General features: G+C 68.2%; 173 protein-coding genes, 1 tRNA gene and 1 pseudogene (2 of these 175 only partly in view). 99 read left to right on the top strand and 76 right to left on the bottom strand.

The features are described 5' to 3' along the window. The 7 genes from LZK98_RS15025 to LZK98_RS14995 all read left to right on the top strand — a co-directional run. On the top strand, positions 1-1,987 hold the 3' portion of the coding sequence (locus tag LZK98_RS15025; RefSeq protein WP_233783230.1) for a GH92 family glycosyl hydrolase. The gene continues 371 nt to the left of window position 1, outside the view; only the last 1,987 of its 2,358 coding nucleotides appear in the window; its start codon lies off the left edge, out of view; the stop codon is at positions 1,985-1,987. Between the two features lie 4 nt (positions 1,988-1,991). Further along, positions 1,992-3,926 carry a glycoside hydrolase family 2 protein gene (locus tag LZK98_RS15020; RefSeq protein WP_233783229.1) on the top strand — a complete coding sequence of 645 codons (1,935 nt, stop codon included), beginning with the start codon at positions 1,992-1,994 and terminating at the stop codon, positions 3,924-3,926. A gap of 304 nt (positions 3,927-4,230) precedes the next feature. Next, positions 4,231-7,305, top strand: a complete 3,075-nt coding sequence (locus tag LZK98_RS15015; protein WP_233783227.1) for a TonB-dependent receptor — start codon at positions 4,231-4,233, stop codon at positions 7,303-7,305. A gap of 140 nt (positions 7,306-7,445) precedes the next feature. Beyond that, positions 7,446-8,510 carry a glycoside hydrolase family 43 protein gene (locus LZK98_RS15010; protein WP_233783225.1) on the top strand — a complete coding sequence of 355 codons (1,065 nt, stop codon included), beginning with the start codon at positions 7,446-7,448 and terminating at the stop codon, positions 8,508-8,510. Between the two features lie 80 nt (positions 8,511-8,590). Continuing rightward, positions 8,591-10,870, top strand: coding sequence for a GH92 family glycosyl hydrolase (locus tag LZK98_RS15005; RefSeq protein WP_406694214.1), 2,280 nt, complete (start codon positions 8,591-8,593; stop codon positions 10,868-10,870). A 17-nt stretch (positions 10,871-10,887) separates the two neighbouring features. Continuing rightward, positions 10,888-12,312, top strand: a complete 1,425-nt coding sequence (locus LZK98_RS15000; RefSeq protein ID WP_233786604.1) for a glycoside hydrolase family 125 protein — start codon at positions 10,888-10,890, stop codon at positions 12,310-12,312. Positions 12,313-12,337: 25 nt separating this feature from the next. Continuing rightward, on the top strand, positions 12,338-14,659 hold the full coding sequence (locus tag LZK98_RS14995) for a GH92 family glycosyl hydrolase (RefSeq protein ID WP_233783223.1): 2,322 nt from the start codon (positions 12,338-12,340) through the stop codon (positions 14,657-14,659). A 95-nt stretch (positions 14,660-14,754) separates the two neighbouring features. On the opposite strand, the gene LZK98_RS14990 is transcribed toward LZK98_RS14995, so the two are convergent. Continuing rightward, complete coding sequence (locus LZK98_RS14990; RefSeq protein WP_233783222.1) at positions 14,755-15,975, bottom strand: ROK family transcriptional regulator; 1,221 nt, start codon at positions 15,973-15,975, stop codon at positions 14,755-14,757. A 92-nt stretch (positions 15,976-16,067) separates the two neighbouring features. Continuing rightward, on the bottom strand, positions 16,068-17,387 hold the full coding sequence (locus tag LZK98_RS14985) for a sugar porter family MFS transporter (RefSeq protein WP_233783220.1): 1,320 nt from the start codon (positions 17,385-17,387) through the stop codon (positions 16,068-16,070). A 371-nt stretch (positions 17,388-17,758) separates the two neighbouring features. Here LZK98_RS14985 and LZK98_RS14980 point away from each other — a divergent pair, with 371 nt between their 5' ends. The 3 genes from LZK98_RS14980 to LZK98_RS14970 all read left to right on the top strand — a co-directional run bounded on the left by LZK98_RS14980 (position 17,759) and on the right by LZK98_RS14970 (position 22,711). Next, complete coding sequence (locus LZK98_RS14980; protein WP_233783218.1) at positions 17,759-18,655, top strand: ROK family protein; 897 nt, start codon at positions 17,759-17,761, stop codon at positions 18,653-18,655. A 135-nt stretch (positions 18,656-18,790) separates the two neighbouring features. Beyond that, positions 18,791-21,232, top strand: coding sequence for a TonB-dependent receptor (locus LZK98_RS14975; protein WP_233783216.1), 2,442 nt, complete (start codon positions 18,791-18,793; stop codon positions 21,230-21,232). Between the two features lie 60 nt (positions 21,233-21,292). Continuing rightward, positions 21,293-22,711 carry a sulfatase-like hydrolase/transferase gene (locus tag LZK98_RS14970; RefSeq protein WP_233783214.1) on the top strand — a complete coding sequence of 473 codons (1,419 nt, stop codon included), beginning with the start codon at positions 21,293-21,295 and terminating at the stop codon, positions 22,709-22,711. A 9-nt stretch (positions 22,712-22,720) separates the two neighbouring features. Here LZK98_RS14970 and treF read toward each other — a convergent pair whose 3' ends face one another. Together treF and pncB are read right to left on the bottom strand one after the other, a co-directional pair. After that, the gene (gene treF / locus LZK98_RS14965; protein ID WP_233783212.1) at positions 22,721-24,298 is read right to left on the bottom strand and encodes an alpha,alpha-trehalase TreF; all 1,578 of its coding nucleotides are present in this window, start codon (positions 24,296-24,298) and stop codon (positions 22,721-22,723) included. Positions 24,299-24,412: 114 nt separating this feature from the next. Continuing rightward, positions 24,413-25,717 carry a nicotinate phosphoribosyltransferase gene (pncB, locus tag LZK98_RS14960; protein ID WP_233783210.1) on the bottom strand — a complete coding sequence of 435 codons (1,305 nt, stop codon included), beginning with the start codon at positions 25,715-25,717 and terminating at the stop codon, positions 24,413-24,415. A 344-nt stretch (positions 25,718-26,061) separates the two neighbouring features. On the opposite strand from pncB, the gene LZK98_RS14955 reads away from it, so the two are divergent. Both LZK98_RS14955 and purT read left to right on the top strand, forming a co-directional pair. After that, positions 26,062-26,871 (top strand): Crp/Fnr family transcriptional regulator, encoded by an 810-nt coding sequence (locus LZK98_RS14955; RefSeq protein WP_233783208.1) that lies wholly within the window; start codon positions 26,062-26,064, stop codon positions 26,869-26,871. A gap of 83 nt (positions 26,872-26,954) precedes the next feature. Further along, a complete protein-coding gene (gene purT, locus LZK98_RS14950; protein WP_233783207.1) occupies positions 26,955-28,133 on the top strand; it encodes a formate-dependent phosphoribosylglycinamide formyltransferase in 1,179 nt (392 codons plus the stop codon). A gap of 40 nt (positions 28,134-28,173) precedes the next feature. On the opposite strand, the gene LZK98_RS14945 is transcribed toward purT, so the two are convergent. The 8 genes from LZK98_RS14945 to hutI form a co-directional block, all read right to left on the bottom strand. After that, positions 28,174-28,347 carry a peptide ABC transporter permease gene (locus LZK98_RS14945; RefSeq protein ID WP_233783205.1) on the bottom strand — a complete coding sequence of 58 codons (174 nt, stop codon included), beginning with the start codon at positions 28,345-28,347 and terminating at the stop codon, positions 28,174-28,176. 79 nt (positions 28,348-28,426) lie between these two features. After that, a complete protein-coding gene (locus tag LZK98_RS14940) occupies positions 28,427-28,618 on the bottom strand; it encodes a hypothetical protein (protein WP_233783203.1) in 192 nt (63 codons plus the stop codon). Continuing rightward, positions 28,615-29,760, bottom strand: a complete 1,146-nt coding sequence (locus LZK98_RS14935) for a PepSY-associated TM helix domain-containing protein (RefSeq protein ID WP_233783202.1) — start codon at positions 29,758-29,760, stop codon at positions 28,615-28,617. Before LZK98_RS14935 ends, LZK98_RS14940 begins: the two co-directional genes overlap by 4 nt. Positions 29,761-29,765: 5 nt before the next feature. Beyond that, positions 29,766-31,823, bottom strand: a complete 2,058-nt coding sequence (locus tag LZK98_RS14930) for a TonB-dependent receptor (protein ID WP_233783200.1) — start codon at positions 31,821-31,823, stop codon at positions 29,766-29,768. Between the two features lie 65 nt (positions 31,824-31,888). After that, positions 31,889-33,556 (bottom strand): urocanate hydratase, encoded by a 1,668-nt coding sequence (hutU, locus tag LZK98_RS14925; RefSeq protein ID WP_233783199.1) that lies wholly within the window; start codon positions 33,554-33,556, stop codon positions 31,889-31,891. Next, entirely contained in the window at positions 33,553-34,374 is an 822-nt protein-coding gene (hutG, locus tag LZK98_RS14920) for an N-formylglutamate deformylase (protein WP_233783197.1), read from the bottom strand. Before hutG ends, hutU begins: the two co-directional genes overlap by 4 nt. Next, on the bottom strand, positions 34,371-35,903 hold the full coding sequence (gene hutH, locus LZK98_RS14915) for a histidine ammonia-lyase (protein ID WP_233783195.1): 1,533 nt from the start codon (positions 35,901-35,903) through the stop codon (positions 34,371-34,373). The genes hutG and hutH overlap by 4 nt, the downstream gene beginning before the upstream one ends. After that, positions 35,885-37,084, bottom strand: a complete 1,200-nt coding sequence (gene hutI, locus LZK98_RS14910; RefSeq protein WP_233783193.1) for an imidazolonepropionase — start codon at positions 37,082-37,084, stop codon at positions 35,885-35,887. The genes hutH and hutI overlap by 19 nt, the downstream gene beginning before the upstream one ends. A gap of 204 nt (positions 37,085-37,288) precedes the next feature. On the opposite strand from hutI, the gene LZK98_RS14905 reads away from it, so the two are divergent. The 3 genes from LZK98_RS14905 to LZK98_RS14895 all read left to right on the top strand — a co-directional run bounded on the left by LZK98_RS14905 (position 37,289) and on the right by LZK98_RS14895 (position 40,076). Further along, positions 37,289-38,635: a formimidoylglutamate deiminase gene (locus LZK98_RS14905; RefSeq protein WP_233783192.1), complete on the top strand. Its 1,347-nt coding sequence runs from the start codon at positions 37,289-37,291 to the stop codon at positions 38,633-38,635. Next, a complete protein-coding gene (hutC, locus tag LZK98_RS14900) occupies positions 38,632-39,315 on the top strand; it encodes a histidine utilization repressor (RefSeq protein ID WP_233783190.1) in 684 nt (227 codons plus the stop codon). Before LZK98_RS14905 ends, hutC begins: the two co-directional genes overlap by 4 nt. 230 nt (positions 39,316-39,545) lie before the next feature. Continuing rightward, positions 39,546-40,076, top strand: a complete 531-nt coding sequence (locus LZK98_RS14895; RefSeq protein ID WP_233783189.1) for a dihydrofolate reductase family protein — start codon at positions 39,546-39,548, stop codon at positions 40,074-40,076. Between the two features lie 173 nt (positions 40,077-40,249). Here the strand turns inward: LZK98_RS14895 and LZK98_RS14890 are convergent, their stop codons facing one another. Continuing rightward, complete coding sequence (locus LZK98_RS14890; RefSeq protein ID WP_233783187.1) at positions 40,250-41,578, bottom strand: MFS transporter; 1,329 nt, start codon at positions 41,576-41,578, stop codon at positions 40,250-40,252. A 171-nt stretch (positions 41,579-41,749) separates the two neighbouring features. On the opposite strand from LZK98_RS14890, the gene cyoA reads away from it, so the two are divergent. The 7 genes and pseudogenes from cyoA (at position 41,750) to LZK98_RS14855 (ending at position 48,668) form a co-directional block, all read left to right on the top strand. Continuing rightward, entirely contained in the window at positions 41,750-42,904 is a 1,155-nt protein-coding gene (gene cyoA / locus LZK98_RS14885; protein WP_406693352.1) for a ubiquinol oxidase subunit II, read from the top strand. Positions 42,905-42,915: 11 nt separating this feature from the next. Further along, positions 42,916-44,916: a cytochrome o ubiquinol oxidase subunit I gene (gene cyoB, locus LZK98_RS14880; RefSeq protein ID WP_233783186.1), complete on the top strand. Its 2,001-nt coding sequence runs from the start codon at positions 42,916-42,918 to the stop codon at positions 44,914-44,916. Positions 44,917-44,920: 4 nt separating this feature from the next. Continuing rightward, positions 44,921-45,553: a cytochrome o ubiquinol oxidase subunit III gene (gene cyoC, locus LZK98_RS14875; RefSeq protein WP_233783184.1), complete on the top strand. Its 633-nt coding sequence runs from the start codon at positions 44,921-44,923 to the stop codon at positions 45,551-45,553. Further along, entirely contained in the window at positions 45,550-45,948 is a 399-nt protein-coding gene (gene cyoD, locus LZK98_RS14870; RefSeq protein ID WP_233783182.1) for a cytochrome o ubiquinol oxidase subunit IV, read from the top strand. The genes cyoC and cyoD overlap by 4 nt, the downstream gene beginning before the upstream one ends. Continuing rightward, a pseudogene (locus LZK98_RS14865) lies at positions 45,945-46,628 on the top strand (SURF1 family protein); the annotation flags it as partial. The gene cyoD and the pseudogene LZK98_RS14865, both read left to right, overlap by 4 nt. Positions 46,629-46,809: 181 nt before the next feature. Beyond that, positions 46,810-48,147 carry an ATP-binding protein gene (locus tag LZK98_RS14860; protein ID WP_233783180.1) on the top strand — a complete coding sequence of 446 codons (1,338 nt, stop codon included), beginning with the start codon at positions 46,810-46,812 and terminating at the stop codon, positions 48,145-48,147. Further along, positions 48,144-48,668, top strand: coding sequence for a response regulator transcription factor (locus LZK98_RS14855; RefSeq protein WP_233783178.1), 525 nt, complete (start codon positions 48,144-48,146; stop codon positions 48,666-48,668). Before LZK98_RS14860 ends, LZK98_RS14855 begins: the two co-directional genes overlap by 4 nt. A gap of 6 nt (positions 48,669-48,674) precedes the next feature. Here the strand turns inward: LZK98_RS14855 and LZK98_RS14850 are convergent, their stop codons facing one another. Then, positions 48,675-49,073, bottom strand: a complete 399-nt coding sequence (locus tag LZK98_RS14850) for a response regulator (RefSeq protein WP_233783177.1) — start codon at positions 49,071-49,073, stop codon at positions 48,675-48,677. 196 nt (positions 49,074-49,269) lie between these two features. Between LZK98_RS14850 and LZK98_RS14845 the strand changes: the two genes are divergently transcribed. Further along, on the top strand, positions 49,270-51,261 hold the full coding sequence (locus LZK98_RS14845) for a PAS domain S-box protein (RefSeq protein ID WP_233783175.1): 1,992 nt from the start codon (positions 49,270-49,272) through the stop codon (positions 51,259-51,261). Here the strand turns inward: LZK98_RS14845 and LZK98_RS14840 are convergent. Beyond that, on the bottom strand, positions 51,258-52,115 hold the full coding sequence (locus tag LZK98_RS14840) for a hypothetical protein (protein WP_233783173.1): 858 nt from the start codon (positions 52,113-52,115) through the stop codon (positions 51,258-51,260). The two genes, LZK98_RS14845 and LZK98_RS14840, sit on opposite strands and share 4 nt — an antisense overlap. 188 nt (positions 52,116-52,303) lie before the next feature. Here LZK98_RS14840 and LZK98_RS14835 point away from each other — a divergent pair, with 188 nt between their 5' ends. From LZK98_RS14835 to LZK98_RS14815, 5 genes are all read left to right on the top strand, one after another. Next, a complete protein-coding gene (locus LZK98_RS14835; protein WP_233783171.1) occupies positions 52,304-52,624 on the top strand; it encodes a hypothetical protein in 321 nt (106 codons plus the stop codon). Beyond that, a complete protein-coding gene (locus LZK98_RS14830; protein ID WP_233783169.1) occupies positions 52,621-54,183 on the top strand; it encodes a PepSY-associated TM helix domain-containing protein in 1,563 nt (520 codons plus the stop codon). The genes LZK98_RS14835 and LZK98_RS14830 overlap by 4 nt, the downstream gene beginning before the upstream one ends. Further along, positions 54,180-54,467, top strand: a complete 288-nt coding sequence (locus tag LZK98_RS14825; protein WP_233783167.1) for a DUF3325 domain-containing protein — start codon at positions 54,180-54,182, stop codon at positions 54,465-54,467. The genes LZK98_RS14830 and LZK98_RS14825 overlap by 4 nt, the downstream gene beginning before the upstream one ends. A 16-nt stretch (positions 54,468-54,483) precedes the next feature. Continuing rightward, the gene (locus LZK98_RS14820; RefSeq protein ID WP_233783166.1) at positions 54,484-55,119 is read left to right on the top strand and encodes a DUF4198 domain-containing protein; all 636 of its coding nucleotides are present in this window, start codon (positions 54,484-54,486) and stop codon (positions 55,117-55,119) included. A gap of 229 nt (positions 55,120-55,348) precedes the next feature. After that, on the top strand, positions 55,349-56,341 hold the full coding sequence (locus LZK98_RS14815; RefSeq protein ID WP_233783164.1) for an alpha/beta hydrolase: 993 nt from the start codon (positions 55,349-55,351) through the stop codon (positions 56,339-56,341). Positions 56,342-56,521: 180 nt separating this feature from the next. Here LZK98_RS14815 and LZK98_RS14810 read toward each other — a convergent pair whose 3' ends face one another. Beyond that, the gene (locus LZK98_RS14810) at positions 56,522-57,262 is read right to left on the bottom strand and encodes a FadR/GntR family transcriptional regulator (protein ID WP_233783162.1); all 741 of its coding nucleotides are present in this window, start codon (positions 57,260-57,262) and stop codon (positions 56,522-56,524) included. A 171-nt stretch (positions 57,263-57,433) separates the two neighbouring features. On the opposite strand from LZK98_RS14810, the gene LZK98_RS14805 reads away from it, so the two are divergent. The 4 genes from LZK98_RS14805 to LZK98_RS14790 all read left to right on the top strand — a co-directional run bounded on the left by LZK98_RS14805 (position 57,434) and on the right by LZK98_RS14790 (position 64,717). Continuing rightward, positions 57,434-58,600 carry a mandelate racemase/muconate lactonizing enzyme family protein gene (locus tag LZK98_RS14805; RefSeq protein WP_233783160.1) on the top strand — a complete coding sequence of 389 codons (1,167 nt, stop codon included), beginning with the start codon at positions 57,434-57,436 and terminating at the stop codon, positions 58,598-58,600. Then, positions 58,597-59,841, top strand: a complete 1,245-nt coding sequence (locus LZK98_RS14800; protein ID WP_233783158.1) for an MFS transporter — start codon at positions 58,597-58,599, stop codon at positions 59,839-59,841. The genes LZK98_RS14805 and LZK98_RS14800 overlap by 4 nt, the downstream gene beginning before the upstream one ends. A gap of 81 nt (positions 59,842-59,922) precedes the next feature. Continuing rightward, complete coding sequence (locus LZK98_RS14795) at positions 59,923-62,670, top strand: TonB-dependent receptor (RefSeq protein WP_233783156.1); 2,748 nt, start codon at positions 59,923-59,925, stop codon at positions 62,668-62,670. Positions 62,671-62,710: 40 nt separating this feature from the next. Next, a complete protein-coding gene (locus LZK98_RS14790; protein ID WP_233783154.1) occupies positions 62,711-64,717 on the top strand; it encodes a right-handed parallel beta-helix repeat-containing protein in 2,007 nt (668 codons plus the stop codon). Positions 64,718-64,756: 39 nt separating this feature from the next. Here the strand turns inward: LZK98_RS14790 and LZK98_RS14785 are convergent, their stop codons facing one another. The 8 genes from LZK98_RS14785 to LZK98_RS14750 all read right to left on the bottom strand — a co-directional run bounded on the left by LZK98_RS14785 (position 64,757) and on the right by LZK98_RS14750 (position 72,677). Next, positions 64,757-65,713 carry a 2-hydroxyacid dehydrogenase gene (locus LZK98_RS14785; RefSeq protein WP_233783152.1) on the bottom strand — a complete coding sequence of 319 codons (957 nt, stop codon included), beginning with the start codon at positions 65,711-65,713 and terminating at the stop codon, positions 64,757-64,759. Between the two features lie 12 nt (positions 65,714-65,725). Next, a complete protein-coding gene (locus LZK98_RS14780) occupies positions 65,726-66,496 on the bottom strand; it encodes an enoyl-CoA hydratase/isomerase family protein (protein ID WP_233783150.1) in 771 nt (256 codons plus the stop codon). A 12-nt stretch (positions 66,497-66,508) separates the two neighbouring features. Beyond that, complete coding sequence (locus LZK98_RS14775; protein WP_233783148.1) at positions 66,509-67,699, bottom strand: CaiB/BaiF CoA transferase family protein; 1,191 nt, start codon at positions 67,697-67,699, stop codon at positions 66,509-66,511. A 13-nt stretch (positions 67,700-67,712) separates the two neighbouring features. Further along, complete coding sequence (locus LZK98_RS14770) at positions 67,713-68,459, bottom strand: SDR family NAD(P)-dependent oxidoreductase (protein ID WP_233783147.1); 747 nt, start codon at positions 68,457-68,459, stop codon at positions 67,713-67,715. Between the two features lie 127 nt (positions 68,460-68,586). Then, positions 68,587-69,765, bottom strand: a complete 1,179-nt coding sequence (locus tag LZK98_RS14765; protein ID WP_233783145.1) for an aldose 1-epimerase family protein — start codon at positions 69,763-69,765, stop codon at positions 68,587-68,589. 177 nt (positions 69,766-69,942) lie between these two features. Next, positions 69,943-70,374, bottom strand: coding sequence for an NIPSNAP family protein (locus LZK98_RS14760; protein WP_233783143.1), 432 nt, complete (start codon positions 70,372-70,374; stop codon positions 69,943-69,945). An 87-nt stretch (positions 70,375-70,461) separates the two neighbouring features. After that, on the bottom strand, positions 70,462-71,646 hold the full coding sequence (gene nagA, locus LZK98_RS14755) for an N-acetylglucosamine-6-phosphate deacetylase (protein ID WP_233783141.1): 1,185 nt from the start codon (positions 71,644-71,646) through the stop codon (positions 70,462-70,464). Further along, positions 71,646-72,677 (bottom strand): SIS domain-containing protein, encoded by a 1,032-nt coding sequence (locus LZK98_RS14750; RefSeq protein WP_233783139.1) that lies wholly within the window; start codon positions 72,675-72,677, stop codon positions 71,646-71,648. The genes nagA and LZK98_RS14750 overlap by 1 nt, the downstream gene beginning before the upstream one ends. Before the next feature lie 384 nt (positions 72,678-73,061). On the opposite strand from LZK98_RS14750, the gene LZK98_RS14745 reads away from it, so the two are divergent. The 3 genes from LZK98_RS14745 (at position 73,062) to nagE (ending at position 80,058) form a co-directional block, all read left to right on the top strand. Further along, on the top strand, positions 73,062-75,755 hold the full coding sequence (locus LZK98_RS14745) for a TonB-dependent receptor (RefSeq protein ID WP_233783137.1): 2,694 nt from the start codon (positions 73,062-73,064) through the stop codon (positions 75,753-75,755). Positions 75,756-75,916: 161 nt separating this feature from the next. After that, complete coding sequence (gene ptsP, locus LZK98_RS14740) at positions 75,917-78,379, top strand: phosphoenolpyruvate--protein phosphotransferase (RefSeq protein ID WP_233783135.1); 2,463 nt, start codon at positions 75,917-75,919, stop codon at positions 78,377-78,379. Next, positions 78,379-80,058, top strand: a complete 1,680-nt coding sequence (nagE, locus tag LZK98_RS14735) for an N-acetylglucosamine-specific PTS transporter subunit IIBC (RefSeq protein ID WP_233783133.1) — start codon at positions 78,379-78,381, stop codon at positions 80,056-80,058. The genes ptsP and nagE overlap by 1 nt, the downstream gene beginning before the upstream one ends. Before the next feature lie 103 nt (positions 80,059-80,161). Here the strand turns inward: nagE and LZK98_RS14730 are convergent, their stop codons facing one another. Both LZK98_RS14730 and LZK98_RS14725 read right to left on the bottom strand, forming a co-directional pair. Further along, positions 80,162-83,161 (bottom strand): TonB-dependent receptor domain-containing protein, encoded by a 3,000-nt coding sequence (locus LZK98_RS14730; protein WP_233783131.1) that lies wholly within the window; start codon positions 83,159-83,161, stop codon positions 80,162-80,164. A gap of 16 nt (positions 83,162-83,177) precedes the next feature. Further along, complete coding sequence (locus LZK98_RS14725) at positions 83,178-84,194, bottom strand: N(4)-(beta-N-acetylglucosaminyl)-L-asparaginase (protein ID WP_233783129.1); 1,017 nt, start codon at positions 84,192-84,194, stop codon at positions 83,178-83,180. Between the two features lie 65 nt (positions 84,195-84,259). Between LZK98_RS14725 and LZK98_RS14720 the strand changes: the two genes are divergently transcribed. Beyond that, positions 84,260-84,493, top strand: coding sequence for a hypothetical protein (locus tag LZK98_RS14720; protein ID WP_233783128.1), 234 nt, complete (start codon positions 84,260-84,262; stop codon positions 84,491-84,493). Between the two features lie 95 nt (positions 84,494-84,588). Here LZK98_RS14720 and LZK98_RS14715 read toward each other — a convergent pair whose 3' ends face one another. From LZK98_RS14715 to LZK98_RS14700, 4 genes are read right to left on the bottom strand one after another with little or no spacing between them, the layout of a single operon-like run. After that, complete coding sequence (locus tag LZK98_RS14715; RefSeq protein WP_233783126.1) at positions 84,589-86,511, bottom strand: alpha-L-fucosidase; 1,923 nt, start codon at positions 86,509-86,511, stop codon at positions 84,589-84,591. Beyond that, complete coding sequence (locus LZK98_RS14710; RefSeq protein ID WP_233783124.1) at positions 86,508-89,066, bottom strand: glycoside hydrolase family 3 C-terminal domain-containing protein; 2,559 nt, start codon at positions 89,064-89,066, stop codon at positions 86,508-86,510. Before LZK98_RS14710 ends, LZK98_RS14715 begins: the two co-directional genes overlap by 4 nt. Further along, positions 89,063-91,642 (bottom strand): beta-mannosidase, encoded by a 2,580-nt coding sequence (locus LZK98_RS14705; protein WP_233783122.1) that lies wholly within the window; start codon positions 91,640-91,642, stop codon positions 89,063-89,065. The genes LZK98_RS14710 and LZK98_RS14705 overlap by 4 nt, the downstream gene beginning before the upstream one ends. Then, positions 91,639-93,963, bottom strand: a complete 2,325-nt coding sequence (locus tag LZK98_RS14700) for a beta-N-acetylhexosaminidase (RefSeq protein WP_233783120.1) — start codon at positions 93,961-93,963, stop codon at positions 91,639-91,641. The genes LZK98_RS14705 and LZK98_RS14700 overlap by 4 nt, the downstream gene beginning before the upstream one ends. 248 nt (positions 93,964-94,211) lie before the next feature. Here LZK98_RS14700 and LZK98_RS14695 point away from each other — a divergent pair, with 248 nt between their 5' ends. Next, positions 94,212-94,949: a GntR family transcriptional regulator gene (locus LZK98_RS14695; protein WP_233783118.1), complete on the top strand. Its 738-nt coding sequence runs from the start codon at positions 94,212-94,214 to the stop codon at positions 94,947-94,949. 41 nt (positions 94,950-94,990) lie between these two features. Further along, the gene (gene galA / locus LZK98_RS14690) at positions 94,991-97,879 is read left to right on the top strand and encodes a beta-galactosidase GalA (protein WP_233783116.1); all 2,889 of its coding nucleotides are present in this window, start codon (positions 94,991-94,993) and stop codon (positions 97,877-97,879) included. Positions 97,880-97,882: 3 nt separating this feature from the next. Here galA and LZK98_RS14685 read toward each other — a convergent pair whose 3' ends face one another. After that, a complete protein-coding gene (locus LZK98_RS14685; RefSeq protein WP_233783115.1) occupies positions 97,883-98,638 on the bottom strand; it encodes a copper homeostasis protein CutC in 756 nt (251 codons plus the stop codon). Positions 98,639-98,720: 82 nt separating this feature from the next. Between LZK98_RS14685 and LZK98_RS14680 the strand changes: the two genes are divergently transcribed. The 3 genes from LZK98_RS14680 (at position 98,721) to LZK98_RS14670 (ending at position 104,690) form a co-directional block, all read left to right on the top strand. Then, positions 98,721-99,989: a metal-dependent hydrolase family protein gene (locus LZK98_RS14680; protein WP_406693351.1), complete on the top strand. Its 1,269-nt coding sequence runs from the start codon at positions 98,721-98,723 to the stop codon at positions 99,987-99,989. Positions 99,990-100,208: 219 nt separating this feature from the next. Continuing rightward, entirely contained in the window at positions 100,209-101,816 is a 1,608-nt protein-coding gene (locus tag LZK98_RS14675) for a hypothetical protein (protein ID WP_233783113.1), read from the top strand. Between the two features lie 84 nt (positions 101,817-101,900). Beyond that, positions 101,901-104,690 carry a TonB-dependent receptor domain-containing protein gene (locus LZK98_RS14670; protein WP_233783111.1) on the top strand — a complete coding sequence of 930 codons (2,790 nt, stop codon included), beginning with the start codon at positions 101,901-101,903 and terminating at the stop codon, positions 104,688-104,690. A 201-nt stretch (positions 104,691-104,891) separates the two neighbouring features. Here the strand turns inward: LZK98_RS14670 and LZK98_RS14665 are convergent, their stop codons facing one another. Next, entirely contained in the window at positions 104,892-105,569 is a 678-nt protein-coding gene (locus LZK98_RS14665) for a prolyl hydroxylase family protein (RefSeq protein ID WP_233783109.1), read from the bottom strand. Between the two features lie 88 nt (positions 105,570-105,657). Between LZK98_RS14665 and LZK98_RS14660 the strand changes: the two genes are divergently transcribed. The 9 genes from LZK98_RS14660 (at position 105,658) to LZK98_RS14620 (ending at position 112,028) form a co-directional block, all read left to right on the top strand. Further along, positions 105,658-105,734 (top strand) — tRNA-His (locus LZK98_RS14660). A 90-nt stretch (positions 105,735-105,824) separates the two neighbouring features. Continuing rightward, positions 105,825-106,877, top strand: a complete 1,053-nt coding sequence (locus LZK98_RS14655; RefSeq protein WP_233783107.1) for a Glu/Leu/Phe/Val family dehydrogenase — start codon at positions 105,825-105,827, stop codon at positions 106,875-106,877. A gap of 159 nt (positions 106,878-107,036) precedes the next feature. After that, positions 107,037-107,762 (top strand): heme ABC transporter permease CcmC, encoded by a 726-nt coding sequence (gene ccmC / locus LZK98_RS14650; protein WP_233783105.1) that lies wholly within the window; start codon positions 107,037-107,039, stop codon positions 107,760-107,762. Beyond that, on the top strand, positions 107,759-107,887 hold the full coding sequence (gene ccmD, locus LZK98_RS14645; RefSeq protein WP_233783103.1) for a heme exporter protein CcmD: 129 nt from the start codon (positions 107,759-107,761) through the stop codon (positions 107,885-107,887). The genes ccmC and ccmD overlap by 4 nt, the downstream gene beginning before the upstream one ends. Beyond that, the gene (ccmE, locus tag LZK98_RS14640; RefSeq protein ID WP_233783101.1) at positions 107,884-108,315 is read left to right on the top strand and encodes a cytochrome c maturation protein CcmE; all 432 of its coding nucleotides are present in this window, start codon (positions 107,884-107,886) and stop codon (positions 108,313-108,315) included. Before ccmD ends, ccmE begins: the two co-directional genes overlap by 4 nt. Continuing rightward, complete coding sequence (locus LZK98_RS14635; RefSeq protein ID WP_233783099.1) at positions 108,312-110,354, top strand: heme lyase CcmF/NrfE family subunit; 2,043 nt, start codon at positions 108,312-108,314, stop codon at positions 110,352-110,354. The genes ccmE and LZK98_RS14635 overlap by 4 nt, the downstream gene beginning before the upstream one ends. Then, the gene (locus tag LZK98_RS14630) at positions 110,351-110,878 is read left to right on the top strand and encodes a DsbE family thiol:disulfide interchange protein (protein WP_233783098.1); all 528 of its coding nucleotides are present in this window, start codon (positions 110,351-110,353) and stop codon (positions 110,876-110,878) included. Before LZK98_RS14635 ends, LZK98_RS14630 begins: the two co-directional genes overlap by 4 nt. Before the next feature lie 110 nt (positions 110,879-110,988). Further along, a complete protein-coding gene (locus LZK98_RS14625; protein WP_233783097.1) occupies positions 110,989-111,387 on the top strand; it encodes a cytochrome c-type biogenesis protein in 399 nt (132 codons plus the stop codon). Continuing rightward, positions 111,387-112,028: a tetratricopeptide repeat protein gene (locus LZK98_RS14620; protein WP_233783096.1), complete on the top strand. Its 642-nt coding sequence runs from the start codon at positions 111,387-111,389 to the stop codon at positions 112,026-112,028. Before LZK98_RS14625 ends, LZK98_RS14620 begins: the two co-directional genes overlap by 1 nt. Before the next feature lie 3 nt (positions 112,029-112,031). On the opposite strand, the gene ald is transcribed toward LZK98_RS14620, so the two are convergent. Continuing rightward, a complete protein-coding gene (gene ald, locus LZK98_RS14615; RefSeq protein WP_233783095.1) occupies positions 112,032-113,138 on the bottom strand; it encodes an alanine dehydrogenase in 1,107 nt (368 codons plus the stop codon). Between the two features lie 133 nt (positions 113,139-113,271). On the opposite strand from ald, the gene LZK98_RS14610 reads away from it, so the two are divergent. From LZK98_RS14610 to LZK98_RS14595, 4 genes are all read left to right on the top strand, one after another. Then, complete coding sequence (locus LZK98_RS14610) at positions 113,272-113,739, top strand: Lrp/AsnC family transcriptional regulator (RefSeq protein WP_233783094.1); 468 nt, start codon at positions 113,272-113,274, stop codon at positions 113,737-113,739. A gap of 132 nt (positions 113,740-113,871) precedes the next feature. Beyond that, positions 113,872-115,812, top strand: a complete 1,941-nt coding sequence (locus LZK98_RS14605; RefSeq protein ID WP_406693350.1) for a potassium transporter Kup — start codon at positions 113,872-113,874, stop codon at positions 115,810-115,812. Next, a complete protein-coding gene (locus LZK98_RS14600) occupies positions 115,809-116,948 on the top strand; it encodes a glycosyltransferase (protein WP_233783093.1) in 1,140 nt (379 codons plus the stop codon). The genes LZK98_RS14605 and LZK98_RS14600 overlap by 4 nt, the downstream gene beginning before the upstream one ends. 65 nt (positions 116,949-117,013) lie before the next feature. Next, entirely contained in the window at positions 117,014-118,417 is a 1,404-nt protein-coding gene (locus tag LZK98_RS14595) for an NAD(P)H-dependent flavin oxidoreductase (protein ID WP_233783092.1), read from the top strand. A gap of 102 nt (positions 118,418-118,519) precedes the next feature. Here LZK98_RS14595 and LZK98_RS14590 read toward each other — a convergent pair whose 3' ends face one another. From LZK98_RS14590 to LZK98_RS14580, 3 genes are all read right to left on the bottom strand, one after another. After that, the gene (locus LZK98_RS14590; protein ID WP_233783091.1) at positions 118,520-118,927 is read right to left on the bottom strand and encodes a low affinity iron permease family protein; all 408 of its coding nucleotides are present in this window, start codon (positions 118,925-118,927) and stop codon (positions 118,520-118,522) included. Between the two features lie 11 nt (positions 118,928-118,938). Further along, positions 118,939-119,349, bottom strand: a complete 411-nt coding sequence (locus LZK98_RS14585; protein ID WP_233783090.1) for a DUF6766 family protein — start codon at positions 119,347-119,349, stop codon at positions 118,939-118,941. A 73-nt stretch (positions 119,350-119,422) separates the two neighbouring features. Continuing rightward, on the bottom strand, positions 119,423-120,406 hold the full coding sequence (locus LZK98_RS14580; protein ID WP_233783089.1) for a 2-hydroxyacid dehydrogenase: 984 nt from the start codon (positions 120,404-120,406) through the stop codon (positions 119,423-119,425). A gap of 93 nt (positions 120,407-120,499) precedes the next feature. On the opposite strand from LZK98_RS14580, the gene LZK98_RS14575 reads away from it, so the two are divergent. Next, positions 120,500-120,979, top strand: a complete 480-nt coding sequence (locus tag LZK98_RS14575; protein WP_233783088.1) for an SH3 domain-containing protein — start codon at positions 120,500-120,502, stop codon at positions 120,977-120,979. Continuing rightward, entirely contained in the window at positions 120,976-121,431 is a 456-nt protein-coding gene (locus tag LZK98_RS14570) for a GNAT family N-acetyltransferase (protein WP_233783087.1), read from the top strand. Before LZK98_RS14575 ends, LZK98_RS14570 begins: the two co-directional genes overlap by 4 nt. 84 nt (positions 121,432-121,515) lie before the next feature. On the opposite strand, the gene LZK98_RS14565 is transcribed toward LZK98_RS14570, so the two are convergent. From LZK98_RS14565 to LZK98_RS14545, 5 genes are all read right to left on the bottom strand, one after another. Further along, positions 121,516-124,497 carry a TonB-dependent receptor plug domain-containing protein gene (locus LZK98_RS14565; protein ID WP_233783086.1) on the bottom strand — a complete coding sequence of 994 codons (2,982 nt, stop codon included), beginning with the start codon at positions 124,495-124,497 and terminating at the stop codon, positions 121,516-121,518. A gap of 244 nt (positions 124,498-124,741) precedes the next feature. Then, on the bottom strand, positions 124,742-125,929 hold the full coding sequence (locus tag LZK98_RS14560) for an acetyl-CoA C-acyltransferase (RefSeq protein ID WP_233783085.1): 1,188 nt from the start codon (positions 125,927-125,929) through the stop codon (positions 124,742-124,744). A gap of 46 nt (positions 125,930-125,975) precedes the next feature. Then, positions 125,976-127,565, bottom strand: coding sequence for a DHA2 family efflux MFS transporter permease subunit (locus LZK98_RS14555; RefSeq protein ID WP_319937501.1), 1,590 nt, complete (start codon positions 127,563-127,565; stop codon positions 125,976-125,978). Positions 127,566-127,573: 8 nt separating this feature from the next. Further along, complete coding sequence (locus LZK98_RS14550; RefSeq protein WP_233783084.1) at positions 127,574-128,653, bottom strand: HlyD family secretion protein; 1,080 nt, start codon at positions 128,651-128,653, stop codon at positions 127,574-127,576. Continuing rightward, entirely contained in the window at positions 128,646-129,104 is a 459-nt protein-coding gene (locus LZK98_RS14545) for a MarR family winged helix-turn-helix transcriptional regulator (protein ID WP_233783083.1), read from the bottom strand. The genes LZK98_RS14550 and LZK98_RS14545 overlap by 8 nt, the downstream gene beginning before the upstream one ends. An 89-nt stretch (positions 129,105-129,193) precedes the next feature. Here LZK98_RS14545 and LZK98_RS14540 point away from each other — a divergent pair, with 89 nt between their 5' ends. Genes LZK98_RS14540 through LZK98_RS14530 form a run of 3 tightly spaced genes read left to right on the top strand, consistent with a single transcriptional unit; the run spans position 129,194 to position 131,098 of the window. After that, positions 129,194-129,637, top strand: coding sequence for a GFA family protein (locus LZK98_RS14540; RefSeq protein WP_233783082.1), 444 nt, complete (start codon positions 129,194-129,196; stop codon positions 129,635-129,637). Positions 129,638-129,680: 43 nt separating this feature from the next. Further along, on the top strand, positions 129,681-130,379 hold the full coding sequence (locus tag LZK98_RS14535; protein ID WP_233786599.1) for an alpha/beta fold hydrolase: 699 nt from the start codon (positions 129,681-129,683) through the stop codon (positions 130,377-130,379). Beyond that, positions 130,379-131,098, top strand: coding sequence for an SIMPL domain-containing protein (locus LZK98_RS14530; RefSeq protein ID WP_233783081.1), 720 nt, complete (start codon positions 130,379-130,381; stop codon positions 131,096-131,098). The genes LZK98_RS14535 and LZK98_RS14530 overlap by 1 nt, the downstream gene beginning before the upstream one ends. Positions 131,099-131,112: 14 nt before the next feature. Here the strand turns inward: LZK98_RS14530 and LZK98_RS14525 are convergent, their stop codons facing one another. From LZK98_RS14525 to LZK98_RS14510, 4 genes are all read right to left on the bottom strand, one after another. After that, on the bottom strand, positions 131,113-131,616 hold the full coding sequence (locus tag LZK98_RS14525; protein WP_233783080.1) for a hypothetical protein: 504 nt from the start codon (positions 131,614-131,616) through the stop codon (positions 131,113-131,115). A 59-nt stretch (positions 131,617-131,675) separates the two neighbouring features. Beyond that, positions 131,676-133,112 (bottom strand): AMP nucleosidase, encoded by a 1,437-nt coding sequence (locus LZK98_RS14520; RefSeq protein ID WP_233783079.1) that lies wholly within the window; start codon positions 133,110-133,112, stop codon positions 131,676-131,678. Positions 133,113-133,273: 161 nt separating this feature from the next. After that, positions 133,274-133,516 carry a hypothetical protein gene (locus LZK98_RS14515; protein WP_233783078.1) on the bottom strand — a complete coding sequence of 81 codons (243 nt, stop codon included), beginning with the start codon at positions 133,514-133,516 and terminating at the stop codon, positions 133,274-133,276. 116 nt (positions 133,517-133,632) lie between these two features. Further along, positions 133,633-134,115, bottom strand: coding sequence for a peroxiredoxin (locus LZK98_RS14510; protein ID WP_233783077.1), 483 nt, complete (start codon positions 134,113-134,115; stop codon positions 133,633-133,635). A gap of 115 nt (positions 134,116-134,230) precedes the next feature. Between LZK98_RS14510 and LZK98_RS14505 the strand changes: the two genes are divergently transcribed. Both LZK98_RS14505 and LZK98_RS14500 read left to right on the top strand, forming a co-directional pair. Then, entirely contained in the window at positions 134,231-134,791 is a 561-nt protein-coding gene (locus LZK98_RS14505) for a YqgE/AlgH family protein (RefSeq protein ID WP_233783076.1), read from the top strand. 23 nt (positions 134,792-134,814) lie between these two features. Beyond that, positions 134,815-135,492 carry a GNAT family N-acetyltransferase gene (locus LZK98_RS14500; RefSeq protein ID WP_233783075.1) on the top strand — a complete coding sequence of 226 codons (678 nt, stop codon included), beginning with the start codon at positions 134,815-134,817 and terminating at the stop codon, positions 135,490-135,492. 6 nt (positions 135,493-135,498) lie between these two features. Here the strand turns inward: LZK98_RS14500 and LZK98_RS14495 are convergent, their stop codons facing one another. Beyond that, positions 135,499-136,119 (bottom strand): LysE/ArgO family amino acid transporter, encoded by a 621-nt coding sequence (locus LZK98_RS14495; protein WP_233783074.1) that lies wholly within the window; start codon positions 136,117-136,119, stop codon positions 135,499-135,501. A 73-nt stretch (positions 136,120-136,192) separates the two neighbouring features. On the opposite strand from LZK98_RS14495, the gene LZK98_RS14490 reads away from it, so the two are divergent. Further along, on the top strand, positions 136,193-137,086 hold the full coding sequence (locus LZK98_RS14490; RefSeq protein WP_233783073.1) for a LysR family transcriptional regulator ArgP: 894 nt from the start codon (positions 136,193-136,195) through the stop codon (positions 137,084-137,086). A 15-nt stretch (positions 137,087-137,101) separates the two neighbouring features. Here LZK98_RS14490 and LZK98_RS14485 read toward each other — a convergent pair whose 3' ends face one another. Then, positions 137,102-137,536: a CBS domain-containing protein gene (locus LZK98_RS14485; protein ID WP_233783072.1), complete on the bottom strand. Its 435-nt coding sequence runs from the start codon at positions 137,534-137,536 to the stop codon at positions 137,102-137,104. A gap of 289 nt (positions 137,537-137,825) precedes the next feature. Here LZK98_RS14485 and ahcY point away from each other — a divergent pair, with 289 nt between their 5' ends. The 9 genes from ahcY (at position 137,826) to trxA (ending at position 153,991) form a co-directional block, all read left to right on the top strand. Beyond that, positions 137,826-139,238, top strand: coding sequence for an adenosylhomocysteinase (ahcY, locus tag LZK98_RS14480; protein ID WP_233783071.1), 1,413 nt, complete (start codon positions 137,826-137,828; stop codon positions 139,236-139,238). A 180-nt stretch (positions 139,239-139,418) separates the two neighbouring features. Further along, positions 139,419-142,463 (top strand): TonB-dependent receptor domain-containing protein, encoded by a 3,045-nt coding sequence (locus LZK98_RS14475; RefSeq protein ID WP_233783070.1) that lies wholly within the window; start codon positions 139,419-139,421, stop codon positions 142,461-142,463. A gap of 134 nt (positions 142,464-142,597) precedes the next feature. After that, the gene (locus LZK98_RS14470; RefSeq protein ID WP_233786598.1) at positions 142,598-144,943 is read left to right on the top strand and encodes a sensor histidine kinase; all 2,346 of its coding nucleotides are present in this window, start codon (positions 142,598-142,600) and stop codon (positions 144,941-144,943) included. 45 nt (positions 144,944-144,988) lie between these two features. Then, positions 144,989-145,435 (top strand): tRNA (adenosine(37)-N6)-threonylcarbamoyltransferase complex ATPase subunit type 1 TsaE, encoded by a 447-nt coding sequence (tsaE, locus tag LZK98_RS14465; RefSeq protein ID WP_233783069.1) that lies wholly within the window; start codon positions 144,989-144,991, stop codon positions 145,433-145,435. Beyond that, entirely contained in the window at positions 145,432-146,415 is a 984-nt protein-coding gene (locus tag LZK98_RS14460; protein WP_233786597.1) for an aminoglycoside phosphotransferase family protein, read from the top strand. The genes tsaE and LZK98_RS14460 overlap by 4 nt, the downstream gene beginning before the upstream one ends. Next, on the top strand, positions 146,412-147,173 hold the full coding sequence (locus LZK98_RS14455) for a nucleotidyltransferase family protein (RefSeq protein ID WP_233783068.1): 762 nt from the start codon (positions 146,412-146,414) through the stop codon (positions 147,171-147,173). The genes LZK98_RS14460 and LZK98_RS14455 overlap by 4 nt, the downstream gene beginning before the upstream one ends. Next, the gene (gene addB, locus LZK98_RS14450; protein WP_233783067.1) at positions 147,166-150,099 is read left to right on the top strand and encodes a double-strand break repair protein AddB; all 2,934 of its coding nucleotides are present in this window, start codon (positions 147,166-147,168) and stop codon (positions 150,097-150,099) included. Before LZK98_RS14455 ends, addB begins: the two co-directional genes overlap by 8 nt. Positions 150,100-150,219: 120 nt before the next feature. Continuing rightward, entirely contained in the window at positions 150,220-153,612 is a 3,393-nt protein-coding gene (addA, locus tag LZK98_RS14445) for a double-strand break repair helicase AddA (protein WP_233783066.1), read from the top strand. A gap of 55 nt (positions 153,613-153,667) precedes the next feature. Next, complete coding sequence (gene trxA, locus LZK98_RS14440; protein WP_233783065.1) at positions 153,668-153,991, top strand: thioredoxin TrxA; 324 nt, start codon at positions 153,668-153,670, stop codon at positions 153,989-153,991. Between the two features lie 183 nt (positions 153,992-154,174). Here the strand turns inward: trxA and LZK98_RS14435 are convergent, their stop codons facing one another. Further along, positions 154,175-154,786 (bottom strand): glutathione S-transferase family protein, encoded by a 612-nt coding sequence (locus tag LZK98_RS14435; RefSeq protein ID WP_233783064.1) that lies wholly within the window; start codon positions 154,784-154,786, stop codon positions 154,175-154,177. 5 nt (positions 154,787-154,791) lie between these two features. Next, positions 154,792-156,015, bottom strand: a complete 1,224-nt coding sequence (gene argJ / locus LZK98_RS14430) for a bifunctional glutamate N-acetyltransferase/amino-acid acetyltransferase ArgJ (RefSeq protein ID WP_233783063.1) — start codon at positions 156,013-156,015, stop codon at positions 154,792-154,794. A 465-nt stretch (positions 156,016-156,480) separates the two neighbouring features. Between argJ and LZK98_RS14425 the strand changes: the two genes are divergently transcribed. Beyond that, positions 156,481-156,759: a hypothetical protein gene (locus LZK98_RS14425; RefSeq protein WP_233783062.1), complete on the top strand. Its 279-nt coding sequence runs from the start codon at positions 156,481-156,483 to the stop codon at positions 156,757-156,759. A 95-nt stretch (positions 156,760-156,854) separates the two neighbouring features. Continuing rightward, positions 156,855-159,593 carry a preprotein translocase subunit SecA gene (secA, locus tag LZK98_RS14420; RefSeq protein ID WP_233783061.1) on the top strand — a complete coding sequence of 913 codons (2,739 nt, stop codon included), beginning with the start codon at positions 156,855-156,857 and terminating at the stop codon, positions 159,591-159,593. Between the two features lie 195 nt (positions 159,594-159,788). Here the strand turns inward: secA and LZK98_RS14415 are convergent, their stop codons facing one another. Both LZK98_RS14415 and LZK98_RS14410 read right to left on the bottom strand, forming a co-directional pair. Next, positions 159,789-160,376: a DUF5320 domain-containing protein gene (locus tag LZK98_RS14415; protein ID WP_233783060.1), complete on the bottom strand. Its 588-nt coding sequence runs from the start codon at positions 160,374-160,376 to the stop codon at positions 159,789-159,791. 110 nt (positions 160,377-160,486) lie between these two features. After that, positions 160,487-162,025, bottom strand: a complete 1,539-nt coding sequence (locus LZK98_RS14410) for an MFS transporter (protein ID WP_233783059.1) — start codon at positions 162,023-162,025, stop codon at positions 160,487-160,489. A gap of 104 nt (positions 162,026-162,129) precedes the next feature. Here LZK98_RS14410 and LZK98_RS14405 point away from each other — a divergent pair, with 104 nt between their 5' ends. After that, entirely contained in the window at positions 162,130-162,318 is a 189-nt protein-coding gene (locus tag LZK98_RS14405) for a KTSC domain-containing protein (protein WP_233783058.1), read from the top strand. A 112-nt stretch (positions 162,319-162,430) separates the two neighbouring features. Here the strand turns inward: LZK98_RS14405 and LZK98_RS14400 are convergent, their stop codons facing one another. Genes LZK98_RS14400 through LZK98_RS14390 form a run of 3 tightly spaced genes read right to left on the bottom strand, consistent with a single transcriptional unit; the run spans position 162,431 to position 165,461 of the window. Continuing rightward, positions 162,431-163,681, bottom strand: a complete 1,251-nt coding sequence (locus LZK98_RS14400; RefSeq protein WP_233783057.1) for an adenosylmethionine--8-amino-7-oxononanoate transaminase — start codon at positions 163,679-163,681, stop codon at positions 162,431-162,433. Continuing rightward, entirely contained in the window at positions 163,678-164,304 is a 627-nt protein-coding gene (gene bioD / locus LZK98_RS14395) for a dethiobiotin synthase (protein WP_233783056.1), read from the bottom strand. The genes LZK98_RS14400 and bioD overlap by 4 nt, the downstream gene beginning before the upstream one ends. After that, on the bottom strand, positions 164,301-165,461 hold the full coding sequence (locus LZK98_RS14390) for an 8-amino-7-oxononanoate synthase (protein ID WP_233783055.1): 1,161 nt from the start codon (positions 165,459-165,461) through the stop codon (positions 164,301-164,303). The genes bioD and LZK98_RS14390 overlap by 4 nt, the downstream gene beginning before the upstream one ends. 242 nt (positions 165,462-165,703) lie before the next feature. On the opposite strand from LZK98_RS14390, the gene LZK98_RS14385 reads away from it, so the two are divergent. After that, on the top strand, positions 165,704-167,842 hold the full coding sequence (locus LZK98_RS14385) for a TonB-dependent siderophore receptor (protein WP_233783054.1): 2,139 nt from the start codon (positions 165,704-165,706) through the stop codon (positions 167,840-167,842). Between the two features lie 4 nt (positions 167,843-167,846). Here the strand turns inward: LZK98_RS14385 and LZK98_RS14380 are convergent, their stop codons facing one another. Both LZK98_RS14380 and LZK98_RS14375 read right to left on the bottom strand, forming a co-directional pair. Then, complete coding sequence (locus LZK98_RS14380) at positions 167,847-168,656, bottom strand: GntR family transcriptional regulator (RefSeq protein WP_233783053.1); 810 nt, start codon at positions 168,654-168,656, stop codon at positions 167,847-167,849. Positions 168,657-168,772: 116 nt separating this feature from the next. Then, positions 168,773-170,812, bottom strand: coding sequence for a TonB-dependent receptor domain-containing protein (locus LZK98_RS14375; protein ID WP_233783052.1), 2,040 nt, complete (start codon positions 170,810-170,812; stop codon positions 168,773-168,775). 103 nt (positions 170,813-170,915) lie between these two features. On the opposite strand from LZK98_RS14375, the gene LZK98_RS14370 reads away from it, so the two are divergent. The 3 genes from LZK98_RS14370 (at position 170,916) to LZK98_RS14360 (ending at position 173,724) form a co-directional block, all read left to right on the top strand. After that, positions 170,916-171,320 (top strand): MerC domain-containing protein, encoded by a 405-nt coding sequence (locus tag LZK98_RS14370; RefSeq protein WP_233783051.1) that lies wholly within the window; start codon positions 170,916-170,918, stop codon positions 171,318-171,320. 51 nt (positions 171,321-171,371) lie between these two features. After that, positions 171,372-173,042, top strand: coding sequence for a glycoside hydrolase family 43 protein (locus tag LZK98_RS14365; protein WP_406693349.1), 1,671 nt, complete (start codon positions 171,372-171,374; stop codon positions 173,040-173,042). Positions 173,043-173,163: 121 nt separating this feature from the next. Beyond that, positions 173,164-173,724, top strand: a complete 561-nt coding sequence (locus LZK98_RS14360; RefSeq protein WP_233783050.1) for a hypothetical protein — start codon at positions 173,164-173,166, stop codon at positions 173,722-173,724. A 35-nt stretch (positions 173,725-173,759) separates the two neighbouring features. Here the strand turns inward: LZK98_RS14360 and LZK98_RS14355 are convergent, their stop codons facing one another. The 4 genes from LZK98_RS14355 to LZK98_RS14340 form a co-directional block, all read right to left on the bottom strand. Next, entirely contained in the window at positions 173,760-174,764 is a 1,005-nt protein-coding gene (locus LZK98_RS14355; protein WP_233783049.1) for a serine hydrolase domain-containing protein, read from the bottom strand. Continuing rightward, positions 174,761-176,284, bottom strand: a complete 1,524-nt coding sequence (locus tag LZK98_RS14350) for an MFS transporter (RefSeq protein ID WP_233783048.1) — start codon at positions 176,282-176,284, stop codon at positions 174,761-174,763. The genes LZK98_RS14355 and LZK98_RS14350 overlap by 4 nt, the downstream gene beginning before the upstream one ends. A gap of 198 nt (positions 176,285-176,482) precedes the next feature. After that, the gene (locus LZK98_RS14345; RefSeq protein ID WP_233783047.1) at positions 176,483-177,496 is read right to left on the bottom strand and encodes a 2-hydroxyacid dehydrogenase; all 1,014 of its coding nucleotides are present in this window, start codon (positions 177,494-177,496) and stop codon (positions 176,483-176,485) included. Between the two features lies 1 nt (position 177,497). Next, a complete protein-coding gene (locus tag LZK98_RS14340) occupies positions 177,498-179,807 on the bottom strand; it encodes a GH92 family glycosyl hydrolase (protein WP_233783046.1) in 2,310 nt (769 codons plus the stop codon). A 112-nt stretch (positions 179,808-179,919) separates the two neighbouring features. On the opposite strand from LZK98_RS14340, the gene LZK98_RS14335 reads away from it, so the two are divergent. Continuing rightward, positions 179,920-181,281 (top strand): sugar MFS transporter, encoded by a 1,362-nt coding sequence (locus tag LZK98_RS14335; RefSeq protein ID WP_233783045.1) that lies wholly within the window; start codon positions 179,920-179,922, stop codon positions 181,279-181,281. A gap of 1 nt (position 181,282) precedes the next feature. Here the strand turns inward: LZK98_RS14335 and LZK98_RS14330 are convergent, their stop codons facing one another. Together LZK98_RS14330 and LZK98_RS14325 are read right to left on the bottom strand one after the other, a co-directional pair. After that, a complete protein-coding gene (locus LZK98_RS14330; RefSeq protein ID WP_233783044.1) occupies positions 181,283-182,722 on the bottom strand; it encodes a glucoamylase family protein in 1,440 nt (479 codons plus the stop codon). A gap of 57 nt (positions 182,723-182,779) precedes the next feature. Beyond that, on the bottom strand, positions 182,780-183,787 hold the full coding sequence (locus tag LZK98_RS14325) for a LacI family DNA-binding transcriptional regulator (protein WP_233783043.1): 1,008 nt from the start codon (positions 183,785-183,787) through the stop codon (positions 182,780-182,782). Between the two features lie 144 nt (positions 183,788-183,931). Between LZK98_RS14325 and LZK98_RS14320 the strand changes: the two genes are divergently transcribed. Then, on the top strand, positions 183,932-185,986 hold the full coding sequence (locus LZK98_RS14320; RefSeq protein WP_233783042.1) for a TonB-dependent receptor: 2,055 nt from the start codon (positions 183,932-183,934) through the stop codon (positions 185,984-185,986). Between the two features lie 150 nt (positions 185,987-186,136). Beyond that, a complete protein-coding gene (locus tag LZK98_RS14315; protein WP_233783041.1) occupies positions 186,137-187,309 on the top strand; it encodes an acyltransferase family protein in 1,173 nt (390 codons plus the stop codon). Positions 187,310-187,945: 636 nt separating this feature from the next. Here the strand turns inward: LZK98_RS14315 and LZK98_RS14310 are convergent. The 5 genes from LZK98_RS14310 to LZK98_RS14290 all read right to left on the bottom strand — a co-directional run bounded on the left by LZK98_RS14310 (position 187,946) and on the right by LZK98_RS14290 (position 194,045). Then, positions 187,946-189,238, bottom strand: a complete 1,293-nt coding sequence (locus LZK98_RS14310) for an amidohydrolase family protein (protein WP_233783040.1) — start codon at positions 189,236-189,238, stop codon at positions 187,946-187,948. Beyond that, positions 189,235-190,662 carry an amidohydrolase gene (locus LZK98_RS14305; protein ID WP_233783039.1) on the bottom strand — a complete coding sequence of 476 codons (1,428 nt, stop codon included), beginning with the start codon at positions 190,660-190,662 and terminating at the stop codon, positions 189,235-189,237. Before LZK98_RS14305 ends, LZK98_RS14310 begins: the two co-directional genes overlap by 4 nt. A 64-nt stretch (positions 190,663-190,726) precedes the next feature. Then, entirely contained in the window at positions 190,727-192,739 is a 2,013-nt protein-coding gene (locus LZK98_RS14300) for an NAD(+) synthase (RefSeq protein WP_233786595.1), read from the bottom strand. Positions 192,740-192,771: 32 nt separating this feature from the next. Then, positions 192,772-193,278, bottom strand: coding sequence for a CinA family protein (locus LZK98_RS14295; protein ID WP_233783038.1), 507 nt, complete (start codon positions 193,276-193,278; stop codon positions 192,772-192,774). A gap of 59 nt (positions 193,279-193,337) precedes the next feature. Next, positions 193,338-194,045, bottom strand: a complete 708-nt coding sequence (locus LZK98_RS14290) for a murein L,D-transpeptidase catalytic domain family protein (RefSeq protein WP_233783037.1) — start codon at positions 194,043-194,045, stop codon at positions 193,338-193,340. A gap of 207 nt (positions 194,046-194,252) precedes the next feature. Between LZK98_RS14290 and LZK98_RS14285 the strand changes: the two genes are divergently transcribed. The 5 genes from LZK98_RS14285 (at position 194,253) to LZK98_RS20555 (ending at position 199,402) form a co-directional block, all read left to right on the top strand. Then, positions 194,253-194,999, top strand: a complete 747-nt coding sequence (locus LZK98_RS14285; RefSeq protein ID WP_233783036.1) for a L,D-transpeptidase family protein — start codon at positions 194,253-194,255, stop codon at positions 194,997-194,999. Positions 195,000-195,030: 31 nt separating this feature from the next. Then, positions 195,031-195,435, top strand: a complete 405-nt coding sequence (locus LZK98_RS14280; protein WP_233783035.1) for a hypothetical protein — start codon at positions 195,031-195,033, stop codon at positions 195,433-195,435. Between the two features lie 115 nt (positions 195,436-195,550). Beyond that, a complete protein-coding gene (locus tag LZK98_RS14275) occupies positions 195,551-197,758 on the top strand; it encodes a TonB-dependent receptor (protein ID WP_233783034.1) in 2,208 nt (735 codons plus the stop codon). A gap of 12 nt (positions 197,759-197,770) precedes the next feature. Continuing rightward, positions 197,771-199,156 (top strand): PepSY-associated TM helix domain-containing protein, encoded by a 1,386-nt coding sequence (locus tag LZK98_RS14270; protein WP_233783033.1) that lies wholly within the window; start codon positions 197,771-197,773, stop codon positions 199,154-199,156. Between the two features lie 111 nt (positions 199,157-199,267). Next, complete coding sequence (locus LZK98_RS20555; RefSeq protein ID WP_264757853.1) at positions 199,268-199,402, top strand: hypothetical protein; 135 nt, start codon at positions 199,268-199,270, stop codon at positions 199,400-199,402. Positions 199,403-199,409: 7 nt separating this feature from the next. On the opposite strand, the gene LZK98_RS14265 is transcribed toward LZK98_RS20555, so the two are convergent. After that, positions 199,410-201,788 (bottom strand): membrane-bound PQQ-dependent dehydrogenase, glucose/quinate/shikimate family, encoded by a 2,379-nt coding sequence (locus LZK98_RS14265; RefSeq protein WP_233783032.1) that lies wholly within the window; start codon positions 201,786-201,788, stop codon positions 199,410-199,412. Positions 201,789-201,943: 155 nt separating this feature from the next. Here LZK98_RS14265 and LZK98_RS14260 point away from each other — a divergent pair, with 155 nt between their 5' ends. After that, complete coding sequence (locus tag LZK98_RS14260) at positions 201,944-203,335, top strand: serine hydrolase domain-containing protein (RefSeq protein ID WP_233783031.1); 1,392 nt, start codon at positions 201,944-201,946, stop codon at positions 203,333-203,335. A 223-nt stretch (positions 203,336-203,558) separates the two neighbouring features. Here LZK98_RS14260 and LZK98_RS14255 read toward each other — a convergent pair whose 3' ends face one another. Next, entirely contained in the window at positions 203,559-204,713 is a 1,155-nt protein-coding gene (locus LZK98_RS14255; RefSeq protein WP_233783030.1) for an isovaleryl-CoA dehydrogenase, read from the bottom strand. Positions 204,714-204,957: 244 nt separating this feature from the next. Between LZK98_RS14255 and LZK98_RS20550 the strand changes: the two genes are divergently transcribed. The 9 genes from LZK98_RS20550 (at position 204,958) to LZK98_RS14200 (ending at position 221,088) form a co-directional block, all read left to right on the top strand. After that, positions 204,958-207,654 (top strand): TonB-dependent receptor plug domain-containing protein, encoded by a 2,697-nt coding sequence (locus tag LZK98_RS20550; RefSeq protein WP_319937500.1) that lies wholly within the window; start codon positions 204,958-204,960, stop codon positions 207,652-207,654. A gap of 11 nt (positions 207,655-207,665) precedes the next feature. Then, positions 207,666-210,962 (top strand): family 78 glycoside hydrolase catalytic domain, encoded by a 3,297-nt coding sequence (locus LZK98_RS14235; RefSeq protein ID WP_233783029.1) that lies wholly within the window; start codon positions 207,666-207,668, stop codon positions 210,960-210,962. After that, positions 210,959-212,449, top strand: coding sequence for a carboxylesterase/lipase family protein (locus tag LZK98_RS14230; RefSeq protein WP_233783028.1), 1,491 nt, complete (start codon positions 210,959-210,961; stop codon positions 212,447-212,449). Before LZK98_RS14235 ends, LZK98_RS14230 begins: the two co-directional genes overlap by 4 nt. Beyond that, the gene (locus tag LZK98_RS14225; protein WP_233786593.1) at positions 212,449-213,330 is read left to right on the top strand and encodes an alpha/beta hydrolase; all 882 of its coding nucleotides are present in this window, start codon (positions 212,449-212,451) and stop codon (positions 213,328-213,330) included. Before LZK98_RS14230 ends, LZK98_RS14225 begins: the two co-directional genes overlap by 1 nt. Then, complete coding sequence (locus LZK98_RS14220; protein WP_233783027.1) at positions 213,327-214,925, top strand: tannase/feruloyl esterase family alpha/beta hydrolase; 1,599 nt, start codon at positions 213,327-213,329, stop codon at positions 214,923-214,925. Before LZK98_RS14225 ends, LZK98_RS14220 begins: the two co-directional genes overlap by 4 nt. Further along, positions 214,919-216,595, top strand: coding sequence for an AMP-binding protein (locus LZK98_RS14215; protein WP_454877250.1), 1,677 nt, complete (start codon positions 214,919-214,921; stop codon positions 216,593-216,595). Before LZK98_RS14220 ends, LZK98_RS14215 begins: the two co-directional genes overlap by 7 nt. Positions 216,596-216,600: 5 nt before the next feature. Next, a complete protein-coding gene (locus LZK98_RS14210; protein WP_233783025.1) occupies positions 216,601-216,921 on the top strand; it encodes a hypothetical protein in 321 nt (106 codons plus the stop codon). 1 nt (position 216,922) lies between these two features. Further along, on the top strand, positions 216,923-219,469 hold the full coding sequence (locus LZK98_RS14205) for a beta-glucosidase (RefSeq protein WP_233783024.1): 2,547 nt from the start codon (positions 216,923-216,925) through the stop codon (positions 219,467-219,469). Positions 219,470-219,576: 107 nt separating this feature from the next. Beyond that, positions 219,577-221,088, top strand: a complete 1,512-nt coding sequence (locus tag LZK98_RS14200) for a replicative DNA helicase (protein ID WP_233783023.1) — start codon at positions 219,577-219,579, stop codon at positions 221,086-221,088. A 48-nt stretch (positions 221,089-221,136) separates the two neighbouring features. Here the strand turns inward: LZK98_RS14200 and LZK98_RS14195 are convergent, their stop codons facing one another. The 7 genes from LZK98_RS14195 to LZK98_RS14165 form a co-directional block, all read right to left on the bottom strand. Then, positions 221,137-221,901 (bottom strand): phosphoadenylyl-sulfate reductase, encoded by a 765-nt coding sequence (locus LZK98_RS14195; RefSeq protein WP_233783022.1) that lies wholly within the window; start codon positions 221,899-221,901, stop codon positions 221,137-221,139. Continuing rightward, positions 221,894-222,322 (bottom strand): DUF934 domain-containing protein, encoded by a 429-nt coding sequence (locus LZK98_RS14190; protein ID WP_233783021.1) that lies wholly within the window; start codon positions 222,320-222,322, stop codon positions 221,894-221,896. Before LZK98_RS14190 ends, LZK98_RS14195 begins: the two co-directional genes overlap by 8 nt. Next, a complete protein-coding gene (locus LZK98_RS14185; protein ID WP_233783020.1) occupies positions 222,315-223,949 on the bottom strand; it encodes a nitrite/sulfite reductase in 1,635 nt (544 codons plus the stop codon). Before LZK98_RS14185 ends, LZK98_RS14190 begins: the two co-directional genes overlap by 8 nt. A 221-nt stretch (positions 223,950-224,170) precedes the next feature. Beyond that, positions 224,171-224,467 (bottom strand): DUF2849 domain-containing protein, encoded by a 297-nt coding sequence (locus LZK98_RS14180; RefSeq protein WP_233783019.1) that lies wholly within the window; start codon positions 224,465-224,467, stop codon positions 224,171-224,173. Then, positions 224,464-225,252, bottom strand: a complete 789-nt coding sequence (gene cobA / locus LZK98_RS14175) for a uroporphyrinogen-III C-methyltransferase (protein WP_233783018.1) — start codon at positions 225,250-225,252, stop codon at positions 224,464-224,466. Before cobA ends, LZK98_RS14180 begins: the two co-directional genes overlap by 4 nt. Positions 225,253-225,576: 324 nt before the next feature. Then, positions 225,577-226,992, bottom strand: coding sequence for a succinylglutamate-semialdehyde dehydrogenase (gene astD / locus LZK98_RS14170; protein WP_233783017.1), 1,416 nt, complete (start codon positions 226,990-226,992; stop codon positions 225,577-225,579). Positions 226,993-227,172: 180 nt separating this feature from the next. Beyond that, on the bottom strand, positions 227,173-228,513 hold the full coding sequence (locus LZK98_RS14165; protein WP_233783016.1) for a protein adenylyltransferase SelO family protein: 1,341 nt from the start codon (positions 228,511-228,513) through the stop codon (positions 227,173-227,175). Positions 228,514-228,531: 18 nt separating this feature from the next. Here LZK98_RS14165 and LZK98_RS14160 point away from each other — a divergent pair, with 18 nt between their 5' ends. The 3 genes in view from LZK98_RS14160 to LZK98_RS14150 are tightly spaced (at most 34 nt apart) and all read left to right on the top strand, a layout consistent with a single transcriptional unit that may run on beyond the window. Next, positions 228,532-229,437, top strand: coding sequence for an alpha/beta fold hydrolase (locus tag LZK98_RS14160; protein ID WP_233783015.1), 906 nt, complete (start codon positions 228,532-228,534; stop codon positions 229,435-229,437). A gap of 34 nt (positions 229,438-229,471) precedes the next feature. Continuing rightward, positions 229,472-230,224, top strand: a complete 753-nt coding sequence (locus LZK98_RS14155) for an SDR family oxidoreductase (RefSeq protein ID WP_233783014.1) — start codon at positions 229,472-229,474, stop codon at positions 230,222-230,224. Next, on the top strand, positions 230,221-230,686 hold the beginning of the coding sequence (locus LZK98_RS14150) for a glycoside hydrolase family 130 protein (RefSeq protein ID WP_233783013.1). 653 nt of this gene lie beyond the right edge of the window; the window shows 466 of its 1,119 coding nt (coding positions 1-466); the start codon lies at positions 230,221-230,223; the stop codon falls past the right edge of the window. The genes LZK98_RS14155 and LZK98_RS14150 overlap by 4 nt, the downstream gene beginning before the upstream one ends.

Below are 230,686 nucleotides of genomic sequence, written 5' to 3'. Positions count from 1 at the left end.
TGCGCGGGCCGAGCCGATCGTCATGCCGGTGGTCGGCGACTGGACGGTGCCGCCGGCCTATAGCCAGGCCTGGTACGACAAGTCGCGCGAGAAGGCGTCGCCCGGCTATTATTCGGTCTATCTCGACACTTTCCGGACCAAGGCGGAGCTGACCGCGACGCAGTGGACCAGCCTGATGCGGTTCACCTTCCCCGAGAACAAGCGGTCGAACGTCATCGTCAACCTGCGCCGCGATGGCGGCGAGGTGGAGATCGTCGGCGACCGTACCGTCCGCGGGCATTCGCAGGACCGCGACGCAGGGCATGGCGCCGACGGGCCCTATTTCGTCGCGGAGTTCTCGCGGCCGTTCACTGCCTCCGGCACCTTCCGCGCGACCAGCGAGCACAAGGGCTGGGGCATCGGCGACAAGGGCGTCGAGCCGGGCAGGCGCAGCGTCTCCGGCAGCTATGCGGGCGCCTATCTCACCTTCGCTACGGGTGCCGGCGAGACGGTGCTGATGAAGATGGCGCATGGCCACAGCTATGCCGAGGCCGAGCAGCGGCTGCGCGCGGAGCAGCCGGGCTGGGATTTCCAGCGCGTCCATGATGCGGCGCGCGGGGAATGGGCCAAGATCCTCGATCGGGTCCAGGTCACCGGCGGGACGGCGAAGCAGCGGATGCTGTTCTATTCGACGCTGTTCCAGTCCTTCGCCAGCCCGCGGCTGATCGCGGGCAAGGGCGAGCGGTTCACCGACGCCAGGGGGCAGGCGCGGACGGTCGACTACGACCGCTACAGCCCGGTGCCCTTCTGGGATACCGGCCGCAACCAGATCGTGCTGCTCGAGCTGATGGAGCCCGAGCTGACGCGCGACGTGATGCAGTCCGAGCTCGACATGGCGCGCGAGAAGGGGTTCATGAACACCTCCTTCCACGGCGACAATGCGGTGTTCCTGTATCTCGGCGCGTGGCGGCGGGGCATCCCGTTCGACTATGCCGCGGCGTACGAATATCTGCGCAAGAACGCGATGGATCCCAAGGGGCCGCGCGACTATCTCGCCGAGTATCAGAAGAACGGCTGGATCGCGGACATCGTCCCCGACGGCAACCCCAGCCCGCCCTATGCCGGCGGCAAGGCGGGGGCGGCGACCACGCTCGAATATGCGTGGGACGATTTCGCGATGGCCGAATATGCCGAGCGGCTTGGCAAGCACGACGATGCGCGGCTGTTCCGCCAGCGGGCGCTCAACTACCGCAACGTGTTCGACCGCTCGGTCGGCTTCATCCGCGGGCGCACCGCCAACGGCAAGTGGATCGCGCCGTTCGATCCGGGCGAACCCTATTACAACTTCATGATGAAGGAGGCGTCGGGCTGGTCGACGCTCTGGCTGGTGCCGCACGATGTGCAGGGGCTGATCGACCTGCTCGGCGGGCGCAAGGCGTTCAATGCCAAGCTCGATGAGTTCTTCGGCACGCCGTACAATCCCAAGGGCATCTGCCGCGACTGCACCGGCATGATCGGGCAGTATGTCCAGGGCAACCAGCCGGACCAGCATGCGCCCTATCTCTATGCCTGGAGCGGGCAGCCGTGGAAGACGCAGGCGCTGACACGGCGCATCCTCGACCAGCTCTATGGCAGCGACGCCTCGGGCTATGCCTTCCCCGGCATGGACGATCAGGGGGCGACCTCGTCCTGGTACGTGCTGAGCGCGATGGGCTTCTACACGGTCGATCCGTCGAGCCAATATTATGTCCTCGGCAGCCCGATCTTCGACACGGTCAAGCTGCGGCTGGGCAACGGCAGGACGCTGGAGATCGTTGCGCGGAACAACTCGGCGGCGAACATGTACGTCCAGTCGGCGACGCTGAATGGGCGGCGCTGGACCAAGCCCTGGTTCAGCCATGACGACATCAAGGATGGGGCGAAGCTGGTGCTGGAGATGGGGCCGAAGCCAAATCCGGCCTGGGGCAGCGCGCCGACCGATGCGCCGCCGTCGCTGTCGGGGAAATGAGGGGATGACGATGATCGTGAAGCTGGCGGGCGCGCTGCTGGGGCTGGCGCTTGCGTCGGGTGCGGTTGCGCAGGATGCGGTCTATACCGGCGAGGTGATGACGCGCTGGGGGCGGGAGGTGACGCCCGAGAACGTCTGGCGCAGCTATCCGCGTCCGCAGATGAAACGGGACAAGTGGCTGAACCTCAATGGCCGCTGGGACTATGCGATCACCCGCGCCGCCGCGCCGCAGCCGGCGCAGTGGGACGGCCGGATCCTCGTGCCGTTCCCGGTCGAGGCCAAGCTGTCCGGCGTCGCGCGCAAGGTCACGCCGGATGATCGGCTGTGGTATCGCCGCAGCTTCACCGTGCCGGCCGATTGGGCCGGGCAGAATGTGAAGCTGAACTTCGGCGCGGTCGACTATGCGGCGCGGGTGTGGGTCAACGGCGCGATGGTCGGGGCGCACGAGGGCGGCTTCGACGCGTTCGGTTTCGACATCACCGATTATCTGCGGCCGGGTAGCAACGAGCTGGTGATCCAGGTCGCCGACCCGACCAGCGCCGGCAGCCAGCCGCGGGGCAAGCAGTCGCTCGATCCGTCGGGCATCTGGTACACTGCCGTCAGCGGCATCTGGCAGACCGTGTGGCTCGAGCCGGTGCCGAAGCTCCATATTGCCGACGTGCGCGCGACGCCCGACATCGACCGCGGGGTGGTGGAGGTCGACGTCGCGCTCAGCGGCTGGGCCAATGACACCGATGCGGTGCGCCTGACCGCGCGGAGCGGCGGCAAGGCGATCGCCTCGACCCTGATCCGCGCCAATCGCCATACGACGCTGGCGATTCCGAATGCGCATCTCTGGTCGCCCGAGGACCCGTTCCTCTACGACCTGACCGCCGAGCTGGTGACGGTGCGCGATCCCTATGCCGGTAAGCCGGAGCGCGACCGCGTCTCCTATGATGCGCGCTTCACCAAGGGCGAGCGCGATACCTATGCCGCGGCGCGGGTCGCCGGCGCGCCGCGCGACCGGGTCGAGACCTATTTCGCGATGCGCAAGATCTCGGTCGGGCCGGGGCGCGTCGCCGGCCAGCCGGTGCTGCTGCTCAACAACAAGCCCTATTTCCAGAACGGCACGCTCGACCAGGGCTGGTGGCCCGACGGGCTCTACACGCCGCCGTCGGAGGAGGCGATGAAGAGCGACCTCGTCTTCCTCAAGAAGGCGGGATTCAACATGCTGCGCAAGCACATCAAGGTCGAGCCGGCGCGCTATTACTATGACGCCGATCATCTCGGGATGCTGATCTGGCAGGACATGCCGTCGGGCGGGGGCGAGGACCAGTTCGTCACCGGCACCAGCCAGAGCCAGGCGGTGTTCTCGTCCGACCTGATGGCGGTGCACCAGAACGAGCTCGCCCGCATGGTTGGCGGGCTGCGCGCCTTTCCGTCGATCGTGATGTGGGTGGTGAACAACGAAGGCTGGGGCCAGTATGATTCCGCGACGCTGGCGCGCTACGTCAAGGGCATGGACCCGAGCCGGCTGGTCAATGCCGACAGCGGCTGGCTCGACGTCGCGCCGACCGTGTCCGACGTGTTCGACATCCACACCTATGAGGACGTGCCGCGGCGGCCCGAGCGGCAGAGCGTGCGGGCGATCGTGCTCGGCGAATATGGCGGCATTGGCCTGCCGGTCGAAGGGCACATCTGGCGGCCTAGCAAGCGCAACTGGGGCTATCAGACCGCGAAGGACGAGGGCGACTATCTCGCCCGCTATCGCCGCAAGCTGGAGGAAGTGATCCGCCAGGCGAAGGACCATGGCCTCAGCGCCTCGGTCTATACCCAGACCACCGACGTCGAGGACGAGGTGAACGGCCTGCTCACCTACGACCGCGCGGTGGCCAAGGCGCCCGCCGAGTCGCTTGCCAGGATCGCCGCGCCGCTGTGGGAGAGCGACGGAAAGCGATGAGCGGGGTGGCCTAGGCGCGACGTTCGTCGCGCTTCGGCACCGCACCGGCGCTGCGCGGGCGGCGGTGCCGGCGTCGCTGCCCCGCCGAGCGGCGGAAATCCGGGCTTTCGGTGTGCCTTGTTCGGACAGCTGAAAACGTCGCTCCAATGATCCAATTGACAAATTGCTTTTTATATTCTGAAACAATGTTGCTTTCGCTGCTGCTGCGAATCGGACGGCCTAGAACCGCGTCCGGCCGGGCGGCGTGAAGCGAGGGACAAGCCGGAGGCCGTGGACGCCTCCGTCAGAGGGAGGACTATCTGAAATGCACGCTCGTCACGCACACCGCTCGCGCACCGTTTCGCGTAACCGCTTCACCCGCGATCTCATGTTGTCGGCCAGCGTGATCGTCGGCTTCGCCGGCGTCGCGCAGGCGCAGGATGCGTCCCCGGCCGCTCCCGCCGCGCAGGCGTCGCAGGAGGCTGCGCGGGCGTCGCAGGAGGCGGCTCGGGCGTCGCAGGAAGCCGCCCGGGCATCGCAGGAGGCGGCACAGGCCTCACAGGAGGCCGGCCAAGCCTCGCAACAGGCCGCGGAAGACATCGTCGTCACCGGCTATCGCCAATCGATCGAGGCCAGCCTCGAGCAGAAGCGCAACGCCAATGCCTTCGTCGACGTGATCACCGCCGAGGACGTCGGCAAATTCCCCGACAAGAACGTCGCCGATTCGCTGCAGCGCGTGCCGGGCGTCATCATCGACCGCGACGGCGGCGAGGGTAGCCGGGTCAGCATCCGCGGCCTGAGCTCCGACCTGACGCTGACCGAGCTCAACGGCAATTTCATCGCCTCGGCCGACGGCGACGATCCGGACCGGTCGTTCAACTATTTGTTGCTGCCGTCGAATTTCATCGGCAGCGTCGAGGTGTTCAAGTCACCCGAGGCGCGGCTCGACGAGGGTGGTGTCGGCGGCGTCATCATCAATCACACGCGCAAGCCGTTCGACCTCGATCCGTGGTCCGGCAGCGTCCAGGTCGAAGGCACCTACGCCGACGTGAGCAAGAAGGTCGAGCCGACCGTCTCGGGCATGCTTTCATGGCATGATCCGGAAAACCGGATCGGCTTCCTGGTCGGTGCGACCTATCAGGAGCGCACCAACCGGACGCTCTCGGCGAGTGGCGACAGTTGGCATTGGTGGACCGACGACAAGACCACTAATCCCGCGACCGACGTCAACGGCAATGTCTTCGCGAACGACGCCGCGATCGATTATTGGAACAGCGGCCAGGATGCGGGCACGACCACCCGCGACGGGACGCACTATAGCGGCTATTGGGCGCCTCAGTCGGTAGCCGAGACCATTCGCGACGAGAAGCGCAAGCGGCTCGGCATCCAGGCGACGATGCAGGTGAAGCCGTTCGACAATTTCACGGTCACGGCGAACTATTTCCGTTTCCAGCTCAACGGCAACTACACGTCGAGCACCATCAAGATCCCGGAATGGGGCTACGGCAATTTCTTCACCGGCGCGACGCTCGACCCGAGCGGGACGATCTTCACCGGCGCCTCGTTCGAGGTGCCGCCGGAGGGAACCGGGTGCCGCGTCCCCGGCAATCTTTGCACGATGGAGACGCCGGCGCCTCAGGACACCTATGTGCGCCAGAAGACCGTTTCCAACACCTATGACGTGCGCGGCGAATGGACGCATGACCGTCTGGGCGTGAACTTCGTGCTCGGCAAGACGAAGGCGACCGGCGGGCCGTCGTTCCAGTTCTTCGCCCAGGCCAAGCCGCGCGCGGGGACGGTCAACGGCAACATGCTGAGCGCGTGGAACTTCACCGACCAGTCGATCGCGATGCAGGTCTCGCCCGACGTGCTGCAGAACATGCTGAACGGCGTCGCCCAGATCGATCTCGGCTCGACCGGTTCCGGCTTCACCAACAGCTCGATCTCGCAACGCTACGCACAGGTCGACGTGACGCGCGACTTCGACAGCTTCATCGACTCGGTCCAGGTCGGCGCCAAGTGGCGCGACGGCCGCGTTCACCGCCAGACCGGCCGCTTCGAATGGTATTCGGATGAGGCGAACACGCTGCGTTTCCAGGATACCCCTGGCGGCGCGCTGGCGCTGCCGGAAATCTTCTACCCCAAGTCGATGGGGAATATTGCCGGCGGCTTTGAGACCAATGTCTTCCCAGCGATCAACATCGCCAACTACATCGATTATCTGAACAAGACCTATAACGGACCGGTGCGCGTGCCCGAGCCGCAGAACGTCTACGACATCGGCGAGCGGATTTGGGCCGGTTACGCGCAGGTGAACTTCAAGACCGATACGATCCGAGGTAATCTCGGCGTCCGCGTCGTCAACACCAAGCAGACCGGCACCTCGACCGACACGCTGTATTATGAGGACGATTACTGCGTGAACGGCCCGGGCGGCCCGTTCTCGCCGCCGCCGGTCGGCGAGGACGGCAACTGCCTCGTGATCCCGCAGGCCCAGCGCGAGCGCCGGGTATACAGCCAGAACGATGAGTCGAAGAGCTACACCGACGTCCTGCCGAGCTTCAACATCGCGTGGAACGTGACCCCGACCCTGCTGGCTCGCGGTGCGGTTTCGAAGGTGATCTCGCGGCCGGGCTACGGCGATCTTGCCGGGGCGCGCTCGCTGACCTTCAATGCCGATCCGTTCGTCTACGACCGCGCGCAGTTCGGCGCCCTGCCGGGCTGGTTCGGCAACGGCGGCAATTTCGACCTGAAGCCGTTCAATGCGTGGCAGTACGACCTTGGCCTCGAATGGTATTTCCACCGCGGGTCGGTGGTCGGCGTGACGCTGTTCCGCAAGGACGTCTCCGATTTCATCGTGCCCGTCGTGGTCGACCTGCCGCAGGAGGTCGCCGGCGAGACGGTGACGGTCCAGCAATATGCCACCCAGGCCAACGGCTCCAAGGCGGTGTCGCAGGGCGTCGAAGTCTATGCCCAGCATACGCTGGATTTCGGTCTCGGCGCGCAGGTCAACTTCACCTACAACGACACCTCGATCGCCGACGTGAGCCTGAACGGCACCAATATCGGCAAGTCGCCGCTGGTGGGCAGCGCCAAGACGCAGATCAACGCGTCGGTGTATTACGAGCACGGACCGGTGCTGCTGCGTGCGTCGTACAACCGTCGCGGCGAGGTCGTTCGGGGCCTGCAATCCGGCCTGAACGTCTATGACGATCCGTACGAGCAGGTCGACCTCAACGCGTCGTACGACATCTTCAAGAACTTCCAGCTGACCGCCTCGGTCATCAACCTGACCAAGTCGGAGCAGCGGTCGCATCTCGGCAACGACACCAAGGATCGTTTCGTTTCGAACTATTATTCGGGGCGCCGTGCCTATGTCGGCCTCGCGTACAAGTTCTGACGATCGGGTTTGACCAGCTCCCCGGGGATGGCCCCCCAGCCTCCGCCATCCCCCTCTCCCGCCGGGCGCCACCACTTGCGCCTGGCGGGAGTGATGGAGGACCATGAGGCTGTGAGTATTGTAGGGGTCAGCGCCGAACCATGAGAAAGAGTCTCGCCGGCATCGCGGCGGCAGCGGCGCTGGGGCTGTCGGGATGGGCATTCGCCGAGAACCCGATCGTGCCCGGCTGGTATGCCGATCCGGAGATCCGGGTGTTCGCCGGCCGCTACTGGATCTATCCGACCCTGTCGGACGATTCCGACCCACCGGAGGCGAGCCCGCGATTCTCGGCGGAGCAGGCGCAGGCGCGCAAGCGGCGGACCGTCCGGCCGTCCTACGTCAAGCAGACCTATTTCGACGCCTTCTCCTCGCCTGACCTCGTCCACTGGACCAGGCATCGCCGCGTGCTCAGCACCGAGACCGTCGCCTGGGCGGCCTATGCGGTGTGGGCGCCCTCGGTGATCGAGGTGAAGGGGCGCTACTACATGTTCTTCGGCGCCAACGACATCCAGAGCGACCAGGAGCAGGGCGGCATCGGCCTCGCCGTCAGCGACCGGCCGGAAGGGCCGTTCAAGGATGCGCTCGGCAAGCCGCTGATCGGTGCCTTCCACAGCGGCGCGCAGCCGATCGACCCGTTCGTGTTCCGCGACGATGACGGACAGGTCTATCTCTATTACGGCGGCTGGAGCCACTGCAACGTCGTGCGCCTGAGCGACGACCTGCGTTCGGTGGTGCCGTTCGCCGACGGCACGACCTACAAGGAGATCACGCCGCCCGGCTATGTCGAGGGCTCGTTCGTGATCAAGCGCAAGGGCGTCTATTATCTGATGTGGTCGGAGGGCGGCTGGACCGGGCCCGACTACAGCGTCGCCTATGCCATGGGGCCGAGCCCGCTCGGGCCGTTCAAGCCGATGGGCAAGATCCTGCAACAGGACTTTCGCATCGCGCGCGGGGCGGGGCATCATTCGGTGGTCAACGTGCCCGGCACCGACGACTGGTACATCGCCTATCACCGCCGGCCGCTTGGCGACGATATCGGTGAGCATCGCCAGCTCGCGGTCGACCGGATGATCTTCAATCCGGACGGGACGATCCGGCCGGTGGTGATGACCAATGAGGGCGTGACGCCGCGGCCGATCGGCCACGCGCGAACAGGAGGAGAGTGATCTTGAACAGGGGTCTGGGCGGGGCGCTTCGCGGCGCGATTGCGGTGCTGGTGACGACGAGCCTGTGCGCGCCGTTGCCGCTGACGGGCGCGGCCATCGCGCAGACCGCGCCGGACGAGGCGCTGGTCGACCTCGCCAATCCGCTGATGGGAACCGATTCCAGCTACACCCTGTCCTACGGCAATACCTATCCGGCGGTCGCCGTGCCGTTCGGCATGAACTTCTGGACGCCGGTGACCGGCAAGCTGGGGAGCGGCTGGGGCTACACCTATGACGCCGAGAAGATCAACGGCATCAAGCAGACCCACCAGCCGAGCCCATGGATGAACGACTACGGCGCCTTCGCGCTGTTCGCGGAGACGGGACCGCTCAAGCTCAAGCAGGAGGAGCGCGCGAGCTGGTACAGCCACAAGGCCGAGGAGGCGCGGCCGTACAAGTACAAGGTCTATCTCGCCGACTATGACGTGACCGCGGAGGTCGCGCCGACCGACCGCGCTGCGCAGTTCCGCTTCACCTTTCCCAAGAGCGACGACGCGCACATCATCCTCGACGGCTATGATGGCGGGTCGATGGTGACGATCGATCCGGCGCGGCGGCGGATCACCGGCTATGTCCGCAACAACAGCGGCGGGGTGCCCAAGAACTTCCGTAATTATTTCGTCGCCCAGTTCGACCGCGACTTCACCGTCAGCCGCACCTGGGACGACAATTACCAGCTCGCCGCCGATCTTTCCCGTGAAGGCGGGCATGTCGGCGCGGTCGTCAGCTTCAAGACGCGCGACGGCGAGCAGGTGGGGGTGAAGGTCGCGTCGTCCTTCATCAGTCTGGAGCAGGCCGAGCGGAATCTGACGAGCGAGGTCGGCAAGGACAGCTTCGAGGCAACCGAGGCCAAAGCCAAAGCGATTTGGGAGAAGGAATTCGCCCGGATCCAGGTGAGCGATCCCGACCTCGACAACCGGCGGACCTTCTATTCGGCGCTGTACCGGATGCTGCTGTTCCCGCGGCGTTTCTACGAGTTCGACGCCAAGGGGCAGGTGGTTCACTACAGCCCCTACGACGGGCAGGTGCACCCCGGCTACATGTTCACCGACAACGGCTTCTGGGACACGTGGCGCGCGGTATTTCCATGGTTCGCGCTCATGTATCCCGAGCTCGACGGCCAGATCATGCAAGGGCTGGTCAATACCTACAAGGAATCGGGTTGGCTGCCGGAATGGGCGAGCCCCGGCCATCGCGACGTGATGATCGGGTCGAACTCGGCTTCGCTGATCGCCGACGCGTACATCAACGGCGTGCGCGGGTTCGACGTGGAGACGCTGTACGAGGCGATGGTCAAGAACGCGACCACCTCCGAGGGGCGGCCGAAGGACGAGCGGGGCGAGGTCGTCCATGCGGTCGGGCGCGAGGGCGTCGAGTACTACAACCGGCTCGGCTATGTGCCCTATGACGTCGGCATCAAGGAGAATGCCGCGCGGACGCTCGAATATGCGACGGCGGACTTCGCCATCTCGCGGCTCGCCGAAGCGCTGGGCAAGACCGAGGATGCGAAGCTCTATGCCAGCCGGGCGCAGAACTATCGCAAGCTCTACGACGCGCAGTCGGGCTGGATGCGCGGGCGCAACCAGGACGGGTCCTGGGCGACGCCGTTCAACCCGTTCAAATGGGGCGATGCGTTCACCGAGGGCAACTCGACCCACTACAGCTGGTCGGTGATGCAGGACGTCCAGGGGCTCATCGACCTGATGGGCGGGGACAAGCCGTTCGTCGACCGGCTCGATTCGATCTTCACCATGCCGCCGGTGTTCGACGAGAGCTACTACGGCCAGGTGATCCACGAGATCCGCGAGATGCAGATCGTCAACATGGGCCAGTACGCCCATGGCAACCAACCGATCCAGCACATGATCTATCTCTACGACTGGGCCGGCGCGCCGTGGAAGGCGCAGTATCACGTCCGCGACGTGATGAGGCGGCTCTATTCGGCGGCGCCCGACGGCTATCCGGGCGACGAGGACAATGGTCAGACCTCGGCCTGGTACGTGTTCTCGGCGCTCGGCTTCTACCCTGTGACGCCGGCGGTGGGCCAATATGCGATCGGCAGCCCGCTGTTCCGCTCGGTCCGGCTCACCATGCCGGGCGGCAAGGTGCTGACGATCGAGGCGGAGAACAACGGCGCCAAGAACGTCTACATCCAGTCGGTCAGCTTCAACGGCAAAGCGCACGACAAGGCGTGGCTCGACCGCGCGGCGCTCCAGCAAGGCGGCACGCTGCGGTTCGTGATGGGGCCGACGCCCAACAGGCAATGGGCGAGCGGTAAGGCCAGCGCGCCCTTCTCGATGAGCGCGCCGGCGGCGAAGTGAGAGAAGGGGAGATGACGATGTTCACGCGCCGCGAGGTGATGGCGGGCGCAGGTGCGCTGGCGATGGCGTCGGCGCTGCCGGCGAGGGCCGCGGAGGCGCTGGTCACCAAGCGGCCGCCCAAGAGCGCGCGGCACTTCACCAGCCGCGCGGTCGAGGCGGAGATCGCCCATGTGAAGCGCAAGATCGCCGACCCGGAGCTCGCCTGGTTGTTCGAGAATTGCTATCCAAACACGCTCGACACCACCGTCCAGCTGGGCGAGGTCGACGGCAAGCCCGATACCTTCGTCATCACCGGCGACATCGACGCGATGTGGCTGCGCGACAGCTCGGCGCAGCTGCAGACCTATGTCCATCTGACTCCGAAGGATGCGGAGCTGCGGAAGCTGTTCCACGGCGTGCTGCAGCGGCAGGCGCGCTGCATCCTGATCGATCCCTACGCCAACGCCTTCATGCATGATCCTGCTGCGCTCTCGAGCCTGCCGGCGCGGACCGACGCCACCGACATGAAGCCCGGGGTCGCGGAGCGGAAGTGGGAGATCGATTCGCTCTGCTATCCGATGCGGCTCGCGCACGCCTATTGGACGGCGACGCGCGACAAGGCGCCGTTCGACGAATTGTGGGCACGCGGGATGGCGCAGGCGGTCGCGACGCTGCGGGAACAGCAGCGCAAGGAAGGGCCAGGCTCCTATCATTTCCAGCGGGTCGACAAGTCGCCGACCGAGACGCTGATGTTCGGCGGTTATGGCGCGCCGACGCGCAAGGTCGGATTGATCCACTCGGGCTTCCGGCCCTCGGACGACGCGTGCGTCTATCCGTTCCTGATTCCGTCGAACCTGTTCGCGGTGTCGGCGCTCGGGATGCTCGCCAAGGTGCTGCGTGAGGCGCGCGGCGACGATGCGGCGGCCAGCCAGTGCGAGGCGCTGGCGGACGAGGTCCGCCAGGCGCTCGACACGTACGGCAAGATGCCGGACGGGCAGGGCGGCGAGGTCTGGGCGTTCGAGGTCGACGGCTACGGCAACGCCATCTTCATGGACGACGCCAACGTGCCGAGCCTGTCGGGCCTGCCGCTGCTCGGGGCGGCCGAGCGCAACGACCCGCTCTACCGCCGGACGGCGGCGCTCGCCTGGAGTCCACGCAATCCCTATTTCTTCGCCGGCAGCGCGGCCGAGGGGATCGGCGGGCCACATGTCGGCATGGACATGATCTGGCCGATGTCGATCATCACCCGCGCGCTCCTCAGCGACGACGATGCCGAGATCGTGAAATGCCTGCGCTGGCTCAAGACCACGCACGGCGGCACTGGTTTCATGCATGAATCCTTCCACAAGGACGATCCGGCGAAGTTCACGCGGAGCTGGTTCGCCTGGGCGAACGGGCTGTTCGGGGACCTGATCATCGATCTGTCGAAGCGCCGGCCCGCACTGCTCGCCGAGCGGTTGTAAGACTTTGAAACACGGAGACACTTCGATGATCACCGCCAACCGCCGCCAGCTGCTGTCCGGCACCGGGCTGGCCGTGCTCGGTGCGGCGCTGCCCGCCCGCAGCTGGGCGCAGGCGCCGGCGGCGGGGAGGCCGAACCTGTTCATCGGTACCGGTGGGCATGGCCATACCTTTCCCGGGCCGTCGCTGCCGTTCGGCATGGCCCAGCTCGGGCCCGATACCGACAATGCGCGCTGGGACGCCTGCTCGGGCTATCACAGCGATGACGGCTCGATCATGGGCTTCTCGCACACCCATCTGTCGGGCACCGGCATCGGCGACATGCTCGACGTGCTGGTGGTGCCGACGCGCGGGCCGCTCCAGCTCGAGCCCGGGCCGCTCGACAATCCCGACGCGGGTTATCGTCAGCGCTTCTCCGAGGAGCACGCCGAACCCGGCTATTATCGCGTGCGGCTGGAATCGGGGGTGCTGGCCGAGCTGACGGTGACCGAGCGGACCGGGCTCCATCGCTATCGCTTCCCGCAGGGGCCGGGGCATATCCTGATCGACTTCGCCCATATGATCATCGACCGGTGGGACAAGGGGACGCTGGTCGACGAGGCGTCGCTCGCGCTCGATCCCGACGGCACGCTGACCGGCAGCCGGCGCGTGCACCGCTGGGCCAAGGGACGCCGCATCCATTTCGCGATGAAGCTGTCGCGCAAGCCCGATCGGGTGCAGTTCTTTGCCGACGGGACTTCGCCTTCGCCCGAGGGCACGACGAAGGTTGCCGGCAACCGCCTCAAGGTCGCTCTGTTCTTCGACGACGCCGGCGGCGAGCCGATCCTGATCAAGACTGGTATCTCCGCGATCGACGTCGACGGCGCCCGCGCGGCGCTGGCGGCGGAGGCGCCGGGATGGGACTTCGACGGCGCCCGCGCCGCGGCTGCCCGCGCCTGGGCTAAGGAGATCGGCAGCGTGCGCGTTTCCGGCGGCACCGAGGCGCAGCGCACGATCATGGCGAGCGCGCTCTATCATTCCTTCCTCGCGCCGACCCTCTTCACCGATCGCGACGGCCGCTATGTCGGTCTCGACCGGCAGGTGCATCAGGCGCCCGAGGGCGAGCCTGCCTTCAGCACCTATTCGCTGTGGGACACCTATCGCGCGCTGCATCCGCTGCTGACGCTGGTACGGCCCGAGCGCGCCGAGATGCTGACCCGCGACCTCGTCCGCCAGACGCGCGAAAGCCCCTATGGCCCGCCGGTGTGGCCGCTGCAGGGCGTCGAGACGGGCACGATGATCGGCTGGCACGCGGTGGTGGTGCTCGCCGAGGCCTATGCGAAGGGGATCAAGGCCGACTATGCATCGGCCTGGCCGGTGATCCGCCGCCGGGCGTTCGACCGCACGATGACCGACATCGACAGCACGCTGGGGCGGAGCTTCTACTACGATCTCGGCTACATCCCGGCGGACAAGATCTGGGAGTCGGTCAGCCGCACCCAGGAATATGCCTATGACGACTGGGCGATGGCGGCGCTCGCCGAGGCGGCGGGGGCGAAGGAGGACGCCGCGGCGCTGCGCAAGCGCAGCCGCAACTACCGCAACGTCATCGACCCGAAGATCGGCTTCGCGCGCCCGCGTTTCAGCGATGGGAGCTGGTGGAAGGATTACGACCCGATCCAGCTCGGCCATGATCCGGAGAAGCACCGTGACTATACCGAGGCGAACGGCTGGCAGGCGACCTTCCTCAACCAGCACGACATCTATGGGCTGATCGAGCATTTTGGTGGCGACGCCGTGTTCGAGAAGAAGCTCGACGCCTTCTTCACCGCGCCCTCGACGCTGCCCAAGAATGCGCCGCCGGACATCTCTGGCCTGGTCGGCCAGTATGCCCACGGCAACGAGCCGGATCAGCACGCCGCCTATCTCTACGCCTATGCCGGCGCGCCGTGGAAGACGCAGGCGATGGTGCGCCGCCTGCTGGTCGAGATGTACAAGGACGATCCCGACGGCGTGATCGGCAATGACGACTGCGGGCAGATGAGCGCCTGGTTCGTGCTGAGCGCGCTCGGCTTCTATCCGGTCGATCCGGTGAGCGCGGTCTATGTGTTCGGCTCGCCGCTGTTCGATGAGGCGGAGGTCGAGGTCGGCGAGGGCAAGACGCTGCGCGTCCGCGCGCCGGGCAATGCGCCGGACCGGCCCTATGTCCAGTCGGTGCGCTGGAACGGCAAGCCGTGGACCCGCAACTGGATCGCCCATGCCGAGCTGATCAAGGGTGGTGAGCTGGTGTTCGAGATGGGAGCGCGCCCTTCGAAGTTCGGCGCGGCGAAGAAGGATCGGCCGCCGTCGTTCGGGCGAGGGGCGGCCTGAGGAACGCCGTCATCCCGGCGGAAGCCGGGATCTCGTGCGGCTTACGGTCCTGCAACTGCGTGAGATCCCGACTTTCGCCAGGATGACGGGATTTGCTACGCCGCGTAATCCGCGACGCCCGCTCCCGATGCTTTCCACAGCGCGCCGGGCTTGGGCAGCAGGAAGTGGCTGAACGGCAGGATCGCCGCGCCGACCGCGGGGGCGTCCTCGGAGAGTGCCGCGCGCGCGACGGGGGCGATCGCGGGGAACAGGTTCGTCTCCTCCCGCATCAGCGCATTGGTCCGCTCGGCGAGCTGCTCGAGCAGATGGCTGGGGAGGCGGCCGCCCATCAGCACCACCGCCGGATTGATCAGGCAGTTCACCGCGTCGAGCGGTACGGTCAGCTGCCGCGCGGCGCGCTCGATCCATTCCGTAACGCACGCATTCACCCGTGCATCGGCGGAGGGCTTGCCCATCGCATCGGCCAGCGCGAGGCCCTGGCCCTCGAGATGGCGGGCGAGGCCGGAGAGCGACACCAGCGCCTGAATCTGCTCGCCGTGGCCGTTGCTGCCGGGCGCGCGCATGAAGCCGAGCTCGCCGCTGCGCCCGTCCGCGCCGCGGACATAGGCGCCGTCGACGACGAGACCGCCGCCGAGGCCGGACGAGATCAGGATGTAGAAGAAGCTGTTGTACTTCTGTCCGAGGCCGAGCTGCATCTCGCCCATCGCGGCGGCGGCGGCGTCGTTCTCGGTGAAGACGGGAAGGTCGAAGGGTTCGGCGAAGAGATCGGCCATGTCGATCCCTTCCCAGGCGGCATAGGCGGCCGGGCGGCCGGGCAGGTCGACCGAGCCCAGATCGTCGGGCACCGCGACGCCGAGCCCCACCACTTTGCCGATCTCGACGCCGGCCTGGCGCAGCATCTTCTTGATCGAGCGGCGATAGAGCGAGCGGACGTGGTCGGGGAGGGCGAAGCTCACCTCCTCCGACACCCGGGCCAGGGTGTGGCCCGAAAAATCGACCAGCACGACGGTGATATGGTCGCGGTCGATGTTGACGCCGATCGAGTAGCAGGCGTCCCTTCGGATCACGAGTTTTGTCGGAGGCTGGCCGCGTCCGCCGCGGCGCTGGCCGGCTTCCTCGATCAGTCCGTCGTCGAGCAGGCGGCGAGTGATGTTGGCGATGGCCGGCGCGGTGAGGCCGGTGATGCCGGCGAGCTCCACCCGGGTCAGCGAGCCGCACACCCGGATCGCATGCAGCGTCACGCGCTGGTTATGGTCGGCGGCACGCTCGAGGTTGGTGCCGGACAGGCGCGGGCGGGCGCGGGACGGGGGCGTCATGCGGCGGTTCCGCGGATGGTGGCTGCGATCACGTCTGGGCTGTCCGGTTCAATCGTTGCGGCGTGCATCGCATGTTTTCCTTGCTATCGCTATCACGAACCCTCCACCGCCTCTTCCATCGTTTCCAGCGATATGCCGCGGGTTTCGGGGAAATAGCGCCATACGACGATGAATTGCACCACCATCGCGGCGGCGAAGAACCAGAAGGGCAGCGCCTGCATGTGCTGCGCGACCACGGGGAAGCCGAAGGCGATCAGCGCGTTCATGCCCCAATGGGTCGCGCTGCCGATCGCCTGGCCGCGGGCGCGGACGGCGGTCGGGAAGATCTCCGACAGATAGACCCAGATCACCGCGCCCTGCGAGATGGCGAAGAACAGGATGAAGACGATCAGCGCCGGCAGCAGCCAGACCTGGCCCGTGCCGCTGGTATAGATCGCCGCCACCGCGGCCAGCGCCGCCGCCGTCCCCGCCGCGCCGGTCAGCAGCAGCGGCTTGCGTCCGATCCGGTCGATCACCGCCATGCCGACCAAGGTCGCGACCAGGTTGGCGACGCCGATCGCCACCGACTGCAGGTCCGCCGACAGGCCGCTGAAGCCGGCGGCGGCGAAGATGTCGCCGAGATAATAGAGGATCGCGTTGATCCCGGAGAGCTGGTTGAACAGCGCGATCGCGACCGCGAGCAGGATCGGCTTGTGGTGCCGGCGCCAGTCGAGACGCGCGCCGCTGCCCTGGTCCTCGCCGGCGCGGAACTGTGCGATCAGCCGGTCGGGATCGCCCATCGAGAGCTGCCGGATCGCCTCGCGCGCCTCGGCCTCCCGCCCCTTTTGCACGAGCCACCGCGGGCTTTGCGGAATCCGCAGCAGCATCGCCAGGAACAGCAGCGCGGGCAGCGCCGCCACGCCGAGCTTGAGGCGCCAGGCGAGTTCGCCGTCGATGACCCGGCCGATCAGGAAATTGCTGACATAGGCCGCGAGGATGCCGGCCACGATGCTGAGCTGAAACGATCCGACCAGCAGCCCGCGACGCTCGGCCGGGCTGATCTCTGCGATATAGACCGGCGCCAGCACCGAGGAACCGCCGATCGCGAGGCCGCCGATGAAGCGGAAGCCGATCAGCATCGCCAGTCCGCCGCTCGCCGCCGAGCCGACCGCCGAGACGACATAGGCGATCGCCACCCACAACAACATGGTGCGGCTGCCGTAGCGGTCGCCCGGCGCCCCGGTGCCGAGCGCGCCGATCAGCGTGCCCACCAGCGCCGCCGAGACGGCGCTCCCCAGCGCGACCGGCGAGAGGCCGAAGGAATGCCGCAATGCGTCGGTCACGCCTGCGATCACCGCGGTGTCGAAGCCGAACAGCAGGCCGCCGAGCGCCGCCGCCACGACCGCATTTGGATTCAAGCTCCTAGTCGCCATGCCTTGATCCCCCTCCTGTTTGACCGACCGGCATCGATCGTTGAATTATGCAAATTGAAGTATTAATCGAGCCGATGCGCTGCACAAGCGGCTCCGGGCGCGCTCGGACCCGCTCGGGACACGAGCAGGCGTCTGGCAAGGGAGAGGGGGAAGCCTTCGTATGGTTCGATGCTCCTGTCTCGTGCCGAGGACGCCGATCCGGTTCCGCCTGGCGCTCATTCCCATGATCGGCGCGATCGTCCCTCCGCCGCCTTCCGTTCCAGTCGAAAGCAAGCTGCCATGATAATCGTCCCCGGCGCCGTGTTGCCGTGCGCAATCCTTGATCCATGTTCGCCGGACGGCAAGGCTGCTCTGCGTTTCGAGGATTGCGCATGAGCGTCGGCGCGGACGAGCTGCCGCTGGCGGGGATCGAGCTCGGCGGGACGAAATGCATCTGCACGCTGGCGCATGGGCCCGACGCGATCATCGACCAGCGCACGATCGCGACGACCACCCCTGACAAGACGCTGCCGGCGATCCTGGCGGCGCTGCACGAATGGGAGGACTCACATGGCTTTCGCGCGCTCGGCATCGCCTCCTTCGGTCCGCTCGAGCTGAATCCGGCCTCGCCGCGTCACGGGCAGATCCTCGCGACCAACAAGCCCGGCTGGCCCGGCACCGACGTGCGCGGCGTCCTGTCCGCGCCCTTTGCCGTGCCGGTGGGGTTCGATACCGACGTCAACGGCGCCGCGCTGGCCGAGATTCGCTGGGGGTGCGCGCAGGGCCTCGACGACTTCGCCTATGTGACGGTCGGCACCGGGGTCGGAGTCGGGCTGATCGTGCACGGGCGGCCGACGCGCGGCATCGGACATAGCGAGATCGGCCATATCCGCGTGCCGCGGCTGCCGACGGATCACCTCCCCAGCGCCTGCCAGTTCCACGACGATTGCGTCGAAGGGCTCGCCTCGGGCTCGGCGCTGGTGGCGCGGCTCGAGGGGCGCGCGGTCGCCGATCTCACGCCTAACGATCCGGTGTGGGAGCCGATCGTCGATGTGCTTGCTACTATGTGCCACGCGCTCGTCTGCGCGACCGGACCGCATCGCATTGCGATCGGCGGCGGCGTGGTGTCGGGCCAGCCCCATCTGCTCGAGCGGATCGAGGCGGCGCTGCGCAGGAGCATCAACGGCTATATGGAGCTTCCGCCGTCCGACTATATCGTCGCTCCCCGATTGGGAGCCTCGGCGGGGCCGCTCGGTTCGATCGCCCTGGCGGCGGGCGCCTGCGGGTAATCGCCCGGCGGGAACAAATCCGCGGTCCGGCGATTCGTGCAGTTCGCCGCCGCCACCGTTGAAAGGTGGCAGGGCGAAACTAACTAGGGGCGTAACGGCGTCACAGAGCGCCGGACATCGCAGGGAGGAGACCCCATGACCAGGAAGACCCAATTCGTCGCGCTGCTCGCCGGCAGTGCCGCGCCGTTGTCGCTGTTCGCGATGGCCGTACCGGCCCAGGCGCAGGACGCGGCGACTGCCGCACAGCCGCAGCAGACCGAACCGGCTGCTGCCGTACCCGAGGAGACGGGCGAGGATATCATCGTCGTCGGTACCGCCGGTGGCGGCACGCGGCGGCAAGATGCTGCGTTCGCCCTGACCACGCTCAACGCCGATGCGATCGCCCAGGCGGCGCCCAATAGCACTGCCGACCTGCTGCGCACCATCCCGGGCGTGATGGCGGAGAGCTCGGGCGGCCAGAACGGCGCCAACATCTTCGTGCGCGGCTATCCATCGGGCGGCGACGCGCAGTTCGTCACCTTTCAGGTGGAAGGCGTGCCGATCTTCCCGCCGCCGACGCTGTCGTTCCTCGAGAATTCGCAGCTCGTCCGGCTCGACGAGACGGTCGAGCGGGTCGAGGCGGTGCGCGGCGGTACGGGATCGCTGTTCTCGAACGGGCAGCCGGGCCTCACCGTCAACGTCGTCCAGCGCACCGGCGGCAGCAACTTCCACGGGCTCGGCAAGATTTCCTACACCGATTACGACGAGATTCGAGGAGACGCCTGGATCTCGGGGCCGCTCGACGAAGATACCGGCTTCATGGTCGGCGGCTTCTACGCCCAGGGCAACGGCATCCGCGATCCGCAGTTCCGCGCCGAGAAGGGCGGGCAGATCACCGGCAACATCCACCACGACTTCGGCAACCGCGGTTCGGTCGAGGTCTATGCGCGCTACCTCAACGACCGCGGCCAGTGGCTGCTGCCGATCCCGATCGTCCAGGACCAGGATGGCGACATCCACGCCTATCCGGGCTTCGACGCCGGCACCGGCGCGCTGCCGGGGCGCGAGACGCGGGTTACCACCAACCTCGCGGGCCGCACCGTCGACCTCGCCGACGGGCGCGGCGCCAAGGTGATCAACACCGGCGTCAACTTCGACTATGAGATCGCCGACGGCTTCCGCTTCCGCGAGCGCGCCAGCTATCTCGGCGGCCATGCCGATACCGTCGGGCTGGTGCCGACCGAGGCGCCGATCGCCGCTTCGGACATGGCGGAGCTGCTCGGCGGCGACGGTGCGACGCTCTCGAGCCTCAGCTACGTCAACGGCGGCGGGGCGCTCGCGGCGACGACGCCGGTGATGCGTGCCGGCGTGTGGGAGGTGCGCAAGAAGATATCCTCCTTCGTCGCCGATACCGGCTTCGAATGGTCCGCCGGCAAGAACAAGCTGACGGGCGGCTTCTACTACGCCAACTACACCTCGCGTGACCGTTGGGCGCTCGGCAACCAGGTGCTGCTGACGGGCGAGCCCAATGCACGGCTGCTCAACATGACGCTGACCAACGCGGCCGGCGCGCTGCAGACCGCGACCTTCAACGGGTTCACGAGCGGGCAGGGCTTCATTGTCGACGGGCAGTATGAGGGCAACGACTATGCCTTCTATGCGGTCGACGAGTTCCAGATCACGCCGGAGCTGCGCGTCGATGGCGGCGTGCGCTGGCAGCAGCACAAGGTCGACGGGATGATCCGCACACCCGCTGCCGCCACCGTCAATCTCGATGGCGATCCGAACACGCTCTACGACAATGCCGTCTCGGTGTTCGGTGCCCCGCGCCCGATCGACTATTCGGACTCGGCCTGGTCCTGGACGGTCGGCGCCAACTACGACATCACGAGCCAGATCGGCGTCTTCGCGCGCTACAGCCGTGGCAACAGCTTCCCGCAGTTCGACAATCTGCGTGACGGCCTGACGATCACCGCCAAGGTCGACACCTACGAGGGCGGGATCAAGGTCTCGATGCCGTGGCTCAACCTCTATGCGACGGTGTTCCACAACAAGTTCGACGGGCTGGCGAGCACGCAGCTCGTCGACAATGTGCCGCTCAGCCAAGTCGGCGGTGCCAAGGCGACCGGCGTCGAATTGGAGGGCGCGCTCCGGCCGTTCCGGGGCTTCACCCTGTCGGGGGCGGCGACCTACCTCCACGGCACCTATGAGGATTTCTTCACGGGTGGCGGCACGATCGACAACACTGGCAACCGCGTGCAGCGCCAGCCGCGCTGGGCGTGGCGCGTGACGCCGGCCTATGAGGTCGACATCGGCGGCTTCAAGCCGTCGATCTTCGCGACGCTGCAATATACCGGCGACCGATTCTCCGACCCGGAGAACGAGCAGCTGCTGCCGCACTTCTATCAGCTCGATGCCGGCGTGTCGGTCGACGTCAACGATCGGATACGGCTGCAGGTCACCGGCAACAACCTGACCGACGAGATCGGCCTGACCGAGGGCAACCCGCGCGTCATCGGCTCGCAGGGCGAGGGACCGATCCTGGCGCGGCCGATCCTGGGCCGGTCATTCCGGTTCAGCGCGGCGGTGAAGTTCTGATCGTGGAGCGGGTGCCGGGTTCCGGCGCCCGTTTCCTTTTCGCGTAACCCGCGAGGGGCCATGGACCGCCGCACGCTGCTCCGCCGCACCGCCACCCTGGCCGCCGGGACCGCGCTGGCACCGGCGCTAAGGGCGGCGCCGGCGGGGCGGCAGCGCAACGTGCTGCTGCTCATCTCGGACGACCAGGGGCTCGATCTCGGCTGTTATGGCGTGCCGATCCGCACGCCGCGGATCGACCGGCTGGCGCGGGAGGGGACGCGATTTACCCAAGGCTATGCCGCCGTCTCCTCGTGCAGCCCCAGCCGGGCTGTCATCAATACCGGCCTCTACACGCACCAGAACGGCATGTATGGGCTGCAGCACGACGTGCACCACCAGTCGCTGCTCGACGGGATCGAGACGCTGCCGTCGCTGCTGCGGCGTGCGGGCCATGCGGTCGCGCTGGTCGGCAAGAAGCATGTCGGGCCCGACAGCGCCTTTCCCTATGAGGTCGAGCTGGTGCCCGAGCGATCGGGCATCCGCGACGTGCGTGAGCTGGCGGTGGCGGCAGGAAGCTTCATCCGGTCCACCAACGACCGGCCGTTCTTTGTCACGGTCGGCTACAGCGATCCGCATCGCGCGGCGGCCGATTACGGCAACGACCGCCGCTGGCCGGGAGTCAAACCGGCGCGCTACGATCCGAGGCGCGTACTGATCCCGTCGCATCTGCCGGACATTCCCGCGGTGCGACAGGACCTTGCCGAATATTATGAATCGCTGAGCCGCCTCGACGTGGGCGTCGGCATGATCCTGGCCGAGCTGGAGGCGAGCGGGCGGGCGAAGGACACGCTGGTGATCTTCCTCAGCGACAACGGCCGGCCGTTCCCGGGCGCCAAGACCAATCTCTACGATCCCGGTCTCCATCTGCCGCTGATCATCCGCGCGCCGGGCCAGCGGGCCAGCGTCAACGACGCGATGGTGAGCTGGGTCGACATCGCGCCGACCGTTCTCGAGTTCACCGGTGTGGCAGGGCCGAAATACCCGCTGTCGGGCCGGTCATTGCTGCCGCTGCTCGGGCAGCGGGGCGGGGAGGGGCGCGACGCGGTGTTCGCCAGCCACGACTTCCACGAGATCAACCAATATTATCCGATGCGCGCGATCCGCACGCGCACGCACAGCTATATCCTCAACCTCGCTTCACCGCTGGACTATCCGATCGCGGGCGACGTCGCCGGATCGCCGAGCTGGAAGGCGATCAGCGCCGATCCGTCGATCCGGCTCGGCAAGCGGACCCAGGCGGCCTATCTCAAGCGGCCGGCGGAGGAGCTCTACGATCTCGGGCGCGATCCCGACGAGCTGACCAACGTCGCCGCCGATCCGGCCTATGCCGGCGTGCTTTCCGACCTGCGCGAGCGGCTGCGGGCGATGCGCGCGGCGACGCGCGATCCGTGGCTTGCCGGGCAGACCGATCCCTATGCGCACATGGAGCATGGCGCATAGGCGGTTCGATCAGCTCGCCGGAGCGTTCGCCAGGTCCGGGTAGCGCTCCAGGATCGCGCTCGCGATGCCGTTGGTCCAGCCGAAGCCGTCCTGCGTCGGATATTCGCCGCCGCCGCCGGCGCGATGCTCCTCGACGTCGTATTTCTCGAGCATCTTGCCGGTCTCGCCGTAGGTGAGCGCGACGGTGTGCATCCAGCGCTTCGAGATCTCGCGCGCGAGGTCCTTCTGGCCGTAGCGATCGAGCCCGGCGATCGCGACCCATTGCAGCGGCGCCCAGCCGTTGGGCGCATCCCATTGCTGGCCGGTGCGGACCGGCGTGGTGCGCAGCCCGCCCGGCGCCAGCAACACGCGGCTGACGGTCTGCGCCACCGCCGACGCCTGGTCGGGCGAGGCGGCGCCGACGAACAGCGGATAGAGCGTCGCCGCGGAAACCACGGAGGTCGGCTTGCGTGCGATCCGGTCCCAGTCGGCGTAGCGGCCCTCGCGCGCGACCCAGAGATAGCGGTCGATCGCCGCCTTGCGACGCTTGGCCTGGGCGGCGAAGTCGGTGGCGCAGGCGATGTCGGCGAGGGCGCGGCAGCGGTCAGCGATCCGCTCCTCCATCGCGAACATCAGGCTGTTGAGGTCGACCGGCACGATGTCGGCGGTGCGGATCGTCGCCAGCGTCCTGGGGGCCGGGAGCCAACGCGCGCTGAAGTCCCAGCCGCTCTCCGCGGCGGCCCGCAGGTGGCGGTAGACCTCGCCCGCCGGACGGCCGCTCGCGCGGGCGGTGGCGACGTCCTCGGCATAGGATTCGTCGCGGGGGGTGTCCTTGTCGTCCCAGTAGCGGTTGAGCAGCGAGCCGTCCGGCATCCGCACCACGCGCGCGCAGACGCCGGTCCTGTCGAGGCAACTCGTGCCTTTCATCCAGAAATCATGCTCGCGCCGAAGCGCCGCCAGTCGCCGCCTGGCGAGCGCCGGGTCCTCGCTCTTCGAGAGGTCGAGCATCAGCGCGTAGAAGGGCGGCTGCGATCGGCTGAGATAATAAGTGCGCATCCCGTTGGGGATATGGCCGTAGCGCTCGATCGTGTCGGTGAAGTCGGCGAGCATCGATTCGACCAGCGGCTGCTGCCCGTCGACGGCCAGGCCGACCATCGTGAAATAGCTGTCCCAATAATACATTTCGCGGAAGCGGCCGCCGGGGACGACATAGGGCTCGGGCATCGGCAGCGCCGAGCTACCCGGCGGCACCGGCTCGGGCTGGCGCACCAGCGTCGGCCAGAGCCTGCGGACGTGCGCGCGCACGTCGCTCGGGCCGTGGTCGTTGACGCCGGGAACGGTGAAATTGTCCAGCACGAAGCGGCGCAGCGCCTCCTTGCCGTTCGGGCGCGCCTGGGAATAGGCGGCGACGATCGCCTTGGGGTCGCGCTTCGGCACGGCGTCGACGAAAGTCTTGCCGTCAGGGAAGAGGCGCTGCATCTGCACCGCGGCGAACAGGTCGCCGTAGAGCTCGGCCGGCGATTGCGGCGCGGCTTGCTGCGCGGGGGTGGCGGTGGCGAACCACAGCGCGCAGGCCAGCGCCGCGCCTTTCGACCATTGCCTGAACATGACTGTCCTCCCTTCGTCTGTCGGTGTGCTCCTGCGAAGGCAGGAGCCCTGGCCGCGAGCGAGGCCTCCGCGATCCAGAGCTCCTGCTTTCGCAGGAGCACGAGTTCACTGACTCTAGACCCGGACGCCGACTTCCGTCCTGCCTTCCTCGCCGAAGATCCTCAGATAGCGCCGAATCTCGTCCGGATCACCGGTAGCCTTGGCGGGATTGTCGGAAAGCTTCACCGCCGGCCGGCCGTTCGCCCGCGTCACCTTCGCCACCAGCGAGATCGGTTCCAGTTCCGCGGCGCCGTCGGGATCGCAGCCGCGGAAGTCGTTGGTGAGGTTGGTGCCCCAGCCGAAGCTCATCCGGACGCGACCGTGGAAATGGCGCCAGGTCGCCTCGATCGTGTCGACGTCCATCCCGTCGGAGAAGATCAGCAGCTTCTCGCGCGGATCGCGGCCGCGCGCCTGCCACCAGGCGATGATCTGCTCGCCCGCCTCGATCGGCGGCAGGCTGTCGGGGCGGAAGCCGGTCCAGTCGGCTACCCAGTCCGGCGCATCGCGCAGGAAGGCGGCGGTACCGAACGCGTCGGGCAGCACCACGCGCAGGTTGCCGGAATAATGCGCCTGCCATTCCTCCAGCACGCGATAGGGCGCCGCCGCGACGCCGGCATCGTCCTCGGCCAGCGCGGCGAGCACCATCGGCAGCTCATGGGCGTTGGTGCCGATCGCCTCCAGGTCGTTGTCCATCGCCAGCAGCACGTTGGAGGTGCCGATGAAGCGCTCGCCGAGCCCTTCCTTCAGCGCCTCGACGCACCAGCGCTGCCAGAGGAAGCCATGCCGCCGCCGCGTGCCGAAGTCGGAGAGCATGAGGTCGGAAAGCTGGCGCAGCCGCTCGACCTTGTCCCACAGCTTCGCCTTGGCACGGGCGTAGAGCACGTCGAGCGCGAAACGGCCCTTGCCGCGCATCGCCGCGCGCGACCTGAGCTCGTTGACGATGGCGAGCGCGGGAATCTCCCACATGGTCGTATGCGTCCAGGGGCCGTCGAAGGTCAGCTCATACTGGCCGTCGACCGCACGCAGCTCATAGTCGGGCAGGCGGAAGTCGCGCAGCCAGGCGATGAAGTCGGGCGCGAACATCTGCTGGCGGCCGTAGAAGCTGTTGCCGGCGAGCCAGATCAGCTCCTTGTTGGTGAAGCGCACGGTGCGCGCATGGTCGAGCTGCTCGCGCAGCTCGCGTTCGTCGATCACCTCGGCGAGCCGGACCGACCTGGTGCGGTTGATGAGCGAGAAGGTCGCCTGCACATCCGGATGCAGGTGCCGGATCATCTGCAACATCAGGAATTTGTAGAAATCGGTGTCGAGCAGGCTGCGGACGATCGGGTCGAGGCGGAAGCCGTGGTTGTAGGTGCGGGTCGCGATGTCGGTGACGGCCATGTGCCCCTCCCAAGAACAAGGGACATCTGCCTGCGCTCCTATGCCCGCTGCAAGCATTGATCCGTGCGGTGGGTTAAAGGCCGATAATCCCAAGGAGGTAGCGCGCGGACATTATCGGGGACAGCCGGTGCCGCTGTCGCGATCAATCCACCGACGTCGGAAACTCTTGGGCCGCGCAGGGGTTCTTCTACGGTGGACAACAGGGAGGATGCCCCGGCCGGCGAACCGGCCAGGATCACTCCCCTTGTTCGACGGAATATTCATCCGACGAGTTCGGCCGCATGCCGCCGCATGGTGGTGGAACGTGATCGGCCCCTCTTCAGCCGGAGGAGGAGGAGGTCGGTATGGAGATCCTGCACGAGCGCAATCCCGACATGGCGACCTTGGATGGTGATACCGGCCGCGAGATGGCGGAGCAGGCCGTCACCCGGTCCCCCGAAACGCAATCCGCTCATCGCAAGGAGGTGAGTCCGGGTCTCCGGCGACTGGCGACGCTGACCTCTCTCGACGAGGCCGAGCTGATCCGCATCGCTTTCATGGCCGAGCGCACGCAACGCAGGGTCAAGGCCCGGTCGGAGCTGATGCGGGAGGGTGATCCCATCGCGCGACCGCTGCTCATCCTGTCCGGCTGGGCCGCGCGGATGCGCACGCTCTCGAACGGGCGGCGGCAGCTTCTGAGCCTGCTGCTGCCCGGCGACCTGATGGGGATCGGGCGCGGACATCAGCCGGTCGCGCTCAGCACGATCGTCGCGCTGACGGATGTAGCGATTTGTCACCTTCCGCGTCAGGAGGAACTCGATCCCGACTCCGGCCTGGCGGCCGCCTATGACCTCAGCCGCACGCTCGACGATCATTATATGCTCGCGCAGATCATGCGGCTGGGGCGCCTTACCGCCTACGAGCGGATCGCGGACTTCCTGCTGGAGCTGTACGAGCGGCTCGAGCCAGCCGGCGTCGCCCGCGGAGGCAGTTTCCCGATGCCGCTCACCCAGGAACTGATGGCGGACGCGATGGGGCTGACCAGCGTCCATGTGAACCGCACGCTCCAGGCGCTCCGGCGCGAGGGGGTGGTGACGATCGGCAACAGCATGGCGACGCTGCACCAGCCGGCCGCGCTGGCCGAGATGGTGGGGCATCGCGTGCCGATCTTCTGACGGCCGGGGTATCGAACGCTCGACAGCGCGCGCCGATGATCGCAAACGGGGCCCTTGATTCATCCGTCAGGGGAAAGCGTGCGATGGCGTTCACGGCGAAGCTGATGCTGTTGGGGTCGGGCGAGCTCGGCAAGGAGTTCGTCATCTCCGCAAAGCGGCTCGGCTGCTATGTCGTCGCCTGCGACAGCTATGCCGGCGCCCCGGCGATGCAGGTGGCGGACGAGGCCGAGGTGTTCTCGATGCTCGATCCCGAGCTGCTGCGCGTCGCGATCGACCGCCATCGGCCCGATTTCATCGTTCCCGAGCTGGAGGCGATCCGTACCGAGGTGCTGGCGGAGGTCGAGGAGCGCGGCCTGAACGTGGTGCCCTCGGCGCGTGCGACGGTCATGACCATGAACCGTGACCGCATCCGCGAGGTCGCCGCGGCCGAGCTGGGGCTCACCACCTCGCGCTATCGCTATGCCGAGAGCCTGGACGAGGTACGGGCGGGCGCGGCGCATACCGGTCTCCCTTGCGTGATCAAGCCGGTGATGTCCTCGTCCGGCAAGGGGCAGACGACGGTGCGGCGTGAGGAGGATCTCGCGGCCGCGTGGGACTATGCCGTCGCCAACATGCGCGGCGACCGGCGGCGGGTGATCGTCGAGGAGTTCGTCGACTTCGATTACGAGATCACGCTGCTCACCGTCCGCAGCCGCGAAGGCGTCAGCTTCTGCCCGCCGATCGGACATCGCCAGGAGCGCGGCGACTATCAGGAATCGTGGCAGCCGGCGGCGATGTCGGCCGGCGCGCTGGCGGCGGCGCAGGAGATGGCGCGCAAGGTGGTCGATGATCTCGGCGGCTACGGCATCTTCGGCGTCGAGTTCTTCGTGCGGGGGGAGGAGGTGATCTTCTCCGAGCTGTCGCCGCGTCCGCACGATACCGGCATGGTGACGCTGATCTCGCAGAACCTCAGCGAGTTCGACCTGCATGCGCGCGCCGTGCTGGGTCTGCCGGTTCCGGAGGTGCGGCTGCGCGGCCCTTCCGCCTCGGCGGTCATCCTGGCGGAGCAGGATGCGAGCGACTATGTCGTCGAGGGATTGGCCGACGCGCTGGCCGTGCCGGGCGGCGAGGTGGACGTGCGTATCTTCGCCAAGCCGACGATGCGTCCGCACCGGCGCATGGGCGTGGCGCTGGCGCTGGCGGAGGGTATCGGCGAAGCCCGCCGCGTCGCGGGCGAGGCGGCAGCGAAGGTGAGGCTGCTGCCGGCCGGCGAGATCGCCTGAACGATCGTTTCCGCCGCTCCAGCGCTTCCATCCGAGTGTCTCAGCCGCGCCAATGCGCGACGCCGGCGAGCACGAGCAGGATCGCGAGCACCACCATGCCGACCAATCCGGCAAGGAAGACCGCGCGCCGGGCGCGGCTCCTGAGGATGATCTCGCCGCCGCGCGCATCCTCGGCGGAGATATGGACCGGCTTCTCTTCGGGCTCCGTCGGCATCGGATCGCTCCGTGCGGTTGGCGTCAGCCCCCGCGCGATCAACGTTCCGGCAGCAGGTCGGTTCAGATCGAGGGGGCCGTCAGCGGGACCGGACGCGCCCGCGCCAGGCGATAGCCATCACCACCAGCGTCGATCCGAGCGTCAGCCAGGACAGAAGATCGTATCCGCCGTCGCCGACCAGCGCAGAGAGAAGGCCGACCAGGCTCACCGCCGCGATCAGCAGCGGCCAGCGGAAGATCCGCCAGTTGCTCCGGCTGCGGTCCGCCTTCATTCCGCCGGCTCCATCACGCCGCCGCTGGTCAGCTCGTTGATCCGCTTCTCGATCGGCACGCGCCGCCGGCCGAGCCACAGGTAGAGGCCGGTCACCAGCACCACGATCGCGGCGATGTCGAGCAGCGCCCAGATGATCTTGAGCGGCATCCCGCCATAGTCGCCGAAATGGAGCGGCACCGACAGGAACAGCGCCTGGACGTACCAGGGCATCTCGCGCACATCGCTGAGCCTGCCGCTCTCGGCATCGACCATCGCCGGCTTGATCAGCCGTTCGGTGAGCGGCGTGTTGCCGGCGAAGGCGACCATATAGTGATGCTTGGTGCTGAACTGCGTGCCCGGCCAGGCGACGAAGCTGACCCTACCTTCAGGGACCGCCGCCTTCGCAGTGGCCACCGCGCCGTTGACCGACGCAAGCCGGGTCGGAACCGCAGCGTCCTTGTAGGGCGCCGCCAGCTCGGCGAGCTCGTCCATCTGCCAGATCGCGGTGATCGGCGTGGTCATGGTGATGATGAAGCCGGTGAGGCCGACCACGCTCACCCAGCCGAGCGTGACGATCCCGACCATGTTGTGCGTGTCGAGCCACTTGAGGCGGCGGCTGCGGTCCTTGCGGACCGTGCCGAAAGCGAGCTTGCGCATGAAGGGAGCGTAGACGACCACGCCCGACACCACCGCGACGAGGAAGACCACGCCGATCAGGCCGAGGAACAGCTGGCCGGGGATGCCGAGCAGCAGCTGCGAGTGGAGCTCGAGCAGGAAGGCCATCACGCCTTCGTTGACCGGCGGCGCGTCGACCGTCCGGCCGTCGCGGGCGTCGTAGAGCAGGATCTTCGCCTGGTCCTGCGTCGCGTTCAGCGACGGGGCGACGACGGAGTAGATCAGCGGCTTCTCGTCGTCCCAGCTCAGGAACAGCATCTTCCAGCCGGGCGGCTGCTTGGCGAGCGTGTCGCGGGTGACTTGGTCGAGGTCGATCGTCCTACCGGCGGCTGTCTGCGCGAGCTGGGGCGCGCGGGTCAGCTCGTCGATCTCGTGATGGAAGATCAGCGGCAGCCCGGTGATGCAGAACATCAGCAGGAAGGCGGTGCAGACGATGCTGGTCCATTTGTGGACCAGATACCAGCGGCGGGTGGCGTTGCGGGTCATGGCGGTCAGAAGGCCAGCTCGACGCCGGCGGTCACGCGGCGGGGGCGGGAGATGGTCGCGACGTCCTGGGCATAGGTCGAGCCCGGCGACAGCCGCACCACGTCGGTGGTGTCGAACAGGTTGGAGGCCGCGACGAACAGTCGCGTCGGCCCGGTCCGCCAGCCGATCTGCGCATTGGCGATGGTGTAGGGCCTGGTCTTGCCGCGGGCGTCGTTGATCGCGTCGGAGAAATAGGCGTCAGTGTAGCGGATGTCGAACGACAGCTCGAGCGGCGCGACCGGCTGCGCCAGCACCCCCGCGTTGAGCGAGAAGGCTGGCGCGCGCGGCAGCTCGTTCCCCTGGATCGCGGGGTCGTCGTAGCGGTTGACCTTGGTCTTGAGGAGGCCGGCGTTGGCGAACAGCGTCAGGCCGTCGAGCGCCCGGTAGCGCGATTCCACTTCCGCGCCGTAGGTGGTGGCGCGCCCGGCATTGCGGATGACGTAGGAGAAGATCGCCGGGTCCGGATTGAGATCGAACGGCAGCTGCAGCCCGCGATAGTCGTTGAAGAAGACGTTCGCGCGCAGGTCCAGACGCCCGCCGGCCAGCGTGCTGCGGACGAAACCTTCGTAATTGGTCACCGTCTCCTTGTCGTAGACATAGGGCTGGAACGGCGGCTCGTAGCTGAAGCCGGCGCCGCCGGCGTTGTAGCCACGCCCGACCGTCGCGCCGATCGTGACATTGTCGCTCGCGCGCACCGCTACCGTGGCGCGGGGCAGGAAAGCCTTGAAGGTGCGATGGAAATCGATCGCGAAGATGCCCGCGCCGCCAATGCGGTCGCGCTCCTCGGCCTCGTAGCGGGCGCCGAGCGTCAGGTCGATCTTCGGCGTCGCCTTGAACACCAGTTCGCCGAACACCGCGTTGGTGTGGGTACGGTCGTGGAAGATGCCGCCTGCGAACAGGTCGATCGCCTCGTCCTGATGGGTGCGATAGACCAGCCCGGCGATGAAGCCGGAGAGGCGATCCTCCGCGGAGCCGAAGCGCAGCCGCGGCTCCGCGGTATATTCGCGACCGTCGATCAGCGCATTGCCGTCGTTCAGCGCGGCGAGGCGCTGGACGCGGAAATCGGTCGCGGTTCCGAGGAATGCGAAGGACAGGCCGTCGGCGATGCGGAAGTCGGTATCGGCGACCAGCACGTCGGCGCGCGTGCGGAACCGCGGCATCGCCGGGTAGGACGCCTCATGCCGGTCGAACGGCCGGAGGACGTCCATCGCCTGGGGCGCATAGGCATCGGTGTGCGAGACGGTGATGAGCGCCCGCACGTCGGGCGAGGGCGTGAACAGCAGCTTGCCGCGCAGCATCAGCGAGCGGCTGCGCTCGGGATCGTCGATCTCCCTGGTCTCCGTCGAGATTCCTTCGCGACGGGCCGTATAGGGCTCGAAGTCGACGAACGACCGCTCGGTCCGCCAGTCGGCCGCGACGCGGAAGGCGAGCACGTCCGGCACGATCGGGCCGCCTAGCGCGCCCGAATATTGGCGGACCCGGTCCTCGCCGACCACCGCGCGTGCCTTGCCGCTCCAGGCGAAGCCGGGATCGACCGTCTTCACCGCGACGACGCCGCCGATCGCGTTACGCCCCTGCAGCGTCGATTGCGGTCCGCGGTAGACCTCGATCTGCTGGATGTCCCACAACAGGCCGTCGAGATAGATGGTCTCGTTGAAGGTCAACGTGCGGTTGTCGACCTGGAAGTTCACGCGGGGGCGGGTGCCGCCGAAGAAGGCGTCGCCGCCCACCGCCGGTCCGGTGCCGTCGATGCCGCGGATCGCCGGCGCGCTGCTCGACGGCCGCGCCGTGACGACGTTGGGGATGCGGCCGATCACGTCGTCAGTGCTGTAGGCGCCGCCCATCCGGTCGACGTCCGCCCCGGTCGCGACCGAGACGCTCGACGCGGTCTGCCGCAAGGTGCGGTCGGTGCGGTCGCCAGTCACCACGATGTCCTCGGCGTCCTCCAGCTGCTGCGCATGAGCCGATCCGGCGAGAACGGACACACTTGCCCCGGCCAGCATTGCCACGCGCAGAATCACCATCAGCCCCCTTTTTGATTGTCAGGGGCTCTTATTGAGAGTGACTCGCACACGCAATCGCAAAAAGATCAGCCGGACAGTGACGGCAGGTCGAGCCCCTTCTCGCGTGCGCAGGCGATCGCGGCCTCGTAGCCGGCGTCGGCGTGGCGCATCACGCCGCTGGCCGGGTCGTTCCACAGCACCCGCTCCAGCCGGCGCGCGGCCGCCTCGGTCCCGTCTGCGACGATCACCATGCCGGCGTGCTGCGAATAGCCCATGCCGACGCCGCCGCCGTGGTGGAGCGACACCCAGGTTGCGCCGCTGGCGGTGTTGAGGAGGGCGTTGAGCAGCGGCCAGTCGCTGACCGCGTCCGATCCGTCGCGCATCGCCTCGGTCTCGCGGTTGGGGCTGGCGACCGAGCCGGAATCGAGGTGATCGCGGCCGATCACCACCGGCGCCTTGAGCTCGCCCTTCGCGACCATATCGTTGAAGGCGAGGCCGAGTCGGTGGCGGTCGCCCAGGCCCACCCAGCAGATGCGCGCGGGCAGGCCCTGGAACCTGATCCGCTCCTTCGCCATGTCGAGCCAGCGGTGGAGATGGGCGTTGTCGGGGAGCAGCTCCTTCACCCTGGCATCGGTGCGGTAGATGTCCTCGGGATCGCCTGAGAGCGCCGCCCAGCGGAACGGGCCGACGCCGCGGCAGAACAGCGGGCGGATATAAGCGGGCACGAAGCCGGGGAAGGCGAAGGCGTCGGCGACGCCCTCGTCCTTGGCGACCTGGCGGATGTTGTTGCCATAGTCGACCGTGGGCACGCCCGCCGCCTGGAAGTCGAGCATCGCGCGGACGTGGGTCGCCATCGATGCCTTGGCCGCCTTCGCCACCGCATCGGGCTCGCGTTCGCGCTTCTCGGTCCATTCGGCGACGGTCCAGCCGGCGGGGAGATAGCCGTTGACCGGATCGTGCGCGGAGGTCTGGTCGGTGAGCAGGTCGGGCCGGACGCCGCGGCGGTAGAGCTCGGGCAGGATCTCGGCGGCGTTGCCGAGCAGGCCGACCGACGTCGGGCGCTTCGCCGCGCAGGACTCCTCGATGATCGCCAACGCCTCGTCGATCGTATCGGCGCGCCGGTCGAGATAGCCGGTGCGCAGGCGCATCTCGATACGGCTCGGCTGGCATTCGATCGCGAGGCAGGAGGCGCCGGCCATCACCGCCGCGAGCGGCTGCGCGCCGCCCATGCCGCCGAGGCCGGCGGTCAGCAGCCAGCGGCCCGACAGGTCGCCGCCATAATGCTGCCGCCCCATCTCGACGAAGGTCTCGTAGGTGCCCTGAACGATGCCCTGCGTGCCGATGTAGATCCACGACCCCGCGGTCATCTGGCCGTACATAGCGAGCCCGGCGCGATCGAGCTCGTGGAAATGCTCCCAGGTCGCCCAGTGCGGCACCAGGTTGGAATTGGCGATCAGCACGCGCGGCGCGTCCTCGTGCGTGCGGAACACGCCGACCGGCTTGCCCGACTGGACGAGCAGGGTCTCGTTATCCTCCAGCCGGCGCAGTACCTCGACGATGCGGTCGAAGCTCTCCCAGTCGCGTGCGGCGCGGCCGATGCCACCGTAGACGACCAGCTCCTCCGGCCGCTCGGCGACGTCGGGGTGGAGGTTGTTCATCAGCATCCGGAGCGGCGCTTCGGTCAGCCAGCTCTTCGCCGATCGTTCGGGGCCGGTGGCGGGGCGGATGGTGCGGCTGTTGTCGAGGCGGGTCATCGGCGGCTCCTGCTGCTGGCGAAGGCGAGGCAGGCCTTCAGGATGTCGGTAAGTGTGGCGCGCATCGGCGCGGCGAGGGTGGGGTCGTAGGGGGAAGGCCAGTTGGTTTCGTCGGGCCGGTCGGGCTCGCCCATGTAGCCGCGGCAAGCCAGCTCCATCTGGATCGCATGGACGCCGCGATCCGGCCGGCCGTAATGCCGCGTGGTCCAGCCGCCGCGAAACCGGCCATTGCGAACGTGCGTGAGGCCGGTCGCGGCGCAGATCGCCAGCACCGCGTCGGCCAGGGCGGGATCGCAGGTGATGCCACCATTGGTGCCGATGTTGAACTGCGGCAGCTCGCCTTCGAACAGACGCGGAATGCGGCTGCGGATCGAATGGGCGTCATAGAGCACGACATGCGGATGCCGTTCGTGCAGGCGCTCGATCTCGACGGAGAGTGCGGCATGATAGGGATCGAACCATGTCGCGCGGCGCCGGGCGATCTCATCCGCATCCGGGAGAGCATCGACATAGAGCGGCTCGCCATCGAACGTAGTCGTCGGGCAAAGCTCGGTCGTCGCCTGTCCCGGGTAGAGCGACACGCCGCTCGGATCGCGGTTGACGTCGATCACGCTGCGCGAAACGCGCGTCCGCACGACGGTCGCGCCTAGATCGGCCGTGAAGTCGTAGAGGCGCTCGATCCACCAGTCGGCATCGCGCCGAGCCAGCCATGGCGAGGCGAACCTGTCGGCCAGACCGTCCGGCAGCTCGATGCCGGTATGCGGGAGGCCGACCAACAGCGGCGCCTCGCCACGCGTCACCTCCAGCCAGTCGGTCATGCTACCAGTCCCGGCAGGGGCAGCCCCACCGCCTCGGCCAATGCTCCACCGCGCACCAACGCGGTCGCGTGTTCGATCTCCGGATGGAAGTAGCGGTCGTCCTCCAGGTGCGGCACCTCGCACCGCACCAGCGCCCGCGCCGCCTCCAGCATCGTCGAGGAGGCGAGACCCTGGTGGAAATCGCACGCCTGCGCCGCCGCGAGTAGCTCGATGCCGATCACCGCCTGCGCATTCGCCGCCATCGCCAACAGCCGGCGCGCACCGTGCGCGGCCATCGAGACATGATCCTCCTGATTGGCCGAGGTCGGGATCGAATCGACGCTGGCCGGATGGGCGCGCTGTTTGTTCTCGGAGACCAGCGCCGCCGCCGTCACCTGCGGAATCATGAAGCCCGAGTTGAGCCCCGGCCGCGGCGTCAGGAACGCGGGGAGGCCCGACAGCGCGGGATCGACCAGCATCGCGATGCGCCGCTCCGCGATCGATCCGATCTCGCAGATCGCCAGCGCGATCATGTCGGCGGCGAAGGCGACGGGCTCGGCATGGAAATTGCCGCCCGACAGCGCCTCGTCGCTCTCGGGGAAGATCAGCGGGTTGTCGGAGACGCCGTTCGCCTCGATCGCGAGCGTCGCCGCCGCCTGACGCAGCACATCGAGCGCCGCGCCCATCACCTGCGGCTGGCAGCGCAGGCAATAGGGGTCCTGCACACGCGGGTCGTTCTCGACGTGCGAGGCGCGGATCGCCGATCCGGCCATCAGCGCCCGCAGCGCCTCGGCGACCGAGATCTGGCCGGCGTGGCGGCGGAGCGCATGGATACGCGGGTCGAAGGGGGTGTCGGTGCCCTTGGCCGCCTCGGTCGAGAGTGCGCCGGTGACGAGCGCGGCCTGGAACAGCGTCTCCGCCTCGAACAGGCCGGCGAGGGCATAGCTGCAAGAGAATTGCGTGCCGTTGAGCAGCGCCAGCCCCTCCTTGGGGCCGAGCTCCAGCGGCTTGAGGCCGGCGGCCTGTAGCGCTTCCGTGGCGGGCCGGCGTTCCCCGGCCACCAGCATATCGCCGACGCCGATCATCGCTGCAGCCATGTGCGCCAGCGGGGCGAGGTCGCCGCTGGCGCCCACTGATCCCTGGCACGGGACCACCGGTAGCAGGTCGCGGGCGAGCATCGCTTCGAGCAGCGCCACCGTCTCCGGCCGCACGCCGGAGGCGCCCTGGGCGAGGCTGGCGAGCTTGAGCGCCAGCATCAGGCGAACGACGGGCGCGGGGGTGGGCTCGCCGACGCCGGCGGCGTGGCTGAGCACGATGTTGCGCTGGAGGGTGGCGAGGTCGGCGTCGGCGATGCGGACGCTCGCCAGCTTACCGAAGCCGGTGTTGATGCCGTAAACCGGCGCGCTCTTCCCCAGGATGCGGTCGACCGCCGTGGCGCTCTCGGCGATGCGGGAGGCGCAGTCGGGGGAGAGGCGGAGGCCCGCGCCGCGGTAGATGGCGCGCCAGTCGGCGAGGGGGACCGCGCCGGGGGTCAGGATGATGTCGTGCATTGGCCGTTCCACACGCGGGTGTGCAGCGGGTTGAACCCGATGCGGTAGACGAGCTCCTCGGGCCGATCGATGTCCCAGATCGCGAGGTCGCAGTGCTTGCCGGTCTCGATCGTGCCGAGATGGTCCAGCCGGCCCAGTGCCCGGGCGGCGTGGCGGGTGACGCCCTTGAGACATTCCTCCACGGTCAGGTGGAACAAGGTGGCTCCGAAGTTCATCGCGAGGAGGACGGACGTCAGAGGCGATGTCCCCGGGTTGCAGTCGGTCGCGAGCGCGATGGGGACATCGGCGGCGCGCAGCGCGGACACCGGCGGCAGGCGCGTCTCCCGCGTGAAGTAGAAGGCGCCGGGGAGCAGCACCGCCACCGTCCCCGCCGCCGCCATCGCCGCGATGCCCTCGGCGTCGAGATGCTCGAGATGGTCGGCCGACAGCGCTCCGTGGCGCGCGGCAAGGGCCGCGCCGTGCTGGTTGGAGAGCTGCTCGGCGTGGAGCTTGACCGGCAGGCCGTGGCGCGCCGCCGCGTCGAACACGCGTGCGGTCTGTTCCGGAGTGAAGCCGATCCCCTCGCAGAAGGCGTCGACCGCATCCGCCAGCTCCGCGACGGCCGGGATCATCTCGTCGCAGACGAGGTCGACATAGGCATCGGGACGGCCGGCATATTCGGGCGGCACGGCATGGGCGCCGAGGAAGGTCGTCGCGACCCGCACCGGCCGTTCGCGCCCCAGCGCCCGCGCGGCAACGAGCATCTTGCGTTCGTCCGCAAGCGTGAGGCCGTAGCCGGACTTGACCTCGACCGTGGTCACGCCCTCGGCGAGCAGCGCATCGAGCCGGGGGAGGGCGGCGGCGACCAGCGCCGCCTCGTCCGCTGCCCGCGTCGCGCGCATCGTCGACAGGATGCCGCCGCCAGCGCGTGCGATCTCCTCATAGCTCGCGCCGGCCAGCCGCATCGCCCATTCGCCCGCGCGGTCGCCGGCGTAGACCAGGTGCGTGTGGCAATCGATCAGCCCCGGCGTGATCCAGCGACCTCCGCAGTCGATCACCTCCGCCGCGGTCGCCGGTGCGTCGGCGCGGGGGCCGGCATAGGCGATCCGGCCGGCCGTACAGGCGACCGCGCCGTCTTCGACGATGCCGAGCCCATCGCCCGCCATGGTCGCCAGACGGGCATTGATCCAGAGCCGGTCCATGAGCCGATCCTTGCTGGTTGGAAGGATTATGTCTAGTCATAATAATGCAAATCCTCCCCGGCACGGGGAGGGGGACCGCCGAGCGAAGGTCGGTGGTGGAGGGGGTGGGCCGCTACGGATTCCGGTGCCGAGGGCCCCCTCCACCATTTGCTCCGCAAATGGTCCCCCTCCCCGTGCCGGGGAGGAGCTAAGGTGGAGGCGGCGATGCAGCGGCTTTGGTTTGAACAGGCATGGCTTCCGGACGGCTGGGCGCGATCGGTGCTGGTGACCGTTGCCGACGGCCGTATCGCCTCGGTCGAACCCGGCGCCGAGCCCGGCGACGCCGAGCGGCACGGCGCCGCCATCCCCGGCCTCGGCAACGTCCACAGCCACGGCTTCCAGCGCGGCATGGCGGGGCTGTCGGAGACGCGCGGCCAGCCCGAGGACGACTTCTGGAGCTGGCGCGAGGTGATGTACCGCTTCCTCGACCGGCTGACCCCCGAGGACGTCGCCGCGATCACCGCCCAGGCTTATGTCGAGATGCTGGAGACCGGCTACACGCGGGTCGGCGAGTTCCATTACCTCCACAACGACATCTCGGGCGAACGTTACGCCGATCCGGCCGAGATGGCGGGCGCGATCGTCGCGGCGGCGGAGGCGGCGGGGATCGGGCTCACGCTGCTGCCGGTGTTCTACGCCCATTCGGATTTCGGCGGAGTTGCGCCGGTGCCGGGACAGCGACGCTTCGTCAGCGACGTCGACGGCTTCGCGGAGCTGGTGGAGGCGAGCCGAGCGCACCTCAAAGGCGACGCTAATCTCGGCATCGCGCCGCATTCGCTGCGCGCGGTGACGCCCGAGGAACTCGACGCGATCCTGCCGGTGGCAGGCGGCGGCCCGATCCATATCCACGCCGCCGAGCAGCAGCGCGAGGTCGAGGCGTGCCTCGCCTGGAGCGGTGCGCGGCCGGTGGAGTGGCTGCTCGATCATGCGCCGCTCGACCCGCGCTGGTGCCTGATCCACGCGACGCATCTCACCGATGGCGAGTGCGACCGCCTGGCCACCAGCGGCGTGGTCGCCGGCCTGTGCCCGGTCACCGAGGCCAATCTCGGCGACGGCATCTTTCCGGCGACGCATTATCTCGCGCGGGGCGGGCGGATCGCGACCGGCACCGATTCCAACATCTGCGTCGATGCGGCCGGCGAGCTGCGCGCGCTCGAATATTCGCAGCGGCTGCGCGACCGGCGGCGGGTGCTGACCGCGGACGAGGCGGCGCCCTCGGCCGGCACCCGGCTGTTCCGCGACGCGCTGGCGGGCGGCGCGCAGGCGCTGGGCGTGCGGGGCGGGCTGGTCGTCGGCGCGGCGGCGGATATCGTGAGCTTCGCCATGTCGCATCCCTGCTTCGCCGCGGCCGATCCTGCGACGATCCTCGACCGCTGGGTCTTCGCCGGCCGGGCGGGCCTGATCGATCGCGTGTGGCGGGCGGGGCGGCTTTGCGTGGAGGGCGGCCGCCATGTCGCGGCGGAAGCTGTGGCGGTGCGCTACGCCCAGGCGATGCGGCGGGTGCTCGCTTGACGCTCGACCAGCGCATCCGCTGCGACATCGAGGCGCGCATCCACTCCGGCGACTGGCCGCCGGGGACTCGGATTCCCTTCGAGCATGAGCTGGTCACGCATTACGGCTGCTCGCGCGCGACCGTCAGCAAGGCGCTGCAGCGGCTCGCCCATGACGGGCTGATCGAACGGCGGCGCAAGGCCGGATCGTTCGTGGCGCGGCCGCATATCGAGTCGGCGGTGCTCGAGGTGCCCGACCTCGCCGAAGCCGTCCGGGCGCGGGGCGAGGTCCATCGCTGGGAATTGCGGATGCGGCGCCGGGGCGATGAGCGGCGCGGCGCGGAAAGCGGGATCGTGGGGCCGGTGCTGCACCTGGCCGGCGTCCATCATAGCGGCGACCTTCCACTGGCATGGGAGCAGCGCACGCTGTCGCTGTCGGCGGTGCCGCAGGCCGAACATGAATCCTTCGAGGAGATCGCGCCGGGGAGCTGGCTGCTCGCGCACGTGCCGTGGACCGAGGCCCGCCACCGCATCCAGGCGGTCGAGGCCTCGCCGGAGGAGAGCGGGCTGCTCGGCATCCGCAGCCATGCGGCGTGCCTCCAGCTCGAACGCTGGACCTGGCGCGCGAGCGAGCCGGTGACTTACGTGCGGCAGCTGTTTCCCGGCAGCCGGTATGACCTGGTGGCGGAGTTCCGGCCTTAGAGCCGGTCCTGCCTCAGAGTGCAGAGTCGGTGCTCCTGCGAAAGCAGGAGCCGTGGCCGCAGGCGGAGCGCCCATGATCCAGGGCTCCTGCTTTCGCAGGAGCACGATTCCATCTCATTCATGCGCGCTCCTAAAACCGATTGCGAAATAAAACCAGTCGAGTTAGCTTGAACCGATCGTGTCATGCAATTGGAGTCACGCGGACGCGCCGCGCGAGAAGGGAAGTGGACATGGCCAAGCTCGTGTTCGGAATGAACCAGTCCCTCGACGGCTACGTCGATCATACGGAGTTCGCGCCGGATCCTACGCTCTTCCGCCACTTCGTCGAGGAAGCCGAGGGGCAGGCGGGCAGCGTGTACGGTCGTCGGCTATATGAGCTCATGCGCTACTGGGACGACGATCATCCCGAATGGGGCGCAGACGAACACGCCTTCGCGGCGGCGTGGCGGAAGCAGCCGAAATGGGTCGTCTCGCGGTCGTTGACCTCGGTCGGCCCCAACGCCACGCTGGTCGGAGATGATCTCGAGGGCGCGATCCGCGAGCTGAAGGCCGGACGCGACGGGGAGATCGAAGTCGCCGGCCCGACCCTGGCGCGAAGCCTCACCGACCTTGGCCTGATCGACGAGTATCGCATCTACCTGCATCCCGTCGTGCTCGGCCGCGGCACGCCATATTTCGCGGGACCGCGGCCGCCGCTCCGCCTGATCGCCAGCGATCGGATCGGCGAGGATGTGATCCGGTTGAGGTACGTTCCCGCCTGATCCCGCGCGCCGGGCGGAAATCGCGCGGCCCCTTTTCAATCCTCCCCCGCCAGGGGGAGGTGTCAGCCGAAGGCTGACGGAGGGGGAGGAAGCACGCCGGTAGCAAATCGCCGTCCTCCCCCTCCGTCACGCTTCGCGTGCCACCTCCCCCTGGCGGGGGAGGATTGAGGGGGTTAATCCAGCCGGCTCGCCAGTTCCTTGTTGAGCGCCAGCGCCGCCAGCGTGCCGAGCGCACCCGACAGCAGGTACGCGCCCGCCGCGATCAGGCCGAACGAGCTTGCCAGCACCAGCGCCGCCAGCGGGGCGAAGCCGGCGCCGAACAGCCAGGCGAGGTCCGAGGTGACGGCGGAGCTGGTGTAGCGCTCGCCCTTGTCGAAATTGGCCGACACCGCGCCCGACGATTGGCCGAACGACAGGCCGAGCAGCACGAAGCCGAGCACCATGAACACCGTCTCGCCGCCGGGGCCGGCAGCCAGAAGCTGCGGGGCGAAGCCGCTGAACACCGCGATCGCCGCGGCGGTGTAGCCGAGCAGCGAGCGTCGTCCGATGCGGTCGGCGAGCAGCCCCGACACCACGATCGCCGCGAGCCCGCAGAAGGCGGCGACGATCTCGATGGTGAGGAAGCGGACCAGCCCTTCCTTGGTGTAGAGGAAGATCCACGACAGCGGGAACACCGTCACCATGTGGAACAGCGCGAAGCTCGCCAGCGGGGCGAAGGCGCCGATGATGATGTTGAGCCACTGCGAGCGCACGGTGCGGACCACCGGGGTCGGCTGGAGCTCGCGGTTCTCGAACAGCCGTTCGTATTCGGGCGTCACCACCATGCGCAGCCGCGCGAACAGCGCGACGACGTTGAGCGCGAAGGCGACGAAGAAGGGATAGCGCCAGCCCCAGCTCAGGAAATCCTCCTGCGAGAGGGTGGCGAGGAAGAAGGCGAACAGCGCGCTCGCGACGATCAGGCCGAGCGGCGCGCCCAGCTGGGGGATCATCGCATACCAGCCGCGCTTGCCCTCCTGCACGTTGACGGCGAGCAGCGAGGCGAGGCCGTCCCAGGTGCCGCCGAGCGCGATGCCCTGGCCGAAGCGGAGCAGCGCGAGCAGGATCGCGGCGATGATGCCGACCTGCTCGTAGCCGGGCAGGAAGGCGACCGCGACGGTCGAGCTGCCGAGCAGGAACAGCGCGATGGTCAGCTTGGTGCCGCGGCCGTGGCGGCGGTCGATCGCCATGAAGATCAGCGAGCCGATCGGACGCGCGATGAAGGCGAGCGCGAAGATCGCGAACGACCACAAGGTGCCGGCCAGCCGGTCGAGATAGGGGAAGACGATCTGCGGGAACACGATCACCGAGGCGATCGCGTAGACGAAGAAGTCGAAGAATTCCGACGTGCGGCCGATGATCACGCCGACCGCGATCTCGCTCGGGCGGACCTCATGGCTTCCGCGTGTGTTGAGGGCGCGAGCATCGCGCTCGAGCGGCGTGGAGGAGGCGGCCTGTGCGGACATGCTGGGTTCCCGTAACACCGGAAGACTATGATACACCGTCTTCCGTAAACGTTCGAATCGATTGAAGGTGGCGTGCTGCGCCTGCGAACGTCTAGCCCATGGAGAGCGGTCATGGGGATAGGACAAAATGTCCAATGGTCCGTGTTGCAGCGCAGCGATAGCGGCGGCGGCATGAGTCCCGTACCGGCCCTCCGTCCACCGCGCCTGAAGGCGGTTTCCGCGTTCGCCATGCTTCCGCTGCTGCTCGGCGGTTGCGGCATGACGGTGCTCGATCCCGCCGGCGACGTCGCCCGCCAGCAGGGCCAGCTCGTCATGATCTCGACCGGGCTGATGCTGCTGATCATCGTGCCGGTGATGGCGCTGACCATCTTCTTCGCCTGGAAGTACCGCCAGTCGAACCGCGATGCCGACTATGATCCCGAATGGGACCATTCGACCCAGCTCGAGCTGGCGATCTGGGCGGCGCCGCTGATGATCATCATCGCATTGGGCGCGCTGACCTGGACGAGCACGCATCTGCTCGATCCCTATCGGCCGATCGAGCGGACCGCGCCGGGCAAGCCGGTCGCGGGCCATGTGAAGCCGCTGGAGATCCAGGTGGTCTCGCTCGACTGGAAGTGGCTGTTCATCTATCCCGAGCAGGGCATCGCCACCGTGAACCTGCTGGCACTGCCGGTCGACCGGCCGGTGCGCTTCCGGCTGACGTCGAGCAGCGTGATGAACGCCTTCTACGTGCCCGAGCTCGCCGGCATGATCTACACCATGCCGGGGATGGAGACGAAGCTCCACGCGGTGCTCAACAAGGCCGGGCAGTTCGAGGGCATCTCGTCCAACTACAGCGGCGCCGGCTTCTCCGACATGCGCTTTGCGGTGGCGGGGATGGACGAGGGCGCGTTCGAGCGCTGGGCGGCGGGGCTGCGCGGCGGCGGCGGCAGGCTGGACGCGGCGGAGTATCTGAAGCTCGAGAGGCCGAGCGAGAAGGTGCCGGTGATCCGCTACGCCGCGGTCGAGAGCGGGCTGTTCGACCGCGCGGTGCAGATGTGCGTGCGGCCGGGCCAGACCTGCATGGCCGAGACGATGCACCACGACATGATGCGCGGTGGCGGCGGGCATGCACCGGTCAACGATGCGCCGCAGAAGCCGGGCGAGCCTGAGGGCGGCCTGCTGCAGTCGCCGGAGGAGCATAAGACCACGCCGCACCAGTCGGCGCCGCATCATCCCGAGGCTGCGCCGGGCGGACACGCGCCCGGCCATCAGAGCAACGAGAACATGACCCGGAACGACATTCCGGCCCGGCCGGGCGCCACGCCCGCCACCGCGGCCTGAGGCGAGACGCGATGAACGAGACTTTCCTCAAGACGATCTTCGGGCGGCTCTCGCTCGAGTCCCTGCCGATCCACGAGCCGATCCTGGTCGCGACCTTCATCGGCGTCGCGCTGGGCGGCGTCGCGCTGCTGGGCGTGATCACCAAGTATCGCCTCTGGGGCTATCTCTGGAAGGAGTGGTTCACCAGCATCGACCACAAGAAGATCGGGATCATGTACATGATCCTGGGCATCATCATGCTGCTGCGCGGCTTTTCCGACGCGATCATGATGCGCGCGCAGCAGGCGATCGCGTTCGGACCGAACGAGGGCTATCTGCCGGCGCACCATTACGACCAAGTGTTCACCGCGCATGGCGTGATCATGATCTTCTTCGTGGCGATGCCGCTGGTCACCGGCCTCATGAACTACATCGTGCCGCTGCAGATCGGCGCGCGGGACGTCGCCTTTCCGTTCCTCAACAACTTCAGCTTCTGGATGACGACGGCGGGCGCGGTGCTGGTGATGGCGTCGCTGTTCATCGGCGAGTTCGCGCGGACCGGCTGGCTGGCGATGGCGCCCTTGTCAGGGCTCGACTACTCGCCCGACGTCGGGGTCGACTATTACATATGGTCGCTGCAGATCGCGGGCGTCGGGACGCTCTTATCCGGCGTCAACCTGCTGGCGACCATCGTCAAGATGCGCGCGCCGGGCATGTCGATGATGAAGATGCCGATCTTCACCTGGACGTCGCTGTGCACCAACGTGCTGATCGTCGCCGCCTTCCCGGTGCTGACCGCCGTGCTCGCGCTGCTCAGCCTCGACCGCTATCTCGGCACCAACTTCTTCACCAACACCATGGGCGGCAACCCCATGATGTACGTGAACCTGATCTGGATCTGGGGCCACCCCGAGGTCTACATCCTGATCCTGCCTGCGTTCGGCATCTTCTCCGAAGTGACCTCGACCTTCTGCGGCAAGCGGCTCTTCGGCTACACCTCGATGGTCTATGCGACGGTGGTCATCACCATCCTGTCGTACCTGGTGTGGCTGCACCATTTCTTCACCATGGGGTCGGGGGCGAGCGTCAACAGCTTCTTCGGCATCACGACGATGATCATCTCGATCCCGACGGGGGCGAAGATCTTCAACTGGCTGTTCACCATGTACCGCGGGCGCATCCGCTTCGAGCTGCCGATGATGTGGACGGTCGCGTTCATGCTGACCTTCGTGATCGGCGGCATGACCGGCGTGCTGCTCGCGGTGCCGCCGGCGGACTTCGTGCTGCACAACTCGCTGTTCCTGGTGGCGCATTTCCACAACGTCATCATCGGCGGCGTGCTGTTCGGGCTGTTCGCGGGGATCAACTACTGGTTCCCCAAGGCGTTCGGGTTCAAGCTCGACAGGAAGTGGGGCCTGGTGTCCTTCTGGTGCTGGGTGATCGGCTTCTGGGTGGCGTTCATGCCGCTCTACATCCTGGGGCTGATGGGCGTGACGCGGCGCCTCCGCCACTTCGAGGACCCGAGCCTGCAGATCTGGTTCGTGATCGCCGCGATCGGCGCCGCGATCATCGCGGTCGGCATCGCCGCCTTCATCATCCAGCTCGTCGTCAGCTTCATGAAGCGCGAGGAACTGGCCGACACCACCGGCGATCCGTGGGGCGGGCGCACGCTCGAATGGGCGACCTCGTCGCCGCCGCCCGACTACAACTTCGCCTTCACGCCGGTCGTCCACGACCTCGACGCCTGGTACGATATGAAGAGCCGCAACTACCAGCGGCCGACCTCCGGCTTCCGGCCGATCCACATGCCGAAGAACACCGGCGCCGGCATCATCCTGGCGGGATTCAGCGTCGTGTTCGGCTTCGGCATGATCTGGTACATGTGGTGGCTGGCGGCGATCGCCTTCTTGGGGCTGGTCGCGACGGCGATCATCCACACCTTCAACTACGACCGCGACTACCACATCCCGGTGGAGACGGTGATCGAGACCGAGGACGCGCGCACCAGGCTGCTCGCGAGCGCGGAGGCCTGACGCGATGAGCACGACCACGATCGACCAGGCCGAGGGCAAGCCGCCGGTCTTCTACCTCGCCGACGAGCACGACCATGCGCCGGGCGGCAGCACGCTGCTGGGCTTCTGGCTCTACCTGATGAGCGACTGCCTCATCTTCGCGGTGCTGTTCGCCTGCTACGGCGTCTACGGGACGTCCTATGCCGGCGGGCCGACCGCGCGCGAGATCTTCGAGCTGCCGCTGGTGGCGCTCAACACCACCATGCTGCTGATGTCGTCGATCACCTACGGCTTCGCCATGCTGGCGATGGAGCGGGGCAGGGTAGGGCAGACCCAGCTGTGGCTGGCGATCACCGGGCTGTTCGGCGCCGCCTTCCTCGGCATCGAGCTCTACGAGTTCGCCAATCTGATCCACGAAGGCGCTGGGCCATGGCGCAGCGCCTTCCTGTCGTCCTTCTTCACTTTGGTGGGGACGCACGGGCTGCATGTCACCTTCGGCATCATCTGGCTGGTGACGCTGATGGTACAGGTCGGGCGGCGCGGGCTGATCCAGGCCAACAAGCGGCGGCTGATGTGCCTCAGCATGTTCTGGCACTTCCTGGACGTCGTCTGGATCGGCGTCTTCACCTTCGTCTATCTGCTTGGGGTCCTGAGATGAGCGCCGACCACACCGCCGACCACGGCCATGAGGACCACGACGTCCATGCGCCGCACGGCTCGCTCAAGGGCTATGTGATCGGCTTCGGCCTGTCGGTCGTCCTCACCGCCATTCCGTTCTGGCTGGTGATGGGGGGAGTGCTGTCGCCCGGCGCCACCGCGGCGCTCGTCATCGCCTTCGCCGTGGTGCAGATCCTCGTCCACATGATCTTCTTCCTCCACCTCGACACCAAGTCGGAAGGCGGATGGAACCTGCTCGCGGCGATCTTCACCATCGTGCTGGTGGTGATCACGCTCGCCGGGTCGCTGTGGGTCATGTACCACATGAACGCGAACATGATGCCGTCGATGACCCAGGGCGAGATGAGCGGCCAGAGCGAGATGAGCGGGATGTGACCAGGCACCCGGCCGCGCGCGCCGCGGTCGCGCTGGCGCTGCTTGCGGCGATCGCCGGGCTGATCGCGCTCGGGGTGTGGCAGCTCCATCGCCGCACCTGGAAGCTGGCGCTGATCGCCCAGGTCGAGCACCGCCTCGCCGCCGCGCCGGTCGCCGCGCCGGGGCCGGACAGCTGGCCCCGGATCGGGCGCGACGACGCTTATCTCCGCGTCCGGCTGCGCGGCAGCTTCCTTCACGATCGCGAGACGCTGGTGCAGGCGGCGACCGAGCTCGGCGGCGGCTATTGGGTGATGACGCCGCTCAGGAGCGAGCGCGGCTTCACCGTGCTGATCAACCGCGGCTTCGTTCCGCCGGAGCGGCGTCAGGCGCATGATCGGCCCGAAGGTGTCGTGGAGGTAGCGGGCCTGCTGCGCGTCAGCGAACCGGGTGGCGGCTTCCTGCGCGCCAACGATCCGGCAGGCGGCCGCTGGTATTCGCGCGACGTCGCCGCCATCGCCGCGGCGAAGCGGCTGGGGCCGGTCGCGCCCTATTTCGTCGACGCCGACGCGACGTCGAGTCCGGGCTGGCCGCGGGGCGGCCTCACGGTGGTGCGCTTCCCCAACAACCACCTCGTCTATGCGCTCACCTGGTTCGCGATGGCCGCGCTGCTGGGCAGCGCGCTCATTGGGCTGGCGTGGCGGGGGCGGCGTGGTGAGCCAACACTCAGGTCCTCCCCGGCACGGGGAGGGGGACCGCGCAGCGGTGGAGGGGGCTCGCCGCAAGCGACATCGCCTGCGGAGCTCCCCCTCCACCATGCTTCGCATGGTCCCCCTCCCCGTGCCGGGGAGGACCTGAAGGGCGAACCGCGCTAACACTATGAACATGACCTCCTGGTTCCCAACCAGCATCGACCGGTCGCCCTTCCGCGGCGCCGACGCCGCCGGGCGGCGCAACCTGCTGCTGCTCACCCACCTGCGCTGGCTGGCGGTGGCGGGCCAGGCGGTCACCATCGCGGTCGCGCATCTCGGCTTCGGCATCCGCCTGCCGCTCGCCGGCATGATCGCGGTGCTCGCGGCGCTGGTGCTGCTCAACCTGGTGACGCTGGGCGCGCTGCGGCGGCGCGAGACCGGCAACCGCACCATCTTCCTGTCGCTGCTGTTCGACGTCGCCGCGCTGTCGGTGCAGCTCTACCTCAGCGGCGGCGCGGCCAATCCGTTCGTCTCGCTCTATCTGCTCCAGATCGTGCTCGGCGCGCTGCTGCTGGAGGCGTGGTCGAGCTGGGCGCTGGTCGTCATCGCCGCTGCGCTGTTCGCCCTCGTCGCCGCCACCGCGCCGCCGCTGCCGCTGCCGCCCGCGCTGGCGATCCGGCTGCCGGTGCCGTACGTCGCCGCCTATTGGGGCAATTTCGTCCTGTCGGCGGTGCTGCTGGTGCTGTTCCTGGCGCGCATCAACCGGAACCTCAGGAGCCGCGACGCCTATCTTGCCGAGATGCGACAGCGCGCCGCGGAGGAGGATCATATCGTGCGCATGGGCCTGCTCGCCTCGGGCGCGGCGCATGAGCTCGGCACGCCGCTGTCGTCGCTCGCGGTGATCCTCGCCGACTGGAAGACGTCCGCGCCGATCGCCGCCGACCCGCGGCTCGCCGAGGAAGTCGCCGAGATGCAGGGCGAAGTCGCGCGCTGCAAGGAGATCGTGAAGGGCATCCTGCTCGCCTCCGGCGAGGTGCTGGGCGATGCGCCGATGCGCACCACCTTGCGCAGCTTCATCCGCGAGGTGGCGGCCGGCTGGGACGCGCTGCATCCCGACATGCTGCGCTTCACCGATCTGCTCGGGCCCGACCTGCCGATCGTCGGCGACCGCGCGCTGGCGCAGGTGATCGCCAATGTCCTCGACAATGCACTGGAGGCCGAGGCGACGGCGATCACGCTCACCGCCGAGCGATCGCCCGAGGCGATGGTGCTGACGCTGGAGGACGACGGCACCGGCTTCCCGGTCGAGATGCTGGAGACGCTGGGCAAGCCCTATCAGTCGAGCAAGGGCAAGCGCGGCCACGGGCTCGGCCTGTTCCTGGCGGTGAACGTGCTGCGCAAGCTCGGCGGGACGGTGACGGCGCGCAATCGTGAAAGAGGTGGGCGTGAAAGAGGTGGGCGCGACGAGGGCGGGGCGACGGTGACGCTCACCATCCCGCTCGCCTCGCTCGCCGTGGAGACGGAGCAATGACCGGACGCCTGCTGATCCTGGAGGATGACGAAGCCTTCGCCCGGACCCTCCGCCGCTCGTTCGAGCGCCGCGGCTACGAGGTGCGGACCGCGAGCGCTCCGGCCGAGCTGGACGCGCTGCTCGCCGACTTCGCGCCCGGTTATGCCGTGGTCGACCTCCGCCTCGAAGGCGCGTCGGGGCTCACCGGCATCCAGGCGCTCCATGCCTTCGATCCCGACATGCGCATCGTCGTGCTGACCGGCTATGCCAGCATCGCGACGGCGGTGGAGGCGATCAAGCTCGGCGCCACCAACTATCTCACCAAGCCCGCCAACACCGACGAGATCGAGGCCGCCTTCGCCAGGGTCGAGGGCGATCCCGACGCGAGCCTCGATGCGCGCCCGACCTCGATCAAGACGCTGGAATGGGAGCGTATCCACCAGACGCTGGCGGAGACGGGCTTCAACATCTCCGAAACCGCGCGCCGGCTGGGGATGCACCGCCGCACGCTCGCGCGGAAGCTCGAGAAGCGTCACGTCTGAAGAGCGTCAGCCGCCGATCGAAGGGCCGCGCATCAGCGGGCAGAGCTGATAGCAGGTCTGAACGAGCTGCTGCATCGGCGCCGGCTTGGCGAAGAAGACGCTGCCCGGCACCTGGCGCGCCTCCTGCGGCGGATTGGCCGACGCATAGATCACGGCGATATCGGGCCGTGCGGTGCGGAAGGCTTCGGCGATATCCCAGCCGCTGAGCGTGCCGACCAGGCGGATGTCGGTGATCAGCACATGGATCGGGTGATCACCCTGGAGATAGGTCAGCGCATCCTCGCCGGCGCTCGCCTCGAATACCGTGACACCCGCCGCGGCCAGCGCGTCGGCCAGCTCCATCCGGATCAGCCATTCGTCCTCGACGATGAGCGCGACGCATCGTTGGCCCTCGCCGTCATTCAAGGCGAGCACTCCCGACTGCGCGAACGAGATTTCGAGACCAATTCCTGCCTGCTTCCCCGGTCATCGTTTCTCGTTTCGTTGCGGCGATGCTGCACATTTGCCGCGTCAAGGAACGCTCTTCGCCACCAAGGGTTTCCTTTGAAGAGGAGCGGTTTATGCAAATGTCCCTGATGGGCGGTACCGAAAGCTGCCGACGATGAACGGTGAGCGCGGGAGGGCGCTCGAGGGTTCCGCCGAACGGTCGGTTGAAGCTGTGGTGCGCCTGGTAGGCGAAGCGGGGTTCGCGGAGAGGATCGGGGACGGACATTTTCGCCGGATCGTTGAGGCGCTGCCGACCGCGCTCTATACGACCGATGCCGACGGCCGGATCACTTTCTACAACACCGCGGCTGCCGAGCTGTGGGGGCGTCGTCCGAAGATCGGCGAGGACTGGTGGTGTGGCTCGTGGCGGCTCTACTGGCCCGACGGCAGGCCGATGGCGCACGACGAATGCCCAATGGCGGAGACGCTCAGGACCGGAAAACCGGTGAGAGGCGCCGAGGCGATCGCCGAGCGGCCCGACGGCAGTCGTTTTCCTTTCGTTCCCTATCCGACGCCGTTGTTCGACGAGGCCGGCGAGCTGGTCGGCGCTGTCAACATTTTGGTCGACATCACCGCCCGCAGGAAGAGTGAGGAGGCTGCCCAGCATCTGGCGGCAATCGTGACCTCGTCGAACGACGCGATCGTCAGCAAGGATCTGAACGGGAACGTCAGGACATGGAACGAAGGCGCCGAGCACCTCTTCGGCTATGCTGCGGAGGAGATCGTCGGCAAGTCGATCCTGACGATCATCCCGCCCGACCGGCATGATGAGGAACAGCGAATCCTGGAACGGATCCGCAGGGGCGAGCGGATCGAACATTTCGAAACCGTCCGCCGGTGCAAGGACGGCAGCCTGGTCGAGGTCTCGCTGACGGTCTCGCCGATAAGGCGCAATGACGGGATGATCGTCGGCGCATCGAAGATCGCGCGCGACATTTCGGAGCGCAGGCGCGCCGAGTCGATGCTCGCGAGGCAGGCGGCCCGGCTGGAGCAGCTCAACCGCGCCGCGCGCGAAATCTCGCGCGACCTCGACCTCGACCGGGTCGTCCAGTCGGTGACCGACATCGCCACCGAGCTCAGCGGGGCCCGTTTCGGCGCCTTCTTCTACAATGTCACCGACGAGGCTGGGGAGAGTTATCTCCTCTACACCCTGTCCGGCGTCGCGCGCGAGGCGTTCGAACGCTTCGCCATGCCGCGCAACACCGCGGTGTTCGATCCCACCTTCCGTGGACATGGGATCATCCGCTCTGACGACATCCGCAAGGACCCCCGCTACGGGCACAATCCGCCGTACCAGGGTATGCCGGAGGGGCACCTTCCGGTGGTCAGCTATCTTGCCGTGCCGGTGGTCTCCTCGTCGGGCGAGGTGCATGGGGGTCTGTTCTTCGGCCATGACGAGCCGGGCATGTTCGACGAGGATGCCGAGGCGCTGGTCGCGGGGATCGCGGCCCAGGCGGCGGTGGCGATGGACAACGCCCGGCTCCATGAAGCCGCCAAGGTCGAGATCGAACAGCGCAAGCGCGCCGAAGCAGGGATGGAACTGCTCCTCAACGAGATCCGTCATCGCGTCAAGAATACGCTGGCGATGGTCCAGGCGATCGCGATGCAGACCTTCCGCAGCACGCCTGTGGCGGAGCGCGATGCGTTCATCGCGCGGCTGCGGGCACTGTCGGAGGCGCATGACCTGCTCACGCAGAAGAACTGGGACACGATCTCGGCCGGCGAGACGGTGGAGCGGGCGCTCCAGCCGTTCCTCGACCGCGACGGGAGGCGCATCGTCTTCGCGGGGCCGGAGGTGCGCCTTCCTGCGGCCAAGGCGCTGCTGATCGCGATGGCGTTGCACGAGCTCGGCACCAACGCGGTCAAATATGGCGCGCTGTCCGACGAGAAGGGCAAGGTCGACCTCCGCTGGGAGGTCACCGAGGTCGAGGGCAAGACCCGCCTGCGGCTCAGCTGGCGCGAGCATGACGGGCCGCGGGTGGAGCCGCCCACGCGCGCCGGCTTCGGGTCGCGGATGCTGGAACGGGCGCTGCGGAGCGAGCGCGGGGATGCCCGGATCGAGTTTCCGCCCGAAGGCGTCACCTGCACGATCGAGATGTCGGTCTAGTTTGGGTTGCCCCCCGCGTTGCGGCATTGCGCGTCGAGCGCCGCCTGGGTCGCCGCGTTGAAATGGCCGCGTGCGCTGCGGGCGCGCTGGCAGATCGGTGGGTCTCCGGCCGGCGAGGCGGGGCGCACCTTCCCGAGCGGCTTGGCGGTCGGGACGCGGATCGCCTCCTGCCGCGTCAGGCCGGGAGTCGCGTTGACCAGCGGGGGCTTTTCCGCCGGCCGTACCTTGCCGAGCGCCTTGGGCTTCACGAGCGCGATCTCGCCGCAGATGATACCCAGCGCGTCCACCATTGCGCCGGCCCGTCCATGCAGGCCGACCGGCGCCATGTGCGACGGGCATTCGGCCAGGTTGGAGTAGCTCAGGGAATTGCCGCCGGTCCCCGGTAGAAGCGAGCTCGAATAATAATTCGGACCGCTGAGGAGCACGTAATTATATTCGAGGACGGGCTGAGGCATCGGCCCCGACAGCGGACCGCAACGGATTTCTATGCTGTTGACGACGATGGTCCGGGACCCTTCGGCACCGATCGTCGCCTTGCGGACAAAGGGCGCCGAGGCCGGGCAGGCGAATTCGCGCAGCCTTCCCCCCGTGCCTCCGAGCGTTCCGGGCCGGCCGGCGGGGTAGATCCCGCCGGTCGTCAGCGCCTGCGCACAGATCGGGCCGATAGCGTCCATGTCGTCGCCGATGCGTGCAACTACGCCAGCGAGATAACTGCCCGCCGGACATCTCAGCGCGGCAGACGTGCCGCCGCGGCCGCCCACGACGGGGCTGGACCAGTCCGCTTCACCGGCCGAGGCCGGGGTGCCGGACACCAACGCGGCGGCGACCGCGACGGCCTTGAGATACTGACGCATCGCTTCATCTCCCTGGACGCGAATGTCGTGCGACCGAGTCGTTGCCCGAGTTCGTCGCGCTGCGCGTCCACCAAATGGTGGATGCAGCCCTTTGCTGTTTTGTCCGTCGGTTCCGAACTATGTTGCGATCTATTCTCATTAGCGATACGGCAGGCGCGAATCGCGAGAAGGGGAAAGCAGGTCCGGCAATGGCGACGAACGCGCTTCTGCGCCGTAAAACGGGCCGCCGGCCGAGCCGGTGGAGCGTCGCCGCGCGTGTCGTGGCGGCGATTCCAGCGAATTACCTGCTGACCTCGCTCGCCACCGCCTGGCTCGCGCGCGTGCTGCCGGGGCCGCGCCATGAAGCGAGCGTCGCGGCGACGCTGATCGCCTTCGCGCTGTTCGCGACGCTGGTGCTGACCGCCTTCGCCGTCCGCTCGATCGGCCGGCTGTGGTTCGCGATGGCGGCCGCGGGAGCGATCCTCGGCGCGCTGCTGTGGCTGTCGCTGGCGAGCGGAGGGCGGCTGTGAAGGAGGGCCTCCGCCAGTCGATGGCCTGGCTCCATACCTGGGCGGGACTGCTGCTCGGCTGGCTGCTGTTCGCGATGTTCGCGACCGGCACTGCCGCCTATTTCCAGGACGAGATCACCCGCTGGATGGAGCCGGAGATCGCCGGCACCGTCGATCCGGTTTCCGCGACCGAAGGCGCGGTGCGCTACCTCCAGACCGTCGCGCCCGATGCCAGGGCATGGTTCATCTCACCCCCCAACAGCCGCAGCGCGACCACCAAGGTCTTCTGGCAGCCCGACGGCGAGCGGCGCGGCCGCCGTGGCGACACCAGCGCGACGCTCGACGGCAGCGGCAACCGGATCGAGGCGCGGGAGACGCAGGGCGGCTATTTCCTCTACCGCTTCCATTTCGACCTCCACTACATGCCGGTGATCTGGGCGCGGTACCTGGTCGGCATCGCGGCGATGTTCATGCTCGTCGCGATCCTGTCGGGAATCGTCACGCACAAGAAGATCTTCGCCGATTTCTTCATGCTGCGCTTCGGCAAGGGGCAGCGCAGCTGGCTCGACGCGCACAATGTGACGGCGGTGATCGCGCTGCCGTTCCACCTGATGATCACCTTCACCGGGCTGGTCACGCTGGCGACGCTCTACATGCCGTGGGGAATCGCGGCCAATTATTCGGATGAGGCCAAGTTCTACGACGCCGTCTTCGCCGAGCCGGCGGCGGTGGAGCGCAGCGGCAAGCCGGCCGCGCTGGCACCGGTCGGCTCGATGATGCGGCTGGCGTCGGCGGAGTGGCATGGCGCGAGGGTGGGCGCGGTACGCGTGACCAATCCCGGCGACGCTACTGCGAAGGTAGTCCTGACCCGCGCGCCGGAGGCCGCGATCGGCGCGCGCGGCGAGGCGGTGATCGTCGACGGCACCACCGGTCGCCAGGTTGGCGCCGGCGCGTCCAAGGGCGCGGCGCTCGCGACGGAGAGCGTGATGATCGGCCTGCACACCGGCCGCTTCGCCGAGTGGGGCCTCCGGGGGCTCTATTTCCTGTCGGGCGTCGGCGGGACGATCATGGTGGGCAGCGGACTGGTGCTGTGGACCGTCAAGCGGCGCGCGCGCCTCGCCGATCCCGAACGGCCGCATTTCGGCTTTCGGCTGGTCGAGCGGCTGAACGTCGCGGCGATCGCGGGGCTGAGCGCCGGACTTGCCGCCTATTTCCTCGCCAACCGGCTGCTGCCGCTGCGCATGGAGGGGCGGGCGGACTGGGAGATCCACTGCCTGTTCATCGCCTGGGGCGCGATGCTGGCCTGGGCGATCGTGCGGCCGACGCGGCGGGCGTGGGTGGAAGGGCTGTCGGCAGCGGCGCTGCTGTTCGCCGCGGTGCCGGTGGTGAACGCGCTGACGACGCCGCGCAATCTCGTCGCCAGCCTCGCCGCGGGCGACTGGCTGTTCGTCGGTTTCGATTGCGTGATGCTGGTGCTCGCTGCCGGCTTCGGCTGGGCGGCGCGCAAGGCCGGCCGCGTCCGTTCGGACCGGACCCGCCGCAGCGAGCCGGCGGTCGCCGAGGCGATGGCGGCGGCATGATCCAGCTTCTCGCCGTCCTGCTCGCGCTGGCGGGTTTCGCCGCGGTCGCCGGGTCGATGAGCCGGCACCAGCAGGACATGATCGGCCGCAGGCTCGATCCGCGCGAAGCGCGTGCCGCGCGTGGGATCGGAGGGCTTCTGCTGGTGGCGTCGTTGCTGGCCGACATGCTCGCGCTCGGCCCGGCGCGCGGCGCGATCATCTGGTGCGGCCATCTGAGCATCGGCGCGTGGGTCACCGTCGCATGGCTCTGTTGGCGCGTGAGCCGCCGTGCCCGTTCCCGGTAACGATTGGAGAGAGATGATGCGCAGACTGCTGCCGTTCCTGCTTGCCGCCGTCGCGGCGCCCGCCGCCGCGCATGAGGTGTGGATCGAGCGCGACGCCACCGGCCCGGCACGCATCTACCTCGGCGAGCCGGCCCAGCCGGTTCCGGATGGCGGCGACCCGGAATTCCATCGGCTCAAGGCGCCGCTGGTCTTCCTCGCCGATCCGGCGCGGCCGCTCGCCACCACCCGCCGCACCGATCATCTCGAGGCGGCGCCGGGCGGCGTGGGAGACGTGCGCGCCCGCGACGACAATGTGTTCGAGCCCTGGGCATCGGACGGCGTGCAGCAAGGGGCGATCTTCTACGCCCGCGCGGGCCGTAGCGAGACCGAGGCCAGGCTCGACCTCGAGCTGGTGCCGGTCACGCCCGGCGCCGACCGGTTCACCGTCCGCTTCCGCGGCCAGCCGCTACCCGGCGCGACCGTCAACGTGATCACGCCGGGGCGCTGGCAGAAGGCGTTCAAGGCGGATGGCGACGGCCGCGTTGACGTGCCCGACATGGGCGCCGGCCGCTATATCCTGGGCGTCACGCATGGGGAAACCAAGGCGGGAACGGTAGCGGGGAAGCCGGTCGCCAAGCTGATGCACGTCTCGACGCTCAGCTTTTTGCGTTAAGATCGACACTCAAATCCTCCCCCGCCAGGGGGAGGTGGCACGCGAAGCGTGACGGAGGGGGCGGAAACACATCGATAGTTTGTCGCCGTCCTCCCCCTCCGTCGCCTTCGGCGCCACCTCCCCCTGGCGGGGGAGGATTGAGCATTGGCCAAATTGATCTCTCCGGTGAGCCGCGGCTAAGCTGCCTGACACGCCATCCGGTGTGACGGATTCGCTGCTGAGAGGACGAATGGAAGGGCACATCGAAACGCGGCTGACGCGCCGCACGATGCTGGGCGCCGCCGCGGTGCTGGCGTCCGTACCCGGCGCGGCGTTCGCGCAGATCCAGCCCGGCGACGAGGTGATCGAGCTGTGGCCGGGCGATCCGCCAGGCAAGACCGATGCACGCATCGTCCGCAAGATCGATGACCAGTCACATGATCCTGCCAAGCCCGACCGCTGGGTCACCGGCATCGATCGTCCGGTGCTAGTGGTGCGGCGACCCGCGCGGCCGAACGGTTCGGCCGTGCTGGTGGTGCCGGGCGGCGGCTATGGCTTTCTCTCCTATGACAATGAAGGGATCAGCCAGGCGGACTGGCTCAACGCGCGCGGGATCACCGCCTTCATCCTGCTCTACCGCCTGCCGGGCGAGGGCTGGAGCCGCCGTGAGGATGTGCCGCTGCAGGATGCCCAGCGCGCGATGCGGCTGGTCCGCGCCCGGGCGGACCGGTTCGCGATCCGGCCGGACCGGGTGGCGGTGCTGGGCTTTTCGGCGGGCGGGCACCTCGCCGGATCGCTGGCGACACGCCATGCCGAGCGCGTCTACGAGCCGGTCGACGAGGCGGATCGCCTCGCCGCCCGGCCTGACGTCGCCGGGCTGATCTATCCGGTCGTCAGCCTCGATGCGCCGTTCGCCCATGGCGGATCGCGCGACAATCTGCTCGGTCCCGATGCGTCGCCGGCGCAGCGGCGCGCGCGGTCGGTCGAGCTCCGGGTGGATGCTGAGACGCCGCCCGTCTTCCTCCTCCACACCGTCGACGACGATGTGGTGCCGGTCGCCAACAGTATCGCCATGTTCCAGGCGATGCAGGCCGCCAAGCGGCCGGTGGCGATGCATGTGTTCGAGGAAGGCGGCCACGGCTTCGGGGTGCGCCTGCCCGCGACGATGCCGGCGTCCGTCTGGCCGTCGCTGTTCGCGGCCTTTGCTGCGCGGCATGGGGTGTTCGCGGAATCGGGCGCCTAAGGCGGATCGGCATCGGTATTGGGATCTTCCGTAGCCGGTTCCCAGCCGTCACCCCGGCCTTGGGCCGGGGTCCACTGGGCCTCGCGGGCTGCGCTCAAGCCTCTTGTCCAGTCCTTGCATCCCAGTGGACCCCGGCCCAAGGCCGGGGTGACGGGGGTGGCTATGGGGTAACGGGGGTGGCTATCGCGCGCGGCGTTCCGCTCGGCGGCGGGCCCAGGATTCCTCGATGTGGCTGCGCATCGCGCGCGACGCCGCCTCGGCGTCGCCGGCGACGATGGCCTCGTAGATGCGCCGGTGCGCGGCGTGGGTGTCCTTGATGTGCTCGATGTTGAGCTTGCCGCTATATTCGTGGGTGCGCAGCGCCTCCGATTGCACGCCGTCGATCACCGCCTTGCTCAGCCGGTCGCCCGACATGCGCATGATGATGTCGTGGAACATCACGTCCTCATGGACATAGGCGGCGGGGACGGGGATCAGCGTCTCCAGCTTGTCGATCTGGCGGGTGAGCGCGTCGACCATCTCCGGCGTGCGGCGCTCGGCCGCCTTCGCCGCCATCGCCCCTTCGAGCAGCGAGCGGATCTCGGAGAGATTGTCGAGATAGGCGAGGCCGTCCTCCCGCTGGAACAATGCGCCGAGGATCATGGGGTCGAGCATGTCCCAGGCGCTCGATTCCCGGACGATCGTGCCGCGGCCCTGCTGAGAGACGACCAGGCCCTTCTCCGTCAACGCCATCGTCGCCTCGCGCACCACCGTGCGGCTGACGCCGTACATGTCACCGAGCATCCCCTCGGGCGGCAGCGCGGTGCCGGCGGGATAGGTCTCGGTCACGATCGCCTTGACCAGATCCTCGACCACCGCCTCGGCCAGGCGGGGGCGCCGGCGGACGCGGGCGGCTTCGGGGGTGGGAGGAGAATGGGTCATGGCCTTGCTCGTTGCGCCCCGTGTCTGCCGCCGCTCCGGCGGTGGGAGGTGATGAGCCGATTGCCGCCCGTCGGTCAATGCTTGCCATCGGCGAAAGATCATACATAATATGTTATCGTCGGCGGGGGTAGCCTGGTCGGTGTCGTCTCGGCACTTAAGCAAGGATGTTGCATGAAAGTCACCGGCTACCGAAGCCTCGTCACCTCGCATGATTGGGGGCGCCCGGTCGGTGACGTGAACGGCGTGGTGACGTCGGGCATCACCGAGGTGCCGATCCTGATCCTCGAGACCGACGCCGGGCTGGAAGGCATCGGGCTCGGTCAGCATGTCGATATCGACCGCGTCTTTCCGGCGGTGGAAGGGCAGGATCCGCGTGCCGTCGCAGCGCTTTACGACAGCATGTTGTCGCATGTCTTCAAGAGCGGCCATGGCGGCGCCACCTATGGCGCGATCGCGGCGGTCGACATGGCGCTGTGGGATCTCAAGGCGAAGATGGCGGACGAGCCGCTGTGGCGGACGCTGGGGGCGGCAGACCGGTTCGTTCCGGGCTATGCCTCGGGATTGTGCTTCGGGCTCGACGACGATGCGTTTGCGGTACTCTATGCGCGCTGGGCGGAGCGCGGCTTCACCTCGGCCAAGATCAAGGGCGGCAAGGATATCGCGCGCGATATCGTCCGACTGAAGCGGGCGCGGGAGATATTGGCGGCCAACAGCGCAGAGCCCGCGCTGATGCTCGACGTCAACGAGAGCTGGAACCGCAAGCAGGCGATCCGCCATCTCGCCGCGATCGAGGCGGCGGGGATCGACCTCACCTGGATCGAGGAGCCGGTGCGGCGCTGGGACGCGGCGGGCCATGCCGCGGTGTCGCGGGCGACGCGCGCGGCGGTGGCTACGGGCGAGAATCTGACGGGGCTGGAGCAATTCGCGCCGCTGTTCGACGCGGATGCGGTCGATGTCGTGCAGACGGGCAGCGTGTGGGGGATCACCCATTTCAACCGGGTTGCCATCGCCGCACATGCGCGCGACCTGCCGGTCTCGCCGGTCGCCTATGACGGCAATCCGGTCGCGCACGCCGCTGCGGCGGTGCCGAACATGATCGGCATCGAGGTGCAGGATTTCGAGTGGCCGCTCGGGCTCGATGTCGACCAAGAGATCGCCGACGGCGGGATCGTGCTCGGCGATCGGCCGGGGCTCGGCATCGTCGTCGACGAGGGGATGATCGCGCGCGAGCGGGTCGAGGGGAGCTGGGAGGCGAGCGGCGGGCCGCACCGGCGGCCGCGCGAGGCGGGGCTGCGCCTCGTCCCCGACCGGCGGGCCGGCGCGGACCAGCGCGGATGACCACGCACGCCTGGGTGCTCGGCCGGCAGCGGACGCGGCTGCAGTTCTCGCTGATGGTCAATTTCTTCCTGCTGATGGCGCTCTACAGCGGCGTGCTCGGTGTGCTGCTGCCCAACCAGATCGCGAAGCTCGATCCCGGCGACAAGGCGAACAACCTCGCGCTGCTGTTCGCGGTGACCTCGGTCTTCTCCACGCTGGCGACGCCCGTCGCGGGGGCGCTGTCGGACCGGACGCGCAGCCGCTGGGGGCGGCGGGCACCGTGGATCGCGGTCGGATCGCTGGTCGGATCGCTGTGCCTGTTCGGCGTGTCGTGGATGACCAGCTTCTGGTCGGTGATGGTGCTGTGGGTGATGGCGGCGATCGCCTACAATTCCATGCAGCCGGCGATGACCACGCTGATCGCCGACCGTTTCGCGCCGGAGACGCGGGGCGGCGTGTCGGGGATCGTGGGGGCAGGAATGACGGCCGGCCTGACCGCGGGCACCGTGGTCGCCGGCTATCTCGCGAGCACGCCGACGGTCGCCTACGGCCTGTTCGCCGCCGCGATCGCCGCCTCGTGCCTCGCCTTCATCGCCGTGAACCGCGAGCCGTCGAGCGCTCAGATGCCGGCGCGGCGTTTCGTCTGGGGGGAGTTCGTGCGCGGCTTCTGGATCAGCCCGCGGGAGCATCCCGACTTCGCCTGGGCGTTCCTCAGCCGCTTCACCATCTACATGGGCTATCAGGCGGTCGCGGCCTATCTGCTCTACATCCTGCGCGACTATATCGGCCTCGGCGACGGGGAGTCGAACATCGCCATCGCCAACATGGCGATCGTGACGCTGGTTACGTTGATCATCGCGTCGCTGGTCTCGGGCTGGTGGTCCGATCGCATCCAGCGCCGCAAGCCCTTCGTGGTCGCCGGCAGCCTGATCATGGGCTGCGCGATGGCCGCGCCGCTGATCGCGCCGTCGATGGCGGGGATGTGGGTCTACGCCGCGGTGATCGGGGTCGGCTACGGCATGTTCATGTCGATCGACATCGCCCTGATGACGCAGGTGCTGCCCAAGAGCGCGCTGGGCGACGAGGGCAGGGACCTCGGCGTCCTCACCACCGCGGTCAACATCCCGCAGATCATCAGCCCGGTGATGGCGGCGGTGCTGCTCGGCATCTTCGACGGGAACTATCGCGCGATCCTGTGGGCGGCGCTGGCCTTCGTCTTCGCCTCGGCGCTGTGCGTTCTGCCGATCCGGTCGGTCCGTTAGACATATTACGTATTATGATCATTTGACATACGAACTCGCCTGAGTGCAGGATGCTTCTCAAACAAGCACGGGGAGGTCTGCATGGCGTATTTGGATGGGCGCGCGCGCAGGGCGTTGCTCGCGGCGACGGCGGCGGGTGCGCTGCTGTGGAGTGGTGTGGCCGCGGCGCAGCAGGCGCAGGCGACGGACGAGGAAACGGCGCAATCCGAGGCGGATATCGTCGTCACCGGCATCCGCGCAAGCGAGCGCGCGGCGATCGACCTGAAGCGGGACGCGGTCAACGTCGTCGACTCGATCGTCGCGCAGGATCTCGGCAAGCTGCCCGACCAGAACGTCGCCGAATCGCTTCAGCGCATCGCCGGCGTCACCATCGAGCGCAACCGCGGCGAGGGCCGCTACGTCACCGTCCGCGGTTTCGGACCCAAGTTCAACGCGGTGACGGTCAACGGCCGTACGCTCGCCACCGACAACAACGGCCGCGAGTTCTCGTTCGACGTGCTGCCGTCGGAGGTGATCAGCGGCGCCGACGTCTACAAGTCGCCCCAGGCCAACATCAACGGCGCGTCGATCGGCGCGACGGTGGACGTGCGCACCCTGCGCCCGCTCGACCAGAAGGCGGGGCTGCTCGCGACCGGATCGGCCAACATCCAGTGGGCCGAGGTCGCCGACCGCTACAATCCCGAGGTCTCGGGCGTCGTCAGCTGGCGCAACGACAGCAAGACGTTCGGCGTCTCGCTCGCCGCCGTCTACACCGACCAGCATGTCCGCGACGACGAGTTCACGATCGGCGCCGGCCATGTGCGGCGGTCGAGCACCGACTCCTACTATACCGCCGGCGGCGTGCAGGGCGGGCGCATCGGGCCGGACGTCGCGCCCTTCTCCAACGTCTCGATGCCCTCGAACCTGTCGCCCTTCTTCTTCGAGCGGCAGCTGAAGCGGTTCGGCCTCAACGGATCGATCCAGTTCAAGCCGACCGACACGCTCACCGTCACGCTCGACGGCCTCTATGCCAAGGCCGACTTCACCGAGCAGCAGACCGGCCTCGCCTACGACTTCTCCGGCGGCACGCTGGTCGAGCAGGTGGTCGAGGGCAACGAGGCGGTCTACCAGCGCTACCGGGGCGGCTTCGTCGACGAGATCATCCAGTACGACGTGCGCAACGTCACGACCGACCAGTACGGCCTCAACGTCGCCTGGGAACCGAGCGACCGGCTCAAGCTGACCGTCGACGCCTCGCAGTCGGCGGCGCGGCGACGCGGGCGGAACGACAGCCTGTTCACCACGATCCGGCGCAAGAACGTCGACCTGTGGTTCGACCGCCGCTCGGGCAGCCCGATCTACGACTATGGCTTCAGCAGCCCCAATTATCCGAACGCGGCGACCAATCCGCAGGGGCTGACCGCGCATTACTATATCTGGGGCGGCGGCACCGACGTCGACGACGAAATCGGCGAATATCGCAGCGAGCTGCAGTACAAGCTGTTCGACAACCTCACGCTGAACGTCGGCGGCATGTATGCCGACCGCAAGAAGACGCTGACCGGCAACGACATGCCGTTCGGCCAGCAATGCGCCTATTGCGGATCAGACCGCGCGCTGCCGACGTCGCTGTTCGGGCCGACCAACCGCTATTTCTTCTCAGGCGGCGGCAGCGACAACATCGTCCGCGACTGGATCAGCTACGATCCACGCGCGCTGGTCCAACTGATCGACCAATATGCCGCGCAGGACGGCAAGACCTTCGACCCCGCCGTCTTCTCGCCGGCCGCGTCCTCGGTCGTCGACGAGCACGTCAAGGTCGGCTTCGTGATGGGCACCTGGGAGACGCGGCTCGCCGGCATGCCGCTGACGATCAACGCCGGCGTCCGGTTCGAGGACACGATCTACACCTCGAACGGCGCGTCGCAGACGATCGTCAGCGCGAAGCAGCGCGTCGACGCCAACGGTAACCCGACCGGCCAGAACGACATCGTCCTGTCGGGCGTGGTCCCGGTCGGCTTCCGCGGCCATTATCAGGACTGGCTGCCGTCGCTGAACGCGCGGCTGTCGCTGACCGACGACCTGATCTTCCGCGTCGCCGCCTCGCGGGTGATGACCCGGCCGACGCTGTCGGACCTGTCGCCGCGCCAGTCGATCCAGACCAATCCCGGCAACGAGACGATCCGCCGCGGCAATCCCGACCTGCAGCCGTTTCGCGCGACGCAGGTCGAGGCTGGCCTCGAATGGTATTTCTCGCCTTCGGCGCTGCTCAACGCCGCCGTCTTCTACAAGGATATCGATTCGTTCGTGACGCTGGTGACGACGCCGCAGCTCGTCGACCAGGTGACCTTCCAGGTCACGGTGCCCGACAATGGCAAGGGCGCGACGGTGAAGGGCTTCGAGCTCGGCTATCGCCAGGCCTTCACCTTCCTGCCCGGCGCGCTCAGTGGGTTCGGCGTGCAGACCAGCCTCAACTACACCGACTCCAACGCGAGCTACACCAACACGGTGGCCAATGTGAGCTTCGGGCTCGAGGGGCTGTCGAAATGGTCGTACAGCCTGGTCGGCTATTATGAGAAATACGGGCTGCAGGCGCGCGTCGCCTATACCTGGCGCGACAATTTCCTCCAGGTCGCCTCCGGCCGCAACGGCGAGCCCGAATATTTCGACGCCTATGGCCAGCTCGACGCGAGCCTGTCCTACGACGTCAATCCCCAGTTCACCGTCTTCGCCGAGGGCACCAACCTCAACGACGCGAAGGAATTCATCTATTCGGTGAGCGAGGACCGCACCAAGGAGTATCGCAAGACCGGACGGCGCATCTCCGCCGGCGTGCGCTTCCGCTTCTGACGCGGCGAGGGGAGCTATGGAACGATCGGGGCGGAAAGCGTTGCTGACCCTCTTGCGGCGCGGAGCTGCGCTTCTCGCCGGCCTGTGCCTCGCCACAGCGGCGCAGGCACAGGATGCGACGATCCACGTCTCGCCCCAGGGCGACGACCGCGCCCCCGGCAGTGCGGCGCGGCCGGTGCGGTCGCTCGAACGGGCGCAGGCGCTGGTCCGGGCCGCCAACGCTCGCGGCGACGTGACGGTGGTGCTGGCCGGCGGCACCTATCGGTTGCGGAAGCCGCTCGTCTTCCGTGCCGCGGACGGCGGGCAGCGCGGCCACCGCGTCGAATGGCGTGCGGCGGACGGCGCTTCGCCGGTCATCTCCGGCGGCATCACCGTGACCGGCTTCCGCCCCTATGACGAGGAGCGGCGCATCTGGGTGGCCGACGTGCCGAAGGGGCTCGAGTCCCGCCAGCTGTGGGTGAACGACACGCTCGCCGAGCGCCCGTGGATCGAGATCAAGCCGACCGACCTCGCCTTCACCGCGACCGGCTTCGAGATCGTCAATCCCGACCTCAGCTATGTCGCGGCGGTCAAGCATCCCGAGCGGCTGGAGCTCGAGGCGACCGGTTTTTTCACCGACCGCGTCTCGCCGGTGAAGGCGATTTCCGGGCGTAGCGTGACGATGCAGCAGCCGGCGTGGGACAACAACAGCTGGGGCTACGACACGCTGACCAAGCCGATCTTCCCGGCGGATTCGCGGCTGTTCCTGGTCAACGCGCTGGAGTTCATCGGCAAGACCAACGACTGGCACGCCAAGCCGCGCCAGTGGTTCCTCGATCCCGCGGCGGGCAAGCTCTACCTCCGGATCGGGCAGGACGAGGACATCGGCAAGCTGACCGTCGTGCTGCCGACGCTGGAGACGCTGGTGGCCATCGCCGGCACGCCGGCCGCGCCGATCGAGCGGCTGACCTTCCGCGGTCTGCGTTTCTCCTACAGCTCGTGGCTCGGGCCGTCGCGGCCGGCGGGTTATGCCAATCAGCAGAGCGGCGCCTTCCTCGCCGAAGTGTCGCCGATCCGGCCGAAGGATGCCTGGCAAAGCTGCGGCTGGGGCTGCGTCGAGTTCGAATCGATGCGCCAGCGCTGGAACCAGATCCCGGCCGCGGTGCAGGTCGCGGCGGCGCGCGACGTGACGTTCGAGGGCAATCGCTTCACCCAGCTCGGGCAGGTGGCGCTCGGCATCGGCAACGATGCCAATGCCAATCTCGCCGGCACCGGTCTCGCCACCGCGGGCATCCGGGTGGCGCGCAATCATTTCGGCGTGCTCTCGGGCGGCGCGATCATGGCCGGGGGCGTGCGGGCCGATGCCCATCACCCGAGCGACCCGGCGCTGGTGAACCGCGACCTCACGATCGAGGACAATGTCGTCGCGACCGTCAGCCAGGATTACAAGGACAATGCCGCGATCCTGACGACCTATATCACCGGCGCGCGCATCGCCCACAACGACGTCTCCGATGCGCCCTATGATGGGATCGCGGTCGGCTGGGGCTGGGGCTACAACGATGCGGGGGGCAACCCGAACTACGACGAGAACCAGAAGGGCTATGTCCACAACACCCGCTACACGACGCCGACGACGCTGCGCGACACGGTGATCGAGGGCAACCGCATCCATGGCGTGAAGCAGTGGTTCATGGACGGCGGCGCGATCTACAACCTCTCCGCCAACCCCGGCGCGGTGATCCGCGGCAACCATATCTTCGACATCGGCGACCGGATCGGCATCTACCTCGACGAGGGCAGCAAGCATTTCCGCGTGACCGGCAACGTCGTCGAGACGCGGGGCAAGTGGCTCAACATCAACACCGCGGGCAAGATGTACCGCCGGCGCATCTCGACCGACAACGTCGCCACCGGCAACTGGCACAATTCGGAGACGACCGGCGGCCGCTGGCTGGAGGAGATCGGGAATGTAGCGCGCGACAACGTGCTGGTGCCGGATCGCGACTGGCCGGCCGAGGCGCGGGGGGTGATTGCCGGGGCCGGGGCGAGGCGTCCGCCGGAATGACGCCCCAGTGTCCCTCTCCCAAAGGGAGAGGGGTTTTGGTCAAGCCACCCGGTCGGGCGGCGCTTCGCCTGCGAAGAAGCGGTCGAGATTGTCCGCGACCTTCATGCCCATCGCGATGCGCGTCTCGACCGTCGCGCTGCCGAGGTGCGGCAGCAGCACGATGTTGGGGGCATCGAACAGCGCCGGATGCACCTTCGGTTCCTCCGCATAGACGTCGAGGCCCGCTGCTGCGATTCCGCCGTCGGTGAGCGTCGCGGCGAGCGCGGGCTCGTCCACCAGCGATCCGCGCGCGGTGTTGATGAGCACCGCGTGCGCCGGCATCCGGGCGAGCAGCGCGGCGTCGATCATGTGCCGCGTCTCGGTCCCGCCCGGCGCGTGCAGCGACAGCACGTCGGCCTTGGCCGCCAGTTCGGCGAGGCTGGCGTGATAAGCCTCCGCCGGCATGTCCTCCGCGACGTGGCGGCTGTGATAGGCGATCCGCATCCCGAACGCCTCCGCGCGCTTCGCCGTCGCGCGGGCGATGCGGCCGAAGCCGACGAGACCCAGCAGCTTGCCTTCCAGCGAATGGCCGAGCAGGTGCGTCGGGCGCCAGCCCCGCCAGGCGCCGGCACGCAGCTCGCGCTCGCCCTCCAGCGCACGGCGCATCGTCATCAGCATCAGCATGACCGCGATGTCCGCGGTCGCATCGGTGAGCACGCCGGGGGTGTTGGTGACGACCACGCCCGCCTCGCGCGCGGCGTCGATGTCGATATGGTCGTAGCCGACGCCGTAGTTGGCGATGATCCGCACCCGGCGCCCCGGCGTCTCGATCACGGCGCGGGGAAGACGATCGGAGGCGGAGGGGCAGAGCGCGTCATAGTCGCGCATAGCCGCGGCGAGCGCGTCGGCGCCGAGGGGCTTGTTGTCGGGGCTGACGGTGAGGTCATAGCGCTCGGCGAGCCGCGCCTCGGCCGCCTCGGGCCAGCGGCGGGTGAGCAGGATGCGGGGGCGGGTCATGGGCGGTCCCGCTCAGCGGCGCCGGAAGATGGGCACGCGCTTCTCGGCGAAGGCGGCGCGGCCCTCGCGGGCGTCGTCGGTGGCGAAGCAGATCGCCTGGAGGTCCCGTTCATATTCGATCGCCTTGTCGTGGGGCATGCTGAACGCGGCGGCGAGGTTGAGCTTGGCGGTCTCCGCCGCGATCGGCGCGCGGGAGGCGATGGTGCGCGCGATCTCCTGCGCGCGGGGCAGCAGCGCGTCGGGGGCGAGCACTTCGCTCACCAAACCCCAGGCGAGCGCCCGCTCGGCATCGATCATGTCGCCGGTCAGCAGCATCATCGCCGCATTGGACATGCCGATCGAATGCGCAAGCCCCGCCGCCATGCCGCCGCCGCCGATCCAGCCGAGCTTGATTTCCGGCGCGGCGAAGCGCGCGGTGGCGGAGGCGATGCGGATGTCGCAGGCCAGCGCCGTCTCCAGCCCGCCGCCCAGCGCATAGCCGTTCACCGCCGCGATCACCGGCTTGCGGCAGGCGCGCAGCGCGTCGCAATAGTCGGCACGGTTGCGGAAGTCCCATGCGGTTGCATAGGCGTCGAGCGTCGTGATGTCGGAGCCGGCGCAGAACGCCCGGTCGCCGGCGCCGGTGACGATCACGCAGCGGATCGCGTCGGACGTGTTGCACTCGGTCACCGCCACGACGAGCGCGTCGGCCATCTCCGGAGTCATGGCATTGAGTTTGTCGGGACGGTCGATCAGGATCGTCGCGACCTGATCGTCGATGGTGAAGCGCAGGGTGCCAGTCATGCTTCCGCTCCGTCAGGCGTGCTGGCGCACGACGCCGGATTCGACCAGCCGGTCGATCGCGGCCTCGTCGAGGCCGATCTCGGCGAGCAGCTCGCGGCTGTGCTCGCCGACCAGCGGCGCGCCGCGCTCCACCTTTGACGGCGTCCTGGAAAAGCGGATCGGGAAGCCCGGCGTCTTCACCCGGCCCTCGGTCGGATGGTCGTACTCGACGAAAGTGCCGTTGTGGCGGATCTGCGGGTCGTCGACCAGCTCGGCATAGCCGTAGACCGGGCCCGCCCAGATGTCGGCGGCGCGGAAGCGTTCGAGCCAGTCGGCGCTGGTCGCGGTGGGCAGCCTGGCCTTCACCTTCGCGAAGATCGCGTCGCGGTGCGTCCATCCGTCGGTCTGGTCGTCCATGCCCGCGAAGAACGGCTCGCCCAGCACCTCGCCGAGTTTCGCGAGGGGGGCCATCGCCAGCGTGATATAGCCGTCGCTGGTTGCGAACACGCCATAGGGTGCGCGGATGTAGCTGTGCGCATGGGGCTCGGCGGAGCGGGCCTGCGGCTTGCCGCCGACGGTGAACACCGACAGCTCCTGCATCTGGATGGTGGTGATCGCGTCGAGCATGTTGACCTGGACGAGCTGGCCCTCGCCCGTGCGCTCGCGGTGGAAGAGCGCGGCCAGCGCGCCCTCGAAGGCGCTGTAGGCGGTGACGGCGTCGACGACATATTGGCCTGCGGGGGAGGGGGGCTGTCCCTCGGCGCCGGCCGACAGCATCGCGCCCGACATGCCCTGGAGCAGCAGGTCCTGGCCGGGATAGAGGCGATAGGGGCCGTCCTCGCCATAGCCGGAGATCGAGACGTAGACGAGGCGCGGGTTGATCGCGGCGAGCGTCGCATAATCGACCCCCAGCCGCTCGGCGACGCCGGGGCGGTAGTTCTGGAGAAAGACGTCGGCGGTCTTCACCAGCTCGAGCAGCGTCGCCTTGCCCTCGGGCGCCTTGAGGTCGATCGCCAGCGAGCGCTTGTTGCGATTGAGCGAGAGGAAGGAGACGTTGACCTGCTTCCCCGTCGCCCCGCCCGCGGCGGCGTGGCGCTGCCATTCGCCCGAGGTCGGCTCGACCTTGACCACGTCCGCGCCGAGGTCGCCGAGCCGCTGGGCGGCAAAGGGCCCCGCCATCGCGATCGAGCAGTCGAGCACGCGGATGCCGCTCAGGATGTTCATGCCGTTCATGTCCTCAGGCCATGATCCAGCCGCCGTTCACGTGCAGCGTCTGGCCGGTGATGAAGCCCGCCTCGTCGGCGGCGAAGAAGGCGATCGCGTGGGCGATGTCGGCGGCGGTGCCGCGGCGCTTGATCGCCTGGGCGTCGAGCACCATGCGCTTGTAGCCTTCGGGATCGGGATGGATCTTTTCGGCGTCGGTGGGGAAGGCACCGGGTGCGATCGCGTTGACGGTGACGCCCCAGCCGCCGAACTCGCGCGCCCATGCCCGCGTGAGGCCGATCAGCGCGGCTTTGGATGCGACATAGGGCGACAGGTTCGCCCAGCCGCCCGAGATGGTGATGCTGGAGATGTTGACGATCCGCCCGAAGCCGCGCTCGCGCATTCCCGGCAGCGCCGCCTGCACCGCGACGATGCCGGCGTCGACGTTGACGCGCTGGACCGCCTGATGCTCCTCGATCGAGACCTCCTCGAACGGCTTGGCGGGGTAGATGGCGGCATTGTTGATGACGACGTCGAAGCCGCCGGCCTCGTCGAGCAGCCGTTCGAGCTCGGCGCGGAAGCCGGCGAGGTCGGACAGGTCAGCGGTCGAGACGATCAGGCTGCCGGTCTTCACGCTCTCGGCCGCCGTCCGCAGCTTCGCGACCTTCGCCGGATCGTTGTCGACCGCCACGACCGTCGCGCCGCGTCCCATCAGCAGCAGCGTGGTGTCGAGACCGAGCCCACCCGCGGCGCCGGTGTAGAGGACGGTGCGGTTTTTCATAGCTCAAGCCCCTCCCCTTCAGGGGAGGGGTTGGGGGTGGGGGAGTGCGGCAGGCAGGGTGGCCTGAGGATAGCCCCCACCCCGACCCCTCCCCTGAAGGGGAGGGGCTTAACTTTCCGCACCCCCATCACTTTCGGCCTCCGATCGGTGGAAAGTTGCCGGACTGCGCGGGATAGTCCTCGCCGGGCTGGAGCGCGACGCTTTCGATGCGCCGGATCGCGTCCTGCACCGCCCCGGCATCGGGCAGCATGCGGAACACGCTGTCGTAGCGCCGCTCCTCGCCATGCTCGAGCCAGATGAGCTCGTCCCGCTCGCGCGCGAACTCCTTGCCGAAGACGTGGTTCGTCGAGGGCTCGATGCCGACGGCATAATGGCCGGCGTGCAGGTTCTGCCACTCGTACATCGCCGGGAACTGCGCCTTCAGCGTCTCGACCTCGAAGCCGAAGCCGAGCGCCTCGTTGACGATGGCGACGTTGACGCGGCCGTCGGCGTCCGGCGCCATGTCGTGCTGCCACACCTGCTCGTGGAAGTTGGCGATCGGCGCGGGGAGGGTACGATAGCCGACGCCCTGCGCGCGATACTGCTCGGCATGGGCCGCCCACAGCACCTCGCGGATCGGCGCCACGTAGCGCGATCCCTCGGCGACCACCGGATGGCCGACGTTGACGTGGTAGCAGTACATGTGCGGCGTCCGGTAGAAGCCGTGGTTGACGACGCGGTCATGCAGCCGGATCTCGTCGCCGCCGACGCTCGCCTCGATGTGGCGGATGAGGTGCAGGTCCTCGCCGAACACGGTCGCCTGCTGCACCACGCCCTCGGCCCACAGCACGCATTCGTCGCCGTCCCAGCGCTCGCCGTAGCCGGTGAGCCGAGCCGGGATCGTGCCGACCCGGCCGTGAAGCGACGAGGAGACCGACTTGCGCGGGCCGTAATGGTAATGGCCGGCGGGATCGTCGTGCATGAACAGGATGTGGTCGAGCCCGCAGGTGATGTTGAGCCCAGACATCGAGCGGAGCCAGGCGAACCCGCCTTCGCCCTCATATTCGTGCAGCCCCGGATGGCGGAACCCCGACGGCGAATGCCACCCGACGGCGCGGCCGGCGTGCTCGCATTCGGCGATGTCCATCGCGCGGTCGACGAGCACGGTGAAGCGCAGGCCCGTGCCGGTGCGGAACTCCAGTTGGCGTATGCCCCGCTCGACCCCGTCGCCGAGCGTCATGAGCCGGACGCCGGCGAACTGCGACAGGCTGCCGGTGCGTTCGGCGAGCGCCCGCCGCGTCATCGCTTCGCCGTAGAGCTGGACCACGCGCCTCTCCGATGTTGTCAGATGTATGATGTTTATGAGGCGGGCGGCTGCGCGTCAACGGCGCTTTCAAGAGGCGCGGCCGTCCGGAAGTCTCCGCCGGCGCCAAGCGAAGATTCCAGCTTTGATTGTCAGGAGGCTCCGATCCTTACGTCCGCAAGTTTCGGATCGCCGCTTCCATCAACGCGGAAGTGAGATGGGGGGCGAGTAGTCGGTCATCGTCATGAACACGCTATCGACCTTCGTCACCAGCTTGCCGCCGGCCTCGGACTTGGCGACTACTGCGCGCCATTCGGGGTCCTCGCCGAAGGCCTTCCAATCCTCGTCCCTTGCCTGCCGGCTCGGATATGCGAGCACATAGACCACCCGTCCCTCAGGGGAGTCCTTGGTCGGCTGCTCGTTCCAATAGGCGACATTGCGCATGCCGTGCTTCTCGAAAAGCTTGAGCGTATGGTCGCGAAACCGTGCGTTGAGCGCAGCAAGCTTGCCGGGTGCCGGATAGTAGATGCGTAGTTCGTAAACCGCGTCATGCGGATCGAGCGCCGCTCGCTGCGCGAGCGCCATCGTTCCGGTGGCAGCCAGAGCGAAGCAGGCGAAAAGGGCAGGGCGCATTTGGCGGACTCCCGAAGCAGCAGGAAGGACACCTGCCATAGGAGTAGCTGCGGCCGCTTTCCATCCGTCGCGGGTCCTCCCGCCGGCTTATGCCCTCGACAGGAGCGTCTCCCTTCGGCCGCTCGCCGGCGCGGCAGAGGCATCGCGAACGCCGCCGATCCAGGTCGCCGCCGTGCGGAGGTCATCGTCCATCAGGACGAGATCGGCCCGCAAGCCCGGTGCGATCCGGCCAGTCACATGCCCCAGGCCCAGGAACGCCGCCGGCACCGCGCTCGCCATCGCGACAGCCTCGGGCAGCATGAGCCCCAGCATCGTTACCGCATTCCGCACTGCCGCCGCCATGTCGAGGTTCGAGCCGGCGAGCGTTCCCGCCTCGTCGGTGAGCAGGTCGTCCGCTACCCGGATGCGGCGGCCCTGCAGCAGGAACTCGGTCGCGTCGGAGCCGACTGACGGCATCGCGTCGGTGACCAGCATGACCCTGTCGCGCGGCTTGCAGCGCAGCGCGAGGCGCAGCGTCGCGGGGCTGACGTGGTGGCCGTCGACGATGATGCCGCAGGTCAGCTCGTCGCGCTCCAGCGCCGCGCCGACCACGCCCGGCCGGCGCGATCCGAGCGGCGACATGGCGTTGAACAGGTGCGTGATGCCGGTGAGGCCTGCGTCGACCGCCGCATTCACCTCCTCATAGCTGCCGTTGCTGTGGCCGGCGGCGACGATCACGCCCGCTTCCGCCAGCCGGCGCACCATCGTGGGCGTGGTCCGTTCCGGCGCGAGCGTAACGAGCGTGCGGCCGCGCTTCAGCGACGTGAGGACGGCGAAGCCCTCCTCGTCGAGCGGGCGGATCTTGCCAGCGTCGTGGATGCCCTTACGCTCGACGTTGAGGAAGGGCCCCTCGATGTGGATGCCGAGCACTCCCGGCACGCCTGCCTCGATCGCGGCATTTACCGCGGCGACGGCACGGCGGATCACGTCGAGGTCGTCGCTGATCAGCGTCGGCAGCAGGCCGGTGGTGCCGAAGCGGCGATGCGCGGAGGCGATCGCGGTGATGCCCTCGACGGTCGGCGCATCGTTGAACAGCACGCCGCCGCCGCCGTTGACCTGCGTGTCGATGAAGCCGGGAACGAGCGAGCCGGACAGCGCCTCTCGTGCGATGTCGCCGGGCAGCTCGGCCGTGGCCGTGATCGCGGCGATACTGCCGTCGTCGATCACCACGGCGGTGCCGCCGCGCCAGGTGCCGTCGACGAGCACGCGATCGGGAATGATGGCCTGGCGCATCAGATGGTCTCGGTGACCTTGGCGAGGCGCGGCGGGTGGTCGGGGTCGAAGCCGCGCCGCAGCGACAGCGCGTTGGCGGCGCGGTAGAAGGCCTGGATCTGCAGCATCGGCTCGATCGCGGGATGGGCGTCGACGTGCGGAAGCTGGATCGCGCCGGCCACCTCGCCGCCGCTCACCAGCACTTCGCCGCCGCGCGCGACGACGTCGGCGACCAGCTCGTCGACGCCGTCGCCGGTCGCATCGCCCTGGCGGAACACCAGCAGCGGGAAGCCGGGACCCACCAGCGCCATCGGCCCGTGGCGGACCTCGGCGGCGCTGAACGCCTCGGCATGGAGGCCGCAGGTCTCCTTGAACTTGAGCGCCGCCTCCTGCGCGATGCCGAAGCCGAGGCCGCGCCCGATCACGTAGAGGCCGCGCGCCTCGGCCAGCCGATTGACCAGCGGAGTCCAGTTGCTTGCCCACGCCTTGCGCAGCAGGGCAGGCGATTCCCGCACCGCCTCCAGCAGGATGTCGTCCCGGCTCCAGCGTGCGGCCAGATGGAGGAGGCCGGCGAGCGCGGTGATGTAGGATTTGGTGGCGGCCACGCTCACTTCCGGCCCGGCGTGCAGCGGCAGGCAGGTGTCGGCCTCGGCGGCGAGCGGCGAATCGGTCACGTTGACCAGCGCCAGCGTGCGCGCGCCGCCCTGCTTGGCGGTGCGCATCGCGGCGAGGATGTCGGGGCTCTTGCCCGACTGCGAGATGCCGATCGCCAGCATCCCCGAATAATCCGGCGCCGCGCCGTAGACCGAGGCGACTGACGGCGCGGCAGAGGTGGTGACGAGGCCGAGCCGCGTCTCGATCAGATATTTGGCGAAGGTGGCGGCATGATCCGAGCTGCCGCGCGCGAAGGTCACGACGGCGCGCGGGCGCTCGGTGCGGAGCGTCTCCGCCAGCGCCTCGACCGCTTCGGCGTTCGCCGCGAGCTGGCGCGCGACGGCGTCGGCGGATTCGGCGGCCTCCGCGAACATGCGGGTCTCTTGTGCTTGCGTCATTCTGTTCAGATCCGGGTGTCGGGTTCGGCGACGAGATCGTGGCCGCCGGGAAAGCTGTGCCGCTCGATATAAGGCCGTGGCGTGCCGGGTTCGATCCCCGACCGGTCCTGCGCAGCGCGCAGACCCCGGCGACTTTCGCCAAGCGATTCAATTCCCTGGCCCGGAAGCGGCATTGGACCCCCACTATCGAGTGCTTGCCCAGGCTTGTTGCGCAACAATGGAACCAATGCAATACCATTTTCAGCTACGAAATGGCTTTCACCGTAACATTGCTGCAAAGAATCCTACTTGACGTCGATCCGTTGCTAGCGGATGGTCTGGTCATTGGTATGCAAGTGGTACAAGAGAAAGCATACCATAGCTATAGCTGCAAAGGGGATGGAGATGAGGTTCAGGGCTTTGTTGATCGGCACCGCCAGCGGCCTCGCGCTGCTTTCGGGGGCCGCATATGCGCAGACGACCGATGCCGCGCCGCAGGCTGCCGAGGAGCAGGGCGAGGATATCGTCGTCACCGGCTATCGCGCTTCGCTGGCGGCCGCGCTCGACACCAAGCGTAACGCCGATGCGATCGTCGATTCGATCAATGCCGAGGATGTCGGCAAGTTTCCCAACACCAATGTCGCCGAGGCGCTGACGCTGGTGCCGGGCGTCACCGTCGACCGCCAGTTCGGCCAGGGCGAGAAGGTCTCGATCCTCGGCACCGACCCGGCGCTCAACCGCACGCTGCTCAACGGCCAGACGGTGGCGTCGGCGGACTGGTTCATCCTCGATTCGCCGGGTCGCACTTTCAACTACGCGCTGCTCGCGCCGCAGCTCATCAACCGCGTCGACGTCTACAAGTCGCCTGAGCCGCGCATCGACGAAGGCTCGATCGGCGGCACCGTCAACGTGGTGACGCGCAAGCCGCTGGAGCTGAAGCCGCTCACCGTCGCGGGCTCGCTCAGCTATCTCTACAACGACCGTTCGAAGAAGGGCGACATCCAGGGCTCGGCGTTGGTCAGCTGGCATAACGAGTCCAAGACCTTCGGCATCCTGGCTGCCTTCCAGCGCAGCAAGGACCGCCTGCGCCGCGACGGTCTGGAGGCCTATGGGTCGATCACCGCGGATTTCTGGAACGGCGCGAACGACGCGAACACCAGTTCGCTCGCGACGCCGGCCGATCCGGTGCCGGGCCGGACCTACACCGGCAACTGCACCGGCGCCTGCGCGACGACGCTGGCCGCCAATCCCGATGCGGTGGCGCCCAATGCGTTCGGCACCTCCTATTTCGAGCAGGGCCGCGAGCGCCTCACCTATTCGGCGACCGCGCAGTGGAAGCCGGTCGACGAGCTCACCCTCGAGTTCAACTGGCTCAAGATCGACGCGAAATACAACAACCTCAACCAGTCGATGTACAGCTTCGCGGGCAATACCTGGAACAGCGCCGGCGCGCTGACCGGGATCGAGGTGAAGGACGGCATCGTCACCAGCACGATGCTCAACGACGGGCTGAGCGTGCTCGACGTCCAGTATCGCGAAGCCGAGATGCACTCGGACACCTATCACGCCAAGGCCGGCTGGGACGGCGGCAACTGGGACGTGAACGTCGAGGGCGGCATCTCCGACGCCGACGGCGGCACCAAGCGCCAGGTGTTCCTCGAGTTCCTGAACAAGGCCGACTATACGGTGGACATCGGCGGCGCGCCGGGGCGTCCCGGCTCGATCAGCTACACCACCGACGTGCTCGGCAATCCCGCGGCGTTCGTGACCGATCCCGGCTGGAGCGGCAACACCGTGGCCAAGCCGACCTCCGACAAGGAGCGCTACGCCCAGGCCGATTTCGGCCTCGATCTCGATGGTCCGATCAAGCGGATCCAGGTCGGCTACAAATATCGCCATCACGAGACCGCTCAGGCCTATGCCGGCATCTCGCTCACCGGCCTGTCGGCGCCGGCGTCGCAGTTCGACCCGCGCCAGGTGAAGGACAATTACCTGTCCGGCATCAAGGGCGTGAACGACCAGATGAGCGACCGCTTCATCATCAGCGGCCCGTCGATGGTGGATTTCCTCGAGGGCCGGACGCTGCCGACACCGTCGCCGTTCGCCGCGCCCGAGTTCGCCGCCGGCAACTGGGAGGTCAAGGAGAACATCCACGCCCTTTACGGCCAGGCCAATTTCGACGTCGGCGGCCTGCGTGGCAACTTCGGCGTACGCTATGTCCACACCGGCTTCGACAGCGCGGGCTATGTCTGCAATCCCGGCGCGCTCTGCACCGCCGAGGCCGACTGGGCCTGGCAGAGCGCCAAGCGCAGCTACGACAACGTGCTGCCCAGTGTGAACATCATCGCCGACGTGAAGCCGAACCTCTTGTTCCGCTTCGCCGCGGCGCAGGTGGTGGCGCGGCCGAACTATGCCGATCTCACCAACTTCTTCTGGCTGTCGGACCAGGTCCTGACCGGTGCCGGCGGCAACCCGGACCTCAAGCCCTACAAATCCAACAACTTCAACGCGTCGCTGGAATGGTATTTCGCGCCGCGCGCGATCCTGTCGGCCGAGGTCTTCTATAAGGACATCAGCAACTACATCCTGTCGCAGACGGTGCCGGAGGAGCATTTCAACCAGTCGCAGAATATGGTGTCGACCTACGACATCAGCCGGCCGTTCAATGCGGGCTCGGCCGAGGTGAAGGGCTTTGCCGTCGCCTATCAGCAGAATCTGCCGCTCGGCTTCGGCATCCTCGCCAACTACACCTTCTCGGACGGCGAGGGACAGGACGGGCGGGACCTGCCGTACAATTCGCGCCATCAGGCGAGCCTCAGCCCCTATTTCGAAAGCGGGCCGGTGGCGATCCGCGGCACCTATACGTGGCGGTCGAAGTATTTCACCGGCATCGACCGCGGCGACGAGATGTACGTGCGCGACACCGCTAACGTCGACGTGTCGGCGACTTATAATTTCACGCCGAACGTAGGACTGACGCTCGCGGGCATGAACCTGACCGACAGCGAATATTATGGCTACGCCAACACGCCGCGCCTGCCGCGCAGCGTGTACCGTACCGGGCGCAAGCTGCTCGCCACGGTCAACGTCAACTTCTGACTTATGGGTTCGAGCTGAAACACATCGCCGGGCGGCGGAAAGGGGCCTTCTCCTTCCGCCGCCCTTCTTTTTTGTCCTTGAAAGCAGCGTAAGTTGATGTCCATGCCGTTCCCAATCCCCACGATCGTCCGTCGATGCTGCGCAATGCCGGAGCCGGTCGCGTGACGGGGGCGGGAGACGGTATCGCGTTGCTCGCCCCCTTTGCAGGCTGGCTGGCGCCGCTCGACGAGGTGCCGGACCCGGTGTTTGCCGAGCGCATGATGGGCGATGGCTTCGCGATCGATCCGGTCGAGGGCCTGCTTTGCGCGCCGGCCGACGGCATTGTGCTGTCGATTCCGGCGAGCGCCCATGCGGTGACGCTGCGGCTGGAGAATGGTGCGGAGCTGCTGCTCCACATCGGCCTGGAGACGGTCGCGCTGGCGGGGAAGGGCTTCACGCCCAAGGTTGCGGCCGGTGCATCCGTTCGCGCCGGCGATCCGCTGATCGCGTTCGATCTCGACGCAGTGGGCGAGATGGCCAAGGCGCTCATCACGCCGATGGTCGTAGCGAACGAAGGCTATGCGCTCGCCGTCGACCGGCCCGGCCGCGAGGTGGCTGCAGGAGAGGTGGTGGCCCGCATCGCGGGTGGAATACCGTCGGTGGCGGGGGCGGTGCCCGCAACGGACGAGCGCTACGAACGTGAGCTGCGCGTGGCCGCGCCCCACGGCATTCATGCCCGCCCCGCCGCGCGCATCGCCGCCGCGCTCAAGCCCTTCGTTGCGGAGGTGGAGATCCGGCGCGGCGAGCATGTCGCCAATGCGCGCAGCACGGTCGCATTGCTCGGTCTCGGCGCGACGCTGGGCGAGACCATCACGCTCACCGCCAGCGGTGCCGATGCGCGGGCGGCGGTCGACGCGGTTGCGGCTCTGCTCGATCGGATCGCCGAGGAGGAGGCTGCGACGCCGATCGTTGCGGCGGCACCTGCGCCGCCCGGGCGGCCGGTCTGCGCTTCGCCGGGCCTCGCGATCGGGCAGGCGGTGCAGCTTCGTTCGGTGGATATCGAGGTGCCGGTGGATGGCAGGGGCATCGCGCAGGAGCGCGCGGCGCTTGCCGATGCGTTGCGGCAGGTATCGGATGCGCTGGCAGGCGGCTCGGGCACGGCCGCCGCGGTCGCCGAGGCGCATCGCGCGCTGCTCGCCGATCCGGAGCTTGGCACGGCGGCGGAGCAGGCGATCGCCGAGGGCCGTAGCGCCGCCTTCGCCTGGCGCATGGCGAGCCGGCAGGCGGCTGATACGATCCGGGCGACCGGCGATCCGCTGCTGATGGAGCGTGTCGCCGACCTCGCCGATCTCGAGCGGCAGGTGATCGGCGTGCTGACCGGGGAAAACGGGGCGGCCGTCCCGGCGCTGCCGCCTGATGCGGTCCTGATTGCCGAGGACCTGCTGCCCTCGCAGTTCCTCGCGCTCGACAAGGGCCGGCTCGCCGGCATCTGCACCGCTGCGGGCGGGCCGACCGCCCATGTTGCGATCCTTGCAGCGTCAGCCGGCATTCCGATGATCGTCGCTGCGGGACCCGCGGTGCTCGACATCGTCGAGGGCGCAACCGTGATCCTCGATGCCGACGCCGCCACGATCACCGCCGATCCCGGTGCGCCGGCGCTCGCCGCCGCGAGCGAGCGGCTGGCGCGCGTGCGCGAGCGTCGGGCGGCGGAGCTCGAAGCCGCGCATGGCGAAGGCCGCATGGCCGACGGCACGCGCATCGAGATCTTCGCCAATCTGGGATCGATCGCCGATGCCGCCGCCGCGGTGAAGGCGGGCGCGGAAGGCTGCGGTCTGCTCCGGACCGAATTCCTGTTCCTCGACCGCGAGACCGCACCGGACGAGGAGGAGCAGCGGGACTGCTATGCTCGCATCGCCGCCACGCTCGGCGAGCGTCCGCTGATCGTGCGCACGCTCGACATCGGCGGCGACAAGCCGGTGCCCTATCTGCCGATGCCGGCCGAGGAGAATCCGGCGCTCGGCGTGCGCGGCGTGCGGCTGAGCCTCGCGCGGCCCGACCTCATGCGGCTCCAGTATCGCGCGATCCTGCGCGCCGTGCCCGGGGAGCAATGCCGGATCATGCTGCCGATGGTCGCGGATCTCGGCGACTATCGCGCCGCGCGTGCGATGCTGGAGGAAGTCGCGGCCGAGCTCGGCATCGTCGCACCGTCGCTAGGCGTGATGATCGAGACGCCGGCGGCCGCAATGCTGGCGGGCCAGATCGCGCGGGAGGCCGCTTTCCTCTCGATCGGCACCAACGATCTCACCCAATATGCACTCGCCGCCGATCGCGGCAATGCCGGCGTCTCGCAGCGGCTCGACGCATTGCATCCCGCCGTGCTGCGGCTGATCCGGGAGGTGGGGAAGGGCGCGCGCGAGGCTGGCCGCTGGGCCGGGGTATGCGGAGGGCTCGCATCCGATCCGCTGGCGGCGCCGATCCTTATCGGCCTCGGCATCACCGAGCTTTCCGCCACGCCGGCCGCGATCCCGCGGCTGAAGGCGGTAGTGCGCGAGCTGACGATGGAGCGCTGCGTCGCGCTCGCCGAACGGGCGTGCGAGGCGGAGTCGGCGGACGAGGTACGCGCGATCGCGCGGGAGACGATATGATGAAGCTCGACCTATCCGCGGCACTGGCCCGACTCCAGCCGCTCGGCCGCGCGCTGATGCTGCCGATCGCGGTGCTGCCGATCGCGGCGCTGCTGCTCCGCCTCGGCCAGCCCGACGTGCTGAACATCGCCTTCATCACCGCGGCGGGCGATGCGATCTTCTCGAACCTGGGGCTGCTGTTCGCGGCCGGCGTCGCCGTGGGGCTGGCGCGCGAGAACCATGGCGCGGCGGCGCTGGCCGGCGTGGTCGCCTATCTCGTCGCGGTCGAGGGCGCCAAGACGCTGCTCACGCTCCCGCCCGACCTCGTTTCGGCCAACGCGGCGGAGCAGGGAGTCTGGCGCGCCAAGGAGATCGCCAAGCTGAGCGTGCCGGCGGGCCTTTCCGCGGGCATCGTCGCGGGCCTGCTCTACAACCGTTTCTATGCGATCAAGCTGCCCGACTATCTCGCCTTCTTCGGCGGCCGCCGTTTCGTGCCGATCGCGGCGGGTTTCGCGGGCCTCATCGGAGCCCTGCTGTTCGGGCTCGGCTTTCCCTGGTTCGAGAGCGGTGTCGACAGCCTGAGCCGCTGGGTGCTGGGCGCAGGGCCGATCGGCCTGTTCCTGTTCGGCGTGCTCAACCGGCTGCTGCTGATCACCGGCCTCCATCACATCATCAACAACGTCGCCTGGTTCCTGCTCGGCGACTTCCATGGCGCGACGGGCGATCTCAAGCGCTTCTTCGCAGGCGATCCGAGCGCCGGCGCCTTCATGGCCGGTTTCTTCCCGGTGATGATGTTCGGCCTGCCCGCCGCCTGCCTCGCCATGTATCGCAATGCGCTGCCCGAACGGCGCAAGGCGGTCGGCGGCCTGCTGCTGAGCCTGGCGCTCACCTCGTTCCTGACGGGGGTGACCGAGCCGATCGAGTTCAGCTTCATCTTCCTGGCGCCGTTGCTCTACCTCCTCCATGCCGTGCTGACCGGCGTGTCGATGGCGGTGATGAACCTGTTGGGGGTGAAGCTCGGCTTCGGCTTCTCCGCGGGGCTGTTCGATTATGTCCTGAACTATGGGCTGTCGACGCGGCCGCTGCTGCTGCTGCCGGTCGGCGCGGCCTATTTCGCGATCTACTATTTCACCTTCAGCTGGTGCATCCGCCGCTTCGACCTGAAGACGCCCGGCCGTGAAGCCGAGGCGGTTGCGACACCGTCCGCCTCGACTGGACGAGGACGCGGCGCGGACATGGTGGCGGCGTTGGGCGGTGGCGCCAACATCCGGTCGGTCGGAGCCTGCACCACACGCCTGCGGCTGGTCGTCGCGGACCAGACTGCGGCGGACGATGCTGCGCTCAAGGCGCTCGGCGCGCGCGGGATCGTGCGACTTGCCGATGGCGGGCTCCAGGTGATCCTGGGCCCGATCGCCGATCAGGTCGCGGGTGAGATACGCGATGCGCTTGCCGCGGCGCCGGCAGGACCTGTACCTGTTCCCGCGCTCGATGCCGCGGCGATCGCCAAGGTGCTGCAGCCCGCGGGCATACGATCGGTTTCGGCCAAGGCCACGCGGCTGATCCTGGACGTTGCCGACAGCAGTGCAGTCGATGCCGAAGCGCTCAAGGCCGCCGGGGTGCGGGCGGTCGCCAGTGGTCCTCGTCTTCACCTGATCGTCGGGCCGACTGCCCCCAGCCTCGCGAAGCAACTGCTAGGCTAGGCTAGCCCTCTACAGCCGCAAATTACTCTGGGCGGCGCAGCTTCTCCGAAAAAAACGGCCCGCCTCCGAAGAGGCAGGCCGAGCGGGGAGGAACTGTCAGAGGTCAGAAGTTGACGGTGGCGCCGACCGCGATCTGCCGGCCCAGCGAGTCGTAGCGCGCCGACAGCGTGTTGTTGCGCGACAGGCCGTAGCTGTACGAGTTCGGCAGGATCGGCGGCGTCTTGTCGAGGATGTTGTTGGCCGCGATCCGGAACGAGAAGCTCTTCTGCACGCGGAAGTTCAGCGCCAGGTCGAAATAGTCGTAGGCGCCGATACGATAGAAGGTCGTCCGCTCGCCCTCCGGCGTCCAGCCGAGGTTCGGATCGCCCGAGTTGGTGACGTTGGTCAGCGGCCCCAGGTGGCGCCAGTTGAGCGAGGCGCTGAAGAACTGGTCCGCGGTGGTGTAGGTCGCGCGCAGGTTGTGCGTCCACTTCGGGATCAGCTGGCCGCAGCCGCCGCCGTAATAGCCGGCACAGTTGTACTTCGGCAGGATCGGCGAATCCTGGCCGCCGGCGAGAGTGGTCAGCGAGCCCGAGAAGTCGAAGTCCAGGCGGCCGGCGGCGCCGAGGCCGAGGTTGTACTGGGCCTGGAAATCCCAGCCGTGCGACTTGCTCTTATAGTAGTTGGTCGTGCCGCCGCGGAGGAAGCCGGTGGCGGGGTTGGTGCCCGGGTTGCTGTACAGCGTGCCGTCCGGGTTGCGCACGAACATGCTGCAGAAGAATTCCTGACCGGTGGCAAGGCAGCCGTTCGAGAAATAGTCGTAGTCGTTGTAGCCGATCGAGTCCTTGAGATCGATCAGGAAGCGGTCGACCGAGAAGGTCAGGCCCTTGATGAAGCGCGGCCGCAGCAGCACGCCGAACGTCTTGGTATAGGCCGTCTCCGGATTGACCGTGAAACCGCCGCGGCGGACGGTGCAGCCGATGTCGGTCGGGCAGAGCAGGGTCGGGCTGCCGTAGAGGCTGTCGGCGAGGCCGGTGGCGCGGCATACCTCCTGCGAGGCCTGCGGAGCGCCGTAGATCGGCACCTGCTGACCGTTCGGACCGGTGGTATAGCCGGTGATTGTCGGCGCGCAGATGTCGTTGAAGGTCGGGACGATCCGGTCATAGCTGATGTTGCTGCCCTGGAAGGCCTCGACCACGGTCGGGGCGCGCTGGGCGCGGTTGATCGAGCCGCGGAAGGTGATGTCGCGGACCGGCGACCAGATCGCCTCCGCCTTCCACGTCGAGAAGGTGTCGGGATTGCTGCTGTACTTCGACAGGCGGTAGGCGCCGTTGAACTGAAGCAGCTCGGCGAACGGCTTCTTCTCGATGATCGGCGCCTGGAGCTCGACATTGCCTTCCCAGGCATGCTGGCTGAGGCTCTGGTCGGTGCCGCCGTAGCGTTCGCGCCAGAGGTCGTCGGCATAGCCCTTCAGCTGGTCCTCACGATATTCGGCGCCGAACGCGACCGCCAGGCCCTGCTCGGCCCAGGGGCTCTTGATCCCATAGGTGCCGAGATCGCCCTGCACCGTCGCGACGACGTTGTAGAGCGTGTTGATCGTGGTCTGGTTGGCGTAGCTGCCTTCGACGAGATAATCGAACAGCGCGCTGTTGTTGTACGGGGAATTGGCGCTGAACGGATCGAACGGCAGGCAGCCGTCGGCGGCGCCCGAGGCGCAGGCGGGGGTGCCGTTGACGTTGACGACGTTCAGCGCGTTGTTGACGCGGTCGAAGTCGGGCATGGCCCAGGACCAGTCCTGGCGGTTGCGCGCGTAGACGCCGCCGACATCGTAGTTCCAGCCCTTCGCGAACTCGCCGCGCACGCCCGCCGAGATGCGCGTGCCTTTGTTCAGATAGAGATCGTCCAGCGCAGGGGCGCCGTTGAAGCGGTAGCGGACCTCGATCGGCACCATCGTGCTGGTGCCGGCGGCGGCGCCGCAGATCGTCGACGCCTGCGCCGCCGACAGGAACGGATTGTCGCAGTTCACCTGATACGGGGTGCTGCCGTCGCCATAGGCGGTCGAGCTCAGCACCCGCGCCGGATAGGGGTTCGCCGAGCGGTCGCGGAACCACATCACATTGGCATAGAGCTCGACGGCGTTCGAGATCTCGAAGGAGGTGAAGCCGCCGGCGTTCCAGCGCTTGTTCCGCCGCTGGAAGGAATAGCCGTCATAGGGATTGGCCGCGACCGCGTCCGAATAGGGCACGAAGGTGCGGGTGCCGTCCGGATTGTTGACATATTGCGCGCCGTCGTTCGCGCCGGTGCGCGGCGAGATATAGCCGTTCGGGGTGTAGGTGGAGACGGTGCAGGTGAGGGGACCGTCCTTGACCGCCTGGCTCAGCTGGCAGCCCGAGGTCTCGCGCGACATGTAGGGGACCAGGTCGCCCTGGCGATAGTTGACATAGCCCGAGATGTGGAAGCGGTCGTCGAACAGCTTCTTGCCTGCCGTCAGCGACAGGTCGACGCGGCCGCCGTCGAAGGCGTTCCCCCTGGCGGGCTGGGTGAAGCCGTATTGGCTCGCGACCTCGGAGACGAGGCCCGGCTTGTTCTCGTGCGCGTAGAAATTGTAGTTGGCGTTGAGCTGGACGCCCTCGAAGTCCGGCTTCATGATGAAGTTGACGACGCCGGCCACCGCGTCCGAGCCGTAGACCGCCGAGGCGCCGCCGGTCAGCACGTCGACCCGCTCGATCAGCGAGGTCGGGATCATGTTGACGTCCTCGCCGTTCATCGTGCCCAGGCGCTTGCCGTCGACCAGCACCAGCGTGCGCTCGAAGCCGAGGTTGCGCAGCTTGAGGCGCTGGCGGCCGTCCGAGTCCTGGTAGTTCTGCTGGCTGTCCGGCGCGATCTGCGGCAGCCGGTTCATCACTTCCTCGATGTTCACCGCGGCCTGGGCGCGGATCGAATCGGCGGTGACGGACTGGATCGGCGCGGCGGCGGTGGTGTTCGGCCGGTTGATGCGCGAGCCGGTGACGACGATCTCGCGATCGGCGGTGTCGTTCGACGCGACCTCCTGCGCCATGGCGGGCATCGCCGACAGGCCGGTGATGCAAGTGGAGGCCAACAGCAACGCGTGTACGGATTTCATGGTCTGTCCCCTTTGATCATCTTTTGTGTGGTGATGTCGTCCCGGCCGCGCCGTTGAGGCTGTCGGCAGGTTGAACCCTGGTGGCGCCGCTCTCGTCGGTGACGGCGTAGGTGAAGCCGGGCTGAAGCGCGTAGGCGCCGACGGTGCCGTGACGGTCGATCGCCAGGAAGGCGACCTGCGCGTCCTTGACCGCGTCGCCGCGCAGCCGGGCAATGTGCTGGACGGCCTCGCGGCAGGCGGCCATCGGCGACAGGCCGGCGCGCATCGACGCCACTACCCGGGCCGAACCGGCGATCCGCGTCACTTCCTCGCCGACACCCGTCGCGGTCGCGGCGCCGACGCCGGGCTCGACCAGCAGGCCGCAACCCGACTGGGGCGAATCGCCCACGCGGCCACGCAACTTGAACGCCATGCCCGAGGTGGTGCAGCCGCCCGCCAGTCGTCCGTCGGGCGCGCAGGCGAGGATACCCAGCGTGTCGTGGTCGAACGCGGTGCCGCGCTGGTTCTCGATGTTGACGATCGGCTTGTATTTCGCGGTCTTGAGCCACTCGCGCCAGGCGGCCTCCGCCTCGGGCGTGAGCAGGCGGGTGGTGGCGAAGCCCTGTTCCAGCGCGAACTGGCGGGCGCCTTCGCCGACCAATATCGTGTGCGGCGTCTTCTCCATCACGCGCCGCGCGACCGAGATCGGGTGGAGGATATCCTCCAGCGCCGCGACCGCGCCGACGTTGCCGCGATCGTCCATGATGATGGCATCGAGCGTCACGTGGCCGTCGCGATCCGGATAGCCGCCGAGGCCGACCGAGTGATTGGCGGGATCCGCCTCGGGAACCTGCGCGCCTGCTTCGATGGCGTCGAGCAGCGATCCGCCCGCCTTCCATCGCGCATAAGCCGCGGCGTTAGCGGCGGCACCGAAATCCCAGGTCGATACGATGAGAGCGCGGGCCCGAGGCTGCGCTGCCGCCGTCCGGGGCAGGCCGGCCAGGGCGGCTCCGCCCAATCCCATCGCCAAAGCGCCGCGGCGCGACGTGCCCATCGATGTCTTCCCCAATGATGGGAGCGTTATCATTCTGTCGCGCCCATGCAATAAGATTGTCATAGATGAAAAATCAATTCAATACCAAAAAGAAAATTGGTTTTATCGTGCGCCTATCCAGGATCACCCTTCGGCATGTTGTGATGCGCGTTGGGAATTTCCTGGCGGTTGATGCAGGCGCGCAGCCGGGAGCCGCCGATCGACCGGCTTTGAGGGATGGATGGCTTCAACCCTTCTCCACCGTCACCCCGGCCTTGTTCCGGGCCCACGGGGAGGCAAGAGCAGGACAAGAGGCTTGAGCGCGACCAGGGGGGGGCGGTGAAACCCCGGAACAAGTCCGGGGTGACGGTGGGGATGGGCCAGTAGGGCCCGGAGCTTCAAATGTCGCTCGGTCCTAGCGCGTTGCGGTGAACCCGCCGATTCCGGCGATGGCCAATCTCCGTGCCGTGACGGCAGTCTCGGCGAAGGTCAGGCGGAGGTAGCGTGCCTGCCGGGGCGTGGCGAAGGCGATCCGCTGCGTGGAGAGCGCGTAGGCGATGTTGGAGAATTCCCCGCTCGCCGCTGGCTTCCAATTGGTCCCATCGTCGCTCGTTTCGGCGACATAACCTTTAGGTGGTGCCGCGCCGGTCATTACCTGGCGCGAGGGAGTCAGGCTGAAGCCGGCGAGCTCGACCGGCTTGCCGAGGTCGATCGTCACGCGCGCCGGTCGATCGTGCGTGGGGGCAGGTTGCAGCCAGATCGTCGCGGCGTCGTTGTCGAGCAGGCGCTCCGCGTCGGGTGCGCTCGCCTCGACGATCCGCCATCCGCTCGTGTCGAGCACGCTGGGATCGGAGGAGATGATCGGTGGGACCGGGACGGGCGCGACCGAGCGGAACAGCGCGAATTCGCTGATCGCCGGGCACGCGGGCGCCTCGACGATGCGCAGGCGGGCGCGGCGCGGTGCGATCGGGGCGGGCAGGCGGATAATCCGCTGGGCGGAGATGCATTCATGCTCGGCGAGTGTGCGCCAGGCGCCGCCGATCTCGGCATCGATCGCGAAGCGGGTCACGCGCACGCCGAGCGGCAGATATTCGCGCAGGCGAATGACGTCGAAGCTCGTGCCCGGCTTCAGGTCGAGTATCAGCTCCGAAACGGTCACGCCGTCGGGCGTCGACCAATAGGTTTCGCGATTGCCGTCGAGCACATGGGCGGGCTCGAAGTCCGGGCCGCGGTTGTGGCTGGCATGGGCCACGGCGCCCTTGGCGAGATCGCGCGCGAAGGTGGCGCGGATCGCGTCGCCGAAGGATTTGAGGATCCTGACGTCCTGGTCGGGGATCCGGCCGCGGCGGTCGGGCGGAATGTTGAGGTTGAGGTTGGTGCCGCGGCCGACCGATTCATCGTAGAGGCGGATGAGGCGCTCGGGGCTCTTCACCTTGGAATCCTCGTCGGCATGGTAGAACCAGCCGGGGCGGATCGAGACGTCGGTCTCGGCGGGCCACCAGATCGCGCCGCCGCGCACGCCGGCGTTGCCGTTCTTCTGGTCGTAGGGCTGGTTCGGCATGGTCGGCCAGCACGGGTCGCCGGCGACGCCGTCCTCGTTGCCGACCCAGCGGATGTCGGCGCCGAGCGGGTCGAAGGTGCAGGCATTCGGCTGAAGCCGGTGGACCAGCGCGACGATCGACGGCCAGTCGTAATAGCGCGGCGCATCGATCTTCCGCGCCTCGCGCGCGCCGCCGTAATAGCCGTCGCCGCCGTTGGCGCCGTCGAACCACACCTCGAACAGCTCGCCGTAGCGCGTGCAGAGCTCGGTCAGCTGGGCGCGGTAATAGTCGACATAGGCGGGTCGGCCGTAGTCCGCGTGGTTGCGGTCCCAGGGGGAGAGATAGAGGCCGAAGGGCAGGCCGGCGCGGCGGCAGGCATCGGCCATTTCGCGGACGATGTCGCCCTTGCCGTCCTTGTAGGGGCTGTTGCGGATGCAATGTTCGGTGAGCGTCGTCGGCCACAGGCAGAAGCCGTCGTGATGCTTGGCGGTGAGGATCAGTCCGCGCAGGCCGCCGGCCTTGGCGGCGGCGACGATCTGGTCGGCGTCGAAGTCGGTCGGGTTGAACAGCTTGGGGCTCTCGTCGCCATAACCCCATTCCTTGTCGGTGAAGGTGTTGATCGAGAAATGCACGAAGGCATATTGCTCGCGCCCGTGCCAGCGCCACTGCCGCGGGCTCGGCACCGCGCCGTAAGGCTTGGGCGGAGCCGTGCGTGGTGCGGCCAGCGCCGGCGCGGTGGCCAGCGTGCCGGCGGCGAGGCCGGTGGCGAGCAGCGAACGGCGCGAGATTTCGGTCATTTGGGCAGCGTCTCCGGCTCGCCGGTGAGGGTGAATTCGGTCCATTGGCCGGCGCCGTCCTGCGGCTGGCCGCCGCCGAGCCACAGGCGATAGCGGCCGGGCAGCACACGGCGCGTACCGTCGCGCTCGACCGTGCTCAGGTTGCGCGGGTCGATCGTGAAGCGGACGGTCGCGGTCTTGCCCGGCGTCAGCGCGACGCGGCGGAAGCCGGCGAGCTGGCGTTGGAGCACGGGGGCCGTGAAGCCGCCCCCCTTAGCGGACGGTGGGACCAGATAGACCTGAACGACCTCCTCGCCCGCACGGCCGCCGCTGTTGCGGAGGCGAACGCTTGCCTCCACCGGAACTGCCGTGGAGCCGGCCTTTGCCGTGGCCGCATCATAGGCGAAGCTGGTGTAGCTGAGACCATGGCCGAAGCCCCAGAGCGGCGTGCCGGTGAAATAGCGGTAGGTCCGCTCCTTCATGCCGTAATCGATGAAGGCGGGGAGGTCGGAGGTGCTCTTGTAGAAGGTCACCGGCAAGCGGCCCGAGGGGTTGTTGAACCCCGCCAGCGTCTCGGCGATCGCCGTGCCGCCGGATTCGCCCGGATACCAGGCGGCTAGGATCGCGTCGGCCATCGCCGGATCGACCGCGACTGCGCTGCCGCTGGTCAGGACGAGGACGACCGGCTTGCCGGTGCCGCGCAGCGCCGCCAGCAGCCGCTGCTGGGCCTGGGGGAGCGCGATGTCGGTGCGGTCCCCGCCGACGAAACCGGGTACGCTCACCTGGAGCGCCTCGCCCTCGAGATCGGGGGAGAGGCCGAGCACCGCCACCACCACGTCCGCGTTCCGCGCCGCCGCGACCGCCTGCGCCAGCATCGGCTCAGCGGGCGGGAGCCACATCAGCCGCAGCCCCTCGTCCTCGCCGTGATGGTCGAGCTCCAGGCGGAAGGCATGGCGGCCGCCGTCGCTGTCGAAGGGGATCTCCACCCGCGCCTTGCCGAGCGGACCGGCGTGGAACGGCTTGCCGTCGATCCACAGCCGGACGGCGTCATGGGTGGTGCAATCCTTCCAGCAGGCCGGGATGTCGATCGCGAGCGTGTAGCGGCCCGGCCCTGGAGGCACGAGCTCGCCCGACCAGCGCACCGAGAAACCCTTGGGATCGAGCTGGGGCAGGGGAGCGGCGCGCGTGTAGTTGAAGTCGATCCGCCGGTCCTGCCGCGTCGCGACCGGCGTACCGCCGACGGTCGGGCTCGCGAAATATTCGGCCTTGAGGCCGGGCTTGCCGTCGGCGGCGAAGGCGGTTTCGGGCACCACCACCGGGGCGCCGTCGGCGAGGACGGAACCCTGGGCGTAGCTGACGTTCGCAGCACCGAACTGGCGGCGGATGCCCTCCAGCGGCGTGACCGGATCGATCGCGGTGCCATGATAGTTGGCCTCGAGCACGCCGAGGTCGTCGGCGTCGGCGCCGATCACCGCGATGCGGCTGCCGGACTTGAGCGGCAGGCGGCCGGCGTCGTTCTTGAGGAGCACGATCGACTTGCGCGCGGCGTCGAGCGCCAGGGCGCGATGCTCGGGCGTGCCGATCTCGCTCGGCTTGATCCGGCTCCACGGACTGTCGCCGCCGAAGGCGATGCCGAGCGCGCGTCGAGCGTCGAGCGCGCGGGAGAGGGCGGTGTCGATCTCGGCTTCGCTGACCAGTCCCCTGGCGACCGCCTGGGGGAGCGCGGCATAGGCGCTGCCGCAGTTGAGGTCGTTGCCGCCCTTGATCGCCGCCGCCGCCGCTCCCGCGGCGTCGAGGCGGTAATGGTGGAACAGGTGGATGTTGGCGACCGCGTCGCAATCCGAGACGGTGAAGCCGGTGAACCCCCAATCCTTGCGCAGCCGGTCGTTGAGCAGCGGCGAGGAAGCGCACGCCGGGGTGCCGTGGATCGCGTTGTAGGCGCACATCAGCGAGCGCGCCTTGCCCTCGGTGATCGCGAGGCGGAAGGCGGGGAAATAGGTCGCTTCCAGGTCCTGCGGGCTGGGGTCGACGTCGAAGCCGTCGCGGCCTGCCTCAGGGCCGCTGTGGACGGCGAAATGCTTGGGCGTGGCGATGACCTTCGGGTGCGCCGGGTCGGGTCCCTGCAATCCCTGGATGAAGGCGACGCCGAGATGCCCGGTGAGGTACGGGTCCTCGCCATAGGTTTCCTGCCCACGGCCCCAGCGCGGATCGCGGAAGATGTTGATGTTGGGCGACCAGATCGTCAGCCCTTCATAGATGCGGCGGTCGGCATTGGCGGGGCGCGCGTTGAACTTGGCGCGCGCCTCGGTCGCGACGACATCGCCGACCTTGTGCGTCAGGTCGGTATCCCAGGTCGCGGCGAGCGCGATCGCCTGGGGGAATACCGTCGCGTGGCCATTGCGCGCGAGGCCGTGCAGCCCTTCGTTCCACCAGTCGTAGGCGGGGAGGCCGGCATCCTCGTCGGCGGGCGCGGTGCTCTGGAGCTGGGCGGCCTTTTCCTCGACGGTCATGGTCGCGATCGACCGGGCGACCGGATCATCGGCGGTGGCGGCGGCAAGAAGCAGGAGCGGGATCACGATCGGGGTCCAAGTGTGCGGAGGGTGAGGGCGCGCTTCAGCGCCGCGGCGGAGGCGTCGGAGCGCACGTCGACCGTCACGCTCTCGCCCGGCAGCAGGTCGAAGCCGTCGTCGCTCGGCCGGGCGGGGAGGGCGCCGAAGTCGAGCATCACCGCGCGGGCGAGTGCCTTGGCGGTGATCGTCACGCGTTTGCCTTCCCAGCGGGCGGTGAGGCCCGAAGCGGGATAGGCCATGTCCTTGGGGACGGCGCGCTCGACGATGGTGCGGGAGACGGGGCGGCCGTCGACCTGCAGTTCGGCGACCGCATAGCTCGCCTTCGGATCGGCGCCGGCGAACAATTCCGCATCGGTAAGGTTTGCCACGTCCTTCGCCGAGAGCGGATCGAGCGTCACCTCGCCGCCTCGCTCGCCGATCGGCTTGCCGGCCATGTCGAACGCCCGCACCTGCCAGCGCGCCTGGACCGGCGCGGTCGCGTCGGAGACGAGGGCGATCCGTGTGCTGCCGTCGCGATGCTCGGCGACCACCGCCTGCGGTGCGAAGAAGCGCCGGGCGGCATAATGGAGCAGCTTCCACCGGCCGTAATAGTCGATGCTCGCCCAGGAGATCGCCGGCCAGGTGTCGTTGATCTGCCAGTAGAGCGATCCCATCGTCACCGGCCGACAGCCGCGATGATGGCGCGCCGCCATGTCGATCGCCTGCATCTGGTTGACCTGGGTCAGGTAGACGAGGTCGGCGAAATCGCGTGCCGGACGCAGCCGCTGGTCGAGATAGAGCTGGAGCCGGGCGTTGCCTTCGCCGGCCAGGAATTTCTGGTGCGCCTTGAGCACCGGACTGTCGAGCGTGAGCGGCCCATTTCCGGCGAACTCGCGGATGGTCGACAGGTCGGGCATCGCCTGGAAGCCATATTCGGACATGAAGCGCGGACAGCTGTCGAGATAGCGCTCGACCGGCTTCGATCCCGACCACACGTCCCAGAAATGGCGGTCGCCGTCCTTGTCGGTGTCGGTCGGGCCTTCGTAATCGGTCGAAGGCGAGCCCGGCCAATAGGGCGTGCCCGGCGAGCGCGTCAGCACGGCACCCCGCAGCACGCGGTCGAACAGCACCGCCATGCCGACGCCGATCCGTTCCTGCTCGTCGGCGCCGACGCGGCGCTTGAAGGCCTTGCGGTCCGACCAGTTCTCCCAGCCGGACAGCACCTCGTTGTTGCCCGCCCACAGCACGATCGAGGGGTGCGCCTGGAGCCGTTCGACCTGCTCCTCCGCCTCGATGCGGACATTGTCGCGGAACCTGGCGTCGGGCGGGGTGATCGATCCGCCGAACATGAAGTCCTGCCAGACCATCACGCCCAGCTCATCGGCGATCGCGTAGAAATCGTCGTCGAGATAATAGCCGCCGCCCCAGACGCGCAGCATGTTCATGTTGGCGTCGCGCGCGCTCTGGAGGATGTCGCGCATCTGCGCCGTGGTCACGCGCGACGGGAAATTGTCGAACGGGATCAGATTGGCGCCCTTGGCGAAGATCGGCACGCCGTTGATCCGGAAGCCGAAGCTGCCGTCCTTGCGGATGAGCTCGACGGTGCGCAGGCCGATGCGGTGCTCGACGCGGTCGTCGCTGCCGAGCGCTCCGGCGACGCGGTAGAGCGGCTGCGCGCCGTAGCCGACCGGCCACCAGCGTTGCGGCGCGGCGACGCTGAGGGGCACGCTGACCTCATTGTCGCCCGCGGCGACCTTCACCGTGCGGGTCACGGCCTGCGAAGTGCCGTCGGGCGTGGTGATCCGCGTATCGAGCGTCACCGTCGCGTCGTGCCCGGCGACGATGCGATAGCGCGCCACCAGCCGCGCCTCGGCGTCGTTCAGCGCCTCCTGCTCGATCGTCAATGCGTCGATCCGCGCCTCGTCCCAGCCTTCGAGCTTCACCGCGCGCCATACGCCGACGTTCACCAGGCGCGGGCCCCAGTCCCAGCTATAGTGGTACTTCGGCTTGCGGATATAGGGCGAGGTCTGCTTGCCCTTGGGCTCGTCGCCGAACGCGGAATCATATTCGCCGGGCAGCGGATTTGCTTCGGCCAGCACCATCGGCTGGAGCGTCCTGATCGGCGAGGCGATCGTTACGATCAGCTCGTTGCGGCCCGGCTTCAGTGCGGCCTTGGCATCGACGCGCCAGCGGCGGTGGGCGTTGTCGGCCTTGAGCAGCACCTGGCCGTTCACCGACACCGTTGCGAAGGTGTCGAGCCCGTCGAACACGAACTCGACATGATCGCGCGCCAGCATCGCCGGCGTCACCGCGATCGTGCGGCGGAACTGCCAGTTGGTGAGGCCGGCCCATTGGATCGGCGCCTCGTTGATCCCCTTGAATGGATCGGGGACGCGCCTGGCCGCGATCAGGTCCTGCTGGACGCTGCCTGGCACCCTCGCGGGAAACCAAGCGGTTTCGCGCGGATGCGCCTTGGCGGCTTCGGCGTCGGCGGGATCGATCCGAACTTCCCAGACGCCGTCGAGCGGGATCGTCTCCTTGGGGGCAGCCCAGGCGGGCAGTGTGGCGAACAGCAACGGCAGAAGCGCGAGCCGTGGCTTCACTTGGCGGCCTCCGTCAGCGTCATGCGCTCCACGGCATAATAGGGATCCAGCAGCGACGAGGTGAACTGGAGGCACAGGTCCTCGTCCCCCGCCATCGCCGGCAGCGTGCCGCTGAAGCTGAAGCGGGTCGGCGACCGCTCGGGATCGGGCAGCGGGAAGGTGGCGAGCACGACCGGCTTGACGCTCTTGTCCTTGGCCGCGGCGAAGCAGCGCGCCTGGATCACCAGCTCGCCATGGGGCGTGACGTTGTAATGCGCGCGGAGCGCCGAGGCCTCATGCGCGAGGCCGTAGTGGCGTGCCAGGCGCGCGACCTCGACGGTGAAGCCCTTGGCGACGTCGAGCGGCGCGGCCGGGTAGGCGCTGCAGGTGTCGAACAGGTTGATGTTGAAGGCCGGTGCATTGTCCGTCGCTTCGGAGGTCAGCGGCACCCGGAGGCCGAGGCTGCCGCGTGGGCAGGCGATGAGGTCGGAGCTGGTACGGGTCAGCAGCGCGGCACGGCTGGTGTCGAAGCTGCGCGGCGTGGCGGTGGCATTGCCGACGGCATCGAAGGCAGCGGCGCGGATCGTCGCCCCGGGCTTCAGCGTCAGCGGGGCGGAGTAAGCGCGCGACTTGGCGGTCGGGGCCTTGCCGTCGAGCGTGTAGCGGATCGTGCCGTAGGGTGCCTGGGTCGAGAGGGCGACGGTGACCTTGTTCGCCCGCAGCGCGTCGCCTCGGCTGCCCTGAACCTCGAAGCCGACCGCGAAGGCGCTGTCCGCCACCTCGACGCCCGAGCGGCGCCAGCGCTGCACCTGCGGGTCGAGCCGGGCGACGAAGCCCGCGAAGTCGCGCTTGTCCTTGTCCGACCAGGTGATCTCGGCGAGCGCCGCGGCGCGCGGGAACAGCATGTGCTGGACCTGATAGGGCGTCACCAGATACTCGCTCCAGGCATTGGCCTGGGCGCCGAGCACATGCTTCGCCTTCTCCGCGTCGATGCCGGCCGGCATCGGCTCGTATTTGTAGACGTCCTCGAGCGTCTGGATCGCGATCCGGCCCGGCGGCTCGTCGGCGCGGCGGCTCTGCAGGCTGTCGAGGTAGAGCGTCGGCGCGGGGCTCAGCACCACGTCGTGGTTCTGGTTGGCGGCCTCGACCGCGCCCTTCTCGCCGCGCCACGACATCACCGACGCGGAGGGCGGCAGCCCGCCCTCCAGGATCTCGTCCCAGCCGATCAGCCGGCGGCCCTTGCTCGCGAGGTACTTGCCGAACTCGTCGATCAGCCAGCTCTGGAGCTGGTTCTCGTCCTTGAGGCCGAGCGCCTTGATCTGCGCCTGCACCTCCGGCGAGCGCTCCCACTGGTCCTTGACCGCCTCGTCGCCGCCCAGATGGATATAGGTGCCGGGGAACACCGTCATCAGCTCGTCGAGCACGTCCTTGACGAACTGGACACCCTTGGGGCCGGGGTTGATGAGATAAGGATTGACGCCCCAGTCGTGCGAGACCTCGGGCCGGTCGCCGAACACGCCGAGCTCGGGATAGGCGGCGACCAGCGCCTGGGCGTGGCCGGGCAGGTCGATCTCGGGCACGATGGTGATGCCGCGCTCGGTGGCATAGGCGACCAGCGCCTTCAGCTGCTCCTGGGTGTAGAAGCCGCCGACCTTCTCGGTCGGTGCCGGGCCGCCGGTGGAGGGGCCGGTGCGCCAGGCGCCGATCTCGGTCAGCTTGGGATAGCGCTTCACCTCGAAACGCCAGCCCTGATCGTCGGTGAGGTGGATGTGCAGCGTGTTGAGCTTCACCGACACCATCTGGTCGACGACCGAATAGAGGAACTCGATCGGCTGGAAATGCCGCGCCGGGTCGATCATCAGCCCGCGCCAGCCGAAGCGCGGCTTGTCGGTGACGGTCACTGCGGGAACCTTGACCGGCTTGCCGAACGCGCGGTCGGGGCTGAGCAGCTGGGCGAGCGTCATCGCGCCGTAGAGCAGGCCGCGGTCGCCCGAGGCGGCGATGCGGATGCCCTTGGCATCGACTTCGAGCCGGTAGGCCTCGCCGCCCTGCACGCCCGGGTCGCGCGTGAAGCTGATCGGGCCGGTGCCGGCCTTGTCGACGAGCGTGATGCCCCGCTCGACCTTGACATGGGCCGCGAGGATGCGCGCCGCCGCCGCGGCTCCGGTGTCGTCCGCGGGAACGGCGATGATCGCGCCGTCCGCGACGGTGAAGCTGCCCTGGCCCGGCTGCACCGAACTGGGCAGCGGCGTGAGCGGGAGCGCCGCGGGAGATTGCGCATATGCCGGCACTGCGAGCGTCAGACTCGTCCAGCAAAGCCACCTGGCGCTCGTCCGCATCATTCGTTGCTCCCTGTTGCGCCGGCTCGGCGATGCGCGGCGGATGTAACCAATGTATATCCTATCCGGCAATAGCGGCGGCGCAACGATTCGGCGGGGCGCGGAAATCCTTTGAAATATCTTGACTGCATCGGGGTGAGTGGTCGAAAGATCGTACCAATCTAGACCTGAACCCAGACCGGTTGCTCCTCATGGCGCCGTGGGATACCAGCCGGCCGTGTTGGGGCGAGGGGTCTCGGCAGGGGGAAGGAATGGCATTTTCGGATCAGATCGGACGCTTCCGGGACGACAACCCCTCGCCGTTGTATCTCCAGCTCCAGCAGCTCATCCGCGACGCGATCGGCGGCGCGGTGCTGAAGCAGGGCGACGCCATCCCGCCCGAGCGCGACCTGGCGCTCGAATATGACGTGTCGCGCATCACCGTGCGCAAGGCGATCGGCGGACTGGTGGAGGAGGGTTTGCTGACCCGCCGCCGCGGCGCAGGCACCTTTGTCGCCGAGCGCGTCGAGAAGAGCTTCTCCAAGCTCTCGTCCTTCACCGAGGATATGGCGGCGCGCGGCCGCAAGGCGAGCAGCAGCTGGATCTCGCGCGCCCCCGGGCAGGTGAACCCGGAGGAGGCGATGGCGCTGGGCCTGTCGCCGGGCGCGGGGGTGCTGCGCTTCGCGCGCATACGCTATGCCGACGACGAGCCGATGGCGCTCGAGTTCTCGACCATCCCGGGCTACTGCCTCTCCTCGGTCGATGTGGTGGGGGACTCGCTCTACGCCGCTCTCGAGCAGGCCGGCAACCGGCCCGTCCGCGCACTCCAGCGGCTGCGTGCGGTGCCGTTCGGGGGCGAGCATGCCAAGATGCTGGGCGTCGATCCGGGCCACGCGGGCCTGCTGATCGAGCGCCGCGCCTTCCTGCGTGACGGCCGGGCTGCCGAGGTCACGCGCTCCTATTATCGCGGCGACGCCTATGATTTCGTGGCGGAGCTGAGCGACGTCTGACGCGGCGCCCTCATCGTTCTTGTTCGAGTAGGAGTACCCCGATGGATCGCCGCCAGCTCCTTCTCGGCAGCGCGGGAATGGGGGCGATGCTTTCGGTCCGGCCGGTGCTGGCTGCGCCGCCGCGCGGGATGGACGACGGCTTCCCCATGCCGCCGCCGATCCGGTCCCTGCCGCCGCGCCTGCCGGAGAGCGACCCTTCGCGCACGCTGCTCGATCTCGGCTGGCGTTTCCACGAAGGCGACATCCCGATGCCCGAGCCGGTCGGGCACAACGCCACCTATCTCAGCGTCAAGGCGGGTAACGCACCGGGCGCCGCTGCGGTCGTCTATGACGACAGCGATTGGCGGGAGGTCCGGCTGCCGCACGATTGGGCCGCGTCTCAACCCTTTGTCGAGACCGCCAATGTGTCGCAGGGCTATCGCCCGCGCGGCATCGGCTGGTACCGGCGGACGCTCCGGCTCGATCCGGCGGATCGCGGCAGGACGATCGAGCTGCATTTCGGCGGGATCGCGACGAACGCGACGATCTGGGTCAACGGCAGCGTCGTCGCCCACAACTGGTCGGGCTACAACAGCGTCTATGTCGATCTGACCCCGTTCGCGCGCTTCGGTGACGAGACGAACGTCATCGCCGTGCGCGTGGATGCCGATGCCAAGGAAGGCTGGTGGTACGAAGGTGCCGGCCTATACCGCCATGTCTGGCTGGTCCGCCGGGCGCCGGTGGCGATCGTGTCGGACGGGGTGCATTGCGATCCACGCCGCAACGCAGACGGCTGGCATGTGCCGGTCACCGTCACACTCGGGAACATCGAGAATGCGCCGGCTTCGGTGGAGGTCGAGGCGGAACTGATCGATCCGGACGGCCGCTCGGTCGCCGTGCAGCGGGTCGAGGCGAGCGTGCCGGTGCTCGACCGTGCCGAGGCGGTGCTGCGGCTCAATGCCGATGCGCCGCGGGTCTGGTCGGTCGAGGAGCCGACGCTCTACACGGTGCGCACGCGCGTGCTGCGCGAGGGCAGGGCGGTCGACGAGCGCAACATCGCGATCGGTTTCCGCACGATCCGCTTCGATGCCGACAAGGGCCTGTTCGTCAACGATCGTCCGGTGAAGCTGAAGGGCGTCTGCCTCCACCAGGATCATGCCGGTGTCGGCGTAGCGGTGCCGGACGCGCTGCTCGCGTGGCGGCTCGAGCGGCTGAAGGCGATGGGCTGCAACGCGATCCGCATGTCGCACAACGCGCCCAATGCGGAGCTGCTCGACTGGTGCGACCGGATGGGCTTCCTCGTCATGGACGAGAACCGTAACTTCAACCCGGCGCCCGATTATCTCGCCCAGCTTGAATGGCTGGTGCGGCGCGACCGCAATCATCCGAGCGTGATCCTGTGGTCGGTGTTCAACGAGGAGCCGATGCAGGGCACCGAGGCGGGGGTGGAGATGGTCCGCCGCATGGCCGCCGCGGTACGCCGGCTCGACGACAGCCGGCCGATCACGGCGGCGATGAACGGGTCCTTCTACAACCCGGCCAATGTCTCGACCGTCGTCGATGTGATGGGGTTCAACTATTATCAGAACGACTATGACAAGTTCCATCGGCTGAACCCGACCAAGCCGATCACCAGCTCGGAGGATACCAGCGCCTTCGAGACGCGCGGCGCCTTCTCCAGCGATCCGGCGCGGCATGTGATCACCTCCTACGACGACGAGGCGGCATCCTGGGGCGATACGCATCGGGGAAGCTGGAGGAAGATCGCCGAGCGGCCGTTCGTCGCGGGCGGCTTCGTCTGGACCGGGTTCGACTATCACGGCGAGCCGACGCCTCACGAATGGCCGACGATCTCCAGCTTCTTCGGCATCCTCGACCTGTGCGGCTTTCCCAAGACGGCCTTCGGCATCCACAGCGCGCATTGGATCGACGACCGGCCGGTGCTGTTCCTGGCGCCGCATTGGACCTGGCCGGGCCGTGAAGGGCAGGCGATCCGCATCTTCGCGATCGCCAATGCCGAGACGATCGCGCTCAGCCTCAACGGTCGCGAACTCGGTGTGCAGCAGGCCGACCGGATCATGGGCAACGCATGGCAGGTGCCTTACGAAGGGGGACGGATCGAGGCAGTGGCGATGCGGGGCGGCAAAGTGGTCGCGCGCGCTTCTCACGAGACCGCAGGACCACCTGTCGCGCTGCGCCTCACGCCCGCTCGAACGGTGATGGCGGGCGACGACGAGGATGTGCAGCCGATCACGATCGACGCGGTCGATGCCAGGGGCCGTCATGTGCCGACGGCGAACCTGATGACGCGCTTCGTCGTCGAGGGCGGGACGATCATCGGCGTCGGCAACGGCGACCCCAACAGCCACGAACCCGAGCAGGGCGGCAGCCGGTCGCTGTTCAACGGCCTCGCACAGCTCATCGTCAGAGCGGGCAGGGGACGAGGCAGGATCCGGATCACTGCCACGGCCGAGGGATTGAAGCCCGCGACGCTGGCACTCGACCGCGCCGACATTGCGCCGCGGCCGCAGGTGCCGGTGACGCCGCCGGTCATGTCGGTCCGCGAATGGCGGCGCTCCCCCCTGCTGGCGGCCCGGCCGGAGCCGACGCTCGCCCCCTCGGACGATGACAACAACAGCTGGGCCTTCGTCCGCAGCGGCACGCCGACGCCTGCAGAGCCCCAGGCGGGCTGGCGCGTCTATCGCAGCCGGTTCACGCCCTGGAAGCGCATGGCGGCCGCGGGTGGAGTGATCCGGTTCGAGCGCATCGGCGGCCGCGCCGAACTGTGGGTCGACGGGCAGAAGCTCGCCGACAAGGCCGATACCGCGCCGGCACCATTGGAGGCCAACCTGCCGCCAGGCGCGAAGCCGCGCGTCGTGGTGCTGGTGATCGAGGCGTCGGCAGGAGCAGAGTCAGGTATCCTCGGATCGGTGGACGTGCTCCCGCGCTGAAGCTCAGGGAGCTGCCGCCCGGTCGAGCAGGCTGCGCAGTGCCTCGACCTTGCCCCGGTCGGTACGCAGACGCGGCCCTGCCTGGAAGCCGAACCGCTGCTCCGTCTCACCGGCCGTGCCGGCTGGGCTGCGGCACGAGGCATGGACCTCCGTGACGCCGGTATCGAGGATCGCGGGAAGGGTCGCCGCGTCGACGCCGCTTCCGGCGAGGATGATGATCCGTCCCTCCGCCTGACGGACCAGCGACGCCAGCATGGGCAGCGCATCGGCGGCGCGTGGTGCACCGCCGGACGTCAGGATACGGTCGAAGCCCAGCTCGATCGCGGTCTCCAACGCCGCCAGCGGGTCGGGCGTGAGGTCGAAAGCGCGGTGCAGCGTGAGCGATAGCGGCCGGGCGCGCCTGGCGGCGGCGGCGCGGGCATGGGCCACCCACCGCGCAAGCAGCGGCGCGTCCAGTCCGCCATCGGATCCGCTGGCGCCAATCACCACCCCTGCCAGCCCTGCCTCTGCCGCTGCGTCGATATCGGCTGCGACCAGCGTTGCCTCGTCGGCCTCGTATCGGAAATCCCCCTCGCGCGGGCGGGCGAGCAGGTGGACCGGGATCGGCGCTCCGGCCGCATGGCGGATCAGCGACGCGGGGGGCGTGAGCCCGCCCAGCGACAGCGCGGCGCAGAGCTCGATCCGGTCGGCCCCACCGTCGATCGCTGCCGCGATACCGGCCGCTTCGTCTACACAGATTTCCAGCATGATCTGCCTCATGGCCCGAAAGGCTTGCCAATTCCAGACGGGCCCTTCGCGGCCGACACGATCCGGTCTAGCAGCGGAGGGAAGGGAGTCGGTGATGTTCGGACGCACGCTCGCCGTGATGGCTGCACTGTTGATGATGCCGGCGGCGAATGCGCAGGACGTCTCGCATCCGATCCTCCTCGTGCCCGATCGCGTGTTCGACGGCGTCGATCCCAAGCCGCACGAAGGCTGGAAGGTGCTGGTCGAAGGCGAGAAGATCGTAGCGGCCGGTCCCGACGTGACGGCGCCGATCGGAAGCGAGACAATCGCCTTGCCCGGTACGACTTTGATGCCGGGGCTGATCGATCTCCACGTCCACCTGTTCCTGCACCCCTATAACGAGACGAGCTGGAACGATCAGGTGGTGACGGAGCCCCTAGCGCTCCGCACCGCGCGCGCGGTGGCGGCGGCGCGGGCGACGCTGGCGGCGGGCTTCACCACCGTGCGCGACCTCGGCACCGAGGGAGCGCTCGATGCCGATGCGGGGCTCAAGGTGGCGATCGCGCAGGGGATCGTGCCGGGGCCGCGGCTGCTGATCGCCAATCGCGCGCTGGTCGCGACCGGCGCTTATGGTCCCAAGGGATATGCCTTCGAGGTGCCGCAGGGCGCCGAGGAAGTGAGCGGCGTCGAGGGCGTCGTCGCGGGCGTGCGGCGCCAGATCGCGCGCGGGGCAGATTGGGTGAAGTTCTACGCCGACTATCGCTGGGGGCCGGGCGAGCCGAGCCGCGCGACCTTCAGCCAGGAGGAGCTCGCCGCAGGTATCGCCGCCGCGCACGATGCGGGCCGGAAGGTCGCGGTCCACGCCAGCACCGCAGAGGGGATGCGGCGCGCGATCCTGGCCGGTGCCGATACGATCGAGCACGGCAACGACGGTACCGCCGAGGTATTCGCGCTGATGAAGGCGAGGAATGTCGCCTATTGCCCGACGCTGGCGGCTTCCGATGCGATCGCGCGCTACGCCGGCTGGAATGGCGCTGGACCCGAGCCGGCAGCGATTGCGGGCAAGCGGACGAGCTTCGCCGTCGCGCGCAAGGCGGGCGTCCGAATGTGCGCCGGCGGCGACACCGGCGTCTTTGCGCACGGCCGCAACGCGCGCGAGATCGAGCTGATGGCGGAATGGGGCCTCGGCCCCGCGCAGGCGCTGATCGTCGCGACCTCGGGCAATGCGGCGATCCTCGGCTGGCAGGATCGGATAGGCGCGGTTCGGCCGGGCCTCGCCGCCGATCTGATCGCGGTCAACGGCGACCCGACCAAGGACATCGCCGCGATCGAGCATGTCGCGCTTGTGCTCAAGGCAGGAAAGCGTTTTGATTCATTGCGTTAGTCCATGAGTGTCATCGAATAGTCATCGATAAGTCGCTGAAACGACTTCATAATGGCATCCAACTGTCATCTCAGAGTCTCCGAAACGTCGCTGAACTGGCATCTCGCCGTCACACAGCGCCCCTAGCGACCACGGCAAGGTCGGCCGGGGGGAACCGAGTCGATCCCGGGCAAAACAGGCCCTTCCCGCACAACCGTCGGATCGGACACGGAGACCCTCATGCGAAGCTTCCAGCGCCTCGGCCTTATTCTCTTGACGACGGCCGCCTCGGCGGCGCTTTCATCGTGCAACGGCGCGGACAACGTCGCCTCGCCGGGCGGCGGCACCATCGTCATTCCGCCGGCTCCGACGCCGACCCCGACTCCCACGCCGACTCCGACCGGCCCGATCACCGCGGCACAGTTCGCAGCGGCGACGACGCAGGGCAGCCTCACGATCACCGCCGACGAGCAGCTGGTGATCGTCAACACCGGCAGCAACAACAATGTGAACGGCACGGCGAACGCCTCGAGCCTCCTCAACGGCGTCTACCCGACGAGCGCTACCTCGGCGACGCCGGCGACCGATCCCTCGACGCTCAATGCCTTCTTCACCAGCACCAACTATGCCGGTGCCCTCAACGGCCCGACCGACACGGCCTTCCAGGACTGGACCTGCAACTCGACCAGCGCAAACTTCGGCGGCGCCAGCGCGGCTTGCACCGCCGTGCCGGCCGTCGGCACCGGAGGCAGCGCCGCGGCTTGCCCGACCGGCACGACCGACGACGGCTTGGTGCAGACCTTCCGCGCCTGCCGTATTCCGCAGGCGATCACGGCCAATCTCACCTTGCCGAAGATTCCCGGCGTCTTCTATCGCCTTCGCGGCCAGACCGAGGTCGGCACCGACCTCGGCGCCACCGGCGGTGCGGGCGTGACCCTCACGATCGAGGCCGGCGTGGTGATCGCGGCCGATTCGAGCGAGCCCACCAACGACCTGCTGCTCGTCAACCGCGGTTCGAAGATCCAGGCCATCGGCACCCGCACCGCGCCGATCATCTTCACCTCGCAGCAGAACCTCGCCAACAACGGCGTCAGCGATTCGACGCAGGGCCAGTGGGGTGGCATCATCCTGCTCGGCCGTTCGACCACGGCAGTCTGCGCGACCGGCACCGGCGGCACCAGCGGCACGCCTTGCCAGCAGGCGATCGAAGGCGTGACCGGCCGCTTCTACGGCGGCACGGCCGAGAACGACAGCAGCGGCCAGATGTCCTATGTCCAGATCCGCTACAGCGGCATCGCCATCTCCGACGGCAATGAGCTGCAGGGCCTGACGCTCGGCGCGACCGGCTCGGGCACGGTGCTCGACCACATCCAGAGCCACAACTCGGCCGACGACGGCATCGAGATTTTCGGCGGCACCAGCAACATCAAGTATATCGCGGTGACCGGCGCCGACGACGACGGCTTCGACGTCGACAACGGCTGGCGCGGCTTCATCCAGTTCATGATCGCGGCGCAGAAGGTCTCCGGCGCGACCGCCGACTCCTTCTCGACCGAGATCGACTCGAACGGTGCCGAGGACCTGCTGCCCCGCACCTGGGGCCGCTACGCCAACTTCACCTTCATCCAGACGGCGAATGCGCCGGCGGCGATCCGTCTGCGCGGCGGTGCCGACATGACCTTCGTCAATGGCATCGTGAAGACGCCGACGAACGTCGCCTGCGTCAACATGATCGCCGGCGAGACCAGCGCGTCCGACCGTTCGACCATTCGCCCGAAGAACGAGGCGCTGCAGGACCAGGGCCCGCCGGTGTTCAACTCGGTCTACTTCTCCTGCAACGGCCGCTGAGGCGAACGCACATGCGCAACCGTGTCGGGGCGGCTCCCAAGCCGCCCCGGCATTTGCCCATAATTCTCATTGGATGACACGGCCATGCAGCGACGCCTCGCCTACGCCACCCTTCTTCTCCTGACCTCGCAACTCGTTTCGCCGGCGGCGTTGGCGCAGACGACCGGCAACGCTCCTCCGGCCAGCGATCCGGCCGCGGCGGCTGCCCCGCAGCAGGATGCCCAGGCTCCGCAGACGGATCAGCAGCAGGACGTCGAGATTTCCGCGCCTGGCGTCGATCCTAGCGCGGCCCAGGACATCGTCGTCGTCGGCCGGCACATCCCGAACACGATCCGCGCCACGCCGCAGGTGGTGTCGGTGCTCTCGAGCGCCGACATCGCGCGGACTGGTGAGGGCGACATCGCCGGCGCGCTGACGCGCGTCACCGGCCTCAGCGTGGTGGGCAACGGCTTCGTCTATGTCCGTGGTCTCGGCGACCGCTATTCCTCGTCGCTGCTCAACGGGTCGCCGCTGCCGAGCCCCGAGCCGCTGCGCCGCTCGGTCCCGCTCGATATCTTCCCGACCACGATCGTGGGTTCGGCGCTGATCCAGAAGACCTATTCGGTCAACTATCCCGGCGAGTTCGGCGGCGGCGTGATCAACCTCACGACCAAGGCGATCCCGGACGACAATTTCATCAAGGTCGGCGGCTCGCTGTCCGCGGACACCGCCACGACGAGCGAGCTCGGCTATACCTATTACGGCGGCGACACCGACTGGCTGGGCTTCGACGACGGTACCCGCAAGGTCCCGGACTTCATCCGCAACGCGACCAAGAACTCCGGCCTCATCCCGGCCGAGCAGGTGCTGCAGCTGTCCAACGCCTCGACCACGCTGCTCCAGCGCAACAACCAGCTCCCCGCCAACTGGTCGGCCGAGATCAGCGGCGGCGGCGCGTTCGACATGGGCGGCGGCCGGCTGGGCGTGATCGGGTCGATCGGCTACAGCAACAGCTTCCGCACGCGCTCGATCCTGCAGCAGGACAGCGTCACCGAGACGGGTGCGATCCGCAACGATTTCCACACGCTGCTCACCGACAATCATATCGTCGGCAACGCGCTGCTCGGCGTCGGCTATTCGTTCGGCGAGAACACGATCCGCTGGACCAACATCTATATCCGTGACGTGCTCAAGCAGGCGCGCGGCTCGGCGGCGGAGGTCTACAACAACGCCAGCGGCCTGCGCTTCCAGCAGAACACCAACTGGTTCGAGCGGCAACTGATCGAATCGCAGCTCGTCGGCGAATTTCATCTGACGGATGCGTTCAAGCTCGACGTGCGCGGTGCCTATGCCAACTCGAAGCGTAATGCGCCTTACGAGCGCCAGTTCGACTATCTATGCTCGTCGACGACGACTACGGGGCAGCCGATCCAATATGACGGCGGCAACGGCGCGACCGGCTTCCAGTGCAACGGCGCCTGGCAGGTCACGCAGCGCTTCTCCCCGTTCGCGTCGATCATCTTCTCCGACCTGAACGAGGACCTTTGGACGGGCCAGGCGGACCTGTCGTACAAGATCGACGCGCCGCGCCCGATCACGCTGTCGGCGGGCTATTATTATTCGGACACGGACCGCTTCTCGCGGCGCCTGCAGTTCAACTACCAGACCAGCGCGGGCGGCGGCACGGCGCCCGGCTATCCCTTCAACCTGCTGCGGCCGGACTATCTGCTGAGCCCCGACGTCGTGAACAACGCCTGTCCGCTCCAGGGCACCGGCGCGTGCACGATCGAGATGCAGTTCAACACGCCGCTCGGTGCCTATGCCTATGACGCCAAGCTGCGCATCCACGCGGGCTATGCTCAGGCGGAAGGCGAGCTGCTCGACGGCCTGCGGGCCGTCATCGGTGTCCGTTACGAGAGCGGCGATCAGCGGGTAACGCCGGTCGCGAGCCCCACCACCAAGCTCAAGAACGATTATTGGCTGCCGGCGGCAACGCTGACCTGGAACTTCGCGCCGGACATGCAGCTGCGTGCCAGCGCTTCGAAGACCATCTCGCGGCCGCAGTTCCGCGAACTGGCGCCGCAGCAGTTCCGCGATCCGGATTCGGACCGTCTGTTCTTCGGCAACCCGCTGCTCAAGGATTCTGAGCTGCTCAATTTCGAGGGCCGCTTCGAATGGTTCTTCGCACGTGACCAGCGGTTCACGCTCGCCGGCTTCTACAAGAAGATCGACAATCCGATCGAGCAGGTCGGCTTCTACACCGGCGCCGACGACCGCCTGCAGACCGGCTTCACCAACCTTCCCAAGGCGCAGCTGTACGGCGGCGAGGTCGAGGTGCAGAAGTACTTCCCGCTCGATACGCTTGGCGGCTTCTTCGCCACGCGCCGGGCGGTGGTGATCGCGAACTACACCTATACCCATTCGGAGATCACCGCGGATTCGAGCTGTGTGCCGAACGTCCTCAACCAGACGCTCGGCGGCTGTCCGACCGGATTCGGCCCGGCGAACCTCCAGTTCCGCGACGGCGCGCCGCTGACCGGCCAGTCGGATCATCTGGTCAACCTGCAGCTCGGCATCGAGGACACGCAGCAGCTCTCGCAGCTGACGGTGCTGTTCAACTATGCGAGCGACCGCGTGACCAACCGCGGCCCGTCGTTGCTGTCGGGCGTCGGGTTCCAGCCGGACATCGTCGAGCGCCCCGGCATCCGCCTCGACGTCGTCGCCCGCCAGGGCTTCGAGCTCGCCGGCGGCAAGTTCGAGCTCAAGCTCGAGGCCCGCAACCTGACCAAGACCCGGTTCAACGAGCGGCAGACGTTCGACAACGGCAACGTCGTCTACATCAACCGCTACAACGTCGGTCAGGTCTTCTCGATCGGGCTCAGCACGACCTTCTAAAGTTCGATCCATCTGGCTTGAAGAGGCTGTTCCCCGGCGAAGGCCGGGGCCCAGTCTCGAACCGCTCGCAGCTGGGCCCCGGCCTTCGCCGGGGAACGGATTCAAACCTGGCCGAATCCGACTCTAATCGTGAGCGTCTTGTTCCGGCCGGCTGCACGCGATTGTGCAGCCGGCCCTTTCATTGATGGACGGCGGCGACCGTCAGCCCCAGGGCCGTTCCCGGAACCATTGGGTGATCACATATTTGAGGCCAGCCCGCACTTTCATCGCATGATGGATCGTGGCGGGGTTGGGCGTGCCGTCGGGGCGCAGGTTGTTCCAGGCGAGCAGCTTGCCGGCTTCGGGCTGCACGATCTTGTCGATCGCCTTGAAGCGCGTCGCGCCGCCGGCCTCGACATCGTTGAGATAGAGCATCACCGTCCAGGTCCGCTGGCCCGCGACGCTGCAGTAGCGCGCGAAATCGGCGCCGCGCGGGTCGAAATAGTCGGTGTGCGCCTTGAACTCCTGGCCGACCTCGTAGCGCTGCCCCTGCATCGGCTCGCCATGCGCGGGGTCGAGGCCGGTGAGAGTGACGATCCGCCGCTTGACCTCCGCCACCTCGGGATCGCTCGGGTCGAGATCGCAGGTCTCGCTGGTGCGAAAGGCATAGTCGCCATTGGCATCGGCGATGGTCGAAGGGCGGCGGTCCTTGTCGATCTTGGCCATCAGCGACCGGCAGAGCTCCGGCTCGAGGAAATCGCGGAGCATGAACAATGTCAGCTTGGGACTGGGCACGCGCTGCACGCCCGGACGCGCCATGATCGACTCGATCACCGGCTCGGCGGGAAAGCCGGAGCCGGGGGCGGGCTGGACATGGGCGTCAGGGGCGAGGCTGACCATGCGGCGACCCTGCCAAAGCCGGCGTGCGGATTCCAGCCCCCGGCGCCTTGATTGCCGGGCAAACCCCGGCTAAGCGCGCGGCTTCACGGCGATCGTAGCTCAGTTGGTTAGAGCATCGGTTTGTGGTACCGAGGGTCGCGGGTTCAAGTCCCGTCGATCGCCCCATTCCCACAGCATTGCATTTTGGGCTGGCACCCCGGCCGCTAAAACAATATTGCCCGCGCGAGCAATTTTCGATTGAGCGCGGAGGCGGCATTGAGCTCGGCTTGGGATCTTCCCGATTACGACGATCACGAAGGCGTCCATCTGTTCGCGGACCCCAAGTCCGGCATGCACGCGATCATCGCGGTCCATTCGACCGCGCTTGGCCCGGCTGCCGGCGGCGTGCGCTTCTGGCATTATGCCGACAGCCAGCGGGCGCTGACCGACGCGCTGCGGCTCTCCAGGGGCATGAGCTACAAGAACGCCATGGCCGGCCTGCCGATGGGCGGCGGCAAGGGCGTGGTGCTGGCGAGCGCGCCGGGGACGGAGATCACCACCGCGCAGCTCGAGGCGTTCGGCGACGCGGTCGAGTCGCTGGGTGGACGCTATGTCACCGCCGAGGACGTCGGCATGTCCGAGGCGCGGATGAAGGTGATCGCGACGCGGACCAAGCATGTCTCCGGCCTGCCGGTCGCGGCGGGCAGCGCGGGCGGCGATCCGGGGCCGTTCACCGCAATGGGCATCTACCTCGGCGTCAATGCCGCCGCGAAACGTGCGCTCGGTGCCGAGGGCATGAAGGACGTCCATGTCGCGATCCAGGGCGTCGGCAGCGTCGGCGGCGGGCTGGCGCGGCTGCTGGCGGCGGACGGGGCGCGGCTCACCATTGCCGACGTCAACGTCGAACGGGCCAAGGCGCTGGCGGCACAGATCGGTGCCGAGGTGGTGCCGACCGAGGAGATCCTGGCGGTGTCCTGCGACATCGTCAGCCCCAATGCGCTGGGAGCGATCCTGACCGAGACCTCGATCGCCGCGCTCGACTGCAAGGCGGTGGCGGGTGGCGCCAACAACCAGCTCGCGACGCCCGAGGACGGTGCGCGGCTGGCGGCGCGCGGCATCCTCTATGCGCCGGACTATGTGATCAACGCGGGCGGCATCATCAACGTCGGGCTCGAATATCTGGGGCAGGGCGACCGCGCCGAGGTCGAGGCCCGCATCGCCCGCATCCCCGACCGGCTGGTTGAGGTATGGGACGAGGCCGACCGTACCGGCCAGCCGGCGAGCGACGTCGCGGATACGATCGCGCGGCGGCTGATCGGGCGGGGATGATTCGCGGGCGCTTGCGTCACTCACCGTCATGCCGGACTTGTTCCGGCATCCACCGATCCGCCAGCATGGTGATATTGGATATGTCGCTCGGTGGACCCCGGAACAAGTCCGGGGTGACGATGGTAGAAATGGTGCCGGAAAGCCCCTAGACACGCGTCCGTGCCTGCGATCCACGCCCTCGCCAATCCCGCGCGATTCCTGCGCATTGCCCGGCCGCTGACGGCGCCGCTGTTCTGGGTGGGCGTCGCGCTGATCGCGTTCGGGGCCTGGGCCGGCCTTACCCAGACGCCGCCCGATTATCTCCAGGGCGAGAGCGTCCGCATCCTCTACATCCACGTGCCGACCGCCTGGCTCGGGCTTGGCGGGTGGAGCGCGATCGCGGTTTCCAGCATCGTCTATCTGGTCTGGCGGCACCCGCTGGCGAGCATCGCCGCGCGCGCTGCGGCGCTGCCGGGCGCGCTGTTCGCCTTCCTGTGCCTTGCCACCGGATCGATCTGGGGGCGGCCGACCTGGGGGACCTGGTGGCAGTGGGACGGGCGGCTGACCTCGATGCTGCTGCTGTTCTTCGTTTATTGCGCGTACATGGCGCTGAGCCGTGCCGACGCTGAGCGCGGCGGCGACGGGCGCATCCCGGCGCTGTTCGGGATCGCGGGCAGCGTGCTGCTGCCGATCATCCGCTACTCCGTCGTGTGGTGGAACACGCTGCACCAGGGGCAGAGCATCGGCCTCACCAGCTCGAGCATCGACGGATCGATGCTGTGGCCATTGGGCTTCACCCTGTCGGGCTTCACCCTGTTCTTCGCCGCGATCGTGCTGATGCGGATGCGGACGATGATCGCGACCACGCGCGTCGAGGCGCGGATGCGGCGGATGGCGGCAGCATGAACCATTGGGCCTTCATCACCGCCGCCTATGCGCTGACGCTGGCCGCGTCGGCGGCGGTCGCCTTCGCAAGCTGGCGGGCGATGCGCCGGGCGGAGAAGGCGGCGGAGCAGCTCAAGCGCTCATGAAAGCCAAGCATCAGCGCCTGACGCTCGTCCTGCTCGCCGTGGTTGCGGTGATCGCCGCAGGATTGCTGGCGCTGTCGGCGCTGAGGGACCAGGCGGCATTCTTCTACGCGCCCGGCGATGTCGCCAAGGGCGTGCCGGTCGGCAAGGCGGTGCGGCTCGGCGGGATGGTGGAGAAGGGGTCGCTCAAGCGGGCGGCGGATGGGGTCACGCAGACCTTCGTCGTCACCGACGGCGTCGCCCAGGTGCCGGTGCGCTTCGCCGGCATCGCACCCGACCTGTTCCGCGAAGGATCGGGCGTGGTCGCCGAGGGCAGCTTCCTGGCCGACGGGTCGTTCAAGGCGACCAACCTGCTCGCCAAGCACGACGAGCGCTACATGCCGCCCGAGGTCGCCGGCGCGATGCACAAGTCGAAGTCGCTCGCGCCGTGATCGCCGAGGCCGGGCTCGCCGCGCTGTGGTTCGCCGCGGCGATGGCGCTGATGCAGCTTCTGCTGACGGTGATTGGGCTGCGTTCTTCTCCCTCTCCCCTCCGGGGAGAGGGTCGGGGAGAGGGGCATGCCGCGGGCGACGGTCTCGGTGAGACTCCGCCCCTCTCCCAACCCTCTCCCCAAGGGGGAGAGGGCTATTGGGCGATCCTCGCAGCCGTCCGTCCTGTCGCGATCGTGGGGGGAGTGCTGACCTGCGTCGCTTTCGCCTGCCTGATCGCGGTATTCCTGCGTTCCGACATGTCGGTGCTGCTGGTCGTCGAGAACAGCCATTCGGCGAAGCCCTGGCTCTACAAGTTCGCGGGCGCGTGGGGGAATCACGAAGGGTCTATGCTGCTGTGGGTGACCGTGCTCGGCATCGCCGGGGCGGCGATCGCGGTGCTCGAGCACCGATTGCCCGAGCGGACGCTGGTGGCGACGCTGGGGGCGCAAGCGGCGATCGCGCTCGGCTTCTTCGCGTTCCTGCTGATCGCGTCCAATCCCTTCGCGCGGATCGACCCGGCGCCGCTGGACGGCGCGGGGCTCAACCCGCTGCTGCAGGACCCCGGCCTCGCCTTCCACCCGCCGACGCTCTACTTCGGCTATGTCGGGCTGTCGGTGGCTTTCTCCTTTGCCGTGGGGGCATTGCTGACCCGCGACGTCGGCCCGGCGTTCGCGCGGGCGATGCGGCCGTGGGTGCTGGGAGCGTGGATCTTCCTGACGATCGGCATCACCGCCGGCAGCTATTGGGCCTATTACGAGCTCGGCTGGGGCGGCTGGTGGTTCTGGGACCCGGTCGAGAACGCCTCGCTGATGCCATGGCTCGCGGCGACCGCGCTGCTCCATTCGGTGACGGTGCTGGCGACGCGCGACGGCCTCCGGGCCTGGACGGTGATGCTGGCGGTGGTCGCCTTCTCGATGTCGATGATCGGGACGTTCCTGGTGCGATCGGGCATCCTCACCAGCGTCCATGCCTTTGCCGTCGATCCCGAGCGCGGCAGCTTCATCCTCGCGCTGCTGGCGGTCTACATCGGCGGGGCGTTGCTGCTGTTCGCGCTCCGCATCGGCACGGTGAAGGCCGGCAACACATTCGAGCTGCTGAGCCGCGAGGGCGGCCTCGTCCTCAACAACCTGCTGCTGAGCGTGATCCTGGGCGTGGTGCTGATCGGGACGCTCTATCCGATTGTCGCCGCGGGGTTCGGCGTGCAGCTGTCGGTCGGCAAGCCCTTCTTCGACAAGGCGGTGGGGCCGGTGGCGCTGCTGCTGACGGTGGCGCTGGCGGCGGGGCCGCTGATCCGCTGGCGGCGCGACGACTGGGACGCGCTGCTCGGGCGGATGATCGCGCCGATCGCGGTTACGCTGTTCGCCGGGGTCGCGCTGGTGGTGTTCGCGGCCGATGCGGCCCACCCGATCGGCGTGCTGCCGTTCGCCGGGCTGGCGCTGGCGGCGGGGCTGGCGGTGGCCAGCGTGGCGCCGCTGTGGAAGCGCGACCTTCGCCGCACGCCGCTGTTCACCTGGGGCATGGTGGTCGCGCATCTCGGCGTCGCGGTGAGCCTCGCCGGCATGGCGAGCGACAGCGCCTTCACCCAGGAGCGGCTGGTGGCGGCACGGATCGGCGCGCCGATCGAGGTCGGGCCGTTCCGGGTGACGCTCGACGGCATCGCGCCGGCGATCGGACCCAATTGGTCGGCGCTGGAGGGGCATCTGACCGTGACGCGCGGCGAGGAGGGCAGGCCGTTCGTGCTGCGTCCGCAGCAGCGCTTCTTCGCCAATCCGCCGACCACCACCAGCGAGGCGGCGATCGCCACGCGGATCGACGGGCAGCTCTATGCCGTGCTGGGGAAGGACAACGGCGACGGGCGATGGCAGCTTCGGCTGTGGTGGAAGCCGTTCGTGACGCTGATCTGGCTCGGCGGCGCGCTGATCGCGATCGGAGGAGCATTGTCGCTGATCGGCCGGGTGCGGCGTGAGCGGCGGAGCGCGCTGAGGGAGGCCTACGCGTGAAGCGCTGGCTGATCTGGGCGCCGTTCGCGGCGTTTGCGGTGATCCTGTGGGTGGTGGCGGGGCAACTGCTCAAGCCGGCCGACCGCACCGTCAAATCGGCGATGGTCGGCAAGCCGCTCCCCGAGTTCGCGTTGCCGGCCAACCAGCCGAACAAGCCCGGGCTCGCGACCCGCGACTTCAAGGGTGGCGAGCCGCGGCTGCTCAACGTGTTCGCGAGCTGGTGCGTGCCGTGCATCGCCGAGGCGCCGCAGCTGATGGCGCTCAAGCAGGCCGGCGTGAGGATCGACGCGGTGGCGGTGCGCGATACCGGACCGAACGTGGCGCGGTTCCTCGGGCGATATGGCGATCCCTACGAGCGGATCGGCGACGACAGGGCGAGCCAGGTGCAGCTGGCGCTCGGATCGTCGGGGGTGCCGGAAACCTTCGTGATCGACGGCAACGGCGTGATCGTCTCGCAGCATATCGGCGATATCCGGCCCGAAGAGGTGCCGGCGATCCTCGAAGCGGTGAGGAAGGCGCGGTGACGGCCCCGCTCATCCGTCATGCCGGACTTGTTCCGGCATCCACCGGGCGGCAAGGGCCGGAATCGATGAGTGCGCGGCGCCGTGGACCCCGGCACAAGGCCGGGGTAACGATGGGTTTGTGGCTGACGGCGTTGGCCGTTCCAGCACTGGCCCAGACCGCGCTTCCCGCCGCTCGCTATGCCAACACGCAGCTTCCCGACCCGGCGCAGGAGGCCAAGGCCAAGGCGCTGATGGAGACGCTGCGCTGCCTCGTCTGCCAGGGGCAGTCGATCGCCGACAGCGATGCCGACATGGCGGCCGACATGCGCTCGCTGGTGCGCGAGCGGATCGCGGCGGGCGAGAAGCCGGAGGCGATCCGCGAATGGCTGATCGCCCGCTATGGCGACTATGTGACCTATGATCCGCCGATGAGCCCGCTGACCGCGCCGCTGTGGCTGGCGCCGGTGGTGCTGATCGTGCTCGGTGCGCTAGTCGCCCGAGCGAGCTTCCGGCGGCGGAGGCGCGGCTGATGGGCTGGCTGGTCCTTGTCCTGATCGGTGTCGGCGCGGCGGCGCTGCTGTGGCGGCTCCGATTGCCGCGGATGCTGTGGTCGTTCGCGGGTGCGGCGTTGATGCTGGGGGCGGCGGGCTATGCGCTCCAGGGACGGCCGATGCTGCCCGGCCGACCGACCGAGGCGTCGAAGGTGCCCGGCGTGGTCGAACCGGTGATGAGCGAGCTGCGGCTCAAGATGTTCGGGCGTTTCACCTTCGCCGAACCCTATTTCGTCGCCGCCGACGCGCTGCAGCGCTCGGGGGCGAAGGGGAGCGCGGTCAGCCTGCTGATCGGCGGCATCGCCAGCGCCAAGCAGAATGCGGCGCTGTGGACGGCGCTGGGGCAGGCCTATGCCGCGCATGACGGCAGCGTCTCGGCGCCGTCGCGCTTCGCCTTCGATCAGGCGATGCGGCTGGCGCCGGAGCATCCGGGGCCGCCGTTCTTCCTCGGCGTGGCCTATCTCGATGAGGGACAGTTCGCGGAAACGCGCAAATGGTGGGCGCGGGCCTATCGGCTGAGCCCGCCCGGGACCAGCTACCGCGACGAGATCGGGACGCGGCTGCGGCTGCTCGATCGCTATCTGGCCGAGGAGGGAGCCGGCGCGACGCCGGCTCCCTGATCGTCAGCCCTTCCATGCCTCATACGGCAGGTCGAGGTCGTCGGCGACGGCCTTGAACGCGATCTTGCCCTTGTAGACGTTGAGGCCGTTGGCGAGGTGCGGATCGGCCTTCATCGCCGCTTCGGCGCCCAGGTTGGCGAGCTTCAGCGCGAACGGCAGCGTCGCGTTGTTGAGCGCGAAGGTCGAGGTACGCGCGACCGCGCCGGGCATGTTGGCGACGCAATAGTGGATCACGCCGTCGACCTCGAACACCGGATCCTCATGGGTGGTGGCATGGCTGGTCTCGAAGCAGCCGCCCTGGTCGATCGCGATGTCGACCATCACGCTGCCGCGCTTCATCGTCTTCAGCATGTCGCGCGTCACCAGCTTCGGCGCCGCCGCACCCGGCACCAGCACCGCGCCGATCACGAGATGGGCATTCTTCACCGCCGCAGCGATCGCCGCCTTGCTGGCATAGGCGGTCTTGATCTGGCTCGAGAAGAACATGTCGAGCTCGGCCAGGCGGTCGTTGTTGATGTCGTAGATGGTGACGTCGGCGCGCATGCCGACCGCCATCTGCGCGGCGTTGACGCCGGCGACGCCGCCGCCGAGGATCGCCACCCGCGCCGGCGCCACGCCCGGCACGCCGCCAAGCAGCACGCCGCGGCCGCCCTGTTCCTTCTCGAGATAATGCGCGCCGACCTGCACCGACATGCGGCCGGCGACCTCACTCATCGGCTTGAGCAGGGGGAGGGCGCCCGTCCTCGACGTCACCGTCTCATAGGCGATGCAGGTCGCGCCCGACTTCATCAGCCCCTCGGCCTGCGGCTTGTCGGCGGCGAGGTGAAGGTAGGTGAAGAGGGTATGGCGCGGCTCCAGCAGCGCGATCTCCTGCGGCTGCGGCTCCTTGACCTTCACGATCATGTCCGACTGGGCGAACACCTCGGCGGCGCTGCCGACGATGCGAGCGCCGACGTCGACATAGTCCTGGTCCTCGAAGTCGATGCCGAGGCCGGCCTTGGTCTCGACGATCACCTCATGGCCGGCCGCGGTCAGCTCGGCCACCGACGGCGGCGTCAGGCCGACGCGATATTCGTGGTTCTTGATCTCCTTGGGCACCCCGACGCGCATCGTACGATCTCCTCGATTTTCTCTGTGGCGCGCCCATAGCGGAAAGGGCTTCGCGAATCCGTGCAAAGTCGCGTTTCCAATTGAGGGTTAAGTGCATAGATTCTTGAGAGTGGCCATCATAAACAACGAATCCATGCAGACCGATCGAATCGACTCGGCGATCCTCAAGATTCTCGCCGAGGACGCGCGTGCGAGCGTCAGCCAGATCGCGGCGCAGGTAGGGCTGTCCCAGTCCGCCTGCTCGCGGCGCATCCAGGCACTGGAGGCATCCGGCCATATCCTCGGCTATGGCGCGCGGCTCGGGCACAAGCGACTCGGCTTCCATGTCACCGCGCTGGTCGACATCACCCTCTCGACCCAGGTCGAGGAGGATCTTGCCCAGTTCGAGCGGGCGGTATCGGCGATCGACGGTGTCGTCTCCTGCGCGTTGGTGTCGGGGCACCAGGACTATCGCCTGCAGATCATCTGCCGTGACCTCGACGATTACGAGCGGCTCCATCGCGAGCATCTGGGGCGTTTGCCCGGCGTCAACACCATCGCCAGCAGCTTCGTGCTCCGCCAGGTGCCGACCCGCAGCGAGGCCGACGCGCTGTTCGGCTGAGGGACACGCCCGGGCGATGCCGTGTTGCGGGGGGAGCGGCGGAGTGCTAGGCGCGCCGCCTATTCGTAGAACAGCAGGTATGCGGTCTCACATGACCCACATGCGTTTCCCCCGGGCACAGATTCTCCGCCCGTGAACCAGCCAGCATCAGCGTCGACGGAAGCCCCGTCGGCGTCCGGGGAGGCGTCCGCCGACGAGTCGGCTTCCGCCTACCATCATCGCAGCGACAACATCGCCAAGCTCGTGCTCGGCGCGATCGGCGTGGTGTTCGGCGACATCGGCACCAGCCCGCTCTACGCACTGAAGGAATCGTTCATCGGCCACCATAAGCTGGCGGTCGACCATCTCCACATCTTCGGCGTGATCAGCCTCATCTTCTGGACGATGATGCTGATCGTCACCGTCAAATATGTCTTCATCATCATGCGCGCCGACAACAAGGGCGAGGGCGGCAGCCTGGCGCTGCTCGCGCTGATCACGCGGCGGACGGGGGCGAAACGCTGGTCGGCCGGCCTGGTGATGCTCGGCGTGTTCGCGACCGCGCTCTTCTACGGCGACAGCATCATTACGCCGGCGATCTCGGTGCTGTCCGCGGTCGAGGGTCTCACCGTGGTGCAGAGCTCGTTCGAGCCGTTCGTGCTGCCGATCGCGACCATGATCCTGGTATTCCTGTTCTTCCTGCAGGCGCGCGGCACCGACCTGGTCGGCAAGCTGTTCGGGCCGATCATGGTGGTCTACTTCGTGACGCTTGCCGGTCTCGGCATCGTCCATATCGTCGACCGGCCGGAAGTGCTCCAGGCGCTGTCGCCGCATCATGCCTTCAATTTCTTCGCACACGATCCGGTGCTGGCGTTCCTCGCGCTGGGGTCGGTGGTGCTCGCGGTCACGGGCGCCGAGGCGCTCTATGCCGACATGGGGCATTTCGGACGCAAGCCGATCGTCTTCGCCTGGTATTTCGTGTTCGTCGCGCTGATCCTGAACTATCTCGGGCAGGCGGCGCTGCTGATGAACGATCCGGCCGCGGTCGCGAATCCCTTCTTCAACCTGGCGCCGGAGGAATGGCGGCTGCCGCTGGTCGTGCTGGCGACGATGGCGACCGTCATCGCCAGCCAGGCGGTGATCTCGGGCGCCTTCTCGGTCACGCAGCAGGCGATCCAGCTCGGTTTCATCCCGCGCATGCGGATCACCCACACCAGCGCCGCCGCCGCCGGCCAGATCTACATCCCGGGGATCAACTGGGCGCTGCTGGTGATGGTGCTGCTGCTGGTGTTCTCGTTCCAGAGCTCGACCAATCTCGCCGCCGCCTATGGCATCGCGGTGACCGGCACGATGTTTATCACCAGCTGCATGCTTGGCGTGCTGATGTTCCGGGTCTGGCGGGTCAACAAGGTGCTGGCGACCGTCACCGTCGCCACCTTCCTGCTGATCGACGGCGCCTATTTCGCGTCGAACCTCACCAAGATCCCCGACGGCGGCTGGTTCCCGCTGCTGGTCGGCCTCGTCATCTTCACCCTGCTCACGACCTGGGCGAAGGGGCGGCACCTGATGATCGACAAGCTTCGCGAGAGTGCGATGCCGATCAAGGTGTTCATCCAGTCCGCCGCCAACTCCGCCTCGCGCGTGCCGGGCACCGCGGTGTTCATGACCTCCACCGCCGACGGAGTGCCGCACGCGCTGCTCCACAACCTCAAGCACAACAAGGTGCTGCACGAGCGTGTGGTGTTGCTGACCGTCAAGATCATCGACGAACCCTATGTCCCCGACAGCCGCCGGGTGAAGCAGGAGGATCTGGGGCAGGGCTTCTATCGCCTCGTCCTCTACTTCGGCTTCATGCAGGAGGCGGACGTCCCCGCCGCACTCAAGACGATCAAGACCCACGACGGCGAGTTCCGGATGATGGAGACCAGCTTCTTCCTCGCGCGGCAGACGCTGCTGCCCTCGTCGCGACCCGGCATGGCCATTTGGCGCGAGCAGCTGTTCGCGTGGATGCTGCGCAACGCCGAAAGCGCGATGGAATTCTTCCGCCTGCCCACCAACCGCGTGGTCGAGCTCGGGAGCCAGGTCGAGATTTGAGCGGTCCGCCCGTCCACATCCTCCACCTGCATTCGAGCTTCTCGCTCGGCGGCAAGGAAGCGCGCGCGGTGCGGTTGATGAACGCGTTCGGCGACCGGGCGCGGCATATGATCGTGTCCGGGGTGCCGGATCAGCTCGACGCCCGCGACGCGATCGCCAAAGGCATCAAGTACGAGATCGCGCAGGACCCGCCGGCGCTCACGGGCAAGCCCTCCGTCGCGCGCTACGAGGCGCTGGCGCGGTTCATGCGCCGGTTCGACCTGGTGCTGACCTACAATTGGGGCGCGATCGACGCGGTGATGGCGCGCCGCGTGTTCGGCAAGGGCCTGCCGCCGCTGGTCCATCACGAGGACGGCTTCGGCGCCGATGAGGCGAAGCGGCTCAATCCGGTGCGGAACATGTACCGCCGGCTGGCGCTGCCAGCCGCACATGCACTGGTGGTGCCGTCGCTGAGGCTGGAGGAGATCGCGCGGACCGTCTGGAAACAGCCGGCGGGGCGGCTCCGGCGCATCTCCAACGGCATCGATACGGCGCGCTACGCCCGCACGCCCGATCCCAAGGCGATACCCAGCTTCGTCAAGAAGGCGGGTGAGGTCGTGATCGGCACCGTCGCCGGGCTGCGCGAGGTCAAGGACCTGCCGATGCTGGTCCGCGCCTGCGGAGGGCTTGCCGGCAACATCCGGCTGGTGATCGTCGGCGAGGGACCGGAGCGGCAGAAGATTCTGGATACCGCCGAGGCGATGTTCTTCGAGGATCGGGTGGTGCTGCCGGGCTTCCTGCCCGATCCGGCGCGCTACATCGGCCTGTTCGACATTTTCGCGCTGTCGTCGAAAAGCGAGCAGCAGCCGATCGCGGTGATGGAGGCGATGGCGGCCGGATTGCCGATTGCCTCGCCCGTTGTCGGCGACGTCCGCGAGATGATCGCCGAGGAAAACCGCCCGCTCATCCCGGACGACCGGTTCGAGGTCCATCTGCGCGACGCCATCCAATATTTCGTCAACGAACCTGGTGCGCGCCGGCATATCGGCCAGGCGAACCAGGCGCGCGCACGTGCGTTATTCGACGAGAGCGCGATGATCGCGGCCTATGCCGAGCTGTATGGCGCCGCGATGGGACGGCCGGGCGTTCTTGGCTGAGCGAATTTCGCTCGCGTTGCACCGCATGTCCGTCTAGCGTCGGCAGGATTTTTTCGGAGGTTATATTGTTCAAGGGGCTGACGCCGATCATCTACAACGGCCGCGAGGTCTGGCCGATTGTCGAGGGTGGCAAGGGCGTGGCTGCGACCAACCACGCGTCGGCGGGCGCCTGGGCGGCGGCGGGGGGTATCGGCACGGTGTCTGCGGTGAACGCCGACAGCTACGATCCCGAAGGGCGCATCATTCCGCAGGTCTATAATGCGCTGACCCGGCGCGACCGGCACGAGGAACTGATCGCCTATGCGATCGAGGGCGCGGTGCAGCAGGTCAGGCGCGCCTGGGACATCGCCGGCGGAGCCGGTGCGATCAACATCAACGTGCTGTGGGAGATGGGCGGCGCGCAGCGGGTGCTGCACGGCGTGCTAGAGCGGACGCGCGGGCTGGTGGCGGGCGTCACCTGCGGCGCGGGCATGCCCTACAAGCTGTCGGAGATCGCCGCGTCCTACGGCGTCAACTATCTGCCGATCGTCAGCTCGGGCCGCGCCTTCCGCGCGCTGTGGAAGCGCGCCTATTCGAAGGCGGCGGAGTGGCTGGCGGCGGTGGTCTACGAGGACCCGTGGCTCGCCGGCGGGCACAACGGCCTGTCGAACGCCGAGGACCCGCTGAAGCCCGAGGATCCCTATCCGCGCGTCAAGGCGCTGCGTGAGACGATGCGCGAGGGCGGCCTGTCCGACGACGTGCCGATCGTGATGGCGGGCGGCGTCTGGTATCTGCGCGACTGGAACGACTGGATCGACAATCCCGAGCTCGGCAAGATCGCCTTCCAGTTCGGCACGCGGCCGCTGCTCACCAAGGAAAGCCCGATCCCGGAGGAGTGGAAGGCGAAGCTGATGGACATCGAGGAGGGCGAGGTGCTGCTGCACCGCTTCTCCCCGACCGGCTTCTATTCCTCGGCGGTGCGCAACACCTTCCTGCGTAATCTTGAGGCGCGGTCGGAGCGGCAGATCCCCTTCTCGACGCAGGAGGCGGGCGACCACACCTTCCAGCTCGATGTCGGCGTCAAGGGCAAGAACTTCTGGGTGACGCGCAACGACCTGCTGCGCGCGCGGGCCTGGTACGGTGCGGGCTTCACCGATGCGCTGAAGACGCCGGACAACACCTTGGTGTTCGTGACGCCGGAGGAGAAGGGCACGATCCGCAAGGACCAGGCGGACTGCATGGGCTGCCTCAGCCAGTGCCAGTTCTCGTCCTGGGCGGATACCGAGACCAACTCGACCGGCCGCCTCGCCGACCCGCGCAGCTTCTGCATCCAGAAGACGCTGCAGGACATCGCGCATGGCGGACCGGTGGATCACAATCTGATGTTCGCCGGGCACGGGGCCTATAACTTCAAGCGCGATCCCTTCTATTCCAATGGCTTTGTCCCGACTGTGAAGCAGCTGGTGGATCGTATCCTGACCGGGGATTGAGAAAGCCCCCTCTTACCGTCATCCCGGCGAAAGCCGGGATCTCGTGCCGTTGCCTGAGATCCCGGCTTTCGCCGGGATGACGGTAGGAAAAAGAAGTCGCTATCACCGCCGCCAACGGAACTTGGCGATCGAGGCTTCGGTGCTCGTCCAGTCCTCTTCGTCCTCGCATTCCTGTTCCAGTGCTTTGCGGATCTCCTCGATCTCGACGTCGGTCTTGTGTTCGATGCCGATGAAGCGGTTGCGGGCGCCGTCGAGCGTGCGGATGACCTCGTCGAGTTTTGCCTGAATCGCCGCCGCGTCGCGGTTCTGCGAGTTCTGGATCAGGAACACCATCAGGAAGGTGACGATGGTGGTGGCCGTGTTCACGACCAGTTGCCAAGTATCCGAGAAGTGGAAGATCGGACCGGTCACGCCCCACACGATGATGAACAGCGCGGCCAGGATGAAGGCGACCGGCTGGCCTACGAAGCCGGAAATCCTGCCGGCGATCGTGGTGAAGATACGGTCCACTGTGGGCTCCCTCAGCTGATCGGAACGGCGGGCTCGCCATGGGCGTGCGGCTTGGAATGGCCGATGTGACGCAGATAGCGTTCGTCGATCGAATCGATGATCGTCTCGCCGCGCTCGCCGGCCTGAAGACGGATCAGCGCGTCGATCTTGGCCTCGACGCGATCGTCATTCTCCTTGGACGACGGCGAGCCGACGTAGAGGAAATAGGCGAGGCCGACGACCTGCCAGAGCAGCTGGAGGAACTCCGACTGCCAGTTCTCGAAGGTATCGCGCAGCATCTCATGGAGATAGCCGGAAACCTCCGGCGCCTGACTGTGCTGGGTCGCTTCATCGACGAAGGCTTGCCAGCCGAAGAACCAGTGCAGCGCGAGCGAACCGAGGAAGAAGGCGAGGGTGATCCACGCATAGGCATAGCGCTTCATGGGTGAGCCTTTCGCAACCGGAATGACACAGAGGCGAAACGACGACCCTTGCCAAATGGTTGCGGCGGCTCCTTCAGGCCCAGCCTTCGAGCACCTGGTCGGGCGGGCGGTGGCCGTCGGCCCAGGCGCGGATGTTGGCGATCACCTTCTCGCCGGTCGCCAGCCGGCCCTCGAAGGTCGCCGAGCCCATGTGCGGTGTCATCACGACATTGGGCAGCGCCAGCAGGCGCGGATCGATCGCGGGCTCGTGCGTCCACACGTCGAGGCCGGCCCCGGCAAGGCGCCCCATCTCCAGCGCGGCAATCATCGCATCCTCGTCGACGATGCCGCCGCGTGAGGTGTTGATGAGATAGACGTGTGGCCGCATCAGCGCGATGCGGCGGGCGTCGATCAGATTCTCGGTGTCGGGGCTGCGCGGGGTGTGGATCGTCAGGATGTCGATCATCCCCAGCATCTCATCGAGATCGGCGTGCCAGGTGGCGCCGAGCTCCTCCTCGATCACCGCGGGCAGGCGATGGCGGTTGTGGTAATGGATCGAGAGGCCGAAGGCACGGGCACGGCGGGCGACCGCCTGGCCGATCCGGCCCATGCCGAGGATGCCGAGCGCCTTGCCGCCGATGCGGTGACCGAGCACGCCGCCGGGCGACCAGCCCTTCCACCCGCCCGACCGCACCAGCTTCTCGCCCTCGACCAGCCGGCGCGGCACCGCGACGATCAGCGCCATCGTCATGTCGGCGGTGTCTTCGGTCAGCACGCCGGGCGTGTTGGTGACGATGATCCCGCGGGCCCGGGCGGCCTTGAGGTCGATGTGGTTCACGCCGGCGCCGAAATTGGCGATCAGCTTGAGCCGCTCGCCGGCACCGGCGATCAGCTCGGCGGTGATCTGGTCGGTGACGGTCGGGACCAGGACGTCGGTGTCGGCCATCGCCGCGGCGAGATCGACCGGCGCATCGTCGCGATTGAGCGTCGCGTCGAACAGCGTTTCGAGCCGGTCCATCACCGCGATCGGCAGCTCGCGGGTGACGACGACCTTGGGACGGGCGGGACGGCTGGCCATCGAGTCCCGAATTGGCGAGGTGGCGAGGGTCAGTCAACGGTTGAACCTTGCGCCGATCGCTCGCTAGATCGCGTTATGAGCGGAGGGACGACAATGCGCATCGCAAAGCTGCTGGTCATGGCGACGATCGCCGCCGGACTCGCCGCGTCCGCCGAGGCGCAGACCCGCAAGACACCCTATTATGCCTCGATCAACGCCGGGCAGGCGCGGATGCGCACCGGCCCCGGGCGCAACTATCCGGCGAGCTGGCTTTACCAGCGCGCCGGGCTGCCGGTGAAGGTGGTCGACATCTACAAGGAATGGCGCAAGGTCGAGGACCCCGGCGGCACGCAGGGGTGGATGCTCGCCAACCTGCTGACCGACGCGCGTACCGGCTACGTTACCGACACGATCGTGGCGATGCGATCCGCGCCGGATGCGAACGCGGCGATCCAGTGGCGCGCGGCGCCTGGGGTGGTCGGCAGGATCAGCAAGTGCAGCCGCGGCTGGTGCCGGTTCGACGTCAAAGGTCGCGCGGGCTATGTCGAGGCGATCCACCTCTGGGGCGTCGATCCGGGCGAGGACGTGCCGTGAGGATCGTGCCGGCGGACCTCGATCATCCCGCGGTCGTTGCGCTCATCGAGCATCATCTGCGCGAGGCCCATCGCAACTCGCCGCCGGGCAGCGCCTTCGCGCTCGACCTCAGCGGGCTGCGTGATCCCGCTCTGTCCGTCTTCGCTGCTTGGGAGGGCGAGACGCTGCTCGGGCTCGGCGCGCTCAAGGAGCTCGCGCCGGACCACGGCGAGCTCAAGTCGATGCGCACCGCGCCGGATCAGCTCCGCAGAGGCGTTGCCAAGGCGATGCTCGAGCACCTGATCGCCGAGGCACGTTCACGCGGCTACCGGCGGGTAAGTTTGGAGACCGGCACCAACGACGCGTTCGCACCGGCGCGGGCAATGTACGAAGCGGCAGGCTTCACGCCCAGCGGGCCGTTCGGCGACTATGAGCTGACCGAGTTCAACCGCTGCTATTCGCTGGCGATCTGAGACGCTTCGCCGGTCCGGGGAATTTCAAGAAAAGGGGCGGCCGCCCTGCGACGACCGCCCCGATTGTTCGGCAACAGCCGCGCGTCAGAACTTGAGACGCGCGCCCATGGTGAACGACCGCCCGATCGGATCATAGATTGTCGGGAAGGTGTTGCCGCTGTTGAACGTCGTGCCGCCCACGCCCGATCCGACCAGCGGCGGCTTCTTGTCCAGCAGGTTGTTCACGGTGAGGCTGAACTCGACGGTGTCGGTCGGCTTCACCCGGAATGCCAGGTCATAATAGTCGTATGCCGGGATGCTGCGGAACGCCTCCAGGACGGTGGTGGGGTTCGGCCCACCCGGCTGTGGGACATCGCCCGGAAGACGCGTCGCCAGATACGGCTCGAGCGAGACCGCGCTGATGTGCGTCCACAAGAGCGAGATGTCGAACAGCTCCCGAGCATAGGTCAGGCGGCTGTTCCAGCGCCATTTCGCGCGCGGGTTGGTGCATCCGCCCGCGCTGTAATAGCCGGTGCAATCGCGGTTGATCGCATTCGGCGTGGCCTGGAAGTGATAATAGCTGAGACGGGTCGCGTTGAATTCGAGCGAGAGCGTGCCCTCGTCGTTGATCCCCAGATCCTCCATCTTCGTGCGCTGTGACAGGCCGATGTCGACACCGGCCGTCTCGATCACGCCCAGGTTCGAATAGGTCAGGATCACGCCCGGCGTCTCGCCCGCGCCGTTGAGGCTGCCGGTGAGCGGGTTGCGCCCGATCAGCTGGCAGAACGCATTGTAGGTGAAGCCGGGATTCAGCGCTGCCGAATAGCAGCCGTTGAGGATGTCCGACTGCGCCGGCTGGGTGATCGCGTCGCGGACGCGGATGTTGAAGTAATCGACGGTCAGCGCGAAGCCGGGCATGAAGCTCGGCGTGAACGCGCCGCCCAGCGTATAGGTCTTGGCGCGCTCGACATCGAGGTCGCGGTTGCCCGAGGTGGTGTTGTTGATCTGGCCCGAGGTCGGCGCAGGGATCGAGCCGATCGTGCCCGCAGGGGCGCCGGTCGCCACGCAGAGCGCGGCCAGTCCGCCTGACACCGCGCCCTGGCACGGATCGACCGTCAGGTTGCCGAGCGCCTGCACCGGCGACTGGTACAGCTCCTGGATGTTGGGCGAGCGCACCGCCACCTGATAGGTGCCGCGGAACTTGAACCCCTGATAGGGCTCCCAGGTGCCGCCGGCCTTCCAGGTCGTGCTGCCGCCGGTCGTGGTATAGTCCGAATAGCGGACGGCGGCTTCGACGCTCAGGCGATAGAAGAACGGCTTGTCCTCGATCAGCGGGGCGTTGATCTCGCCGAAGACTTCCTTGACGCTGTACTGGCCGAAATCGGGCGGCGTGCGCGCGCCGGTTCCGAGCACCTCGCCCTGGATCTGCGACGGGCCGTCGGGCTGGCTGGCCGCCGAGATCTTGCGATACTCGCCGCCGACCGCGAAGGCGATCTTGTTGCTGGCGAACGGCGAGGCGAACAGGTCGCCGTTGACGCTGCCGGTCACGACGGTCTGGCGCACCTTGCGGTTGATGATCGCGTCGAGATCGATGAAGGCGAGCTGTTCGGGGGTGATCGATCCGTTCGCGCCGAACAGGTTCAGCGGCACGCAGTTGTTGCTGGTGTCGACGCAGCGGAGCGTGCCGTCGGCCGCGCGATAGGCACGCAGCGCCTGCTGGACCTTGCTGTACGATCCCCAGTTCTCGCGGGTCTGGTTCTGGGTCGTCTCGCCATATTGCGCCGAGAAGTCGTACTTCAACCCCGAGGTGATGTTGCCGCGGAAGCCGCCCTGCACCTGGAACATCTCGGATTCGACGACGTTGCCGCGCGGGCCGTATTCGGTGAAGCGGCGCTGCGCGATCACCGGGATCTCCAGATAGCCGGCCGTGCCCGGTCCGCCCTGGACGGCAGCGGCTGCATCGCAGCTCGCAGCGCTGATCCCGCGCGCGGCACAGAGCTGGCCGCGGACGCCGGCGGGCAGATAGGGATTGTTCAACGCGAGCTGATAGGTGTTGCTGAACGTGCCGGACGAGGCGAGCTGCAATCTCACCTTGTTACGCGTGAACATCGCGCTCGAATAGAATTCGACGCCGTCGGTGATCTCGTAGCGGCCGGCCGAATAGAAATTGATGCGGTCGAGCGGCGTCTGGAAATAGGTGCCGTTGTTCGTGTTGTAGGTATCCGAAGCGGTCGCCGCCCTCAGCCGGCCGGTGCTGGGATCGACGACTGCGCCGAAGCTGCTGGCCGGCAGCCCAAGCGCGGCGTTGGTCGGCGAGGCGAAGATCGTGACCTGTGCGGCCGTCGCGCCGGAGAATTGTCCGGTCGTCGAGCTGATCGGAACCTCGCTGATCGAGCGGGCGGTGTGCAGGAGCGGGTTGGCTTTGGTGTAGCCGACGCTGAAGACGACGTTGCCGCGACCGTCGTCGATGTTGGCGCCGAGCACCACGTCCGCCTTGAAACGGGCAGCGTCGCCGCGTTCGGAGATGCGGTAGCTCGCGCTCGCGTCGATGCCCGTGAAGTTGCGCTTGGTGATGAAGTTGACGACGCCCGCGACGGCGTCGGCACCGTAGGTCGACGAGGCGCCGCCGGTCAGCACCTGGACCTGCTCGATGAGCGCGACGGGGACGTTGTTGGTATCGGTCAGGCCGTCGAGGCCGAACGGTACGAGCCTGCGGCCATCGAGCAGCACCATCGTGCGTTGCGCGCCGATACCGCGAAGCTCGACCGTCGCCGAGCCGTCCGACCCGTTGTTGACGCCGGCGCCCAGCGACGGGCGGATGCCGGGGAAGTTGCGGAGCAGGTCATCGGCAGTGCCGGGCTGACGGAACTGGATCTCCTGCTCGCCGATCACGGCAACCGGACTGGCGTATTCGAGATTGGCGCGCGCGATGCGCGTCCCCGTAACCACGATCTCGGAATCCGCTCGGGATTCATCGGTCTGCGCCGCGGTCGTTTCCAGCGATGTCGTATCCTGTGCATGTGCCGGTGCCACGGCGACGACGAAGAAGGTCGAGGCAAGCAAGCATTGCCGTATCGAGATAGCCACAGATGGTTCCCCCGTTTGAGCATCACGGGCGTGATGCTTTCGCGCCCGCAGCGCATGTGCTGCGGTGCAGCGAAGTCTGCATGAGGGAAGGACGGCGGCAAGGTTGGCAAGCCGCCACGATGCAGAACGCCGCGATTATGTGGCAAAGATGTTACAGAATCGCGGTTCCGGCAACAATCCGGCAATGTTTTGCTTAACAAGCGGAAATGATCCGCCCGACCGATCGGACGGAAGGAGTCGGCGCCTAGCGCAGCATCTCCACCGCGACCGCCGTCGCCTCGCCGCCGCCGATGCAGAGCGAGGCGAGGCCGCGCTTCTGGCCGGTGGTCTCGAGTGCGGACATCAGCGTTGCGAGGATACGCGCGCCGCTCGCGCCGATCGGATGGCCGAGCGCGCAGGCGCCGCCGTGGATGTTGAGCCGGTCGTGCGGAATGCCGAGGTCGCGCATCGCGATCATGGCGACCGTGGCGAAGGCTTCGTTAACCTCGAACAGATCGACGTCCTTCAGGTCCCAGCCGGCCGTCTCCAGCGCCTTTTTCATCGCGAACACCGGCGCGGTGGTGAAGCGCGACGGGGCGTGGGCATGGGCGGCATGGGCGACGATGCGCGCGACCGGATCGAGGCCGTATTTCTCCGCGACCGACGCGCGGGTCATCACCAGCGCGGCGGCGCCGTCCGAGATCGACGAGGCATTGGCGGCGGTGATGGTGCCGTCCCTGGAGAAGGCAGGCTTGAGCGTCGGGATCTTGGCGGGGTCGGCCTTGGCCGGCTGCTCGTCGAGCGTGACGGTGACGACGCCCTTGCGGGTCTTGACCTCGACCGGAACGATCTCGCGGTCGAAGGCGCCCGATTGCTGCGCCTTCTGCGCGCGGGTGAGCGATTCGATCGCATAGGCGTCCTGCGCCTCGCGGGTGAACTGATACTCGACCGCGACATCCTCGGCGAAATTGCCCATCAGCTTGCCGGGCTCATAGGCGTCCTCGAGGCCGTCGAGGTACATATGGTCCTTGAGCACGTCATGGCCGATGCGCGCGCCGCCGCGGTGGCGGAGCGAAAGGTAGGGCGCGTTGGTCATGCTCTCCATGCCGCCGGCGATCAGCAGGTCGACCGATCCGGCGGCGAGCGCGTCGGCGGCGAGGATCGCGGCCTGCATGCCGCTGCCGCACATCTTGTTGACCGTGGTCGCCTCGATATGGTCGGGCAGCCCCGCCTTGAGCGCCGCCTGCCGGGCGGGTGCCTGGCCGAGACCGGCGGGAAGCACGCAGCCCATGTAGATGCGCTCGATCGCTTCGCCCTTGAGTCCCGCACGCTCGACCGCGGCGCCGACCGCGACCGCGCCGAGATCCGTCGCCGACGCATCGGTCAGCGAGCCCTGGAAGCTGCCCATCGGGGTGCGGGCGTAGGAAGCGATGACGATCGGATCGGCGGACATGAGATGGCTCCTGAAGGTTGGGAGCGATCTAGGGCGGCCGCAGCAATTAGTGAAGGTCGACCGGCGCCGCCTTCTCGCTCGCCTTCGGCCGCGGCGGCTTCTTGAGGAACAGCACCAGCGGGATCGACAGGGCGGTGACGATCATCATCGCCTTGAAGTCGTCGAGATAAGCGATCATCGCCGCTTGCCGGTTCACTTCGCCATCGATCATCGCCATCACCGAATCGCCGATACTGCCGCCTATGCCGAGCAGCGACGGATCGAGCGTGCCCAGTGTCTCGGCCGTCACATGCTGGCCGACTTCGGAATGGCTGACCTGGATGTTCTGCGCGAGCAGCGCGGTCACGCCCGAGATGCCGACCGACGCGCCGACGTTGCGCATCAGGTTCATGAGGCTCGACCCCTCGGTGCGGTAGTGCGGCGGCAGCGTCGCGAAGGCCATGCTCTGCAGCGGCATGAAGATCAGCCCCATGCCGAGCCCCTGGATGAGGCCGGAGACGATGAACGGGGTCGAGCTCATCACGATCGTCCACTGGGTCATCTGCCACAGCGAGAAGGCGGCGACGACGAAGCCGACGCCGACCAGGATGCGCGGATCGAAGCCGCGCTGGGTGAGGTTGGCGGCGAGGAACATGCTGAACACGATGCCGAACCCGCGCGGCATCAGCAGCACGCCGGTGTCGAGCACCGGATAGCCGTAGAGGTTCTGCAGCATCGGCGGCAGCAGCGCCATCGTCGCCATCATCACCACGCCGATCACCAGCATGAACAGGATGGCCGTCACGAGATTGCGGTTCCTCCACAGCTCGCGGTCGAACATCGGCTTCTTGGCGGTGAACATGTGGACGATCGCCATCCACAGCGCGATGCCGGCGACCAGCGCCTCGATCACCACCTCGGTCGAGGAGAACCAGTCCTGGTTCTGGCCGCGGTCGAGCATGAGCTGCAGCGACGCGATGCCGAGCGAGAGCAGCGCGAAGCCGGTGATGTCGAACTCGCGCCTGCGGACCGGGCGGGAGGGGAGCAGCCACCACAGCACCGCGAAGCAGAACACGCCGAGTGGCAGGTTGACGTAGAAGACCCAGCGCCAGTTGTAGTTGTCGGTGAGCCAGCCGCCGATCACCGGCCCCAGGATCGGACCGACCATGATGCCCATCCCCCAGATCGACATCGCCTTGGCCTGCTTCTCGGGCGGGTTGATGTCGAGCAGCACCGTCTGGCTGAGCGGGTTCATGAAGGCGGCGCTGATGCCCTGGAGCAGGCGGAACGCCACCATCTCGGTGAGGCCGGTCGCCATGCCGCACAGCGCCGAGGAGACGATGAAGCCCGCGACCGACCACAGGAACAGGTTGCGCGATCCGATACGGTCGGCGAGCCAGCCGGTGATCGGGATCGCGATCGCCGAGGCGACGATGTAGCTGGTCAGCACCCAGGTGATGGTGTCGGCGGTGGCGCTGAGCGTCGCCTGCATGTGCGGAAGCGCGACGTTGGCGATCGTCGAGTCGAGGATCTGCATGATCGTCGCCAGCATCACGCCGACGGTGAGCAGCGGGCGATTAGGCGTGTAGAGCGCGGCGCCGTCCGGTGCGGGCGGCGCGGATGGCGCCTGTGCTGTCGAGGCTGCTGCGGTGGCCACGACGGTGCTTACTTCCCACCTCTCAAGTCGACCGTCACATCCGCCGACAGGCCGGCGATGAGCTGGCGCGGGCTCTTTTCGTCGATGGCGATGCGCACCGGCACGCGCTGGGTGACCTTCACCCAGTTGCCGTTGGCGTTCTGCGCCGGGAGCACCGAGAACTCGCTGCCGGTGCCGGCGCCGATCGACTGGACATGGCCCTTGAGCTTGAGCCCGCGATAGGCATCGAAGCTGACCTCCGCCGGCTGGCCGACGCGCATGTGGTTGAGGTCGGTTTCCTTGAAGTTCGCCTCGACCCAGCTGTTCTGGTCCGCGACGATCGTCACCGCCGGCAGGCCCGCCATCATATACTGGCCGAGCACCAGCCGGTCGGTCTGGCTGACCTGCCCGCTGATCGGCGCGCGCACCACCGAGCGCTGGAGGTCGAGCATCGCCTTGTTGCGCTGGGCGACGGCGGCGGCGATCGCCGGGTTCTGGCCGGGAACGGCCGAGCCGGTAGCGAGCTTCGACCGCGCCTCGGCCGCGTCGGCGAGCGCGCTCTGATAGGCGGCGCGCGCCTGTTCGAGCGCGTGCTGGGCGGCCTGGAAGTTCGCGCGGGTGGTGAAGCCCTGCTTCATCAGCGCGGCCTGGCGGTCGTAATCCTCCTGCGCCTGCTTGATCCGGTCCTTCGCCGCCTGGATATCGGCGCCGGTGCCGACGTAGCTGGTCTGCAGCGTCTGGAGCTCGACCTGCGCATTGGCGATCGCCGCGTCCGCCTGGGTGATGGCGATGCGATAGGGCTCGGGATCGATGCGGAACAGCACGTCGCCGGCGTTGACGTGCTGGTTCTCGCGCACGTCGACCGAGACGATCTTGCCGGCGACATCGGCCGAGACCGAGGTCTTGTCCTGGTGGACATAGGCGTTGTCGGTCGAGACCGACCGGCCGGAGATCGCCCAGAAATAGCCGGCGATGGCGACGACGATCAGCGGCACGCCGAACATCAGGATCGGGCGCAGCAGGCCGCGGCGCTTCCTCGCGGGCGCTGCGGGCTCGAGGGTCACCTCCGTCCCCGCGGAGGTTTCGATCTTGGGATCGGCGTCAGCCATTGGCGGTCTCTTTTATGGTCTTTTCGGGATCGAACTGGGCGAGATTGTCGCGGATCTTCTGGAGCGCGGTGGTGACGGCGGCGCTTTCCCGCGCGTCGACGCCGAGCAGCGCGGCCTCCATCAGCTCGGCGCCGCAGCCATGGGCCTGATCGATCACCGGCTGCGCCGCGTCGGTCAGGTAGATGCGCCAGGCGCGGCGGTCGGTGGGATCGCGGCGGCGCTCGACCAGGCCGGATTGCTCCAGCCGGTCGAGCATGCGGGACAGCGTGATCGGTTCGACCTCGAGCAACTCCGCGAGCCCGCCTTGGTTGATGCCCTGATGACGCGACACGATCGCCAATGTCTTCCACTGCGCACGCGTCGCGCCAAAGCTGCGCGCGCGCTCGTCGAAGCGCTTGCGCATCAGGCGCGAGACGTCGCTGATGAGAAAGGCCAGGCTGTTGTCACTCATAGGCCGGCATATAATGAGCGTGCTTATATATAGCTAGCACATGCAACATGCACAATGCGCAATCACGATTGCACGGGAAGGACGAGGAGATGAGCGAACCGATGACCGGCGGCTGCCAATGCGGCGCCAAGCGCTATCGCGTGACGATCGCGGACGACGAGGCCTATCTCTGCCATTGCCGGATGTGCCAGCGGGCAACCGGCGGCGTATCGATCGCGTTCAAGAACGTGATGAAGGCGGACGTGGAATGGACGACCGAGGAGCCGGACCGCTACGCCTCCTCATCCTTCGCCAGGCGGGGGTTCTGCGCGCATTGCGGGACGCCGCTCACCTATGAATCGGACGGCCACGACCGCATGGACCTGACCGTCGGCAGCTTCGACGATCCGTCGCGCTTCCGCCCGGTCAGTCATTCGGGCGTCGAGAGCTGGCATCCCCAATGGCTTGACACCAGCCACCTGCCGACCTCACGGACCGAGGACAACCCGCGCATCGTCGCCCGCTGGATGGAAAGCCTTGGCCGAGTCCCCTGAATATTTCGAGAGCTTCGACGGCGTCCGCCTCGCCTGGCGGGAGATGGGAGAGGGACGGCCGGTGGTGATGATCCACGGCTATTTCTCGAATGCCCATACCAACTGGATCCGCTACAGCCATGCCGCGGCGGTGGCGGCCGAGGGCTTCCGCGTGATCATGCCGGACCTGCGCGCGCACGGCGACAGCGACAAGCCGCACGATCCAGCCGCCTATCCGCCCGACGTGCTGATGCGGGACGGCTTCGCGCTGCTCGAGCATCTGGGGCTGAGCGATTACGACTTGGTCGGCTATTCGCTGGGCGGGCGGACGAGCGTGCGGATGCTGGTGGGCGGCGCGCGGCCGCGGCGGGTGGTGCTGTCGGGCATGGGGTTCCAGGGGATCGTCCACACCGAAGGGCGGGGCGGCTATTTCCGCCGGGTCCTCACCAACCTCGGCAGCTTCGAGCGCGGCACGTCCGAATGGATGACCGAAGCGTTCCTCAAGACAACCAAGGGCGATCCCGAGGCGCTGTTGCTGATTCTCAATACCTTCGTTGACACGAGCGAGGCAGAGCTGGCGGCGATCGACGTGCCGGCGCTGGTGGTGAACGGGGCGGACGATGACGACAACGGATCGGGCCAGCAGCTCGCCGACACGCTCGCCGACGCGCGCTATGCCGAGGTGCCGGGCAATCACATGAGCGCGGTGACCAAGCCCGAGCTGGGGCAGACGATCGCGGCGTTTCTGGCGGAGGGGAAGTGATGAAGCGAAGGACGATCCTGGCCGCATCGGCCCTTATGGCGGCCATGCCGGCGTCGGCCCAGACGGCGCTGACGACGCTCGCGCCCGGCGAGACGCTGCTCGAGGTCAATGCTGCCGGCGAGGCGAAGGCGACGCCCGACATCGCGGAATTCTCGACGAGCGTGACGAGCGACGGGACGACGGCGCAGGCGGCGCTCGCCGCCAACGCGAAGGTGGCCGAGCGGCTGGTCGGCGCAGTGCGTGAAGCCGGCGTCGCCGATGCCGACGTCCGTACCAGCGATCTGAGCGTCGGACCGCGCTATCGTCCCGACAAGGATGGCGGCGAGACTGACGAGATCATCGGCTATCGGGCGAGCAATCGGCTCTCGATCAGGATTCGCGACATCGGCGCCGCGCCGCGCGTCATCGACGCATTGATGAATGCGGGTGCGACGGGACTCAATGGACCGACCTTCTCCTTCAGCGACGATGCGCCGCTGAAGGCCAAGGCACGGACCGACGCCGTTGCCGCCGCGGAACGGCAGGCGCGGGACTATGCAGCCGCATTGGGGATGAGGATTGCCCGCGTGTTGCGGGTGAGCGAGCGGTCGGCGCGTCACGACGGTGACAACGACATCATCGTGACGGGCTATGCCGCCGGTCGGGCCAAGGCGCCTGTCAAACCCGGCGAGCAATCGGTCGCCGTCACCGTGTGGATCGACTACGCCCTAGCCAAATAGCGCTCGCCGCCACCCTAGGATTTCGGCGCATCCCCTTTTGCCTTGCCGTCCGCTTTCGGCCGGCGCGCGAGGAAGATGCCGGCGACGGTCGCGCCGATCGCCAGGGCGCCGCCGATCAGCGCGCCGAAGAAGGTCTTGTCGCCGACCTTCTCGCGGGTTTCGGTCACCAGCTTGCCGGGGGGCGAGGCGGCGATCGCCTTGCCCGCGTCCGTCGCGGCGGTGGTGACGGTCTTCGCGGCGTCGGAGGCGGCGGCGGTCACCGTCTTGGCGGCGGAGGCGACCGCACCCGGCTTGCGTGCGGCGGAAGCGCTGCGCGTGGTGCCGGTCTCGGTCTTGCGGCTGCGCGTGCGCGGTGCGGCGGCCTTGGTGGCGCGGGGCTTGGGCGCGGGAGTCGGCGTCTCGTCGCTGGCGCCTTCGGGGGATTTGGGCGCGCTCGCCTTCGGCGTCGCCTTGCGCGCGGCCGCCTTGCGGCGCGGCGGGGTGGGGGTGCCGGTCGGCTTCTTCGGCGGAGTGGCCATCGCTATCGCTCCCTGTTGTTCCAACGCCTAACGCCCAACTCCTAGCCGGTTTCCCTCCATCAACGGAAGGGTGGTTCGCTGAATGCCCGGAGCTTGCGGCTGTGGAGCTTGGCGCCCTCGCGGCGGAGCTCCTCGCAGGTCTCGATGCCGATGCGCATATGCTCGTTGATCGCGCGCTCGTAGAAGCGATTGGCCTGGCCCGGCAGCTTGAGCTCGCCGTGGAGCGGCTTGTCCGAGACGCAGAGCAGCGTGCCGTAGGGGACGCGGAAACGATAGCCCTGCGCGGCGATCGTCGCCGATTCCATGTCGATACCGACCGCGCGGGACAGCGAGAAGCGCAGCGCCGAGCGCGAGAAGCGCAGCTCCCAATTGCGGTCGTCGGTGGTGACGATGGTGCCGGTCCTGAGGCGGCGCTTGAGCTCGTCGCCCGACTGGCCGGAGACGGTCTCCGCAGCGCGGGCGAGCGCCTGCTGGATCTCGGCGATGGCGGGAACCGGGATCTCCGGCGGCAGCACGTCGTCGAGGACGTGGTCGTCGCGCAGGTACGCATGGGCGAGGACATAGTCGCCGATCCGCTGGCTAGGGCGCAGGCCGCCGCAGTGGCCGATCATCAGCCACGCCTCCGGCCGCATCACCGCGAGATGGTCGCAGATCGTCTTGGCGTTGGACGGGCCGACGCCGATGTTGACCAGCGTGATGCCGGTGCGGTCGGGCGCGATCAGGTGGTAAGCCGGCATCTGGTGACGCCGCCACGCGCTGTCGCTGACGATGACGTCGACGTCGTCGGGCGACTCGATCACCACCCCGCCGGCGCCGGAAAGGGCGGTGAAGCGGTTGCCGTCGCCGAGCTGCGACGCCGCCCAGCGGACGAATTCGTCGACGTAGCGGTGATAGTTGGTGAACAGGACGTAGCGCTGGACATGCTCGGGCGGGGTGCCGGTGTAGTGGCGCAGGCGCGCGAGGCTGAAGTCGGTGCGCAGGCCGTCGAACAGCGCGAGCGGGCGGGTGTGGTCGACGCTGGCCCACAGGCCGTCGGCGATCTCGTCGCCGATATGGGCGAGCTCGGTCGCGGGGAAATGGCGGGCGAGCTCGGCGGCGGAGACCTCGTCGAGGCTCAGCGCGTGGCCGGGATCGAGGACATAGGGGAAGGGGATCTCCTGCCGGCCCTCGACCGCGCGGACCTCGACGTCGTAGTCTTCGATCAGCAGGGTGAGCTGCTCGGTCAGATAGTCGGCGAACATCGCCGGCTTGGTGACGCTGATGCCGTAGTCGCCGGGATCGACCAGGCGGCCGAAAGAGCGCAGCGGCGTCGGGCGGTCGGCGCCCGGGCGGTAGGTGAGGCGGATCTCGGGATAGGCGAAGCTGCCGTCGAAGCGGCTCGCCGGCGCAGGCGGGGTGCCGTCGGTGAGGTAGCGGTTGAGAGCGGCCTTTAGGCGCTCGATCGAGGCCTGGTAGAGGCGGTCGAGCTCGGCGACGATGTCAGCGGCTTGGGTCATCTTCAGCGGTTAAGCCGTGAAGATGACGCTGGCAAGTCGCCAGTTCCGCTCCCGTTCGCCCTGAGCTTGTCGAAGGGCCGTCCTTCTTGTTCCAGATCACTAAGAAGAAAGGCGACCCTTCGACAAGCTCAGGGCGAACGGGATGAGGTGCGGGACCTTCCTTACTTCTTCCGCGACGCGCTCTTGCTGCTGCCGTTGCTCATCAGCCTCGACGCGCCATAGGCGGCGCCGGCGACCGCGGCGGCAGCCCCTGCGACCGCCGCGGCGGCGGCGACCGGGTGCTCCCGTACCGCGGAGGCAGTGGAGTTGAAGGCGCTGGTCGCGGTCTCCTGCGCCTGCGTGAAGAAGGTCTTGCGCTCGCTCGTGCCCGTCTCCGGGGTGGCGAAATCGGTCTGGGTGGCCATCGTCTCGAATCCCTTTCCTAATGACCGGGATTCAACCCGTTGTACCCGCCGCCGGTTCCGCTCCCGGAACGGTATAGGGGACGTAGCGCGTTTCAGCTGCGCCGAAACGCTTCAACTCAAAGCTGTCCCAGCAGATGCTCGGCCGAACTCACTTCGAACGCGCCCGGCTGCTCGACGTTGAGCTGTTCGACCACGCCGTCGTTGACCAGCATCGAATAGCGCTGGCTGCGCTCGCCCATGCCGAACTTCGAGCCGTCCATGGTGAGCCCGACCTCGCGGGCGAACTCGCCGTTGCCGTCGGCGAGCATCGTCACCTTGCCCGCGGCCTCGTTCGCCTTGCTCCACGCGCCCATCACGAAGGCGTCGTTGACCGAGGTGAAGGCGATCTCGTCGACGCCCTTGGCCTTCAATTCCTCGGCCTTGTCGAGGAAGCCCGGCAGGTGGCGCGCCGAGCAGGTCGGGGTGAAGGCGCCGGGCACCGCGACCAGCGCCACCTTGCGGCCCTTGAAGAATTCGTCGCTGCTGACCGCCTCTGGCCCATTCTCGGTCGCCTTGACAAGCTGCGTGCTGGGCAGGCGGTCGCCAACCTTGATCGTCATTCGCGCTTCCTTTCAGACTTGCCCGTGCCGAAGTGGCCGGTCGACGGGTCAGTTGGACGGATCGTGGGATTTTTCAAGCGTGGTGCGCGGCCGGCGGGCCCTTTATGGTGGGGGGATGGAGTCGACTTCGTTCCTGACCGGTCAGTTCCTGCTGGCGATGCCGGGCATCGGCGATCCGCGCTTCGAGCATGCCGTGATCGCGATGTGCGCGCACGATACCGACGGCGCGCTGGGGATCGGCGTGGGAACGCTGATCGACTCGCTGAGCTTCCATGACGTGCTGCGGCAGCTCGAGATCGATCCCGGGGAGGCCGAGGACCGGCCGGTGCTGCTCGGCGGGCCGGTCGAGCCGCGGCGCGGCTTCGTGCTGCATTCGCGCGACTGGTCGGGCGGAGACACGATCGACGTCGCGGGGCGCTGGGCGCTGTCGGGCACGATCGATGTGCTGCGTGCGATTGCCGAAGGCACCGGGCCGGAGCGCTGGCTGGTCGCGCTCGGCTATGCCGGCTGGGGCGCCGGGCAGCTCGACGGCGAGATGACGCGGCACGGCTGGTTCAACACCGCCGGCGACGAGCGGCTGTTGTTCGACACCGCCGCGCATCATCGCTGGGAAGCGGGATTCGCCGCGGCGGGGATCGATCCGCGGCTGCTGGCGAGCTCGACCGGCACCGCATGAATCCCGCGTAGGAAAGTGCCAAGTTGAGGTTGCTCGACCGGCCGGTGTGGAATGCTCTGACGAGCGGTTGGGCCGCGCTCGCCGAAGGGGATGCGCGGGCATGGCGGCTGAATCGCGATTATGGCGTGTTCGGCGCCGCGGGGGACCGGTCGTCGGAGAGCCTTGCCGCGCTGGCGGCGCTGGTGCCGCCGGACGGCGAGCTGTGGACCGTCGAGAAAGAGCTATGGCCCGCGCCGCCGGGAACGCGGGTGGATCGCTCGGCGGCGTGCGTGCAGATGGTGGCAGAGGCGATCACCCCGGCGCCGCAGCTGCCGTTCGAGGTCGTGCCGCTCGGCGAGGACGATGCGGCGGAGATGTTCGCGCTGGCGATGCTGACCGAGCCCGGACCCTATGTTGCGCACACCAACAGGCTCGGCGCGTTCATTGGGGTGAGGCAGGAGGGGCGATTGGTGGCGATGGCGGGCGAGCGGATGCGGATGCCGGGGCTGGCCGAGGTGAGCGGAGTGTGCACCCACCCCGACTTCCGCGGCCGCGGTTACGCAGGCGCGCTGATGCGGGCAGTTGCCGAGCGGATGCTCGCGCGGGGCGAGACGCCGTTCCTCCATGCTTACGCGTCCAATGCCGGTGCGATCGCGCTGTACGAGAGCCTGGGGTTCCGGGTCGACGGGGAGGTGACGGCGAGCGTGCTGGTGCGGGCGTGAAGCCGGCTACAGGATCGCGCGCAGGGCCAGCGATCCCGCCAGCGCCAGCATCGTCGCGCCGACCAGCGCGTCCAGCACGCGCCAGGCCGCCGGCCGCGCGAACAGCGGTGCCAGCAACCGCGCGCCATAGCCGAGCGCGGCGAACCAGGCGAAGCTGGCGGTAACGGCTCCGGCGACGAACAGCGGGCGCAGATCGGCGGGCTGCGCCGATCCGGCTGCGCCCATCAGCAACACGGTATCGAGATAGACGTGCGGATTGAGGAAGGTGAAGCCGGCGGTGGCGGCGATCGCCCGGCCGAGCGTCAGCCCCCCGCCACCGGCGACGACCATCGCATCGGGCGCCGCCATGCGCCGCAGCGCCTTGACGCCGTACCAGCCGAGGAACGCGGCGCCTGCGAAGGCCAGCGCCTTGGTGAGCTGGGGGATGGCGGCGAGGACGGCGCCGACGCCGCCAACGCCTGCCGCGATCAGCAGCGCGTCGGCGCCGCCGCAGAACAGCACGATCGCGCCGACGTGCTCGCGCTTCAATCCCTGGCGCAGCACGAAGAGATTCTGCGCGCCGATCGCCATGATGAGTGCCGCCGACAGGGCGAAGCCGGTGAGAAAGGGGGAAATGCCGTTTGTCATCCCCGCGAAATGGCACTCGGCCGTGGATTAGGAAAACTTGTTTTCCTAAGGCCAATGAAGCATTGCTTCACACGTGCTCGACTATCCCGCTCTGGCCGCCGTTGCCGCGGTGATCCGCGAGGGCAGCTTCGAGCGTGCGGCCGAGGCGCTCGGCATCACGCCATCGGCGGTCTCGCAGCGCATCCGCGGGTATGAGGAGCGTCTGGGGACGATTCTGATCGTCCGGGGACAGCCGTGCCTGCCCACCGATCTCGGCCGGGCGCTGTGTGCGCATTTCGATAAGGTTCGGCTGCTGGAAGCCGAGCTGACGCCGGTGCTGACCTCGACGGGTGAAGGGGTGGAGGCGCCGCTCACGCTCAGGATCGCGGTGAATGCCGACAGCGTGGCTACCTGGTTTCCTCATGCGGCCGCTGCGTTCGTCCGGGACACGGGCACCTTGCTCGATCTGGTGCTGGAGGACGAGGCGCATACCGCGGATCGCCTCCGGTCCGGCGAGGTGCTGGCGGCCGTGACCGCCGACCCCGAGCCGGTGCCGGGGTGCAGGACGATCGGGCTGGGCGTGCTGCGCTATGTCGCCTGCGCCAGCCCGGATTTCATGGCGAGGTATTTCGAGGACGGCGTGAATGCTCAGACGCTGGCGAAAGCGCCATACCTGCGCTTCGACCGGCGGGACGCACTGCAGGCGCGCTGGGCGAAGGACGCGCACGGCATCGCGCTCAAGGCGCCGAGGCATTGGGTTCCGTCGACCCAAGGTTTTCTGAACCTCGCCCTTGCCGGCCTGGGCTGGGGAATGCAGCCTTTATCCTTGGCCCAGCCGTACATCGCTGCGGGACATCTGGTGGAATTGACACCGGCACTGCCCGTCGAGGTCAAGCTCCATTGGACCGTCGCGCGGCTCCACGCCGCGTCGCTGCGCGCGCTGACCGATGCGGTGCGCGCGGCGGCGGGCGCGAACCTGCAGCCATGAGCCGGCCGTGCCGGATCAGGCCGTCTGCGAGTGCAGTCCGCTCGGCCGGGCGATCTCGCGCAGCACCTCGCCTGCGTGCGTTTCCCCGCCGCTGTCGACCAGATCGGTGATCGAGACCACGCCGACCAGCCGCTTGTTGCGGTCGAGCACGGGCAGGCGGCGGACCTGGATCTCGGCCATATTGTTGAGGACGTCCTCGACGTCGTCGTCCTCGAAGCAATAGAGGATTTCCGGGCTCATCACCTCGCGGACGGTCGCGTTGGGGGCGCGTCCCTGCCCGGCGCCGCGGATCGCGATGTCGCGGTCGGTCACCATCCCGATCAGCCGGTCGTTTTCGCCGACCGGCAGCGCACCGGCATCAATGTCCGCCATCGTGCGCGCGGCCCGCTGGAGCGTCTCGCCGGGGTCGACGATCAGCACCTCGCGCGTCATGCATTCGTTCACCTTCATGATCATCCTCCTCCCGCTGCTGCGGTTCCCTGGAGTGGGCGAACGGCATCGCCGGCTCGGTCGAGCGAATGATGGGCCGGAATGATGGGCCGGGATGATGCCGGTGTCGGTACTACGGTTGCGGCGCACGGCGGTTCCCCCCGGTGTGACGGATCGGTGGCGTATCTGGACCAATCGAGCCTGCTGCCGATCCCCGCCGCTCTTCCGAACATATAAAGATATCTTTATATTTGATTCCAGGCGCCGCTGCGGCTAGGGGCAGCGGCATTCACTCATTCGGAGACTGCCCGTGGCCACCGCTCTCGCCGCCGACACGAACGACTACGTCATCAAGGACATCGCCCTCGCCGATTTCGGCCGCAAGGAGATCGAGATCGCCGAGACCGAGATGCCCGGCCTGATGGCGCTGCGTGCCGAGTACGGCGCGTCCAAGCCGCTCAAGGGCGCGCGCATCACCGGATCGCTGCACATGACGATCCAGACCGCCGTCCTCATCGAGACGCTGACCGCGCTCGGCGCCGACGTGCGCTGGGCGTCATGCAACATCTTCTCGACCCAGGATCACGCCGCCGCCGCCATCGCCGCCTCGGGCGTGCCGGTGTTCGCGGTGAAGGGCGAGACGCTCGAGGAATATTGGGATTACGTCATCCGCATCTTCAATTGGGGGACGGACCAGACCGCCAACATGATCCTCGACGACGGCGGCGACGCCACCATGTTCGCGCTGTGGGGCGCGCGCGTCGAGGCGGGCGAGGCGCTGTTCACCCCGACCAACGAGGAAGAGGAGATCTTCGTCGCGACGCTGAAGCGCTTCCTCGCCGAGCGTCCGGGCTACCTCACCAAGACCGTGCAGGCGATCAAGGGCGTCAGCGAGGAGACCACCACCGGCGTCCATCGCCTCTACGAGCTGGCCAAGAGCGGCAAGCTTCCGTTCCCGGCGATCAACGTCAATGACAGCGTCACCAAGTCGAAGTTCGACAATCTCTACGGCTGCAAGGAATCGCTGGTCGACGCGATCCGCCGCGGCACCGACGTGATGCTGGCAGGCAAGGTCGCCGCGGTCGCCGGCTTCGGCGACGTCGGCAAGGGCTCGGCGGCGTCGCTGCGCAACGGCGGCGCGCGCGTGCTGGTGACCGAGATCGACCCGATCTGCGCGCTGCAGGCGGCGATGGAGGGCTATGAGGTCGTGACGATGGAAGAGGCGGCCAAGCGCGCCGACATCTTCGTCACCGCGACCGGCAACGCCGACGTCATCACGCTCGACCACATGCGCGAGATGAAGAACATGGCGATCGTGTGCAACATCGGCCACTTCGACAGCGAAATCCAGATCGCGGCGCTCAGCAACTACAAGTGGACCGAGATCAAGCCGCAGGTCGACGAGGTCGAGTTCCCCGACGGCAAGAAGATCATCGTGCTGTCGAAGGGCCGCCTGGTGAACCTGGGCAACGCAACGGGGCACCCGAGCTTCGTGATGTCGTCCAGCTTCACCAACCAGGTGCTGGCGCAGATCGAGCTGTGGACCGGCGCCGACAAGTACAAGAACGAGGTCTACGTCCTGCCGAAGCACCTCGACGAGAAGGTGGCGGCGCTGCACCTCGATAAGCTGGGCGTGAAGCTGTCCAAGCTGACCGAGAAGCAGGCGGCCTATATCGGCGTGCCGATCGAGGGGCCGTTCAAGCCGGATCATTACCGTTATTGATCGTAAGCCGGCCGCAAGCCGGCGTTAAGCAGAACACCGCGTCCGGACCCCGTCCGGGCGCGGTGTTGCATTTGTGCGACAGGGCTGTTGCCTCTTTCTTAGCTAGCTTGCGAACGAGGGGCACGACGCGCAGGAACGAGCGTTGAGGGGAGTATCACAGTAACAAGTCCAGGGAGTATCATGTCCAAGACCCTTCGCGCCCGCGGGGCGCTCGCCGCGACCGCATCGCTGCTCGCCGTCATCGCCGCCGTTCCGGCCTTCGGGCAGGATACGCCGCAGGAGCAGACGACCGGTTCAGACCAGAGCGCCGCTCCGGACACGCAGGAGAGCGCGAACGAGCAGGAGATCATCGTCACCGGCTCGCGCATCGCGCGGCCCGAGTTCGATACCGTCCAGCCGACGCTGGTCGTGGGCGCCGCGCAGATCGAAGCCCGCGGTTACACCAACGTCGGTCAGGTGCTGAACGAGCTGCCCGCCTTCGGCCCGCCGGGTAACAGCAATGCCGGCGCTCAGTCGTCGTTCGGGCCTGCGCAGACCTTCGTCGACTTCTTCGGCCTCGGTACCCAGCGTACGCTGGTGCTCGTCAACGGCCGCCGCTTCGTTTCGTCGAACACGGCCAGCATCTTCGGTCCGGTGGACGCGGGAACGCAGGTCGACCTCAACAACATCCCGACGACGCTGATCGATCGTGTCGAGACCGTCGCCGTCGGCGGCGCGCCGATCTATGGCTCCGACGCGATCGCCGGCACCGTGAACGTCATCCTCAAGAAGGATTATCAGGGTCTCGACGTCCAGGGGCAGTACGGCATCTCCGACCGGGGCGACGCGCGGGAGTTCCGGGTCAGCGTCCTCGGCGGCAAGAACTTCGCGGACGGCCGGGGCAACATCGTCGTTTCGGGCGAATACAACAAGTCGAGCGGCTTGGTCGCCAACGACCGATCGGTCACCTCTCAGGGGTATTTCTTCGGCACTCCGCCGGCTTCGGCGAACTCGCCGTTCCAGCGGGTCCTCTATCCGGCGCAGCGCTACAGCGCGTTCACGATCGGTGGCGTTCCGTTCAGCGACGATGACTATCTTGCGTCGCGCTCGGGCATCCGGGATGCCTCCGGCCAGCTGCTGCAGTTCGGCGCGGACGGGCGGCTGGCGCCGCTCGACCTCGGCACCGTCATGCGCCAGGGCTACATCAGCAGCGGCGGCAACGGCTACAACCTGCCGGCCCAGACGAATCTGCTGACGTCCTCGGAACGCTACATGGGAACGGTCCAGGGGCATTTCGACATCACCGATCACGTCCGCGTGTTCGGCGAGGCTTGGTATACGCACAGCAAGGGCGTCAATCTGATCGACCAGCCGAACTACAATACCGCGCTGTTCGACGATGCCGGCACGCCCGACGGCAACCTGATCGTCTCGCTCGACAATCCCTATCTGAACCCGGCCGACCGCGCGATCATCGCGGCGAACCTGCCCGCCGGCCAGGACAGCTTCTACATCGGCCGTGCGCTGAGCGACCTCACCACGGGCCGCTCGCAGGCGACGGTGGAGACCTATCGCTTCGTCGGCGGGCTTTCCGGTGACTTCTCGGTGGGAGGCCGCAGCTTCAACTGGGAGACCTCGGTCACTTATGGCCATTCGAAGACGACGGGCCGCAACTACGAGCTGGACAACCAGAACTTCTTCAACGCGCTCGACGCGGTGACCGACGCCAGCGGCAACATCGTCTGCCGCCCGGGCTACACCAGCTCGACCGCGCCGACGATCAGCAGCACCTGCGCGCCGCTGAACATCTTCGGCGTCGGGCAGGCCAGCCAGGCGGCCGCGGACTATATCTTCGCGATAGCGCGGCCGGTGTCGGTCAACGAGCAGCTGGTGTTCAACGCGAACCTGACGGGTTCGATCTTCACGCTGTTCGGCAACGATGTGAAAATCTCCGCCGGCTATGAGCACCGGCGCGAGGAAACGGACTTCGATCCGGGCGCCTTCTATTATGGCGAGGACAATGGCGACGGGACGCGCACGCAATATGGCCGCAGCATCCCGATCGACCCGATCAAGGGCTCGTATCACACCAACGAGGTGTTCGGTGAGCTGGTGATTCCGTTCGTCACCGAGGACAACGGCTTGAGCTGGCTCAAGACGCTCGAGTTCGACGGTGCCGCGCGTTATGTCGACAACTCGCTGTCGGGCGGGGACCTCACCTGGACGGCGGGCGGCCGTCTCGGCTTCATCCGCGGCGTCACCTTCCGCGGCAACTTCACGCGGTCGATCCGCTCGCCGGCGATCACCGAGGTGTTCAATCCGACGTCACGCGCTTTTGACCTGGGCAGCGACCCCTGCGATACGCGTTACGTCAACAGCGGTCCGAATCCGGCGGTGCGCCAGGCGAACTGCCAGGCAGCGGGAATCAACACCGCGGACTTCACGTCGAACTACAGCGACTTCACCGTTCCGGTCACGGTGTCGGGCAATCCGAACCTCGACAACGAGAAGGCGAACAGCTGGACCGCCGGCGTGATCCTGCAGCCGCGCTTCGTCCCCGGCTTCTCGCTGTCGGCCGACTGGATCGACATCAAGCTGAAGGGGGCGATCACCTCGCTTGGCGGCGACGACATTCTCAACGCCTGCTATGATTCGCCGGGTTATCCGAACAGCTTCTGCGGCCTCGTCGACCGCGATTCCGCCGGGCAGATCACGATGATACGCGAGGGCTATTACAACGCCGCGTCCTACGAGACCGCGGGCCTCAGCGTCGTCGCGGCATACCGGCTTCCGCTCAACCGCGTCGGAATCAACAACGGAGGCGTCGCCGGCCTGTCGATCAACTATTTCTATCGCGACAAGCTGGAGCAGCAGGTCGGAGCCGGTGACATCGACCACCGCGCCGGCGAGATCGGCTATCCCCGCCATGCGGGTACGGCGAACCTCACCTATGACAGCGACAGCTTCAACCTGCTGTTCCAGGCGCAATATGTCGGCAAGGGCCGCTTCGACATCGACGAGGCCGCGAATGCGCGCGACATCATGGGCGTCGGCGATTGGTGGCTGTTCAACGCCACGGTGGGAGCGAAGGTGAACGAGCGCTTCGGGCTGAAGTTCATCGTCGACAATCTGTTCGACACCAAGCCGCCGTTCCCGGCGGCCGCGACCAGCGCGAACGCCCTTAAGACCTATTCCTCGGGCATCATCGGCCGCTATTTCAGGGTGGCTGCGAACGTGAAGTTCTGATTCCGCGCCAGCGGATCGGAAGAGGGGCGGGGCGCCTTGGCGCTCCGCCCTTTTCCTTTGCGGCGAGGAGCGCCTAAGGAAAGGCAGATGAAGGCCAGGCGATGCGGGGCGGGCGAGGGCTCGTGCCTGTCGACATGATCACCATTTCGACCACTGCCGCGATGATCGCCGGTGCAGTGCTGGCGGTGCTCGTCGTCGGGGCCGCAGCAATGCTCTATGTTGGCCTCGCAGGGCGGCGCAGCGGCGTACGCCTGAAGGACGTTGCCCGGCGCGATGCCGCGTTGCTGGCGAGCGGGCCCGCGCAGGCGGCGCTGGTGCGCTCGGATGGACGGATCGAGCTGCCGCAACGGGTCGCCGACTGGCTGGGGCTGGCGACGGAGCCCAGATACCTCACCGATCTCTCGGCGCCCGATACCGGACTCGATCCCGCGGATGCCGAGATACTAGCCGGTGAAGTGACCGCCGCCGCCAAGGCGGGACGGCCGTTCCGCCTTTCCGTTGCGACGCGCGGATCGGCGCGCAAGCTCATCGTCAGCGGTGCGCGCGCACCTGAGGCGGCGCTGGCGCCGGGCGGCGTGGTGCTGTGGTTCTTCGACGCGACCGAGAGCGAGGAGGAGATCGCCCGGCTCGCGCAGGAGAGCGAGCGGCTGCACGCCGCCTTCGACGCGCTGGCCGGTCTGATCGAGGCGGCGCCGATGCCGATGTGGTACCGCGACCGCAACCTGGCGCTCACCATGGTCAACACCGCCTATGTCCGCGCCGTCGAGGGCGAGGACGCGCGCGACGTGATCGACCGCGGGCTCGAGCTGGTCGAGGGCGGCGCGATCGGGGGACCGCTCGCCAATGCCGCTATCGCGCGTGACACCAGGGAGCCGCAGGTGGCGGCGGTGCCGGCGACGATCGGGGGCGCGCGGCGGATGCTGCGCATCCATGACGTGCCGCTGCCTTCGGGCGGCGTGGCGGGCTTCGCGGTCGACATCGAGGAACTTGAGCAGGCGCGGGGCGGGATCAAGCGCTTCGCCGATGCGCAGCGGGCGATGCTCGACCGGCTCTCCGCCGGCGTCGCGCAGTTCGGGCCGGACCGGGGGCTCAGCTTCTGCAATCAGCCGTTTCGCCGCATCTTCGCGATGCGCGAGGAATGGGTGAAGGACCGGCCGGAGTTCGATCGCGTGCTCGAGCGGATGCGCGAGGCGGGGCGGCTGCCCGAGGTGCGCGACTTCCCCGGCTGGAAGGCCGAGCGGCGCGACTGGTTCCTGAGCGCCAACCAGGAGGCGATCGAGGAGCCGTGGCACCTGCCCGGCGGCACGCATCTGCGCGTGGTGGCGCAGCCGCTGCCCGATGGCGGGCTGCTGGTGATCTTCGAGGACCGCACCGAACAGGTCCAGCTCGCCAGCGCGCGCGACACGCTGCTGCGCGTCCGGACCGCGACGTTCGACAATCTGTTCGAGGCGCTGGGGGTGTTCGCCTCGGACGGTCGGCTGCAGATCTGGAACCAGAAGTTCCGCCTGCTGTGGGGCTTCGAGGAGGCATTGCTCAATAAGCATCCTCGCGTCGACGATCTGGCGAAGCGGGCGAGCGAGAAGCTGGAGAATCCGGCCCGCGCGTCGCTGATCGGCGAGCTGGTGCGCTCCGCCACCGCCGAGCGGCAGCAGCGCGGCGGACGGGTGAGCTTCGCCGACGGGCGGCATTTCGAGTTCGCGGCGGTGCCGCTGCCGGACGGCAACGCGCTGCTGACGATGCTCGACATCACCGACAGCCGGCGGATCGAACGGGCGCTCACCGACCGCAACGAAGCGCTGGAGGAGGCCGATCGGGTCAAGACCCAGTTCGTCGCCAACATGAGCTACGAGCTCCGCACGCCGCTCACCTCGATCAAGGGGTTCGCCGAATTGCTCCACGGCGGCTATGCGGGGGAGCTCAGCGAGAACGGCACCGGTTACGTCCAGGCGATCCTCGAATCGGTCGAGCGGCTGTCCGCGCTGGTCGACGACGTGCTCGACCTGACGCAGGACTCGAGGGCAGGCGAACGGGTGACGGTCGACCTGGAGCTGACCGCCAATGCCGCGGCCGAGACCGTGGCGGCGTCGGCGCGGGCGAAGCGGATCGGGCTTGCGCTGGACGTGCTGGGATCGGCGGGCAGCGTCACCGGCGATCCCGAGCGGTTGCGACAGACGATCGAGCATCTGCTGCGCCATGCCATCTCGTGCACGCATGAAGGCGGACGGGTGCTGCTGCATCTCGACGGCGACGAGGTCAAGGCGCGGATCGTGGTGTCCGACGACGGACCGGGCATGGACAAGACGGCGGTGGCGCGGGCGTTCGATCGCTTCGCCCGGCCGGGGATCACGCAGAGCGGCGAGCGGGCGCTGGGGCTGGGGCTGCCGCTCGCTAAGCAGTTCGTCGAGGCGCACGGCGGGACGATCTCGCTGATCAGCGAGCAGGGGGAGGGGACGCTGGTCACCGTGGAGCTGCCGCGGTGAGGGGGTTTGCGATCCTCAGCTCCTCCCCGTGCCGGGGAGGAGCTTTTGATCCTCTCCTCTCCGGAAGCGAGCGAAGCGCTCGGGCGCGCCCTTGCGAGTGTCGCCCGCCCCGGCGACGTGATCGCGCTGTCCGGCCCCCTCGGCGCCGGTAAGACCAGCATCGCGCGCGGGTTGCTTACGGCGCTCGGCCTGGAAGGCGAGGCGCCATCGCCGAGCTTCGCGATCGTGCAGCCCTACGACCCGCCGGAGGTCGCTTTTCCGGTCCTGCATGTCGATCTCTATCGCATCGAGGACCCGGACGAAGCCGATGAACTGGGGCTCGACGATGCCCGCGCGGATTCGCTGCTGATCGTCGAATGGCCGGAGCGGCTGGACGCCGGCGCATGGAGCGACGCCTTATGGCTGACGCTCTCCGTCGCAGCGGACGGCACGCGCGTCTTGACAGCTGAGGTGCCTGCGGCATGGAAGGAGCGATGGCCGCCGCCGACATGAACCCGCCCGCCGCGGCCCCGGATTTCCTCGCGAATGCGGGATGGGGCGACGCCGAACTGTTGCCGCTCGCCGGGGATGCCTCGTTCCGCCGCTATTTCCGTGCGGTAGCCCCCGGGCGCAGCGCCGTGCTGATGGACGCGCCGCCGCCGCACGAGGATCCGCGGCCGTTCATCACCATCGCCGAATGGCTGAGCGAGCGCGGCTTCGCGGCACCGGAGATCTATGCGCGCGACCTCGATCAGGGGCTGGTGCTGCTCGAGGACTTCGGCGACGCGCGGATGCGCGAGACCGCCGATGCCGCGCCGGAGAGCGAGCTCCGGCTCTATGAGCAGGCGGTGGACCTGCTGATCGCATTGGCGGGACATGGCGCGGCGGAGCTGCCGTCATATGACGAGCAGGTCCTGCACCGCGAGACCGGGCTGCTGCCCGAATGGTATTGTCCGGCGGTGGGGATCGAGCCGGACGTGGAGGGTTATCGCGCGGCGTGGAACGAGGTGTTCCACCTGGCGCTCAGCGGTCCGACGGTGACGGTGCTGCGCGACTATCACGCCGAGAACATCATGCTGATCGAGCATGGACCGCGCAAAGGTTTCATGGGGCTGCTCGATTTCCAGGACGCGCTGGCGGGGCATCCCGCCTATGATCTCGTCTCGCTGCTGCAGGATGCGCGGCGCGACGTGCATCCGGCGCTGGAGAAGGCGCTGCTCGACCGCTACCTGCGCACCACCGGGGCGGAACAGGACTTCGTCGACGCCTATCACGTACTCGGCGCGCAGCGGAACGCGAAGATCGTCGGTATCTTCACCCGTCTGTGGCAGCGCGACGGCAAGCCGCGTTATCCCGGCCTGTGCCCGCGCGTGTGGGGGTATCTCAACCGTGACCTCGAACAGCCGGTGCTGGCACCGGTCCGGGCGTGGTTCGACGCGAACATTCCCGCCGAGATGCGGGGCGATCCGATGGTGGTGGGCGGGCATCTATGAGCAAGGGGCGCACGCTGGCGCTGAGACCCGATCCGGGCGGCCATGTGCCGGAAACGGCGATGGTGATGGCGGCGGGGCTCGGCAAGCGGATGCGGCCGCTCACCGCGACGCGGCCCAAGCCGCTAGTCGAAGTGGCGGGCAAGCCCTTGATCGACCATGTCTTCGACCGACTGCGCTCGGCCGGGGTCAGGCGCGCGGTGGTCAATGTCCATTACCTCGCCGATGCGCTGGAGGCGCACCTCAGGGCGCGGGTGAAGGACATCGACGTCGTCATCTCCGACGAGCGCGGGCAATTGCTGGAGACGGGCGGCGGGCTGGTGAAGGCGCGGCCGCTGCTGGGGGACGAGCCGATCCTGGTGATCAACGCCGACAGCCTCTGGATCGACGGGCCGACCGATGCGATCCGCGCGCTCGCTGCCGCGTGGGACGGCGAGCGGATGGACGCGCTGCTGCTGATGGTGCCCTATGCGCGTGCCCACGGCTATCGCGCGCAGGGGGATTTCCACCTCGACGCGCTGGGCCGCATCACCGGGCGGCGCAAGCGCGGGCGGGTGGCGCCGTTCGTCTATGTCGGCGTGCAGATGATCCATCCGCGCATCATCGCCGATGCGCCCGAAGGACCGTTCTCGACCAATCTCTTCTGGCAGCGGGCGATCGAGGCGGGCCGCGCCTGGGGGCTGGTCCACCAGGGCCTGTGGTTCGAGATCGGCGAGCCGGCCGCGATCGGCGAGGCGGAGGCGATCCTGGCCCATGGCTGAGGCGGCTGCCCGGCGCCTCAACCTCTACACCATCCCGCCGCATCGTGCCTTCGCCGATGCCTTGGCGGCCGGGCTGATCCGGCGCTTCGGCGGCGAGCCGACCGGGCTCGCGCGCGGCATCGTGCTGGTGCCGACCAACCGGTCGAAGCGGGCGATCACCGATGCCTTCGTGCGCGCGAGCGGGAGCGGCCTCCTGTTGCCGCGGTTGGTCGCGATCGGCGATCCCGAAATCGACGAGGCGGTGGGGCCATTGTTCGATCCTGCCGATGCCGAGGAGCCGGTGCCGCCCGCGGTGGCGCCGATGGCGCGGCGGATGATCCTGGCGCGGCTGGTGCAGGAGGCCGATCCGGCGATCGACAGCGCCGAGGCGGTGCGGCTGGCGGGCGACCTTGCGCGCACGCTCGACCAGCTGCTGGTGGAAGAGGTGGCGCCCGGGCGGTTGCGCGAGATCAGCCTGTTCGAACCGCTCAGCGCGCATTGGGAGCGAGCGCTGACGACCTTTGCGGTGGTGCTCGACCGCTGGCCGGGGGAGCTGGCCCGGCTGGGGCGGATCGACCTCGCCGATCGGCGGGGGCGGCTGCTCGATCGGGTGGCGAAGGTGTGGCGGGAGCGGCCGCCGGCGGGGTTCGTGTGCGCGGCGGGCGTGACCTCGGCCGCGCCGGCGATCGCGCGCGTGCTGCGCAGCGTCGCGGGACTGGCGCAGGGTATGGTGGTGCTGCCGGGGCTCGACCTGGCGATGGACGAGGAGGGCTGGGAGGCGCTGGGGCCGTTCCCGCCCGATCCGGTCACCGGCCGGCGGCGCCAAGCGGAGGAGACGCACCCGCAATATCACCTCAAGCTGCTGCTCGAGCGGATGGGCGTGCGGCGGGGCGAGTTCCGCACCTGGCAGGCGACGAGCGAAGTCGACGCGCCGCCCGCGCGCAGCCGCGCGATCGCAACCGCGCTGGCGCCGGCGGAGCTGACGCACCGCTGGATCGCCTTGAAGCCGGGGGAGCGCAACCTGGGCGGGGTCAGCGCGCTGGAAGTGGCGACGCCGGCCGAGGAGGCGCAGGCGATCGCGCTCAGGCTGCGCGAGGCGCTGGAGATGCCCGGACGGACGGCGGCGCTGGTGACGCCCGACCGCGCATTGGCGCGGCGGGTGGCGGCGCATTGCGCGCGGTGGAACATCGCGGTCGACGATTCCGCCGGTCAGCCCCTGTCGCAGACGCCGCCGGGAACGCTGCTGCTCGCGATCGCCGAGGCGGGGGCGCAGCGTTTCGCCCCGGTGCCGCTGCTGGCGCTGCTCAAGCATCCGCTGGTCAGGAGCGAAGAGCGCGCGGCCTGGCTGGAAGGGGCGCGGGCGGTCGATCGAGCGCTGCGCGGACCGCGGCCGGCGGCGGGGCTGGATGGGCTCGACCGGCATCTCGGCGAGGCGGGCGGGCTGGCGGCGAGCTGGTGGGCCGAGGTGCGGCCGTTGCTCGACGGGATCGAGACGGCATTCGGCGGCGGGGTGCAGCCGCTGCCGGGGCTGCTCGGGTGCCTGCGCGAGGCGGCGACGGCGCTGGCCGGCGATGCCGCTTGGGCACGCGCCGAGGGCCGGGCGGCGGCGGAGCTGCTCGCGGAGCTGGAGGAGCGTGCGGCGCTCGGACCGCCGCTGGTCGAGCCGGCGACGCTCGCCGCATTGCTGCGCACGCTGATGGACGAGGTGGCGGTACGGCCGCCGCAGGGCGGGCATCCGCGGCTGGCGATCTATGGCCTACTCGAGGCGCGGTTGCAGGCGGCGGACGTGATGATCCTGGGCGGCCTCAACGAAGGGGTGTGGCCGGGGCGGCCGGCGCCCGATCCGTGGCTGGCGCCGCGCATCCGCTCGGAGCTGGGGCTGCCGGGGCTGGAAGCGCGGATCGGCCTCACCGCGCACGACTTCGCGATGGGGCTGGGCGCGCCGGAGGTGTTGCTGACACGCGCGCGGCGCGATGCCAAGTCGCCGACGATCGCCTCGCGCTTCTGGCTGCGGCTCCAGGCGCTGGCGGGCGAGGGATGGGTGGCAGCGGACGCGCTGGCCCGCTGGGCGCGTTCGCTCGACGATCCGGGCATGTTCGCGCCGAGCCCGCGTCCGGAACCGGCGCCGCCGGCGGCGATCCGGCCGAAGCGGATCTCGGTGACCGAGGTCGACCGGCTGAAGGCCGATCCCTTCGCCTTCTACGCACGGCGGATGCTGCGGCTGATGCCGCTGGAGCCGGTCGATGCCGACGCCACCGCCGCCTGGCGCGGGACCGAGGTCCATGCGGTGCTGCGCGTCTGGGCCGAGGAGGACGATTGCGCGCCCGAGAAGCTGCGTCCGCGGGCCGAAGCGATGCTGGCGGGGGCGCATCCGCTGATGCGGGCGCTGTGGGCGCCGCGGCTCTACGAGGCGGTGGACTGGATCGCGAGCCGGATCGCGGCGATGGCCGAGGAGGGGCGGCAAGTGATCGCGGTCGAGCGCCAGGGGGCGATCGATATCGCCGGAGTCGAGCTGCGCGGCACCTTCGACCGGCTCGACCGGATGGCGGACGGGACGCTCGGCATCGTCGACTACAAGACCGGCAAGGCGCCCTCCGTCGCGGCGGTGAAGGCGGGGTTCAGCCTGCAGCTGGGGCTGCTCGGGCTGATCGCGGAAGAGCGCGGGTTCGAGGGGATCGCAGGGCGCGCCGGCTGTTTCGAATATTGGTCGCTGGCGAAGGATCGGGGGGCATTCGGCAAGATCAGCTCGCCGGTCGATCCGACGGGCGCGCGGGACAAGATCCGGACCGACGAGTTCGTCGAGATCGCGCGCGGGCATTTCGTCGAGGCGGCGGGGCGGTGGCTGACCGGGGAGGAGCCGTTCACGGCGAAGCTGCGGCCGGAGTTCGCACCTTTCGCCGACTACGACCAGCTCATGCGGCGGGACGAGTGGTATGGGCGGGAGTGATACCCTTCGTCATGCCGGACTTGTTCCGGCATCCACCGTGCCGCGCTCCCATCGGCGCGTTGGCTTGCTGCGCGGTGGACCCCGGCACAAGGCCGGGGTGACGGTAGGGAGGAGGCAGCGGTGAGCAAGTCCACCAGCCCACTCCCGCCGCTCAAGGGCAACCAGCGCGCGGCCAGCGATCCGCGGGCGCATGTGTGGCTGTCCGCTTCGGCCGGCACGGGCAAGACGCAGGTGCTGGCGGCGCGGGTCTATCGGCTGCTGCTGCGCGGGGTCGATCCGTCCGCGATCCTGTGCCTCACCTTCACCAAGGCCGGCGCGGCGGAGATGGCGGGGCGGATTGGCGCGCGGCTGGCGGCGTGGGTGCGGATGCCGGACGTCGATCTCGCGCGCGATCTGGAAGCGCTCGGCGAGAGCGGCGATCCGGCGATGCGCGAGCGGGCGCGCAAGCTGTTCGCGCGGGTGCTCGATGCGCCGGGCGGGGGCATCCGCATCCAGACCATCCACAGTTTCTGCCAATCATTGCTCGCCGCCTTTCCGGTCGAGGCGGGGCTCGCGGCGGGGTTCCGACCGCTCGAGGCGCGCGAGGAGGCGGTGCTGGCGCGCGAGGCGCTCGCCGAGATGCTGGCCGAGGAGGAACGCAACGGCCGGCGCCGGCTGGTCGACGCTGTGGGGGCGTTGAGCCTGAGATTGGGCGAAGGGGATGCCGAAAAGTTCCTGCTTGCCTGCGCCCGCACGCCCGAGGCGATGACGGCGCTGCCGAGCGGGGTGCAGCCGTTCCTCAGGCGCGCGCTCGACCTGCCCGAAGGCGACATCGCCGCGGAGGTGGAGCGGTGCTGTGCGGCGTTCGACTGTGAAGCCTTGGGTGCGCTGGTCGAGCACAACCGGGCCTGGGGAACGCCACGCGGGCTGGCGCGCGTTGAGGTGGTCGAACGCTGGATCGCAGCCGATGCCGCCGGGCGGGTGGAGGGGCTGCGCGAGCTGGCCGGCGTCTTTTCCACCGCCAAGGGCTGGGCGCCGCAGGTCGACGGCTATGCCGCGCTCGTCGAGGGGCTGCGCGGGGAGTGTGCGCGGCTGCTGGGGCTGCTCGACCGCGCCGCCTATGCCGATCTGCTGGCCGGCGGGCTGGAGGCGGGGCGCGCCTATGCCGATGCCTATGTTCGTGCCAAGCGGCGGCTGGGGGCGGTCGACTTCGACGACCTGATCCGGGCGACCGTCGCGCTGCTCCAGCGGCCGGGGATGGGCGACTGGGTGCGCTACAAGCTCGACCAGGCGACCGACCATATCCTGATCGACGAAGCGCAGGACACCAATCCCGAGCAATGGGCGATCGTGCGGGCGCTGGCCGACGAGTTCTTCGCGGGCGAGGGCGCGCGGGCGGGGGTGCAGCGCACACTGTTCACGGTCGGCGACTACAAGCAGGCGATCTTCGGCTTCCAGGGGACGAGCCCGGTCTATTTCGCGGCGGCGCGTCAGTATTTCGATCGTGAGTCCAGGGCGGCGCCCGAGTTCGATGCCGATGCGCGGCCACTCGATACCTTGTCCCTGAGCCACAGCTTCCGATCAACGCGGCCGGTGCTGGAATTCGTCGACGCCGCGATCGCCGCGCTGCCGCCGCCCGGCATGGGGACGGAGATAGAGGGCGGCCATGCGAGCGAGGTCAAGGGCCCAGGCCGTGTGACCTTGTGGGCGCCGACCGAAGCCGGCGGCGAGGACGACGACGAGGAAGGCTGGATCGACGACGCGACGCGCCGGCACGCGGGGCGGATCGCGCGGACCGTGAAGTCGTGGGTCGGGAGGCTGCGGCTCGACAGCAAGGGCCGGGTATTGCGGCCCGAGGACGTGATGATTCTGGTCAAGAGCCGCGGCGAGCTCGCCTCGCTGATCGTCGCGCGGCTCTATGCCGAGGGGGTGCCGGTGGCGGGTGTCGATCGGCTGCGGTTGACGGCGCCGCTGGCCGTTCAGGACCTGCTCGCGGCCGTGCGTTTCGCGCTCCAGCCGGACGACGACCTCAGCCTCGCCAGCCTGCTCGTTTCGCCGCTGATCGGCTGGAGCCAGGGCGAGCTGATGACGGCGGCGCTGCGCGAGCGCGGGAGCCTGTGGCGGCACCTGCGCGCGACGCAGGGCGAGGACCGGCTGGCGCCGCTGACGGCGATCCTCAACCGTGCGGACTTCACCACGCCCTATCGGTTTCTGGAGGAGTTGCTGTCGGGTCCGCTGGACGGGCGGCGCAAGCTGCTCCGGCGGCTGGGCGAGGAAGCGCGCGATCCGATCGAGGAGCTGCTCAACGCGGCGTTGGCGTTCGAGGGCACCGCGACGCCGTCGCTCCAGCGCTTCCTCGACTGGTTCGATCGCGGCGAGGTGGAGATCGTGCGCGATCCCTCGCAGCCGCTCGATGCAGTGCGGGTAATGACCGCGCATGGCGCCAAGGGACTGCAGGCACCGCTGGTGATCCTGGCCGACGCCACCGCCGATCCCGGGGATTCGCCGCGCTCGCTGGTCAAATGGGCGCCGGAGGGATTCGACCATGCGTTGCCGATCTTCCGGCCGCGCAAGGAAGAGCGCACCGATGGGCCGCTGGAGACGGTGCTCGATCAGGCAGATGCGCGCGAACTGGAGGAGCATTGGCGGCTGTTCTACGTCGCGGCGACGCGGGCCGAGGAGCAGCTCGTCGTCGCTGGCGCGCTGAGCCCGCGGAAGAAGGGGCAGGCGCCGGCGAACAGCTGGTATGCGGCGACGGCGCGAGCGCTGGATACGCTCGGCGTGGCGGAGGCGTCGGGCGAGCGGGTGTTCGACGGGCTCGAACCCCAGCCGCCGGTCAAGGATCGCGAGCCATTCGCGGCAAGCGTTGCGCCGGTGGCGGCGCTGCCCGGCTGGGCGCGGCGGCCGGCGCCGCAGGAAGCGCGGCCGCCGCGCCCACTGGCGCCCTCGGCGATCGGCGACGATGCGGTGGCCGATCCGCCGCCTACCGCCGCGACGCGGGCGGCGGCCGAGCGCGGGCGGCTGCTGCACGCGCTGTTCGAGCGGCTGCCGGCGGTGGCGCCGGAACTCAGGGCCGAGGCAGCGGAGCGATGGCTCCTGCGCTCCGGCGGGGTCGAGGACGCAGGAGCGCGGGCGGAGATCGCCCGGGCGGCACTGGCGGTGATCGACGATCCGCGCTTCGCCGGGTTGTTCGGGCCGGATTCGCTCGCCGAGGCGCCGATCGCCGCGACGGTGGGCGGGCTCGTGGTCTCGGGCACGGTCGACCGGCTGGTCGTGACGGACGAGGTGATCCGGGTCGCCGACTTCAAGACCGGACGGCGGGCGCCGGCGTCGGAGGCGGAGATTCCGCCGCATCACCTCAAGCAGATGGCGGCCTATGCCGCGGCGCTGGCGGTGATCTTCCCCGGGCGGCGGGTGGAGGCGGTGCTGCTCTACACCGCCGGTCCGACCTTGTTCCCGCTGACGCCGGAGCAGCTCGCGGCGCACAAGCCGGAATTGCCGGCCACGGAGCAAAGCTTGTTGCCCGACGCTTGAGCGCCGCCGCGCTCATGCATAGATTACAGGCCAACTCCCAAGGAGACACGAGACAATGGCGACCAAGGCGATCACCGACGACAGCTTCCAGAGCGACGTGCTCAACGCGGACGGCGCGGTGCTGGTCGATTTCTGGGCGGAATGGTGCGGCCCCTGCAAGATGATCGGCCCGAGCCTGGAGGAACTGTCCGACGAGCTGGGCGAGCAGGTGACGATCACCAAGCTCAACATCGACGAGAATCCGGAGACGCCGGGCAGCTACGGCGTGCGCGGCATCCCGACGATGATCCTGTTCAAGAACGGCCAGCCGGTCGCGACCAAGGTCGGTGCGGAGCCCAAGGGGCGCATCAAGGCCTGGCTCGAGGGTGAATTGGCGTAAGAGTCGCTTGCCATCAATCAATACCGTCACCCCGGCCTTGTGCCGGGGTCCACTCGTCCGCCAGCGAGCAGCTAGAGGCTCGAGCGACGGGTCAGCCGCCCGGTGGACCCCGGCCTTCGCCGGGGTGACGGGGTAGGCAAGGCATTAGCCCGCTAGTTCCGGGCCTTTTTTGGGGCGGACGCCTCAAGTCAGCGGGATCATCACCTGCGCGGCATAACCGGGTCGCGACTGGAGCCGGCGGTACCAATCCGCGACGTGCGGCATCTCCGGGCGGTCGATCGCCAGCGTGAACCAGGTGTGGGCATAGACGCCCATCGGGATGTCGCCGATTCCGAACTCGGCGCCCGACAGCCACGGCGACGCGGCAAGCTGCGCATCGATGATCCGCATCAGCCGCGCAGCAGCTTCGGCCGCCTCCGCCACCGCGGTCATGTCGCGCTCGCCTTCCGGCCGGCGGATCAGATTGACGAAGGCCGGAAGCTGCGCGCGGGCATAGGTGAACTGCCAGTCCATCCAGCGGTCGGCCATGGCGCGCGCCGCCGGATCGGCCGGCCACCAGCGCTCGCCGCCGTAGCGCGCGGCGAGGTAGCGCAGGATCGCGTTCGATTCCCACAGCACGACCTCGCCATCCTCGATGGTCGGGATCAGCGCGTTCGGGTTCTTGGCGCGATAGGCATCGTCCATGCCGAACTGGCCGCCGATGTCGTGACGGACGTAGTCGAGGCCCAGCTCCTCCGCGAGCCAGGCGACCTTCTTGACGTTGTGCGAGTTGAGCCGGCCCCAGATCGTCAGCATCGCGCTCAGCTCCTGTAGTCGGCGTTGATCGAGATATAGCCGTGGGTCAGGTCGCACGTCCAAACCGTGGCGCGGCCCTCGCCGAGGCCGAGATCGACGCCGATGCTGATCTCCCGGCCCTTGAGATGGGCGGCGACCGGGGCCTCGTCATAACCTTCGACCGCAAGGCCTCCCCGTGCCACTTGGGTATCGCCGAAGCGGATCGCGAGCCTGTCGCGCTCGGCGGGCTCGCCGGCCTTGCCGACGGCCATCACCACGCGGCCCCAATTGGCGTCCTCGCCGGCGATGGCGGTCTTGACCAGCGGCGAGTTGGCGATGCTCATCGCGATGACATGGGCGGAGCGGTCGCTCTCGGCGCCCTCGACGCTGATCTCGATCAGCTTCGACGCGCCCTCGCCGTCGCGGACGACGAGCTGGGCGAGCTCCATGCACAGCTCCGACAGCGCGGCGACGAAGGCAGGCGCGCCTTCGTCCTCCTCGCTCGCGAGGGGGGCGTTGCCCGCCTTGCCGGTGGCGAAGGCGAGCACGGTATCGCTGGTCGAGGTGTCGCTGTCGACGGTGATGCAGGAGAAGGTCTTGCGGTTCGCCGACGACAGCGCAGCCTGGAGAAAACCCGGCTCGACCGCGGCATCGGTGAAGATGAAGCCGAGCATCGTCGCCATGTCCGGCGCGATCATGCCCGAGCCCTTGATGATGCCGACCAGCCGCACGTCCTGGCCGCCGACGGTCGCGCGCCGTTCGGCGACCTTGGCGAAGGTGTCCGTCGTCATGATCGTCTCGGCGGCCGCGGTCCACGAGCAGGGCTCGGCGGTGAAGGCGGCGTCGAGGCCGGCCTCGGCCTTGTCGATCGGCAGGGGCACGCCGATCACGCCGGTCGAAGCGACGAACACGTCGGAAGGCTCGCAGCCGAGATGCGCGGCGGCGCGCGCGGCGATCGCCTCGACCGCGGCGCGGCCGCGATTGCCGGTAAAGGCGTTGGAATTGCCGGCGTTCACCACCAGCGCCCGGGCGCGTCCGAGCACCAGCGCCTTGCGGCACCATTCGACCTCGGGCGAGGGACAGCGGCTCTGCGTCAGCACGCCGGCGACGGCGGTGCCCTCATCGAGCGTGACGAAGGTGAGGTCGCAGCGATCCCACGCCTTGTAGCGCGCGCGGGCGACGCGAGTGGTGACGCCAGGGATGGGCGCGGGCTCGGGGGTGGAGGCGGGGGCGAGGGGGGAGCGAGTCATGTCCGCTCCCCTAAGGCCCGTCGATATTCGGTGTCGAGAGCGTCTCTACGACGGCCGCCTGCCGTTCGCCTCCGCTTGCAATGTAGGATTTCGCCTGCTTGGCTCGCCCAGCCCGAGCTGCGCGAGCGCCGGTCTGCTCTTTGATTCCGTCAATCCTTTACCGCGCAGCGTCGCTGTAGCGTCCGTGCCGCGCTGCTGCAGCGTCCCTGGCGCGTCGCCGTCGCGTCCGTGTCGCGATCATGCCGCGTTCCCGGCGTATCGGCTCGCACGCACATGACCTGAGTCAACTTAGTCAACATTTTCGGAAGACGCCGGCACCGGAAGGCCTCGTCCGGAGAGGCTCGATCTACCTATGACTTTCGTGACCTTCGACGGATTTCCGCGGGTTTCGGCGCCTGCCGTTTCCCGCGATCGACGAAATGGTGGACGATGGGGCGGAGCGTCATTATGTCGCGCTGACTTGAGATGACGGAACTGTTCCTTCTCCTGAGCGCGCTGATCTGCGGCATCACCGGCACCGTCCGGACCGTAGTCGTGCGCGCACCGGAGATTGTGGTGGCCTCGCAGGTCGCAGGTGTCGCGATCGGCGGCATGCGCGCTGCGGCGGTGCGGGCCTATGCACTGACGACGAACCGCATCGTGGCACCGCGACCCGATGGCTATGTCACGCCGGCAGTGCTGGTGCTGACCGAGCGGCCGCTGGTTTCCTTCAGCCGTCTCGTGCCGGAGCGTCGGCGCGAATAGCTCCGGGCGGGCGCTTCGGCGCCGGCTTTCCCAATCGGCTTGATCCTGGCGCGCCCTTAGCGGGGCAGCGCTCCATATTTCAAAGGTTTACGCTCATGCTCGGCGGTATTGCCAAGTCCCTGTTCGGGTCGTCCAACGACCGTTACGTCAAATCGCTCCGCGGCATCGTCGACAAGATCAACGGCTTCGAGCCGGCGATGCAGGCGATGTCGGACGAGGAACTCGCCCAGCAGACCGCACGCTTCCGCGAGCGGCTGGAGAATGGCGAGAAGCTCGACGCCATCCTGCCCGAGGCCTTCGCTACTGTGCGCGAAGCGGGTGTGCGCGTGCTCGGCATGCGCCACTTCGACGTGCAGATGATCGGCGGCATCGTGCTCCACCGCGGCGAGATCGCAGAGATGCGCACCGGCGAGGGCAAGACGCTGGTCGCGACGCTCGCGACCTACCTCAACGCGCTGCCGGCGACCGGCGTGCACGTCGTCACCGTCAACGACTATCTCGCCCGCCGCGACGCCGAGTGGATGGGGCAGATCTACCGGTTCCTGGGGCTCAGCGTCGGCGTGATCGTGCCCAACCTCAGCGACCATGAGCGGCGCGAGGCATACCACTCCGACATCACCTACGGCACGAACAACGAGTTCGGCTTCGATTACCTGCGCGACAACATGAAGTACGACCGCGAGGCGATGGTGCAGCGGCCCTTCAACTTCGCGATCGTCGACGAGGTGGACTCGATCCTGATCGACGAGGCACGCACGCCGTTGATCATCTCGGGGCCCACGGACGACAAGTCCGAGCTCTACATCTCGGTCGACGCGATCGTGAAGCAGCTCACGTCCGACGATTACGAGAAGGACGAGAAGCAGAAATCGATCATCCTCACCGAGGACGGCACCGAGAAGGCCGAGCGCATGCTCGAGGCGGCCGGGCTGCTGCAGGGCGCCAACCTCTACGATTTCGAGAACACGCAGGTGGTCCACCACCTCAACCAGGCGCTGCGCGCGAACATGATGTTCAAGCGCGACACCGACTATATCGTCAAGGACGGCAAGGTCATCATCATCGACGAGTTCACCGGCCGCATGATGGACGGCCGGCGCTGGTCGGACGGCTTGCACCAGGCGGTGGAGGCCAAGGAAGGGGTCAACATCGAGCCCGAGAACCAGACGCTCGCCTCGATCACCTTCCAGAATTATTTCCGCATGTACCCGAAGCTCAGCGGCATGACCGGCACCGCGGCGACCGAGGCGGCGGAGTTCTACGACATCTACAAGATGAACGTGGTGACCATCCCCACCAACGTGCCGGTCCAGCGCATCGACGAGGACGACGAGTTCTACAAGGACACGCAGGACAAGTTCAAAGCGATTGCGAAGAAGATCCGGGAACATGCTGAAAAAGGCCAGCCGGTGCTGGTCGGCACCGTCTCGATCGAGAAGTCCGAGCTGCTCAGCGAGTTCCTCCGCCAGGAGAATGTGAAGCACGAGGTGCTGAACGCCCGCTTCCACGAGAGCGAGGCGCATATCGTGGCGCAGGCGGGCCGGCTCGGCGCCGTCACCGTGTCGACCAACATGGCCGGCCGCGGCACCGACATCCAGCTGGGCGGCAACGTCGAGTTCCGCATCAACGACGAACTCGCCGAAATGCCGGAAGGGCCGGAGCGCGACGCCGCGATCGAGCGGATCAAGGCCGAGGTGGCCGAGGAGAAGCAGAAGGTGCTGGCGGCGGGCGGTCTGTTCGTGCTCGGCACCGAGCGCCACGAGAGCCGCCGCATCGACAACCAGCTGCGCGGCCGCTCGGGCCGTCAGGGCGACCCGGGCCTCAGCCGCTTCTACCTGAGCCTCGACGACGACCTGCTGCGTATCTTCGGGCCGGATACGCTGTTCGCGCGGATGATGCGCTCGAACATGGCCGAGGGCGAGGCGATCGGCTCCAAGTGGCTGACCAAGGCGATCGAGACCGCGCAGAAGAAGGTCGAGGCGCGCAACTACGACATTCGCAAGCAGGTCGTCGAATACGATGACGTGATGAACGACCAGCGCAAGGTGATCTACGAGCAGCGCGCCGACATCATGGACGCGGAGACGGTCGACGATGTGGTCGTCGACATGCGCGCCGAGACGGTCAACGCGATCGTCGGCGAGGCCTGCCCGGTCGGCAGCTACCCCGAGCAGTGGAACGTCGAGGGGCTGAAGGAGCAGGTGCGCGACACGCTCGGCATCGAGGTGCCGGTCGACGATTGGCTGAAGGAGGATGCGGTCGATCCCGAGATGATCGAGGAGCGCATCCGCGAGCAGGCCGATGCGCACGTCAACGCGAAGGCGGCCGAGCTCGACGAGCAGACCTGGATCGGGGTGGAGAAGTCGATCCTGCTCCAGCATCTCGACCATCACTGGAAAGAGCATCTCGCGATGCTCGATGCGCTGCGGCAGGTGGTGCACCTGCGCGCCTATGCGCAGAAGACGCCGATCAACGAATACAAGCAGGAAGCCTTCGCGATGTTCGAGCGGATGCTCGGCAACATCCGCGAGGACGTGACCCGCACGCTGGCGCACGCCCAGTTCCGCCTGCAGCCGCCGCCCGACCTGCCCGAGCTGCCGGACTTCATCACCAGCCACCTCGATCCTTTCACCGGCGAGGACAATTCGGCCGACTGGGATGCGGGCAGCGCCGGGCTGATCGCGGCGACCCTGCCGCCGCTCGCGATCCCGCAGCCGCAGGGCGAGACGCTGCTCGGCGAGGACCCGGAGAGCTGGAAGGGCGTGGTGAGCCGCAACGCGCCGTGCCCGTGCGGTTCGGGGCGCAAGTACAAGCACTGCCACGGAGCGCTATAACTTAAATCCTCCCCGGCACGGGGAGGGGGACCGCCGCCGAAGGCGGTGGTGGAGGGGGCTCGCCGCGAGTGAATCGTCTGCCGCGCTCCCCCTCCACCAGCCTTCGGCTGGTCCCTCCCCGTGCCGGGGAGGATCGAGAAAGAAAAAGGGCCGGGGAGAACCCCCGGCCCTTCATTTTAGTGCTGCTCGCCCCGATCAGCGGCGCTGTTCGGGGAACTTGATCGTCGGACCGAGCCGCTCCATCACCGCATGAGCGTCGAAGGCGTGGACGTCCGCAGGCTTGGGCCCGCGGCCCAGCACGATCTCCGCGGCCGCGTCGTAGCGCTCGACCGTGTTCACGTCGATTGTGCGGTCCCAGAAGGGATCACCCCACCACGGATCCCACGAACGCCAGCCGAAGCCGCGGCCGTAATAGCGCCAACGCGGGCCCCAATAGCCGAAGCCCGCCCAGCCGCCGTAGCTCGGCGTCGCATAGGTGCGGGTCTGCTTGTCGGTGTCGCGGTCTGACACGATGAAATAGTCGTAGCCCTGATCGAGCGTCAGCTCGGCGGCGCGGTAGAGCAGGTAGCGCTCGACCGTCTCGCGCGAAGTGTAGCTGTTGCCGGCGAAGCTCACACGGAAGCGGTTGGGCTCGATCTGGACATCGCTGAAGCCGGTGCGGGAAAAGCCGCTGCCGGTCGCAGGATGGTAGGTCGTCGCGGTCGCGCAGGAGGCGAGCAGGGCAGCACTGGCAAGGACCGCGGCGATCACCTTGCCGCGGCGACGAGTAGGAGTCTGGTTCATCTTATCCTCCAGACGGCCGACTAAGACAGAACATGACCGGCCGTGCAAGCGTCGAAACGTTCCGAAACCGCGATAGGTCCCAGTCCGAACGGCCTGGTTCCCCTCGCAAATCAAAGGTTGACCGACGCTGAACGGAGGGGCTGGCGGCGCGATTTTTCGCGGGCGTGGCGCCGCAGGAAACGCAGGCGCAGCCGTGCCTCGCGGATCAGCGACGCCGGGAGGTCGGTCGCGCCGCGCAAGCCCGCGACGCTGGAGATGTTGCGGACGCTACGGCGGGTGGCGTTCAGCACCTCGGCGACCATCTCGTGCCGTTCGATCTCCCCTTGCTCGCGGACCAGTGACAGGCGGTGGACGGCATAGAGGCCGATCAGCCCAGCGAGCAGGAAATAGAAGTCCCAATGGCTGAGCACGAACGGGATCACGACCTGACGATAGGGGCTCGTCCAGCGCACCACCAGCTCGAGCTCGCGCGCGGCGAAGACGTCGGCGAGCAGGCCGCCGATGATCGGCGCGAGGCCCGCGGCGACGGCGGTCACCATCGCGTTGACGGCGACATAGGCGGTCGCCTCGCCCTTCGGCGAGAGCTTGAGCGCGATGTTGGTGGTGGCGAGCGTGACCCCGGCGATCGACGTGCCCATGACGATGTGGAGCATCACCAGCCAGGCGGTGACCAGCCGCTCGTCGGCGAACTGCGATGCGCCGACCATCGCCGCGATCGCCAGGATATAGGTGGGGGCGCACACCGCCAGCACCGACTTGTTGGCGAACCGGTCGCTGAGCGCGCCCCAGGTACGCAGCGCCACCAGGTTGGCGACCTGGCTGATCATGTTGAGGATCAGCACGAAGCTGATGTCGAAGCCGAGCCGGCGGACGATGAAGACGGTGAAGAAGGGCGTGGCGAAGTTGGCGGCGAACTGCCAGCTCGCCATGAATCGCAGCAGGCGGCTGAAATTGGCGTCGCGCAGCGGCCGGCCGAGCAGCTCGATCAGCGACAGCCTGCCCGGCAGCGGCGCCATCTGCGGCTCGGGCATCGCCGCGACGATGCGAGCGCTGATCAGGCCGGTGATGCACCCGATCGCGAACATCGCGGCGAAGGCGGCGTCGCGCGTCAGCGAGTGGTCGGGCGTCAAGCGGAGCGCCGCGGCGGCAGCGAGGCCCAGCGCCAGGCTGATCGAGGTCGTCCAGATGGTGCGCCGTGCGGACACGTTGCCGAGCTGCCGCTCGGGGGCGAGATCGCGGATCCAGGCGTTCCAGGCGCAGCCGCCGATCGCGCCCAATCCGCACACGACCACCTGCGCGACCAGGAAGGCGAGCAGCGCGCCGGTGCCGGAGAAGAAGGCGATGACTGCCATCACCGCCAGCATCGACCGGCCGACGACGCTCGACAGAACGGCGATGCGCTTGCGCTGGCGGGTGCGTTCGATGAGCAGGATCGCGGGGAGCTGGAGGAGCTGGGCGAGGAACGGCGCGCTGGCGAGCAGGCCGACCATCGCATTGGACGCGCCGAGATGGAGCGCGAAGGCAGTGAGGATCACGCCGGTGGTGAGCGCGGCGGTGCCGCCGGAGAAGCCGGCCTCGCCGATCATCAGGCGCAGCCCGCGCTCGCGCTCGGCTTCGCTGACATCGGGCTGGGGGAGCAGGGAGACCATGAGAAGCTACGCTGTCCGGCTGCCGAACAATCCCAACTCCCGGGCGGCGCGAGGGTGCCGAAACACAGCGGCTTCGCGCGCGTTTTTGGCACATGCCGTCGAGCGTGATCCGCCACTTCGACTATGATGCCGCCGCGCACCGGCTCGACATCGAGTTCGTGAGCGGGCGGCGCTACAGCTATCACGAGGTGCCGCCGGCGGTGGTGGAGGCGATGCGGCGCGCCACGTCCAAGGGCGGCTTCTTCAACCGCCGCATCCGCGACCGCTTCCGCTTCACGCGGGAGGCGGCTTAGCCCGTCCCGTCACCCCGGCGAAGGCGGGGGTCCACCGTGCCGATGTACTGGACAAGAAGCTCGAACGCTCAGCTTGCCGCTTGGTGGACCCCGGCCTTCGCCGGGGTGACGGTTAGAGTGTGGAGGCAAGGAACTCCTCCGCCACCGAATAGATGGCGTCGAGGTCAGCATCGTCGATGCAATAGGGCGGCATCACGTAGAGCGTATTGCCGAGCGGGCGCAGCAGCACGTCGCGCTCGCGGGCGAAGGCCAGCAGGCGCGGGGCGATCTCCGAAAGGTAGTTGCCGGTCCGGTCCGCGATCTCGAACGCGGCGATGGTGCCGAGATGGCGCGGGTTCCGCACCAGCGGATGATCGGCGAGGCGGTCGAGCCGTGCCTGCTGGCGCTCGCCCAGGCCGGCGACGCGCCCCAGCACCGGCTCCTCGCGCCAGATCGCGAGGTTGGCGTTGGCCGCCGCGCAGGCGATCGGGTTGGCGGTGTAGCTGGAGGAATGGAAGAACATCCGCGCGCGGTCGGTCGAGCGGTGCGCCTCGAAGATCGGCGCAGTGGCCATCGTCACCGCCAGCGGCAGCGCGCCGCCGGTGAGGCCCTTCGACAGGCACAGGATGTCCGGCACCACGCCGGCCTGCTCGCAGGCGAGCAATGTGCCGGTGCGGCCCCAGCCGGTCATCACCTCGTCGGCGATGAACAGCACCTCGTGCCGCGCGCAGATCGCGCGCATCTCGGCGAGGAGGGCGGGGGGATAGGTCTTCATCCCGCCCGCGCCGAGGATCAGCGGCTCGACGATGAAGGCGGCGGGCCGCTCGCGGCAATGCGCCTCCAGCGCGTCGAGCGTCGCCTGCTCACGGCTGAGCTCGGGGAAGGGAACGGTGGCGACGTCGAACAGCAATGGCTGGTACGGCTGGTTGAACACCCCACGCGCGCCGACCGACATCGTACCGATAGTATCGCCGTGGTAGCTGTGCTCCATCACCACGATGCGATGGCGCGGCCGGCCGGTGTTGGCCCAGAAGCCGAGCGCCATCTTGAGCGCCACCTCGACGCTGGTCGAGCCGCTGTCGGAGAAGAAGACGTGGCGGAGCTCGGCGGGCATGATCGCCGTGAGGCCGCGCGCCAGCGTCTCGGCCGGCTCATGTGTCCAGCCGGCGAAGATGAGCTGGTCGAGCTTCCCCGCCTGCTCGGCGATCGCCGCCATGATGCGTGGGTGGCTATGGCCGTGGGTCGTCACCCACCAAGAGGAGATGGCGTCGATCACCCGCCGCCTGTCGCGGGTATAGAGCGCGGCGCCTTCGGCGCGCTCGACCAGCGGGATCGGCTCGCCGAGGCCGTGCTGAGTGAAGGGGTGCCAGACGGGCGAGCTCATGCCGCAAAGTCAGCGAGTTTGAAATTGGCGGTGAAAGCGTGGGCAAGGGACACGCGATCGAGCGGGTTGAGGAGGGGCAGGCGGCCGAGGCGGCGCACCTTGCCGACCGCGGCGATCGTCGCCTCGCTGTCCTCGTTCGCTTCGCCGACGAAGGCGATGCCGAGCACCGGCACTTGGCGCGCCCGCAGCGCCTCCAGCGAGAGCAGGCTGTGGTTGATCGTGCCGAGCGCGGTCCGCGCGACCAGCACGGTCGGCAATGCCCAGCGCGCGAACAGGTCGGCGTAGAGCAGGCGGCGGGTGACCGGCACCAGCACGCCGCCGGCGCCTTCGATCACGAGTGGACGATCGCCGGGCGGGTCGAGACGGGCGGGGTCGATCTCGATGCCGTCGATCTCGGCCGCGCGGTGCGGGGAGCATGGGGTGGCGAGGCGATAAGCCTCGGGAAGGATGCGCTCGGGCGGCAGTCCGGAGAGGGCCGCCACCCGATCGGCATCGCTGCCGCTGTCGAGCCCGGCCTGCACCGGCTTCCAATAGGCGGCGCCCAGCGCGCCGGCGAGCGTGGCGGCGAACACGGTCTTGCCGACGTCGGTGTCGGTGCCGGTGACGACGATCGCGCGACTCATCGCAGCGCCTCCGCGAGCGCGGCGGCGAGGGCGGTCACATCCTCGCTCGTCACGTTGAGCGTCAGCGAGACGCGTAGCCGCGCGGTGCCGGCGGGGACGGTCGGCGGACGGATGCCGCGCACGTCGAAGCCCGCCGCCTGCACCGCGGCCGCGACCTGCATCGCGCGAATGTCGTCGCCGAGGATGACCGGCAGGATCTGCGAGCCGCTGCCGATCGCACCGAGCGGCACCAGCAGGTCATGGGCTTGGGCGATCAGCGCGTGCAGCCGCTTGCGACGCTCGGGCTCGGCGACGAGCAGGCGCAATGCTGCGCGGACCGTGGCCGCGATCAGCGGCGAGGGGGCGGTCGAGAAGATGAAGGCGCGGCCACGGTTGATCAGGAAGTCGCGCATGATCCGGGGACCGCAGAGCAGCGCCCCCTCGCAGCCGAGCGCCTTGCCGCAGGTGCGCAGCGTGATGATGTTGTCGCGCCCGTCGAGATGCGCCGCCAGGCCGCGCCCGTCCGGCCCGAACACGCCCGTGGCGTGGGCTTCGTCGATCAGCAGCATCGCCTCGTGCGTGTCGGCTAGCTCCGCAAGCGCATCGAGCGGCGCTTGGTCGCCATCCATGCTGTAGAGGCTCTCGACCGCGACCCACACGCGTCCGGTGCCGCCGGCGCGCCGCCACTCGGCGACCGCGTCGGCGAAGGCGTCGATGTCGTTGTGGGCGGCGGCGCGCACCTCGGCGCGACCGAGGCGCATTCCCTCGTGGGCGCTGGCATGGACCAGCGCGTCGTGGACAACGAGATCGCCACGTTGCGGCAATGTCGCCAGCAGCGCGGCATTGGCGGCATAGCCGCTCGAGAAGAACAGCGCCGCCTCGCTGCCGAAGAAGCGTGCCGCTTCCTCCTCTAGCGCCTCATGCTCGGGATGGTTGCCGCGCAATAGCCGCGATCCGCCCGAACCGAGCGGTACGCCGCGCTCCAGCGCCTCGATGGCGGCGGCGGCGAGGGCAGGGGAGGAGGCGAGCGCTAGATAGTCGTTAGACGAGAAGTCCCGACCCGCCCGCGGGATCAGGTGTCGGCTGCGGCCGCGCTCGGCCAGCGCCACGAGGTCGCGCGATTGCGGCTCCAGGTACGGCTCGGCCGCGGCGTCAAAGTGAAGGGAGTCGCGGTTCATTCGTTCACTTTGGCCCACTTATCTCCGCGGCCGCGCTGCGGCATCCGCCTGCGTCAAGCAGAGCAAATCCTATTAGGGAAGCGATTTGTTGGGGGTGCTCACTATCCCCCTCTCAGCGGGAGAGGAGAAAGGCGTATCAGTTTCACCCGTCTAATGATAATGATATTGACTTGCATTAGAGCAATCCCCTAGCGACACATCCGCGGTGTGGATGCCGTGGATCGAGTGAGGGATTTGCGCAGATGCAGCAGTGGTTCGGTTCCATCCTCCTGGCTTCGACGCTGCTCATGCCTGCCGCGGCCCACGCCTCGGCTGCCGACCCGGCGGAGGATGGAGACGATCAGGCCAAGACCGACATCATCGTTACCGGTACGGTGCAGGCGCAGAGCAGTTCAGCCACCGGCTTGTCGCTGTCGCTCAGGGAGACTCCGCAATCGGTCACCGTCGTCGACCGCCAGCGCATCGCGGATTTCGCGCTGACCAACGTCAACGACCTGTTGGACCAGACGGTCGGCATCAACGTCGAACGCGTCGAGACCGATCGCACCTATTTCAATGCGCGCGGGTTCGACGTCACCAACTTCCAGGTCGACGGCATCGGCCTGCCGCTGATCTGGGGCATCCAGTTCGGGGACCTCGATACCGCGCTGTTCGAGCGGGTGGAGGCGATTCGTGGCGCCAACGCGATCATGACCGGGGTGGGAAATCCGTCCGCCACCATCAACTATGCCCGCAAGCGCCCGACCGATACCTTCCAGGCGAGCGCGTCGGCGATGCTCGGCTCGTGGGACCGGAAGCGCGTCGAGGCAGATGTTTCGGGGCCGCTGAACGATGCCGGCACGCTGAAAGCGCGGCTGATCTTCGCGCACGAGGACAAGGATTCGTATCTCGACTTCAACCGCGTCGACCGCAACGTCTATGGTGCGATCGTTTCGTGGGACGTGACGCCGCGGCTCACCGCGACCGTCGGCTATACGCGGCAGGACAACGACGCCGATGGCGTGCTGTGGGGCGCGCTGCCGCTCACTTATTCGGACGGGACGCGGGTCGATTATCCAAGGTCGGCCTCGACGTCGGCCGACTGGACCTATTGGGACGTGACCGACCAGACCGCCTTTGCGGAGCTAGGCTATCAGTTCGCCGGCGGCTGGTCGGCGAAGGGCATCTTCACCTACAAGCGCTTCGAGGAGAATGCGGCGCTGCTGTACGGCTACAGCTATCCCAATCGCGCGACGGGGCTGGGCGTCGTCGGGTCGGCGGGCATTTATCCGTCCACCTATGACCGCTATCTCGGCGATTTCTATGCGTCGGGGCCGGTCACGCTGTTCGGCCGGGAGCACAAGCTCGCCCTCGGGGTGTCGACGGCGCGGTCCGACGCGCTCGAATGGGAGGCGAAGCCGGTTGATCCGATTGTCTTCCCCGCCGTGCAGGATTGGGGCCGCGTCCAGGTGGCGGAGCCGAGCTTTCCTGCGCCCTATCTTGCCGCCGACTACAGCGATCGGCTGACCCGCGTCTATGGCGCCGCGCACCTCAATCTCGCCGACAATCTGAAGGCGGTGGTCGGCGCCAGCGCGATGTGGCTCAAGACGACCGGCGACTCCTATGGAGTCGACCAATCGCGTAAGAACAGCGCCGTCAGCCCCTATCTGGGCGCCGTCCTCGACCTCACGCCCAACGTCTCGCTCTATGCGAGCTACACCGACATCTACAATCCGCAGGTCGAGGTGGACGTGGACAACCGCAAGCTCGATCCGGCCAAGGGCAGCAGCATCGAGGCGGGCATCAAGAGCGAGTGGTTCGACAAACGGCTCTACGCCACCGCGGCGGTATTCCGTGCGAAGCAGAAGGGGCTCGCCGAAATCGCCGGGCAGTTCACCGATCCCAACGGCCCGGGCAAGATCGGCCAGAATTATTATGTCGGCGTCGACACCACGTCGAAAGGGTTCGAGATCGAAGTAGCCGGGCGCGTCACCGATCGCTGGACGCTGAGCGGCGGCTACACCTATCTCGATATAGAGGACGAGAACGGCGATCCCACCCGGACCTGGCTGCCGACGCAGACCTTCAAGCTTGCGACCACCTATGCGGTTCCTGAGCTGAGGGATCTGAAGCTCGGCGCCCAGATGCGCTGGCAGAATGCGATCAGCTACGCCGACTCCGGCGTGCAGGGCGCCGGCATCGTCACCGGCGACGTTATCCTGAAGCAGAAGGATTATGCGGTGGTCGACCTTATGGCAGGCATCCGCCTGCTCGATCACGTGCGCGCGACGGTGAACGTCCGCAACGTCACCGACCATAAGTACCTCGCCAGCCTGATGTGGGGCCAGGCCTTCTACGCCGCCCCGCGCAGCGTGCTCGCCACGCTCAGCTTCGCCTATTGAGCCGCTATTGAGCCGCGATCTTGCGGGGACGGCCGCGCTTGCGCGGCGCCTCCCCCTCCGCTGGCGATGCTGCCGCCGGCCTGCTCTCCTTGGCGGCGAGCGCGGCGGCGATCGACTTATGGAAGCCTTCCCCCATGGCGAAGAGCTCGCTGACGAGCTGTTCGAGCCGCGCCGCGTCCCGCTGCACGAGCGCGTCGACGATCTCGCGATGCATGCTGTGGTGGTCGAGTTTCAGGTCGACGTCGCGATCGGCGAAAAGATGAGTGTAACGCTCGAGGCGGAAACCGAGGTCGGTCCAGAGCCGGACCATCAGCGGCGAACCGCATCCCGACAGCAACGTGTGGTGGAGGTTGCCGTACGCGCGCTGCCACATTTCCCGATGCTCCGGGCTGTCGAACAGCTTCGGTACCTTGAGCGAGCGGTGGAGCTGGACGACGACCGCCTCTTCCCACGCGTCGTCGCCGTTTTCGAGCGCCATCTCCAGCGTCAGGCGATAGATGCGCCGGTAGACGCTGATCAGATCGCGATATTCGGCAAGCGAGACCGGGGCGACGCGATGGCCCTTCTGATGCTCGTGCACTACCAGGCCGGTGGCCGACAGCAGCAGGATCGCCTCCCGCACGGGGCTGTGGCCGATCTTGTAGAAGGCGACGATCTGCTCGACCTTGAGCCGCTCCAGCGGTTCGAACACCCCGCGGATGATATCGCGCAGCAGCCAATAGTAGACGGCCTGGGTGGGATTGTGGTCCGGATCGACCGGGGCGACGACCGACGGGTCGGTGAAGGTGGAAACCGACGGAATCGATTCATTCATCGCCGGAATAATAGAAATGTCGCGAATTTGCGCAATGGCGTGGAATTTCCCGCTCGAGACCGTTTCGCCCCTCCCCGAAGGGGGAGGGGACCAGGCCGCTGACCTCGACGCAAGGATCAAAACGCTGTCCGCAGGCCGAACACGAAGTTGCGACCGCGCAAGGGCGAGGCTTCCTTGATGAACGAGGCGTGGTTGAACGCCAGCTCGTTGGCGAGGTTGGTTCCGCGGACGAACAGCTCGGCGGTCTTTCCGGGAGCCAGGTCCAGTCGATAGGACAGCGTCGCGTTGACCATGTCGTAGCCCGGGGTCCGCGTCTCGAACGATGCGATGCGGCCCTGCTCGAAGACATGGTAGTATTCGACATCCGCCGACAGCGCGCCCCATTTGCCGTCGGCGCGGCCGCCGAGGCGCCCCGCCGGGATGCGCGGTAGGTTGCCGAGGCCGTGCCTGAGCTTCGCCCGTACATAGTCGCCGAAGAGCGAGGCACCGAAGTCCGGCGTGAACTGGTGCCGGATCTCGCCGTCGACGCCGGTGAAGGTCGCGTCCGCGCCGGTGTAGCGGATCAGCCGGAAGTCCTCGAACCGGTCGAGCGTCTCGGCGAAGATGTAGTTGTCGAAATCCTGGTGATAGCCGCCGAGGGTGAAGGTCGTCGCGCCCGACGTCTTGCGGAAGGTGAGGTCGATCGACCTGGCCGTTTCCTTGCCGAGCGTGTCGGTGCCGAGCTCATAGGTATTGGTCGCGAGGTGGATGCCGCGCGCGTAGAGCTCCTGGACGTTGGGTGCGCGCTGCGAGCGGGCGAGCGACAGCGCCAGCGAATAGGTGCCGCCGATGTCCCAGACCGCCGCGCCGGAGATCGAGAGCGGCTTGTGGCTGACCCGGCGGTTGAGCGAGGTCTCGATCGTCTGCCATTCCTGACGTCCGGCGAGCTCGAAGCGGACGGGGCCTGCCTGCAATGTCTCCATCAGGAACAGGGCGGTGCTGCGCGTCTCGCTTTCGGGGAGAAAGGCTTCCTCGCCGAGCGCGCTGAAGTCGCTTTCCGAATGCTGGACGCCGAACACGCCGCGCAGGCCCGCAATGGGCTTGTGCGTCAGCTCGAGGCGGATGTCGCGGGCCTTGTTCCTGAAGGTTGTGGCGACCTCGTCACCCTCGATCTCGTCGTGCGCATAGTCGGTGAACGACATGCGGAAGCGGACCTTTTCGAAGCCCGGCAGCGGATCGCGATAGTCGCTGCGGATGTCGAACCGCTCGCTGCGGAGCTTCACGAACGGCACGCCCTCGTGATCATGGTCGTGATCGTCGCCGTGATCATGGTCATGATCGTCGTCGTCATGGCCGTGCCCGCCGCAATGGAGGTGCGTGCCATGCGGGTGGCAGTCCTCATAGTCGTGGGAGTGGCCGGGCAGGCCGTATTCGCTGCGCTGGCGGGTATAGGCCACGCCCAGATAGCCGTCGGGGCCGATCCACGACCCGCCGACGCTGAACGTCGAGGTGTCGTTGTAGGATCCGGCGACGCGCGAGGCGCCGAACGCCTTCGGCACGCGATAGTCGTCGGAACTGCGGTGGACGCCCTCGGCATGGAAGGCGAAGGGGCCGATCCCGGCGGTGAGCCCGCCCACCAGCGAGCGTTCGTCGTCGGCGGTGCCGATGCGGCCTTCCGCCACGCCGGAGATGCCGCCGTCGGGAAGCCTGGTCGGCACCTTCTCGTCGAGCAGGTTGATCGCGCCGCCGATCGCGCCGCCGCCATAGAGCAGGGCGGCGGGACCGCGCAGCACCTCGACGCCGGTGAGCAGCAGCGGCTCGGTGGTGACGGCATGGTCGGGCGAGATCGCCGAGGCGTCCTGGACGTTGGCGCCGTCCGACAGCGCCTGGACCCGCGGCGCGGTCTGGCCGCGGATCACCGGCCGGCTCGCGCCGCCGCCGAAATTATCGAAGCTGATGCCCGGCTGGCCGGCGAGCGTGTCGCCCAGCGTCGCCTGGCGGCGATGCACCAGCGCGTCGCCCGACAGAGTGATGACCGGCGTCGCGGTCTCGTCCGCCTTCTGGTCGAGCGCGGAGGCGGTGACGACGATATCGGGCGGCGCGGTGCTGCCGGCCTGATTGGACGCCTGCGCGGCGCAGGGCAGCATCGCCGCAAGCGATGCGGCGGAGCGGAGCATGACTCGAATTTTCACAGCAAATCCCTTTTTTGCTCTTGAGGTCGAGAGGGTTGCCCGGATATGGAATGATATAACATTACACAAGAGGAATTTGGATCGATCCATGTTCGCAGAGGAAATCGAGCGCAGCGCGTCCGAACGACGCACCAACGTCATCGAGGGAGCGGCGGTCTCCGCCTCGCTGCTCTGCCTCGTCCATTGTCTTGCATTGCCGCTGCTGCTGCTCCTGCTCCCTGGGGTCATCGGGCTGTTCGCGCGGTCGGAGGTGTTCCACTATGTCGCGCTCGCGCTGGTCGTTCCCTCTGCGGTCGCGGCCTTCTGGCTGGGGTACCGGCGCCACCGCGCGCTGCGGCCGGCGCTGTTGGGGCTGGCGGGAGTCGGCTGCCTCGTCGTCGCGCTGCTACCCGAACGGGCCGAAGGGGCCGAGACCTGGTTCACCGTGGCGGGAAGCCTGCTGCTCGTCGCCGGCCATACGATGAACTGGCGGCTGCGGATGGCGGGCGATTGACAAGGCACCCGCCGGTCGGCTCTCCGTAGTCATGACAGGTGGGAGAATGGAATGCGGCCGTTCGCAACGTGGCGCAAATGGACGGCGGGCGGAGCCGCGGTGCTGATGGCAATGCTCGCTCCCGCTACAGCGGAAGCCCAGACCGCCCGGTTCGAGCGCTTCAGCTACGAGGGCCGCTCGCAGGAGCGCGTGCAGCTTAGGGCCGGCGAATATCGCAACCCGATCCTCTCCGGCTATTATCCCGATCCGTCGGTGACGCGGGTCGGCGACGACTATTACCTCGTCAATTCGTCCTTCGCCCACTTCCCGGGCTTGCCGGTGTTCCATTCGAAGGACCTGGTGAACTGGACCCAGATCGCCAATGCGATCGACCGGCCGGGCCAGCTCGACCTTGCGGGACGCGCGGTGTCGGAGGGGGTGTTCGCGCCGGACATCTCCTACCACGACGGCCTGTTCTACATCGTCAACACCTGCGTCGGCTGCAAAGGCAATTTCGTCATCACCGCCCGGAATCCGGCCGGACCTTGGTCGGATCCGGCGTGGCTGCCGTTCGGGGGGATCGATCCGTCGATCTTCTGGGAGGGAGACAAGGCCTATATCGTCAACAACGACATGCCGGCCGAGCCGCCGCGCTATGAGGGACACCGCGCGATCTGGGTGCAGGAGTTCGACTGGCGCAATCTCAGGATGGCCGGCGAGCGGACGCAGATCGTCAACGGCGGCGTCGACATCAGCAAACAGCCGATCTGGATCGAGGGGCCGCACCTCTTCAAACGCGGCCGCTATTATTATCTGATCGCGGCCGAGGGCGGCACCGAAGACAAGCATTCGGAGGTGGTGTTCCGGTCGGAAAGCGTGCGCGGACCGTTCATGCCCTTTCCGGGCAATCCGATCCTCACCCAGCGCGACCTCGATCCGGCGCGGCCCGATCCGGTCACCTCCACGGGTCACGCCAAGTTCGTCGAGACTCAGGCCGGCGAGTGGTGGGCGACCTTCCTCGGCACGCGACCCTATGGGCCGGACGAGTACAATATCGGCCGCGAGACCTTCCTGTTGCCGGTCAGCTGGCGGGACGACTGGCCGGTCATCCTGCCGCACGGCCGGCCGGTTCCCTTTGCCGCGCCCCGGCCCAAGCTGCCGGCGCAGCCGCGCGCGCCGCTGCCGACCGCCGGCGACTTCGGTTATGTCGACGAGTTCGACGGCAAGCGGCTGGCGCTGCAATGGGTCAGCATCCGCACGCCCAAACAGCCCTTCTACCGGCTCCACGATGGCGCGTTGCTGCTCGCCAGCGGCGCGGCGCTCGGCGACCGGCAAGGCGTGCCGGCCTTCATCGGACGACGGCAGCAACACCATATCGCCACCGTCTCGACCATTTTGCGCTATCGGCCTGCCAAGGATGGCGACCGCGCCGGGTTGGCGGCAGTGCAGAATGACGAGTCGTGGCTGTTCTTCGGCATCACCCGCCTCGACGGCGCGCCGGCGATCGCGCTCTATATGCGCGATAAGGCCAAGACGGATACGCTCGTCGCCTCGGCGCACGTGGCGGTCGATCGGCCGATCACGCTGACGATCCATGCCAACGGCGGGACGCTCGCATTCGACTATACGATCGGAGGCGAGCGACGGACGCTCAAGGCTGGTCTCGACGCGACCTTCCTCAGCACGCACCGGGCGGGCGGGTTCGTCGGCACCGTCATCGGTCCCTATGCCTACGCGCGATAGCGCACCGCTCGTCGCATTCGAGGTCTCACAGACGCCTGGCCGGGCGATTCGGTCATCGGCCGTTCAGGCTGGCCGAAGAGAATCCGTGCTCCCTGTTCCACTTATGAGCGGAGGAAACCTCATGCGCTTGATCTCGAAAGCCCTGCTCGCAGGTCTTGGGACGCTCGCCTTTGCGGGCGCCGCCATCGCGGCCGAGCGGGAGCATGTGATCAATCTGACCCTGCCCGACGGCTCGCAACAGCAGATCCGCTACAGCGGCGATGTCGCGCCTCAAGTCGTCGTCCTGCCGGTGCACGCGCTGCCGGCGCCGGTCGCCTGGTTCGGCGGCGATCCCTTTGGCTCCTTCTCGGCGTTCGATCGGATCGCGGCGGCGATGGACCGGCAGGTGGACGTGATGCTGCGCCAGGCGGCGGAGCTGTCCGCCAGCGCGCCGGAGGACGCCGCCCCGATGACGAGGATGGCGGCGGGCAAGCTTCCCGCGGGAAGCTACAGCTACTCGTTCGTGTCGACGAGCACCGGCTCCGGCACCTGCAGCCGCAGCTTCGAGATGACCTCCTATGGGCCGAACCAGGCGCCGAAGGTCGTCTCGCACAGCTCAGGCGATTGCGGCGGCGGGGTTCCGGCGCCGAGGCAAGCGGTGGCGCCGGCCGAAACGCCAAAACCCGCCTCCAACACGATCTGAGGCGCTTTTCCGGGGCGGCTCGCGGGCCGCCCCGCTTACAACCGGTCGAACGCGGCGATCACTGCATCCCCCGTCGCCGGGCGCAGCTGGAAGATACCGCTGTCGAAATGCCGCGTCGGATGGACGCGGTTGGTGAGCAGTGTCCAGGCGATGCCGCGTGCGAAATCCACCCACAGACCGGTGCCGGTGAAGCCGGTATGGCCGATCGTCTCGTCGGAGCAGGCCTGGCCGCCCGACCAGCCGGCGAACTTGCGTTCCCAGCCGCACGTGCGGTGCTCGTACTGGGGCGTGCGGATCGCCGCCAGCATCGTGGGGCTCGCGCCGCTGCCGCCGAGCAGGCCCTGCGCGAAGTCGAGCACGCCGGCGACGGTGCCGAACAGCCCGGCGTGGCCGGTCTCGCCGCCCATCGCCGCGCAATTCTCGTCATGCACCTCGCCCTTCAGTACGCGCTCGCGCCATGCGCAGCGCTCGGTCGCGACGGCGGGGCCGGGCGGGGGGCCGTAGCTGAGTCCGGGGCCAAGCGGCCAGGCGGAGAGCGGTGCGCCGGTGACGCGCTCGATCGCGATGCCGAGCAGGATGAAGTTGATGTCGGAATAGACCGGAGCCCCATGGCGCCACTCGCGCTGCAGCACGAAGGCGCGCAGCCGCTTTGGATCGTCACCATAGGTGTAGATCGGCTCGACCGCGGGGAAAAAGGTGCGATGCGCCAGGCAGTCGCGGAAGGTGAGCCTGCGCTCGGCGGCATTGGCGACGTCGTACTGGCGGAGGTCTGGGATCGCGTCGGTGAGCGGGCGGTCGAGGTCGATCCGTCCTTCGTCGGCGAGGCTGAGGATCATCGTCGTGGTCGCGATCACCTTGGAGACCGAGGCGAGGTCGAACCAATGGTCCTCGGTCAGGTCCTCGGGCTCGGGCACGAGCGCGGCCTTGCCGGCGTAGGTCACCCAGCGCCGCCCGTCGGCCGCGACGACGCCCAGCGTCGCGCCCGGGATGCGGCCCTCGGCCAGGTAGCGGGCGGCGGGGGCGAAGGCTTGCTCGATCATGCGGGCTCCTCGTCGGCGCGCGGCCGGATGCGCGCGAGCACCGGCAGGAAGGCGATCGCGGCCAAGCTCAATAGCCCCGAGAGCAGGAAGAAATTGTCGTAGCCGATCCGCTCGACCATCGCGCCTCCGGCACCCGCGAGCAGGCGCGGCAACAGGAAGGCGAAGCCCGACAGGAAGGCATATTGTGCCCCCGGATAGCGCGGGTTCACTAGCAGCGAGAGGTAGACGACGAACACCGCGCCCGCCATGCCGTTGCCGAACTGGTCGGCGGCGGTGGCGACGTAGAGCAGCCATTCGTTCGTCGGCTGATGCGCCAGCCAGACGAAACCGAAATTGCCGATTGCGGCGAAGATCGCCCCGACCGCCAGGCTCCACGCCTGCGGCCAGCGCGCCGCCATCCAGCCGCCGAGCCCGACGCCGACCATGCTCGCCACCAGTGCGACCAGGCTGTCGGCGCGGCCGATCTGGGTCAGCGAATAGCCGAGATCCTTGATCATCGGCTTGCTGAGGTTGAGCGCGAGCACGTCGCCCATGCGATAGATCGAGACGAACGCCATCAGCACCAGCGCGGCGAAGGCGTAGCGCCGGAAGAAGTCGACATAGGGCCCGACCGCGACCGAGCGCCGGAACCACGCCTCGGGAGGCGCCTTGCGGATGGCGGGGACGGCGGCGGCCATGATCAGGAACGGGACCATGCAGACGACGAGGACGTAGGGGGTGACGTTGGTCTTGTCGCTGATCCCCGCCGCCGCCGCGGCTGTCAGCAGCACCCAGCCGACTACGGCGGTCACCAACATGGCGGTGACGAGGATCGCCCCGCTGGCGACGAGGCCGGTCGCCAGCGCTGCCAGTCGCCCGCCGCCGTGACCGGGATCGGGCCGCATCGCCGCGAGGATGGGGAAGGGCAGGAACGCCGCCAGCGCGATCGCCAGATAGGCGCCGGTCCAGCCCCAGCCGGGCTGGTCGGCGATCAGCAGCGCGCCGCTGCCCGCCGCCACCATCGCGGTGCGATAGCCCCACAGGTTGGCGGCGGCGATCGGCCCCTGCTGCTCCTGGGTGGGCGCCAGCTCGATGCGCCAGGCGTCGGCGGCGACCTCCAGCGTCGTCGTCCAGAAGGCGAGCAGCACCGCGAACAGCGCCGTCACGCCCAGGCTCGCGTCCGAGGCAGTGAACGCCATCGCCGCCATTGCGGTGAAGATGCCGAGCTGCGCCAGCATGATCCACCCGCGCCGCTTGCCCCAGAAGCGGCCGAAGCCGGGGATGTCGTAGCGGTCGAGCAGCGGCGCCCAGACGAACTTGAAGGTCGGCAGCAGCTGTACCCAGGCGAAGAACCCCAGCACCACCAATGCCACGCCATGCGCCTGGAGCCTGAGCACCAGCACCGTCGAGAACATGTAGAAGGGCAAGCCGGCCGAGAAGCCGAGCAGCCCGTAGAGCAGCAGCCGGCCGATGCCGGGGGGGATCGCCGGGGTTTCGGGGCTGGTGGAGATCGCCGCGGTATCGGCAAGCGTCGAATTCATGCGTCCTCGCGCGGGGATATTCGCGCCTAGCGTCCGATCAACAGGGGCGACAGTCAACCGTCTGTCCCCCCTTCTTCGTCACCCCGGCCTTGTGCCGGGGTCCACCAAGCCTTGCGGACTGGACTCAAACCTCTTGCCGTGTCCTTGCCTCCCGGTGGACCCCGGAACAAGTCCGGGGTGACGGTTGGGGGGCGCGACCTAACCCTTCGCCACCAGCCCGGTATCGACGCGATTGGCGAGCGGCCGCCCCGCCTCCGCGTCGGCGATGCTCTGCAGCGTCGTCTCCGCGATGGCGCCGAGGGCCTCCTCGGTCAGGAAGGCCTGGTGGCCGGTGATCAGCACGTTGGGAAAGGTCAGCAGCCGCTGGAACACGTCGTCGCCGACGATCTCGTTCGAGAGGTCCTCGAAGAACAGGTCGCCTTCCTGCTCATAGACGTCGAGCGCGACGCCGCCGATCCTGCGGGACTTGAGGCCCTCGATCAGCGCGGCCGTGTCGATCAGCGCGCCGCGGCTGGTGTTGACGATGAGCACGCCCGGCCGCGCGCGGGCGATCGCATCGGCATCGATCAGGTGGCGCGTCGCGGGGGTGAGGGGGCAGTGGAGGGTGATGATCTCCGCCTCCGCCCCCAGCGTCGGCAAGTCGACGTAGCGGACGCCGGCGGCGACGAGGGCTTCGTCCTCCGCGATGTCGTACGCCAGCACCTCGCAGTCGAAGCCGAGCCGCAGCGTCCGCGCCACCAGCGCGCCGATCTTGCCGGTGCCGACCACGCCGACGGTGCGGCCGTGGAGGTTGCGGCCGATCAGCCCATCGAGCGCGAAGTTGTTCTCGCGCACCCGCGCCCAGGCGCGATGGATGCGGCGGTCGAGCGCGAGCAGCAGCCCAATGGTGAACTCGGCGACCGCGTGCGGCGAATAGGCGGGCACGCGCACCACCGCGATGCCGTGGCGCTCGGCCGCGGCGAGGTCGACGTTGTTGAACCCGGCGCAGCGCAACGCGACCAGCCGGACGCCCTCGGCCGCGAGCCGCTCCAGCACCGCGGTATCGGCGCGGTCGTTGACGAAGACGCACACCGCCTCGCAGCCGGTCGCGAGCAGCACCGTCGAAGCGTCGAGGCGTGGCTCGAGATATATGAGGTCATGCCCGAACGCCGCATTGGCGGCATCGAGGAAGCGGCGGTCGTAGGGTTTGGTCCCGAACACCGCCACCCGCATCTCAGCGCTCCGTCGACATCGAATAGGGCCGGGCGGCGGGGGAGGTTGCCCAGCTCTTGTTGGGCGTCTCGTTCATCCGGAAGCGCAGCTCGCCGCCGGCCATGATCTCCTGGTGGCGGATATAGCCGCGCGCGAGCGGCTTGCCGTCGAGCAGCACCTCGCCGACGTAGCGGTTGGCGTCGCTGAGCCCGTCGGCGACGACGGTGAAGCGCTTGCCGTTCGGCAGGTTGAGCGTCGCACGGTCCACGAAGGGCCTTCCGATCACATATTCGAGGCTGCCCGGGGTCACGGGATAGAAGCCGAGCGCGGTGAACACCAGCCACGCCGACATCTGCCCGAGGTCATCGTTGCCGGAGAGGCCGTCGGGCGTCGGCTTGTACATCGTGTCGACGATCTGCTTCAGCCGCTCCTGCGTCCGCCACGGCGCGCCGGCATAGTTGTAGAGATAGGCGACGTGATGGCTGGGCTCGTTGCCGTGGATGTACTGGCCGATCAGGCCGGCGATGTCCTCGGCATGGCTGTAGTCGATCTTCGAATTGTCGAAGTCGAACATGGCGTCGAGCTTGGCGACCGCGGCCTTGTCGCCGCCCATGGTCTTGAACAGCGCCGCCTGGTCCTGCGGCACGAACCAGCTGTATTGCCAGGCATTGCCCTCGGTATAGTCGGAGCCGTAGTTGATCGCGGTCGGATCGAATGGCACGCGGAAGCTGCCGTCGGCCTTGCGGGCGCGCAGGAAGCCGGTCTTCGCGTCGAAGCTGTTGCGCCAATAGCCGGCGCGTTTCCGGAACTCGGCGGCGACATCCTGCTTGCCGAGGTCCGCGGCCATGCGGGCGATGGTCCAGTCGTCATAGGCGTATTCGACGGTCTTGGAGGCGGCTTCCGGCTCGCGGTCGATGGGGACGTAGCCGAGCTTCATATAGTCGCCGAGCCCGCCGTAGGGCGCATAGGTGGCGCTCGCGACCATCGCCTTCAGCGCCGCCTCGCCGTCGAAGCCTCGGATGCCCTTCAGCCAGGCGTCGGCGATCACCGGCACCGCGTGATAGCCGATCATCGTCCAGGTCTCGCGTCCCTGGAACTGCCAGACCGGCAGGATGCCGTCCGGGCTCACCCGCTGGCTGTCGATCAGCGAGCGGACGATCTCCGAATTGACCTTCTCGGGCTGCACCAGCGTCAGTAACGGATGCTCGGCGCGGAAAGTATCCCACAGAGAGAAGGTCGAGCGGAAGGTATAGCCCTCGGCCTTGTGCACGGCATTGTCCGGTCCGCGCCAGCGCCCGTCGGCATCGCCTGCGACCGAGGGGGCGAGCAGCGTGTGGTAGAAGGCGGTCATCACGCCGGTCTTCATCGGCGCCGCGGCCTCGATCTGCAGCGCGCCGAGCGCCTCCTTCCAGGCCGCGGTCGTCTTCGCGCGGATTGCATCGAAGTCGCCGGGCTCCGCGTCGAGGTTGGCGATCGCGCCGGCCTCGTCTACCGAGGAGATCGCGACCTTCACCTCCAGCGGCTTGTCGAGCGGGCCGAGGTCGAGCCGACCCACCAGCGCGCGACCAGTCCGTTCGGCGACCGTGTCGGTGCCGCGGCCCGGGCCCTGGAAGCCCTTGTAGGCGATATCCTTCTCGGTGTTGACGAAGGCATGATCCTTGAGCGGCGCCGACAGCCGCATCGCGAAGAACAGCTGCCGGTCGGGCGCCCAGCCGCGAGTCTGGCGCGTGCCGGTGATGGTGCCGTCGGGATGGAGCCGCAGCGAGGACCACAGCACCTTGCCCGGATAATTGTAGAGCGAGGTCCTGAGGTCGAGCACGAGATGCGCGGCCTTACCGGCGGGAAAGGTGTAGCGATGCACACCGACGCGCGTGCCCGCGGTCATCTCCGCACGTACACCGGGATCGGTCAGGGTCACGGCATAATAGCCGGGCTCGGCGACCTCGTTCTGGTGGCTGAATCGCGAGCGGTAGCCTGAGCCCGGCTTGGCGGCGTCGCCCGGCTCCAGCGGCACGGCATCGCCGCTCACCGGCATCACCAGAAAATCGCCGAGATCGGAATGGCCCGCGCCGGAGAAATGGGTGTGGGAGAAACCCTGGATCGTCGGATCGTCGTAACGATAGCCGGCGGCGTGGCCGTAGCATTCGCGGATCTGACAGGTGGTGTCGGTGTCGGGGCTCAGCTGCACCATCCCGAAAGGCGCGACGGCGCCGGGGAAGGTATGGCCTTCTCCGCCGGTGCCGATGAACGGATCGACATCCTGCGCGAGACCGGGAGAGGCGAGGATGAGGGCGAGCGCCGTGACGAGGCTGATGCTGCGGGCCGTGTGCATGACGCCGGTTAGAGCATCGCCGGGCGCGCAGGGAAAGAGCGAATCCGGAAAACATCTTTCTTAATTCCGCGAGACTGCTAGCTTCCCGCGCGCATAACCGGAGAGGACGAGAATGGCCCTGGCACCCGCGCCCGAGACGACGAGCAGCACCGATCCGTCCGCCGATATCGGCAGCGGCGGCTGGGTGAACGCGCCGGAGCTCCGGGGCTTCGTCCTCGCCCTGTTCTTCATCTTCGGCGGCATCACCAGCCTCAACGACGTGATCATCCCGAAGCTCAAGGACCTGTTCACGCTCAACTACACCCAGGCGATGCTGATCCAGTTCTGTTTCTTCACCGCCTATGCGGTGGTCGGCATCCCGGGCGCGATGTTCGTCAAGCGGATCGGATACATGCGCGGCGCGGTGGCGGGGCTGCTGACGATGATGGCCGGGTGCCTGATGTTCATCCCGGCGTCGCGGACGGGCATCTACGGGCTGTTCCTGCTGGCGCTGTTCGTGCTCGCCACCGGCGTGGTGCTCGTCCAGATCGTGTCGAATCCGCTGATCAGTCTGCTCGGCCCGCCGCGGACGGCGCACAGCCGGCTCACCTTTGCGCAGGCGTTCAATTCGGTCGGCACCACCATCTTTCCATTCGTCGGGTCGATCCTGATCCTGGCGCCGCTCGCCGCCAAGGCCGGTACCGAGGCCCAGCCCTTCTGGGACGTGACGCGGATCGTCGACCCCGAATGCCGGGGCGGGCAGCAGAGCACGGTCGTGCCGACCGCCGCCTATCGCATCGCCGAGACGCAGGCGGTCGCGCATACCTATGTCGGCCTGGCGGTGGCGCTCGCGGTGATCGCGACGGTGGTGTGGGTGCTGCGCAACCGGCTGAAGGGTGAGCGGCATGAGGTCACCAGCCTGGCCGGCAGCTTCGCGCTGCTCAAGCGGCCGCGCTTCGCGTTCGGCGCGCTGTGCATCTTCCTCTATGTCGGCGCGGAGGTCGCGATCGGATCGACGCTCGTCAACTATCTGAAGTCGGACCACACGCTCTGCCTGACCGAGCAGTCGGCGGGCAAGCAGTTGCTGTTCTACTGGGGCGGCGCGATGGTCGGGCGGTTCATCGGCTCGGCGGTGCTGCGCGTCGTCAGCCCGGGCAAGGTGCTGGCCGGCGTCGCGGTGGGCGCGATCGCGCTGGTCCTCACCTCGATCACCACGACCGGCGCGATCTCGGCCAATACGTTGCTCGCGGTGGGGCTGATGAACTCGATCATGTTCCCGACGATCTTCACCCTGGCCAGCGAGAAGCTGGGCAGCCGCGCGGCCGACGGATCGGGCATCATCAACGTCGCGATCTTCGGCGGCGCGGTCATTCCGCTGATGACCGGCGGCCTCGCCGATGCGACCAGCCTGCCGTTCGCGATGCTGATCCCGGTGGCCTGCTATGCGGTCATCGCGGTCTACGGCATCTACGCGCGCAGGCCGGCGGCGGACTGAGCTAACCCGCCGCGAGCCAGCCGCCGGTGAAGCCGGCGCGCTCCAGCCCGCGGCGGATCGCCGGCACCTGGCGCATCGTGCGCCAGACGAAATCGTCGCGGTGATTGGCGATCATGCCGACGATCGGCCCCTGGTCGATGCCGAGATAATTGTCCGAGACCCAGCCGACTGCCGGATCGACCTTGCCGAAGGTGAGGTCGACATCGGCCCAGCGGAAGCTGGGGTTGAAGGCGTCGTAGAAGCCGTAATGGCCATAGAGCCGGCCGCCCCCCCATTCGCGCATCGCCAGCGTCGCCGGCACCACGATCTCCGGCGCGAAGGGGAGGGAGCCGATCGCCGCGGTCGGCGCGATCGTGCCGTCGTCGCGACCGTCGGGGAAGTCGATCGGGCCGCGCGCGGAATAGCTGAGGAACTGCCGCTCCTCGCCCTTGAACTCGCGCTTGACGTGGGCCGGACCGACGCAGGCGGTGAGGCCCCAGATCGTCTCCGAATAGCCGTCCCACTTCATCGGATTGGCGATCGCATAGCTGCGCTGCGCGACGGTCGCGCGGCGGCTGTTCTCGAAATAATCGAAGCCGGCCTCGCGCATCACCTTGTCCTGGATGCCGCGGAAATCGACCCAGAGGTGGCTGTACTGGTGGCCGAACTGGGGCGCGAAGGCGAGGTGGCGGGTCGGGCCTTCGCCGCGCCAATATTTGTCATAGGGTGCGCACCAGGCATCCCACGCCTCGGGGCCGACCGGGTGCGTGGGCGACCCGAGCGCCAGCACGTAGATCAGCATGCCCTCGATATAACCGTCCCAGTTCTTCGTGATGAAGCCGCTCTCCGGATGCCAGCCCATCGAGATCACCGGCTGGCCGCGCTGGAACCATGGCCAGTCGGCGCGCTCGTAGATCGCCTGCGCGAGGCGGCGGATCTCCGCTTCCTCGGGATGATCGCCGTCGAACCACTGGCCGGCGAACAGGATGCCGCCGAACAGCAATGTCGTGTCGACGCTGGATAGCTCGGCCCGGCCGAAGCGGAGGCCGGTTTCCATGTCGAGGAAATGGTAGAAGAAGCCCTTGTAGCCGCTGATACCCTTCTCGGCCTCACCTTGGGGCGCGTCGTGGAAGAAGCGGAGCGTCGTCAACGTCCGCTCGCGCGCGTGCCGCCGGCTGATCCAGCCGCGCGCGACGCCCACCGGATAGGCGGTGAGGGCGAAGCCGACCGCGGCGATGCTGCAGAAGGTCGGGTTCGGCCAATTGTCCGGGACCAGGCCGTTCGCGGGATTGGCGGTATCCCAGAACCAGCGGAAGGTGCGCTCCTCGATGTCATCGAAGACGGTAGGGAGCGAGGTGGGCGCGCGGCCGCCGGCGCCGAGCCGATCGACCACGCAGCCGCCGAGTGCGAGCGCACCTGCCGCCACTGGAGCCTGGGCCAGGAGCGCGCGACGGGTAATCATGGGTGGGCGAACTTTCCGAAAGGTGGGACTGCGTTGATTGCGGTGCCGGAGGGAGACCTAGAATCGCTGCTTAGTTGGGGTGGGAACGGTCGTCCCGCGCACCACCAGCTCGGGCGCGTGCAGCTCGACCTCGTCGACATCGCGCCCCTCCAGCAGCGCGTCGAGGCATTGGATCGCGCGCGCGCCGATCTCCGCGATTCGCACGCGTACCGTGGTGAGCGACAGGTAGCGCGCCACCGGGACGTCGTCGAAGCCGGCAACCGCGATCCGCTCCGGCACCGCGACTCCTGCTGCGCGCAGCGCCTGGAGGCAGCCGATCGCCATCATGTCGTTGGCGGCGAACACCGCGTCGACCGGCTCGCTGCCGGCGAGGATCGCGCGTGCGGCGGCTTCGCCGGCCTCTTCCGAGAAGTCGCCGGAGATCACGCGCGCCGTGACGTCGGGCGCATGGCTGCGCATCGCCTCCAGGAATCCGGCCGAGCGCTCCTGCGCGTCGACGTTGCTGTCGGGGCCACCGATATGGACGATATGGCGCCGGCCTTGGGCGAGGAGGTGCTCGACCACCGCTGCGGCGCCGGCACGGTTGTCGATCCTGAGCAGGGGACGGCCGGCGCTGGCGGCGCGGCTGTTGACCAGCACCGCCGGCAGCGTCGCGGGCAGCGCCTCGACCAGCGCGGCCGAGTTCGCCTGTGGCGCCATCAGCACCAGCCCGTCGACGCGCCCGCGCATCGCCTTCAGCGCCTGCACCGCCTGATGGATATCGGCGTGCATGTTCGAGAGCAGCAGCTGCAGGCCGAGGCCCTTGGCCTCGCCGTCCATGCCGCGCAGAATTTCCGAGAAGAACTCGCCGTGGAGGTCGGGCAGCACTACGCCGATCGCGTGGGTGCGCGCCATGCTGAGGCTGCGCGCGCCGGCGTGGGGGACATAGCCCAGCGCCTCCGCCGCCGCGATCACCCGGGCGCGCGTTTCGGAGCGCACGCTCTTGTGGCCATTGAGGGCGCGACTGACCGATGCCACCGACAGCTCGGCACGCCGTGCCACATCGCGGATTGTCGCTTCGCCCATCGCCCCAGGTCTCCTGCGGCCCGCGCATGTTCCCCCCGCGCTGAACCGATGACCCTTTGTAACCGGTTACACGTTCCCGGCAAGAGCAATTTGGAGGTTTGCGCATTCCACCGTAACGGGCAAGGCCTCAAGGGGAGGAATAATATGCGGTCGATCGTCGGGATTCCCTTGCTGCTGGCGGCGGCGCCGGCCCTTGCGCAGGAAGCGCCGGACATCGTCGTCACCGGCCAGGGACTGGAGGAACAGCCCGGCGAGCGTGGTTACGACACCGTCACCATCGACCGGGCGGAGATCGAAGCCTCGGCGAGCAGCCGGCTGGAGGATGTGTTGCGTGACGTCGCCGGGCTGCAACAGTTCCGCCGGTCGGATTCGCGTAGTGCAAATCCGACGAGCCAGGGCATCACGTTGCGCGGCATCGGCGGTAATGCCTCGAGCCGCGCACTGCTGATCCTCGATGGGGTGCCGCAATCGGATCCGTTCGGCGGATGGGTGGCGTTTCCCGCCTATGCGCTCGACCGGCTGGGGGCGATCCGCGTGACGCGCGGCGGGGGCAGCGGCTATGCTGGGGCAGGGGCGCTTGCCGGAACGGTCGAGCTGGAGAGCGCGCGGCCGGATCAGCTCGATCCGCTGACGGCGCGCCTAGCCTATGGCAGCCGGGATTCGGTCGAAGCGGGCGGATCGGCGGCGCTGGTGCGCGGCAACGGCTTCGCGACCGTATCGGGCGCCTATGCACGCGGCGACGGCTTCATTCCGGTGGTGGCCGAGGATCGCGGGCCGGCGGATCGCCCGGCGCCCTATGAATCCGCCAGCGGCGCCGTGCGCGGCGTGATCGCGCTCGGCGGCGATACGGAGCTTCAGGCCAATCTCTCCGCCTTCACCGATCGGCGTGATCGGGGCGTGAACTTCACCGCCAATTCGAGCGAAGGCGCGGACGCGAGCGTGCGGATCGTGTCGCGCGGGCGCTGGGGCTGGTCAGCGCTGGCCTATCTGCAGACGCGCGGCTTCTCGAGCCAGTTCGCGAGCATCGCCGACGGACGGACCGGCGCGACGATGACGCTCAACCAGTTCAACGTGCCGGCGACCGGCCTCGGCGGACGGATCGAGGTGCAGCCGCCGCTGGGGAGCGGCATCGACCTGCGGCTCGGTGCTGACGTGCGCGCCGTATCGGGACGCACGCAGGAGCTCTACACGTTCGTCGCCGGCCTGCCGACGCGCCGCCGCGATGCCGGGGGCGAGAACCGGACGATGGGCCTGTTCGCCGACGGTAGCGTCGCGCTTGGAGACGTGACGCTGAGCCTGGGCGGTCGGATCGACTGGTGGCGGATCATGGACGGCAGCCTGACCGAATATCCGCTCGCCGGCGGCGCGGCGTTGACCGACAATCGCTTCCCCGATCGCGACGGCACCGAAGCCACCGGCCGCGCCGCGATCGCCTGGAAGCCGGCGTCCGCGCTCACGCTGCGTGCCGCCGCCTATCGCGGCTGGCGGCTGCCGACCCTCAACGAGCTCTACCGGCCGTTCCGCGTCGGAGCGGACGCTACCGCCGCCAATGCCGCGCTCGCGCCCGAGAAGCTGACGGGCTTCGAAGGGGGGATCGACCTGACCCCGCTGCCCGGCGTGCGGCTGTCGCTGACGGCCTTCGACAATCGCCTCGACGATGCGATCGCCAATGTCACCGTCGCGAAGGGGCCGGGGACCTTTCCCGGCGTCGGCTTCGTCTCGGCCGCGGGCTTCTACCTCGTCCGGCAGAACCTCGACCGCGTGCGTTCGCGGGGGATCGAGGCGGATGCGAACGCCAGCTTCGGCGCGTTCAGTGCCCGCGTCTCCTGGTCGCACGTCGACCCGCGCGTCGAGGCGAGCGGTACCGCCGCGCCGCTCGACGGGCTTCGGCCGGCGCAGACGCCGCGGGATACCGGCAGCCTGAGTCTCGCCTGGACCCGCCCGTCGGGATTGTCGGTCGCGCTCACCGGCCGCTACGTCGCCTCGCAGTTCGAGGACGACCAGAACCGCGAGCCGCTCGACGACGCTGCCACCCTCGACGCGCGGGTGGCGGTGCCGGTCGGGCGCAGCCTGCTGATCGAGGCGCGCGGCGAGAACATCACCGATACGCGGATCGAAGCCGGGATCGGCAGCGACGGCTCGATCGAACGCGCCGCCCCGCGGACCCTGTGGATCGGCACCCGCTTCCGCCTCCGGTAGACATCGCGGGAATGTCGCGGCTCGTCGCATCGACTGGGCGCTTCGCCTTGACGGCTTGACGTCGCCGCTTTCAACGTCCGGCTGTTCGCGCTTGCAGCAATATGAGCCGCTGCCCGTAGGCGATCGTGTCGAGTGAAAAGGAGCGTCGGGATGCAGATCCTTCCTGCGGAAGCCCCGCATCTCGGCCCCGATCGCATCCGCAGCGGCTCCGGCTTCATCCCCGGCCTCGACGGGCTGCGCGCGCTCAGCATCGCGATCGTCATCGTCGGCCATTTCTTCATGGGGGAGATGGGCGGCTTCTCCTCGCTCGGCGTCTATATCTTCTTCGTCATCAGCGGGTTCCTGATCACGCGGCTGTTCTTTGCCGAGGCCAAGCGCGACGGCGAGGTGGCGATCGGCTATTTCTACTTCCGCCGCCTGCTGCGGCTCTATCCGGTGCTGATCGCCTATATGGCCGTGATCATGGCGCTGGCCTGGGCGCGCGGCATCGCGTTCCCTGTGATCGAGCCGGCGTCGGTGTTCCTCTACTTCGTCAACTATCTCTGCTCCTGGCAGGAGTGGACGGGCACGCCGCGCATCCTGCCGATCGGCACTTTGTGGTCGCTGGCGGTCGAGGAGCATTTCTACTTCATCATGCCGTTCGTGATCCTGATGGTCGCGGCGCGGGTACGGCCGATGCTGATGTTCGCGGCGGCGATGTGCGTCGTGCCGTTCCTGCTGCGGTTCCTTTATCTCGGCCTGCATCCCGAGTTCCTCGACACGGACATCATCTACCGCCTGTCGGAGACGCGGTTCGATTCGATCGCCTGGGGCGTGCTGCTCGCGGTGATCTGCGAGACAGCGCAGGCGCAGCGGCTGATCGCGATCCTCAGCAGCAACCGCGCGCTGATCGCCGGGGGCGTGATCCTGCTGCTGAGCTACGTGTTCCGCGATCCCTATTTCAAGGACACGATCCGCTACACGATGCGCGGTGTCGCCTGCCTGCTACTCGTCGCGAACGTCGTGTTCGGGCAGCGTGCGGCGCCGCTCCAGACCGTGTTCAATCTCGCGCCGGTCGCATGGGTCGGCCGGATCAGCTACTCGCTCTACATCTGGCACGGCGCGGCGGCGTGGTTCGTCGATCCGGCGAAGAAATACCACGATCCGGTGCACGGGCTGATGTACGTCGCGATCACCTTCGTCTGCGCGGTGCTTTCCTATTATGTCGTCGAGCAGCCGTTCCTGAAGCTCAAGAGCCTATGGAAAGCGAAGCCGCGGCGCGAGGCGGAGCCGGTTCAGGCGCCGGCCGCGACGGTGCCGGTTGCCGCAGCCGCCATCGACTGAAGCAGCGACGGCAGGGCGTTAGGGCAGGCGCCGGAAACCCGCGGAAAACCGTCGAAGGTCACGAAAGTCACGGGTAGAACGGCCCCCGATCCGGATGGCGCCGCGGGTATCAGGACACCCGAAAATGTTGACTAAATTGACTCGGGGCGTGTGTGCGCGAACCGGTCCGCTCTGAAGCTACATGGATGCGACAGATAGGCGACGTGGACGCAACGACGACGCGACACCGGCGCGACGGTGACGCGACACTCACGCAACGACAACGTAACACCCGCGCGACGGCGACACGACATTGGCGCGGCGGTGACGTGGTATGGATAAGATCGACGGGATCAAAGAGCAGACCGATGCTTGCGCGGCTCGGACCGGGCGAGCCAAGCAGGCGAAATCCTACATTGCAAGCGGCGGTGGCGGGCTGGAGGCTACCCGCCGGCGCGGAATGGGGCCGATCGACATCCAGCGAATTAGCCCCTCCCCTTCAGGGGAGGGGTTGGGGGTGGGGCAGTGCCGCAAGCTATTCGCCCGTGGATACGCCCCACCCCAACCCCTCCCCTGAAGGGGAGGGGCTTAAAGGGGCTCGCGTGAACACCCTTGAATGTCAGCCCGTCTTGCTGAACGTCGGCACAGCCCAGGGCGTCAACGCTCGTAGGCCTTGGGCAGGCTGCCCTCGGTCGGCGTCAGGTAGCGGTTCCTGAGCTTGCGCTGGCGGGAATCCAGCGGCTGCTGCTGGCCGTCGATCCACACCGCCACGGGCATCGAGGAGAGCTCGAGCGGGTCGCCGTCCCACAGCACCACGTCGGCACGCCGGCCAGGCCGAAGCGAGCCGATCTCGCCGTCCAGCCCCAGCGCGGCCGCCGGCCTTGAGGTAATGGTGGCGAACGCCTTGCCCCAGTCGAGGCCGGTCGCGCCCGGCACCTTGGTGATCGCGACGAGGTTGCCGGCGAATTGCTTGAGGGTGTGTTCGCCCCCATTGCCCTGCGACAGGATGCCGACGGTCGCGCCGGCCTGGGTGAGGCGGCCGACGTTGCTTTCGGTCGCTGCCAGCGATTCGAACGACGCGGGCAGGTCGGCGAGCGCGGAGGCGATCACCGGCACCCTGGCCGCCGCGATCTCGCGTGCGACCATCCAGCCCTCCGCCGCGCCGACCAGCACCAGGCGGAGCTTGGGATAACGTTTCGGCAGCGCGAGCACGGTGCGGATGTCGCTCGCGCGCTCGACATGGACGAGCAGCGGCATGGCGCCGTCGAGCACCTGCAGCAGCGCCTGCGCGTCGGCGCGGGTGAGCAGCGCGTCGCGGCTGCGGCCGTCGAAGCCCGCCGGATTGCGGCGATAGTCCTCGGCCTGCGCGAGCGCATCGTGGAGGCCGACATAGGCCGCCGGCCGGCTGCCGCCCGCCTGCGCCGCGCCGCCTTCGCCGAGCTCGACATATTGGAAGGCGCGCGCCCTCGTCAGCGGATCGGGGTCGGCGCCGAGATCGATCACCGCGCCCTGGCCCGCGAAGATCGAGCCGCCGGCATCGGGCGCGACGATCGCGCGGGTGACGCCGCCGGCGCGCTCGTTGCCGACCATCGCCGCATTGGGATTGATCGCCACCGACACGTCGATCGCCGCCTTGAACGGCGATCCGCGCGAGGCGCTGTCGTTGCTCTCGCCGATCCCGCCCGCGTCGAGCAGGCCGAGGCCGCTGAGCCCCGCGACCATGCCGGCGGCGATCCACTTGCCTTTGGCGTCGACCACCGTCGCCCCGGCCGGCACCGCCACGCCTGCGCCGGCGGCGACGATGCGCCCGTCGCGGATCACGACCGTGCCGTTCTCGACCGGAGCAGAGCCGTCGCCGATCGCGACGGTGCCGCCGGTAATCGCGATCGTCTGCGCCGCGGCAGGGCTAGCGAGCAGGGCGGCCGCGGAGAGGAGGAGGAAGCGCTTCATTTCACGTCTCCCTCGCCCGGCTGGCCCAGCTCGAAATCGCTCACGGGCCTCAGCTTCGGATTGTCGGCGTCGTAGAGCAGCGCCCCGTCGACCCACACCTTCTCGGGCCTTGTGTAGACGCTGAGCGGATTGCCGTTCCACAGCACAACATCGGCCATCTTGCCGGGCTTGAGGCTGCCGGTCCTGTCGGCGATGCCGAGCGCCCTGGCCGGGTTGATCGCCAGCCATTTCCAGGCGACCTCGTCCGGAACCTGGATGCCGGCATGGCGGCCGGCGGCGAGCGCCTTGGCGACCTCCTGATTGAGCCGCTGGATGCCGTTCTCGTCGTCGGAATGGATCATCGCGCAGGCGCCGGCCTTGTGCAGGATCGCGAGATTTTCCGGAATCCCGTCGTAGCTTTCCATCTTGAAGCCATACCAGTCGGCCCACACCGCGGCGCAGGTGTCGTTGGCCTTGAGCAGGTCGGCGATCTTGTAGGCCTCGACCGCGTGGTGGAAGGCGGCGACGTGGTAGCCGAACTCCTTGGCCATATCCATGACGACGGCCATCTCGTCGGCGCGGTAGCAGTGGTTCTGCACCAGGATCTCGCCCGAGAGCACGCCGCGCAGCGTGTCCAGCGCGATGTCGCGGGTGGGCGGATCGCCGCCGTCCTTCTCGTATTTGTCCCACTTGCGCTTGTACTCGGCCGCGCGCGCCCAGGTGGCGCGGTCGACCGCGATGTTGCCCATGCGGGTCGAGGGCTGGCGCTGCTTGCCGCCGTAGACGCGCTTGGGGTTCTCGCCGCAGGCCATCTTGAGGCCATAGGGGGCGCCGGGGAACTTCATCGCCTGCATGGTGCGGGCGTAGACGTTCTTCACCACCACCGATCGCCCGCCAAACAGATTGGCGGAGCCGGGCAGGATCTGGAGCGTGGTGACGCCGCCGTTGGCGAGCGCGCGGCCGAAGCCGGGGTCCTGCGGCCACACGCTGTGCTCGGCCCAGACGTCGGCGGTGACGGGCGAGGTCGCCTCGTTGCCGTCGGACAGCGCGGCGATGCCGGGGCTGGGATAGTCGCCGAGGTGGCTGTGGATGTCGATGATGCCGGGGGTCACCCATTTGCCGGTGCCGTCGATCACGGTCGCGCCGGCGGGCGCGTCGACGCTCTGGCCGACCGCAACGATCTTGCCGTCGGCGAACAGCACCGCGCCGTTGTCGATCCGGCCGCCTTCGCCGTCGTAGATGGTGACGCCGCGCACCACCGTCGGCACGCCGGGATAGGGCCGGTAGGTGGAGGGATAGGGATCATGCGAATAGCCCTTGCCCATGCCCGGCGCCGGCGCCTTGCTCGACGCGGTCTTGGGCGGCTCGTTCCCGCAGGCCGCGAGCGACAGCACGGCCGCTCCCCAGATGCTCGCCCGGATCAGGCGGGCGCTCGTGCTCCACATAGGTCGCTAACCCCCGTTGATCCTGCGAGCCTAGGGGACGGATGCTGCGGTGCGCAAGGGGCGGTCAGGCGGGAAGATTGCGCCTGAGCTCTTCGAGCCACACCGTTGCCGTTCCATCCGAAGGGGCGCGCCAGTCGCCGCGCGGGGACAGCGCGCCGCCGCCTGAGACCTTGGGCCCATTGGGCAGCGCCGAGCGCTTGAACTGGGTGGTCGCGAAGAAGCGGCGCAGGAACGCCTCCAGCCACTTCGCGATGGTGGCGAGGTCGTACTGGTGCTTGCCGTCCTCGGGAAAGCCCTGCGGCCAGCGACCGGCGGCGGCGTCCTTCCAGGCGTGCCAGGCGAGGAAGGCGACCTTCGACGGCCGCAGGCCGTAGCGGACGATATAGTGCAGGAAAAAGTCGTGCAGCTCGTAGGGCCCGACCATGCTTTCGGTGCTCTGGATGGCACCGTTCTCGTCGGCCGGCACCAGCTCGGGCGAGATCTCGGTGCCCAGGATCGCCTCGAGCACCTGGTTGGTCATGTCGTCGAACTGGCCCGACTGGACGGCCCAGCGGATGAGATACTGGATCAGCGTCTTCGGCACCGCGCCGTTGACGCCGTAATGGCTCATATGGTCGCCGACGCCATAGGTGCACCAGCCGAGCGCGAGCTCGGACAGGTCGCCGGTGCCGAGCACGAAGCCCTGCCGCTGGTTGGCGAGGCGGAACAGATAGTCGGTCCTGAGGCCCGCCTGGACATTCTCGAAGGTGACGTCGTAGACCGGCTCGCCCTTGGCGAAGGGGTGGCCCATGTCGGCCAGCATCTGCCGCGCGGCGGGGCGGATGTCGATCTCCTCGCCGGTGACGCCGAGCGCGCGCATCAGTGCCCAGGCATTGCCCTTGGTCGCCTCGCCGGTGGCGAAGCCTGGCAGGGTGAAGCCGAGGATGTCCGAGCGCGGCTTGCCCATGCGGTCAAACGCCTTGGCGGCGACGATCAGCGCATGGGTCGAATCGAGCCCGCCCGACACGCCGATGACCAGATGCTTCGAGCCGGTGGTGGCGAGGCGCTTGCGCAGGCCCTCGACCTGGATGTTGAACGCCTCGTAGCAATCCTCGTCGAGCTTCGACGGCGTGTTGGGAACGAAGGGGAAGCGCCTGAGACTGCGGACCAATCCGCGGTCGGAGAAATCTGGCTTGTGCGCGAAGCCGATGCGGCGGAAGCGCGTCTCCGGGTGGCCGCGCGCGGCGGCGGTATCGTTGAAGGTGCCGGTCCGCATCCGTTCGAGCCGGAGGCGCTGCACGTCGACGTCGGCGATCACGATCTCGCTGGCGAGGTCGAAGCGTTCGCCCTCGGCGAGCATCTCGCCGAGCTCGACGATCAGGCCCTGGCCGTCCCAGGCGAGATCGGTGGTGCTCTCGCCCGGTCCGCTTGCCGAGAAGACATAGGCGGCGGCGAGCCGCATCGACTGCGACGCGCACAGCAGCGCCCGCTCGCGTGCCTTGCCGATGATGATGTTGGAGGCGGACAGATTGGCGAGGATCGTCGCGCCCGCCAGCGCGCCGTCGATCGAGGGCGGGGCGGGGGCCCAGTAATCCTCGCAGATCTCGGCATGGACGATGAAGTCGGGCAGGTCGTTGGCGGCGAAGATCAGGTCGGTGCCGAACGGCACCGTCTGGCCGGCGAGCTCGATCGCGAGGCCGGTGAGGCCGATGCCCGGCGCGAACCAGCGCTTCTCGTAATATTCGCGGTAGTTGGGCAGATAGCTCTTGGGCACCACGCCGAGGATGCGTCCGCGGTGGATCGCCACCGCGCAATTGTAGAGCCGCCCATTGCGGCGGATCGCCGCGCCGACCAGCAGCAGCGGCCGCATCGTTTCGCTCGCCGAGGCGACGGCGGCGATCGCCTGTTCGGTCGCCGCGGCTAGCGCGTCCTGCAGGTGGAGATCGTCGATGGCGTAGGAGGAGAGGTTGAGCTCCGGGAACACCAGCAGGTCGGCGCCGGCCTCATGCCCCTGACGCAGCAGCGCGACGGTGGCTTCGGCATTGGCCGCGGGATCGCCGACGGTGCCGAGCGGCGTGCAGGCGCCGACGCGGACCATGCCCTGGGCATCGAGCGAGTAGAAGGGGTGGGTCACAGCATCGCCTCGATCATCTCCAGCGCGACACGCATACACGCGATGCGGACGCCGCCGCGTCCGATATCGCCGAAATGCTCCTCACGATGCGCAGTCTCGCGTCCCTGGCGCGCGCAGGCGAAGTGGACGAGGCCGGGCTCGTCACCGGGATCGCCGGGGCCGGCGAAGCCGGTGATCGACAGCGCGATATCGGCATGGCTCGCCTGGAGCGCGCCCTCGGCCATCGCCACCGCCACCTCCTCGCTGACCGCGCCGCATTGCTCGACCGTGTCACGCGCGATGTGGAGCAGCTCGCACTTGGCGTCGACCGAATAGACCACGAAGCCGCGCTCGAACGCGCTGCTCACGCCTTCGACATCGGTCAGCAGTGAGGCGAGCATCCCGCCGGTGCAGCTCTCGGCGGCGGTCAGGCTCAACTCCGCGTCGCACGCCTTCTTGAGCACCCGCCGCGCGGCGGCGTCGATGTCATCCGGCAGGACGGGGGAGAGCGTTTCGGCAGCCATGCCACCGACTTAGAGGTGTCCGCTGTGGCGGGCAATGATCCCGGGACGGGAAACGGCGGTCAAATCTTGGCCGCGTAGATCATCCGGCCTTCGCCCAGGCGGTCGAACACCATCGCCAGCTCGGCCTCGCCGACCGCGAAGCAGCCCTGGCTGCGGCCGAGCTTGCCGTGCGTCGAGAGCATGTCGCGATTGGCATACCAGGCGCCATGGACCACAATCGCGCGGTCCAGCGCGTTCGAGTTGGTCGGATCGAGCCCGATCAGCCGCTGCGAGCGCCCGTGGACGCCGACATAATAGTCGGAGGTGAGGAACGCGCCCTCGCACGACGCCTCAGAGTCCGGCTCGTTCGAGAAGCGTTGCAGCCAGCCGGTATGCGCCGGGTCCGATCCGATGCCGTGCGCGACGAGATAGGAGGCGGTGCCGCCGGTCCCGAGATTGACGATGTGGAAGCGCGACAGGTGCGACGGCGCCGAGAAATCGGCGATCGCGATGCGGTCGCGCTTCTTGATCGTGTCGCCGTGACGGTCGAGTGCGGCCAGCGCGCGGTCGACCAGCTCCTTGCGGATGCCGAGCGGCCGGCGCGGTTCCGCAGCCGCCGGAGCGGGGGGCGGAACATAGGGCGGGGGAGGCGGGGGCGCCGCCGATGGCGCGCTGGCGACCTCGATCGCCTGCTGCGCACAGCCGGGCACCGCAAGCGCGGCACCGGTCACCAACACTGATTTTACGAACGCGCGCCGCGACGGCGTGCGCTCAAACACGTCATTCATTCGCGTCCTCAGCTATGCCCCTCTTAGCAGATATAGGGCCGGAAACGCTAGTTTCCAGTAAACGGGCGCCGCGCTCCCGCCGCCCGGCCGGCTCGTTCCGGCGCAGCCGATCCGCAGTGCTGCTCCAATTCGGGACGTGCGCCTCTCGCATCCGCAGTCGCTGTCCGATATTAGATCAGGAGCAGATCGGCATGTCGGGAGTCGCGCATGAATCCAAGGGGTTGGGGGAAGGCGGCTGTTGCAGCGCTGGGGCTGATGCTCGCCGCGGCCGCACCGGCTGCGTTCGCGCGCGAGGATGCCGTTTCGCTGGAACAGGCGGCGCTGGCGCTGAAGCCCGGCCAGTATCTCTGGCGCGATCCCGGTCCGGACGCGGGCGAGGTCTCGGTGGTGGTGAGCCTGCCGCTCCAGGCCGTCTATGTCTTTCGGGGAGAGGTGCTGATCGGCGTCGCCAGCGCATCGACCGGCACCGCCGGCCACCGTACGCCGGCGGGAACCTTCACCATCCTGCAGAAGCGGGTGTTCCATCGCTCCAACCTCTATTCGAACGCGCCGATGCCGTTCATGCAGCGGCTGACCTGGGGCGGCATCGCGCTCCATGCCGGGCACAATCCCGGCTATCCCGCGAGCCACGGCTGCATCCGCCTGCCGCGGGCCTTCGCCCAGCTGCTCTTCGATGCGACCAGGATCGGCGGGGCGGTGGCGATCGTGAACGGCGAATGGTCGGTGCCGAGCCGGGATCGCGAGATTCCGGTGATCATCGCGCGGATCGACGAGCTCCAGTCCTCGCCGGACTATGTGGCGGTCACCTTCACGCCGCGCGCCGCGCCGCCGCAGCAGCAGCTCGCATCGCTCGAGCGGCCGCCGGTGTCCCGCCCAGGCCTGCGCGTGCGTGGCGACGAATGGCTGGTGCCGGAGGCGCGGCTGATTTTTCCGGAGATGCGCCGCGCCCGGTGACAGGCCGGTTTTGCGGGAGTAAGGGCGCCGCGTGCACGCGCTTCGCCTCCATTTCCTTCGTCATCGCCGGCTCGCGCTGTGGCTGGTCGGCGCGGCGTTGCTGATGAAGCTGCTGGTGCCCGCCGGCTTCATGCCCGGCCTGTCGAACGGCTCGATCGTGGTCCAGCTCTGCAACGGCCAGGGCGGCGCGCAGACGATCCTGATGGACATCCCCGGCAAGCCCGGCGATCACGATTCGGGCGATCCCAAGAAGGCGGAGATGCCCTGCGCCTTCTCCGGCCTGTCGGCGCCGGCGCTGGGGCCGACCGATCCGATCCTGCTGGCGATCGCGGTCGCGTGGATCATCGCGACCGCCTTCCGCATTCCCGTACCGCCCGTCCTCCGGCGCGGCATCCATCTGCGGCCGCCGTCGCAAGGCCCGCCCGTCATCGCCTGATCCATATCGACTGAGATCGCAGCGTCCGCGCGCCGCATGACGGCGCGCAGCCGCGATCATCGCAATAGTCGTCGCGGCTCGCCGAGCGAAAGCCGCGCGGAACAGGGATTTTTCGATGTCCAGATCCATGCTTTCGGCCGGCGCGATCGTCGCCGTCCTCACGACCTGCTCCCCCGCCTTCGCCGAGGACGAGGAGCAAAGAGACACGATCGTCGTCACCGGCCAGCGCGAGCGGCTCGACCTCGATACGCAGAATGGCACCGCGAGCCGCCTCGGCCTGTCGGCCCGCGAGACGCCGGCGACGGTGCAGACCATCACCCAGGCCGACCTGCAGGTGCAGGGCCTCAGGACGTCGCGCGAGGCGTTCAACAGCGTCGTCGGCGCCATTTCCGGCAACGTCCCGGGCAATCCGGCGGTGGTGTCGTTGCGCGGCTTTTCGGGCGGCGCGGTGTCGATCCTCCAGGACGGCGTGCGGGTGTCGACCTCGACCATGGTCACGCGCGACACCAACAGCTGGCATTTCGACCGGATCGAGGTGATCAAGGGGCCGGCCTCGGTCCTTTACGGCGAGGGCGCGCTGGCCGGCGTCATCAACAAGGTGACGCGCAAGCCGACCTTCGACGGCGACCATCTCGACGGGCTGCTGAGTTTCGGCAGCTTCGATACGATGACGGCGGCCGGGGGCGTCAACCTGCAGCTCTCCGACAGCGCGGCGATCCGGGCAGATGCCAGCTACATGCGCTCCGACAGCCTCTACGACGTCGAGGACAACAACACGCGGTCGGCGGGGCTGACGGGCAGCATCCTGCTGAGACCCTCGGCGAATCTGTCGATGCTGTTCGCGGTCGAGCATTACGACGACCGCTACGACAGCAGCTACCAGGGCGTGCCGCTGGTGTCGGCGGCGGTCGCGCGCGATCCGAGCGACGCGCTGCGCAGCGCGTCCGGCCTCGTCATCGACAAGGCGCTCCGGCACCGGAACTACAACCCGCGCGGAGCCTATTCGGGCGCGGACGAGACCACCCTGCGCTCGCGGATCGACTATGCGGCGGGGGGCGGCTGGTCGATCGCCAACGACTTCACCTGGTACACGGCCAAGCGCGATTTCGTGCTGAGCGGGGACCAGAATTTCACCGCGCCGAGCGCCGCTTTCCCGAACGGCAGCTTCGCCCGTTCGGTCCAGCGCATCTATCACGACCACAAATTCTGGAACGAGCGGCTGGCGGTGGCCAACGACGGCACGATCGCCGGGCACCGCAACCGCTTCACGCTGGGCGCCGAATATAACGAGACCGACTTCATCGATCCGCGCCAGCAGAGCCCGGTGTTCACCCGCCCGGGCGATCCTGTCGCGCCGGTCGATCCCTGGAGTCCGGCGGTGGGCATTTTCCCCACCGGCAACATCTACACCGTGACCAACGTCGTGTTCGACTCCCGCCTCAAGACGGCTTCGGTCTTCGCGGAGGATGCCTTCAACGTCACGCCGGCCTGGCTGATCGTCGCCGGCGCGCGCTACGATCATATCGACCTCACCCGCATCAGCACCGATCTCAACGCGGGCGGGAGGGTGAGTCGGGCGAATCCGACCTACGATCCCTTCTCGTGGCGGATCGGCACCACCTATGACGTCGCGCCGGGGCTGACGCTCTATGCCCAATATACGACGGCGGTGACCCCGGTCGGCTCGACGCTCACGCTGTCGATCGCCAACACGAGCTATCGGCTAACGAAGGGGCGGTCGGTCGAGGCGGGTTTCAAGGCGTCGGCTTTCGGCAAGCGCCTGACGCTGACCGGCGCCGCCTATCGGATCGAGCAGGAGAATATCCTCACGCGCGATCCGACCAATCCCGCACAGGTCGTCCAGGGCGGTGAGCAATCGTCGCAGGGTGTGGAGCTCAGCCTCGACGCCGCCGTCACCGAACGGCTCGCGCTGTCGGGCGGCGTCTCCTACACCGACGCGCAATATGACGAGCTGATCGAGGCCGGCGGCATCGACCGGTCGGGCAACCGGCCGATCAACGTGCCGTCGACCACCGTCAACGGCTCGGTGCTCTATTCGCTGAAGACGCTGCCGGTAACGCTGGGGGCGTTCGTGCGCCATGCTTCGGGCTTCTACACCGACACGGCAAACAGCATCTTCGTGCGCGGTCATACGGTGGTGGACGCCTCGATCGCCTGGCGGCTGGCCGATCAGGCGACGCTCACGCTGCGCGGGCGGAACCTGACCGACGCCTTCTACGGCGAATATTCGGGCTATCCGGCGACCAACATCTACATCGGCGCCCCGCGCAGCGTCGAAGTTGCCCTGTCCACGCATTTCTGAGGAGCGGCGGATATGGCTACGCTCGCAGTATCCAGGCTCTACCGTGCGATCTGGCGGTGGCATTTCTATGCCGGCCTGATCGTCGCGCCGTTCCTGCTCGTCCTGGCGGTGACGGGCACGATCTATCTGTTCAACGACGAGATCAACGACGCGATCTATCCGGAGCAGCGCTTCGTCGCCGCTCATGCGACCAGCGTTCCGGTGTCGCGGATGATCGGTGCGGCGCTGGCCGCCCATCCCGGTGCGGCGACGCGGATCGATCTGCCCGCCACCAACGATCGCGCCGCCGTCGTCTTCGTGACGCCGACCTCCGGCGATCCGGTGCGCGTCTCGGTCGATCCGGGGACGGGGAGGGTGCTCGGCTCCTTCGTGTACGAGCGGACGCTGGTCGGCCTCGCCGACACGATCCACGGGTCGCTCGCCATCGGCACGATCGGCGACCGCATCGTCGAGCTGGCGGCGTGCTGGGGGCTCGTGCTGATCGCGACCGGCCTCTATCTCTGGTGGCCGCGCGGGCGAAAGGGGCTGGGCGGCATCCTGTTTCCGCGGCTGTGGGCGAAGGGCCGGCTGTTCTGGCGCGATCTCCACGCCGTCACCGGCGTCTGGACCGTCGCGCTGATCCTGTTCCTGATCCTCACCGGGCTGCCGTGGGCAGGGGTCCAGGGCGATGTGCTGAAGCGGGCCTTCAGCGCCGTCGGAATCGGCTATCCCGCCTCCAACCGCAACTATGATCCGCCGAAGAGTATTCCGATGAAGGCCGTGCTGGGCGAGGCGCCATGGACGCTCGAAGGCGCGCCGATGCCGGCCTCCGATCCCCATGCCGGCCATCCCGGTCACGACGCCATGCCGGCGATGGCGGAGAGCCATGGCCCCGATCTGACCGACAGGGTCGTCGCGGCGGTTGCCGGCCATGGCCTGCATGGCGGCTATCGCCTGTTCCTGCCGGCGGGGCCGACCGGCGTGTTCACCGCCTATAGCTATCCCGACCGGCCGCAGGGCCAGCGCACGCTCTACTTCGACCGCTATTCGGGGCGGCTGATCCGGGAGATCGCCTATGCGGACTATGGTTGGGGCGCGAAGGCGATCGAGCTCGGCGTCCAGCTCCACATGGGCAATTACTTCGGCAGGGCGAACCAGATCGTGATGCTGGTCCCATGCATCGGCATCGTGCTGCTCGTCGTCAGCGGCGTCGTCATGTGGTGGAAACGGCGCCCGGCAGGACGGCTCGGCGCGCCGCCGAAAGTGCCGGAGGCGCGGTTGCGCGGCGCGCTGGCGATGCTGCTGGTCGCGGGCGTGCTGCTGCCGTTGTTCGGCGCCTCGCTCGTGGCCGTATTCGCGCTCGACTGGGCGGCGGGGATGCTGGCGGCGCCATCGCGGCCGATGCCCGAGCCTGGGTGACGGGATGCCGGATATCGACGGACCGTTCCGTCAGCGCGGCGAGCGCAGACCGTGCGCGGCACCCGCGCCGTCCGTGTCCGTTCTCAGCGCGGTTACGGGGAATGAGAGCGGATGATCTCCAGGCACGACATCGAGCGCATCATGCGCGAGACCGGCATGAACCGGCTGCAGGCCTATCGTGCGGCCAGAACCCAGCACGCGTTGCAATCGCTGCCGACGCCAGCCTCGACCAACTTGCTCAAATAGCCGTTCCCTAGCGCGTCTGCGGCAGCGCATAGGCGATCACGCTGTCGCCGGGCTTGGTCTCCATGAAATGGTGGCCGCCGGCGAAGATCACCAGATACTCGCGCCCGTTCTGCTCGTACACGGCGGGCGTCGCCTGCCCACCGGCGGGAAGCGGCGCGCTCCACAGCGTCTTGCCGGTGGCGATGTCAATCGCGCGGATGAGGTCGTCGGTCGCCGCGGCGATGAACACCAGTCCGCCCGCGGTCACCACCGATCCGCCATTGTTGGGCGTGCCGATGTGGAAGGGCATCCCGCTGGCGATGCCGAATGGCCCGTTCTTGCGCGCGGTGCCGAACGGCCGGTCCCACAGGATTCTGCCGGTGGCGATATCGATCGCGCGGATCCCGCCATAGGGCGGCTGCTTGCAGAGCAGGCCGGTGAACTTGACCCGCCAGCCGGCGTTGACCTTGACCGCATAGGGCGAATCCCACTGCGGATCGATCGAGTGCGCGTTGGCGAGCTGTGCCTTCGACTTCATCGCATAGCGGGGCACGATGCCGAGTTTGTCCGCCTCGGCACGCGGCACCAGCCGGACGTAGTTGGGCATGTCGTTGTAGTTGGCGACGATGACGCCACGCGTCGGATCGATCGATACGCCGCCCCAGTCGCTGCCGCCGTTGTAGCCCGGATATTCCACCGTGTATCTGTCGGCGCGCGGCGGGGTGAAGAAGCCGCGGTAATCCGCCCGGCGATACTGGATGCGGCAGACCATCTGGTCGATCGGCGACATGCCCCACATGTCGCGCTCGGTTAGCGGCTCCTTGCGCAGCGTATGCCATTTCGAGAAGAGTTGCGTCTTCGCCCGCTGCTCGGGCTCGACCCCGCCCTGTGGCACCGTCATTTCGGCGAGCGGCGCCAGCGAGCGGCCGGTGGCACGGTCGAGGATGTAGAGATCGCCCTGCTTGGACGGCACCACGATCGCCGGCGTGCCCTTGTAATCGATCAGCGTCGCCTGGCTGCCGAAGTCATAGTCCCACACGTCGTGCTTGACCGCCTGGAAGCGCCAGCGCGGCTTGCCGGTGGTGACGTCGAGCGCGACCAGCGAGGTCGCATAGGCATTCTCCTGCGGCGTGCGCTTGCTCGACCAGTAATCGACCGCGGCATTGCCCATCGGCAGGTAGACGAGGCCGAGCTGCTCGTCGCCGCTGGTGCTGGTCCACATATTGGGCGTGCCGCGCGCCCAGGTCTGGCCGGCGGGCGGATAGCCGGTCCATTCGGGATGCATCATGTCCCACGCCCAGCGCAGCCTGCCGGTGACCGCGTCGAAGCCCTGGATCACGCCTGAGGGCGCGAGCCGGGTCTGGCCGTCGAGGATCTGGTGCCCGACCACCACCACGCCCCGTACGATCGTCGGCGCCGAGTTGATCGAGGCGAGGCCGGGATAGACGTCGCCCATGCCGATCTTGGTGTCGGTCTGGCCGTTGGTGCCGAAGCCGCTGCACGGCCGGCCGGTCAGCGCGTCGACCGCGATCAGCCGCGAATCGAGCGTGCCCATGATGATCCGCGCGGCGCACTCGCTGCCCGGCGCCGCGCCCGGCACGGCGTAATAGTCGACGCCGCGGCAGGCGGTGGTGTAGGGAATCCACTCGTCCGGCACCCGCGGGTCATAGCGCCACGCCTGCTTGCCGGTCGCCGGATCGAGCGCGACGATCACGTTCTTGGCGGTGCAGGTGTAGAGCAGGTTGCCGACCTTGATCGGCGTGTTCTCGGTTCCGTAGAGCTTGGCATAGGCGGGATCGGTCGGGGTGCCGCCGGTATGCGTCTCCCACACCTTCTCGAGTCGACCGACGTTGCTCGCGTTGATCTGCGTCAGCGGCGAATAGCGGCGAGCGGCGTAGGTGCCGCCATAGGCGGGCCAGTCGGCGCCGGTCGCCTGGCCGGAGGGATCGCTCATCGCTGCGCCGGGAGCCGGCAGCGGCAGTGCGATGTTGCGGTCGCGTCCGGCCACGGTGAACAGCACACCCGTCGCCACCACCACGGCGGCGATCGAACCCAGCGCGATCGCCCATCTGCGCGGCCGCGCGGTCAGCGTCGGCATGATGAGGATGACCGCCACCAGCAGCACGATCGGCGCCACGATCCGCGGCACCAGCGCCCAGGCGTTGTAGCTCACCTCCCAGAACGCCCACAGGATCGTCGCGACGACGATCGCCACATAGAGCCACGCGCCGCTCATCCGCCCGCGGATCATCAGCACGCCAGAGACGATCATCGCGATGCCGGTGATCACATAATAGGGCGAGCCGCCGATCGCGGCGAGCCAGGCCCCGCCGACCGCCAGCACCAGCCCGATCAGGGCGACGATCAGGCCGACGACGATCGCGGCCCAGCTGCGGCGATGTGGCATGGAGGTGCTCCCCTACGGTTGTTCCGATCGGGGCGAAGGAATCCGGCAGGCCCCTTACCTGTCGTCAGGCTCGCTCCATCGTGCCAAACACGTTAGCCATGCAGTCGTTCCACCGAGTGATTGCACCCGTCCGCCGCACCTGCTTTGGTGCGGTCATGCGCATCATCCTTCTCGCCACCGCCCTGATCGCCGCTCCCGCCGCCGCGCAGGAGCTCACCCCCGCCGAGAGCAGCCAGGTCGACAAGATCGTCACTGAGGCACTCGCCGGCACCGGCACGCCCTCGGCCTCGATCGCGATCGTGCGCGGCGGGCGGATCGTCTATGCCAAGGCTTACGGCAAGGCGGCCGAGACGATCCCGCAGGCGACGCCGGACCTGCCGTACCAGATCGCGTCGATCTCCAAGCAGTTCACCGCGATGGCGGTGCTGCTGCTGGAGGATGAAGGCAAGCTCAGCCTCGACGACAAGGTCGCCAAATATCTCCCTGAAATCACGGGCGCTGACCGTATCACGCTGCGCCAGCTGCTCGATCATACCTCGGGCATCCGCGACTATTGGCCGCACGACTACAGCCCCGCCAACATGGCCAAGCCCACCACGCCGCAGGGCATCGTCGACCGCTGGGCCAAGCAGCCGCTCGACTTCGAACCGGGCACGCAATGGCAATATTCCAACACCGGCTATGTCGTCGCCGGCATGATCGTCGAGAAGGTGTCGGGCCGGCCGCTGCTCGATTTCCTGCGCGCGCGCATCTTCAAGCCGCTCGGCATGACCAGCGTGCTCGACCAGGACAAGGCGATCGGGCCGAAATATCCGCAGGGCTACAAGCGTTTCGCGCTCGGCCCCGTCCGCGTCGAGACGCCGGCGGCGCCCGGCTGGCTCTATGCGGCGGGCGAGCTGTCGATGACCGCGACCGACCTCGCCAAATGGGACATCGCCCGGATCAACCGCGCGCTCGTCCCTGCCGACGATTGGCAGGCGCAGGAGACCACGACCAAGCTGAAGGACGGCAAGGACACCAGCTACGGCCTCGGCGTGTTCGTCGGCACGCCCGATGGGCGCAAGATGATCGAGCATTCGGGCGAGGCGGTGGGTTTCCTGTCCGAAAACATGGTGTTCCCCGACGACAAAGCCGCGGTGGTGGTGCTCACCAACAGCTGGTTCGGCAACGCGACCGGCACGATCGCGCGCGGCATCGTCCGAACGGTGATGGCGGCGCCGCCGCTGCCGGGACTCGAAGCCGCGGCGGCGGCCAAGGCGCGGCAGGTATTCGACCAGCTCCGCGCCGGCTCACTCGACCGCAAGCTGCTGACCGAGGACGCCAACCATTATTTCGATACGACCGCCCAGGCGGACTACAAGGCGAGCCTCGGCGCGCTTGGCGAGCCCACCGGTTTCGCGCCGGCGGGCGGCCCCCAGCTGCGCGGCGGCTATGTGATCCGCAGCTACCGCATCACTTATCCCGACCGAGTGCTCAGGCTCTCGACCTTCGCGGAACCGGGCGACAACGGCCGTTTCGAGCAGTTCCTGGTCAGTCCGCAGTCATAGGGCCTGTCGACATTTGAGGTTGCAGGTCTGCCGTAGCCCGGTTCCCAACCGTCACCCCGGACTTGTTCCGGGGTCCATCGGGAGGCAAGGACTGGACAGGAGGCTTGAGCGCAGCCCGCGAGGCTCAGTGGACCCCGGAACAAGTCCGGGGTGACGGTGAGGGGTGGAGATGTCGGCCATTTCCTCAAATGTCGACCCGCCCTAGAAATACGGAACGACGGCCTCAGTTCGCCCCGATCAGCTCGCGCCCGATCAGCATCCGTCTGATCTCGTTCGTCCCTGCGCCGATGTCGAGCAGCTTGGCATCGCGGGCGAAGCGTTCGACCGGCCAATCCTTGGTGTAGCCGGCGCCGCCCAGCGCCTGGATCGCCTCCAGCGACACGCGCACCGCATTCTCGCTGGCGAGCAGGATCGCCCCGGCCGCGTCGAAACGGGTGGTGAGGCCGGCGTCGCAGCTCTTCGCCACCGCATAGACATAGGCGCGCGCCGAGTTGAGCGCGACGTACATGTCGGCGACCTTGGCCTGCATCAGCTGGAAATGGCCGATCGGTTGGCCGAACTGCTTGCGCTCGCGGATGTAGGGCAGGACCACGTCGAGGCTCGCCTGCATGATGCCGAGCTGGATGCCGGCGAGCACGGTACGCTCATAATCGAGCCCGCTCATCAGCACGCCGACGCCGCCGTTGACCGGGCCCATGACGTTCTCGTCCGGCACCTCGCAGTCGTCGAATACCAGCTCCGCGGTGGGCGAGCCGCGCATACCCATTTTTTCGATCTTCTGCCCGATCGAGAAGCCAGGCATGTCCTTTTCGATGATGAAGGTGGTGATGCCGCGCGAGCCCTCCCCGGTCTTGGCGTAGACCACCAGCGTGTCGGCATAGGGCGCGTTGGTGATCCAGAATTTGGTGCCGTTGAGGACGTAGCCGCGCTCGGTCTTCTCCGCGCGCAGCTTCATCGAGACGACGTCGGAGCCCGCGCCTGCCTCGGACATGGCGAGGCTGCCGACATGCTCGCCGGACACAAGCTTCGGCAGGTATTTCGCCTTCTGCTCCGGGTTGGCCCAACGGCGGATCTGGTTGACGCACAGGTTGGAATGCGCGCCGTAGCTGAGCCCGATCGAGGCGGAGGCGCGGCTCACCTCCTCGCAGGCGACGACATGCTCGAGGTAGCCGAGGCCGAGGCCGCCCCATTCCTCCTCGACGGTGACGCCGTGCAGGCCGAGCTCGCCCATCGCCGGCCATAGCTCGTCACGCGGAAACCAGTCCTCGGCATCGATGCGGGCGGCGAGCGGCTCGATCCTTTCCCGCGCGAATCGCCGGGTGGTGTCCCGGATCATGTCGGCGGTCTCGCCGAGGCCGAAATCCAGCGTGGCTTCCATGAAACATCCTCCTGCCGCCCGGATGAGCGTCCGGAGCGAAAAGGGCAAGAGGCGTACCAATTTATCGAATTTCGAATTAATAATAAAAAATGACCATTGACACGATTGGTCGGGATCGTGGATGGATAATCGCGAAAAAGGTCGCCGCTAGAGCGATTCCAGGGAGGCGAGGTCGACGGCAAAAGTCGGCCGTTCCGCCGTGTATCGACGAGCGCCCGAACGGGCGAGGGGAAGGGGAAGCGGTATGATCGGCATGTTCAGGACATCACGGGACCGGCGCGAGATCGCGCGCGGATTGTCGCTCGCGGCGCTGGCGGGAGCGCTGCTGTGGGCAGGGACTGCGGAGGCGCAGGTCGCGCCGGAGACGGCGAACCCGAGGCAGGATACCGTGCCGGGCGAGCAGATCGATCCCGTTGCGGGCCCGGACGAAGCGACTGCGGCGGACATCGTCGTCACCGGCACGCTGCTGCGCGGCGTTGCGCCGACCGGCACCAACGTCATCGGCGTGACGCGTGACGAGGTGGTCGCCACCGGTGCCGCCTCGTCCAACGATCTGCTGGCCTCGATTCCGCAGATCGGCAATTTCGGGACGGTGCCTGCGGGTCTCGGCAACTACAGCAATCCGATCGTGCGGCCCAACATCCGCAACCTCGGTGCGTCCGGCGGCTCGACGACGCTGGTGCTGATGAACGGCCACCGGCTGGTCGGCGCCGGCATCCTCCAGACGTCGGTCGATCCGTCAGTGATACCCCCCGATGCGATCGATCGGGTCGAGGTGATCCCCGACGGCGGATCGTCGATCTACGGCTCCGATGCGATCGGCGGCGTCATCAATTTCATCCTGCGCAAGCGCTACGACGGGATCGGCGTCAATGCGCGCTATGGCTTCGCTGACAATTACAAGACGTTCGACGCCAGCGCGATCGCCGGCAAGGATTGGGGATCGGGCTCGATCTACGTCTCCTATGCCTATGCCTGGCACGACAATCTGCTCGGCATCGATCGCGATTACGCGACCGCGAACAATGTCCCGCGCGGCGGCGCCGACAATCGGTCGACCGCATGCCCGCTGGCCAACATCACCATCGGCACCACCACCTACGCCTTGCCGGGCCGGGTTCCGGGCTCGCTCAACCGCTGCGACCAGACCGATTACGCCGATCTCTATCCGCGCGAGAAGCGGCACAGCGTCTTCGCCAGCCTCATGCAGGAGCTGAGCGACGGCATCACCTTCTCGACCACGGCCTATTGGTCGCGGCGCGACACGGTAACCCGCACCGCGCAGGGGAGCGCGAGCGGTACGATTACCGCGGCCAACCCGTATTTCTCGCCGATCGGGGCCGAGCTCGCCCATTCCGTCGCCTTCGCCTTCGACGACGTGTTCGGGCCGAGCCACGTCAGCCCGGCTTCCTTCACCTCATACGGCGTGACGCCCAAGTTCGATTTCGAGCTGGGCGGCGGCTGGCAGTTGCGCACACAGGCCAATTTCGGCCGCAGCGAGAATGTCACCACCGAGGATTCCTTCAACGCGACCGCCGTCACCGCCGCACTTGCGGGGACGAGCACGGCGACGGCGCTCAATCCCTACAATCTCTCGGCGACGGCGCCGGCGGTGCTCGCTGCGATCAACGATTTCGTGAATTACGGCGACGCCGACCAGGAGTTGGCCGAAGGCCGCGCGGTTCTCGACGGGCCGCTGTTCGCGGTGCCGGGCGGCGACGTCCGCCTCGCGGTGGGTGCCGAATATCATTATGAGAACATCCGCTCGTTTACCGGCAGCGGTCCCCAGGCCGCGGTCGTGGGCGCGAGCTCCTTCGCGAGCCGCGACGTCAAGTCGGTGTTCGGCGAAGTGCTGGTGCCGCTCGTCGGCGCGGACAACCGCAGCGGCGGCTTCTACAGCCTCGAGATATCAGGCTCGGTCCGCTACGACCATTACAGCGACGTCGGCGGCACCACCAATCCCAAGATCGGCATCACCTACCGGCCGTTCCAGGCGCTGACGCTACGCGGCAACTATGGGACGTCGTTCCATGCGCCGAGCCTCGCCGACCTCGGCAATTCGGTGGATTCGCGCGTTCAGGTTATCCCGTTCAGCCCGTTCCGCGCGCCGAACAGCTCGCCGTTCGACATCCTGCGGCCGACCATGGCGATCGCCGGCGGCAACGCCGACCTTCGCCCGGAGACGGCCGATACCTGGTCGCTGGGCTTCGACCTCAAGCCCGCGGCGCTGCCCGGCCTGATTGCCAGCGCGACCTATTACAACGTCAGGTTCAAGGACGCGATCAGCGTTCCGCCGTTCACCTCGCCCATCCTGTTCACCGATCCCAACTACGCCAGCTTCTTCATCCTCAATCCGACGCTGGCCCAGGCGACGGCCGCGGCAGCCAACCTACGGATCGATGGGGTGCCGAGTCTGGCGGCGCTCTACGCGGTCAGCTCACCCTATGTGCTGTTTCTGGCGCAGCGCGCCAATCTCGGCGCGGTGAACACCAGCGGCATCGACTTCAACCTCGCCTATGCCCACGACACGTCGTTCGGATCGGTGAACGCCAGCTTCGCCGGCACATACACCTTGAAGCGCAGGACGCAGGCGATCCAGGGCGGCGACTTCAGCAACGACCTGAAGAATGGTTACGGGCGCCTTCAATTCGTTGCGACGCTGGGCGGCAAGGTGGGCGATCTGATCGGCCGCGCGGCGCTCAACCATCGCAGCGGATTTCCGCTGCTCGGGGTGCTCCCGCAGACCCGCGTCTCCTCATTCGACACGGTCGACCTGTTCCTGGGCTACGATCTCGGCAAGGTGATGAAGGACACCATGCTGACCGTGAACGTCGACAATGTGTTCGACGAGGATCCGCCGTATCTGAACAATGCCACCGGCTATACCAACGGCAGTACGCTGGGGCGGCTGGTCTCCTTCGGCATCCGGACCAAGTTCTAGGGGAGGATCGGTTGCCGTATCGGCCGACAACGGGGACGGGAAGAGGTGGCTCGCATATCGGCCGCCTCGTCCTGCTGGTGGGCGCGGCCGGGCTGGTGCCCGGCGCGGCGGCCGAGGCGGATGCGCCCTCCGCGCTCAAGGTCGAATATGCAGCCGAGCCGCTCGGCATCGACGAGCCGGCGCCGCGGCTGGCATGGCGGGTGCCGACGGCGCGACAGGCCGCCTATCGCATCCGCGTCGCCGCCAGCCCGGAAGAGCTGGCGCAGGAGAAACTGGTGTGGGACAGCGGCAGGGTCGCGTCCGATGCCAACGCGCAGGTCGCCTATGCCGGGCCGCCGCTCGCCTCGCGCACGCGCTATTGGTGGCAGGTCGCGACTTGGGACGGGGATGGGCGCCAGAGCGGATGGAGCAGGCCCGGCTGGTGGGAGATGGGGCTGCTGAGGCCCGCCGACTGGTCTGCCCGCTGGATCGCCGGACCGAAGCGGACCGACCATGATTGGGCGGACCTGACGTTCGAGAGCGAGCTGACCATGACGGGGGCGTCGCTCGACCTCATCTTCCGCGCGCGGCCGGTCGGCAAGACCTATGGCGAGGCCTACGTCTGGACCCTCGCCGAGGAGAAGGACGGGCCGGTCCTGATCGAGCGGGTGCGGCGCTATCCGGGCGGGGTGAGCTCGGCGGTGAAGATGGCCGAGCTCAAGCGCGTGCCGCTGGCCGGCGTGATGCTGAAGGGCGTGCGGCATCGGGTGACGATCACCGCGAGGGGCCGGACGATCACCACCGCGATCGACGGGAAGACGGTCGATACCCTCACCGACGACGCGCAGGCGCACGGCACCATCGGCTACGCGGCGAAGGAGGCGCGGGCGGCGGTGATCCATCGCGTGCGCGTCGTCGGCAGCGGCAGCCCGGCCTTCGCGACGCGGTTCGAGGCGAACGACAACGCCTTCACCGGCGGCCGCGTCGAGGCCGAGGGGCTGGTGGTGTCGAGCGGGCTTCCGAACGTCGACATCGTGCTGCCGATCGAATCCCCGGCGCCGCTGCTGCGCCGTGCCTTCACCCTGCCGGCGAAGGGGATCGCCAGCGCGCGGCTCTACGTCGCCGGGGCAGGCTGGCCGAAGCTGCACCTCAACGGCGTCATCTTGGGCGCGAGCGCGATGGGCGGGGGCTTCACCGCCTATGACAAGCGGGTGCTCTATTATACCTATGACGTGACGGATCGGCTGCGCGCCGGGGCCAATGTGCTCGGCGCCGAGCTCGGGCGGGGCTGGTACGGGCTTACCGATCCCAATGAATGGTATTTCCAGCAGGCGCCATGGCATGGCGAGCCGGCGGTCAAGGCGCAGCTGGAAGTGACCTTCGCCGACGGGTCGCGGCAGACCATCGCGACCGATGAGAGCTGGAAGACGATCTCGGGCCCGACGCTGGCGGATTCGATCCACCGCGGCGAGCGCTACGACGCGCGGCTGCTGCCGGTGGGGTGGGACAAGCCGGGCTTCTCCGATCGCCGCTGGATGCCCGCGACGCCTGTCGAGGGGCCGAAGGGCGAGCTGCACGCCGCCAATCTGGAGCCGATCGCGCCCGTCGAGACCGTCGCGCCGGTATCGCTCAAGGAAGTGAAGCCCGGCGTCTGGGTCTACGACTTCGGCCGCATCTTCGCCGGCTGGGTCGCGCTCGACGTGACCGGACCGGGCGGGCGCACCGTCTCGATGGCGGCGAGCGAGCGGGTCGGTGACGACGGGCTGATCGTCCCCGCCTCGGGCCTGATCGACGCGCAGCTCCAGACCGATCGCTATACGCTCGCCGGCAAGGGGCGCGAGCGGTGGGAGCCGAGCTTCGGCTACCATGGCTTCCGCTACGTGCAGCTCGAAGGCTTTCCCGGCACGCCGACGCTGGCGACGCTGACCGGCAAGGTCGCGCACTCCGCCGTCGCCAGCACCGGCAGCTTCGCCAGCGCCAACCCGCTGCTCGGCGAGATCGACCAGGCGGCGATCCGCACCATCCTCAACAACATGCACGGCTTCCAGACCGACACGCCGACCTATGAGAAGAACGGCTGGACCGGCGACGCGCAGGCTTCGGCCGGCGCGGCGGTACGGAGCCTCGACGTGGCGCGGGTGTGGAGCAAGTGGCTCGCCGACTTCCCCGACGCGCAGGCGCCGAGCGGCGAGCTGCCGGAGATCGTGCCGGCGACGCCCTACTACGGCTATGAGAACACGCCGGGGTGGAACCTGGTGTGGGGACCGACGACGCCCTGGGACGTGGCGGCGATGATCCTGCCGTGGGAGCTCTACCAGACCTACGGCGACACCCGCGTGCTGGAGCGGATGCACGAGGTGCAGCGGCGGCTGGTCGACTACACCGCGACCAAGTTTGCCGCGCCCGACTATCGCGGGCCGAAGATATCGCTGAGCGAATGGAGCGCACCGGGATCGCTCGACTTCATGAACGCGCGCGGCGGCGGGATCGACGCGGTGACCAGTGCCTATTTCTTCCTGGAGGCGAAGCTGCTCGCGCAATCGTCGCAGGTGATCGGCAAAGCTGCCGACGCCGAGCGCTATGGCGCGCTCGCCGAAGCGATCCGGGCCGCCTACAACAAGCGCTACTGGGACGACGCGAACGGCTGGTATCGCACCCTCGACGACAAGGGCGCGGCCGGCAAGCCGACCCAGATCCAGAACGTGCTTCCGCTCGCCTTCGGCATGGCGCCGGCGGGACGCGAGCAGTCGGTCGCAGATGCGATCGCCGCCGATGTCGCCGCGCAGGGGCTGAAGACCGGGGTGTACGGCACCCGCTACCTGCTCGACCTGCTGAGCGACCATGGCCATGCCGACCTCGCCTACAAGCTCGCCACCCGCACCGAGGAGCCGAGCTGGGGCTATTGGCTCGCCAACGGGCACAAGACGATGTTCGAGAGCTGGAGCCTCGGCTCGCGCTCGCGCGACCATCATTATTTCGGCTCGATCGCCGACTGGCTGCGGCAGCGGCTCGCGGGATTGAGGCCGGGCGCGCCGGGCTATCGCACCGTGCAGATACGGCCGGCGATCCCGGCGGGGCTCGCCTGGGCCTCGGCGACGATGGCGACGCCGCAGGGCGAGGCGCGGTCGGCGTGGAAGGTCGCGGATGGCCGGCTGACGCTGACCGCGACCATCCCGATGAACAGCGCGGGCGAGGTGTGGGTGTCGACCGGCTTCGGCGCAATCACCGGCGTGCCGGCGGGGGCGGCGCGGGTGCGGGAAGAGAGGGGCGCGGTCGTCTATCGGACCGGCGCCGGCACGTTCGAGTTCACCACGGGAGGAGCGCGATGAAGGCGATGATGCCGGCGCTGGCGATGCTGCTGATGGCAGCGTCGCCGGTGGTGACGATCGACAGCGGAGCGCTGCGCGGCGCCGAGGCGGAAGGTATCGCGAGCTTCAAGGGGATTCCCTATGCCGCCGTGCCGATCGGTCCGCTGCGCTGGCATGCGCCCGAGCCCGCCGCGCCGTGGCAGGGGGTCCGCGAGGCGACCGCACTCGGCAATGATTGCTTCCAGGTGCGGCTGCCGGGCGACGTCGCCAACACCGATCAGCCCCAGAGCGAGAATTGCCTGTTCCTCAACGTCTGGACCCCCAAGCCGCAGGCGGGCGCGAAGCTGCCGGTGATGGTGTGGATCCACGGCGGCGGCTTCACCAACGGCAGCGGCGGGGCAGCGATCCTCGACGGCAGCCGGCTCGCGGCGCGCGGCGTGGTGGTGGTGACCTTCAACTACCGGCTCGGCCGTTTCGGCTTCTTCGCGCATCCGGCGCTGACGAAGGAGAGCGGGGCAGCGCCGACCGGCAACTGGGGGCTGATGGACCAGATCGCCGCGCTGCAATGGGTGAAGCGCAACATCGCGGCGTTCGGCGGCGATCCGGGCAACGTCACCATCTTCGGCGAATCCGCCGGCGGGGAGTCGGTCAATCGGCTGATGACGTCCACCGCCGCCAGGGGACTGTTCGCCAAGGCGATCGTCTCGTCCGGGGGAGGGCGCAACAGCTGGCCGAGCCTCGCCGAGGCGGAGGCGAAGGGTGTGACCTTCGCCAAGGACGCGGGCGTCGCGGGCGACGATCTCACCGCGCTGCGGGCGATCCCGGCCGAGACGGTGCTCGGCAAGATCAACTTCATCAACTCGGACGAGGCGCGCTACTCCGGGCCGATCACCGACGGACGCATCGTGACGGGCGATACCGACGTGCTGTTCGCCGCGGGCAGGCAGGCGCGCATCCCCTATGTCGTCGGGTCGAACAGCGACGAGCTCGGCTTCATCCCGGTGCCGTTCCTGGCCGGCTTCAATGCCAAGACCACCGCGGAGCTGGGCGCGGGCGCGGAGGCGGTGCGCGCCGCCTATGGCTCGCAGGCAGCCTATGACCGGAACATCGCCAGCGACGTCACCTTCACCGAGCCGGCGCTGGCGCTGGCGCGGCGGCACGCGAAGGTGGCGCCGGCCTGGCTCTACCGCTTCGGCTATGTCGCCGAGGCCAAGCGCAAGCCCGATCTCGGCGCCTCGCACGCGACCGACGTGCCCTATCAATTCGACAATCTCGACAAGATCGGTGCGCCGGTGAGCGCGGCGGATCAGGCCGTCGCCAAGGCGCTGGCGGATCGCTGGGTGCGTTTCGCGAAGACGGGTGATCCCGGCTGGCCGCGCTTTGCCGGTGCGGCGCCGGTCAAGCTCTCGATCGGCAACGACAAGGCGGAGCGGGTCCCCGCCGCCGAGCCGCCGATCGCTGCGATCGAGAGAGTACGCGATGCAGCCAAGCAAGGAGACGCGAAGTGATGCGGAAATGGATGGCGGCGGTCCCGGCGCTGGCGCTGCTGATCGGCTGCGCCAACGCCGCCGCGAGCGAGGGCGAGCGGATCAGGCTGTCGCCGGCCGGGCCGGCGGGTACGATCGGCCCCGCGAAGCCGGAGACCACCGACGGATCGCTGTTCTTCGGCACGATCACCCGCAACGTCAGCGAGCCATCGCTCAGCGTGTTCCCGGCCGATCCGGCGGTCGCCAACGGCACCGGCGTGGTGATCGCGCCGGGGGGCGGCTTCCACATGCTGTCGATCGACAATGAGGGGATCGGCGTCGCGAAGTGGCTCAATGGCCTCGGCATCACCGCCTTCGTGCTGCGCTACCGGCTGGTGCCGACCGGCAGCGAGTTCCCGGGTTCGCTGATCAAGCTGCTCGGCGACATCGATCAGCTCAAGGCGACGGTCGCGCCGCTGAAGCCGCTCGACACCGCCGACGGCGAGGCGGCGATGGCCTATGTCCGTGCCAACGCCGCCAGCTACGGGATCAAGCCCGGGCGGCTGGGGATGATGGGCTTCTCCGCGGGCGGGGCGGTGACGATGTGGACGACGCTCGCCAACCAGCCGCAGAGCCGGCCGGATTTCGTGGTCGCCGTCTATCCGGGCCTGGTCGGCGACAGCATCGCCGTGCCGCCCAAGGCGCCGCCATTGCTCGCGATCGTGGCGGCGGACGACAAGCTGGCGGGTGAGGACGCAGGGCGCGTCGCGAAGGCATGGACCGATGCGGGCGCCGACGCGACGCTCGTCACCTATCCCGAGGGTGGCCACGGCTTCGGCATCGCGAAGAAAGGGAAGGCGTCCGACGCCTGGACCGAACGGACGCAGCAATGGCTGCAAGCCAAGGGATTGCTCGGCAAATGATCAGGATCGTTCCTCCGCTGCTGCTGGGTACGGCGCCGCTCATCCCGGGCATGATCGGCACCGAGACCGCCGCGCCGGCGCAGGCAGGCTTCAAGGCGGCGGACTGCGCCGCGCTCGCGGGCATGCCGATCGCCAACGGCCGGATCGAGAGCGCCGCGATGGTGACGAAGGGTGCGCCCGTCGTGACCGAGGCGGGCAAGCCCGGCCTGCCCGCGCAGGCGAGCTTCTGCCGCGTCCAGGCGGTGCTGACGCCGGTGGCGCGGTCGAACATCCGGGTCGAGGTGTGGCTGCCCGAGGCGGCGAACTGGAACGGCAAGATGGTCGGCGCCGGCAACGGTGGCTTCGGCGGTAGCCTCACCCTGTCCTCGCTGACGATGCATGGGGCGCTGGGCAAGGGCTATGCGACGGCGGGCACCGACCTGGGGCACGTCGGCACCGGCGACACCGACGGCAAGTGGGCGCTGAACGAGCCCGAGCGGATCACCGACTTCGGGCATCGCGCCAACCACCTCACCGCGAACTTCGCCAAGGCGGTGATCGCGGCCTTCTATCCCCGCGGGCTGCAGGCGGCCTATTTCCAGGGCTGCTCCGACGGCGGGCGCGAGGCGCTGATGGAGGCGCAGCGCTATCCGGAGGACTATGACGCGATCATCGCGGGCGCGCCGGCCAACGCCTGGACGCGGATGATGGCCGGCTTCATGGCCAATGACCGCGCTGTGTTCGCCAGACCGGAATCCGCCATTCCCGCCGCCAAGCTCAAGCTGTTGCAGAGTGCCGCGCTCGCGAAATGCGATGCGGCCGACGGCGTCAAGGACGAGGTGATCGACGATCCCCGAAGCTGCGGCTTCGATCCAACAGTGCTCCAGTGCAAGGCGGGCGACGCCGCCGACTGCCTGACCGCGCCGCAGGTCGCCGCGGCGAAGGCGCTCTATCGGGGCGCGGTCGACGCCAAGGGCAAGCCGTTCTTCCCCGGCATGATGCCCGGCGCGGAGGCCTTCCCCGGCACTTGGGATGTGTGGTTGACGGGACCCAAGGCACAGCACGGCGTCTTCGCCACCGAATTCTTCCGCTACCTGGTCTATTCGGACCCGAACTGGCAGCCGGCGCGGTTCGACCTCGGGCGCGATTATGCCGCGGCGAAGGCGCGGATGGCGCCGATCCTCGACAGCGACAATCCGGACCTGACGCCCTTCATCCGGCGCGGCGGCAAGCTGATCCTCTACCACGGCTGGAACGACGCCGCGATCCCGCCCGAGAACACGATCCAATATTACCAGGCGGCGCTGAAGAAGACGCCGGGCGCGGCGCAGTCGGTGCGGCTGTTCATGGTGCCGGGCATGTCGCACTGCCTGGGCGGGCCGGGCGCGAGCATCTTCGATGCGCTCACCACGCTCGACAGGTGGCGGCAGGGCGGCCCCGCGCCCGAGACGATGGTCGCGACCAAGTACGACAACGACCTGTTCGCCTATCTCGGCCTGCCGGCCAAGCCGACCCGCACGCGCCCGCTGTGCGCCTATCCCAAGGTCGCGAAATGGACCGGCAGCGGCTCGACCGACGAGGCGGGCAGCTTCGCCTGCGTGGCGCCGAAATCGTGAGCCCGCTCGCCCTCAGCCGGGTGCGGGGTGCGCCGGAGCCGCCGCTGATCGAGCATACGATCGGCACGGCGCTGGCGCGTGCCGCCGAGCGCTGGGGGGAGCGCGAGGCGCTGATTTCGGTCGAGCAGGGAGTACGGTTGAGCTTTGCCGAGCTGCTGGCGCGTGCCGACGATTTCGCCGCGGGATTGCTGGCGCTGGGGCTGGAGCCGGGCGACCGGATCGGCATCTGGGCGCCCAATTGCGTCGAGTGGACGATCACCCAGTTCGCCGCGGCGCGCGCCGGTCTCATCCTGGTGACGATCAATCCCGCCTATCGCGTCACCGAAGCCGAGTTCGCGATCAACAAGGTCGGCCTGTCGGCGCTGGTACTGGCCGAGCGGTTCAGGACCAGCGACTATGCCGCGATGCTGCGCGAGATGGCGCCGGGGCCGCTGCCCAGCGAGCGGTTGCCGACGCTGCGCCATGCGATCCAGATCGGCGGCACGCCGCCCGCGGGATGGCGGACATTCGACGAGGTGACGGCCTCGGCCCGTCCCGCTGACCGCGAATGGCTGGGCACGCTCGGCGAGACGCTGCGGAGCACCGATGCCGCCAACATCCAGTTCACAAGCGGCACCACCGGCCTGCCCAAGGGCGCGACGCTCAGCCATCGCAACATCCTCAACAACGGCTATTTCGTCGGTCGCGCTCAGGCGCTGACGCCCGAGGATCGCATCTGCATCCCGGTGCCGCTCTACCATTGCTTCGGGATGGTGATGGGCAATCTCGCCAGCGTCACCCATGGCGCGAGGATGGTCTATCCGAGCGCCGGATTCGATCCCGATGCGGCGTTGCGGGCGGTCACGGCAGAGCGTTGCACCGCGCTTTACGGGGTGCCGACGATGTTCATCGGCATGCTGGCGCATCCGGAGTTCGATCGTTTCGACCTCAGCTCGCTGCGCACCGGCGTCATGGCCGGCGCGATCTGTCCGGAGCCGCTGATGCGGCAGGTGATCGAGCGGCTCAACATACGCGACATCACCATCGCCTATGGCATGACGGAGACCAGCCCGGTCAGCTTCCAGACCGCGATCGACGATCCCGTCGAGCGCCGCATCGGGTCGATCGGGCGGGTGCAGCCGCATCTCGAATGCAAGACCGTCGACGAGGGCGGCGAGGTGGTGCCGACCGGAACGCCGGGGGAGCTGTGCACCCGCGGCTATTCGGTGATGCTCGGTTATTGGGACGAGCCCGCGAAGACCGCCGAGGTGATCGACGCGGAGGGCTGGATGCACTCGGGCGACCTCGCCGTGATTGACGCAGAGGGCTACGGCACGATCGTCGGCCGCCTCAAGGATATGGTGATCCGCGGCGGCGAGAACGTCTATCCGCGGGAGATCGAGGAGTATCTCTACGGCCACCCTGCGGTCGAGGACGTGACCGTGGTCGGCGTGCCCGACGAGCGGATGGGTGAGGAGCTGTGCGCCTGGATCCGGCTGCGTCCCGGCGCCACGGGCGATGCCGAAGACATCCGCAGCTTCTGCCGTGGCCGCATCGCTCACTACAAGATTCCCCGCCACATCCGTTTCGTCGATGCTTTTCCGACGACGGTGACCGGCAAGATCCAGAAATATCTGATCCGCGAGGCGATGATCGCCGAGCTCGAAAGCGACACCTCCAAAGAAGGATGAATGCCATGAAGACCGTGATTGCGACCGTCTTGTTCGCCGCCGCCGCTCCGCTTGCCGCGCAGACTGCGCCGGCACCCGCGGCGGCTCCGGAGGCGGCCGCGCCGGCGCCCGCCGCGAAGTTCTCGACCCAGACGCCGATCCAGGAGCTCGCGGCCGATCCGGCGGCGAAGGTCGTGCTGGAGAAGGACCTGCCGGGCCTCACCGCGCGGCCCGAGTACGAGATGTTCAAGGGGATGAGCCTCCGGCAGCTCCAGGCCTATTCGGACGGCAAGCTCACCGACGAGCTGCTGGCCAAGGTCGACACCGACCTCGCCGCGATCAAGTAAGATGAGGTCATCCTGGGAGCTGGGCGGCATCGCTGTCGCCGCGTTGACGCTTGCGCTCGGCAGCGGGCCGGCGGCGGCGCAGTCGGAGGTCTATCGCGACAAGGCCGCGCCGGTCGAGAAGCGCGTCGACGACCTGGTGGCGCGGCTGACGCTCGAGGAGAAGGTGTCGCTGCTTGCCGGCGCCTCGGGGATGACGCTGCACGCGGTGCCGCGGCTCGGCATCCCCGAGTTCCGCATGACCGACGGGCCGACCGGCGTGCGCTCGCCGGAGGGGAAGCCGGCGACGGTGTTCCCGACCGCGGTCTCGCTGGCCGCGACTTGGAATCCGAAGGTCACCCGCGCGGTCGGCGGCGCGATCGCGGAGGAGGCGCGCGGCTATGGCGCATCGCTGCTGCTCGCGCCGACGGTCAACATCGTCCGCACGCCGCGCTGGGGGCGCAATTTCGAGACCTATTCGGAGGACCCGCTGCTCGCGGGCAGGCTGGCGCTCGGCTATGTCGAGGGGGTGCAGGCGCAGGGCATCGGCGTCTCGATCAAGCATTTCGCCGCCAACAACCAGGAGACCAACCGGTTCGTCGTCGACTCGGTGGTCGACGAGCGCACGCTGCGCGAGATCTACCTGCCCGCGTTCGAGACGGTGGTGAAGGCGGCCGATCCCTGGTCGGTGATGGCATCGTACAACAAGGTGAACGGCACCTATGCCGCCGAGAACCGCTGGCTGCTGACCGACCTGCTCAAGAAGGAATGGGGCTTCAAGGGCTTCGTGGTGTCCGACTGGGGTGCCACGCACTCGACCGTGCCGGCGGCGAATGCCGGGCTCGACGTCGAGATGCCCGGGCCTCCCAAGCATTTCGGCGACAAGCTGATCGCGGCAGTCAAGGCAGGCGAGGTAAGCGGGTCGCAGCTCAACGACAATGTCCGGCGTGTGGTGCGGGCGATCGTGCGGAGCGGCATCCTCGACGGCGGCCCGGCCAGGGGAGAAATCGGCGGCGCGCGGCATGAGGCGGTGGCGCGAACGGCCGCCGACGAAGCGATCGTGCTGCTCAAGAACGCGGGCGTGCTGCCGCTGAAGCCTGGCATTAGGAGGCTGGCGGTGATCGGGCCCAATGCCGCGGTCGCACGCATCCAGGGCGGTGGCAGCTCGGCGGTGGTGCCTTTCGCCAGGCTGCAGACGCCGCTCGAGGCGATCAGGGCGGCGCTGCCCGGCGTCGAAGTGGCCTATGAGAAGGGCGTCGACAGCGACGAGGCGCCGCCGGCCGCCGATCCCAAGCTGTTCAGCCCGGCTGCGGACCGCAAGGAGACGGGGCTCAGGGCCAGCTATTTCGCCGCCAACGACTTCGCCGGCACGCCTACCCGCAGCGAGCTCGCGACCGATTTCAGCAAGCGGATCAGCGGCAATGTCGCTGGGCCGCAGGCGGTCGGCTATGCCGCGCTCCGCTGGGAAGGGCTGTTCTGGCCGCCCGAGACCGGATCCTATGAGTTCAGCGTGCGCGGCACCGGTTCGGCGACTCTGACGCTCGACGGCAAGACGATTCTCGACAAGGCGACGCCGAGCACGCCCGACAATCGCGACGTGATCGGCTTCCCGGTGCCGCGACGGACGGTGACGATCGAACTGGCGGCGGGAAAAGCCTATCCGGTGCGGCTCGATTATGTGACTGGGCGCACACCCTATGAGCTGCTCGCGTTCGGCGTGCGCACGCCGCGGCCGAGCTTCGACGCGGCGGTGGCGGCGGCAAAGCGCGCCGATGCGGCGGTGGTGATCGTCGGGTCCTCGTCGCTGACCGAGGGCGAAGGCTATGACCGGTCGACGATCGACCTGCCGGGCGAGCAGGACCGGCTGGTCGAGGCGGTCGCGTCCGCCAATCCGAACACGGCGGTGGTGATCAACGCCGGCGCGGCGATGACGATGCCCTGGATCGACCGGGTTCCGGCGGTGGTCGACATGTTCCTACCGGGACAGGGCGGCGCGGCCGCGCTCGCCGACGTGCTGACGGGCAAGGTCAATCCCTCGGGCAAGCTGCCGGTGACCTTTCCGGCCGGGAGCAGCGACGATACGGTCGACCTGAAAAGCGCCAAGAGCCAATATGCCGAGGGCCTGCTGGTCGGCTATCGCGGCTATGAGGCGCGCGGGGTGAAGCCGCTGTTCGCCTTTGGCCACGGCCTCTCCTATACGAGCTTCGCCTACTCGGGGCTGATCGCGCCCGCGGCGGTAAGGCCCGGTGCGCCGGTGAAGGTGAGGGTCACGCTCCGCAACATCGGCAAGGTCACGGGCAAAGAGGTCGTTCAGCTCTATGTCGCTCCGGCGACGCGGGCGGAGAATGAACCGGTCAAGCAGCTCCGGACCTTCGCCAAGGTCGCGCTGGCGCCGGGCCAGAGCCGGGCAGTGGAGCTGACGCTCGATCCGCGTGCTTTCGCGGGATGGGATACGGCGACGCATCGTTGGATCGCGCGAGGCGGTGCGTATCGATTGCTGATCGGCAGCGCTTCGGACGACATCCGACTCCAGAAGGCAATCCAGGTCACCGGCTCCGCACCGGTGCCCTGATCCGGCGGGGACCGGGTAGCGTTCGACGGGCTCAGCACGGCGCTTTCCCCGTGTTCCACAGCCCATCAGCGGTTGAGGACGGCGGCCATTGATGAGATGAGGGTGCGATGGCCACGCTCCTTCATGCCAATGATACCGCCGCGCCTGCGGCGCCGCAGCTTCCACAGAACGTCGAGGCCGAGGCGGCGCTGCTCGGTGCGATGATGATCGACAACCGGCTGGCGGACGACATCGTCGACCGGCTGGAGCCGCAGCATTTCCACGAGCCGCTCCACGGCCGCATTTTCGAGGCGATCCGGCGGCTGCGCTCGACCGACCAGCTCGCCACCCCGGTCACGCTCCGCCCGCTGTTCGAGAGCGATGAGGCGATGCGCGAGCTCGGCGGCCCCGCCTATCTCGCCAAGCTGACCGGCAGCGGTGCGGGGCTGATCGGCGCGCGGCAGTTCGCGCAGCAGATCTACGACCTCGCCATGCTGCGCGCGCTGGTGACGGTCGGGCGCGAGCTGGTCGACCGGGCGATGGACACCAGCGAGGAGGTCAACCCGCGCGCGCAGATCGAGGCGGCGGAAGCGGCCCTGTTCAACGTCGCGAGTGAGGGCAACGCCGACGGTGCGGTCAAGACCTTCGCCCAGGCGACGACCCAGGCGGTCAAGATGGCCGAGAAGGCGCTGAACGCGGGCGGCGGCCTCTCCGGTGTCACCACCGGCTTCGATTCGATCAACGCGCGTACCGGCGGCCTGCACCATTCGGACCTGATGATCCTCGCCGGCCGTCCCGGCATGGGTAAGACCTCGCTCGCCACCAATATCGCCTTCAACACAGCGCGGCGCTGGATGGACGACATGCGCATCGGCATCCCGCCCGAGCGCTCGACCGGCGCCAAGGTGGCCTTCTTCAGCCTGGAAATGTCGGCCGACCAGCTGGCGACGCGTATCCTGTCGGAGCAGGCGCGGATCAGCTCCGAGGCGCTGCGCATGGGCAAGATCAGCAAGGCCGAGTTCCACCAGCTCGCCGATGCCGCGGCGGACCTGGAGAACCTGCCGCTGTTCATCGACGACACCGCCGGCCTGTCGATCAGCGGCCTGCATACGCGCGTGCGGCGGCTGCAGCGGCGGCAGAACAACGAGATCGGGCTGGTCGTGGTCGATTATCTCCAGCTGCTGTCCGGCAGCGGCCGCGGGTCGAACGACAATCGCGTGCAGGAGATCTCGGAGATTTCGCGCGGCCTCAAGACGCTGGCGAAGGATCTGAACGTGCCGGTGCTGGCGCTCTCCCAGCTCAGCCGCGCGGTCGAGCAGCGCGAGGACAAAAGGCCGCAGCTTTCGGACCTGCGCGAATCGGGATCGATCGAGCAGGACGCCGACATGGTGTGGTTCGTCTATCGCGAGGATTATTACGTCGCCGGGCGCGAGCCCAAGCGGCCGCGGGACGGCGACGATCCCAAGGTGTTCGATGACCATGCCAAATGGGCGCTCGACATGGAGCGCGTGTTCGGCCTCGCCGAGCTGATCATCGCCAAGCAGCGCCACGGCGCGACGGGTAAGGTGATCCTGAAGTTCGAGCCGAACATCACCCGCTTCAGCGATTATGCGGGTGAAAACTACGCGCCGATGGATTGAGCCCGACAAATTTCTCCCCGAAACAAGCTCGGGGAGGATTTCTTGGGATCAGAAGCTCGGCTGATCCGGGTCGCCGTCCTCGACCGCGGTGTGGATGCCGCACTCGGTCTTTTCCCATCCGCGCCAACGGCCGGCGCGCGGGTCTTCGCCGGGCTTCACCTTGCTGGTGCAGGGAGCGCAGCCGATCGAGGCATAGCCTTCGGCCTCCAGCGGGTGGCGGGGAAGGTCATGCTCGGCGAAATAGGCATCGATGTCGGCCTTCGACCAGCTCGCCAGCGGGTTCACCTTCAGCCGATCGCCGTCCAGCTCGAAGCGGGGAAGGGCGGCGCGGGTGCTCGCCTGGAACGCCTTGCGGCCGGTGATGCTGGCGTCGATGCCGGCGAGCGCCTTCTCCAGCGGCTTGACCTTGCGCAGCTCGCAGCAGCCGTCGGGGTCGTAGGACCAGCGCAGGCCCGCGTCGTCCCGCGCGGCAAGCTCGGCGGGGTCGGGCGTGATGATGCGCAGGTCGGTCAAGCCGAGGCGTTCGGCGAGCCGGTCGCGATAGGCGAGCGTTTCGGGGAAATGCTTGCCGGTGTCGAGGAACAGCACCGGCACCGTCGGGTCGACACTGGCGACGAGGTGCAGCAGCACCGCCGATTCGGCGCCGAAGGAGGAAACCAGCGCGACCTCGCCCAGCATGTGCTCGGCGAGCAGGGTGCGAAGCATCGTCGGCGTGTCGGTGCCGCGGAACAGGTTGTTGAGCCTGAGCGCGTCCGCCGCGGTCCAGCGCGGCGCCAGATCGATGCGGTCGAGCTTGCGTGCAGCCTCAGCCATGACGGAGCTTCCACACCGGCACCGCGTCGTCCGCGGCGTGCTGATAGACATAGTCGTAGCGGTTGAGCGCGGCGTCGAGCACCTCCGGGTCGATCTGCGCGTCGGGCGCGAAGCTGTCGAAGCCGCAGCGGCGCATGAACAGCATCTGGTCGACCAGCACGTCGCCGGACGCGCGGATCTCGCCCTTGTAGCCGGCTTCGCGCAGGATTCGCGCCGAGCTGTAGCCGCGCCCGTCGCGGAAGCGGGGGAAGTCGATCTCGACCAGCGCGAGCCGATCGAGATGCGGGATCAGCAGCCGGGCATCCTCGCCGGCCTCGATGCGGACGGCGGTGGCGTTGGACTGGCCGAGGAAGGCGTCGATCGAGACCGCCGGCTCGTCGTGCGGCTCGTCGTCGCGGAAGCGCAGGTTGTTCTCAACCATAGATCGCCTCCTTGAATGGCTCGAGCCCGATGCGGCGGTAGGTGTCGAGGAAGCGTTCGCCCTCGGTTCGCTCGCGTAGGTAGACGTCCGTCGCCTTCTCCACGGCGTCGACCACCCCGTCCTCGTCGAAGCCGGGACCCGTGATCTTGGCCTGCGAGGTATCCTCCGCGCCCGATCCGCCGAGCAGGAGCTGGTAGTTCTCCGTGCCCTTACGGTCGACGCCGAGGATGCCGATGTGGCCGGCGTGATGATGGCCGCAGGCGTTGATGCAGCCCGAGATCTTGATCTTGAGCTCGCCCAGTTCGAGCTGCCGGTCCATGTCGGCGAAACGCTGCGCGATCTTCTGTGCGACCGGGATCGAGCGGGCGTTGGCGAGGCTGCAATAGTCGAGCCCGGGGCAGGCGATGATGTCGGTCACCAGGTCGAGGTTGACGTTCGCCAGCCCCGCCGCGTCGAGCGCCTGCCAGACGGCATGGAGATCGGCCTTGCGGACGTGCGGCAGCACCAGGTTCTGCGCGTGCGTCGCGCGCAGCTCGTCGAAGCTATAGCGTTCGGCGAGGTCGGCGACGACCTCCATCTGCTCGGCGGAGATGTCGCCGGGAATGCCGCCGATCGGCTTCAGGCTGATGTTGACGATAGCGTAGCCCGGCGCCTTGTGGCGGAGAGTCTGGCGATCGGCCCAGAGCGCGAACTCGGGATCGGAGCGGTCGATCTCTTCGGGCAGGCCGGTCTCGAACGGCGGCGGTGCGAAATAGGCGGCGATGCGGTCGTACTCGGCCTGGGGGAAGTCGGTGCCGAGCGTCAGGAAGTGCTGGAACGCCTCCTCGACCTGGCGGCGGAACTCCTCCTCGCCGAGCTCGTGGACGAGAATCTTCATGCGCTGCTTGTGGATGTTGTCGCGGCGCGCATGGAGGTTCCACACGCGCAGCACCGCCTGGAGATAGGAGAAGATCTCGCCCGCGGGCAGGAACTCGCGGATGCGGTAGGCGATGATCGGGGTGCGGCCCATGCCGCCGCCGGCGAATACCTCGAAGCCCTGCTCGCCCGCCTCGTTGCGGACGATGCGCAGCGCGAAGTCGTGCCAGCGCAGCGCCGCGCGGTCCTCCTCGGCGGCGATCACCGCGATCTTGAACTTGCGGGGCAGATAGCTGAACTCGGGATGGAAGGTGCTCGCCTGGCGCAGCAGCTCGGCCCAGGGGCGCGGGTCGCAGATCTCGTCCGCGGCGGCGCCGGCGTACTGGTCGGCCGAGATGTTGCGGATGCTCTCGCCCGAGGTCTGGATCGCGTGCATCTCGACCGTGGCGAGCTCGGCGAGGATGTCGGGCGCTTCCTCGAGCTTGATCCAGTTGTACTGGATGTTCTGGCGCGTCGTGAAATGGCCGTAGCCGCGGTCATAGCGGCGCGCGATGTGCGCGAGCTTGCGCATCTGGCGCGAATCGAGCGTGCCATAGGGGATGGCGACGCGCAGCATATAGGCGTGGAGCTGGAGATAGAGGCCGTTCTTGAGCCGCAGCGGCTTGAACTGGTCGTCGTTCATCGCCCCCGCGATGCGGCGGGCGACCTGGTCGCGGAATTCCTCGACGCGCGCGTCGACGATCGCCTGGTCGTACTGGTCGTAGCGGTACATTCAAATCCTCCCCGGAACGGGGAGGGGGACCGCCGGCCGCAGGCCGGTGGTGGAGGGGGCCCTCCACACATCGCTCGCCTGGGGCTGGGCCCCCTCCACCATTCGCTGCGCGACCACGGCTTGCTCCGCAAGCCGGCTCCGCGGCTGCGGCCTGCCCCCGGCAGGCCGCTGATCGCCGCTACGCCCCCCTCCCCGTTCCGGGGAGGAGTGAAGAAACATGCTCATATCACCCAGCTCCCTGCATTGGGATCGGCGGGTTTGAGCGTGAGGTCCGGGCGGACGGTCGGGCCGAGCGCGCGGATGCGGTCCTTGATGTGGGCGGGGCGGGGACCCTCGGGCGTCATCGTGGCGTCGATGATCACGCCGCCGTTGACGCGGCGCGCGCCCGTCTCCTCGGTCAGGATCGCCTCGCCGTGCTCGCCGACGTCGACGGCGTCCTCGACATGGAGCGACCAGCCCTCGCCGGTCCACCAGATCACCGCGCCGGTGCGCAGGTCGTTTCCGGTCAGGATCTTCACGCAAGCGTCTCCGCGGCCTTGGCCCAGGCGGCCATCTTGTCCTCGGCGTCGGCGAGCATCACCACCTCGCCGACGACGATGATCGCGGGGCTCTGCACCTTCTCGCGCTCGACCATCGCGCCGAGGTCCGCGAGCAGGGTGCGCATCGCACGGTGCCCGTCGAGCGTACCCTTCTCGATCACCGCCACCGGCATGTCCGGGGCGACGCCGTCGGCGATCAGCTTGTCGGCGATGTCGGGGCAGGTCGCGACGCCCATGTAGATGACGAGCGTGCGGCCCTTGCCGGCGAGGCCCGACCAGTCCTGGTCCTTGAGCCCCTTGCACTGGCCGGCGACGAAGCTGACCGCGCTCGACCAGTCGCGATGGGTGAGCGGCAGCATCGCCTCCGCCGCGCAGCCGAGCGCCGCCGAGACGCCGGGGACCACCTCGACGGGCAGGCCGGCGGCGCGCACCGCCTCCACTTCCTCGCCGCCGCGGCCGAAGATGAACGGGTCGCCGCCCTTGAGGCGGACGACGATCGCGCCGGCCTTCACATGCGCGATGATCAGCGCGTTGATCGATTCCTGCGGCAGCGTATGCCGGGCGCGGCGCTTGGCGACCGAGATGCGGTGCGCATGGGGCGGCGCCATGTCGAGCACGCGCAGATCGATGAGGCCGTCGTGCACGACGACGTCGGCCTGGCGCAGCGCCTGGACGGCGCGGATGGTGAGCAGCCCCGGGTCGCCGGGGCCGGCACCGACGAGGATCACGCGCCCGCGCGCGTTGGGGTCGAGTAGCGTCGCCATGGCGGCCAGATGGGCCGGAGCGGCGTCGGCGGCAACGCAGGGATGCTTGAGGCCAGCCTAGCCGAGCTTTTGCGCTAGGGCCGATCGACATTCAGCCTCTGCCCTCTCCCCTCCTCGAGGAGGGGAGAGGGTTGCGTAGACTTAGCGGCTGCGGAGCAGGCGCTAGTCGGAGCTGGGAGAGGGGTGGGCGGCTGCGGAGCAGGCGCTCGGCGCTTCGCGCCGATCTACCCCTCTCCCAACCTCCGCTAGGCGCTAAAGCGCCAAGCTGCGGTAACCCTCTCCCCTATCAAGGGGAGAGGGCAAAAAGCCGAATGTCGATCCGTCTTACGCGTCCTTGAGGCCGATGCCGATCGCGGCGCGGGCCTGATCGGCCTCGTTCGACGCCACGGGATAGGCGCAATAGTCGGCAGCGTAATAGGCGCTGGGGCGGTGATTGCCCGACCAGCCGATGCCGCCGAACGGCGCGGCCGAGCTGGCGCCGTTGGTCGGCTTGTTCCAGTTGACGATGCCGGCGCGGATATTGGCCCAGAAACGGTCGTAGAGCGCCGGGTCCTGGCTGATCAGCGACGCCGAGAGGCCGTAGCGGGTGGCGTTGGCCTCGGCGATCGCCTCGTCGAAGTCGGTCGCGCGGATCACCTGGAGGACCGGGCCGAACAGCTCGACGTCGGGCCGCTCCTTCGCCTCGGTCATGTCGACGATGCCGGGGGTGAGGAAGGGGCGCCCCTCGATCGGCCGCTCCATGTAGCGCAGCGGCCGTCCGCCCATCGCCGAGAGCGCCAGGAAGCTCTCGGTCAGCATGTCGGCGGTGTCGTTGTCGATCACCGGACCCATGAAGGGCTGCGGGTCGGCGTGCGGATCGCCGATGATGAGGCGGTTGGCGAGTTTGGTGACTTCGGCGAGCAGCGGCTCGTACAGCTTCTCGTCGACGATCAGCCGGCGCGCGGCGGTGCAGCGCTGGCCGGCGGTGGTGAAGGCGGACTGCACCACCAGCACCGCGGCCGAATAGAGATCGGGCGTATCCCACACCACGATCGGGTTGTTGCCGCCCATCTCCAGCGCCAGGATCTTCTCCGGCTTGTCGGCGAAGGCGCGGTTGAGCGCGAGGCCGGTCCGCGCCGACCCGGTGAAGAGCAGCCCGTCGATGCCGTCGTGCGCCGCGAGCGCCTTGCCCTCGTCCGGCCCGCCGATCACCAGCCGCACGCAGCCGTCGGGCACGCCGGCCGCGTGGTAGCATTCGACCAGGAACTCGCCGGTGGCCGGCGTCTTCTCCGAGGGCTTGAACACCACCGCATTGCCCGCGAGCAGCGCCGGGACGATGTGGCCGTTGGGCAGGTGCGCCGGGAAGTTATACGGCCCGAGCACCGCCAGCACCCCGTGCGGCTTGTGGCGGAGCGCGGTGCGGGCGCCCATCGCGCCCTCGCTGCGGCGCTGGCCGGTGCGCTCGGAATAGGCGTTGATCGAGATGTCGACCTTGTTGATCACGGTCTCGACCTCGGTGCGCGCTTCCCATAGCGGCTTGCCGGTCTCGCGCGCGATCAGGTCGGCGAAGGCATCTGTCTTGCTCCGCACGACATTGGCGAAGCGGCGCAGCGTCTCGACGCGATAGGCATGGGGGCGCGCCGCCCATTCGGCCCAGCTCGCGCGGGCGCGCTCCACTTCGGCATCGACGTCGCTGGGGCCGCGCCGCCACAACACGGCGCCGGTTGCGGGTTCGGTGGAGACGATCTCTTGGCCGGCCATCATCGCCTCCTGCCGGGATTCGGAAGCGATGCCAAGGGGCAGCTCATTCCTCCCCGGCACGGGGAGGGGGACCGCCGCCGAAGGCGGTGGTGGAGGGGGTCCGCCATTGACGACACCGTTTGGGGGAGGGCCCCCTCCACCAGCCTTCGGCTGGTCCCCCTCCCCGTGCCGGGGAGGAGCCTAGGCAAGTGCCTTCCCCAGCCGCCTGACCTCGGCGATCTTGGCATGAAGCGGCGCCCAGTCGTCGCGCTGGTCGATCGCGGACCAGATCGTCTCGACCTCATCGATCAGCATCGAGCAGGGCTCGCCGTCCCAATAGGAGGTGCGGGGCTTGCGCGGTTGGTAGCCGGCAATGGCGGCGCGCGCCGCGTCGAAGGCGGTGTCGGCGGGCAGCGTTCCGCCGAAGCTGCGATGGAAGAAGGCGTCGATTCCCATGCCGGACGCGCGAAGGCCGCGTTCGATCGCTTCGACCAGCGCATGATCGTCGCCGGAGTCGCGCGGCTCGACGCCCAGCCGCCACAGCAGCGCCCGCGTCACCTCCGCCTGGTAGCGCTCCGGGAAGGTCTCCAGCACGGCGATCATCGGCTCGGCATCGCAGATCGTGCGCAGCGCCACGGCCAGCTGCATCGCGTCCCAGTGGATCGCCTCCGGCTGCCGACCGAAGGCGTAGAGGCCGGCATGGTCGAAATAGGCGGCGGTGAAGCCGGGGTCCCAGGTCGGCGCGAACCGCCACGGGCCATAGTCGAAGCTCTCGCCGGTGACGTTGATGTTGTCGGAGTTGAGCACGCCGTGGACGAATCCTGCCGCCATGTAGCTCGCCGCCAGCCGCGCGGTGCGGCCGACGACATTGTCGAGCAGGCGCACCGGATCGCCGGGCGACTCGCCGTGGAGATGGACCAGCACATAGTCGACCAGCCGCCGCATGGCGTCGGCATCGCGGAAATAGGCGAGCCGCTGGAAGGTGCCGATGCGGATATGGCCGTGGCTGAGCCGCACCAGCACCGAGGAGCGGGTAGGGGAGGGCTCGTCGCCCCGGGTCAGCGCCTCGCCGGTCTCGATCAATGAGAAGCTGCGCGAGGTTTCGACGCCAAGGGCCTGCAGCATCTCGGTCGCCAGGATCTCACGCACGCCGCCCTTGAGCGTCAGCCGGCCGTCGCCGAAGCGGCTCCACGGCGTCTGCCCCGATCCCTTGGTGCCGAGGTCCATCAGCCGTCCCGCCGAATCGCGCAGCTGCGCGAAGGTGAAGCCGCGCCCGTCGCCGATATCGGGGTTGTACACGCGGAACTGATGCCCGTGATAGCGCAGCGCCAGCGGTTCGGTCAGGCTGCCGGGGATCGGCTCGAACCGGCCGAAATGGGCGATCCACTGCGCGTCGGTGAGCGAATCGAGCCCGACCTCCGCCGCGGCGCGGTCGTTGCGGAAGCGCAGGACCGTCTCGGGAAAGCGCACCGGCACGACGCGGTCGTAAAATTCGTCCCCGAGCTCGAGGATCGTCGCTTCCGGTTGCGGGAGGGCGGTCATGCGGCGATATGGGGAAGGATGGCGGATCGGCGCAACCTCGACGTATACCAGGACGGCTATTGGTGGTCGAAGGACGGGGTGCGGCTGCACTACCGCGATTACGGCCATGCCAACGCGGCGAACGGACGGCCGCCGATCCTGTGCTTCGCCGGGCTCACCCGCAACGCGCGCGATTACGCGAACGTCGCCGAGCGGCTGTCCGGCGACTGGCGGGTGATCGCGGTCGATTTCCGCGGCCGCGGCGAGAGCGGCTATGCCGCCGACCCGATGAGCTATGTCCCGCTCACCTATCTCCAGGACGTGGAGGCGCTGCTCGAGCACCTCGCGATCGAGCGGTTCGTGGCGTTCGGCACCTCGCTCGGCGGCATCGTGACGATGCTGCTCGCCAGCGCCGAGCGCCAGCGCATCGCCGGGGTGCTGCTCAACGACGTGGGGCCCGAGCTCGACCCCGCCGGCCTCGCGCGCATCCGCGGCTATGTCGGCAAGGCGGCGTGGCACCCGACCTGGATGCATGCCGCCCGCGCGCTGGCCGAGGCGAATGCCGACGTCCACCCGCGCTTCGACATCGAGGATTGGCTGGCGATGGCGAAGCGGCTGTTCCGGCTCAACTCGGCGGGGCGCATCGTGCTCGACTATGACATGAAGATCGCCGAGCCCTTCCGCGTGCCGGGCAACGAGGCGGGGCCCGACATGTGGCGCACGCTCGATGCGCTCGCAGGGCGGCCGGTGCTGCTGGTGCGCGGCGAGACGTCGGACATATTGAGCGCCAGGACGGCGGACGCGATGATCCTGCGCCTCGGCCAGCGCGCGGAGCTGGTGACGGTGCCCGACTGCGGCCATGCCCCCACGCTCGACGAGCCGGAGGTGTCGGCGGCGATCGATCGGCTGCTCGACAAGATTTCCGCGGAACCGGTCGCCGCCTGAACCGTCGTTGCGGGGTATTGCGAGGAGCTCCCCAATGACCAGCCTGTCCGATGCGCATACCGCGGTCACCAGCCTCAAGGGCAAGCGTGCGCTCGTCACCGGCGGGAGCAAGGGCATCGGCCGCGCCATCGCGGTGCTGCTCGCCTCGGAGGGCGCGCGCGTCCACATCTGCGGGCGCGACGAAGAGGCTCTCCAGGACGCTTTGACGCGCATCGACGAGGTGGGGGAGGGCGACGGCGTCGCCATCGACCTGGCCGAGCGCGGGGCGCCCGCGCGCTATGTCGACGAAGCGGTGAAATGGCTGGGCGGGCTCGACATCGCGGTGATCAACGCCGCGATCGCCGCAGAGGGATTGAGCGACACCAGCGCCGAGGAGCTCGACTATGTCGTCGCGACCGACTTCGCCGCCTATTATGCCGCCGCCCATGCCGCGGTCCGGCACATCACCGAAGGGGACATCATCCTGATCGGCTCGACCTCCGCGCATTCGCTCTCGCCGAGCTCGACCGTCTATGCTGGTATCAAGGCGGGCATCGCCGGCTTCGCGGAGGCCCTGACCAAGGAGGTGGGGGCGAAGGGCATCCGCGTCTCGCTGATCGAGCCGGGCATGACCGGCTCCGACATGCAGAGCCCCGATATTCCGCCCGACCAGCAGGCGAAGCTGATCGACGAGGACAAGATGCTGCGCGCCGAGGACATCGCCGTTGCCGCCCATTTCATGCTGACTCAGCCGCGGCGGACGGTGGTGATGCAGATGGCGGTGGTGCCGAGGCTGCAGGAGGCATGAGCTTCCCCGTCGACCGGCTGGTCCTCACTCCGGCCGACATCGATCTCTCCCGTTCGCCGCTCGCCGGCCATCTCGGCACGGAGACCTATGTGCTCGGCGCCTTCAATCCCGGCCTGACGCGGCTCGCCAACGGCAATCTGCTGATGGTGGTGCGGATCGCCGAGGCGCTGCGCGAGCCGATCCGTGCCGGCAACATCCACTCGATCCGGTGGAGCGAGGGCCGGTATACGCTCGATGCCTGGCCGCTCGACCTGGTCGACACCAGCGATCCCCGCAAGTTCATGATGCGCGGCGGCGGGTGGAAGGTGATGGCGCTGACCTCGCTCTCCTGGCTGCTGCCGGTCGAGCTGTCGCCGGACGGGCTGGAGGTCGAGGCGATCCACTACGACCGCGCGATCCACCCGCGCGAGCCCTATCAATGCTATGGCGTCGAGGACGCGCGGATCAGTAAGGTCGGCGATC

Source organism: Sphingomonas cannabina (assembly GCF_021391395.1).
Lineage (GTDB): Bacteria > Pseudomonadota > Alphaproteobacteria > Sphingomonadales > Sphingomonadaceae > Sphingomonas > Sphingomonas cannabina.
This window is presented reverse-complemented; position numbering and strand designations above follow the sequence as displayed.

What these genes read in the sequence shown, in the direction of transcription:
- LZK98_RS14840 (WP_233783173.1), bottom strand. Translation starts at nt 52,115, where the DNA reads ATGCGTCAGTATCTCAAGGCCGTCGCGGTCGCCGCCGCGTTGGTGTCC.
- LZK98_RS14750 (WP_233783139.1), bottom strand. Translation starts at nt 72,677, where the DNA reads ATGACGCAAGCACAAGAGACCCGCATGTTCGCGGAGGCCGCCGAATCC.
- purT (WP_233783207.1), top strand. Translation starts at nt 26,955, where the DNA reads ATGGCGTTCACGGCGAAGCTGATGCTGTTGGGGTCGGGCGAGCTCGGC.
- LZK98_RS14220 (WP_233783027.1), top strand. Translation starts at nt 213,327, where the DNA reads ATGATCAGGATCGTTCCTCCGCTGCTGCTGGGTACGGCGCCGCTCATC.
- galA (WP_233783116.1), top strand. Translation starts at nt 94,991, where the DNA reads ATGGATCGCCGCCAGCTCCTTCTCGGCAGCGCGGGAATGGGGGCGATG.
- LZK98_RS14355 (WP_233783049.1), bottom strand. Translation starts at nt 174,764, where the DNA reads ATGATCGAGCAAGCCTTCGCCCCCGCCGCCCGCTACCTGGCCGAGGGC.
- addB (WP_233783067.1), top strand. Translation starts at nt 147,166, where the DNA reads ATGGCTGAGGCGGCTGCCCGGCGCCTCAACCTCTACACCATCCCGCCG.
- LZK98_RS14930 (WP_233783200.1), bottom strand. Translation starts at nt 31,823, where the DNA reads ATGGTGATTCTGCGCGTGGCAATGCTGGCCGGGGCAAGTGTGTCCGTT.
- LZK98_RS14985 (WP_233783220.1), bottom strand. Translation starts at nt 17,387, where the DNA reads ATGGCGACTAGGAGCTTGAATCCAAATGCGGTCGTGGCGGCGGCGCTC.
- LZK98_RS14380 (WP_233783053.1), bottom strand. Translation starts at nt 168,656, where the DNA reads ATGAATGAATCGATTCCGTCGGTTTCCACCTTCACCGACCCGTCGGTC.
- LZK98_RS14625 (WP_233783097.1), top strand. Translation starts at nt 110,989, where the DNA reads ATGGGTTTGTGGCTGACGGCGTTGGCCGTTCCAGCACTGGCCCAGACC.
- treF (WP_233783212.1), bottom strand. Translation starts at nt 24,298, where the DNA reads ATGTTCAGGCAATGGTCGAAAGGCGCGGCGCTGGCCTGCGCGCTGTGG.
- LZK98_RS14460 (WP_233786597.1), top strand. Translation starts at nt 145,432, where the DNA reads ATGAACCCGCCCGCCGCGGCCCCGGATTTCCTCGCGAATGCGGGATGG.
- LZK98_RS14905 (WP_233783192.1), top strand. Translation starts at nt 37,289, where the DNA reads ATGCAGCGGCTTTGGTTTGAACAGGCATGGCTTCCGGACGGCTGGGCG.
- trxA (WP_233783065.1), top strand. Translation starts at nt 153,668, where the DNA reads ATGGCGACCAAGGCGATCACCGACGACAGCTTCCAGAGCGACGTGCTC.
- LZK98_RS14795 (WP_233783156.1), top strand. Translation starts at nt 59,923, where the DNA reads ATGGCGTATTTGGATGGGCGCGCGCGCAGGGCGTTGCTCGCGGCGACG.
- LZK98_RS14345 (WP_233783047.1), bottom strand. Translation starts at nt 177,496, where the DNA reads ATGCGGGTGGCGGTGTTCGGGACCAAACCCTACGACCGCCGCTTCCTC.
- LZK98_RS15000 (WP_233786604.1), top strand. Translation starts at nt 10,888, where the DNA reads ATGTTCACGCGCCGCGAGGTGATGGCGGGCGCAGGTGCGCTGGCGATG.
- LZK98_RS14495 (WP_233783074.1), bottom strand. Translation starts at nt 136,119, where the DNA reads ATGACAAACGGCATTTCCCCCTTTCTCACCGGCTTCGCCCTGTCGGCG.
- LZK98_RS15015 (WP_233783227.1), top strand. Translation starts at nt 4,231, where the DNA reads ATGCACGCTCGTCACGCACACCGCTCGCGCACCGTTTCGCGTAACCGC.
- LZK98_RS14260 (WP_233783031.1), top strand. Translation starts at nt 201,944, where the DNA reads ATGCGCATCATCCTTCTCGCCACCGCCCTGATCGCCGCTCCCGCCGCC.
- LZK98_RS14390 (WP_233783055.1), bottom strand. Translation starts at nt 165,461, where the DNA reads ATGAACCGCGACTCCCTTCACTTTGACGCCGCGGCCGAGCCGTACCTG.
- LZK98_RS14320 (WP_233783042.1), top strand. Translation starts at nt 183,932, where the DNA reads ATGCGGTCGATCGTCGGGATTCCCTTGCTGCTGGCGGCGGCGCCGGCC.
- LZK98_RS14820 (WP_233783166.1), top strand. Translation starts at nt 54,484, where the DNA reads ATGCGCAGACTGCTGCCGTTCCTGCTTGCCGCCGTCGCGGCGCCCGCC.
- LZK98_RS14680 (WP_406693351.1), top strand. Translation starts at nt 98,721, where the DNA reads ATGTTCGGACGCACGCTCGCCGTGATGGCTGCACTGTTGATGATGCCG.
- LZK98_RS14310 (WP_233783040.1), bottom strand. Translation starts at nt 189,238, where the DNA reads ATGAAGCGCTTCCTCCTCCTCTCCGCGGCCGCCCTGCTCGCTAGCCCT.
- LZK98_RS14620 (WP_233783096.1), top strand. Translation starts at nt 111,387, where the DNA reads ATGGGCTGGCTGGTCCTTGTCCTGATCGGTGTCGGCGCGGCGGCGCTG.
- LZK98_RS14165 (WP_233783016.1), bottom strand. Translation starts at nt 228,513, where the DNA reads ATGACCGCCCTCCCGCAACCGGAAGCGACGATCCTCGAGCTCGGGGAC.
- LZK98_RS14375 (WP_233783052.1), bottom strand. Translation starts at nt 170,812, where the DNA reads ATGCTCCGCTCCGCCGCATCGCTTGCGGCGATGCTGCCCTGCGCCGCG.
- LZK98_RS14800 (WP_233783158.1), top strand. Translation starts at nt 58,597, where the DNA reads ATGACCACGCACGCCTGGGTGCTCGGCCGGCAGCGGACGCGGCTGCAG.
- LZK98_RS14300 (WP_233786595.1), bottom strand. Translation starts at nt 192,739, where the DNA reads ATGGTCCGCGTCGGCGCCTGCACGCCGCTCGGCACCGTCGGCGATCCC.
- ccmE (WP_233783101.1), top strand. Translation starts at nt 107,884, where the DNA reads ATGAAAGCCAAGCATCAGCGCCTGACGCTCGTCCTGCTCGCCGTGGTT.
- LZK98_RS14525 (WP_233783080.1), bottom strand. Translation starts at nt 131,616, where the DNA reads ATGGCCACTCCGCCGAAGAAGCCGACCGGCACCCCCACCCCGCCGCGC.
- LZK98_RS14835 (WP_233783171.1), top strand. Translation starts at nt 52,304, where the DNA reads ATGGCGACGAACGCGCTTCTGCGCCGTAAAACGGGCCGCCGGCCGAGC.
- nagA (WP_233783141.1), bottom strand. Translation starts at nt 71,646, where the DNA reads ATGCGCCAGGCCATCATTCCCGATCGCGTGCTCGTCGACGGCACCTGG.
- nagE (WP_233783133.1), top strand. Translation starts at nt 78,379, where the DNA reads ATGAAGCTCGACCTATCCGCGGCACTGGCCCGACTCCAGCCGCTCGGC.
- LZK98_RS14845 (WP_233783175.1), top strand. Translation starts at nt 49,270, where the DNA reads ATGAACGGTGAGCGCGGGAGGGCGCTCGAGGGTTCCGCCGAACGGTCG.
- LZK98_RS14185 (WP_233783020.1), bottom strand. Translation starts at nt 223,949, where the DNA reads ATGTACCGCTACGACCAGTACGACCAGGCGATCGTCGACGCGCGCGTC.
- LZK98_RS14575 (WP_233783088.1), top strand. Translation starts at nt 120,500, where the DNA reads ATGCGCATCGCAAAGCTGCTGGTCATGGCGACGATCGCCGCCGGACTC.
- LZK98_RS14335 (WP_233783045.1), top strand. Translation starts at nt 179,920, where the DNA reads ATGGCCCTGGCACCCGCGCCCGAGACGACGAGCAGCACCGATCCGTCC.
- LZK98_RS14860 (WP_233783180.1), top strand. Translation starts at nt 46,810, where the DNA reads ATGACCTCCTGGTTCCCAACCAGCATCGACCGGTCGCCCTTCCGCGGC.
- LZK98_RS14205 (WP_233783024.1), top strand. Translation starts at nt 216,923, where the DNA reads ATGAGGTCATCCTGGGAGCTGGGCGGCATCGCTGTCGCCGCGTTGACG.
- LZK98_RS14725 (WP_233783129.1), bottom strand. Translation starts at nt 84,194, where the DNA reads ATGGGCACGTCGCGCCGCGGCGCTTTGGCGATGGGATTGGGCGGAGCC.
- LZK98_RS14195 (WP_233783022.1), bottom strand. Translation starts at nt 221,901, where the DNA reads ATGGCTGAGGCTGCACGCAAGCTCGACCGCATCGATCTGGCGCCGCGC.
- LZK98_RS14535 (WP_233786599.1), top strand. Translation starts at nt 129,681, where the DNA reads ATGGGAGAGGGACGGCCGGTGGTGATGATCCACGGCTATTTCTCGAAT.
- ccmD (WP_233783103.1), top strand. Translation starts at nt 107,759, where the DNA reads ATGAACCATTGGGCCTTCATCACCGCCGCCTATGCGCTGACGCTGGCC.
- LZK98_RS14255 (WP_233783030.1), bottom strand. Translation starts at nt 204,713, where the DNA reads ATGGAAGCCACGCTGGATTTCGGCCTCGGCGAGACCGCCGACATGATC.
- LZK98_RS15010 (WP_233783225.1), top strand. Translation starts at nt 7,446, where the DNA reads ATGAGAAAGAGTCTCGCCGGCATCGCGGCGGCAGCGGCGCTGGGGCTG.
- LZK98_RS14455 (WP_233783068.1), top strand. Translation starts at nt 146,412, where the DNA reads ATGAGCAAGGGGCGCACGCTGGCGCTGAGACCCGATCCGGGCGGCCAT.
- LZK98_RS14365 (WP_406693349.1), top strand. Translation starts at nt 171,372, where the DNA reads ATGCGGCCGTTCGCAACGTGGCGCAAATGGACGGCGGGCGGAGCCGCG.
- LZK98_RS14385 (WP_233783054.1), top strand. Translation starts at nt 165,704, where the DNA reads ATGCAGCAGTGGTTCGGTTCCATCCTCCTGGCTTCGACGCTGCTCATG.
- LZK98_RS14515 (WP_233783078.1), bottom strand. Translation starts at nt 133,516, where the DNA reads ATGGCCACCCAGACCGATTTCGCCACCCCGGAGACGGGCACGAGCGAG.
- LZK98_RS14585 (WP_233783090.1), bottom strand. Translation starts at nt 119,349, where the DNA reads ATGAAGCGCTATGCCTATGCGTGGATCACCCTCGCCTTCTTCCTCGGT.
- LZK98_RS14675 (WP_233783113.1), top strand. Translation starts at nt 100,209, where the DNA reads ATGCGAAGCTTCCAGCGCCTCGGCCTTATTCTCTTGACGACGGCCGCC.
- LZK98_RS14270 (WP_233783033.1), top strand. Translation starts at nt 197,771, where the DNA reads ATGGCTACGCTCGCAGTATCCAGGCTCTACCGTGCGATCTGGCGGTGG.
- LZK98_RS14530 (WP_233783081.1), top strand. Translation starts at nt 130,379, where the DNA reads ATGAAGCGAAGGACGATCCTGGCCGCATCGGCCCTTATGGCGGCCATG.
- LZK98_RS14720 (WP_233783128.1), top strand. Translation starts at nt 84,260, where the DNA reads ATGAAAAATCAATTCAATACCAAAAAGAAAATTGGTTTTATCGTGCGC.
- LZK98_RS14305 (WP_233783039.1), bottom strand. Translation starts at nt 190,662, where the DNA reads ATGTGGAGCACGAGCGCCCGCCTGATCCGGGCGAGCATCTGGGGAGCG.
- LZK98_RS14330 (WP_233783044.1), bottom strand. Translation starts at nt 182,722, where the DNA reads ATGATTACCCGTCGCGCGCTCCTGGCCCAGGCTCCAGTGGCGGCAGGT.
- LZK98_RS14160 (WP_233783015.1), top strand. Translation starts at nt 228,532, where the DNA reads ATGGCGGATCGGCGCAACCTCGACGTATACCAGGACGGCTATTGGTGG.
- LZK98_RS14315 (WP_233783041.1), top strand. Translation starts at nt 186,137, where the DNA reads ATGCAGATCCTTCCTGCGGAAGCCCCGCATCTCGGCCCCGATCGCATC.
- LZK98_RS14435 (WP_233783064.1), bottom strand. Translation starts at nt 154,786, where the DNA reads ATGCTGACGATCTGGGGCCGGCTCAACTCGCACAACGTCAAGAAGGTC.
- LZK98_RS14340 (WP_233783046.1), bottom strand. Translation starts at nt 179,807, where the DNA reads ATGCACACGGCCCGCAGCATCAGCCTCGTCACGGCGCTCGCCCTCATC.
- argJ (WP_233783063.1), bottom strand. Translation starts at nt 156,015, where the DNA reads ATGACTCGCTCCCCCCTCGCCCCCGCCTCCACCCCCGAGCCCGCGCCC.
- LZK98_RS14485 (WP_233783072.1), bottom strand. Translation starts at nt 137,536, where the DNA reads ATGAAGGTGAACGAATGCATGACGCGCGAGGTGCTGATCGTCGACCCC.
- LZK98_RS14780 (WP_233783150.1), bottom strand. Translation starts at nt 66,496, where the DNA reads ATGACTGGCACCCTGCGCTTCACCATCGACGATCAGGTCGCGACGATC.
- LZK98_RS14350 (WP_233783048.1), bottom strand. Translation starts at nt 176,284, where the DNA reads ATGAATTCGACGCTTGCCGATACCGCGGCGATCTCCACCAGCCCCGAA.
- LZK98_RS14360 (WP_233783050.1), top strand. Translation starts at nt 173,164, where the DNA reads ATGCGCTTGATCTCGAAAGCCCTGCTCGCAGGTCTTGGGACGCTCGCC.
- LZK98_RS14325 (WP_233783043.1), bottom strand. Translation starts at nt 183,787, where the DNA reads ATGGGCGAAGCGACAATCCGCGATGTGGCACGGCGTGCCGAGCTGTCG.
- LZK98_RS14540 (WP_233783082.1), top strand. Translation starts at nt 129,194, where the DNA reads ATGAGCGAACCGATGACCGGCGGCTGCCAATGCGGCGCCAAGCGCTAT.
- LZK98_RS14770 (WP_233783147.1), bottom strand. Translation starts at nt 68,459, where the DNA reads ATGAAAAACCGCACCGTCCTCTACACCGGCGCCGCGGGTGGGCTCGGT.
- LZK98_RS14805 (WP_233783160.1), top strand. Translation starts at nt 57,434, where the DNA reads ATGAAAGTCACCGGCTACCGAAGCCTCGTCACCTCGCATGATTGGGGG.
- cobA (WP_233783018.1), bottom strand. Translation starts at nt 225,252, where the DNA reads ATGGCGACGCTACTCGACCCCAACGCGCGCGGGCGCGTGATCCTCGTC.
- cyoD (WP_233783182.1), top strand. Translation starts at nt 45,550, where the DNA reads ATGAGCGCCGACCACACCGCCGACCACGGCCATGAGGACCACGACGTC.
- cyoA (WP_406693352.1), top strand. Translation starts at nt 41,750, where the DNA reads ATGAGTCCCGTACCGGCCCTCCGTCCACCGCGCCTGAAGGCGGTTTCC.
- ald (WP_233783095.1), bottom strand. Translation starts at nt 113,138, where the DNA reads ATGCGCGTCGGGGTGCCCAAGGAGATCAAGAACCACGAATATCGCGTC.
- hutH (WP_233783195.1), bottom strand. Translation starts at nt 35,903, where the DNA reads ATGCACGACATCATCCTGACCCCCGGCGCGGTCCCCCTCGCCGACTGG.
- LZK98_RS14980 (WP_233783218.1), top strand. Translation starts at nt 17,759, where the DNA reads ATGAGCGTCGGCGCGGACGAGCTGCCGCTGGCGGGGATCGAGCTCGGC.
- LZK98_RS14370 (WP_233783051.1), top strand. Translation starts at nt 170,916, where the DNA reads ATGTTCGCAGAGGAAATCGAGCGCAGCGCGTCCGAACGACGCACCAAC.
- LZK98_RS14890 (WP_233783187.1), bottom strand. Translation starts at nt 41,578, where the DNA reads ATGTCCGCACAGGCCGCCTCCTCCACGCCGCTCGAGCGCGATGCTCGC.
- LZK98_RS14975 (WP_233783216.1), top strand. Translation starts at nt 18,791, where the DNA reads ATGACCAGGAAGACCCAATTCGTCGCGCTGCTCGCCGGCAGTGCCGCG.
- hutG (WP_233783197.1), bottom strand. Translation starts at nt 34,374, where the DNA reads ATGACCGACTGGCTGGAGGTGACGCGTGGCGAGGCGCCGCTGTTGGTC.
- LZK98_RS14275 (WP_233783034.1), top strand. Translation starts at nt 195,551, where the DNA reads ATGTCCAGATCCATGCTTTCGGCCGGCGCGATCGTCGCCGTCCTCACG.
- LZK98_RS14730 (WP_233783131.1), bottom strand. Translation starts at nt 83,161, where the DNA reads ATGAAATCCGTACACGCGTTGCTGTTGGCCTCCACTTGCATCACCGGC.
- LZK98_RS14580 (WP_233783089.1), bottom strand. Translation starts at nt 120,406, where the DNA reads ATGGCCAGCCGTCCCGCCCGTCCCAAGGTCGTCGTCACCCGCGAGCTG.
- cyoB (WP_233783186.1), top strand. Translation starts at nt 42,916, where the DNA reads ATGAACGAGACTTTCCTCAAGACGATCTTCGGGCGGCTCTCGCTCGAG.
- LZK98_RS15020 (WP_233783229.1), top strand. Translation starts at nt 1,992, where the DNA reads ATGACGATGATCGTGAAGCTGGCGGGCGCGCTGCTGGGGCTGGCGCTT.
- hutI (WP_233783193.1), bottom strand. Translation starts at nt 37,084, where the DNA reads ATGGACCGGCTCTGGATCAATGCCCGTCTGGCGACCATGGCGGGCGAT.
- LZK98_RS14470 (WP_233786598.1), top strand. Translation starts at nt 142,598, where the DNA reads ATGATCACCATTTCGACCACTGCCGCGATGATCGCCGGTGCAGTGCTG.
- LZK98_RS14955 (WP_233783208.1), top strand. Translation starts at nt 26,062, where the DNA reads ATGGAGATCCTGCACGAGCGCAATCCCGACATGGCGACCTTGGATGGT.
- LZK98_RS14785 (WP_233783152.1), bottom strand. Translation starts at nt 65,713, where the DNA reads ATGACCCGCCCCCGCATCCTGCTCACCCGCCGCTGGCCCGAGGCGGCC.
- LZK98_RS14970 (WP_233783214.1), top strand. Translation starts at nt 21,293, where the DNA reads ATGGACCGCCGCACGCTGCTCCGCCGCACCGCCACCCTGGCCGCCGGG.
- LZK98_RS14810 (WP_233783162.1), bottom strand. Translation starts at nt 57,262, where the DNA reads ATGACCCATTCTCCTCCCACCCCCGAAGCCGCCCGCGTCCGCCGGCGC.
- LZK98_RS14610 (WP_233783094.1), top strand. Translation starts at nt 113,272, where the DNA reads ATGCAGACCGATCGAATCGACTCGGCGATCCTCAAGATTCTCGCCGAG.
- LZK98_RS14210 (WP_233783025.1), top strand. Translation starts at nt 216,601, where the DNA reads ATGAAGACCGTGATTGCGACCGTCTTGTTCGCCGCCGCCGCTCCGCTT.
- LZK98_RS14760 (WP_233783143.1), bottom strand. Translation starts at nt 70,374, where the DNA reads ATGCGCCCTGCCCTTTTCGCCTGCTTCGCTCTGGCTGCCACCGGAACG.
- LZK98_RS14665 (WP_233783109.1), bottom strand. Translation starts at nt 105,569, where the DNA reads ATGGTCAGCCTCGCCCCTGACGCCCATGTCCAGCCCGCCCCCGGCTCC.
- LZK98_RS14265 (WP_233783032.1), bottom strand. Translation starts at nt 201,788, where the DNA reads ATGCCACATCGCCGCAGCTGGGCCGCGATCGTCGTCGGCCTGATCGTC.
- LZK98_RS14505 (WP_233783076.1), top strand. Translation starts at nt 134,231, where the DNA reads ATGGAGTCGACTTCGTTCCTGACCGGTCAGTTCCTGCTGGCGATGCCG.
- LZK98_RS14400 (WP_233783057.1), bottom strand. Translation starts at nt 163,681, where the DNA reads ATGAGCTCGCCCGTCTGGCACCCCTTCACTCAGCACGGCCTCGGCGAG.
- LZK98_RS20555 (WP_264757853.1), top strand. Translation starts at nt 199,268, where the DNA reads ATGATCTCCAGGCACGACATCGAGCGCATCATGCGCGAGACCGGCATG.
- LZK98_RS14545 (WP_233783083.1), bottom strand. Translation starts at nt 129,104, where the DNA reads ATGAGTGACAACAGCCTGGCCTTTCTCATCAGCGACGTCTCGCGCCTG.
- LZK98_RS14290 (WP_233783037.1), bottom strand. Translation starts at nt 194,045, where the DNA reads ATGAATGACGTGTTTGAGCGCACGCCGTCGCGGCGCGCGTTCGTAAAA.
- LZK98_RS14425 (WP_233783062.1), top strand. Translation starts at nt 156,481, where the DNA reads ATGACGGAACTGTTCCTTCTCCTGAGCGCGCTGATCTGCGGCATCACC.
- LZK98_RS14510 (WP_233783077.1), bottom strand. Translation starts at nt 134,115, where the DNA reads ATGACGATCAAGGTTGGCGACCGCCTGCCCAGCACGCAGCTTGTCAAG.
- LZK98_RS14200 (WP_233783023.1), top strand. Translation starts at nt 219,577, where the DNA reads ATGGCCACGCTCCTTCATGCCAATGATACCGCCGCGCCTGCGGCGCCG.
- LZK98_RS14745 (WP_233783137.1), top strand. Translation starts at nt 73,062, where the DNA reads ATGAGGTTCAGGGCTTTGTTGATCGGCACCGCCAGCGGCCTCGCGCTG.
- LZK98_RS14995 (WP_233783223.1), top strand. Translation starts at nt 12,338, where the DNA reads ATGATCACCGCCAACCGCCGCCAGCTGCTGTCCGGCACCGGGCTGGCC.
- LZK98_RS14695 (WP_233783118.1), top strand. Translation starts at nt 94,212, where the DNA reads ATGGCATTTTCGGATCAGATCGGACGCTTCCGGGACGACAACCCCTCG.
- LZK98_RS14685 (WP_233783115.1), bottom strand. Translation starts at nt 98,638, where the DNA reads ATGAGGCAGATCATGCTGGAAATCTGTGTAGACGAAGCGGCCGGTATC.
- LZK98_RS14895 (WP_233783189.1), top strand. Translation starts at nt 39,546, where the DNA reads ATGGCCAAGCTCGTGTTCGGAATGAACCAGTCCCTCGACGGCTACGTC.
- LZK98_RS14935 (WP_233783202.1), bottom strand. Translation starts at nt 29,760, where the DNA reads ATGACCCGCAACGCCACCCGCCGCTGGTATCTGGTCCACAAATGGACC.
- secA (WP_233783061.1), top strand. Translation starts at nt 156,855, where the DNA reads ATGCTCGGCGGTATTGCCAAGTCCCTGTTCGGGTCGTCCAACGACCGT.
- LZK98_RS14520 (WP_233783079.1), bottom strand. Translation starts at nt 133,112, where the DNA reads ATGACCCAAGCCGCTGACATCGTCGCCGAGCTCGACCGCCTCTACCAG.
- pncB (WP_233783210.1), bottom strand. Translation starts at nt 25,717, where the DNA reads ATGGCCGTCACCGACATCGCGACCCGCACCTACAACCACGGCTTCCGC.
- LZK98_RS14415 (WP_233783060.1), bottom strand. Translation starts at nt 160,376, where the DNA reads ATGAACCAGACTCCTACTCGTCGCCGCGGCAAGGTGATCGCCGCGGTC.
- LZK98_RS14225 (WP_233786593.1), top strand. Translation starts at nt 212,449, where the DNA reads ATGCGGAAATGGATGGCGGCGGTCCCGGCGCTGGCGCTGCTGATCGGC.
- LZK98_RS14230 (WP_233783028.1), top strand. Translation starts at nt 210,959, where the DNA reads ATGAAGGCGATGATGCCGGCGCTGGCGATGCTGCTGATGGCAGCGTCG.
- hutU (WP_233783199.1), bottom strand. Translation starts at nt 33,556, where the DNA reads ATGACCCGCCTCGACAACAGCCGCACCATCCGCCCCGCCACCGGCCCC.
- LZK98_RS14855 (WP_233783178.1), top strand. Translation starts at nt 48,144, where the DNA reads ATGACCGGACGCCTGCTGATCCTGGAGGATGACGAAGCCTTCGCCCGG.
- cyoC (WP_233783184.1), top strand. Translation starts at nt 44,921, where the DNA reads ATGAGCACGACCACGATCGACCAGGCCGAGGGCAAGCCGCCGGTCTTC.
- LZK98_RS14560 (WP_233783085.1), bottom strand. Translation starts at nt 125,929, where the DNA reads ATGTCCGCCGATCCGATCGTCATCGCTTCCTACGCCCGCACCCCGATG.
- LZK98_RS14700 (WP_233783120.1), bottom strand. Translation starts at nt 93,963, where the DNA reads ATGATGCGGACGAGCGCCAGGTGGCTTTGCTGGACGAGTCTGACGCTC.
- LZK98_RS14410 (WP_233783059.1), bottom strand. Translation starts at nt 162,025, where the DNA reads ATGGTCTCCCTGCTCCCCCAGCCCGATGTCAGCGAAGCCGAGCGCGAG.
- LZK98_RS14155 (WP_233783014.1), top strand. Translation starts at nt 229,472, where the DNA reads ATGACCAGCCTGTCCGATGCGCATACCGCGGTCACCAGCCTCAAGGGC.
- LZK98_RS14990 (WP_233783222.1), bottom strand. Translation starts at nt 15,975, where the DNA reads ATGACGCCCCCGTCCCGCGCCCGCCCGCGCCTGTCCGGCACCAACCTC.
- LZK98_RS14825 (WP_233783167.1), top strand. Translation starts at nt 54,180, where the DNA reads ATGATCCAGCTTCTCGCCGTCCTGCTCGCGCTGGCGGGTTTCGCCGCG.
- LZK98_RS14715 (WP_233783126.1), bottom strand. Translation starts at nt 86,511, where the DNA reads ATGACCGAAATCTCGCGCCGTTCGCTGCTCGCCACCGGCCTCGCCGCC.
- bioD (WP_233783056.1), bottom strand. Translation starts at nt 164,304, where the DNA reads ATGAGTCGCGCGATCGTCGTCACCGGCACCGACACCGACGTCGGCAAG.
- LZK98_RS14295 (WP_233783038.1), bottom strand. Translation starts at nt 193,278, where the DNA reads ATGGCTGCCGAAACGCTCTCCCCCGTCCTGCCGGATGACATCGACGCC.
- LZK98_RS14475 (WP_233783070.1), top strand. Translation starts at nt 139,419, where the DNA reads ATGTCCAAGACCCTTCGCGCCCGCGGGGCGCTCGCCGCGACCGCATCG.
- LZK98_RS20550 (WP_319937500.1), top strand. Translation starts at nt 204,958, where the DNA reads ATGATCGGCATGTTCAGGACATCACGGGACCGGCGCGAGATCGCGCGC.
- LZK98_RS14775 (WP_233783148.1), bottom strand. Translation starts at nt 67,699, where the DNA reads ATGAACATCCTGAGCGGCATCCGCGTGCTCGACTGCTCGATCGCGATG.
- LZK98_RS14815 (WP_233783164.1), top strand. Translation starts at nt 55,349, where the DNA reads ATGGAAGGGCACATCGAAACGCGGCTGACGCGCCGCACGATGCTGGGC.
- LZK98_RS14550 (WP_233783084.1), bottom strand. Translation starts at nt 128,653, where the DNA reads ATGGCTGACGCCGATCCCAAGATCGAAACCTCCGCGGGGACGGAGGTG.
- LZK98_RS14285 (WP_233783036.1), top strand. Translation starts at nt 194,253, where the DNA reads ATGAATCCAAGGGGTTGGGGGAAGGCGGCTGTTGCAGCGCTGGGGCTG.
- LZK98_RS14190 (WP_233783021.1), bottom strand. Translation starts at nt 222,322, where the DNA reads ATGGTTGAGAACAACCTGCGCTTCCGCGACGACGAGCCGCACGACGAG.
- LZK98_RS14945 (WP_233783205.1), bottom strand. Translation starts at nt 28,347, where the DNA reads ATGCCGACGGAGCCCGAAGAGAAGCCGGTCCATATCTCCGCCGAGGAT.
- LZK98_RS14670 (WP_233783111.1), top strand. Translation starts at nt 101,901, where the DNA reads ATGCAGCGACGCCTCGCCTACGCCACCCTTCTTCTCCTGACCTCGCAA.
- LZK98_RS14940 (WP_233783203.1), bottom strand. Translation starts at nt 28,618, where the DNA reads ATGAAGGCGGACCGCAGCCGGAGCAACTGGCGGATCTTCCGCTGGCCG.
- astD (WP_233783017.1), bottom strand. Translation starts at nt 226,992, where the DNA reads ATGGCCGGCCAAGAGATCGTCTCCACCGAACCCGCAACCGGCGCCGTG.